Source organism: Pseudomonas sp. NFACC04-2, from assembly GCF_900119265.1.
In the GTDB taxonomy this organism is placed as follows: Bacteria; Pseudomonadota; Gammaproteobacteria; order Pseudomonadales; family Pseudomonadaceae; genus Aquipseudomonas; species Aquipseudomonas fluorescens_AA.
On sequence record NZ_FPJC01000004.1, the window covers coordinates 230177 to 453935 of the forward strand.

General features: G+C 61.8%; 221 protein-coding genes, 1 other RNA gene and 3 pseudogenes (1 of these 225 only partly in view). 109 read left to right on the forward strand and 116 right to left on the reverse strand.

Features of this window, described 5'->3' with window-relative positions; genetic code table 11:
* The 5 genes from BT125_RS07585 to BT125_RS07605 form a co-directional block, all read right to left on the reverse strand.
* Positions 1 to 3864 carry the 5' portion of an Hpt domain-containing protein gene (locus BT125_RS07585; protein ID WP_072405897.1) on the reverse strand. Its footprint begins 2073 nt before the window's first position, so the window shows 3864 of its 5937 coding nt (coding positions 1-3864); it begins with the start codon at positions 3862 to 3864; its stop codon lies beyond the left edge, outside the window.
* 185 nt (positions 3865 to 4049) lie between these two features.
* Positions 4050 to 6110 carry a methyl-accepting chemotaxis protein gene (locus BT125_RS07590; RefSeq protein ID WP_072405898.1) on the reverse strand — a complete coding sequence of 687 codons (2061 nt, stop codon included), beginning with the start codon at positions 6108 to 6110 and terminating at the stop codon, positions 4050 to 4052.
* Between the two features lie 159 nt (positions 6111 to 6269).
* Positions 6270 to 6809: a chemotaxis protein CheW gene (locus BT125_RS07595; protein WP_072405899.1), complete on the reverse strand. Its 540-nt coding sequence runs from the start codon at positions 6807 to 6809 to the stop codon at positions 6270 to 6272.
* Positions 6810 to 6819: 10 nt separating this feature from the next.
* Positions 6820 to 7185, reverse strand: coding sequence for a twitching motility response regulator PilH (gene pilH / locus BT125_RS07600; protein ID WP_003206465.1), 366 nt, complete (start codon positions 7183 to 7185; stop codon positions 6820 to 6822).
* A 49-nt stretch (positions 7186 to 7234) separates the two neighbouring features.
* Positions 7235 to 7663 carry a response regulator gene (locus tag BT125_RS07605; RefSeq protein ID WP_072405900.1) on the reverse strand — a complete coding sequence of 143 codons (429 nt, stop codon included), beginning with the start codon at positions 7661 to 7663 and terminating at the stop codon, positions 7235 to 7237.
* 224 nt (positions 7664 to 7887) lie between these two features.
* Here BT125_RS07605 and gshB point away from each other — a divergent pair, with 224 nt between their 5' ends.
* The 7 genes from gshB to BT125_RS07640 all read left to right on the forward strand — a co-directional run bounded on the left by gshB (position 7888) and on the right by BT125_RS07640 (position 13936).
* Positions 7888 to 8841 (forward strand): glutathione synthase, encoded by a 954-nt coding sequence (gene gshB / locus BT125_RS07610; protein ID WP_072405901.1) that lies wholly within the window; start codon positions 7888 to 7890, stop codon positions 8839 to 8841.
* A 76-nt stretch (positions 8842 to 8917) separates the two neighbouring features.
* Entirely contained in the window at positions 8918 to 9814 is an 897-nt protein-coding gene (locus tag BT125_RS07615) for an energy transducer TonB (RefSeq protein ID WP_072405902.1), read from the forward strand.
* Positions 9815 to 10039: 225 nt separating this feature from the next.
* Positions 10040 to 10609, forward strand: coding sequence for a YqgE/AlgH family protein (locus BT125_RS07620; RefSeq protein ID WP_072405903.1), 570 nt, complete (start codon positions 10040 to 10042; stop codon positions 10607 to 10609).
* Positions 10609 to 11046, forward strand: a complete 438-nt coding sequence (ruvX, locus tag BT125_RS07625) for a Holliday junction resolvase RuvX (RefSeq protein ID WP_003177497.1) — start codon at positions 10609 to 10611, stop codon at positions 11044 to 11046. The genes BT125_RS07620 and ruvX overlap by 1 nt, the downstream gene beginning before the upstream one ends.
* An 86-nt stretch (positions 11047 to 11132) precedes the next feature.
* On the forward strand, positions 11133 to 11639 hold the full coding sequence (pyrR, locus tag BT125_RS07630; protein WP_072405904.1) for a bifunctional pyr operon transcriptional regulator/uracil phosphoribosyltransferase PyrR: 507 nt from the start codon (positions 11133 to 11135) through the stop codon (positions 11637 to 11639).
* A gap of 24 nt (positions 11640 to 11663) precedes the next feature.
* The gene (locus tag BT125_RS07635) at positions 11664 to 12668 is read left to right on the forward strand and encodes an aspartate carbamoyltransferase catalytic subunit (RefSeq protein ID WP_003177495.1); all 1005 of its coding nucleotides are present in this window, start codon (positions 11664 to 11666) and stop codon (positions 12666 to 12668) included.
* On the forward strand, positions 12665 to 13936 hold the full coding sequence (locus BT125_RS07640; RefSeq protein WP_072405905.1) for a dihydroorotase: 1272 nt from the start codon (positions 12665 to 12667) through the stop codon (positions 13934 to 13936). The genes BT125_RS07635 and BT125_RS07640 overlap by 4 nt, the downstream gene beginning before the upstream one ends.
* Before the next feature lie 132 nt (positions 13937 to 14068).
* Here BT125_RS07640 and BT125_RS07645 read toward each other — a convergent pair whose 3' ends face one another.
* Entirely contained in the window at positions 14069 to 14497 is a 429-nt protein-coding gene (locus BT125_RS07645; protein WP_072405906.1) for an NINE protein, read from the reverse strand.
* 249 nt (positions 14498 to 14746) lie between these two features.
* Between BT125_RS07645 and BT125_RS07650 the strand changes: the two genes are divergently transcribed.
* Positions 14747 to 15358 carry a C40 family peptidase gene (locus tag BT125_RS07650; protein WP_072405907.1) on the forward strand — a complete coding sequence of 204 codons (612 nt, stop codon included), beginning with the start codon at positions 14747 to 14749 and terminating at the stop codon, positions 15356 to 15358.
* 181 nt (positions 15359 to 15539) lie between these two features.
* Here the strand turns inward: BT125_RS07650 and BT125_RS07655 are convergent, their stop codons facing one another.
* Entirely contained in the window at positions 15540 to 16574 is a 1035-nt protein-coding gene (locus tag BT125_RS07655) for a type IV pilus twitching motility protein PilT (RefSeq protein ID WP_072405908.1), read from the reverse strand.
* A 54-nt stretch (positions 16575 to 16628) separates the two neighbouring features.
* Here BT125_RS07655 and BT125_RS07660 point away from each other — a divergent pair, with 54 nt between their 5' ends.
* The 9 genes from BT125_RS07660 to BT125_RS07700 all read left to right on the forward strand — a co-directional run bounded on the left by BT125_RS07660 (position 16629) and on the right by BT125_RS07700 (position 23400).
* On the forward strand, positions 16629 to 17315 hold the full coding sequence (locus BT125_RS07660; RefSeq protein ID WP_072405909.1) for a YggS family pyridoxal phosphate-dependent enzyme: 687 nt from the start codon (positions 16629 to 16631) through the stop codon (positions 17313 to 17315).
* A 35-nt stretch (positions 17316 to 17350) separates the two neighbouring features.
* Positions 17351 to 18169, forward strand: a complete 819-nt coding sequence (gene proC / locus BT125_RS07665) for a pyrroline-5-carboxylate reductase (RefSeq protein ID WP_072405910.1) — start codon at positions 17351 to 17353, stop codon at positions 18167 to 18169.
* 10 nt (positions 18170 to 18179) lie between these two features.
* On the forward strand, positions 18180 to 18770 hold the full coding sequence (locus BT125_RS07670) for a YggT family protein (RefSeq protein ID WP_072405911.1): 591 nt from the start codon (positions 18180 to 18182) through the stop codon (positions 18768 to 18770).
* Positions 18771 to 19041: 271 nt separating this feature from the next.
* Entirely contained in the window at positions 19042 to 20181 is a 1140-nt protein-coding gene (locus BT125_RS07675; RefSeq protein ID WP_046063237.1) for a homoserine O-succinyltransferase MetX, read from the forward strand.
* Positions 20182 to 20188: 7 nt separating this feature from the next.
* Complete coding sequence (gene metW, locus BT125_RS07680; RefSeq protein ID WP_060740200.1) at positions 20189 to 20809, forward strand: methionine biosynthesis protein MetW; 621 nt, start codon at positions 20189 to 20191, stop codon at positions 20807 to 20809.
* A 25-nt stretch (positions 20810 to 20834) separates the two neighbouring features.
* A complete protein-coding gene (locus BT125_RS07685) occupies positions 20835 to 21269 on the forward strand; it encodes a DUF4426 domain-containing protein (protein WP_072405912.1) in 435 nt (144 codons plus the stop codon).
* Positions 21266 to 21862, forward strand: coding sequence for an RdgB/HAM1 family non-canonical purine NTP pyrophosphatase (rdgB, locus tag BT125_RS07690; RefSeq protein ID WP_072405913.1), 597 nt, complete (start codon positions 21266 to 21268; stop codon positions 21860 to 21862). The genes BT125_RS07685 and rdgB overlap by 4 nt, the downstream gene beginning before the upstream one ends.
* On the forward strand, positions 21859 to 23058 hold the full coding sequence (hemW, locus tag BT125_RS07695) for a radical SAM family heme chaperone HemW (RefSeq protein ID WP_072405914.1): 1200 nt from the start codon (positions 21859 to 21861) through the stop codon (positions 23056 to 23058). The genes rdgB and hemW overlap by 4 nt, the downstream gene beginning before the upstream one ends.
* Positions 23059 to 23076: 18 nt before the next feature.
* Positions 23077 to 23400: a DUF3392 domain-containing protein gene (locus BT125_RS07700; protein WP_060740196.1), complete on the forward strand. Its 324-nt coding sequence runs from the start codon at positions 23077 to 23079 to the stop codon at positions 23398 to 23400.
* Between the two features lie 144 nt (positions 23401 to 23544).
* On the opposite strand, the gene trmB is transcribed toward BT125_RS07700, so the two are convergent.
* The 4 genes from trmB to BT125_RS07720 all read right to left on the reverse strand — a co-directional run bounded on the left by trmB (position 23545) and on the right by BT125_RS07720 (position 25791).
* A complete protein-coding gene (gene trmB, locus BT125_RS07705) occupies positions 23545 to 24270 on the reverse strand; it encodes a tRNA (guanosine(46)-N7)-methyltransferase TrmB (RefSeq protein WP_072405915.1) in 726 nt (241 codons plus the stop codon).
* Between the two features lie 9 nt (positions 24271 to 24279).
* Positions 24280 to 25074 (reverse strand): thiazole synthase, encoded by a 795-nt coding sequence (locus tag BT125_RS07710; RefSeq protein ID WP_072405916.1) that lies wholly within the window; start codon positions 25072 to 25074, stop codon positions 24280 to 24282.
* 54 nt (positions 25075 to 25128) lie between these two features.
* Positions 25129 to 25329: a sulfur carrier protein ThiS gene (gene thiS / locus BT125_RS07715; protein WP_060740194.1), complete on the reverse strand. Its 201-nt coding sequence runs from the start codon at positions 25327 to 25329 to the stop codon at positions 25129 to 25131.
* Positions 25330 to 25419: 90 nt separating this feature from the next.
* Positions 25420 to 25791 (reverse strand): DUF423 domain-containing protein, encoded by a 372-nt coding sequence (locus BT125_RS07720; protein ID WP_072405917.1) that lies wholly within the window; start codon positions 25789 to 25791, stop codon positions 25420 to 25422.
* A gap of 73 nt (positions 25792 to 25864) precedes the next feature.
* Here BT125_RS07720 and mtgA point away from each other — a divergent pair, with 73 nt between their 5' ends.
* Positions 25865 to 26587 carry a monofunctional biosynthetic peptidoglycan transglycosylase gene (mtgA, locus tag BT125_RS07725; RefSeq protein WP_072405918.1) on the forward strand — a complete coding sequence of 241 codons (723 nt, stop codon included), beginning with the start codon at positions 25865 to 25867 and terminating at the stop codon, positions 26585 to 26587.
* Between the two features lie 184 nt (positions 26588 to 26771).
* Here the strand turns inward: mtgA and rpoH are convergent, their stop codons facing one another.
* The 4 genes from rpoH to ftsY form a co-directional block, all read right to left on the reverse strand.
* A complete protein-coding gene (gene rpoH, locus BT125_RS07730; RefSeq protein ID WP_003177476.1) occupies positions 26772 to 27626 on the reverse strand; it encodes an RNA polymerase sigma factor RpoH in 855 nt (284 codons plus the stop codon).
* 112 nt (positions 27627 to 27738) lie between these two features.
* Entirely contained in the window at positions 27739 to 28761 is a 1023-nt protein-coding gene (gene ftsX, locus BT125_RS07735) for a permease-like cell division protein FtsX (RefSeq protein WP_072405919.1), read from the reverse strand.
* Positions 28758 to 29429 carry a cell division ATP-binding protein FtsE gene (gene ftsE / locus BT125_RS07740; protein WP_003177474.1) on the reverse strand — a complete coding sequence of 224 codons (672 nt, stop codon included), beginning with the start codon at positions 29427 to 29429 and terminating at the stop codon, positions 28758 to 28760. Before ftsE ends, ftsX begins: the two co-directional genes overlap by 4 nt.
* Positions 29426 to 30850, reverse strand: a complete 1425-nt coding sequence (gene ftsY / locus BT125_RS07745) for a signal recognition particle-docking protein FtsY (RefSeq protein ID WP_072405920.1) — start codon at positions 30848 to 30850, stop codon at positions 29426 to 29428. The genes ftsE and ftsY overlap by 4 nt, the downstream gene beginning before the upstream one ends.
* A 344-nt stretch (positions 30851 to 31194) precedes the next feature.
* Between ftsY and BT125_RS07750 the strand changes: the two genes are divergently transcribed.
* Genes BT125_RS07750 through BT125_RS07765 form a run of 4 tightly spaced genes read left to right on the forward strand, consistent with a single transcriptional unit; the run spans position 31195 to position 35670 of the window.
* The gene (locus BT125_RS07750) at positions 31195 to 32550 is read left to right on the forward strand and encodes a M16 family metallopeptidase (protein ID WP_072405921.1); all 1356 of its coding nucleotides are present in this window, start codon (positions 31195 to 31197) and stop codon (positions 32548 to 32550) included.
* Entirely contained in the window at positions 32543 to 34030 is a 1488-nt protein-coding gene (locus tag BT125_RS07755; RefSeq protein WP_072405922.1) for a M16 family metallopeptidase, read from the forward strand. Before BT125_RS07750 ends, BT125_RS07755 begins: the two co-directional genes overlap by 8 nt.
* Positions 34030 to 34641, forward strand: coding sequence for a 16S rRNA (guanine(966)-N(2))-methyltransferase RsmD (rsmD, locus tag BT125_RS07760; RefSeq protein ID WP_072405923.1), 612 nt, complete (start codon positions 34030 to 34032; stop codon positions 34639 to 34641). The genes BT125_RS07755 and rsmD overlap by 1 nt, the downstream gene beginning before the upstream one ends.
* A gap of 30 nt (positions 34642 to 34671) precedes the next feature.
* Positions 34672 to 35670: a hydrolase gene (locus BT125_RS07765; RefSeq protein ID WP_072406110.1), complete on the forward strand. Its 999-nt coding sequence runs from the start codon at positions 34672 to 34674 to the stop codon at positions 35668 to 35670.
* A gap of 163 nt (positions 35671 to 35833) precedes the next feature.
* Here the strand turns inward: BT125_RS07765 and BT125_RS07770 are convergent, their stop codons facing one another.
* Positions 35834 to 36688: a sulfurtransferase gene (locus BT125_RS07770; RefSeq protein ID WP_072405924.1), complete on the reverse strand. Its 855-nt coding sequence runs from the start codon at positions 36686 to 36688 to the stop codon at positions 35834 to 35836.
* Positions 36689 to 36721: 33 nt separating this feature from the next.
* Positions 36722 to 37393 carry a TetR/AcrR family transcriptional regulator gene (locus BT125_RS07775; RefSeq protein ID WP_072406112.1) on the reverse strand — a complete coding sequence of 224 codons (672 nt, stop codon included), beginning with the start codon at positions 37391 to 37393 and terminating at the stop codon, positions 36722 to 36724.
* A 147-nt stretch (positions 37394 to 37540) separates the two neighbouring features.
* Here BT125_RS07775 and BT125_RS07780 point away from each other — a divergent pair, with 147 nt between their 5' ends.
* From BT125_RS07780 to BT125_RS07800, 5 genes are all read left to right on the forward strand, one after another.
* Positions 37541 to 38971, forward strand: coding sequence for a coniferyl aldehyde dehydrogenase (locus BT125_RS07780; protein WP_072405925.1), 1431 nt, complete (start codon positions 37541 to 37543; stop codon positions 38969 to 38971).
* A gap of 27 nt (positions 38972 to 38998) precedes the next feature.
* Positions 38999 to 39544 carry a twin-arginine translocation pathway signal protein gene (locus BT125_RS07785; protein WP_072405926.1) on the forward strand — a complete coding sequence of 182 codons (546 nt, stop codon included), beginning with the start codon at positions 38999 to 39001 and terminating at the stop codon, positions 39542 to 39544.
* 149 nt (positions 39545 to 39693) lie between these two features.
* Entirely contained in the window at positions 39694 to 41289 is a 1596-nt protein-coding gene (locus tag BT125_RS07790) for a GMC family oxidoreductase (RefSeq protein ID WP_072405927.1), read from the forward strand.
* Between the two features lie 115 nt (positions 41290 to 41404).
* On the forward strand, positions 41405 to 41884 hold the full coding sequence (coaD, locus tag BT125_RS07795) for a pantetheine-phosphate adenylyltransferase (RefSeq protein WP_003177462.1): 480 nt from the start codon (positions 41405 to 41407) through the stop codon (positions 41882 to 41884).
* Between the two features lie 133 nt (positions 41885 to 42017).
* On the forward strand, positions 42018 to 42269 hold the full coding sequence (locus tag BT125_RS07800; RefSeq protein WP_009683359.1) for a YfhL family 4Fe-4S dicluster ferredoxin: 252 nt from the start codon (positions 42018 to 42020) through the stop codon (positions 42267 to 42269).
* A gap of 162 nt (positions 42270 to 42431) precedes the next feature.
* Here BT125_RS07800 and BT125_RS07805 read toward each other — a convergent pair whose 3' ends face one another.
* Genes BT125_RS07805 through BT125_RS07815 form a run of 3 tightly spaced genes read right to left on the reverse strand, consistent with a single transcriptional unit; the run spans position 42432 to position 44466 of the window.
* Complete coding sequence (locus BT125_RS07805; RefSeq protein WP_060740179.1) at positions 42432 to 42752, reverse strand: hypothetical protein; 321 nt, start codon at positions 42750 to 42752, stop codon at positions 42432 to 42434.
* Positions 42753 to 42807: 55 nt separating this feature from the next.
* Positions 42808 to 43620, reverse strand: coding sequence for a bifunctional DNA-formamidopyrimidine glycosylase/DNA-(apurinic or apyrimidinic site) lyase (gene mutM / locus BT125_RS07810; protein ID WP_053188961.1), 813 nt, complete (start codon positions 43618 to 43620; stop codon positions 42808 to 42810).
* Positions 43621 to 43650: 30 nt separating this feature from the next.
* Positions 43651 to 44466, reverse strand: a complete 816-nt coding sequence (locus BT125_RS07815) for an HDOD domain-containing protein (RefSeq protein WP_170866816.1) — start codon at positions 44464 to 44466, stop codon at positions 43651 to 43653.
* A 233-nt stretch (positions 44467 to 44699) separates the two neighbouring features.
* Between BT125_RS07815 and BT125_RS07820 the strand changes: the two genes are divergently transcribed.
* The 4 genes from BT125_RS07820 (at position 44700) to ilvD (ending at position 50158) form a co-directional block, all read left to right on the forward strand.
* On the forward strand, positions 44700 to 45239 hold the full coding sequence (locus BT125_RS07820; protein ID WP_072405929.1) for a type 1 glutamine amidotransferase domain-containing protein: 540 nt from the start codon (positions 44700 to 44702) through the stop codon (positions 45237 to 45239).
* A 192-nt stretch (positions 45240 to 45431) separates the two neighbouring features.
* The gene (locus BT125_RS07825) at positions 45432 to 46628 is read left to right on the forward strand and encodes a class I SAM-dependent rRNA methyltransferase (RefSeq protein ID WP_003206543.1); all 1197 of its coding nucleotides are present in this window, start codon (positions 45432 to 45434) and stop codon (positions 46626 to 46628) included.
* Positions 46629 to 46842: 214 nt separating this feature from the next.
* Positions 46843 to 48048 (forward strand): MFS transporter, encoded by a 1206-nt coding sequence (locus BT125_RS07830; RefSeq protein WP_072405930.1) that lies wholly within the window; start codon positions 46843 to 46845, stop codon positions 48046 to 48048.
* A gap of 268 nt (positions 48049 to 48316) precedes the next feature.
* Positions 48317 to 50158, forward strand: coding sequence for a dihydroxy-acid dehydratase (gene ilvD, locus BT125_RS07835; protein ID WP_072405931.1), 1842 nt, complete (start codon positions 48317 to 48319; stop codon positions 50156 to 50158).
* A 188-nt stretch (positions 50159 to 50346) separates the two neighbouring features.
* On the opposite strand, the gene BT125_RS07840 is transcribed toward ilvD, so the two are convergent.
* Positions 50347 to 51402 (reverse strand): HAD family hydrolase, encoded by a 1056-nt coding sequence (locus BT125_RS07840; protein WP_072405932.1) that lies wholly within the window; start codon positions 51400 to 51402, stop codon positions 50347 to 50349.
* A 242-nt stretch (positions 51403 to 51644) separates the two neighbouring features.
* Here BT125_RS07840 and BT125_RS07845 point away from each other — a divergent pair, with 242 nt between their 5' ends.
* Complete coding sequence (locus tag BT125_RS07845; RefSeq protein WP_072405933.1) at positions 51645 to 53036, forward strand: L-cystine transporter; 1392 nt, start codon at positions 51645 to 51647, stop codon at positions 53034 to 53036.
* A gap of 46 nt (positions 53037 to 53082) precedes the next feature.
* Here BT125_RS07845 and BT125_RS07850 read toward each other — a convergent pair whose 3' ends face one another.
* Positions 53083 to 53595 (reverse strand): dihydrofolate reductase, encoded by a 513-nt coding sequence (locus tag BT125_RS07850; RefSeq protein WP_072405934.1) that lies wholly within the window; start codon positions 53593 to 53595, stop codon positions 53083 to 53085.
* Between the two features lie 86 nt (positions 53596 to 53681).
* Between BT125_RS07850 and BT125_RS07855 the strand changes: the two genes are divergently transcribed.
* Together BT125_RS07855 and BT125_RS07860 are read left to right on the forward strand one after the other, a co-directional pair.
* On the forward strand, positions 53682 to 55049 hold the full coding sequence (locus BT125_RS07855) for a DUF2868 domain-containing protein (protein ID WP_072405935.1): 1368 nt from the start codon (positions 53682 to 53684) through the stop codon (positions 55047 to 55049).
* Positions 55042 to 56415: a GTPase/DUF3482 domain-containing protein gene (locus BT125_RS07860; RefSeq protein WP_072405936.1), complete on the forward strand. Its 1374-nt coding sequence runs from the start codon at positions 55042 to 55044 to the stop codon at positions 56413 to 56415. Before BT125_RS07855 ends, BT125_RS07860 begins: the two co-directional genes overlap by 8 nt.
* A gap of 137 nt (positions 56416 to 56552) precedes the next feature.
* Here BT125_RS07860 and BT125_RS07865 read toward each other — a convergent pair whose 3' ends face one another.
* Together BT125_RS07865 and BT125_RS07870 are read right to left on the reverse strand one after the other, a co-directional pair.
* Positions 56553 to 57044: a 2-thiouracil desulfurase family protein gene (locus BT125_RS07865; protein ID WP_072405937.1), complete on the reverse strand. Its 492-nt coding sequence runs from the start codon at positions 57042 to 57044 to the stop codon at positions 56553 to 56555.
* Positions 57045 to 57046: 2 nt separating this feature from the next.
* Complete coding sequence (locus BT125_RS07870) at positions 57047 to 57679, reverse strand: 2OG-Fe(II) oxygenase (RefSeq protein ID WP_072405938.1); 633 nt, start codon at positions 57677 to 57679, stop codon at positions 57047 to 57049.
* A 140-nt stretch (positions 57680 to 57819) separates the two neighbouring features.
* Here BT125_RS07870 and BT125_RS07875 point away from each other — a divergent pair, with 140 nt between their 5' ends.
* Positions 57820 to 58563, forward strand: coding sequence for a DUF2059 domain-containing protein (locus BT125_RS07875; RefSeq protein ID WP_072405939.1), 744 nt, complete (start codon positions 57820 to 57822; stop codon positions 58561 to 58563).
* A 129-nt stretch (positions 58564 to 58692) separates the two neighbouring features.
* Here the strand turns inward: BT125_RS07875 and BT125_RS07880 are convergent, their stop codons facing one another.
* Positions 58693 to 59640, reverse strand: coding sequence for a phospholipase BipL (locus BT125_RS07880; protein WP_072405940.1), 948 nt, complete (start codon positions 59638 to 59640; stop codon positions 58693 to 58695).
* A gap of 108 nt (positions 59641 to 59748) precedes the next feature.
* Between BT125_RS07880 and BT125_RS07885 the strand changes: the two genes are divergently transcribed.
* Complete coding sequence (locus BT125_RS07885) at positions 59749 to 60324, forward strand: DUF6436 domain-containing protein (RefSeq protein WP_072405941.1); 576 nt, start codon at positions 59749 to 59751, stop codon at positions 60322 to 60324.
* Between the two features lie 109 nt (positions 60325 to 60433).
* On the opposite strand, the gene BT125_RS07890 is transcribed toward BT125_RS07885, so the two are convergent.
* The 4 genes from BT125_RS07890 to BT125_RS28630 all read right to left on the reverse strand — a co-directional run bounded on the left by BT125_RS07890 (position 60434) and on the right by BT125_RS28630 (position 63130).
* Complete coding sequence (locus BT125_RS07890) at positions 60434 to 60835, reverse strand: AEC family transporter (protein ID WP_072405942.1); 402 nt, start codon at positions 60833 to 60835, stop codon at positions 60434 to 60436.
* On the reverse strand, positions 60832 to 61404 hold the full coding sequence (locus BT125_RS07895) for an AEC family transporter (protein ID WP_072405943.1): 573 nt from the start codon (positions 61402 to 61404) through the stop codon (positions 60832 to 60834). Before BT125_RS07895 ends, BT125_RS07890 begins: the two co-directional genes overlap by 4 nt.
* A gap of 78 nt (positions 61405 to 61482) precedes the next feature.
* Positions 61483 to 62472, reverse strand: coding sequence for a KpsF/GutQ family sugar-phosphate isomerase (locus tag BT125_RS07900; protein ID WP_072405944.1), 990 nt, complete (start codon positions 62470 to 62472; stop codon positions 61483 to 61485).
* Positions 62462 to 63130 carry a hypothetical protein gene (locus BT125_RS28630; RefSeq protein WP_139271696.1) on the reverse strand — a complete coding sequence of 223 codons (669 nt, stop codon included), beginning with the start codon at positions 63128 to 63130 and terminating at the stop codon, positions 62462 to 62464. Before BT125_RS28630 ends, BT125_RS07900 begins: the two co-directional genes overlap by 11 nt.
* Before the next feature lie 302 nt (positions 63131 to 63432).
* On the opposite strand from BT125_RS28630, the gene BT125_RS07905 reads away from it, so the two are divergent.
* Positions 63433 to 65838 carry a penicillin acylase family protein gene (locus BT125_RS07905; protein WP_072405945.1) on the forward strand — a complete coding sequence of 802 codons (2406 nt, stop codon included), beginning with the start codon at positions 63433 to 63435 and terminating at the stop codon, positions 65836 to 65838.
* Positions 65839 to 65940: 102 nt separating this feature from the next.
* Positions 65941 to 66282, forward strand: coding sequence for a carboxymuconolactone decarboxylase family protein (locus tag BT125_RS07910; protein ID WP_024780471.1), 342 nt, complete (start codon positions 65941 to 65943; stop codon positions 66280 to 66282).
* 11 nt (positions 66283 to 66293) lie between these two features.
* On the opposite strand, the gene BT125_RS07915 is transcribed toward BT125_RS07910, so the two are convergent.
* A complete protein-coding gene (locus BT125_RS07915; protein WP_072405946.1) occupies positions 66294 to 67259 on the reverse strand; it encodes a GlxA family transcriptional regulator in 966 nt (321 codons plus the stop codon).
* Positions 67260 to 67447: 188 nt separating this feature from the next.
* Between BT125_RS07915 and BT125_RS07920 the strand changes: the two genes are divergently transcribed.
* The gene (locus BT125_RS07920; RefSeq protein ID WP_072405947.1) at positions 67448 to 68086 is read left to right on the forward strand and encodes an HD domain-containing protein; all 639 of its coding nucleotides are present in this window, start codon (positions 67448 to 67450) and stop codon (positions 68084 to 68086) included.
* 209 nt (positions 68087 to 68295) lie between these two features.
* On the opposite strand, the gene BT125_RS07925 is transcribed toward BT125_RS07920, so the two are convergent.
* From BT125_RS07925 to BT125_RS07960, 8 genes are all read right to left on the reverse strand, one after another.
* A complete protein-coding gene (locus BT125_RS07925; RefSeq protein ID WP_072405948.1) occupies positions 68296 to 69183 on the reverse strand; it encodes an ABC transporter permease subunit in 888 nt (295 codons plus the stop codon).
* The gene (locus BT125_RS07930; protein ID WP_057449505.1) at positions 69180 to 70100 is read right to left on the reverse strand and encodes an ABC transporter permease subunit; all 921 of its coding nucleotides are present in this window, start codon (positions 70098 to 70100) and stop codon (positions 69180 to 69182) included. The genes BT125_RS07925 and BT125_RS07930 overlap by 4 nt, the downstream gene beginning before the upstream one ends.
* Complete coding sequence (locus tag BT125_RS07935) at positions 70097 to 71239, reverse strand: ABC transporter ATP-binding protein (RefSeq protein ID WP_060740159.1); 1143 nt, start codon at positions 71237 to 71239, stop codon at positions 70097 to 70099. Before BT125_RS07935 ends, BT125_RS07930 begins: the two co-directional genes overlap by 4 nt.
* A gap of 59 nt (positions 71240 to 71298) precedes the next feature.
* A complete protein-coding gene (locus BT125_RS07940) occupies positions 71299 to 72396 on the reverse strand; it encodes a polyamine ABC transporter substrate-binding protein (RefSeq protein ID WP_072405949.1) in 1098 nt (365 codons plus the stop codon).
* A 184-nt stretch (positions 72397 to 72580) separates the two neighbouring features.
* Positions 72581 to 73678 carry a polyamine ABC transporter substrate-binding protein gene (locus BT125_RS07945; RefSeq protein ID WP_072405950.1) on the reverse strand — a complete coding sequence of 366 codons (1098 nt, stop codon included), beginning with the start codon at positions 73676 to 73678 and terminating at the stop codon, positions 72581 to 72583.
* A 181-nt stretch (positions 73679 to 73859) separates the two neighbouring features.
* Positions 73860 to 75224, reverse strand: a complete 1365-nt coding sequence (locus BT125_RS07950) for an aspartate aminotransferase family protein (RefSeq protein ID WP_072405951.1) — start codon at positions 75222 to 75224, stop codon at positions 73860 to 73862.
* A 58-nt stretch (positions 75225 to 75282) separates the two neighbouring features.
* Positions 75283 to 76641, reverse strand: a complete 1359-nt coding sequence (locus tag BT125_RS07955) for a glutamine synthetase family protein (protein WP_060740155.1) — start codon at positions 76639 to 76641, stop codon at positions 75283 to 75285.
* 40 nt (positions 76642 to 76681) lie between these two features.
* Complete coding sequence (locus BT125_RS07960) at positions 76682 to 77458, reverse strand: gamma-glutamyl-gamma-aminobutyrate hydrolase family protein (protein ID WP_072405952.1); 777 nt, start codon at positions 77456 to 77458, stop codon at positions 76682 to 76684.
* A 278-nt stretch (positions 77459 to 77736) separates the two neighbouring features.
* Between BT125_RS07960 and BT125_RS07965 the strand changes: the two genes are divergently transcribed.
* Together BT125_RS07965 and BT125_RS07970 are read left to right on the forward strand one after the other, a co-directional pair.
* Complete coding sequence (locus tag BT125_RS07965) at positions 77737 to 79113, forward strand: glutamine synthetase family protein (RefSeq protein WP_025216023.1); 1377 nt, start codon at positions 77737 to 77739, stop codon at positions 79111 to 79113.
* Positions 79114 to 79340: 227 nt separating this feature from the next.
* Entirely contained in the window at positions 79341 to 79976 is a 636-nt protein-coding gene (locus BT125_RS07970) for a TetR/AcrR family transcriptional regulator (RefSeq protein WP_072405953.1), read from the forward strand.
* A gap of 138 nt (positions 79977 to 80114) precedes the next feature.
* On the opposite strand, the gene BT125_RS07975 is transcribed toward BT125_RS07970, so the two are convergent.
* From BT125_RS07975 to BT125_RS08005, 7 genes are all read right to left on the reverse strand, one after another.
* On the reverse strand, positions 80115 to 80330 hold the full coding sequence (locus BT125_RS07975; RefSeq protein ID WP_003177394.1) for a TOBE domain-containing protein: 216 nt from the start codon (positions 80328 to 80330) through the stop codon (positions 80115 to 80117).
* 25 nt (positions 80331 to 80355) lie between these two features.
* A complete protein-coding gene (gene ssuB, locus BT125_RS07980) occupies positions 80356 to 81162 on the reverse strand; it encodes an aliphatic sulfonates ABC transporter ATP-binding protein (RefSeq protein WP_072405954.1) in 807 nt (268 codons plus the stop codon).
* Complete coding sequence (ssuC, locus tag BT125_RS07985; RefSeq protein WP_072405955.1) at positions 81159 to 81941, reverse strand: aliphatic sulfonate ABC transporter permease SsuC; 783 nt, start codon at positions 81939 to 81941, stop codon at positions 81159 to 81161. The genes ssuB and ssuC overlap by 4 nt, the downstream gene beginning before the upstream one ends.
* 7 nt (positions 81942 to 81948) lie before the next feature.
* A complete protein-coding gene (ssuD, locus tag BT125_RS07990; RefSeq protein ID WP_060740150.1) occupies positions 81949 to 83097 on the reverse strand; it encodes an FMNH2-dependent alkanesulfonate monooxygenase in 1149 nt (382 codons plus the stop codon).
* Positions 83098 to 83122: 25 nt separating this feature from the next.
* A complete protein-coding gene (locus BT125_RS07995; RefSeq protein ID WP_060740149.1) occupies positions 83123 to 84088 on the reverse strand; it encodes a sulfonate ABC transporter substrate-binding protein in 966 nt (321 codons plus the stop codon).
* A gap of 91 nt (positions 84089 to 84179) precedes the next feature.
* Complete coding sequence (gene ssuE, locus BT125_RS08000) at positions 84180 to 84773, reverse strand: NADPH-dependent FMN reductase (RefSeq protein ID WP_072405956.1); 594 nt, start codon at positions 84771 to 84773, stop codon at positions 84180 to 84182.
* A 273-nt stretch (positions 84774 to 85046) separates the two neighbouring features.
* Positions 85047 to 85685 (reverse strand): peroxiredoxin, encoded by a 639-nt coding sequence (locus BT125_RS08005; RefSeq protein ID WP_072405957.1) that lies wholly within the window; start codon positions 85683 to 85685, stop codon positions 85047 to 85049.
* Between the two features lie 335 nt (positions 85686 to 86020).
* Between BT125_RS08005 and BT125_RS08010 the strand changes: the two genes are divergently transcribed.
* Both BT125_RS08010 and BT125_RS08015 read left to right on the forward strand, forming a co-directional pair.
* Positions 86021 to 86416 carry a type VII toxin-antitoxin system MntA family adenylyltransferase antitoxin gene (locus BT125_RS08010; protein ID WP_072405958.1) on the forward strand — a complete coding sequence of 132 codons (396 nt, stop codon included), beginning with the start codon at positions 86021 to 86023 and terminating at the stop codon, positions 86414 to 86416.
* On the forward strand, positions 86406 to 86834 hold the full coding sequence (locus tag BT125_RS08015) for a type VII toxin-antitoxin system HepT family RNase toxin (protein ID WP_072405959.1): 429 nt from the start codon (positions 86406 to 86408) through the stop codon (positions 86832 to 86834). Before BT125_RS08010 ends, BT125_RS08015 begins: the two co-directional genes overlap by 11 nt.
* Positions 86835 to 86952: 118 nt before the next feature.
* On the opposite strand, the gene BT125_RS08020 is transcribed toward BT125_RS08015, so the two are convergent.
* The 3 genes from BT125_RS08020 to argE form a co-directional block, all read right to left on the reverse strand.
* The gene (locus BT125_RS08020; protein WP_060740147.1) at positions 86953 to 88275 is read right to left on the reverse strand and encodes an OprD family porin; all 1323 of its coding nucleotides are present in this window, start codon (positions 88273 to 88275) and stop codon (positions 86953 to 86955) included.
* 470 nt (positions 88276 to 88745) lie between these two features.
* The gene (gene argA, locus BT125_RS08025; RefSeq protein ID WP_053126389.1) at positions 88746 to 90044 is read right to left on the reverse strand and encodes an amino-acid N-acetyltransferase; all 1299 of its coding nucleotides are present in this window, start codon (positions 90042 to 90044) and stop codon (positions 88746 to 88748) included.
* Positions 90045 to 90181: 137 nt separating this feature from the next.
* Entirely contained in the window at positions 90182 to 91339 is a 1158-nt protein-coding gene (gene argE / locus BT125_RS08030) for an acetylornithine deacetylase (RefSeq protein ID WP_072405960.1), read from the reverse strand.
* 158 nt (positions 91340 to 91497) lie between these two features.
* Between argE and BT125_RS08035 the strand changes: the two genes are divergently transcribed.
* Positions 91498 to 92865, forward strand: a complete 1368-nt coding sequence (locus tag BT125_RS08035; RefSeq protein WP_072406114.1) for a CYTH domain-containing protein — start codon at positions 91498 to 91500, stop codon at positions 92863 to 92865.
* A 149-nt stretch (positions 92866 to 93014) separates the two neighbouring features.
* On the opposite strand, the gene BT125_RS08040 is transcribed toward BT125_RS08035, so the two are convergent.
* Positions 93015 to 93485 (reverse strand): Lrp/AsnC family transcriptional regulator, encoded by a 471-nt coding sequence (locus BT125_RS08040; protein WP_072405961.1) that lies wholly within the window; start codon positions 93483 to 93485, stop codon positions 93015 to 93017.
* A gap of 126 nt (positions 93486 to 93611) precedes the next feature.
* On the opposite strand from BT125_RS08040, the gene BT125_RS08045 reads away from it, so the two are divergent.
* The 5 genes from BT125_RS08045 to BT125_RS08065 all read left to right on the forward strand — a co-directional run bounded on the left by BT125_RS08045 (position 93612) and on the right by BT125_RS08065 (position 97771).
* Positions 93612 to 93944 (forward strand): hypothetical protein, encoded by a 333-nt coding sequence (locus BT125_RS08045; RefSeq protein ID WP_072405962.1) that lies wholly within the window; start codon positions 93612 to 93614, stop codon positions 93942 to 93944.
* Between the two features lie 145 nt (positions 93945 to 94089).
* On the forward strand, positions 94090 to 95874 hold the full coding sequence (locus BT125_RS08050; RefSeq protein ID WP_072405963.1) for a type IV pilus assembly ATPase TfpB: 1785 nt from the start codon (positions 94090 to 94092) through the stop codon (positions 95872 to 95874).
* Between the two features lie 131 nt (positions 95875 to 96005).
* Complete coding sequence (locus BT125_RS08055) at positions 96006 to 96926, forward strand: SPFH domain-containing protein (RefSeq protein ID WP_014340768.1); 921 nt, start codon at positions 96006 to 96008, stop codon at positions 96924 to 96926.
* A gap of 9 nt (positions 96927 to 96935) precedes the next feature.
* Positions 96936 to 97385, forward strand: a complete 450-nt coding sequence (locus tag BT125_RS08060) for an NfeD family protein (protein WP_072405964.1) — start codon at positions 96936 to 96938, stop codon at positions 97383 to 97385.
* 68 nt (positions 97386 to 97453) lie between these two features.
* On the forward strand, positions 97454 to 97771 hold the full coding sequence (locus tag BT125_RS08065) for a DUF2388 domain-containing protein (protein ID WP_072405965.1): 318 nt from the start codon (positions 97454 to 97456) through the stop codon (positions 97769 to 97771).
* A 177-nt stretch (positions 97772 to 97948) separates the two neighbouring features.
* Here the strand turns inward: BT125_RS08065 and gcvH are convergent, their stop codons facing one another.
* The 8 genes from gcvH to BT125_RS08105 all read right to left on the reverse strand — a co-directional run bounded on the left by gcvH (position 97949) and on the right by BT125_RS08105 (position 106931).
* Positions 97949 to 98332: a glycine cleavage system protein GcvH gene (gene gcvH / locus BT125_RS08070; protein WP_072405966.1), complete on the reverse strand. Its 384-nt coding sequence runs from the start codon at positions 98330 to 98332 to the stop codon at positions 97949 to 97951.
* 52 nt (positions 98333 to 98384) lie between these two features.
* Positions 98385 to 99467 (reverse strand): glycine cleavage system aminomethyltransferase GcvT, encoded by a 1083-nt coding sequence (gene gcvT, locus BT125_RS08075; RefSeq protein WP_072405967.1) that lies wholly within the window; start codon positions 99465 to 99467, stop codon positions 98385 to 98387.
* Between the two features lie 155 nt (positions 99468 to 99622).
* A complete protein-coding gene (locus BT125_RS08080) occupies positions 99623 to 101239 on the reverse strand; it encodes an ABC transporter permease (protein ID WP_072405968.1) in 1617 nt (538 codons plus the stop codon).
* 87 nt (positions 101240 to 101326) lie between these two features.
* Positions 101327 to 102331 carry an extracellular solute-binding protein gene (locus tag BT125_RS08085; RefSeq protein ID WP_072405969.1) on the reverse strand — a complete coding sequence of 335 codons (1005 nt, stop codon included), beginning with the start codon at positions 102329 to 102331 and terminating at the stop codon, positions 101327 to 101329.
* A 216-nt stretch (positions 102332 to 102547) separates the two neighbouring features.
* A complete protein-coding gene (locus BT125_RS08090) occupies positions 102548 to 103765 on the reverse strand; it encodes a 2-octaprenyl-3-methyl-6-methoxy-1,4-benzoquinol hydroxylase (protein ID WP_170866817.1) in 1218 nt (405 codons plus the stop codon).
* Positions 103766 to 103832: 67 nt separating this feature from the next.
* On the reverse strand, positions 103833 to 105020 hold the full coding sequence (gene ubiH, locus BT125_RS08095) for a 2-octaprenyl-6-methoxyphenyl hydroxylase (RefSeq protein ID WP_072405971.1): 1188 nt from the start codon (positions 105018 to 105020) through the stop codon (positions 103833 to 103835).
* Positions 105017 to 106351 (reverse strand): Xaa-Pro aminopeptidase, encoded by a 1335-nt coding sequence (pepP, locus tag BT125_RS08100; protein WP_072405972.1) that lies wholly within the window; start codon positions 106349 to 106351, stop codon positions 105017 to 105019. Before pepP ends, ubiH begins: the two co-directional genes overlap by 4 nt.
* A 25-nt stretch (positions 106352 to 106376) precedes the next feature.
* Positions 106377 to 106931, reverse strand: a complete 555-nt coding sequence (locus BT125_RS08105; RefSeq protein WP_060740134.1) for a YecA/YgfB family protein — start codon at positions 106929 to 106931, stop codon at positions 106377 to 106379.
* A gap of 130 nt (positions 106932 to 107061) precedes the next feature.
* On the opposite strand from BT125_RS08105, the gene BT125_RS08110 reads away from it, so the two are divergent.
* The 4 genes from BT125_RS08110 to BT125_RS08125 all read left to right on the forward strand — a co-directional run bounded on the left by BT125_RS08110 (position 107062) and on the right by BT125_RS08125 (position 108530).
* Positions 107062 to 107271, forward strand: a complete 210-nt coding sequence (locus tag BT125_RS08110; protein WP_003177365.1) for a TIGR02449 family protein — start codon at positions 107062 to 107064, stop codon at positions 107269 to 107271.
* A complete protein-coding gene (locus BT125_RS08115; RefSeq protein WP_072405973.1) occupies positions 107268 to 107585 on the forward strand; it encodes a cell division protein ZapA in 318 nt (105 codons plus the stop codon). The genes BT125_RS08110 and BT125_RS08115 overlap by 4 nt, the downstream gene beginning before the upstream one ends.
* Positions 107586 to 107615: 30 nt before the next feature.
* Positions 107616 to 107795, forward strand: a non-coding RNA gene (gene ssrS / locus BT125_RS08120) — 6S RNA.
* 117 nt (positions 107796 to 107912) lie between these two features.
* Positions 107913 to 108530 (forward strand): 5-formyltetrahydrofolate cyclo-ligase, encoded by a 618-nt coding sequence (locus BT125_RS08125; RefSeq protein WP_072405974.1) that lies wholly within the window; start codon positions 107913 to 107915, stop codon positions 108528 to 108530.
* A 23-nt stretch (positions 108531 to 108553) separates the two neighbouring features.
* Here BT125_RS08125 and BT125_RS29425 read toward each other — a convergent pair whose 3' ends face one another.
* On the reverse strand, positions 108554 to 108700 hold the full coding sequence (locus BT125_RS29425; protein WP_170866812.1) for a hypothetical protein: 147 nt from the start codon (positions 108698 to 108700) through the stop codon (positions 108554 to 108556).
* Between the two features lie 195 nt (positions 108701 to 108895).
* Here BT125_RS29425 and BT125_RS08130 point away from each other — a divergent pair, with 195 nt between their 5' ends.
* Positions 108896 to 109348 (forward strand): EVE domain-containing protein, encoded by a 453-nt coding sequence (locus BT125_RS08130; protein WP_072405975.1) that lies wholly within the window; start codon positions 108896 to 108898, stop codon positions 109346 to 109348.
* Positions 109349 to 109471: 123 nt separating this feature from the next.
* Here the strand turns inward: BT125_RS08130 and BT125_RS08135 are convergent, their stop codons facing one another.
* Entirely contained in the window at positions 109472 to 109888 is a 417-nt protein-coding gene (locus BT125_RS08135) for a flagellar basal body-associated protein FliL (RefSeq protein ID WP_072406116.1), read from the reverse strand.
* Positions 109889 to 110038: 150 nt separating this feature from the next.
* Between BT125_RS08135 and BT125_RS08140 the strand changes: the two genes are divergently transcribed.
* Positions 110039 to 111016, forward strand: a complete 978-nt coding sequence (locus BT125_RS08140) for an NADPH:quinone oxidoreductase family protein (protein ID WP_072405976.1) — start codon at positions 110039 to 110041, stop codon at positions 111014 to 111016.
* Positions 111017 to 111231: 215 nt separating this feature from the next.
* Positions 111232 to 112581, forward strand: a complete 1350-nt coding sequence (glpT, locus tag BT125_RS08145; protein WP_060740127.1) for a glycerol-3-phosphate transporter — start codon at positions 111232 to 111234, stop codon at positions 112579 to 112581.
* Here the strand turns inward: glpT and BT125_RS08150 are convergent.
* The 6 genes from BT125_RS08150 to BT125_RS08175 form a co-directional block, all read right to left on the reverse strand.
* Entirely contained in the window at positions 112557 to 113225 is a 669-nt protein-coding gene (locus BT125_RS08150) for a gamma-glutamylcyclotransferase (RefSeq protein ID WP_072405977.1), read from the reverse strand. The two genes, glpT and BT125_RS08150, sit on opposite strands and share 25 nt — an antisense overlap.
* A gap of 337 nt (positions 113226 to 113562) precedes the next feature.
* Positions 113563 to 114531 carry a CDP-6-deoxy-delta-3,4-glucoseen reductase gene (locus BT125_RS08155; RefSeq protein WP_072405978.1) on the reverse strand — a complete coding sequence of 323 codons (969 nt, stop codon included), beginning with the start codon at positions 114529 to 114531 and terminating at the stop codon, positions 113563 to 113565.
* Positions 114531 to 115997 carry a 4-hydroxy-3-polyprenylbenzoate decarboxylase gene (gene ubiD / locus BT125_RS08160; RefSeq protein WP_014340789.1) on the reverse strand — a complete coding sequence of 489 codons (1467 nt, stop codon included), beginning with the start codon at positions 115995 to 115997 and terminating at the stop codon, positions 114531 to 114533. Before ubiD ends, BT125_RS08155 begins: the two co-directional genes overlap by 1 nt.
* Before the next feature lie 124 nt (positions 115998 to 116121).
* Positions 116122 to 117381: a transcription termination factor Rho gene (rho, locus tag BT125_RS08165; protein ID WP_003206716.1), complete on the reverse strand. Its 1260-nt coding sequence runs from the start codon at positions 117379 to 117381 to the stop codon at positions 116122 to 116124.
* Positions 117382 to 117622: 241 nt separating this feature from the next.
* Complete coding sequence (gene trxA / locus BT125_RS08170) at positions 117623 to 117952, reverse strand: thioredoxin TrxA (protein WP_003206727.1); 330 nt, start codon at positions 117950 to 117952, stop codon at positions 117623 to 117625.
* A 121-nt stretch (positions 117953 to 118073) separates the two neighbouring features.
* Positions 118074 to 118781, reverse strand: coding sequence for a FadR/GntR family transcriptional regulator (locus BT125_RS08175; protein WP_072405979.1), 708 nt, complete (start codon positions 118779 to 118781; stop codon positions 118074 to 118076).
* Between the two features lie 255 nt (positions 118782 to 119036).
* On the opposite strand from BT125_RS08175, the gene BT125_RS08180 reads away from it, so the two are divergent.
* From BT125_RS08180 to ppx, 5 genes are all read left to right on the forward strand, one after another.
* On the forward strand, positions 119037 to 119822 hold the full coding sequence (locus tag BT125_RS08180; protein ID WP_072405980.1) for a transporter substrate-binding domain-containing protein: 786 nt from the start codon (positions 119037 to 119039) through the stop codon (positions 119820 to 119822).
* Between the two features lie 21 nt (positions 119823 to 119843).
* The gene (locus BT125_RS08185; protein WP_072405981.1) at positions 119844 to 120512 is read left to right on the forward strand and encodes an amino acid ABC transporter permease; all 669 of its coding nucleotides are present in this window, start codon (positions 119844 to 119846) and stop codon (positions 120510 to 120512) included.
* Positions 120509 to 121159 (forward strand): amino acid ABC transporter permease, encoded by a 651-nt coding sequence (locus BT125_RS08190; protein ID WP_072405982.1) that lies wholly within the window; start codon positions 120509 to 120511, stop codon positions 121157 to 121159. The genes BT125_RS08185 and BT125_RS08190 overlap by 4 nt, the downstream gene beginning before the upstream one ends.
* Positions 121146 to 121880, forward strand: a complete 735-nt coding sequence (locus tag BT125_RS08195; protein WP_072405983.1) for an amino acid ABC transporter ATP-binding protein — start codon at positions 121146 to 121148, stop codon at positions 121878 to 121880. Before BT125_RS08190 ends, BT125_RS08195 begins: the two co-directional genes overlap by 14 nt.
* Before the next feature lie 158 nt (positions 121881 to 122038).
* The gene (ppx, locus tag BT125_RS08200; protein ID WP_072405984.1) at positions 122039 to 123541 is read left to right on the forward strand and encodes an exopolyphosphatase; all 1503 of its coding nucleotides are present in this window, start codon (positions 122039 to 122041) and stop codon (positions 123539 to 123541) included.
* A gap of 149 nt (positions 123542 to 123690) precedes the next feature.
* On the opposite strand, the gene ppk1 is transcribed toward ppx, so the two are convergent.
* Complete coding sequence (gene ppk1, locus BT125_RS08205) at positions 123691 to 125907, reverse strand: polyphosphate kinase 1 (RefSeq protein WP_072405985.1); 2217 nt, start codon at positions 125905 to 125907, stop codon at positions 123691 to 123693.
* Between the two features lie 17 nt (positions 125908 to 125924).
* Positions 125925 to 126938, reverse strand: coding sequence for a porphobilinogen synthase (gene hemB / locus BT125_RS08210; protein WP_072405986.1), 1014 nt, complete (start codon positions 126936 to 126938; stop codon positions 125925 to 125927).
* 204 nt (positions 126939 to 127142) lie between these two features.
* Between hemB and BT125_RS08215 the strand changes: the two genes are divergently transcribed.
* A complete protein-coding gene (locus BT125_RS08215; RefSeq protein ID WP_072405987.1) occupies positions 127143 to 127766 on the forward strand; it encodes a DedA family protein in 624 nt (207 codons plus the stop codon).
* On the opposite strand, the gene BT125_RS08220 is transcribed toward BT125_RS08215, so the two are convergent.
* Positions 127747 to 128982, reverse strand: a complete 1236-nt coding sequence (locus tag BT125_RS08220) for a sterol desaturase family protein (RefSeq protein WP_072405988.1) — start codon at positions 128980 to 128982, stop codon at positions 127747 to 127749. The two genes, BT125_RS08215 and BT125_RS08220, sit on opposite strands and share 20 nt — an antisense overlap.
* A 123-nt stretch (positions 128983 to 129105) precedes the next feature.
* Between BT125_RS08220 and elbB the strand changes: the two genes are divergently transcribed.
* Positions 129106 to 129774 carry an isoprenoid biosynthesis glyoxalase ElbB gene (gene elbB / locus BT125_RS08225; RefSeq protein ID WP_072405989.1) on the forward strand — a complete coding sequence of 223 codons (669 nt, stop codon included), beginning with the start codon at positions 129106 to 129108 and terminating at the stop codon, positions 129772 to 129774.
* Positions 129775 to 129897: 123 nt separating this feature from the next.
* On the opposite strand, the gene BT125_RS08230 is transcribed toward elbB, so the two are convergent.
* The 3 genes from BT125_RS08230 to BT125_RS29430 all read right to left on the reverse strand — a co-directional run bounded on the left by BT125_RS08230 (position 129898) and on the right by BT125_RS29430 (position 132536).
* The gene (locus tag BT125_RS08230) at positions 129898 to 130353 is read right to left on the reverse strand and encodes a YaiI/YqxD family protein (protein ID WP_072405991.1); all 456 of its coding nucleotides are present in this window, start codon (positions 130351 to 130353) and stop codon (positions 129898 to 129900) included.
* A 113-nt stretch (positions 130354 to 130466) separates the two neighbouring features.
* Entirely contained in the window at positions 130467 to 132365 is a 1899-nt protein-coding gene (locus BT125_RS08235; RefSeq protein WP_072405993.1) for a cytochrome c/FTR1 family iron permease, read from the reverse strand.
* 9 nt (positions 132366 to 132374) lie between these two features.
* Entirely contained in the window at positions 132375 to 132536 is a 162-nt protein-coding gene (locus BT125_RS29430; protein WP_170866813.1) for a hypothetical protein, read from the reverse strand.
* Between the two features lie 144 nt (positions 132537 to 132680).
* On the opposite strand from BT125_RS29430, the gene BT125_RS08240 reads away from it, so the two are divergent.
* The 4 genes from BT125_RS08240 to BT125_RS08255 all read left to right on the forward strand — a co-directional run bounded on the left by BT125_RS08240 (position 132681) and on the right by BT125_RS08255 (position 135962).
* Positions 132681 to 134075 (forward strand): COG3014 family protein, encoded by a 1395-nt coding sequence (locus BT125_RS08240; protein ID WP_072406118.1) that lies wholly within the window; start codon positions 132681 to 132683, stop codon positions 134073 to 134075.
* An 18-nt stretch (positions 134076 to 134093) separates the two neighbouring features.
* The gene (locus BT125_RS08245) at positions 134094 to 134465 is read left to right on the forward strand and encodes a YcfL family putative periplasmic lipoprotein (protein ID WP_072405995.1); all 372 of its coding nucleotides are present in this window, start codon (positions 134094 to 134096) and stop codon (positions 134463 to 134465) included.
* 162 nt (positions 134466 to 134627) lie between these two features.
* Positions 134628 to 135215 (forward strand): penicillin-binding protein activator LpoB, encoded by a 588-nt coding sequence (gene lpoB / locus BT125_RS08250; protein WP_003177333.1) that lies wholly within the window; start codon positions 134628 to 134630, stop codon positions 135213 to 135215.
* A gap of 3 nt (positions 135216 to 135218) precedes the next feature.
* The gene (locus BT125_RS08255) at positions 135219 to 135962 is read left to right on the forward strand and encodes a penicillin-binding protein activator LpoB (RefSeq protein WP_072405997.1); all 744 of its coding nucleotides are present in this window, start codon (positions 135219 to 135221) and stop codon (positions 135960 to 135962) included.
* A 140-nt stretch (positions 135963 to 136102) separates the two neighbouring features.
* Here the strand turns inward: BT125_RS08255 and rhtB are convergent, their stop codons facing one another.
* The 3 genes from rhtB to BT125_RS08270 all read right to left on the reverse strand — a co-directional run bounded on the left by rhtB (position 136103) and on the right by BT125_RS08270 (position 139329).
* On the reverse strand, positions 136103 to 136735 hold the full coding sequence (gene rhtB, locus BT125_RS08260; RefSeq protein WP_072406000.1) for a homoserine/homoserine lactone efflux protein: 633 nt from the start codon (positions 136733 to 136735) through the stop codon (positions 136103 to 136105).
* 102 nt (positions 136736 to 136837) lie between these two features.
* On the reverse strand, positions 136838 to 137419 hold the full coding sequence (locus BT125_RS08265; protein WP_072406002.1) for a mechanosensitive ion channel family protein: 582 nt from the start codon (positions 137417 to 137419) through the stop codon (positions 136838 to 136840).
* Positions 137419 to 139329 carry an ATP-binding cassette domain-containing protein gene (locus BT125_RS08270; RefSeq protein WP_072406004.1) on the reverse strand — a complete coding sequence of 637 codons (1911 nt, stop codon included), beginning with the start codon at positions 139327 to 139329 and terminating at the stop codon, positions 137419 to 137421. Before BT125_RS08270 ends, BT125_RS08265 begins: the two co-directional genes overlap by 1 nt.
* A 50-nt stretch (positions 139330 to 139379) precedes the next feature.
* Here BT125_RS08270 and BT125_RS08275 point away from each other — a divergent pair, with 50 nt between their 5' ends.
* A complete protein-coding gene (locus BT125_RS08275) occupies positions 139380 to 139856 on the forward strand; it encodes a TIGR02444 family protein (protein WP_072406006.1) in 477 nt (158 codons plus the stop codon).
* Here the strand turns inward: BT125_RS08275 and BT125_RS08280 are convergent.
* Positions 139839 to 141014 (reverse strand): AlgP family protein, encoded by a 1176-nt coding sequence (locus tag BT125_RS08280; protein ID WP_072406008.1) that lies wholly within the window; start codon positions 141012 to 141014, stop codon positions 139839 to 139841. The genes BT125_RS08275 and BT125_RS08280 overlap by 18 nt on opposite strands.
* A 191-nt stretch (positions 141015 to 141205) precedes the next feature.
* Here BT125_RS08280 and BT125_RS08285 point away from each other — a divergent pair, with 191 nt between their 5' ends.
* Positions 141206 to 141871, forward strand: coding sequence for an FKBP-type peptidyl-prolyl cis-trans isomerase (locus BT125_RS08285; protein WP_072406010.1), 666 nt, complete (start codon positions 141206 to 141208; stop codon positions 141869 to 141871).
* A 58-nt stretch (positions 141872 to 141929) separates the two neighbouring features.
* On the opposite strand, the gene BT125_RS08290 is transcribed toward BT125_RS08285, so the two are convergent.
* The 7 genes and pseudogenes from BT125_RS08290 to BT125_RS08315 all read right to left on the reverse strand — a co-directional run bounded on the left by BT125_RS08290 (position 141930) and on the right by BT125_RS08315 (position 148487).
* Positions 141930 to 142388, reverse strand: coding sequence for an Rsd/AlgQ family anti-sigma factor (locus tag BT125_RS08290; protein WP_060740104.1), 459 nt, complete (start codon positions 142386 to 142388; stop codon positions 141930 to 141932).
* Between the two features lie 175 nt (positions 142389 to 142563).
* Positions 142564 to 143106 carry a disulfide bond formation protein B gene (locus tag BT125_RS08295; RefSeq protein ID WP_072406012.1) on the reverse strand — a complete coding sequence of 181 codons (543 nt, stop codon included), beginning with the start codon at positions 143104 to 143106 and terminating at the stop codon, positions 142564 to 142566.
* Positions 143107 to 143503: 397 nt separating this feature from the next.
* Positions 143504 to 144751: a heme biosynthesis protein HemY gene (locus tag BT125_RS08300; RefSeq protein ID WP_072406014.1), complete on the reverse strand. Its 1248-nt coding sequence runs from the start codon at positions 144749 to 144751 to the stop codon at positions 143504 to 143506.
* Positions 144748 to 145881, reverse strand: coding sequence for a uroporphyrinogen-III C-methyltransferase (locus tag BT125_RS29650; RefSeq protein WP_256573741.1), 1134 nt, complete (start codon positions 145879 to 145881; stop codon positions 144748 to 144750). Before BT125_RS29650 ends, BT125_RS08300 begins: the two co-directional genes overlap by 4 nt.
* Before the next feature lie 36 nt (positions 145882 to 145917).
* Positions 145918 to 146664 (reverse strand): annotated as a pseudogene (locus BT125_RS29655) (uroporphyrinogen-III synthase); the annotation flags it as partial.
* Positions 146661 to 147602: a hydroxymethylbilane synthase gene (hemC, locus tag BT125_RS08310; RefSeq protein WP_072406018.1), complete on the reverse strand. Its 942-nt coding sequence runs from the start codon at positions 147600 to 147602 to the stop codon at positions 146661 to 146663. The gene hemC and the pseudogene BT125_RS29655, both read right to left, overlap by 4 nt.
* A 138-nt stretch (positions 147603 to 147740) precedes the next feature.
* Entirely contained in the window at positions 147741 to 148487 is a 747-nt protein-coding gene (locus tag BT125_RS08315) for a LytR/AlgR family response regulator transcription factor (protein WP_060740100.1), read from the reverse strand.
* Positions 148488 to 148949: 462 nt separating this feature from the next.
* Between BT125_RS08315 and argH the strand changes: the two genes are divergently transcribed.
* A complete protein-coding gene (argH, locus tag BT125_RS08320) occupies positions 148950 to 150344 on the forward strand; it encodes an argininosuccinate lyase (RefSeq protein WP_060740099.1) in 1395 nt (464 codons plus the stop codon).
* Between the two features lie 124 nt (positions 150345 to 150468).
* Here argH and BT125_RS08325 read toward each other — a convergent pair whose 3' ends face one another.
* On the reverse strand, positions 150469 to 151128 hold the full coding sequence (locus tag BT125_RS08325) for a glutathione S-transferase family protein (RefSeq protein WP_072406020.1): 660 nt from the start codon (positions 151126 to 151128) through the stop codon (positions 150469 to 150471).
* 124 nt (positions 151129 to 151252) lie between these two features.
* On the opposite strand from BT125_RS08325, the gene BT125_RS08330 reads away from it, so the two are divergent.
* The 3 genes from BT125_RS08330 to BT125_RS08340 all read left to right on the forward strand — a co-directional run bounded on the left by BT125_RS08330 (position 151253) and on the right by BT125_RS08340 (position 155079).
* The gene (locus tag BT125_RS08330; RefSeq protein ID WP_072406022.1) at positions 151253 to 151537 is read left to right on the forward strand and encodes a hypothetical protein; all 285 of its coding nucleotides are present in this window, start codon (positions 151253 to 151255) and stop codon (positions 151535 to 151537) included.
* A gap of 283 nt (positions 151538 to 151820) precedes the next feature.
* On the forward strand, positions 151821 to 152069 hold the full coding sequence (locus BT125_RS08335; protein WP_060740096.1) for a TIGR02647 family protein: 249 nt from the start codon (positions 151821 to 151823) through the stop codon (positions 152067 to 152069).
* A gap of 169 nt (positions 152070 to 152238) precedes the next feature.
* On the forward strand, positions 152239 to 155079 hold the full coding sequence (locus BT125_RS08340; protein ID WP_072406024.1) for a class I adenylate cyclase: 2841 nt from the start codon (positions 152239 to 152241) through the stop codon (positions 155077 to 155079).
* 13 nt (positions 155080 to 155092) lie between these two features.
* On the opposite strand, the gene rnk is transcribed toward BT125_RS08340, so the two are convergent.
* The 3 genes from rnk to cyaY all read right to left on the reverse strand — a co-directional run bounded on the left by rnk (position 155093) and on the right by cyaY (position 156300).
* The gene (gene rnk / locus BT125_RS08345; protein ID WP_060740094.1) at positions 155093 to 155503 is read right to left on the reverse strand and encodes a nucleoside diphosphate kinase regulator; all 411 of its coding nucleotides are present in this window, start codon (positions 155501 to 155503) and stop codon (positions 155093 to 155095) included.
* Positions 155504 to 155744: 241 nt separating this feature from the next.
* Positions 155745 to 155963, reverse strand: a complete 219-nt coding sequence (locus BT125_RS08350; protein ID WP_072406026.1) for a DUF1289 domain-containing protein — start codon at positions 155961 to 155963, stop codon at positions 155745 to 155747.
* Between the two features lie 4 nt (positions 155964 to 155967).
* Positions 155968 to 156300: an iron donor protein CyaY gene (gene cyaY, locus BT125_RS08355; RefSeq protein ID WP_072406120.1), complete on the reverse strand. Its 333-nt coding sequence runs from the start codon at positions 156298 to 156300 to the stop codon at positions 155968 to 155970.
* Positions 156301 to 156485: 185 nt separating this feature from the next.
* Between cyaY and BT125_RS08365 the strand changes: the two genes are divergently transcribed.
* Genes BT125_RS08365 through BT125_RS08390 form a run of 6 tightly spaced genes read left to right on the forward strand, consistent with a single transcriptional unit; the run spans position 156486 to position 161087 of the window.
* Positions 156486 to 156656, forward strand: a complete 171-nt coding sequence (locus BT125_RS08365) for an LPS translocon maturation chaperone LptM (RefSeq protein WP_072406122.1) — start codon at positions 156486 to 156488, stop codon at positions 156654 to 156656.
* A gap of 9 nt (positions 156657 to 156665) precedes the next feature.
* Complete coding sequence (gene lysA / locus BT125_RS08370) at positions 156666 to 157913, forward strand: diaminopimelate decarboxylase (RefSeq protein WP_072406028.1); 1248 nt, start codon at positions 156666 to 156668, stop codon at positions 157911 to 157913.
* 4 nt (positions 157914 to 157917) lie between these two features.
* A complete protein-coding gene (dapF, locus tag BT125_RS08375; protein ID WP_072406030.1) occupies positions 157918 to 158748 on the forward strand; it encodes a diaminopimelate epimerase in 831 nt (276 codons plus the stop codon).
* Between the two features lie 13 nt (positions 158749 to 158761).
* Complete coding sequence (locus BT125_RS08380; protein WP_060740089.1) at positions 158762 to 159484, forward strand: DUF484 family protein; 723 nt, start codon at positions 158762 to 158764, stop codon at positions 159482 to 159484.
* Between the two features lie 2 nt (positions 159485 to 159486).
* Positions 159487 to 160386: a tyrosine recombinase XerC gene (xerC, locus tag BT125_RS08385; RefSeq protein WP_060740088.1), complete on the forward strand. Its 900-nt coding sequence runs from the start codon at positions 159487 to 159489 to the stop codon at positions 160384 to 160386.
* A complete protein-coding gene (locus BT125_RS08390) occupies positions 160383 to 161087 on the forward strand; it encodes an HAD family hydrolase (protein WP_072406032.1) in 705 nt (234 codons plus the stop codon). The genes xerC and BT125_RS08390 overlap by 4 nt, the downstream gene beginning before the upstream one ends.
* A gap of 219 nt (positions 161088 to 161306) precedes the next feature.
* Here BT125_RS08390 and sutA read toward each other — a convergent pair whose 3' ends face one another.
* The 4 genes from sutA to glnK form a co-directional block, all read right to left on the reverse strand.
* Positions 161307 to 161630, reverse strand: coding sequence for a transcriptional regulator SutA (gene sutA / locus BT125_RS08395; protein ID WP_072406034.1), 324 nt, complete (start codon positions 161628 to 161630; stop codon positions 161307 to 161309).
* A gap of 102 nt (positions 161631 to 161732) precedes the next feature.
* Positions 161733 to 162158: a secondary thiamine-phosphate synthase enzyme YjbQ gene (locus BT125_RS08400; protein WP_003177301.1), complete on the reverse strand. Its 426-nt coding sequence runs from the start codon at positions 162156 to 162158 to the stop codon at positions 161733 to 161735.
* Between the two features lie 213 nt (positions 162159 to 162371).
* Positions 162372 to 163706 (reverse strand): ammonium transporter, encoded by a 1335-nt coding sequence (locus BT125_RS08405; RefSeq protein WP_060740085.1) that lies wholly within the window; start codon positions 163704 to 163706, stop codon positions 162372 to 162374.
* 33 nt (positions 163707 to 163739) lie between these two features.
* Positions 163740 to 164078, reverse strand: coding sequence for a P-II family nitrogen regulator (gene glnK / locus BT125_RS08410; protein ID WP_002555808.1), 339 nt, complete (start codon positions 164076 to 164078; stop codon positions 163740 to 163742).
* Positions 164079 to 164493: 415 nt separating this feature from the next.
* Here glnK and BT125_RS08415 point away from each other — a divergent pair, with 415 nt between their 5' ends.
* A complete protein-coding gene (locus tag BT125_RS08415) occupies positions 164494 to 164754 on the forward strand; it encodes an accessory factor UbiK family protein (protein ID WP_060740084.1) in 261 nt (86 codons plus the stop codon).
* 17 nt (positions 164755 to 164771) lie between these two features.
* Here the strand turns inward: BT125_RS08415 and BT125_RS08420 are convergent, their stop codons facing one another.
* Entirely contained in the window at positions 164772 to 166049 is a 1278-nt protein-coding gene (locus BT125_RS08420) for a sensor histidine kinase (protein ID WP_072406036.1), read from the reverse strand.
* A gap of 259 nt (positions 166050 to 166308) precedes the next feature.
* Here BT125_RS08420 and BT125_RS08425 point away from each other — a divergent pair, with 259 nt between their 5' ends.
* The gene (locus BT125_RS08425) at positions 166309 to 167802 is read left to right on the forward strand and encodes a YifB family Mg chelatase-like AAA ATPase (RefSeq protein ID WP_072406038.1); all 1494 of its coding nucleotides are present in this window, start codon (positions 166309 to 166311) and stop codon (positions 167800 to 167802) included.
* Between the two features lie 6 nt (positions 167803 to 167808).
* Here the strand turns inward: BT125_RS08425 and BT125_RS08430 are convergent, their stop codons facing one another.
* From BT125_RS08430 to BT125_RS08445, 4 genes and pseudogenes are all read right to left on the reverse strand, one after another.
* Entirely contained in the window at positions 167809 to 169023 is a 1215-nt protein-coding gene (locus BT125_RS08430) for an aldose 1-epimerase family protein (protein WP_072406040.1), read from the reverse strand.
* Positions 169024 to 169328: 305 nt separating this feature from the next.
* Positions 169329 to 170189 carry a methyl-accepting chemotaxis protein gene (locus BT125_RS29980; RefSeq protein ID WP_371857796.1) on the reverse strand — a complete coding sequence of 287 codons (861 nt, stop codon included), beginning with the start codon at positions 170187 to 170189 and terminating at the stop codon, positions 169329 to 169331.
* A gap of 42 nt (positions 170190 to 170231) precedes the next feature.
* Positions 170232 to 171359: pseudogene (locus tag BT125_RS29985) on the reverse strand (Cache 3/Cache 2 fusion domain-containing protein); the annotation flags it as partial.
* A gap of 132 nt (positions 171360 to 171491) precedes the next feature.
* Positions 171492 to 172412 carry a LysR substrate-binding domain-containing protein gene (locus BT125_RS08445; protein ID WP_072406045.1) on the reverse strand — a complete coding sequence of 307 codons (921 nt, stop codon included), beginning with the start codon at positions 172410 to 172412 and terminating at the stop codon, positions 171492 to 171494.
* 158 nt (positions 172413 to 172570) lie between these two features.
* On the opposite strand from BT125_RS08445, the gene BT125_RS08450 reads away from it, so the two are divergent.
* Positions 172571 to 173965 (forward strand): NorM family multidrug efflux MATE transporter, encoded by a 1395-nt coding sequence (locus tag BT125_RS08450; RefSeq protein ID WP_072406124.1) that lies wholly within the window; start codon positions 172571 to 172573, stop codon positions 173963 to 173965.
* A gap of 47 nt (positions 173966 to 174012) precedes the next feature.
* On the opposite strand, the gene BT125_RS08455 is transcribed toward BT125_RS08450, so the two are convergent.
* Positions 174013 to 175683: a putative bifunctional diguanylate cyclase/phosphodiesterase gene (locus tag BT125_RS08455; RefSeq protein WP_072406047.1), complete on the reverse strand. Its 1671-nt coding sequence runs from the start codon at positions 175681 to 175683 to the stop codon at positions 174013 to 174015.
* 271 nt (positions 175684 to 175954) lie between these two features.
* On the opposite strand from BT125_RS08455, the gene rep reads away from it, so the two are divergent.
* Positions 175955 to 177964 carry a DNA helicase Rep gene (gene rep / locus BT125_RS08460; RefSeq protein WP_025216114.1) on the forward strand — a complete coding sequence of 670 codons (2010 nt, stop codon included), beginning with the start codon at positions 175955 to 175957 and terminating at the stop codon, positions 177962 to 177964.
* A 58-nt stretch (positions 177965 to 178022) separates the two neighbouring features.
* Positions 178023 to 178595 (forward strand): xanthine phosphoribosyltransferase, encoded by a 573-nt coding sequence (locus BT125_RS08465; RefSeq protein WP_003177291.1) that lies wholly within the window; start codon positions 178023 to 178025, stop codon positions 178593 to 178595.
* A 127-nt stretch (positions 178596 to 178722) separates the two neighbouring features.
* Here BT125_RS08465 and BT125_RS08470 read toward each other — a convergent pair whose 3' ends face one another.
* From BT125_RS08470 to dadA, 6 genes are all read right to left on the reverse strand, one after another.
* Positions 178723 to 180645 (reverse strand): acetyl-CoA hydrolase/transferase C-terminal domain-containing protein, encoded by a 1923-nt coding sequence (locus BT125_RS08470; protein WP_072406049.1) that lies wholly within the window; start codon positions 180643 to 180645, stop codon positions 178723 to 178725.
* 135 nt (positions 180646 to 180780) lie between these two features.
* On the reverse strand, positions 180781 to 181194 hold the full coding sequence (locus tag BT125_RS08475; RefSeq protein ID WP_072406052.1) for a c-type cytochrome: 414 nt from the start codon (positions 181192 to 181194) through the stop codon (positions 180781 to 180783).
* 183 nt (positions 181195 to 181377) lie between these two features.
* The gene (locus tag BT125_RS08480) at positions 181378 to 181926 is read right to left on the reverse strand and encodes a cupin domain-containing protein (protein ID WP_072406054.1); all 549 of its coding nucleotides are present in this window, start codon (positions 181924 to 181926) and stop codon (positions 181378 to 181380) included.
* A 128-nt stretch (positions 181927 to 182054) separates the two neighbouring features.
* A complete protein-coding gene (gene alr / locus BT125_RS08485; protein ID WP_072406056.1) occupies positions 182055 to 183128 on the reverse strand; it encodes an alanine racemase in 1074 nt (357 codons plus the stop codon).
* A gap of 94 nt (positions 183129 to 183222) precedes the next feature.
* Positions 183223 to 183576: a RidA family protein gene (locus tag BT125_RS08490; RefSeq protein ID WP_072406058.1), complete on the reverse strand. Its 354-nt coding sequence runs from the start codon at positions 183574 to 183576 to the stop codon at positions 183223 to 183225.
* A complete protein-coding gene (gene dadA, locus BT125_RS08495; protein WP_072406060.1) occupies positions 183548 to 184852 on the reverse strand; it encodes a D-amino acid dehydrogenase in 1305 nt (434 codons plus the stop codon). Before dadA ends, BT125_RS08490 begins: the two co-directional genes overlap by 29 nt.
* 156 nt (positions 184853 to 185008) lie before the next feature.
* Here dadA and BT125_RS08500 point away from each other — a divergent pair, with 156 nt between their 5' ends.
* Positions 185009 to 185497: an Lrp/AsnC ligand binding domain-containing protein gene (locus BT125_RS08500; protein ID WP_003206849.1), complete on the forward strand. Its 489-nt coding sequence runs from the start codon at positions 185009 to 185011 to the stop codon at positions 185495 to 185497.
* Between the two features lie 133 nt (positions 185498 to 185630).
* Here the strand turns inward: BT125_RS08500 and BT125_RS08505 are convergent, their stop codons facing one another.
* The gene (locus tag BT125_RS08505; RefSeq protein WP_072406062.1) at positions 185631 to 185984 is read right to left on the reverse strand and encodes a YkgJ family cysteine cluster protein; all 354 of its coding nucleotides are present in this window, start codon (positions 185982 to 185984) and stop codon (positions 185631 to 185633) included.
* Positions 185985 to 186129: 145 nt separating this feature from the next.
* Here BT125_RS08505 and BT125_RS08510 point away from each other — a divergent pair, with 145 nt between their 5' ends.
* Positions 186130 to 187443: an NAD(P)/FAD-dependent oxidoreductase gene (locus tag BT125_RS08510; protein ID WP_072406064.1), complete on the forward strand. Its 1314-nt coding sequence runs from the start codon at positions 186130 to 186132 to the stop codon at positions 187441 to 187443.
* Between the two features lie 54 nt (positions 187444 to 187497).
* Here the strand turns inward: BT125_RS08510 and BT125_RS08515 are convergent, their stop codons facing one another.
* Complete coding sequence (locus tag BT125_RS08515; RefSeq protein ID WP_072406066.1) at positions 187498 to 187743, reverse strand: YjiS-like domain-containing protein; 246 nt, start codon at positions 187741 to 187743, stop codon at positions 187498 to 187500.
* Between the two features lie 179 nt (positions 187744 to 187922).
* Between BT125_RS08515 and BT125_RS08520 the strand changes: the two genes are divergently transcribed.
* Together BT125_RS08520 and BT125_RS08525 are read left to right on the forward strand one after the other, a co-directional pair.
* The gene (locus BT125_RS08520) at positions 187923 to 189356 is read left to right on the forward strand and encodes an aminotransferase-like domain-containing protein (RefSeq protein ID WP_072406068.1); all 1434 of its coding nucleotides are present in this window, start codon (positions 187923 to 187925) and stop codon (positions 189354 to 189356) included.
* Between the two features lie 61 nt (positions 189357 to 189417).
* Positions 189418 to 190983: a phospholipase D family protein gene (locus BT125_RS08525; protein WP_072406070.1), complete on the forward strand. Its 1566-nt coding sequence runs from the start codon at positions 189418 to 189420 to the stop codon at positions 190981 to 190983.
* 37 nt (positions 190984 to 191020) lie between these two features.
* Here BT125_RS08525 and BT125_RS08530 read toward each other — a convergent pair whose 3' ends face one another.
* Both BT125_RS08530 and BT125_RS08535 read right to left on the reverse strand, forming a co-directional pair.
* Positions 191021 to 192163 (reverse strand): MFS transporter, encoded by a 1143-nt coding sequence (locus BT125_RS08530; RefSeq protein WP_072406072.1) that lies wholly within the window; start codon positions 192161 to 192163, stop codon positions 191021 to 191023.
* 323 nt (positions 192164 to 192486) lie between these two features.
* Positions 192487 to 193980 carry an aldehyde dehydrogenase gene (locus tag BT125_RS08535; RefSeq protein ID WP_072406074.1) on the reverse strand — a complete coding sequence of 498 codons (1494 nt, stop codon included), beginning with the start codon at positions 193978 to 193980 and terminating at the stop codon, positions 192487 to 192489.
* Positions 193981 to 194213: 233 nt separating this feature from the next.
* Here BT125_RS08535 and BT125_RS08540 point away from each other — a divergent pair, with 233 nt between their 5' ends.
* Together BT125_RS08540 and BT125_RS08545 are read left to right on the forward strand one after the other, a co-directional pair.
* Entirely contained in the window at positions 194214 to 194585 is a 372-nt protein-coding gene (locus tag BT125_RS08540) for a cupin domain-containing protein (RefSeq protein ID WP_072406076.1), read from the forward strand.
* Between the two features lie 155 nt (positions 194586 to 194740).
* Positions 194741 to 194986, forward strand: a complete 246-nt coding sequence (locus tag BT125_RS08545; protein ID WP_256573738.1) for an I78 family peptidase inhibitor — start codon at positions 194741 to 194743, stop codon at positions 194984 to 194986.
* Positions 194987 to 195061: 75 nt separating this feature from the next.
* Here BT125_RS08545 and rpmG read toward each other — a convergent pair whose 3' ends face one another.
* Positions 195062 to 195217 (reverse strand): 50S ribosomal protein L33, encoded by a 156-nt coding sequence (rpmG, locus tag BT125_RS08550; protein ID WP_003177274.1) that lies wholly within the window; start codon positions 195215 to 195217, stop codon positions 195062 to 195064.
* Positions 195218 to 195228: 11 nt separating this feature from the next.
* Positions 195229 to 195462: a 50S ribosomal protein L28 gene (gene rpmB / locus BT125_RS08555; RefSeq protein ID WP_003177273.1), complete on the reverse strand. Its 234-nt coding sequence runs from the start codon at positions 195460 to 195462 to the stop codon at positions 195229 to 195231.
* 437 nt (positions 195463 to 195899) lie between these two features.
* On the opposite strand from rpmB, the gene BT125_RS08560 reads away from it, so the two are divergent.
* On the forward strand, positions 195900 to 197486 hold the full coding sequence (locus BT125_RS08560; protein ID WP_072406078.1) for an ABC transporter substrate-binding protein: 1587 nt from the start codon (positions 195900 to 195902) through the stop codon (positions 197484 to 197486).
* 130 nt (positions 197487 to 197616) lie between these two features.
* Here BT125_RS08560 and radC read toward each other — a convergent pair whose 3' ends face one another.
* Complete coding sequence (radC, locus tag BT125_RS08565) at positions 197617 to 198291, reverse strand: RadC family protein (RefSeq protein WP_072406080.1); 675 nt, start codon at positions 198289 to 198291, stop codon at positions 197617 to 197619.
* Positions 198292 to 198435: 144 nt separating this feature from the next.
* Here radC and coaBC point away from each other — a divergent pair, with 144 nt between their 5' ends.
* The 4 genes and pseudogenes from coaBC to argB all read left to right on the forward strand — a co-directional run bounded on the left by coaBC (position 198436) and on the right by argB (position 202693).
* A complete protein-coding gene (coaBC, locus tag BT125_RS08570; RefSeq protein ID WP_003206865.1) occupies positions 198436 to 199644 on the forward strand; it encodes a bifunctional phosphopantothenoylcysteine decarboxylase/phosphopantothenate--cysteine ligase CoaBC in 1209 nt (402 codons plus the stop codon).
* Between the two features lie 4 nt (positions 199645 to 199648).
* A complete protein-coding gene (dut, locus tag BT125_RS08575) occupies positions 199649 to 200104 on the forward strand; it encodes a dUTP diphosphatase (RefSeq protein ID WP_072406082.1) in 456 nt (151 codons plus the stop codon).
* 252 nt (positions 200105 to 200356) lie between these two features.
* Positions 200357 to 201760, forward strand: a pseudogene (locus BT125_RS08580) (phosphomannomutase/phosphoglucomutase); the annotation flags it as partial.
* 27 nt (positions 201761 to 201787) lie between these two features.
* Entirely contained in the window at positions 201788 to 202693 is a 906-nt protein-coding gene (gene argB, locus BT125_RS08585; protein WP_025216133.1) for an acetylglutamate kinase, read from the forward strand.
* Positions 202694 to 202884: 191 nt separating this feature from the next.
* Here argB and pyrE read toward each other — a convergent pair whose 3' ends face one another.
* Positions 202885 to 203529 (reverse strand): orotate phosphoribosyltransferase, encoded by a 645-nt coding sequence (gene pyrE / locus BT125_RS08590; RefSeq protein ID WP_072406083.1) that lies wholly within the window; start codon positions 203527 to 203529, stop codon positions 202885 to 202887.
* Positions 203530 to 203611: 82 nt separating this feature from the next.
* Between pyrE and BT125_RS08595 the strand changes: the two genes are divergently transcribed.
* Complete coding sequence (locus BT125_RS08595) at positions 203612 to 204391, forward strand: exodeoxyribonuclease III (RefSeq protein ID WP_013694557.1); 780 nt, start codon at positions 203612 to 203614, stop codon at positions 204389 to 204391.
* A 178-nt stretch (positions 204392 to 204569) separates the two neighbouring features.
* On the opposite strand, the gene BT125_RS08600 is transcribed toward BT125_RS08595, so the two are convergent.
* Complete coding sequence (locus tag BT125_RS08600) at positions 204570 to 204938, reverse strand: DUF4870 domain-containing protein (RefSeq protein WP_060740057.1); 369 nt, start codon at positions 204936 to 204938, stop codon at positions 204570 to 204572.
* A gap of 34 nt (positions 204939 to 204972) precedes the next feature.
* A complete protein-coding gene (gene rph, locus BT125_RS08605) occupies positions 204973 to 205695 on the reverse strand; it encodes a ribonuclease PH (protein ID WP_060740056.1) in 723 nt (240 codons plus the stop codon).
* Between the two features lie 275 nt (positions 205696 to 205970).
* Between rph and BT125_RS08610 the strand changes: the two genes are divergently transcribed.
* The 6 genes from BT125_RS08610 to BT125_RS08635 all read left to right on the forward strand — a co-directional run bounded on the left by BT125_RS08610 (position 205971) and on the right by BT125_RS08635 (position 211276).
* Positions 205971 to 206834 (forward strand): YicC/YloC family endoribonuclease, encoded by an 864-nt coding sequence (locus tag BT125_RS08610; protein WP_072406085.1) that lies wholly within the window; start codon positions 205971 to 205973, stop codon positions 206832 to 206834.
* Between the two features lie 12 nt (positions 206835 to 206846).
* Positions 206847 to 207467 (forward strand): guanylate kinase, encoded by a 621-nt coding sequence (gmk, locus tag BT125_RS08615; protein ID WP_053126561.1) that lies wholly within the window; start codon positions 206847 to 206849, stop codon positions 207465 to 207467.
* 167 nt (positions 207468 to 207634) lie between these two features.
* A complete protein-coding gene (gene rpoZ, locus BT125_RS08620) occupies positions 207635 to 207898 on the forward strand; it encodes a DNA-directed RNA polymerase subunit omega (protein ID WP_003177259.1) in 264 nt (87 codons plus the stop codon).
* A gap of 60 nt (positions 207899 to 207958) precedes the next feature.
* Positions 207959 to 210064, forward strand: a complete 2106-nt coding sequence (gene spoT, locus BT125_RS08625) for a bifunctional GTP diphosphokinase/guanosine-3',5'-bis pyrophosphate 3'-pyrophosphohydrolase (RefSeq protein WP_053126562.1) — start codon at positions 207959 to 207961, stop codon at positions 210062 to 210064.
* A 35-nt stretch (positions 210065 to 210099) separates the two neighbouring features.
* Positions 210100 to 210480, forward strand: a complete 381-nt coding sequence (locus BT125_RS08630; protein ID WP_003229509.1) for a RidA family protein — start codon at positions 210100 to 210102, stop codon at positions 210478 to 210480.
* A 55-nt stretch (positions 210481 to 210535) separates the two neighbouring features.
* Positions 210536 to 211276 (forward strand): hypothetical protein, encoded by a 741-nt coding sequence (locus tag BT125_RS08635; protein WP_072406087.1) that lies wholly within the window; start codon positions 210536 to 210538, stop codon positions 211274 to 211276.
* A 122-nt stretch (positions 211277 to 211398) separates the two neighbouring features.
* Here the strand turns inward: BT125_RS08635 and BT125_RS08640 are convergent, their stop codons facing one another.
* The gene (locus BT125_RS08640) at positions 211399 to 212256 is read right to left on the reverse strand and encodes an SDR family oxidoreductase (protein WP_072406089.1); all 858 of its coding nucleotides are present in this window, start codon (positions 212254 to 212256) and stop codon (positions 211399 to 211401) included.
* Between the two features lie 188 nt (positions 212257 to 212444).
* Here BT125_RS08640 and exbB point away from each other — a divergent pair, with 188 nt between their 5' ends.
* From exbB to BT125_RS08670, 6 genes are all read left to right on the forward strand, one after another.
* Complete coding sequence (gene exbB / locus BT125_RS08645) at positions 212445 to 213428, forward strand: tonB-system energizer ExbB (RefSeq protein ID WP_072406091.1); 984 nt, start codon at positions 212445 to 212447, stop codon at positions 213426 to 213428.
* Between the two features lie 6 nt (positions 213429 to 213434).
* Entirely contained in the window at positions 213435 to 213863 is a 429-nt protein-coding gene (gene exbD / locus BT125_RS08650; RefSeq protein WP_060740040.1) for a TonB system transport protein ExbD, read from the forward strand.
* Positions 213860 to 214618 (forward strand): energy transducer TonB, encoded by a 759-nt coding sequence (locus tag BT125_RS08655; RefSeq protein ID WP_072406093.1) that lies wholly within the window; start codon positions 213860 to 213862, stop codon positions 214616 to 214618. Before exbD ends, BT125_RS08655 begins: the two co-directional genes overlap by 4 nt.
* Before the next feature lie 168 nt (positions 214619 to 214786).
* Positions 214787 to 215707, forward strand: a complete 921-nt coding sequence (locus tag BT125_RS08660) for a hydrogen peroxide-inducible genes activator (protein ID WP_072406095.1) — start codon at positions 214787 to 214789, stop codon at positions 215705 to 215707.
* A gap of 9 nt (positions 215708 to 215716) precedes the next feature.
* Positions 215717 to 217792 carry an ATP-dependent DNA helicase RecG gene (recG, locus tag BT125_RS08665; protein ID WP_072406097.1) on the forward strand — a complete coding sequence of 692 codons (2076 nt, stop codon included), beginning with the start codon at positions 215717 to 215719 and terminating at the stop codon, positions 217790 to 217792.
* 79 nt (positions 217793 to 217871) lie between these two features.
* On the forward strand, positions 217872 to 219269 hold the full coding sequence (locus BT125_RS08670) for an aminoacyl-tRNA deacylase and HDOD domain-containing protein (RefSeq protein WP_072406099.1): 1398 nt from the start codon (positions 217872 to 217874) through the stop codon (positions 219267 to 219269).
* Between the two features lie 116 nt (positions 219270 to 219385).
* Here the strand turns inward: BT125_RS08670 and BT125_RS08675 are convergent, their stop codons facing one another.
* The 3 genes from BT125_RS08675 to BT125_RS08685 all read right to left on the reverse strand — a co-directional run bounded on the left by BT125_RS08675 (position 219386) and on the right by BT125_RS08685 (position 222831).
* Complete coding sequence (locus tag BT125_RS08675) at positions 219386 to 220747, reverse strand: hypothetical protein (protein ID WP_072406100.1); 1362 nt, start codon at positions 220745 to 220747, stop codon at positions 219386 to 219388.
* A 199-nt stretch (positions 220748 to 220946) separates the two neighbouring features.
* Positions 220947 to 222305 (reverse strand): delta-60 repeat domain-containing protein, encoded by a 1359-nt coding sequence (locus tag BT125_RS08680; RefSeq protein ID WP_072406102.1) that lies wholly within the window; start codon positions 222303 to 222305, stop codon positions 220947 to 220949.
* Positions 222306 to 222447: 142 nt separating this feature from the next.
* Complete coding sequence (locus tag BT125_RS08685; protein ID WP_072406104.1) at positions 222448 to 222831, reverse strand: helicase; 384 nt, start codon at positions 222829 to 222831, stop codon at positions 222448 to 222450.
* A gap of 523 nt (positions 222832 to 223354) precedes the next feature.
* On the opposite strand from BT125_RS08685, the gene BT125_RS08690 reads away from it, so the two are divergent.
* The gene (locus tag BT125_RS08690; RefSeq protein WP_072406106.1) at positions 223355 to 223738 is read left to right on the forward strand and encodes a DUF6124 family protein; all 384 of its coding nucleotides are present in this window, start codon (positions 223355 to 223357) and stop codon (positions 223736 to 223738) included.
* Positions 223739 to 223759 lie beyond the last annotated feature (21 nt).

Here is a 223759-nt window from a genome sequence, read left to right on the forward strand (position 1 = left end):
GAGCAGGCCCGCCGACAGGCCTTCGTAGAGGTTTTCCAGCTCATGGGCCAGGTCGCCGATGGGGACGATTTCCACCATCCGCGCACCGCCCTTGAGGGTGTGCAAATCCCGCAGCAGGGTTTCCACGGCCTGGCGATTCGACGGTTCTTCCTGCCAGCGCAGCAGCGCCGCGCCTGAGCTGTCGAGAATGTCGAAACCTTCTTCAAGGAAGATTTCCAGCAGTTCGGGATCATGGCCGGCACCGTCGGCCCGGGCCGCTGCGCTCGCCTCGATGGCGTTCGGCTTGTCCTGGCGGAACCTTCGGATAGCGTCGGTCAGCGCAACGGGATCGCCCAACGGCTGGCCCTGTTGCAACTGCCCGAGCAACAGGTCGAGGCGTTCGTGGCTGCTGCCGAGCAGGTGCGCCAGTTCCTCGCTGTAGCTGTAGCGCCGGTCCACCAGACCCTCGTAAAGGTTTTCCAGCTCCTGGGCCAGGTCGCTCACCGGCCGGATGCCGGCCATCCGCGCGCCACCCTTGAGGGTGTGCAAGTCGCGTTGCAGCGAGGACAGCGGCGCACCGTTGTCCGGATCTGCCAACCAGCGCTGCAAGGCCTGGGCGGCACTTTCGAGGATGTCCTGGGCCTCTTCGAGGAAAATCGACGCAAGGTCATCGTCCACCGAGGTCTTGGCGGGCACGTCGCGTTCCATTTCCGCCGTCGCGTGGCCCAGTTCGCGGATACTCAGCGTGCGGCTGCCGTCGCTGCGGATCAGGCCGGTGGCCGACGGGTCGAGGCTCTCCTGGAGCAGGCGACGCAGGGCCGCCACTCGCTCTGGCTGCGGACGCACGTGCTGCCCGGCCGCCAGCTCATCGAGCATGTCGATCAGCGCCTCATGGGCGAGCTGCGCCTGCTGGAAAAATTCATCGCTGACCGCCAGGCTGCTTTCTTCCACCGCGCCGTAGAGGTCCAGCAAGGCTTCGCAGAGTTCGTCCACCGGGTGCAGGTCGGCCAGGTGCGCGCCTTCGCCGAGGGTCGTCAGCTCATCCAGCAGCGCACTCAGTTCCTGGCCTTCGCCGGGGTGCTGCTGCCAGCGCTGCAAGAGGCTTTCGGCGTCCAGCAGGATGTCCATGCCCTGGGCAAGGAAGTTGTTGATCAGCTGTGGATCGCGCTTGGTCCGTATTGCTTTGTCCGGCGCACTGTTGGCGGCGTGCAGACGCTCGGCCAGCAGGGCCTGGGCGCGCTGGATCAGATCCTCGGCGTCGGGGATCGGCGCCAGCGGCTCGCTGTGCAACTGGCGCAGGCCGCGGCGCAGCAGCCCTTCGGCCTCCAGCAGCAACTCCACCTCATCCAGGTCGAGGGCAATCAGGTGCGCCCGGTACTCCCGGGCCAGCTCATCCATCGCACCGGCCAGCTCGGCGATAGGTAGCACGCCGGCCATCGAGGCGCTGCCCTTGAGGGTATGCAGAGCCCGCTGCAATTCATCGCTGGCCTGCAATGGCAGGTGGTCGGCCGCCTGGTCGAGAAAACGGTTGAGGCTGGCGAGGTGGCCCTGGGCTTCGTTGTCGAAGATCTTCAACAGCAGCGGATCGAGAGCGGCCACGTCCTGCTCGTCGTCTTCATCGTCTTCATCGCCGCCCTTGGCCAGGGCATGGGCGCGGGCGGCCAGGCGGTCGACATCATCGCGCTGGCGCTGCCGATTGGCCGCGAATTCGGCCACCAGGGCCGGCAACAACTGCACCGTGTCTTCGACCAACTGACGGACCGACGCCTGCGGCTCGACGCTGCGCTCCAGTACCCGGTTGAGCAGGTTTTCCACGGCCCAGGCCAGTTCACCCAGCACCAGCGCCCGCACCATCCGACCACTGCCCTTGAGGGTGTGGAAGGCCCGGCGCAGTTCCCTCAGGGCGCCGTGGTCGTCGGGATGCGCACTCCAGCGCGGCAAGTATTCGCGCAGAACGTCGAGCACCTCGGCGGTTTCCTCGAGGAAGACCTCGCGCAACTCGTCGTCCACCGGGCTCTCGTCCGGTGGTGGGGGCAACAGGCTGCCCGGGGTGCTCCTGGCCGGCGGATTGACCGCCGAGAGCGGGCTGGCCAGCACCTGTGCCAAGGACTGCACCGTCTGCGGGTCATCCAGTTCCTGCAAGTCCTGCATGACCTGGGCTTCGTTGGGACTCAACACATCGTCAAGCACCGGGACCCGCGCTTCGTCAGGGTAATAACCGAGCGCGGCCAGGCTGCGCTCGACCCCATCGAGCAAGGGCTCGCCTGGGGTTTCCGGATCCTCGCTCAAGCGCTCCAGGTAATATTCGAGACCGGTGATCACGTCGGCCAAATGGTCGAGTTCTTCCCAACCCGGCTGAGCCTGCTCCAGCAACAGATGGTCACGGATGAAAGCGTTGCAGGCCTCCACCAGGCTGGCGGCACGGCTCAGGGGGATCATCGCCAGCGCACCGCGCACCTGGGTCAGCAACGCCGGTAACGGTTGCAGTTGCTCGCTGTTCCAGTCCGCGTCGATGTAGTCGACGATCATATCCTTGGCCTGTTGCAGGCAGGTGTGGGTTTCCTTGATGACGATCTGGTGGATCTGGGTCAGGTCGGTGGTGGGCAGGTGCGTGTCTTCGCGGCTCTCGGGCTCGACGGTGCCGACCATGCCGGCCAAGGTCGCCTCGACATAGAGCAAGGCCCCGGCAACGTCCATGAGGGTCGCGTCATCCGGCTCGCGCTGGCCCTGGGCGAGACTCAGGACCACCGCCAACTGATCGATGATGACCTTGCGCGGCTGGCCGAAACCGAGCACCGCCAGGGTATCGGCGATCTGCCTCAGGGGAGCCAGCAGGCTGTCCAGTTCCGAGGCGTGCTGGCGATCGCTGCGCACGAACAGGTCCAGGCGCTCCTTGACCCGTACCAACTCCTCGCACAGCGCGGCGAGCACCGAGCGCATGGCATCGCGGTCGGGCCCGGCCAGGCGCGCGCGTTCTTCGTCGACCATGGCGCTGTCGGGCAGCGCGTCGTCCAGTGAGTAGCGTTCTTTCATGATCTGCATCTGCCCGCTGGGATGTTCGGCCTTGGCAATATAGAACAACAAGCTCTTGAGCAGGTGGGGCGGTGCCGGCTGATTGATGCCGGGCATGCCTTGGTCCAGCAGGCGCTTGAGTTCCTTGTCGGCTTCCTTGAACAGGCTGCGCAGCGCCGGGCTGTTGGCGATGCATCCGTCACGCATGCCTTCGACCAGCGCTGAGGCCACCTGCCATAAGGCATTGAGCGGCGCCCCGGCACACAGCGTTTCCAGGCGCAGGAAAACCTTGGCCAGGTAACCGAGATGGGTCGCGTCATCCTGTTCGCGCAGCAGGCCCACCAGGGCCATTTGCAGGGTCTGGCGCCATTTGCGCAAGGTGTTTGGCAGGTCAGCGGGTTCGAGGCGCCGCAAAGCCTCGTCGCTGAGCGGCGCAATATCGGGCAACTCAGGACTGAACAGGCTGGTTTCCGACAACAGGCTCTCGCCCCGGGCACTGCGCAGGTCGTTGATCAGGGGCAGTACCACTAGCGGCAGATCGCGGCGGGCGCCTTGTATGCGGTCCAGGTAAATCGGCAACTGCCCCAGGGCCTGGCTCAATAGGCTGATGGCTTCATCGCGATGGGTGACGCGGTTGTCCTGCAGGGCGGCGCACAGCTGCTCCATCTCCTCGGCCAGCAACGCCGCACCGTAGAACTCGACCATCTGCAGGCCGCCATGGACTTGGTGAATGCAGGCCAGGCATTGCCCGAGGGCGTCCGCCGCCTGGGGATCGTCCACCAGGCGGTTGAGGGCCAGATGAGCCTGCTTCAACGTTTCGGCAATCTCGCCCTTGACCCATTCCAGGGCCACGTAGTCGTGCCGATCACCCATAACCACTCCAAATCAACCATCGTATGCCTACGCTACGGACGAGAGCCCGTGGCGAGGGAGCTTGCTCCCGCTGGGGGGCGTAGCCGCCCTTGAAATGCTGTGAGCGCTGCGCGCTCAAGCGGGAGCAAGCTCCCTCGCCACAAAAGCTTCTTTGCCACAGGTCCATTCTCCTTCAAACAGGCCTATCACTCCTTGCCCTCATCCGCCACAGGCGCGGCCGGCAAGGTAAACCCCGACACCGAACGGCGCAGCTGGCTGGCCATCTTCGCCAGGTTGCCGATGCTTTCGGCGGTGGCGGTGGAGCCCGACGAAGTCTGCGTGGTGATTTGCTGGATCACGTTCATGGTCAAGGAAATCTGCCCCGCCGAGGTGGTCTGTTGCTGCGCCGCGTTGGAGATGCTCTGGATCAGCGCCGCCAGGGTCTTGGACACACCCTCGATCTCTTCCAGGGCGACGCCGGCGTCCTGTGCCAGTCGCGCACCGCGCACCACTTCGGTGGTGGTCTGCTCCATGGAAATCACCGCTTCGTTGGTGTCGGCCTGGATCGCCCGCACCAGGGTTTCGATCTGCCGGGTCGCCGCCGACGAACGCTCGGCCAGGCGTTGCACTTCATCGGCCACCACCGCGAACCCGCGCCCGGCATCGCCGGCCATAGACGCCTGGATGGCGGCGTTGAGGGCCAGGATGTTGGTCTGGTCGGCGATGTCGTCGATCAGGCTAACAATGTCGCCAATTTCCTGGGATGACTCGCCCAGGCGCTTGATGCGCTTGGCAGTGTCCTGGATCTGTTCGCGAATGTTATCCATGCCATGGATGGTGTTGTGCACCACCTCGTTACCCTTGTTGGCAATTTCCACCGAACGCTCGGCCACCGCCGACGATTCGGCGGCATTGGCCGACACCTGGTCGATGGACTGGGCCATTTCATTAATTGAAGTCGAAGCTTCGGAAATTTGCTGGGCCTGGTGCTCGGACGCCTGGGCCAGGTGCATCGCCGTGGCCTGGGTTTCCTGCACGGCGGCGGCGACCTGGCCGGCGGTGAGGTTGATGGTCGCCACCAGATCGCGCAGTTGGTCCACCGAGTAGTTGATGGAATCGGCGATGGTGCCGGTGAAATCCTCGGTGACCGAGGCCGTGACGGTCAGGTCGCCGTCAGCCAGATCCTCGATTTCATCCAGCAGCCGCATGATCGCGTTCTGGTTGCGCTCGTTCTTTTCCGCGGTTTCGTGCAACTGACGGTTGGTCTCGCGGACCATCACCAGCCCGATCAGGATGATCGACATCAGCGCCAGCAGGCCCAGCACATAGCCGCCGATGGTGTTGACGGAACGCCCGCCGGCCAGGTTTTCGAAGGCCGTGGCCAGGTGCGAAGCCTCGTCGAGCAAGGTCTGCGACAAGTTGAAGATATTGCCGGCCGATTCGCGGACCTTGAACAGCTCCGGCGAGGTTTCGAGAATTTCATCCACCGAGCCGGAGACGAACTCGAACAGCTCGCTGATTTCGCTCAGCCGCGCCCGGGCATCACGGTCCTGGACCTGGGAGATTTTCAGGGCGGCGTCACCTTGCAGCATGCCATTGAGCACCTGGCCAAAACGCGCCGCGTCGCGACCGAAGGTATCGGCGGCCTGGCTGGCGTTTTCGTCTCCCGCCAGCACGGTATTCACCGCGCCGAGAATCCGCTCGGCCAGCAGGGACTGGCGCTGGGCCATGGCCACTTGGGTGGCCGGCGCGCCACGTTGCAGCAGGATCTCGACGACTTTTTCGTACTCGACCTGCAATTGCGGCACGGTTTCAGCCAGGGTGGCCGCCACCTGGTGCAGCGACAACACGGTCTGTTCGCTGGAGAGGATGGCATCGGTGTTTTTGAGCAGGCGCTCCCAATCCAGTTGCACGGCGCGCATCTGCGGGCGCAGGGTGGCGGGCGCAGGCGGCAGGCCAGTCACCGGATCGCCCTGTTTCAGGTAGCCCCAGCGCTGGGCGAAGTCATTGCGCGCATCGCTCAGCAGCTTGAACGCCGCAGGCTTGCCGGCGGCGGCCTCGGTGGCGTTCTTGGCGATGCGCTGGGACAGCACCCGCAGCTCACCGGCATGGCCGATGTACTGTTTATCGTAGGTGGATTGGGTGTTGAGGTAAGCGAAGTTGGCGAACAGCAACATGATGAAAACAATCAGCGCGACGAACAGCACGATGATCTGCGAACGACTGCGCGACGCTTCCAGTGGCTTGCCTGTTTTTGCTTTGATCATCGATTTTTCGCCTGTGCTGCCCAGTCCAACTCTCTCACTGTGGTCCCCATGTGGGAGCGAGCTTGCTCGCAATAGCCTTGGATCAGTCAGCATTGCTCTAGCTGACCCACCGCAATCGCGAGCAAGCTCGCTCCCACAAGGGGCCTGCGCCGCATCTCGTCAAATCGCCACATCCATGAACCCCGGCGACCGCGCCAGGGCAAACGGGCTGAACACTTGCCACTCACGCTCGCCGCCGAACCGGCCCTTGACGAAGGCCGCTTCCGGGCCGTCGTGGTCGTCCACCAGCATCGGTTCCGGGCTGTCCTGGGCAAAGTGCTGCAGCCCGAGGACCTCGTCCACCAGCAACCCGGCGAACACCTCGTCGTGGTCCACCACCAGCACCCGCCGCTGCTTGCGCACGGCGGACAGCTCATGGCCGAAGAACCCGCACAAATCCATCAACGGCAACAATCGCCCACGCAGGTTAGCCACGCCACGCACCCACGGCTTGACCCCGGGCAAATGCGTGTGACGTGGCTCGTGCAGCACTTCGCTGACTTCGCCCATCGGCGCCACGTACCAGTGCTCGCCCAGGCGAAAGCCGATGCCGCTCCAGCCGGCACGGTGGGCGGGCTGGGAGGGCAGGTCCGCCCCCAGCAGCCGGCAACGCCGGTCGATCTGCAGCAGCAGTTCGAAGGCCGTCAGGGATTGGCTCATGGCCGCGCAGTCAACCCGCCAGTACTTTGTTCAGGGTCGCGATCAGGGTTTCTTCATCCACCGGCTTGGTCAGGTAATCCTTCGCCCCCTGGCGCGTACCCCAGACCTTGTCGGTGTCCTGATCCTTGGTGGTGATGATGATCACCGGGATATGGCCGGTGTCCGGGTCCTTGGTCAACTGGCGCGTGGCCTGGAAACCATTGAGGCCGGGCATGACGATGTCCATCAGCACCGCATCGGGTTTTTCCTGGCGGGCCAGCGCCACGCCATCGGCGCCATTCTCAGCCTTAAGGACCTGATGGCCGTGCTTTTCCAGCATGCCGGTCAGTTTGTACATTTCAGTCGGCGAATCATCGACGATCAGAACTCGTGCCATGGTGTTCCCCATTTTCTTGTTGACCCCCAGGCCCGTTGGCCGAGTGTCATTAATGTGCCTGATGCGGCTGGACAGCGGCAAAGCCCGGGACATGGGCCTGTATCGCCCCCAGCAGTTCTTCCTGGCTGAACGGCTTGGTCAAAAACTGATCGGAACCGACGATGCGCCCCTTGGCCTTGTCGAACAACCCATCCCGGGACGACAGCATGATCACCGGCGTGGCCTTGAACGCGCTGTTGTTCTTGATCAGGGCACAGGTCTGGTAGCCATCGAGGCGCGGCATCATGATGTCGACGAAGATGATGCCCGGATGATGGTCGGCGATCTTGGCCAGGGCATCGAAACCGTCGATAGCCGTGATCACCTCGCAGCCTACGTTGCGCAGCAAGGTTTCGGCCGTGCGGCGGATGGTCTTCGAGTCGTCGATGACCATGACCTTCAAGGCGCTGGGTTGCCGATGCGTGAGATGCTCTGCCATTGCCACTGCGAACCGGTTTTTAACGCGTAAGTGTGATCGACAGCGCAAACCCTTGATGTTCAAGGCCCGCACGTCACATGGCAGCCTTTTTAGCACAGTCTCCATCGCCGATCTATCGGCCGCTCGGCGCGGTGGTTTTTCCTTGACCGCCAATCTTCCGGGCGCCACTCTGACGCCACTTTTTCACGCCATTATGTGCCCATCACATTTCGAGGAACCAAGCCATGAGCGTACGCGTCGGCATTGTCATGGACCCTATCGCCAGCATTTCCTATAAAAAGGATAGCTCGCTGGCCATGCTGCTGGCCGCTCAGAAGCGCGGCTGGGAGCTGTTCTACATGGAGCAGCGCGACCTCTACCAGGCCGAAGGCCAGGCGCGGGCGCGGATGAAGCCGCTGAACGTCTTCGCCAACCCTGAGAAGTGGTTCGAGCTGGGCGACGAACGCGATGCGCTGCTCAGCGACCTGGACGTGATCCTGATGCGCAAGGATCCGCCGTTCGACATGGAGTTCGTGTACTCCACCTACCTGCTGGAACAAGCGGAAAGCGCCGGCGTGCTGGTGGTCAACAAGCCCCAGAGCCTGCGCGACTGCAACGAAAAGCTGTTCGCCACGCTGTTCCCACAGTGCACGCCGCCGACCATCGTCAGCCGTCGTCCGGACGTGTTGCGCGAATTTGCCGACCATCACGGCGACGTGATCCTCAAGCCCCTGGACGGCATGGGCGGCTCCTCGATCTTCCGCCACACCGCCGGCCACCCGAACCTGTCGGTGATCCTGGAAACCCTGACCTTGCACGGCCAACAGCAGATCATGATCCAGGGCTACCTGCCGGCCATCGTCGACGGCGACAAGCGCATCCTGATGATCGACGGCGAACCGGTGGATTATTGCCTGGCGCGTATCCCGGCGGCCGGTGAAACCCGTGGCAACCTGGCGGCCGGCGGTCGTGGCGAAGCCCGTCCGTTGACCGAGAAGGACCGCTGGATCGCTGCCCAGGTCGGCCCGACCCTGCGGGAAAAAGGCCTGTTGTTCGTGGGCCTGGATGTGATCGGCGAGCACCTGACGGAAATCAACGTCACCAGCCCGACCTGCATCCGCGAGATCGATAACGCCTTCGGCACCGACATCGGCGGCATGCTGATGGATGCCATCGATCAGAAGCTCAAGGCTCGTTGATCCAGATCTGCTGAAGGAAACCCACATTGCGTTATCATGCCCGGCCTGAAAAAAACGCGATGTTGGTTTCCTTGTCATGACACTCCCGTCCGATCTGCCCCTAGAGCTCGCCCATCGTGGCGTGCGCCCGGCCGATCGCCTCGGTTTTACCCTGTTCCTGGCGGCGCTGATCCACTTGGCGTTGCTGCTGGGCGTCGGGTTTGCCACGGTCGAGCCGAAGCAGATCAGCCAGACCCTGGAAATCACCCTGGCCACCTTCAAGAGCGAAACCAAGCCCAAGAAGGCCGATTTCCTCGCCCAGGAAAACCAGCAAGGCAGCGGCACCCTGGAAAAAAAGGCGATCCCCAAGACCACCGAGATCGCACCATTCCAAGACAACACGGTGCAGAAAGTCACCCCGCCGCCAGCGGCCAAGCCCGAAGTGCAGGAAACGGCACCCAAGGCGGCCGTGACCACTGTGGCGCCGAAGCCGAAGAAAGCCCCGGTCAAGGAAGAGGTCAAGCCCGATCCCAAGCCCAAGGCCCCAGCGCCCGTTTTCGACAGTTCCCAGCTGTCCAGCGACATCGCCAGCCTGGAAGCCGAACTGGCCCAGGAGCAACAGCTGTATGCCAAACGCCCGCGCATCCACCGCCTGAGCGCCGCTTCGACCATGCGCGACAAGGGTGCCTGGTACAAGGACGAGTGGCGCAAGAAGGTCGAGCGCATCGGCAATCTCAACTACCCCGACGAAGCCCGGCGCAAGCAGATCTACGGCAACCTGCGGCTGATGGTCTCGATCAATCGGGACGGCTCGTTGTATGAAGTGCTGGTGCTCGAATCCTCCGGCCAGCCGCTGCTGGACCAGGCCGCCCAGCGGATCGTGCGCCTGGCTGCGCCGTTCGCGCCGTTTACCGGGGACCTGTCGGACATCGACCGGTTGGAAATCATCCGCACCTGGAAATTCGCCCGCGGCGACCGGCTGTCCAGCAATTGATCACGGGTTTGTGCCGGACATAACCTCTGCGCCCGCCGCAGATCCCTTGTGGGAGCGGGCTTGCCCGCGAAGACGGCGGTCCTGCCGCAAGAGATCTATCGGTTACACGGGCCCCTTCGCGAGCAAGCCCGCTCCCACATTTGATCGGTGTCGCCGGCCAGATCGGGGGACTTCTTGCACATCCCCAGCTTGTCAGTTCGGCCCTGCGCCGCCACACTAGCGCCTATGAAAAACGTCAGCCCCACCTACCTCAAGCATCACTTCCTGATTGCCATGCCGCACATGGCCGATCCGAACTTTGCCCATACCTTGACCTACATCGTCGAGCACACGGCCAATGGGGCCATGGGGCTGGTGATCAATCGCCCGCAGGAGCTGAGCCTGGCGGACATTCTTGAGCAACTGCGGCCCGAGGTCGAACCGCCACTCCTGTGCCAGCACGTGCCGATTTTCATCGGCGGCCCGGTGCAGACCGACCGCGGCTTCGTGCTCCATCCATCGGGCCCCAAATACCAGGCCACGGTGGACCTGGACGGCTTGTCGCTCTCCACCTCCCAGGACGTGCTGTTCGCCATCGCCGACGGCATCGGCCCGCAGAAAAGCCTGATCGCCCTCGGCTATGCCGGTTGGGAACCGGGGCAACTGGAAGCCGAGCTGGCCGACAACGCCTGGCTGACCTGCCCGTTCGACGCCGACATCCTGTTCAATACCAGCAGCGAATTGCGCCTGGAAGCGGCGGCCAGCCGGCTGGGGGTCAACCTCAGCCTGCTCACCAGCCAGGCAGGGCACGCCTGATGGCCCTGCGCTTGCTGCTGGGCTTCGATTACGGCACCAAACAGATCGGCGTAGCGGTCGGCCAGGTCATTACCGGCCAGGCCCGCGAGTTGTGCACCTTGAAGGCGCAGAACGGTGTTCCGGACTGGAACCAGGTCGAAGCGCTGATCAAGGAGTGGAAACCCGATGCCGTGGTGGTCGGCCTGCCGCTGAACATGGACGGCACGCCCAGCGATATGTGCCTGCGGGCCGAAAAGTTCGCCCGCCGGCTCAATGGCCGCTACAACCTGCCCTTCTATACCCATGATGAGCGCCTGACCACCTTCGAGGCCAAGGGCGAGCGCCTGGTGCGGGGCGGACAGAAAGGCAGCTACCGCGACAACCCGGTGGACGCCATCGCCGCCGCCCTGCTGCTGCAAGGCTGGCTCGACGCCAACGCCGCCCTGTTCGAAACCTGATTTTTTTACAAAGCGCCGCCAAGGCGCTTTCTTTTAGCGACAAGCCGCGCCACTCACCACCGGCCCGGGAACCTGAAGGAGCCAGCATGAGCCTGCCCAATCCTGCCGAACTGATCAGCCAGATGGCGATTCGTCTCACGGCACATCTGGAACAACGCGGCATTCGCGAACCGCGCTACATCGGTATTCGCACCGGTGGCGTCTGGGTCGCCCAGGCCTTGCTCGAAGCACTGGGCAGCCAATCGCCGCTGGGCACCCTGGATGTGTCCTTCTACCGCGACGACTTCAGCCAGAACGGCCTGCACCCGCAAGTGCGCCCCTCGGCGCTGCCGTTCGAGATCGAAGGCCAGCACCTGGTGCTGATCGACGACGTGCTGATGAGCGGCCGGACCATCCGCGCCGCCATGAACGAACTGTTCGACTACGGTCGCCCGGCCAGCGTGACGCTGGTGTGCCTGCTGGACCTGGACGCCGCCGAGCTGCCGATCCGGCCGAACGTGGTCGGCGCGACGCTGACGCTGGCCGCCCATGAGCGGGTCAAGCTCTCCGGGCCGTCGCCGCTGCAACTCGAACTGCAAGACCTTGCCCTTTAACTGCCCTTGTAAGAGTCCATCGCGATGACGCCTCTCGAAACCAAGCGCCCGCTGCAGCTCAACGATCAGGGCCAGCTGCGGCACTTCCTGTCCCTCGACGGCCTGCGCCGCGAGCTGTTGACGGAAATCCTCGACACTGCCGACTCCTTCCTCGAAGTCGGTGCCCGGGCGGTGAAGAAGGTCCCGTTGCTGCGCGGCAAGACCGTGTGCAATGTGTTCTTCGAAAACTCCACCCGCACCCGCACCACCTTCGAACTGGCGGCCCAGCGGCTGTCGGCGGACGTGATCACCCTCAACGTGTCGACATCCTCGGCGAGCAAGGGCGAAACCCTGCTCGACACCCTGCGCAACCTCGAAGCCATGGCCGCCGACATGTTCGTCGTGCGTCACGGTGATTCCGGTGCCGCGCACTTCATCGCCGAACATGTGTGCCCACAGGTGGCGATCATCAACGGCGGCGACGGCCGTCACGCCCACCCGACCCAGGGCATGCTGGACATGCTGACCATCCGCCGGCACAAGGGCAGCTTCGAGAACCTGTCGGTGGCCATCGTCGGCGACATCCTGCACTCGCGGGTCGCCCGCTCGAACATGCTGGCCCTCAAGACCCTCGGTTGCCCGGACATCCGCGTGATCGCGCCAAAAACCCTGCTGCCCATCGGCGTCGAGCAATACGGCGTGAAGGTCTACACCGACATGACCGAAGGCCTCAAGGATGTGGACGTGGTGATCATGCTGCGCCTGCAACGCGAGCGCATGACCGGCGGCCTGCTGCCCAGCGAAGGCGAGTTCTACCGCCTGTTCGGCCTGACCACCGCGCGCCTGGCCGGGGCCAAGCCGGACGCCATCGTCATGCACCCAGGGCCGATCAACCGCGGCGTGGAGATCGAGTCGGCGGTGGCCGACGGGCCGCACTCGGTGATCCTCAACCAGGTGACCTACGGCATCGCCATCCGCATGGCCGTGCTGTCCATGGCCATGAGCGGGCAAACGGCCCAGCGCCAATTCGACCAGGAGAACGCCCAGTGAAGCTCAGCATTCTCGGCGCACGCGTGATCGATCCAGCCAGCGGCCTGGATCAAGTGACTGACATTCATATCGATGCCTGCAAGATCGTCGCCCTGGGCGCCGCGCCCACCGGTTTCGTGGCGGCTGAAATCCTCGACGCCCAGGGCTTGGTGGCAGCGCCTGGCCTGGTGGACCTGAACGTCGCCCTGCGCGAACCGGGCTACAGCCGCAAAGGCAGCATCGTCAGCGAAACCCGGGCCGCCGCTGCCGGTGGCGTGACCAGCCTGTGCTGCCCGCCGCAGACCAAACCGGTGCTGGACACCTCGGCCGTGGCCGAACTGATCCTCGACCGCGCCCGCGAAGCCGGCAACACCAAGGTCTTCCCGATTGGCGCACTGAGCAAAGGCCTCGACGGCGAGCAACTGGCCGAACTCATCGCCCTGCGTGACGCCGGTTGCGTGGCGTTCGGCAACGGCTTGAACAGTTTTCGCAACACCCGCACCCTGTGCCGCGCCCTGGAGTACGCGGCGACCTTCGGCCTGACGGTGATCTTCAACTCCCAGGATCACGACCTGGCCGAAGGTGGCCTGGCCCACGAAGGCCCGACCGCCAGCTTCCTCGGCCTGCCAGGCATCCCGGAAACCGCCGAGACCGTGGCCCTGGCCCGGGACCTGCTGTTGGTGGAACAAAGCGGCGTGCGCGCCCACTTCAGCCAGCTGACCAGCGCCCGCGGCGCGGCGTTGATCGCCCAGGCCCAGGCCCGCGGCTTGCCGGTCACCGCCGATGTGGCGCTGTACCAGTTGATCCTGACCGACGAGGCGCTGATCGACTTCAACAGCGTTTACCACGTCCAGCCGCCGCTGCGCACCCGCGCCGACCGCGATGGCCTGCGCGAGGCGGTGAAGTCCGGGGTGATCTCGGCCATCTCCAGCCATCACCAACCCCACGAGCGCGATGCCAAGCTGGCCCCGTTCGGCGCCACTGAGCCGGGCATCAGCAGCGTCGAACTGCTGCTGCCGCTGGCCCTGACGCTGGTGGAAGACGGCTTGCTGGACCTGCCGACCTTGCTGGCCCGCCTGAGCGCCGGCCCGGCCCAGGCGCTGCAATTGCCGGCGGGGAAACTGGCGGTGGGCGCCGCGGCGGACCTGGTGCTGTTCGACCCAGCCGCGTCCACCGTGGCCGGTGAAGCCTGGCGCTCCAAGGGCGACAACTGCCCGTTCCTCGGTCACAGCCTGCCAGGGGTGGTGCGCTATACCCTGATGGATGGGCGGATCACCCACCAGGCCTGATACCGCGTCGCCTGCTTCGCGAGCAAGCCCGCTCCCACATTGGATCTGAGGTGTTCACACATCATGTGTTCACAGCGGATCCCATGTGGGAGCGGGCTTGCTCGCGAATGCAGGCGACTCGGTCTAGCCGACTTAGTGAAAAGCCCCCCGCTTCTGCGCATTACGAATCGAGACCTGATCGTTCAGCGTCCAGAAGTCATACAGCACCCCGAGGAAAAACACCCCGCCGGTCAGCAGGTAAATGATCCCGCTGATCCACTTGCCCTGATACATCCGGTGTACGCCCAGCACCCCGAGAAACGTCAGCAGAATCCACGCCACGCTGTACTCGATCGGCCCTGGGGTGAAACGCAGGTCCGCCTCGCGGTCCATGGCCGGAATCAGGAACAGGTCGATCAGCCAACCGATGCCCAGCAGGCCGAAGGTGAAGAACCAGATCGTGCCCGTGACCGGCTTGCCGTAATAGAAACGGTGGGCGCCGGTAAAACCGAAAATCCACAGCAGATATCCAATGACTTTGCTGTGGGTATCGCGGATTGCGTCCTGCTGATAGCTGTTCATGAATGGCCTCTTTTGCCTCGATAGAAAAATTTGTTCGGACTTTTTGTGACTTTTTTGTGTCTCGCCGACAAGCGGTCCTGAGCGACGCGAACCAGGGAAACGCCCGTAACACGGGGGTTGTGTCGGACAATCAAGCCCAATTGTCGCCATTGTGCAGGGTTTACGCTGGGTTTCGAATCGACAAACGGCCTCGAGATGACAAAAAAAGCTGTTATAAAGTTGCGCGCTAACCTTTAAGAGCCTTGCCTAATGCGTCCATTTTTCAAGACATGGCTAACCATCTGCCTATTATTGCCACTGGCCGCCCACGCCACCAATCGTGAGCAACGTCTTCCCAACGTCAACGGCTACACCCCGAAATCCCATGTTTCTGCTCCTTCGAGCAAGAACAAGCCAAGCGGCCAGCGCGTGGGCACGGCCAACAGCAAGCTGGTGCCGCCCATGGCGACCAAAGCGAGCAGCAACGTGCTGAGCCGCGCCGTGAATGTACTCGGCACACCTTATCGTTGGGGCGGCAGCAGCCCAAGTAAAGGCTTCGATTGCAGCGGGTTGGTGAAATACGCTTTCAACGACGCCACGTTCGACCTGCCGCGCACGTCCAACGCCATGGCCGCCGGTCACGGCGAGAAGGTCGAGCGCAAGGATCTCAAGCCCGGCGACCTGATCTTCTTCAAGCTCAAGAGCCGCCGGGTCAACCACGTGGCCATCTACCTGGGCAACGACCGTTTCATCCACGCCCCACGCCGCGGCAAGTCGGTGACCATCGACACCTTGAACAAGCCGTACTGGGACACCCACTACGTAGTGGCCAAGCGAGTGCTGCCGAAAGAGCCTGGTGCGCTGCGCGTGGTTCAGCGCTGATCAGAAGAACTCACCGGCCCTCTGTGGCGAGGGAGCTTGCTCCCGCTGGGTGGCGCTGCCGCCCCAAAACAGACCAATGATCTCTGTGGGCCCAATTATTTTGGGTCCACTTCGCGGCCCAGCGGGAGCAAGCTCCCTCGCCACAGGGGCCGTATCAGGCCTTACTGACCATTTTCCCGCCTCAGAAATTATCCGGCGTACGCGCCTTCTCCCGAGCATGCTCGCGGCTGATCAAGCCTTTGCTCACCAAGTCCTTCAAACACATATCCAGCGTCTGCATCCCCAGCGAACCGCCGGTCTGGATCGATGAGTACATCTGCGCGATTTTGTCTTCACGGATCAGGTTCCGGATGGCCGAGGTTCCCAGCATGATTTCATGCGCCGCGATCCGGCCGCCGCCGATCTTCTTGATCAGCGCCTGGGAAATCACTGCCTGCAACGATTCCGACAACATCGAGCGCACCATGGACTTTTCGTCGCCGGGGAACACATCCACCACCCGGTCAATGGTCTTGGCCGCCGAGGTGGTGTGCAGGGTGCCGAACACCAGGTGCCCGGTTTCGGCGGCGGTCAGTGCCAGGCGGATAGTTTCCAGGTCGCGCATCTCGCCCACCAGGATCACGTCCGGATCCTCCCGCAGGGCTGAACGCAGGGCCGTGGAGAAGCTTTGGGTGTCGCGGTGCACCTCGCGCTGGTTGATCAGGCACTTGCGCGGTTCGTGAACGAATTCGATAGGGTCTTCGATGGTGAGGATGTGATGGTGCTTATGGCTGTTGAGGTAGTCGATCATGGCCGCCAGGGTGGTGGACTTGCCCGAACCCGTCGGCCCGGTCACCAGCACCAGCCCGCGCGGCGATTCGGTCACCTTGCGAAACACCTCGCCCATCCCCAGGTCTTCCATGGTCAGGACTTTCGACGGAATGGTCCGGAACACCGCCCCCGCGCCGCGATTCTGGTTGAAGGCGTTGACCCGGAACCGCGCGACGCCCGGCACGTCGAAGGAAAAGTCGGTCTCCAGAAACTTTTCGTAATCCACCCGTTGCCGGTCGTTCATGATGTCGTAGATCAGTTCATGGACCTGCTTGTGGTCCAGCGCCGGCAGGTTGATCCGCCGTACATCGCCATCCACGCGGATCATCGGCGGCAGCCCGGCGGACAGATGCAGGTCCGATGCCCCTTGTTTGGCGCTGAAGGCCAGCAGTTCAGTGATATCCATAGCGCTCCTCAATTCCAGTAGAATGCCGCGAACCTCACCGCTGGCGCTTCCTTTATGTCCACGATAGCAGACAACATTGCTCAGGTTAGTTCGCGCATCCGCACGGCGGAGCAGACCGCCCAACGTGCAGAAGGCAGTGTCCAACTGCTGGCCGTGAGCAAGACCAAGCCCGCCCAGGCCCTGCGTGAGGCCTATGCCGCCGGCCTGCGGGACTTCGGCGAGAACTACCTGCAAGAGGCCCTGGGCAAACAGGTCGAATTGACCGACCTGCCCTTGATCTGGCACTTCATCGGCCCCATTCAATCGAACAAGACGCGCGCTATCGCCGAACACTTCGACTGGGTGCATTCCGTGGATCGCTTGAAAATTGCGCAGCGCCTGTCCGAGCAACGCCCGGCCGAGTTGCCGCCGCTGAACATCTGTATCCAGGTCAACGTCAGCGGTGAAGCCAGCAAATCCGGCTGCACCCCGGCGGACCTGCCCGCCCTGGCCAGCGCCATCAGCGCTTTGCCGCGCCTGAAGCTGCGCGGGCTGATGGCGATTCCCGAACCCACCGAAGAGCGTGCCGCCCAGGATGCAGCCTTCGCCGCCGTTCAACGCCTGCAAGCCAGCCTGGCACTGCCGCTGGACACGCTTTCCATGGGCATGAGCCACGACCTCGAGTCGGCCATTGCCCAGGGCGCCACCTGGGTGCGCATCGGTACTGCCCTGTTTGGTGCCCGCGACTACGGTCAATCCTGAACCATGACCGACTCATCTCTTTATAAGGACCTGTCATGAGCAACACGCGTATTGCCTTCATCGGCGCCGGCAACATGGCCGCCAGCCTGATCGGCGGCCTGCGGGCCAAGGGCCTGGACGCTTCGCTGATCCGCGCCAGCGATCCGGGTGAAGAGACCCGCACCCGAGTGAGTGCCGAGCACGGCATCGAAACCTTCGCCGACAATGCCCAGGCCATCGACGGTGCCGACGTCATCGTGCTGGCGGTCAAGCCGCAAGCGATGAAAACCGTCTGCGAAGCCCTTCGCCCCAGCCTCAAGCCCCATCAACTGGTGGTGTCGATTGCTGCCGGCATCACCTGCGCCAGCATGAACAACTGGCTCGGCGACCAGCCGATCGTACGCTGCATGCCCAACACGCCGGCGCTGTTGCGCCAGGGCGTCAGCGGCCTGTTCGCCACGCCACGGGTGAGCGCCGAGCAACGCCAGCAGGCCGAAACGCTGCTGTCGGCCGTCGGCCTGGCCCTGTGGCTGGACACCGAACAGCAACTGGACGCGGTCACCGCCGTCTCCGGCTCGGGCCCGGCGTACTTCTTCCTGTTGATCGAAGCCATGACCGCCGCTGGCGAAAAGCTTGGCCTGCCGCGGGAAACCGCCGCCCAGTTGACCTTGCAGACCGCCCTCGGTGCCGCGCATATGGCGGTGTCGAGCAACGTCGATGCGGCCGAGCTGCGTCGTCGCGTGACCTCACCGGCCGGCACCACCGAAGCGGCCATCAAATCGTTCCAGGCCGGGGGCTTCGAAGCCCTGGTGGAAAAAGCACTCGGCGCCGCCGCGCACCGCTCGGCCGAAATGGCCGAACAACTGGGCCAATAAGGAGCCATTCATGATTGGATTGAACACTGCAGCGGTCTACGTGCTGCAAACCCTCGGCAGCCTGTACTTGCTGATCGTGCTGCTGCGTTTCGTGCTGCAACTGGTGCGCGCCAACTTCTACAACCCGCTGTGCCAGTTCATCGTCAAGGCCACCCAGCCGCTGCTCAAGCCGTTGCGCCGGATCATCCCGAGCCTGTTCGGCCTGGACATGTCGTCGCTGGTCCTGGCGATCCTCGTGCAACTGGCGCTGATGGCCCTGACCCTGCTGCTGACCTACGGCACCACCGGCAACCCGCTGCAATTGCTGATCTGGTCGATCATTGGCGTGACCGCGCTGTTCCTGAAGATTTTCTTCTTCGCCATGATCATCAGCGTGATCCTGTCGTGGGTCGCGCCGGGCAGCCATAACCCGGGGGCCGAGCTGGTGAACCAGATCTGCGAGCCGGCCCTGGCGCCGTTCCGCCGCATCGTGCCGAACCTGGGTGGCCTGGATATCTCGCCGATCCTGGCGTTCATGGTGCTCAAGCTGATCGACATGCTGGTGATCAACAACCTGGCGGCGATGACCATGATGCCGGAAATCCTGCGGCTGCTGATCTGACGCCCCAGCTCTGCTCTCTGTGGCAAAAGAACTGTCTGTGGCGAGGGGATTTATCCCCGCTGGGCCGCGAAGCGGCCCCAAAGCAGACAACTCGGTCAGTCTAATACTCCGCATACTCAGGTTTCAGGGCTGCTTCGCAGCCCAGCGGGAATAAATCCCCTCGCCACAAATAAATCCCCTCGCAACCGTTGTATCCCCTGGTTGCGCCTTTGCTTGCCGCCCGCCACAGCGGTCTTTAGACTTACGCCTCATTTCAACGCGAGCAGGGTCGATGCCAGCTGCCTTTCCCCCCGATTCCGTTGGTCTGGTGACGCCGCAAACGGCGCATTTCAGCGAGCCCCTGGCCCTGGCCTGCGGCCGTTCGTTGCCAGCCTATGACCTGATCTACGAAACCTACGGCACCCTCAATGCCACGGCGAGCAATGCCGTGCTGATTTGCCACGCCTTGTCGGGGCATCACCACGCCGCCGGCTACCACAGCATCGACGACCGCAAGCCCGGCTGGTGGGACAGTTGCATCGGCCCGGGCAAACCCATCGACACCAGCAAGTTCTTCGTGGTCAGCCTGAACAACCTGGGCGGCTGCAACGGCTCCACCGGCCCCAGCAGCCTCAACCCGGACACCGGCAAGCCCTTCGGTGCCGATTTCCCGGTGCTGACCGTGGAAGACTGGGTCCACAGCCAGGCCCGCCTGGCCGACCGCCTCGGTATCGGCCAGTGGGCCGCGGTGATCGGCGGCAGCCTGGGGGGCATGCAGGCCCTGCAATGGACCATCACCTACCCGGACCGCGTGCGCCACTGCCTGGCAATCGCCTCGGCCCCCAAGCTGTCGGCGCAAAACATCGCCTTCAACGAAGTGGCGCGCCAGGCGATCCTCACCGACCCCGAATTCCACGGCGGTTCGTTCCAGGAACACGGCGTGATCCCCAAGCGCGGGCTGATGCTGGCGCGGATGGTCGGGCACATCACCTACCTGTCCGACGACTCCATGGGCGAGAAATTCGGCCGTGGCCTCAAGAGCGAAAAGCTCAACTACGACTTCCACAGCGTCGAGTTCCAGGTCGAGAGCTACCTGCGCTATCAGGGTGAAGAGTTCTCCGGGCGTTTCGATGCCAACACCTACCTGCTGATGACCAAGGCCCTGGACTACTTCGATCCAGCGGCGAACTTCGACGATAACCTGGCGAAAACCTTCGCCAATGCCACCGCCAAGTTCTGCGTGATGTCGTTCACCACCGACTGGCGCTTCTCCCCGGCGCGCTCGCGGGAGCTGGTGGACGCGCTGATGGCCGCGCGCAAGGACGTCTGCTACCTGGAAATCGACGCGCCCCAGGGCCACGACGCCTTTTTGATCCCGATCCCGCGCTACCTGCAGGCGTTCGGCAATTACATGAACCGTATAACGCTGTGAGGACGCCATGAGAGCCGATCTGGACATCATCCAGGAATGGATCCCCGCCGGCAGCCGCGTGCTCGACCTGGGCTGCGGCAACGGCGAACTGCTGACCTGGCTGCGAGACAACAAACAAGTCACCGGCTACGGCCTGGAAAACGACCCGGACAACATTGCCGAGTGTGTCGCCAAGGGCATCAACGTCATCGAGCAGGACCTGGACAAGGGCCTGGGCAACTTCGCCAGCAACAGCTTCGACATCGTGGTCATGACCCAAGCCCTGCAAGCGGTGCACTACCCGGACAAGATCCTCGACGAAATGCTGCGGGTCGGGCGCCAGTGCATCATCACCTTCCCCAACTTCGGTCACTGGCGCTGCCGCTGGTACCTGGCGAGCAAAGGTCGCATGCCGGTTTCGGACTTCCTGCCCTACACCTGGTACAACACGCCGAACATCCACTTCTGCACCTTCAAGGATTTCGAAGCGCTGTGCCGCGAACGTGAAGCCAAGGTCATCGATCGCCTGGCCGTGGACCAACAGCACCGCCACGGGTGGGCCAGCAAGCTATGGCCTAATCTGTTAGGTGAAATAGGCATCTATCGGGTCAGCAGCCCAGGCCTTGCCGATTACCAGGTCGCGGTGTAAGACCCGGCCTCTCCAGGAGCACGACATGAAACGTCTAGCGTTGTTTCTCATCACCGCTTGCCTGAGCGTTGGCGCCATGGCCGCCGACGTCATCAAGGCCGAGCGCAAGGAAGTGTTCGGTGATATCACCGTGCACTACAACACCTTCAACTCCACCTTCCTGACGCCGGAGATCGCCAAGGCTGCCGAGCTGATTCGCAGCAAGAACCAGGGTGTGATCAATGTCTCGGTGATCAAAAGCGGCAAGCCATTGATCGCCGACGTCAGCGGCACGGTGAAGGACCTGACTAGCAAGACAGTCCCCCTCTCCTTCCGCCAGGTCACCGAACAAGGCGCGATCTATTACATCGCCCAGTATCCAGTGGACCAACAGGAAACCCGCACCTTTGAAATCAAGGTGAAAACCGGCGACAAGATCAACACCCTCAACTTCAACCAGGAACTGTTCCCCGGCGAATGATGAACCTCACCCAACTCGTACTGGCCAGCCACAACGCCGGCAAACTCAAGGAACTGCAGGCCATGCTCGGCGGGTCGGTGCAGTTGCGCTCGATTGGCGAATTCAGCCAGGTGGAACCGGAAGAAACCGGCCTGTCGTTCGTCGAGAACGCCATCCTCAAGGCCCGCAATGCCGCGCGCATCTCGGGCCTGCCGGCGCTGGCCGACGATTCCGGGCTGGCCGTGGATTTCCTCGGCGGCGCACCGGGCATTTACTCGGCCCGTTACGCTGACGGCAAAGGTGATGCGGCGAACAACGCCAAGCTGCTCGATGCCCTCAAGGACGTGCCCGAAGCCGAGCGCGGCGCGCAGTTCGTCTGTGTGCTGGCCCTGGTGCGCCACGCCGACGATCCGCTGCCGATCCTCTGCGAAGGCCTGTGGCACGGGCGCATTCTCACCGAAGCGAGCGGCGAACACGGTTTCGGCTACGACCCGCTGTTCTGGGTGCCGGAGCGCAACTGCTCCAGTGCCGAACTGGGCCCGTTGGAAAAAAATCAGCTGAGCCACCGAGCCCGCGCCATGGTTCTGCTGCGCCAACGCCTGGGCCTGCAATGACCGACGACGTCCCCGCACCCCTGATTCATGGCGGTGCACAAACGCCTCGGGCGCCGCTGCCGGTGCTGCCGCCCCTGGCGTTGTACATCCACATCCCGTGGTGCGTACGCAAATGCCCCTATTGCGATTTCAACTCCCATACTGCCAGTGCGCATCTGCCGGAAGAGGAATACGTTGACGCTTTGCTGGCCGATCTCGACCAGGACCTGCACGGGGTTCATGGCCGTGAACTGAGCTCGATCTTCTTCGGCGGCGGTACGCCAAGCCTGTTCAGTGCCCAAGCCCTGGGCCGGCTGCTCAAGGGGGTCGAAGCGCGGATACCGTTCGCCCAGGACATCGAAATCACCCTGGAAGCCAACCCCGGCACGTTCGAGCAAGAAAAATTCGTCGCTTACCGGGCCTTGGGCATCAACCGCCTGTCCATCGGCATCCAGAGCTTCCAGCAGGCCAAGCTCGAAGCCCTGGGGCGGATCCATAACGGTGACGAAGCGATACGCGCCGCCGGCATGGCCCGCCAGGCCGGGTTCGACAACTTCAACCTGGACCTGATGCATGGGCTGCCCGACCAGTCCCTCGACGACGCCTTGAGCGACCTGCGCCAGGCCATTGCCTTGAAGCCGACCCACGTGTCCTGGTACCAGTTGACGCTGGAACCGAACACGGTGTTCTGGAATCAGCCGCCGACCTTACCCGAAGACGACACGCTGTGGGACATCCAGGAAGCCGGGCAGGCCTTGCTGGCCGCAAACGGCTACGCCCAATACGAAGTCTCGGCCTACGCCCAGCCCGGCCGGGCGGCGCGGCATAACCTCAACTACTGGAGCTTCGGCGACTTCATCGGCATCGGCGCCGGCGCCCACGGCAAGCTCAGCCATCCGGACGGGCGCATCGTGCGCACCTGGAAGACCCGCCTGCCCAAGGACTACCTCAATCCGGCCAAAAGCTTCCAGGCTGGCGAGAAAACCCTGGCCAATGAAGAACTGCCGTTCGAGTTCCTGATGAATGCCCTGCGCCTGACCGCAGGCGTGGACGCGCGGCTGTACCCGGAACGCACCGGGTTGCCCCTGCAAAGCCTGGCCGAAGGCCGGCGCGAGGCCGAACAAAGCGGGTTGTTGCAGGTCGAACCGACACGTCTGGCGGCCACCGAGCGCGGACAGCTGTTTCTCAATGACTTGCTGCAGACATTTCTGAGCTGATCAACACAAGGAAATCGAATGGATCTGGTACTCGACCTGCTGGCCACCGTGTCCCGCTGGAGCCGCAGCAACCTGTCGGAAATCTCCCTGGCATTGGTAGGCTGCCTGCTGGTGCTGTTTGGTGCCGACATCAAGGGCTGGGTCGACCAACGACTGGGCAGCATCGCCGGCGCCTTGCGCGTCCCCTTGATCGCCCTGCTGTGCATGATCGGCAGCGGTGCCGCGCTGATCTATGCCACGCCATGGATCGTCAGAGGCTTGAGTCAGTTCAACAACTACAGCCTGGCGCCGGTGTTGTTGGTGGTGCTGGTGTTGATTGGCGTGGTGGCGGATCGGCGCTGATCCAGGGCACACCAGAAAGCAACTGTGGGAGCGGGCTTGCTCGCGATGGCGGTATAACAGTCAACATTGATGTTGGATGTCATGCCCTCATCGCGAGCAAGCTCGCTCCCACAGGGGATCCCATTTCAGCAGGATCTTCGGTGCTTACGCCACCTTCTCGAACTTCAAATCCCAAACCCCATGCCCCAGCCGTTCGCCACGGCGTTCGAACTTGGTGATCGGCCGTTCGGCCGGGCGCGGCACGCACTTGCCGTCTTCGGCCAGGTTGCGATAACCCGGGGCGACGTTCATCACTTCCAGCATGTACTCGGCATAGGGTTCCCAGTCGGTGGCCATATGCAGCACGCCGCCGACCTTCAACTTGCTGCGCACCAGTTCAGCGAACGACGCCTGGACGATGCGGCGCTTGTGATGCCGGCTTTTGTGCCAAGGGTCCGGGAAGAACAGCATCAGCCGGTCGAGACTGTTATCGGCCACGCAGCGGTTGAGCACCTCGATGGCGTCGCAATCGTAGACCCGCAGGTTGGTCAACCCCTGGGTCAGCACGCCGTTGAGCAGTGCACCGACGCCGGGACGGTGGACTTCCACCCCGATGAAATCCTGCTCCGGCGAAGCGGCGGCCATTTCCAGCAACGAGTGGCCCATGCCGAAGCCGATTTCCAGCGAGCGCGGGGCCGAGCGGCCGAACACCTGGTCAAAATCCACCGGCGCATCGGCCAGGGGCAGGACAAACAGCGGCGCGCCCTGCTCCAGGCCGCGCTGCTGGCCTTCAGTCATGCGCCCGGCGCGCATCACGAAACTCTTGATGCGGCGGTGCTTGCGCTCTTCGCCTTCTTCCGGCAGGACCGGCGTGTCGTTCGATTCAGTCATCAATGGCTCTTACTTGATCAGACCATCCAGCGGCGAGGAGGCGCTGGCGTACAGTTTTTTCGGCATGCGGCCGGCCAGGTACGCCAGGCGACCGGCGACGATGGCGTGCTTCATGGCTTCGGCCATCAGGACCGGCTGCTGGGCGTGGGCGATAGCCGAGTTCATCAGCACCGCTTCACAACCCAGCTCCATGGCGATAGTGGCGTCGGAGGCGGTGCCGACACCGGCATCCACCAACACCGGGATCTTGGCTTCTTCCAGGATGATCTGCAGGTTGTACGGGTTGCAGATCCCCAGGCCAGTACCGATCAGGCCGGCCAGCGGCATGACCGCGATGCAGCCGATTTCCGCCAGTTGACGGGCAATGATCGGGTCATCGCTGGTGTAGACCATCACGTCGAAACCTTCCTTGACCAGGGTTTCGGCGGCCTTGAGGGTTTCGATCACGTTGGGGAACAGGGTTTTCTGGTCCGCCAGCACTTCCAGCTTCACCAGATTGTGACCATCGAGCAGTTCACGAGCCAGGCGACAGGTGCGCACGGCCTCGATGGCGTCGAAGCAACCTGCGGTGTTCGGCAGGATGGTGTAGCGATCCGGTGGCAGGATATCCAGCAGGTTCGGTTCGCCCGGGTTCTGGCCGATGTTGGTCCGGCGCACGGCGACGGTCACGATCTCGGCGCCCGAGGCCTCGATGGCCAGGCGGGTTTCGTCCATGTCGCGGTATTTGCCGGTGCCTACCAGCAAGCGCGACTGGTAGGTACGACCGGCCAGGACGAAGGGCTTGTCGCTACGAACGATGCTCATGGGAAATCCTCTGTTGGGGTGAGGTTCTTGCGAAATACTGCGAAACCGATGCGACTAGCCGCCACCGATGGCGTGGACCACTTCGACCGAATCGCCGTCGTTCAACGTGGTTTCGGCGTGCTGGCTGCGCGGGACGATATCCAGATTGAGCTCCACCGCGACGCGACGTCCAGCGAGTTCCAGACGGGTCAGCAGGGCCGCAACGGTTTCGCCGTCGGGCAGTTCAAGGGGTTCGCCGTTCAACTGAATGCGCATGCCGGATGCCGCCATCATTTTTAGGGGCTGGCATTCTAGCCCGATCAGTCAGGGCGACCCAAGCCATTCGTCATGAAATGGACTGCCCGGTCAGCCCAGCCGCCAGGCGGCAAGCCCCAGGCACAGCCAGCCGATCAGGAACGCCACGCCGCCCAACGGGGTGATGATGCCCAGCTTGCTGATGCCTGTGAGCGTCAGCAGGTACAGGCTGCCGGAGAACAACAGGATGCCGATGACAAAGGAGATCCCGGCCCAAGTGACGATACGACCGGGAATATGCGTAGCCAGCAGCGCAACGCCCAGCAACGCCAGGGTGTGCACCAGTTGGTAGGTGACGCCGGTGTGGAAAATCGCCAGGTAATCGGCGCTCAGGCGATTTTTCAGGCCATGGGCGGCAAATGCCCCCAGCGCCACGCCCGTGAAACCGAAAAAAGCCGCCAGCATCAGAAAGCTACGCAACATGGGAACTCCAGTCAGACTCGGTGGACAGGGTCTGTATAATGGCCCGCTCGACGGGTTCGGCCAAGCCATCTCTATGCTGCGTTTATTGTTTCGACGATTCCTTAAAGCACTGCTCTGGTTCGCCGTCGGCAGCGTCGTGCTGGTGCTGCTGTTTCGCGTGGTGCCGCCGCCGTTCACGGCGCTGATGATCGAGCGCAAGGTTGAATCCTGGTTCGGCGGTGAGCCGATCGACCTGCAACGCACCTGGCAGCCTTGGGACCGGATTTCCGACAGCCTCAAGGTGGCGGTGATCGCTGGTGAAGATCAGAAATTCCCCGAGCACTGGGGCTTCGACATTGGCGCGATCCAGGCCGCCTTCGCTCACAATGGGCGTGGCGGTTCGATTCGCGGCGCCAGCACCCTCAGCCAGCAAGTGTCCAAGAACCTGTTCCTGTGGTCGGGCCGCAGCTGGCTGCGCAAAGGTCTGGAGGCCTGGTTCACCGCGCTGATCGAAGTGCTCTGGCCCAAGCAGCGGATCCTTGAGGTGTACCTCAACAGCGTCGAGTGGGATGACGGCGTGTTCGGGGCGGAAGCAGCAGCACGCCATCACTTCCGCATCAGCGCTGACGCCTTGTCCCGACAACAGGCCAGCCTGCTGGCGGCGGTATTGCCCAACCCGCGGAAATGGAGCGCCAGCCGGCCGAGCCCTTATGTGCTGCGGCGGGCGGGCTGGATTCGCCAGCAGATGAGCCAGCTGGGGGGTGACAGCTACCTGCTGGAGCTCGATCGTTCGCGGCGGGCGCCTTGGGCGCAGTAGCCCAGACACTTAGGACCCCTTGTGGGAGCGGGCTTGCTCGCGAATGCGGTGCGTCAGACACATTGATATGGCCTGACACACCGCATTCGCGAGCAAGCCCGCTCCCACAGAGGTTTTTGCCCGCACAAACAAAAACGCCCCGATCATTACTGATCGGGGCGTTTTTTATGGCTGCTATCGCAGGTCAAGCCGCAATCGACACCTTGAGCTTGTTCATCGCGCTCTTCTCGAGCTGGCGAATCCGCTCGGCCGACACGTTGTACTTCTGCGCCAGGTCGTGCAGCGTGGCTTTTTCCTCGGCCAGCCAACGCTGGTAGAGGATGTCGCGGCTGCGTTCGTCCAGCACTTCCAGGGCTTCGTGCAGGTTGGTGTTGGAGTTGTCGCTCCAGTCGGCGTCTTCCAGTTGACGCGCCGGGTCATACCGGTGGTCTTCCAGGTAGTTGGCCGGCGATTGGAAAGCGCTGTCGTCGTCCGCTTCGGCGGCCGGGTCGAAAGCCATGTCATGGCCGGTCAGGCGGCTTTCCATCTCGCGCACTTCCCGGGGTTCTACGCCCAGGCTTTCAGCCACGCGGTGGACTTCTTCGTTGTTCAGCCAGGCCAGACGCTTCTTCTGGCTGCGCAGGTTGAAGAACAGCTTGCGCTGGGCCTTGGTGGTCGCGACTTTCACGATGCGCCAGTTGCGCAGGATGAACTCGTGGATTTCCGCCTTGATCCAGTGCACGGCGAACGACACCAGGCGCACACCCATTTCCGGGTTGAAGCGCTTGACCGCCTTCATCAGGCCGACGTTGCCTTCCTGGATCAGGTCGGCCTGGGCCAGCCCGTAGCCAGAATAGCTGCGGGCGATATGTACGACAAAACGCAGGTGGGCGAGCACCATCTGCCGAGCCGCCTCAAGATCCTGCTCATAATAGAGACTCTCGGCCAGTTCACGCTCCTGCTCGGGCGTCAGCAAGGGGATGCTGTTCACCGTGTGCACATAGGCCTCCAGGTTCGCACCCGGGACCAGAGCATAAGCAGGTTGCAAAGAAGTGGTCATACGAAAAAACCTCCGACTCACATAACTCGTGCAGTTCAGCACTGCGAAAATTGACCGGGAACCCAAAGACAAGTTCCCACAAAAACCGAAAGGTCAATACGCGCAAAAAACACTATTTTGGCGCAAGCTCACGCAAGTGGCGTGCGACCGCAATCCATGCACCGATATAACCCAACAGCACCGCGCCAAGCAAGAGCGACAGACCGTCGGCGACTGGCACTCCGGCCAGCGCGAAATCACTGCCGTACAAACCGGCCAGCCCCACTACCGCATCGTTCAGCCAGTCCAGGCCAAACGCCAATACGCCCCAGGACAGAATCCCCGCACCGAAGCCATACAGCGCCCCCATATAAAGGAAGGGCCTGCGTACATAACTGTCCGTACCGCCGACGAGTTTAATCACTTCTATCTCGGTGCGGCGGTTTTCAATATGAAGACGAATGGTATTGCCTATCACCAAAAGTAATGCAGAAACCAGCAGCACCGTCAGACCGAAGACAAACCGGTCGCCGAGCTTGAGGATCGCCGCTAGACGCTCGACCCAGACTAGATCAAGTTGCGCCTGTTGTACCTTCGGCAACTCGGAAAGTCTTTGTCTTAATGCTTCAAGGGCGGGCTTGTCGACCTCGTTCGGCGTCACCAGCACCACGCCCGGCAGCGGGTTTTCCGGCAGCTCCTTGAGCGCGTCGCCCAGGCCGGACTGTTGCTGGAACTCTTCCAGCGCCTGCTCGCGGCCGATGTACTCGGCTTCGGCCACGCCCGGCATCGCCTTGATCTGCTCAACCAATGCCTGGCCTTCGCCGGGACTGGCGTCCATCTGCAGATAGAGTGAAATCTGCGCCGCGCGCTGCCAGGAGCCGCCCAGGCGCTCCACATTGTTCAGCAATAATGACAGGCCCATGGGCAGGCTCAGGGCGACCGCCATCACCATGCAGGTAAAGAAGCTGCCGATGGGCTGCTTGCCCAGGCGCCGCAGGCTGTCCAGCAGGCTGGCGCGATGGCTTTCGATCCAGGCGCGCAGCAGAGTGGCGAAATCCGGGCCGTCGTCATCGTCGCGCTTTTTCTTTTGCGGCTGCGGATCGGAGGCCTTCGGGGCCACGCGTTCGGCCACTTTCGGGCTGCGAGTAGCACTCATACGCCGGCCTCCCCGTCACCGATCAATCGACCGCGTTGCAAGGTGAGCATGCGGTGACGCATGCGGGCGATCAGGGCCAGGTCGTGACTGGCGATCAGCACGCTGGTGCCCAGGCGGTTGATGTCTTCGAACACGCCCATGATTTCCGCCGCCAGGCGCGGGTCGAGGTTACCGGTGGGCTCGTCCGCCAGCAGCAAGGCCGGGCGATGGACGATGGCACGGGCGATGCCGACGCGCTGTTGCTGGCCGGTGGACAGGTCGCCCGGGTACAGGTCGGTCTTGTCCGACAGGGCCACGCGCTCCAGGGCCGAGTCCACACGCTTGATGATCTCGGCCTTGGACAGGCCAAGAATCTGCAACGGCAACGCCACGTTGTTGAACACCGTGCGGTCGAACAACAACTGGTGATTCTGGAACACCACGCCGATCTGCCGCCGCAGGTAGGGGATCTGGGCATTGCTGATGGTGCTCAGGTCCTGGCCGGCCAGCAGCAGTTTGCCGGTGGAAGGCCGCTCCATCGCCAGCAACAGGCGCAGCAAGGTGCTTTTACCGGCGCCGGAATGGCCGGTGACAAACAGAAACTCGCCCCGACGGACCCGAAAGCTCAGCTCATGCAAGCCGACGTGACCGTTCGGATAGCGTTTACCGACCTGTTCGAAACGAATCATGAATGCTCCCGTTCGGCAAACAGTGCCTGGACAAAGGGCTCGGCCTCAAAGGTGCGCAAGTCGTCGATGCCTTCGCCCACGCCGATGTAGCGAATGGGCAGGCCGAACTGCTTGGCCAAGGCGAAAATCACCCCGCCCTTGGCGGTGCCGTCGAGCTTGGTCAGGGCCAGCCCCGTCAGCTCGACGGTCTGGTTGAACTGCTTGGCCTGGTTGATGGCGTTCTGGCCGGTACCGGCGTCCAGCACCAGCAGCACTTCGTGGGGCGCGTCGGCGTCGAGCTTGCCGATCACCCGGCGCACCTTCTTCAATTCTTCCATCAGGTTGTCTTTGGTGTGCAGGCGACCGGCCGTGTCGGCGATCAGCACATCGATGCCACGGGCCTTGGCCGCCTGCACGGCGTCGAAGATCACCGACGCGGAGTCGGCGCCGGTGTGCTGGGCGATTACCGGGATCTTGTTGCGCTCACCCCACACTTGCAGCTGTTCGACCGCGGCGGCACGGAAGGTGTCGCCGGCGGCAAGCATGACTTTCTTGCCTTCGAGCTGCAGCTTCTTGGCCAGCTTGCCGATGGTGGTGGTCTTGCCGGCGCCATTGACGCCAACGACCAGGATCACGAACGGCTTGTTCTGCGAGGCGATCACCAGCGGCTTTTCCACCGGCTTGAGCAGGCTGGTCAGCTCGCCCTGCAGGGATTTGTACAGGGCATCGGCGTCGGTCAGCTGCTTGCGCGCGACCTTCTGGGTCAGGCTCTGGATGATCACCGAGGTGGCCTCGACACCGACATCGGCGGTCAGCAGGCGGGTTTCGATGTCCTCCAGCAATTCGTCGTCGATGACTTTCTTGCCCAGGAACAGGCTGGCCATGCCTTCGCCGATGCTGGCGCTGGTCTTGGACAGGCCCTGCTTGAGGCGGGCGAAGAAGCCGACCTTGTTTTCCTCAGCGCTGCGGACGGGCTCGACGGTGTCCACCACGGCAGGTGCCGGCTCGGTTGCGGCAGGCGCAACCACGGATGCAACGACGGCGGCTGGCGGTTCGATGACAGCTTCGACGACTGGCGTCTCGACAACCGGTGTCGGCGCTGGAATCGGCGGGGTGATATGGGGCGCCGTTTCCTCCACCAGTGCGACAGGCTCTTCCGCCACCGGCAAGGTCAGCCAGGGCGTTTGCTCCGCGGGCGGGGTCAGCGGCTGCTCGACCATCGGTTCGGCAACGGGCTCAGGCTCGACCGGTTGCAGCACCGGCTCGGCGATCGGCAGGACAATGGGCGCGGCTTCTTCGGCCACGGCCTCGGCGGCGGGCTCGGGCAGCGCTTGTGGCTGTTCGACGACGGTATCCTGCGGCTTCTTGCGCAGCCATCCGAACAGGCCTTTTTTCTCGCCAGCCGGGGCTGGGGTCTTCTTGTCGTCGTTGGAACCAAACATGGAGGACGGCTATCTCACGGTAGCGACGCGCCAAGAGGGCGCCTCGGTGATAAATATTCAATGCTGAACAGACTGCGTTTCATCCAGCTTGTTCACGCGCAACATTTTGTCGAAGCGCCCCCAGGACGCCTCAAAGTCGATTTTTTCGAAGGACTGGTACGGCATCATCGGCGAAAACACCGGGATCAACGAGCAAACCCAGGGTTTCTGCGGAGAACCCAGACAACCCCGGGCCGATAAAAGGCCCGATAGGCGTGGCCGCCAGTAAAACGGATCAGTATCCTAGCACCTCCTCGCCCGCTGAGGCTAAGACCTAGCAGGCAACCCAACAGGTTTAAACACGAATGAATGCTCTTGCCCGCCGCGCCGCAGGCCTGCTGCTCAGCACAGTTTGTCTGCCTCTTTCAGCCTTGGCTGCCGACCCACAACCCACCCATGAATTCACCCTCGACAACGGCCTGAAGGTCGTCGTGCGCGAAGACCATCGTGCGCCAGTGGTGGTGTCCCAGGTCTGGTACAAGGTGGGTTCCAGCTACGAAACGCCAGGCCAGACCGGTTTGTCCCACGCCCTTGAGCACATGATGTTCAAGGGCAGTGAAAAAGTCGGTCCCGGCGAAGCGTCGCTGATCCTGCGCGACCTCGGTGCCGAAGAGAACGCCTTCACCAGCGACGACTTCACCGCCTACTACCAGGTGCTGGCCCGCGACCGCCTGGGGGTGGCCTTCGAACTGGAAGCCGACCGCATGGCCAGCCTGCGCCTGCCGCCGGAGGAATTCAGCCGCGAGATCGAGGTGATCAAGGAAGAGCGCCGCATGCGCACCGACGACAAGCCCATGTCCAAGGCCTACGAGCGCTTCAAGGCCATGGCTTACCCGGCCAGCGGCTACCACACGCCGACCATCGGCTGGATGGCCGACCTGGACCGGATGACCGTCGAGGAACTGCGTCACTGGTACGAGTCCTGGTACACCCCGAACAATGCGACCCTGGTGGTGGTTGGCGACGTGACACCGGAGGAGGTCAAATCCCTGGCCCAGCGCTACTTCGGCCCGATTGCCCGGCGCGCGGTACCGGTCGCGAAAATCCCCCTGGAACTGGCCGAACCCGGCGAACGCCAGATCACCCTGCATGTGCAGACCCAACTGCCCAGCGTGATGCTGGCCTTCAACGTGCCGAGCATCGCCACCGCGACGGACAAGGCGTCGGTCAACGCTCTGCGGCTGATCTCGGCCCTGCTGGACGGCGGCTACAGTGGCCGGATCCCGACCCAACTGGAGCGCGGCGAGGAGTTGGTGTCCGGCGGCTCGTCGAGCTACGACGCCTTCACCCGCGGCGACACGTTGTTCACCTTGTCGGCGACGCCCAACACGCAGAAAAACAAAACCCTCGCCCAGGCAGAAGCAGGCTTGTGGCGATTGCTTGAACAGTTGAAAACCACCGCTCCCACCGCCGACGAACTGGAACGCGTGCGTGCCCAGGTCATCGCCGGCCTGGTGTATGAGCGCGACTCGATCACCAGCCAGGCCACCGCCATCGGCCAGCTGGAAACCGTCGGTTTGTCCTGGAAACTGATGGACACCGAACTCGCCGAACTGCAGAGCGTGACCCCGCAAGACATCCAGAAGGCAGCCCAGCTGTATTTCACCCGCTCGCGCCTGAGCGTTGCGCACGTCCTGCCCGAGGAGAAAGCTCATGAATGAGCGCAAATCATCGCGCCTGGTGCTGACCGGCCTGGTATTGCTCGCCCTGGCCGGCGGCCTGGCCTTTTACCTGTCGCCGTCCCACTCCAACGCCAGCCAGGCATTGGACAAGGCCAAGTCCGGCAACAAATTGCAATCCTTGGCCGAACTGAATGACAAGGCGCCCAGTCGGCGCCAGCTCGACGTGCAAACCTGGACAACCGCTGACGGCGCCAAGGTGCTGTTCGTCGAAGCCCGGGAATTGCCGATGTTCGACCTGCGCCTGACCTTCGCCGCCGGCAGCAGCCAGGACGGCGACGCCCCCGGCCTCGCCCTGCTGACCAACGCCATGCTCAACGAAGGCGTGGCCGGCAAGGACGTCAGCGCCATCGCCCAAGGCTTCGAAAGCCTCGGCGCGGACTTCGGCAACGGTGCCTACCGGGACATGGCCGTGGCGTCCCTGCGCAGTCTCAGCCCCGCCGACAAGCGTGAGCCGGCATTGAAGCTGTTCGCCGAAGTCGTTGGCAAACCGACTTTCCCCGCAGACTCCTTCGCCCGGATCAAGAACCAGATGCTCGCCGGGTTCGAATACCAGAAGCAGAACCCCGGCAAACTGGCGGGCCTGGAACTGATGAAACGCCTCTACGGCGATCATCCTTATGCCCATTCCAGCGACGGCACCGCCGACAGCATTCCACCGATCACCCTGGCCCAGGCCCGGGCGTTCCATGCCAAGGCCTATGCCGCCGGCAACGCAGTGATTGCACTGGTGGGAGACTTGTCCCGCGCCGAAGCCGAAGCGATTGCCAGCCAGGTCTCCGCCGCGCTGCCCAAAGGCCCGGCCCTGGCGAAAACCCCGCCACCGGTGGAACCGAAGGCAAGCATCGGCCACATCGAGTTCCCGTCCAAGCAGACCAACCTGATGCTCGCGCAACTGGGCATCGACCGAGACGATCCGGACTACGCCGCAGTGTCCCTGGGCAACCAGATCCTCGGCGGCGGTGGCTTCGGTACGCGACTGATGACTGAAGTCCGCGAAAAACGCGGCCTGACCTATGGCGTGTATTCCGGCTTCACGGCGATGCAAGCCCGCGGCCCGTTCATGATCAACCTGCAGACCCGTGCCGAAATGAGCGAAGGCACCTTGAAACTGGTGCAGGATGTGTTCGCCGACTACCTCAAGAACGGTCCGACCCAGAAAGAACTCGATGACGCCAAGCGTGAGTTGGCGGGCAGCTTCCCACTGTCCACTGCCAGCAATGCCGACATCGTCGGCCAGCTCGGCGCCATGGGGTTCTATGACTTGCCGCTCAGCTACCTGGAAGACTTCATGCGCCAGTCCCAGGAACTGACGGTCGAGCAGGTCAAGGCCGCGCTGAACAAACACCTGAGCACTGACAAAATGGTCATCGTCACCGCCGGCCCGAGTGTGCCGCAAAAGCCGTTGCCGCCCCCTACTGACAAACCTGCCGAGCAGCCGCTCGGGGTTCCGGAGCACTAATGGCCCGTCCATCGAATTCCAGCAAGAAACCCGTGCACAACGGTATGAACCAGTTGCGCATCATCGGCGGCGAATGGCGCAGCCGGCGCCTGAGTTTCCCGGATGCCCCGGGGTTGCGCCCCACCCCGGACCGCGTACGGGAAACCCTGTTCAACTGGCTCGCGCCCTATGTGGCAGGCGCCCGGGTGCTCGACCCGTTCGCCGGCAGCGGCGCACTGTTTCTCGAGGCCCTGTCCCGTGGCGCCGCCATGGGCCAGGCGCTGGATGCCAGCAACCTGGCGGTCTCCAGCCTCAAGGAACACCTGGGCACCCTGCGTTGCACCGTCGGCCAGGTGCAGACCGCCGACGCGCTGCGCTATCTGGACAGTCAACCGGCAACGCCTTTCGACCTGGTGTTCCTGGACCCTCCTTTCAACCAGAACCTGTTGCCGACAGTCTGCGCCTTGCTCGAGGAGCGTCAGTGGCTGGCCGAGGATGCCTGGGTCTACACTGAAAGCGAGACTGCCCCGTCCACCCTGGGCTTGCCGGGCAACTGGCGCTTGCACCGCGAGCAGAAATCCGGGCGGGTGTATTACGCGTTGTGGCAGCGTTTGCCAAAGGACATTGGCTGAACGGCTGACCGTGCACCGAGAATAATAATGATGTCCGCCGCATCTGAACGTTTCGTCCCCGCCCCGGGCCTTGGCAACCCGCACCTGCAAACCTTGTGGGGCCCCTTGTGGCGCCAGACCACCCACATCGAGCGTCAACGCGAGCGCCTGTGGCTGGAAGACGGCGATTTCCTCGACCTCGACTGGCACGGCCCCCACAGCGCCGAGGCACCACTGGTGCTGGTGCTGCACGGGCTGACCGGCTCTTCCAACTCGCCTTACGTAGCCGGGTTGCAGCAGGCGCTGGGTCGCCAGGGCTGGGCCAGCGCGGCCTTGAATTGGCGCGGTTGCTCGGGCGAGCCGAACCTGTTGCCCCGCAGCTATCATTCGGGCGTCAGCGAAGACCTGGCCGCCGCCATTACTCACTTGCGCGCCAGGCGGCCCTTGGCGCCGCTGTTTGCGGTGGGTTATTCACTGGGTGGCAATGTGTTGCTCAAGCACTTGGGAGAAGCCGGCCGCGACAGCCAGCTACAAGGGGCGGTGGCGGTCTCGGTACCGTTTCGCCTCGACCAGTGCGCCGATCGCATCGGCCAGGGGTTTTCCAAGTTCTACCAAGCGCACTTCATGCGACAGATGGTGGCCTATGTGCGCAACAAGCAACGCCAGTTCCAGCACGACGGACACCACGAAGGCCTGGCGACCTTGGCGGCGCTTGGCCCGCTGGAAAACATGCGCACCTTCTGGGACTTTGACGGCCGGGTGACTGCGCCGCTGCACGGGTTCTCCGATGCCGCGGACTACTACCGCCGCGCCTCCAGCCGCTATTTCATGGCGGGCATCAGCACGCCGACCCTGGTCATCCAGGCCGCCGACGATCCTTTCGTGTTTCCCCACAGCCTGCCCGAACCCGGCGAGTTGTCCACCTCGACCCAACTTGAACTGCACGCCCGGGGCGGACATGTAGGGTTTGTCGACGGAACCCTGCGGCGCCCGGGGTATTACCTGGAGCGGCGGATTCCCGATTGGTTGGCCAGCCTGAGGCGTGGCTGACCACAAATCCCCTGTGGGAGGTGTTCACCGGTTCAGCGTTCGCCAGCAATCCCTTGTGGGAGCGAGCTTGCTCGCGATAGCGGTGGGGCAGCGACATTGAAGTTGTCTGGCACACCGTCATCGCGAGCAAGCTCGCTCCCACATTGGTTTTTTCTGGGGGGAGCTAATCGCCCTTCGCCACGCCCCCCTGGGGATCATTGATCCATTCACTCCACGAGCCGGCGTACAGCCGCCCCAAGGGATACCCGGCCAGGCACAAGGCAAACAGGTTATGGCACGCCGTCACGCCGGAGCCGCAGTACGCCACCAGTTCGGTGGGCGAGCGCTCGCCCAGTTTTTCGGCGAAGCGTTGCTTGAGCTGGGCGGCCGGCAAGAAGCGTCCATCGGCGCCCAGGTTGTCGGTGAACGCCGCGCACTGGGCGCCCGGGATATGCCCAGCCACCGGGTCGATCGGCTCGACTTCGCCCTTGAAGCGCGGCAATGCCCGGGCATCCAGCAGGGTCATGGCCGACTCACCGAGGCGTTGTTGCAGCGCTTGCGCATTGATCAACAAGCTCGCATCCGCCGCACCCGTGAAAGTCCCGCGGCTGTTCTGCGGCGGATCCAGGCTCAAAGGCAAGCCAGCGGCATGCCAGGCCTTGAGCCCACCGTCGAGGATGGACACGCCATCGCGCTTGCCCAGCCAGGCCAGCAACCACCAGGCTCGCGCGGCATAAGCGCCGGGGCCGTCGTCATACAGCACGACGTCGCTGTCGTTATCGAGCCCCCAAGCCCTGAGGCGCTCGATCAAGGCCTCGGGCTCGGGCAGCGGATGACGCCCGGTCACGCCTTTGATCACCGGCCCGCTCAGATCGCGCTCAAGGTCCGCGAACGAGGCCCCGGCGATGTGGCCCTCGGCATAACTGCGTTGACCGTAATCCGGGTCTTCCAGGGCAAAGCGGCAGTCGAGGATGACCAGCCCGGGCCTTGATCGCCGCTGTTCGAGGGCTTCGGGGCTGATGAGTTGCGCGATGGGCATGGTGAGCTCCTGTGGCTAAGTCGGGGATCGGTCCTACTGCCCTTCCTCCAGGGTCTGGGCCAGGGGGACGTAATATTCCTTGAACAATGCATCCACCGCTTCGCGGGCCTGATCGGTCACGAAACCGGCTTCCAGCACCAGCACCTGATAGACGCCGCGCTTGATGGCCTGCTCACTCAGGTGGCTGAAATTTTCCCGCGTGGTGCACAGAAACCGCACCCAGGACGTGAGGATGATCCAGGCGTTGAGGGTCAGGGACTCGATCTGCACCCGGTCCATCTTCAGGATGCCGGCGGCAACGAAACCTTCGTAGATCGCAGTGCCGTGGATCAGACAGCGCTGGGAAAACCGACGATAGCGGGCCGCAAGGTCCGGATCGCTGTCGAGCAGATGCTCCAGGTCCCGGTGCAAGAAGCGATAGCGCCACATGGCCGCCAGCAGCTCCTGCAGGTAGAAGCGCTTGTCATCCACCGTGGCCGCCCGGCCCTGGGGCGGACGCAGGAAGCTGTCCACCAGGTCCTCGTATTCACTGAACAGCACGGCGATGATCGCCTGCTTGTTGGGGAAGTGGTAATAGAGATTGCCCGGGGACATGTCCATGTGGGCGGCGATGTGATTGGTGCTGACGCTGCGCTCACCCTGTTGGTTGAACAGCTCGAGGCTGTTTTGCACGATGCGCTCGCTGGTTTTCATTCGTGGGGCCATGGTTTGGGCTTTAATCGACGAAGGCATTGATCGGCATCTTACGACCTATCGGTCACAGGAAAAACCCAAAGCCGTTACGGATGTCATTGACTTTCTAGAGTATAAGCTCTAGAAAACCTTCATTCTAATAACATCCGGTGCCTGACGATGCCTGCCGACGTTGCCTACCTGCACGAGTCTCAACAACAACTGGACGAACTGCGGTCGCTCTTCGATGCCCAGCGCCAGGCCTACGCTGCCCACCCAATGCCACCGGCCGAGCAGCGCCGGCAATGGCTCAAGGCACTGCGCGAGGTATTGAGCAACGAACGACAAGCCTTGATCGACGCCATCAGCCAGGATTTCAGCCACCGCAGCGCCGACGAAACACTGTTGGCCGAGCTGATGCCCAGCCTGCACGGCATCCATTACGCCAGCCGGCACCTCCAGGGCTGGATGAAACCCTCCCGACGCAAGGTGGGCATGGCATTCCAGCCCGCGTCGGCCAAAGTGGTGTACCAGCCGTTGGGCGTGGTCGGGGTCATCGTGCCGTGGAACTACCCGCTGTTTCTGGCCATCGGACCGCTGGTCGGAGCATTGGCGGCGGGCAATCGGGTGATGCTCAAGCTCAGCGAGTCGACACCGGCGACTGGCTTGCTGCTCAAGCAATTGCTCGCCCGGGTCTTCCCCCAGGACCTGGTGTGCGTGGTGCTCGGCGAGGCGGATGTCGGCATGGCGTTTTCCAAGTTGCCCTTCGATCACCTGTTGTTCACCGGCGCCACCAGCATCGGCAAGCATGTCATGCGGGCCGCCGCCGAAAACCTGACCCCGATCACGCTGGAGCTGGGTGGAAAATCGCCAGCCATCGTGTCGGTCGATGTCCCCATCAAGGACGCCGCCGAACGCATTGCCTTCGGCAAAACCCTGAATGCCGGGCAAACCTGTGTCGCCCCGGACTATGTACTGGTGCCGCAGAACCGCGTCGGTGAGTTCGTCGAGGCGTATCGCGAGGCGGTGCGCAGGTTTTATCCGACTCTGGCGGACAACCCGGACTACACCGCCATCATCAATGAACGACAAGTGGCGCGGCTCAATGGCTACATCAGCGACGCCACCGGCAAGGGCGCGTTGCTGATCGAGCTGTTCGAGCAAGGCCAGGGCCGCCGCATGGCCCACAGTCTGCTGCTCAACGTCAACGATGAGATGACCGTCATGCAAGACGAGATCTTCGGCCCGCTGCTGCCCATCGTGCCTTATGACCATTTGGACCAGGCATTTGCCTACATCAATCAGCGACCTCGCCCGCTGGCGCTCTACTACTTCGGCTACAACAAGACCGAACAGCAGCGCGTGCTCCACGAAACCCATTCCGGCGGCGTCTGCCTGAACGACACGTTGTTGCATGTCGCCCAGGATGACATGCCGTTCGGCGGCATCGGGCCCTCGGGAATGGGGCATTACCACGGGCATGAGGGCTTCCTGACCTTCAGCAAGGCCAAGGGCGTGCTGACCAAACAGCGGTTCAACGCGGCGAAGCTGATTTATCCGCCCTACGGCAAACCCTTACAGAAATTGATTCAGAAGCTGTTTGTCCGCTGATACGTGTCTGCCCGGGTAATCACAATCATGAACGCCAACCTCACCGATACCTCCGCGCTGTCACGGCGCGGCCTGCTGAAATTCAGCCTCGGCGCCAGCGCCTTCCTGGCCACCGTCGGGCTGGGCGCCAGCCTGAGCGGTTGCTCGCCAAGCCAGCCGGCCGCCGGCCTGACGACCCTGCGCGACAGCGACCTGACGTTTTTACGCGCCGTCATCCCTGTGATGCTGGACGGCGCAGTGGCCGTCGGGCAGATCCCTGCCGCCATTGACTCGACCTTGGGCAGCCTGGACAGAAGCCTGGCCCACCTGTCCCCCGCCATGCTCAAGCTCACGCATCAGTTGTTCGATGTACTCACGCTGGGCGTTACCCGCGGGCCACTGACCGGGGTCTGGGGGGTGTGGGAAAACGCCAGTGCCGATGACATCCGCCAGTTTCTCGCGCGGTGGGAAAACAGTTCGCTGGATCTGCTACGGCAAGGTCACTGCTCGTTGCTGCAATTGGTGATGATGGCCTGGTACACCCAATCCGAAGCCTGGGCGCATTGCGGGTATCCGGGGCAGCCAACGGTTTGACCAACCAGAACCAACCCCTGTGGGAGCGGGCTTGCTCGCGATAGCGTCACATCAGCCACCTATTGATTGACTGACACACCGCTATCGCGAGCAAGCTCGCTCCCACGAGGGGTCTATCGCAACCTCAAAACAATAAGAGAGCCCAGAACATGCCCGTACCCGATCCCTTCCGCGAAGGCCTGGCCCGAGGCTGGACCACCTACAACGGCGCGCAATTGACCGAGGACCTGACCCTGGAAGCCGACGTGGCCATCGTCGGCAGCGGTGCCGGTGGCGGCACCACGGCGGAAATCCTCAGTGCTGCCGGCTACCGGGTGTTGCTGATCGAGGAAGGACCGCTCAAGACCAGTCATGACTTCAAGATGCTCGAAGACCAGGCCTACAGCAGCCTGTATCAGGAAGGCCTCGGACGCATGAGCAAGAACGGCGCCATCACCATTCTCCAGGGCCGGGCCGTCGGTGGCACGACGCTGATCAATTGGACCTCCAGCTTCCGCACGCCCGACCAGACCCTCGATCACTGGGCCGCCGAGCACAACGTCAAGGGCCACGGCCGCGCTGAAATGGCGCCCTGGTTTGCGCAGATGGAACAACGCCTGGGCGTGGCGCCGTGGCTGGTTCCGCCCAACGCCAACAACGACGTGATCCGCAAAGGCTGCGAACAATTGGGCTACGCTTGGCACGTCATCCCGCGCAACGTCCGCGGCTGCTGGAACCTGGGCTATTGCGGCATGGGCTGCCCGACCAACGCCAAGCAGTCGATGCTGGTCACCACCATCCCGGCCACATTGGACAAGGGTGGCGCGCTGCTTTACCTGGCGCGGGCCGAGCGCCTGACCATCAAGAACGATGCCGTCGTCGGCCTCGAGTGCCAAGCCATGGATGAGCGTTGCGTAGCGCCCAGCGGGCGGCGCATCACCGTCAAGGCACGGCACTACGTGCTGGCGGGCGGCGGCATCAACAGCCCCGGCCTGCTGTTGCGCTCCGCTGCGCCAGACCCGTACGAGCGTGTGGGCAAACGCACCTTCCTACACCTGGTAAACATGTCCGCCGGGCAATTCGACGAGGTCATCAACCCGTTCTACGGTGCGCCGCAATCGATTTATTCGGATCACTTCCAATGGCAGGACGGAACCACCGGCAAGATGTCCTACAAGCTCGAAGTCCCGCCTTTGCACCCGGCGCTCGCCGCCACGCTATTGGGCGGGTTCGGCCCCGAGAACGCCTTGCACATGTCCCGGCTGCCTCACACCCATGCCATGCTGGCGCTGCTGCGCGACGGTTTTCACCCGGACAGCCCCGGCGGCCGCGTCGAGTTGCGCAGCGATGGCGCGCCCGTGCTCGACTACCCCGTTTCGCCGTATACCTGGGACGGCTTGCGCCGGGCCTTCCACAGCATGGCCGAAATACAATTCGCCGGTGGCGCCAAGGCGGTGATGCCCCTGCACAGCGACGCCCGCTACGTGAAGACCCTGGCCGAGGCCCGCACGCTGATCGACGGGCTCGACTTGGCCTTGTACCGCACGCGCCTGGGCAGCGCCCACGTAATGGGTGGCTGCGCCATGGGTGAAGACCCGAAAACCGCCGTCACTGACAGCCTGGGGCGCCATCACCAACTGGGCAACCTGTCGATCCATGACGGCTCGCTGTTCCCCACCAGCATCGGCGCCAACCCGCAATTATCGGTGTACGGGCTGACCGCACAATTGGCGACAGCCCTGGCCGAACGCCTGAAAAACCCATGAATATCCGGATTATTCGCAGCGTCTATAGTGCTTTCTTATCCAACAGCCGACTTGGCCGACCGAGAAGGCTGCGATACCATCCGACTCCCCAACGGACTCCCGCCAGGACGACGCGATGAACCGAGTGTTGTACCCAGGTACCTTCGACCCTATTACCAAGGGCCATGGCGATCTGGTCGAACGCGCCGCGCGCCTGTTCGACCACGTGATCATTGCCGTCGCCGCCAGCCCGAAGAAGAACCCGCTGTTCCCGCTGGAGCAACGTGTGGAACTGGCCCGCGAGGTCACCAAGCACCTGCCCAACGTGGAAGTGGTCGGCTTCTCGACGCTGTTGGCCCACTTCGCCAAGGAAAAGAACGCCAATGTGTTCCTGCGCGGCCTACGTGCGGTCTCGGACTTCGAGTACGAGTTCCAACTGGCCAACATGAACCGTCAATTGGCCCCGGACGTCGAGAGCCTGTTCCTGACGCCGTCGGAGCGCTACTCCTTCATTTCCTCGACCCTGGTACGGGAAATCGCAGCGTTGGGCGGTGATATCACCAAGTTTGTCCATCCGGCCGTGGCCGATGCGCTGACCCTGCGCTTCAAGAAATGACCGGCAGGCGCTGCGAGCCACCTCGCAGCGCAACGCAGTCCATCGCGCCCGCGTGCACTGCGCTCGCCAATGCGGCACAATTGCGCCCATACGTTTTCAGATGCCCGGGCCCAACGCCCCGGCAGGAGCCTGCATGTCCCTGATCATCACCGACGACTGCATCAATTGCGACGTCTGCGAACCCGAATGCCCGAACGAGGCCATTTCCCAAGGCGAGGAGATCTACGTCATCGACCCGAACCTGTGCACCCAGTGCGTCGGCCACTACGACGAACCCCAGTGCCAGCAGGTTTGCCCGGTGGATTGCATCCCGCTGGACGAGGCTCATCCGGAGACTGAAGAACAGTTGATGGCGAAATATCGCAGGATTACTGGCAAGGCCTGAGCCAGAAGCCACTGTAGCGTTTGTGCGGGCCTCTTCGCGAGCAAGCCCGCTCCCACAGAGATCGGCTATGTCCACAGCATGTGTGTCCTAAGCAAATCCCTTGTGGGAGCGGGCTTGCTCGCGAAAGGGCCAGCAGCGACACCCAAGCTCCAGCTGCCTGCCTCACTCCTGTCGCTCAAACCCCTCCCCCACACACCCCAGGCACCGCACGAACGTGGCCCTGGCCGGGTCCACCACCAACGCCTTCCCCGCATCGCCGACCCCACCGCCCAGGGCGGTAAAGGGCAAGGACACCACGAATGCCCCAGCCCCGATCACCGTAGCGGCGAGCAGCAGCGGGCGGGCGATCAGCAGGTCACCGAGCATGGCGAAGGCCGGCGGATTCTGGATGGTGTAGCGTGGGTCACCGCTGCCGCTGTTTGCCAAGGCAGGCAAACCGACACTCAGCAGCAGCGCTAGAACGACAGGTCGAAGCGGTTTCATCGGGCGATCCTTCGGCTAAATCAATATGACTACTGACTATAGACCGTCGGACGAATCAGCTCTGGCAACGTGGGCACCAGACACTGGCGCGCTGGCCCAGGCGGATTTCCCGCAGTCCCGTGCCACAGACCTTGCACAGCTCCCCGCCCCGGCCGTAGACGAACAGCTCCTGCTGGAAATAGCCAGGCTGGCCGTCCCCACCGATGAAATCCCGCAACGTAGTACCGCCGCGCTCGATAGCATGGGCGAGGATGCGCTTGATCTCGATCGCCAGCTTCAGGTAACGCGCCCGGGAAATGCCTCCCGCGGCCCGGCGCGGGTCGATCCCGGCGGCGAACAGCGCCTCGGTCGCATAGATATTGCCCACGCCCACCACCACCGCATTGTCCATGATGAACGGCTTGACCGCCATGGAACGCCCCCGCGATAGCTGAAACAACCGTTCGCCATCGAACAGGTCGGTCAAGGGCTCGGGGCCAAGGCGAATCAATAGCTCGTGATTGAGCGGGTCGAGGCTCCAGAGCATCGCGCCGAAGCGCCGAGGGTCGGTGTAACGCAAGGCCAGGCCGGACTCCAGCTCGATGTCCACGTGCTCATGCTTGAGGGCGGGCATGCCAACCTCCACCAGGCGCAGGTTACCGGACATGCCCAGATGGCTGATCAACGTACCGACCTCGGCATTGATCAGCAGGTACTTGGCCCGCCGCTCCACCTGCACGATGCGCTGGCCCGAAAGCCGCACGTCGAGATCTTCCGGGATCGGCCAGCGCAGGCGGCGGTCACGGACCACCACGCGACTGACCCGCTGGCCTTCAAGATGGGGCGCAATGCCGCGACGGGTGGTTTCGACTTCCGGCAGTTCTGGCATGAGGTTCTCGCGTCAGGCGACGCCGCGCACTCAACGAGAGGCGAGGTCGCGAATTTCCTGTTTCTGGGTCTGGAAGTCGTATTCCGACAAACCGATGTAGTCGAGCACCAGGCTCCCGACGCTATCCCACTCGTGGTCTTCGGCCTGGTTGCCGAGCACCCGGTGGGACGCACAGATGTTCTCGGACATCTTCAGGATCGCCAGCAGGTTTTTCAGCTGGCTGTTGTTGCGTGAAGACTCGTCGCTGAAGACCGCCAGGGCGTTGTGGTGGTTGGCGATCGCCTGGCTGACATGATCCGGCAGGCGCCAGGATTTGGAGGTGTAGTAACCGACCACCGCATGGTTGGTGTTGAACACGCGGTTCTCGGTGTCCACCACCCGGCACTCGCCGCTGGCACTGGCGTAGGCCTCCTCCAGCACGCTCATGTAGTTGGGGAACTGCTTGAGCATCAACGGCACGCCGCAGTCGTGGAACAATCCCAAGGCATAGGCTTCGTCACCGTTCTCCAGGCCGACGCGCTTGGCCAGCGTCAGGCAGGTCATCGCCACGTCCTGGGCCGTATCCCAGAAGCGGTTCAGGGTCACGATGGCGTCGTCGTGCAACTCGCCCTTGATCGACTGCGCATTGATCAGGTTGATGATCGAACGGCTGCCCAGCAGGTTCACCGCGCGCTGGATCGAGGTGATCTTGTTGCGCAGGCCGTAATACGGCGAGTTGACGATCTTGAGCAAGGCTCCCGAGAGCCCCGGGTCCTGGGAGATCAACTTGGCGATGGTCTCCAGGTCCGGGTCGGGCATGTACTGCTCCATCTGCAGATCCACCATGATCTGCGGCTGGGGTGGCACACTGATCCCTTGCAGGGATTGTTGGATCTGTTCGGCGGAAAGCTCTTTGGACATGAGTACACACTCTGGGTCAGGCGGGGATTCTAACCCTTAAAGATGGATCCGATACACCGCCGGGTAGATCGGCGGAACTTTCCCTCAGGCATCGGCTTCGGACTTTACAGGGCCGACAGCCAAGCCTGCATACAGGCTTGAGTCGGCAGCCCGACCACTCAGCTTGAGGAGATTTTTTCATGTCTGGTTTCCTGAACAACAAACGTGTCGCCATCCTGGTGACCGACGGCTTTGAACAGGCCGAGCTGACCGGCCCCCAGCAGGCGCTGGAACAGGCCGGCGTCAAAGTGGACATCGTTTCGGCCCGCGAAGGCCAGGTCAAAGGCTGGAACCATGACCAACCGGCCGACGACTTCCCGATCGACCTGACCTTCAAGGCCGCCAATGTCGAGCAGTACGACGCCGTGGTGCTGCCCGGTGGCGTGCAGAACTCCGACACCATCCGCATCGACCCCGACGCCCAGCAACTGGTCAAGGGCTTCGAGGCGGCGGGCAAACCCATTGCGGTGATTTGCCATGGCGGCTGGTTGCTGGCGTCGAGCGGGCTGGTCAAGGGCAAGACCATGACCAGCTACAAGACCCTCAAGGATGACCTGGTCAACGCTGGCGCGAACTGGGTCGACCAGGAAGTGGTCAAGGACGGCACGTTGATCAGCAGTCGCCAGCCCGATGACATCCCGGCGTTCAACCGCGAGTTGCTCAGCGCGTTGTCCGCCTGAAGCCTGGGACGCTCTGCTCTGTAGGAGCTGGCGAAGCCTGCGATCTTTTGATCTTTCGCTTGGGAATCAAATTGTCCGGGGAAAGATCGCAGCTCGTTGCACTCGACAGCTCCTACATCGCCACATGTCCAGCGCGAGCCCCGCCAAGGTTGCAACACGGTATACTCCCGCTCTTTTTTCCGGAGCGACGTCATGTCCCTGCCTAGCCTGCGCCTCAAAGCCAACGCCGACCGTCGCCTGCGCGCCGGCCACCTGTGGGTCTACAGCAACGAAATCGATGTGGCCGCCACGCCCCTGCACGGCTTCAAGGCCGGCGACCAGGCCATCCTCGAAGCTGCCGGCGGCAAGCCGTTGGGCATCGTTGCGATGAGCCCCAACAACCTGATCTGCGCCCGGCTGCTGTCCCGTGACGTGAAGCTGCCGCTGGACAAGTCCCTGCTGGTGCATCGCCTCAACGTGGCGTTGTCCCTGCGCGAGCGGCTGTTCGACAAGCCGTTCTATCGCCTGGTCTACGGTGACTCCGACCTGTTGCCAGGCCTGGTGGTCGACCGTTTCGGCGACATCTTGGTGGTGCAGATCGCCTCGGCCACCATGGAAGCCCACAAGGACGACGTGATCGCCGCCCTGACCCAGGTGCTCAAGCCCAGCGGCATCCTGTTCAAGAACGACTCCGCGGCCCGTGACGCCGAGGGCCTGAACCGCTACGTCGAAACCGTGTTCGGCCTGGTGCCGGAATGGGTGGCCCTGGAAGAGAACGGCGTGAAGTTCGAAGCGCCGGTCATGGAAGGCCAGAAAACCGGCTGGTTCTACGATCACCGCATGAACCGCGCACGCCTGGCCCCGTACGCCAAGGGCAAGCGCGTGTTGGACCTGTTCAGCTACATCGGCGGCTGGGGCGTGCAAGCCGCGGCGTTCGGCGCCAGTGAAGTATTCTGCGTCGATGCCTCGGCCTTCGCCCTCGACGGTGTCGAGCGCAACGCCGCGTTGAACGGCTTCGCCGAGAAGCTGACCTGCATCGAAGGCGACGTGTTCGAGGCCCTGAAAGAGCTCAAGGCCAGCGAAGAACGTTTCGACGTGATCGTGGCCGACCCACCGGCCTTCATCAAGCGCAAGAAAGACCTGAAGAACGGCGAAGGCGCCTATCGCCGTCTCAACGAGCAAGCCATGCGCCTGCTCAGCAAGGACGGCATCCTGGTCAGCGCGTCGTGCTCGATGCACCTGCCCGAAGACGACCTGCAAAACATCCTGCTGACCAGCGCCCGTCATCTGGACCGCAACATCCAACTGCTCGAACGCGGCGGCCAGGGGCCAGACCACCCAGTACACCCGGCCATCGCCGAAACCCGCTATATCAAGAGCATCACCTGCCGGTTGTTACCCAACAGCTGAGGCCGGGCGGGGCCAGTGCCGTAGCGCTGTGCCCCGCGCACTCGAATCGCATTCTGATCGCGGCCTCGGCTGCGATTTTTTTTGCACGCCTGAATAAGTCCGCAGGAGAACTCCCACGCAATTACCAGAGCCTTCCTACTCAATCTCCCCGCGCCCGGCGGGCATGACGCATTAGGATTGAAAGCGCCCCTCAGGTAAGCCTTGGACCTCGTCAATGACTGATCCGCAAAATCGCCTGGCTGCCCGCAAACCGGCCACCGTCGGCTTGTTGCTGACGCTGACACTGCTCGGCGTCTTTCCCATCGATGTCGTGCTGCCCTCGTTTCCCGCCCTGTCCGAGCATTTTGAACGCTCATCCGCGGACATTGCCCTGTCTGTCAGCCTGTTCGCGATAGGGATTGCCCTTTCCCAACTGCTGGTCGGCCCGCTTTCCGACGTCATGGGGCGAAAAAACCTGTTGCTTATCGGGATCGCCGTTTCCGCCGGGGGAGCCGCCGGTTGCGTGCTCGCCGACGGTTACGGGGCCTTTTTGTTCTTGCGTGTCGTCCAGGCCTTGGGATGCGGTTGCTTCGTGCTGTCCCAAGCGCTGATCCAAGACCTGTTCACTGGTCGGGAACAGCAGCGTCTGCGAATCTTTCTGGTCACCTGCGGGGGGATCTTCATTTCCGTTTCGCCCCTGGCCGGCACCGGGCTGCAAAACTGGATGGGCTGGCGAGGCAGCTTCCTGGTGTTCATTGCCCTGGCAATCGGTGCATTCATCAGCGCCAGTCGTTTACTTCAACGCCCTGTGGCAGACAGCCGACCCAGGCGCCTGGACTTCATCGCATCCTATCGAAAGGTCTGCGGCGACTTCAGCTTCATGGCCTATTGGTTAACCTCGGCGCTGGCTTTTTCCTGCCATTTTTCGTTCATCGTCATCTCGCCGCTGGTCCTGATCGACCAGTTGCGCCTCTCCTCCGAGGCTTTTTCCCTGGCGCTGCTGGGCTATGGGCTGGCCTACATCGGCGGGGGCGCGGTAGCGTCCGTGCTGAGCAATCGAATCGATCCACAGACGCAAATCATCACCGGGCTGGCCCTGATCCTCGCCGCAGGCCTGCTGATGCTGGGGCTTGCCAATCAATTGGGTCTGTCAGTCACCACCCTGTTACTACCCATGATCGTGTGCACCACCGGAACGACCATTGCCCGCGCAGCCGCCCACACCCAAGCCATGAACAGATTTCCCGGGCGGGCCGGCACATCCGCCTCCGCCGGCAGCGTGCTGATCTTCATTGTCGGCGGTCTGACCAGTGCCGCGATCAGCGTCACCCCGCTGGACTTGCAGCTCACCCTGGCCCTGTGCCTGGTCCTGCTCAGCCTGCTGGGGATGGCGCTCAATGCCCTGGTCCGGCAGCGTGACAGGGGGCTGTTGGCCGGCTGAACCCTGCCAGTCGTCATCCCGTGCACGACATTAGCGCCCGATCAGCGCTTTGCGTCATTTCATCCTGGCGTCAGCGGTGTAGAATCGTGGCATTCATCGCCATTCATCCCCGGCGGGTTTATGAGCTCATGCCGAGGCGCGCAGCGATCCTGCAAAGTCATCGGCCACTTCCGGACACACGGCCAAACCCGGGTGCTCCAGACGTCGACAGAAGCTCACTTCCCCATTGATACCTGATAAGTACCTGATTAGCCGCCCGGAGTGCTCCATGCCTGATTACCGCTCGAAAACATCCACCCATGGCCGCAACATGGCCGGCGCCCGTGCCTTGTGGCGCGCCACGGGGATGAAGGATGACGACTTCAAGAAGCCGATCATCGCCATTGCCAACTCCTTCACCCAGTTCGTACCCGGCCACGTCCACCTCAAGGACCTCGGCCAACTGGTTGCCCGGGAAATCGAACGCGTCGGCGGCGTTGCCAAGGAATTCAACACCATCGCCGTGGACGACGGTATCGCCATGGGCCACGACGGCATGCTCTATTCGCTGCCGAGCCGCGAAATCATCGCCGACTCCGTCGAATACATGGTCAACGCCCACTGCGCCGACGCCATCGTGTGCATCTCCAACTGCGACAAGATCACCCCGGGCATGCTCATGGCCGCCCTGCGCCTGAACATCCCGGTGATCTTCGTCTCCGGCGGCCCGATGGAAGCCGGCAAGACCAAGCTCGCCAGTCACGGCCTGGACCTGGTCGACGCCATGGTGATCGCCGCCGACTCCAGCGCCTCTGACGAGAAGGTTGCCGAATACGAGCGCAGCGCCTGCCCGACCTGCGGTTCGTGCTCCGGCATGTTCACCGCCAACTCGATGAACTGCCTGACCGAAGCCCTGGGCCTGGCCCTGCCGGGCAACGGTTCGACCCTGGCCACCCACAGCGATCGCGAGCAGTTGTTCCTGCAGGCCGGCCGGACCATCGTCGAGCTGTGCAAGCGCTACTACGGCGAAAACGACGAGTCGGTGTTGCCGCGCAACATCGCCAACTTCAAGGCGTTCGAGAACGCCATGACCCTGGACATCGCCATGGGCGGTTCCACCAACACCATCCTGCACTTGTTGGCCGCCGCCCAGGAAGCCGAGATCGATTTCGACCTGCGCGACATCGACCGCCTGTCCCGTCACGTGCCGCAGCTGTGCAAGGTCGCGCCGAACATCCAGAAGTACCACATGGAAGATGTGCACCGTGCCGGCGGGATCTTCAGCATCCTCGGCTCCCTGGCCCGTGGCGGCCTGTTGCACACCGACCTGCCGACCGTGCACAGCAAGAGCATGGCCGAGGCCATCGCCAAGTGGGACATCACCCAGACCACCGACGAGGCCGTGCATCACTTCTTCAAGGCCGGTCCGGCGGGCATTCCGACGCAAACCGCGTTCAGCCAGTCGACCCGCTGGGAAACGCTGGACGACGACCGTGAAAACGGCTGCATCCGTAGCGTCGAGCACGCCTACTCCAAGGAAGGCGGCCTGGCCGTGCTCTACGGCAACATCGCCCTGGACGGCTGCGTGGTGAAAACCGCCGGCGTCGACGAGTCGATCCATGTGTTCGAAGGCAACGCCAAGATTTTCGAAAGCCAGGACAGCGCGGTGCGCGGGATCCTCGCCGACGAAGTGAAGGCCGGCGATATCGTGATCATTCGCTACGAAGGTCCGAAAGGCGGCCCGGGCATGCAGGAAATGCTCTACCCGACGTCCTACCTGAAGTCCAAAGGCCTGGGCAAAGCCTGCGCCTTGCTGACCGATGGCCGGTTCTCCGGCGGCACCTCGGGCCTGTCCATCGGCCACGCTTCGCCGGAAGCGGCGGCTGGCGGCGCCATCGGCCTGGTGCGCGATGGCGACAAGGTCCTGATCGACATTCCGAACCGTTCGATCAACCTGTTGATCAGCGACGAAGAACTGGCCGGGCGCCGCATCGAACAGGACAACAAGGGCTGGAAGCCGGTGGAAGTGCGTCCGCGCAAAGTCACCACGGCCCTCAAGGCTTACGCCCTGCTCGCCACCAGCGCCGACAAGGGTGCGGTGCGTAACAAGGCGATGCTTGACGGCCTGTAAGCGTCGCGCGTCGCAATAAAAAATGCCCCGCCAAGTGCGGGGCTTTTTTTGGCGATGAACGCAAATCCTGAGAACACCGACAATCGAATGTGGGAGCGAGCTTGCTCGCGATGGCGGTGTGTCAGTCAGCAAGGATGCTACTGATCCGAAGCCATCGCGAGCAAGCTCGCTCCCACAGGGGGTGGGGCTTACTGGATATCTTCCGGCTTGACGATCACCCAGTTCTTGTCCGCCGTCACCGGCAGTCCTTCCTTGGCCTGGGCCGCGGCGTGCTTGGCCATCATGCCGTTGATCTGAGTCATGTACTTGTCCTTGCGGTTGACCCACAGGTGGATGCCGCCCTTGGCCACGTCCACATCGTGAAACAGCATGTACCCGTCACTGCTCGGTGTGTCGCCAGCCACCAGCACCGGTTTTTTCCATTCGTCGATGTATGTCAGGATCGCCGCGTGCTTGCCAGCCATCCAGGTCGCTGGGGTCCACAGATAAGGCGTGTACTCCAGGCCGAGGTTGGCCTTCTCGTCATATTTACCCGCGGTGATCTGTTTGCGGGCGGTGGTCAGTTCGCCGGTCTTGCGATCCTTGAGCAATGTGGTCACGCCGATCACGTTCTGCGGCTTGAGGTTGTAGCCGTATTTCGGGTCCGAGGCGACCATGCGTACCAGCTCTTCGGAAGCGGCGGTCATGACATAGACCTCGATGCCGTTTTCCATCAGCTTGTTGTACAGCTCGGCTTGGCCGGTGAAGATTTTCGGCGGATTGACGTTGTACTGGACCACCTTGTCGCCATCGTAATAGGTGGTCGGCACCGGCTTGCCGGACGCCATCAGCTCATCGACATAGCCCTTGAGTTCCTTGAGCGTGAAGCCCGAGAACACCTGGGCCACCCACGGATAGCAGACCATGTCATCCACTTCGCACAGGCGGTAGTAGTAACTGAACAGGCTTTCCTTGTGGTCGGCGGTGTCCTTGAACGGCATCAGCTTCAAGGACGGATCCAGGCTTTCCCGGGTGATGAGGCCCTTGTTCTCCATGAACGGCAGCAACGACTCCTCAAGGTCGTAGCGGTAACTGGTGTTGTCCATGTCGAACACCGCGTAGTTACCCTTGTTGGCGTTGGCCGCGATCATCGCGTCCAACGCCTTGGCCTGTTCCGCCGGCCAGTGTTTGAGTTCGGTGGCGAGCACCTGGCCGGCGAGGCCAAGACTCAAGGCGACAGCGAGAAAACGAGGTGCGAGCTTCATCGGCATTTCTCCCGGGTTCAAAGAATCCGACGCTAACAAATGCCTGTGACAGTCCTCGCCTGTGGGCGACCGCTTACATCTTGATCACGCCAGCCGCGTATCCGTAAACGTCACGGCCTTATTCCATAAACGACAATCTACATGCTTTTTTAGTATTAATTCATTAGTTATCAGGCTGTTAGGCTCCCTCGTTCGCAGTCGCGGCTTCAGGCGACTGGCACAAGTCTGATGGAGCTCTTTTGATGAATCTGCCGCTGATCCTCAATCTGCTGGTATTCCTCGCCTTGCTGTTCGGCCTGGCGCAAACCCGTCACAGTACCTGGAGCCTGGCCAAGAAAGTGCTGCTGGCACTGGTGCTGGGCGTGGTGTTCGGCATCGCCCTGCACACGATTTATGGCGCCGGCAGCCCGGTCCTCAAGGCCTCGATCGGCTGGTTCGACCTGGTGGGCAACGGCTACGTGCAATTGCTGCAAATGATCGTGATCCCGCTGGTCTTCGCGTCGATCCTCAGCGCCGTGGCCCGCCTGCACAACGCCTCGTCCCTGGGCAAAATCAGCTTCCTGACCATTGGCACGCTGCTGTTCACCACCGCCATCGCCGCGCTGATCGGCATCGGCCTGACCAACCTGTTTGGCCTCACCGCCGAAGGCCTGGTGGCCGGCACCCAGGAACTGGCGCGCCTGCAAGTGATCCAGAGCGACTACGCCGGCAAGGTCGCCGACCTGAACATCCCGCAACTGCTGCTTTCGTTCATTCCGCAGAACCCCTTTGCCGACCTGGCGCGGGCCAAGCCGACGTCGATCATCAGTGTGGTGATCTTCGCCGCGTTCCTCGGTGTCGCGGCGTTGCAGTTGCTCAAGGATGACGTGGAGAAAGGCCAGAAAGTGATCAACGCCATCGACACCCTGCAAAGCTGGGTGACGCGCCTGGTGCGCCTGGTGATGAAGCTGACGCCGTACGGTGTGCTGGCGCTGATGACCAAGGTGGTGGCCGGCTCCAACCTGCAAGACATCATCAAGCTCGGCAGTTTTGTCGTGGTGTCGTACCTCGGGCTGGGCCTGATGTTCGTGGTCCATGGCCTGTTGGTGTCCGCTGCCGGGATCAACCCGCTGCGCTTCTTCCGCAAGATCTGGCCGGTGCTGACCTTCGCCTTCACCAGCCGCTCCAGCGCGGCCACCATCCCGTTGAGCATCGAAGCCCAGACCAGCCGCCTCGGCATCCCACGGGCGATTGCCAGCTTCAGCGCCTCGTTCGGCGCCACCATCGGCCAGAACGGTTGCGCCGGCCTTTATCCGGCCATGCTGGCGGTGATGGTCGCGCCGACCGTGGGCATCAACCCGCTGGATCCGGTGTGGATCGCGACGCTGGTGGCGATCGTGACGTTGAGTTCAGCCGGGGTGGCCGGGGTCGGTGGCGGCGCGACATTCGCCGCGCTGATCGTGCTGCCGGCCATGGGCTTGCCGGTCGCGCTGGTGGCCTTGCTGATTTCCGTCGAACCACTGATCGACATGGGCCGTACGGCGTTGAACGTCAGTGGTTCGATCACCGCCGGGGCGATTACCAGCCAGGTGATGCAACAGACTGACAAGGCGTTGCTGGGCGCCGAGGAGCATGGGGAGTTGGTGCAGGCTTGATGGTGGCACCCGATCGATCGCTATCGCGAGCAAGCTCGCGATGCTTTTAAAGCTTTTCCCACACTTCGAAGGTGTAGGCCGGCTTGTCCCCTTCAGCCGGGTTCGGCTGGTTCGAGACCAACGCCCACTGGCTCGAATCAAATTCCGGAAACCAGGCATCCCCCTCCGGGCTCAGCGCCACGCGGGTCAGGTACAGCCGATCCGCCTGCGCCAGGGCCTGGGCGTACAGCTGGGCGCCGCCGATCAACATCAGCTCATCGACGCCCTGCTCCAAGGCCCAGGCCTCGGCTCGCGCCACCGCAGCCTCCAGCGTGGAAAAAACCTCCGCGCCTTCCAGCATCAGGTCCGGCTGACGACTGACTACGATGTTCAGGCGCCCGGGCAGCGGTCGACCGAGGGAATCCCAGGTCTTGCGCCCCATGATGATCGGCTTGCCCAAGGTGGTGGCCTTGAAGTATTTGAAATCCCCCGGCAGGTGCCAGGGCATGCTGTTGTCGACGCCGATCACCCGGTTTTCACCGAGGGCTGCGATCAGGCTTAAGGGGAGAGTTTTGTTCATGGCCGCGAGGATACCAGAGGCCCGGCGTACCCCGACAGGCATCACAGCGGTTATGCTCAACCCTCATTCGAGCAACGGAAGCCCCCGTGACAGCACTGCAGAACCTCTGGTTGACCGAGACGATCCGCCTGCGTGAAGAACACGCCGGCCCGCTCGAGGATCAGGAAGCCAATCGCCTGGCCCGCGCGGCAGGCGGCGATCTTTCCACCCGCATCCGCCACCGCGCCCGCTGGCTGGCCGAGCGCGATGGCCTCAGCCAAGCCCTGCGCCATTGGCTGCAAGGGGCACGCCTGGCGCTGATCGTGCTGGCGGTGCTCGCCATCATCAGCGGCGCCGGCCTCGGGTTCGCCGCGCTCGGCGATGGGCAAACATCGGTCAATGTGTTCTGGGCCCTGGGCAGTCTTCTGGGGTTGAACCTGATCCTGCTCGTCGGTTGGATCCTGGGCCTGATCTTCGCGGGCGAGCAAGGTGCCGCGCTGGGGCGCCTGTGGCTGTGGCTCAGCGAAAAACTCGCCCGCGATGCCAAGGCCGCCCAACTGGCACCGGCCCTGCTGCTGTTGCTGCAACGGCACAAGCTCAATCGCTGGGCCCTCGGTGCGCTGGTCAATGGCTTGTGGCTGCTGGCGATGCTCAGCGCGCTGGTCATCGTACTGATGCTGATGGCGACCCGGCGCTATGGCTTTGTCTGGGAAACCACTCTCCTCGGCAGCGAGACCTTCGTCGCCATGACCCGAGGCCTCGGCGCGTTGCCTGCCCTGTTGGGCTTCAGTGTGCCGTCCGTGGACATGATCCGCGCCAGCGGCGACGGCGCCCTGGCCATCGAGAGCGCCCGCCAGGCCTGGGCCGCCTGGCTGGTCGGCGTGCTACTGGTCTATGGCGTGCTGCCGCGCCTGGGGCTGGCGTTGCTGTGCCTGTGGCGCTGGCGACGCGGTCGCGCCACATTGCGCCTGGATTTGAACTTGCCGGGCTACGCCCAATTGCGTGAACGGCTGATGCCCAGCAGCGAACGCCTGGGCGTCAACGACGCCGCTCCCGCGCAGTTGCACCCCATCGAAAGTGCCGTCGGCGCGATGGACAGCGCCGGCGCGCTGCTGGTGGCGATCGAACTGGACAATCGGCCCTGGCCGCCCAAACTGCCCGAAACCGTGAAGAGCGCCGGCATCCTCGACAGCCGTGAGTCGCGCCACAAACTCCTGGAGCAACTGTCGCGCTTTCCGCCCGCACGCCTGGCCATAGCCTGTGACCCACGCCGTTCACCGGATCGTGGCAGCCTGGCGCTGATCGCCGAGCTGGCCCGCAGCGCCAGCGCCACTCGCGTCTGGCTGTTGCAAGCGCCACCCGGTGAAGCGCTGGACGCCGAACGCCTGGGCGACTGGCACAACGCGCTGCAGCAGTTGCAACTGCCCTTCACCGACTGCATGCCCTTGAACTGGCTGGAGACCGGCCATGACTGAAGCCATGAAGCCGTTGAAGCTGGCCGTGGTCGGCCACACCAACGTGGGCAAGACTTCGCTGCTGCGGACTTTGACTCGGGACGTCGGCTTCGGCGAGGTGTCCCATCGTCCGAGCACCACCCGGCATGTCGAGGGTGCGCGCCTGTCGGTGGACGGCGAAGCGCTGCTGGAGCTGTACGACACGCCGGGCCTGGAAGACGCCATCGCCCTGCTCGATTATCTCGAGCGCCTGGAACGCCCTGGCGAACGCCTGGACGGCCCGGCGCGCCTGGCTCGCTTCCTCGAAGGCAGCGAGGCACGGCAACGCTTCGAACAGGAAGCCAAGGTGCTGCGGCAACTGCTCGCCAGCGACGCCGGGCTGTATGTGATCGATGCCCGTGAGCCGGTACTGGCCAAGTACCGCGATGAATTGGAAGTCCTCGCCAGTTGCGGCAAACCGCTGCTGCCGGTGTTGAATTTCGTCAGCAGCGCCCACCATCGCGAGCCCGACTGGCGCGAAGCCCTGGCGCGATTGGGGTTGCACGCCCTGGTGCGCTTCGACAGCGTCGCCCCGCCCGAGGACGGCGAGCGGCGCCTGTATGAAAGCCTCGCGTTGTTGCTGGAAAGCGCCCGCGGGCAACTGGAACGGCTGGTTGCCGACCAGCAGGCCCAACGCCTGGCCCGCCAGCAGAGCGCGGCGCGCCTGATCGCCGAATTGCTGATCGACTGCGCCGCCTGCCGACGCAGCGTCGCCAGTGGCGCCGAGCTGGAACGCGAAGCCATCAGTGAGCTGCGCAACGCGGTGCGTCAGCGTGAACAGCGCTGCGTCGAAGCCCTGCTCAAGCTCTACGCCTTCCGCTCCCAGGACGCTGCCGCCAGCGACCTGCCGCTGCTCGACGGACGCTGGGGCGATGATTTGTTCAACCCCGAAACCCTCAAGCAACTGGGCGTACGTGTCGGCGGCGGAATCGCGGCAGGCGCGGCGGCCGGTGCTGGCGTGGACTTGCTGGTGGGCGGCCTGACCCTCGGTGCCGCTGCCCTGGCCGGTGCCATTGTCGGTGGCACCCTGCAAACCGCCCGCAGCTATGGCAACCGACTGATGGGCAAGCTCAAGGGGCAACGGGAACTGACGGTGGACGATGGCGTGCTGCGCCTGCTGGCCCTGCGCCAACGACAATTGTTGCAAGCCCTCAACCTGCGCGGCCACGCGGCGATGGATAGCATCCGCATCGCCGCCCCCCAGGACAAGACCTGGCGCGAAGGCAAGCTGCCCGACGCCCTGAACAAGGCCCGGGCGCACCCACAGTGGTCGTCGCTGAACCCTCATGCGCGGTTGAGCCAGGCGGAACGGCAGGAGCGGATCGAGCAGTTAGCCGAGGAGCTCTAGACATTCCCTGCCTGAACCGGGGATAAGGTAGACACTGTTTGTGGCGAGGGGATTTATCCCCGCTGGGCTGCGCAGCAGCCCCAAAACCTGACACCTCGGTTTCTCAGGTCAATAAAAAAAGCGGCGCTGCCCCGTAGTCAGTCGTCGATCAATACCTTGAGCGCCAAAGCCGCTTCAGCCAACTCCAGCTCACTGAACACCTTCACCCCATGGCGCTTGAGCAATGCCGCCGTCACGCCTTCGCCACTGACCTTCACATCGCTGAACGTCCCGTCATAGGTCTGCAGATTGCCGCACGACGGGCTGTTGGCCTTGAGCACAGCGATACGGATGCCGTGTTCACGCACCTGTCCCAGCGCTTGATACGCGCCAGACAAAAACTGCGCACTGACATCTTCACCGTCGGTAGTGATCACTGCTGCGTGGCCGTCGAGCACTTGCCCACCCTGCCCCCCAGGAATCTCCGCCGCCGCCCGGGGCGTGGGCAGGCCGCCGGCGACTTCCGGGCACAGCGCCACGATCCGGCCTTCGTCGAGCCATTGCCGGAGTTGATCGTACGGCCCGCTGGCACCGCCGTCATAGCGCACGCGATGGCCGAGCAGGCAGCGACTGACCAGGATCTTTTCCATCGTCAGAACAACTCGTTGCCGCGGCGTCGGAACCACCCCGTCAAGGACAGGCGATCCTGGGTGGCCGGTAGTACTTCATGGGGGATGTCCCCCGACAGGAACACCACCAGGCAACCGCCGACGGGCACCACGTCACGCTCCACGCCATCCTCCAGATACATGCGCAACTGGCCGCCGTGCTCCGGCAGCCAATCGTCGTTGAGGTAGAGCACCGCAGACACCGCGCGTCGGTCGTCATCGCGAAAGCGGTCGACGTGCTTGAGGTAGAACGCACCGGGCGGGTACAGGGCGAAATGGCTTTCGAAATCCTCCAGCCCCAGGAACAGCCCGCGATTCATCGCCTCGCGCAGGCTGTCCATCACCCCCAGGTAACGGTCGCAGGCTGGCGCCTGGCCGGGCTCGATCCATTGGATGCGATCCCCCCGAATGCCTTCGCGAATCTCCGAGAACGGCCCGCGCCCGACCGCTGCCGGAGCCAGCTCACCTTCGGCGGCACGCTGGCGGCATTCGGCCGCCAGGGCACGGGTCAGCGCGTCCGGCAGGAAGAGGTTCTGCTGCGACCAGCCGCGCTCGGCCAGGTCGTCGACGATACGTAACAGCAGCGGGTGATCAGAAGGTATTTGCATGGCGCGCATAGTATGCCTGTGCCTGCAAAACCGACAGCGCCACGCAGCGGGTTCGCTGCGTCGGATAGCACCACCGTACGAACTTGATACGAATTCTCGACAAGACCCCACACCCCACGGAGAATAGTCGGCTGCTGACAGGAGTCCCTATGCGCCGTTTGCTTTTCTCACTGTTGATGTTCTGCGTGTTGCCCGCCTGGGCAGACAGCTACGACCAGTTGTACAAGGTCGCCGGCTGGCCGGAACAGCGGGCGCATTTCAACGATGCCTTGAGCGCCGCCCAGCAGCGCTATCAGAGCAGCCTGCCGCCGGCGGTGTTCCAGGCGCTGGTCAACAACAGCAATCAACGTTTCGCCCCCCAAGCCATGGACCAGCGGGCCGAGGCGCAATTACGCAGCAAGCTTCGAGACCCGAACCCGGCCCTGGCCTTTTTCCAGTCGCCCCTGGGCCGCAAGGTCGTGGCGGCCGAGTTGCTGGCGACCCGGCGCGATCAATTGGCGAAAAACGCCAAGGGCCTGCCGAAGATGCAAGCCAGCGACAACCGCCTGTTGATCATCGGCCACCTGGCCCAGGCCCTGCCCGCCCGCGAAGCCGGCGCCGAAGTCAGCCTGGCGATCGCCGGCGTGGCGGCCGACAGCCTGAGCTCGATGATCCCCGGCCTGCTGGGGGCCGGCCAGGCCCAAGGCATGCTCAACGGCCAGCGCCAGCGACTGATGGAACAGATCGGCGCGGACCTGAACAACACGTTGCTGTACGTCTACCGTGACTTGTCGGATACCGAGCTGGAAGAGTTCGCCACCTTCGCCGAATCGGCCGAGGGCCAGGCTTATTACCAGGCGGCGTTGGCGGCGATCCGGGCGGGGTTGGCGGTGGGGCAGACGCTCGGGCAATAGATCTTCAGCGTCCAAGGCACCGCTATCGCGAGCAAGCTCGCTCCCACAAGGGGCTTGAGTGCACTCAGGTTTCGCGAGCACCAAAAGTCCAATGTGGGAGCGAGCTTGCTCGCGATAGCAATGGCCCGGTCACCGCCGAACCCGACTCATCCGCTTGGTCAGAAACCCGAACATCTCCTGCCGCAACGCCAAGGCCTCATTGGCCAGATGATGCCGCCCTTCGGGCAGCATCAACACCTGCGGTCGGTCGAACTTTCCACGCAGCACTTGCAGGTTGTGCGCCCAATCCACCGTCATGTCCGCCTGCCCCTGCACGATCAACGGCTGGCGCGGGCTGCTGGGGGCGGCTTCGATACGCTTGATCCATTGCGCCAATGCCCCCACCCAGGCAGTAGGCAGGCGCAGCGGTTGCAGCGGGTCGCCTTGCAGGAATGGCAGGAACTGCGGGTCGGTGGAGTTCTCGCTGAAACGCCGGGCGATACCGGTCACGAACGGCTTGAGCAAGTAATAACTCAGGCGCGACCAACCCCAGGCTCGCGGCCGTACCAGGGGTGACAGCAGGATGACCTGGCCCTGGGCCGGACTCTGCGCGCCGTGGTTGAGCACGTGATCGACTACGATCGCCCCGCCGGTGCTTTGCCCACACAGGTGCCAGGGCTGCGGCAGGTCCAGCGTCGCGGCCTCGGCCAACAGCCCCTGCAAGGTGGCCTGGTACTCGGCGAAATCCTCGATGCTGGCGCGTTCGCCGCTGGACAGGCCATGGCCCGGCAGGTCGCAGGCGATCACCGCGAACTTCTGCTCCAAGGCCCACTCGATCAAGTGCCGGTACAACCCCATGTGATCGTAATAACCGTGGAACACAAACAACGTCGCCACGGCTTTTTCCGGCCACCAGACCTGGCTGACCAGCTCATACCCGCCCACCTCGAAACGCCCCAACCCTTTGCGCACATTGCGCTGGGGAAAATCCAGCCCGTAGAACCGCTGGTAAGCCTGGGCTTGCTCGGACAGGGCTTGCCACTGGGCCAGCGGTTGCAGGCTGGCACGCAGGAGATCGGGGTCGAAAGTGGCAGGCATCAAGGTTTCCAGGCATGGGCGCATTGCGCGAAACAGACTTTACAGGCCTGCGATATTCATCTGTCGCGGCAAGCATGGCAAGCTACGCGGCCTCAGAGGATCGACTTCATGCGCCCGTCCCATCGCACGACCTTGCTTGCCAGCCTGCTTGTCCTCGCGTGCGCTGCCGTATTGTGGTTCGCCTACGACTGGTTCCAGGGGCGTTTCCTGCGGACCTTCAGTCAACACACGGCGGTGTTTTCCGGCGACCCTCTACGCCTGCCCGCCGACCTGGCCGGCCCTGGCGCGATCCGCCTGGTGCATTTCTGGGACCCGGCGTGCCCGTGCAACGTTGGCAACCAGCAGCACCTTGCCGAACTGATCAATAAGTATGTACCACAAGGCGTTGAGTTTTATGCCGTGCAAAAAGCCGGCAGCCAAGGTCAACTGCCGACCACATTGAACAGCCTGAAAACCCTCCCGACGCTTCCGGGTTCAAGCCAGATTCCTGCCAGCCCAGCGGTGGCGATCTGGGATCGCAGCGGCCAACTGGCGTACTTCGGCCCTTACAGTGAAGGCCTGACCTGCAATTCGAGCAACAGCTTCATCGAGCCGATTCTCGAGGCGTTGAGCGCTGGTCGGACGGTCAATGCGACCCATACGATGGCGGTGGGTTGTTATTGTCCGTGGCCAATGGCGAAATAAAGTTTGGTTGAAGAAGCTGAATAAAACGCCAAGAGCAATTGCATCGGCCGTCTTCATCACAGCTTCGATTGCTGTACCGATCTGTTTGACAAAAAACGAATTCAAAATCTCATGCCACATGAGGAAGAAAAAATAACAAGCCGCATTGACTACCAAAAAAAGAAACCCCAGTGGTAGCTAAAAGTATCAAATTAAACTTCTGCACTGACACACCATATATCTGCGCAAAAATAAAAGTATTTTTCGGAGACGGCATTGCAGATATCAATATAAGTGCAAACAGCAACAAGCCAGACAACCCAAAAAAATACTGCCCTACCCCAAAAGAAATCGCCGGATGTAAAAAATTCTTTATAAGCACACCCATCGCTACTTCATTACAGTTGTTTTTCAAAGTGGAGGCTATGCGACCAGCATAAAACGAAGCGCCCAGTGCTATTAGAGCAATAGGTGCCGCAGTTTTAGCAATCACCTCCATGCCTTCGATGATAAAAAAATCTGTATCGATCATGTGCGGAGCTTAACCTGCGAAATGAGGGACCCTGTGAGCGCGGAAGTTATCAGTGGATTCTTGAACACCACCCATAGAGCTTTCTTTAAGAAAACGCCTAAGGATCCAGCTTTTGAAAAGGAAGAAACCTCCATGACAAATATTGCAACAGCCGTAAGAATGACGGACTGAAAAACAATTATTGGCACAACCATAGCTGAATCACCCAACAGCAGTATGAAGATAGGCACCGCCAAGAACGCGGTATTTGTTTGCCCGATAGCAATAAGATTTAAACCAACCTCCACCAGGCTCTTCCTCAGAAAGACTCTATACACGATAAATATCACAACCCACAGTATAAAAACACCAACACCATACGCTTGCACATAGGCACTGACATTAACACCTGAAGTGTAATTGGATTTCAACGTCGTTAAAAAAATCTCTACCGGAAGAGCAAGATAAAAAACATAGTCACTCAGTACCTCATCGGCACCGCGACGCATAAGGCCGGCCAACGAAAGCAAAAAGCCCGAAAGTATCAAACCAAATATAGACAACGTTGAATTCAACGACAGCATCAACATAACCAGTCCGCCTTGCCGATCAGCCAGCAGTCAACCGAACACACTTTACCAACAACAGGGAGTTCCTCTCCTAACAACTCACACGACAATAGAAGCTACAAGATCATGTTTGTGCGACACACTTACAAGCTTTCCTTTATGGTCAACAACCAAAACTGCAGACACATCAATACTTACACAGCCTGCAATAAGTTCATATTCATGCACACACCTTAAATTCACCGCCATAACATCCGAGATTTTAAGGTCAAAAACATTATCACTCCCCTTGAGCACTCGAACCATATCGTCATCCGTAAATACACCCAAGGGTCGTGAGAATGTATCTACCACGACGACAAATCCAAGGCGCTTATTCGCCATATAACTGATCGCATCTAAAAACAACGTACCAGGAGGTACCGCAGGGACTTTATCCCCGGTCACCATTACGTCACGAATCTTCACAGTTAGCACTTTACCGAGATTTCCGGCGGAATGGTTTTTTGAGAATTCTTCCTTCGTGAAACGCTTAATCCTCATAAGAGCCATAGCAATAGCGTCTCCGACACCTAATGTAGCGCTGGAGCTTACCGTTGGCGCGAGATTATACGGGCATGCTTCCCTATCAACTTTCAACGCGACGTGCGCACTTGTTTTACTTGCCAATTCCGAGTTTGAAAAATTTGTCAACGCTACCGTACTTACACCTATATCATGAAGATATGGAAGCAGAGACAAAATCTCTTCACTTCTACCGCTATACGATATTAACACTGCGAGATCGCGTGCCGTAATCATACCTAAGCCCCCATGTTTAGCCTCTGACGGATGGATAAAAAAACTAGGCGTACCAGTGGAGGCTAGGCTTGCCGCAATTTTCTTGCCGACATGGCCACTTTTCCCAACACCTAAAATCACCACGTGTCCCTTGCAGGCCAATATAAGTCTAACGACATCGACAAAACCGCTACCCTCCAACTCATTGGAAAGTTTTATCAATGCCTGCCCCTCACGGATCAAAACCTCTCGCCCCAAAGTTAGAACATGTTTATCAGACCCTATATCCAACGACAATTCATCCTTCATAAATCCTTATCTCCTTACGGCTGATATTCGGATCATTTACTAGCAGAGCCCCATCCTTATAATGATTTTTTCGATAGAACGTTACAAAAAAACTATTTCTCTCATAGGGAGCATTGGGATGGTGTCTAGCATCATGCCAGCTATTATTTGACCTCAAAAAAGCAAATGCCACATTAGGTGCATAGGGAATTTTCCTGAACTCTTCAAACCCATCTTCGTTTTTCACAAACAGCCCAAGCCCCGAATCCTTATATTCATCACTCTTTGGTAAATACCATCCAAAGGTTATTGCCTTTTCAACAATATCCGTATGCGGAGGCAAATCAAATCCAGCGAAATCCTTGTACAGATGCGGATAAGGAGTGACATCAACACTTGAACCAAACTTGCTTAGCAAAAGACTCTTGAACTGTTCACCACGAAGAAACTCAACAACATCGATAGAAACCTTAGACCTCAAAAAAACATCACCCAAATCAGCCGAACAGCCTTCAAGAGACAGAGGCAATTCAAAACGTGTTGGACGCCCATCTTTCAAAATGCTTCTATGCATTAAAGGCCTATACAGGTCCAACGCTGGCAAATTAGAAATGAATGCGCTGTAACATTTCTCTAGAACAAAGTCCTTCACTTCAAAAAACTTGAATGGCTTACTCACCAAATCAGCACCTGCTATTTTTTTGAAATATATTCCATGAGTCCGGACATGCCCACCTCCTTACGGCCTTCTCAAGATCCGCCTCTACATAAATCAACCCTATACCCCTCCTATCTTTATAGGTCTCGCCTACGCCCTCCAGCAACGGAATTCTTGTAGTGCGATTCCCAAAAAATCGAAGGAAGCTTCTTACATACAACTTGTTTTAGTAGGAATCACACTCGGTGCCGGGTTATTATTTTTTCAAGATCAATGCTCTACGCTGTTTATCGATAGCCATAGGCATTTAGAAAAGGATTTTTATGAAACGCACCCTCATCGCCTTCCTGTCACTGGTCGTCACCGCCATCATCGTCGTGGGCGGCTACCTCTACAGCAAGCAGCCCACCCGCCAGGGCACGATGCAGGTGCAAGGGCTGCAGGGCTCGGTGACGGTGCGCTACGACGAACGCGGTGTGCCGCATATCCGCGCCGAGAACGAAACCGACCTGTACCGCGCCCTCGGCTATGTGCATGCCCAGGACCGGCTGTTCCAGATGGAGATCATGCGTCGCCTCGCCCGGGGCGAGTTGGCCGAGGTGCTGGGGCCAAAGCTGCTCGACACCGACAAACTGATGCGCAGCCTGCGCATTCGCGAGCGCGCCGCGGCCTATGTGACCGAACAAGACCCGCAATCCCCGGCCTGGGTTGCCATGCAGGCCTACCTGGACGGCATCAATGCCTACCAGGACAGCCACACCCGGCCGGTGGAGTTCGATGTGCTGGGCATTCCCAAGCGTCCCTTCACTGCCGAAGATACCGTGAGCATTACCGGCTACATGGCCTACAGCTTCGCGGCGGCGTTCCGTACCGAACCGCTGCTGACCTACGTGCGCGATCAACTGGGCGCCGAGTACTTGAACATCTTCGACCTCGACTGGCAGCCCCAGGGCGTGCTGGCCGACGGTCCCAAGCGCGGTCGGCCCCTGGCCGCCGACGACTGGAAAGACCTCAATGCCCTGGCCCGCCTGAGCGACCAGGCCCTGGCGGAAAATGGCCTGCCGCAGTTCGAGGGCAGTAACGCCTGGGCGGTCGCCGGCAGCCGTACCCACAGCGGCAAGCCGTTGCTGGCGGGCGACCCGCATATCCGTTTTTCCACGCCGTCGGTGTGGTACGAGGCGCACCTGTCCGCGCCGGGTTTCGAACTCTACGGGCACTACCAGGCCTTGATGCCCTTTGCGACGCTGGGCATGAACAAGGATTTCGGCTGGAGCGTCACCATGTTCCAGAACGACGACCTGGACCTGATCGCCGAGAAGGTCAACCCGGACAACCCCGAGCAGGTCTGGTACCGCGGCCAATGGGTGGACATGACCCGCAGCGAACAGCAGATCCCGGTCAAGGGCCAGACGCCGGTGACGCTGGTGCTGCGCCAGTCGCCCCACGGTCCGATCGTCAACGATGCCCTCGGTGCGAACGCCGGCAAGACCCCGGTCGCCATGTGGTGGGGGTTCCTGGAAAGTCGCAATCCGATCCTCGACGCCTTTTACCAGCTCAACCGCGCCGATACCCTGGCCAAGGCCCGTGGCGCCTCGGCCCAGATCCATGCCCCTGGGCTGAACGTGGTGTGGGCCAACGCCAAGGGCGATATCGGCTGGTGGGCCGCCGCGCATCTGCCCAAGCGCCCCGCCGGCGTGAAGCCCGGGTTCATCCTCGATGGCAGCAACGCGGAGTCGGAAAAGGAAGGTTTCTATCCGTTCAGCAGCAACCCCCAGGAAGAGAACCCGGCGCGGGGCTACATCGTCTCGGCCAACTTCCAGCCCGTGCCGGCCAGCGGCATCGAGATCCCCGGCTACTACAACCTCGCCGACCGCGGCCAGCAACTCAACCAGCAGCTGAGCGACAAGCAGGCGAAATGGGACATCCCAACCACCCAGAAGCTGCAACTGGGCACCACCACCGCCTACGGCCCTCGCGTGCTCGCGCCGTTGTTGCCGGTGCTGCGTGAAGTGATCAGCGACCCGCAGGAACGCAAATGGGTGGAACAACTGGCCCAATGGCCGGGCGATTACCCGCTGGACTCCATCAGCGCCACGCTGTTCAACCAGTTCCTGTTCAACCTGGCCGACGCCGCCCTGCACGATGAACTGGGCGATGGATTCTTCGAGACCGCGCTGTCGACCCGGGTGATCGACGCGGCCCTGCCACGCCTGGCGGCATCGAAGGATTCTCCGTGGTGGGATGACCGCACGACGCTGGGCACCGAAACCCGTGCCGACACGGTGAGCGTCGCCTGGAAGAAAAGCCTGGCGCACCTGCGGGCCACCCTAGGCGACGATGCCACGCAATGGCAATGGGGCAAGGCTCATACCCTGACCCATGGTCATCCGCTGGGCCAGCAAAAACCGCTGGACCGTGTCTTCAACGTGGGGCCGTTTGCGGCCCCTGGTACCCATGAAGTGCCCAACAACCTCTCCGCCAGGATCGGCCCGGCGCCGTGGCCGGTGACCTACGGGCCCTCGACCCGGCGCATCATCGACTTCGCCGACCCAAGCCATAGCGTCACCATCAACCCCGTCGGCCAGAGCGGCGTGCCGTTCGACAAGCACTACGAGGACCAGGCCGAGGCGTATATCGAAGGGATCTATTACCAGGCGCACCTGGCCGAGGAAGAAGTGGTCGCCAATACCCGCACAACCCTGAAACTGCTGCCGGCCCGGGCGCCCTGAACCGGGCCTGCGGATCTTTCATCACTGAACCGGGCTTGATCGTCACGGATGGTCAAGACTACAGGGGCTCACTTCCCCGCCTCTTTCACAGGAGTCAACGCTATGTTCAATAACTGGTCCGAACTGCTGCCCACCATCAAGAGCGCCTTTGGCGCCCTGGGCAAGAGCAATCCGAAGATGGTCAAGGCCTACATGGCCCTGGACGAAGCCGCGGCTGAAAACAACGTGCTCGATGCCAAGACCCGCGAACTGATCTCCATCGCCGTGGCCATCACCACCCGCTGTGACGGCTGCATTGGCGTTCACACCGACGCCGCCATCAAGGCCGGCGCCACCCGCGAAGAAATCGCCGCCACCCTGGCCACCGCCGTGTCATTGAATGCCGGCGCGGCGTACATCTACTCCCTGCGAGCCCTGGAGGCCCACGACACGCTGAAGAAGTGAGCGGCTGACACCTACGCCAGCGCAGCGAAATTCAGCCTGAATTGCTGCGGCGTCACGCCCAGCCTGCGATTGAATACGCTGCGCATGTGCTGGGCATCGCGAAAGCCACATTGCCAAGCCACGGTCTTGAGCGGGGCGCGGGTGCTTTCCAGTATCACCCGCGCCGCGTCCACCCGGGCCTGCTCGACGAACTCCGCTGGCGTGACCTTCGCTTCCCGGGTGAACACCCGCGAGAAGTTACGCGGGCTCATGTTCGCGGCATTGGCCAGGTCGGCGATGGTCAGGTCACCGTTCAGGTGCGCCAGGACATACGCCTGGACCTGGGCCACGGTGGACGTCGGCTCAGCGTGGGGTGCGAGAAAAGGGCTGAATTGCGACTGCCCGCCCGAGCGCTGGGTAAATACCACCAGGCGCTTGGCAACACTCAGGGCAACGTCCGGGCCATGGTCCTGGGCCAGCAGGAACAAGGAAAGGTCGATCCCCGCGCTCACCCCGGCCGAGGTATAGAGCTGGCGATCCTGCACGTACAAACGATCCGCTTCGACCCGGGTCGAGGGACACAGCTGCGCCAGCGCCGCGGCGTCACCCCAATGGGTAGTGACAGTCCGCCCCTCCAGCAATCCAGCCCGGGCCAGCATGAAAGCGCCATTGCAGATCGAGCCAAAGCGCCGCGCTCGTGCGCACGCATCCCGCAGCCAGGCATCGAATACCGCGCCAAAGTGCATGAACGGCAACTGCGGTCCGCCCGCCACCAATAGCAGGTCGTACGCTTGCGAAGCGGCGCTGAAGTATCGATGGGGATTGAGGGACAAGCCATTGGAACAAGGCATCGCGCCCTGTTCGACGCCGATCACTTCAAGCCGATAGTGATCCTCGGCGACCAGGAACCGATTGGCTTCGCTGAACACGTCCATGGGCCCGGTAACGTCCAGCGCCTGGACGCCAGGGAATACCACGACGGCGACGACTTTCTGCATGGTGCTCGCTTGCCTTCGAGTGGAACGACTCCAGCACCCTAGCCAATTCGCGTCTCGCAAACCACCCTGGCACGAAACCCAGGCTTATTGGCACGGATCGCAGCCATGGGAACATTGTTCGACTACCTCCCGGCGAACAGACTGAAACCCTCGGCGCCGCACTGGCCCATCGTCAAGAGGAGAACAGCATGAACAGCATCGCCGGCATCAAGATCCCCGACAGCACCCTCGCCCGCGCCACCACCGAATACATCCGCGATATCGAGTCCGACTTGCTGTACCACCACTCTCGCCGGGTATTTCTGTTCGGCGCCTTGAGTGGCCAGCGCCGGCAATTGGCCTACAACCCGGAGTTGCTGTATGTCGGGGCGATGTTCCACGACCTGGGCCTGGTGGAAGGTCACCGCAGCGATGATGAGCGTTTCGAAGTGGACGGTGCGAACGCGGCCGCAGCGTTTCTCAAGCCCTACGGGTTGAGTGATGACGATATCGAACAGGTCTGGCTGTCCATCGCCCTGCACACCACGCCAGGCGTGCCCAAACACCTGCGCCCCACCGTCGCCCTGGTGACCGCCGGAGTGGAGATGGACGTGCTGGGCATGGACTACGCCGCGTTCCCGGCAGCGCAGCGAGACGCCGTGGTGCATGCTCATCCGCGCGGGGAAGGGTTCAAGGAATGCATCATCTGCGCCTTCGCCGACGGTTTGCGGCATCGTCCGCAGACCACCTTTGGCAACGTGAAGACCGACGTGCTGGTGGATCAGGAACCGGGGTTCAAGCCGATGAACTTTGTCGAAGTCATCCGTACATCGCCTTGGAATTCGTAATCCGCTCACTTCTGCATTGACTGCCACGCCGCTTTCGCGGGCAAGCCCGCTCCCACAATGGGATCTGCATTCGGCTGCGGACTTGTAGGCGACCCAAAAAACTGTGGGAGCGAGCTTGCTCGCGATGGCGGCCTGACAGTCAATCTCTTCATTGACTGTCTCACCGCTATCGCGAGCAAGCTCGCTCCCACAGATAGAGCTGTGTCGGGTCAGACCGGTGCGGTCTCGGCCCGGCGGACTTCCGGTTGCTTCCAGGAGTCGGCGGCGCTTTCTTCGATGGCTTGCTGGATCGCGCGCTTGCGATTCTCCTCGGCCCGGCGGCTGAAGTACCAGACCAGGAAGGTCACCAGTGACACCGCCAGCAGGATCAGGCTCGCCACGGCATTGATTTCCGGCTTTACTCCCAGGCGCACGGCCGAGAAGACTTCCATCGGCAAGGTCGTCGAGCCAGGGCCGGAGACGAAGCTCGCCAGCACCAGGTCATCCAGGGACAGCGCGAACGACATCATGCCCCCCGCCGCCAGCGACGGCGCGATCATCGGGATGGTGATCAAAAAGAACACCTTCCACGGCCGGGCACCGAGGTCCATGGCCGCCTCTTCGATGGACAGGTCCAGCTCACGCAAGCGTGCCGAGACCACCACCGCCACATAGGCCGCGCAGAACGTGGTGTGGGCGATCCAGATCGTGACGATGCCACGCTCCTGGGGCCAGCCAATCATCTGCGCCATGGCCACGAACAGCAGCAACAGCGACAGACCGGTGATGACTTCCGGCATCACCAGCGGCGCGGTGACCAAGCCGCCGAACAGCGTGCGGCCTTTGAAGTGGGTGATGCGGGTCAACACGAAGGCCGCCAGCGTCCCCAGGGCCACCGCGGCAATCGCCGTGTAGCAGGCGATCTCCAGCGAGCGCACCACCGAGCCCATCAGCTGACTGTTGTCCAGCAGGCCGACGTACCACTTGACCGACCAACCGCCCCACACCGTCACCAGTTTCGAGGCGTTGAACGAATAGATCACCAGGATCAGCATCGGTGCGTAGATGAACAACAAACCCAGCACCAGCATCAGGCTTGAAAAACTGAAGCGCTTCATTCCTTGCCCTCCATTTCTTTGGCCTGACTGCGGTTGAACAGAATGATGGGCACGATCAGGATCGCCAGCATCACCACCGCCAGGGCGGATGCCACCGGCCAGTCTCGGTTATTGAAGAATTCCTGCCACAGCACTTTGCCGATCATCAGGGTTTCCGGGCCGCCCAGCAGTTCCGGGATCACGAACTCGCCCACCACGGGGATGAACACCAGCATGCAGCCGGCGACGATGCCGTTCTTGGACAGCGGCACGGTGATTTTCCAGAAGCTGTTGAAGGTGCTCGACCCCAGGTCCGACGCGGCTTCCAACAGGCTGGCGTCATGTTTCACCAGATTGGCGTACAACGGCAGGATCATGAACGGCAGGTAGGAGTAGACGACCCCGATATACACCGCCAGGTTGGTGTTGAGGATCTGCAGCGGTTCGCTGATCCAACCCATGCTCAGCAAAAAGCCGTTGAGCAAACCGTTGTTGCTGAGGATGCCCATCCACGCGTAGACGCGGATCAGGATTGCGGTCCAGGTCGGCATCATGATCAGCAGCACCAGCACCGTCTGCATCTCTTTGCGGGCATTGGCGATGCCATAGGCCATCGGGTAGCCGATCAGCAGGCACAAGACCGTGCTGATCAGGGCCATTTTCAGCGAGCCGAGGTAGGCGGCGATGTACAGCTCGTCCTCGCTCAGCATCGCGTAGTTGGCAAGGTTGAGCAGCACCTGCAGCTTCTGGTCGACGTAGCTGTAGATCTCGGTGTACGGCGGGATGGCCACGTCGGCTTCGGCAAAGCTGATCTTCAGGACGATGAAGAACGGCAGCATGAAGAACAGGAACAGCCAGATGAAGGGCACCCCGATGACCAGTTGGCGGCCACCGGGCGTTATTCGATCGAGTCGGCGTTTGAGTTTGCGCATGTTCATGAGCGAAGCACCACGCCGCTGTCGTCTTCCCACCAGACGAACACCTGGTCGCCCCAGGTCGGGCGCTGGCCACGGCGTTCGGCGTTGGCGACGAAGGACTGCACCAGCTTGCCACTTGGCAGCTCGACGTAGAACACCGAGTGGCCGCCCAGGTAGGCGATGTCATGGACCTTGCCGCTGGACCAGTTGTGCTCGCAAGTCGGCGGCTCGGAAGTGACCAGCAGTTTTTCCGGGCGAATGGCGTAGGTCACGGACTTGTCCTGCACCGAGGTGCTGATGCCGTGGCCGACATAGATGTTACGGTCCAGGTCCTTGCAGGTCAGCACCGCATGGCCTTCGGCGTCGTCCACCACTTCGGTCTCGAAGATGTTGACGTTGCCGATGAACTCGCAGACCAGCCGGCTGGTTGGGGTCTCGTAGATGTCGATCGGGCTGCCGATCTGGGCGATCCAGCCCAGGTGCATGATCGCGATACGTTCGGCCATGGTCATGGCCTCTTCCTGGTCGTGGGTCACCATGACGCAAGTCACGCCAACCCGCTCGATGATCTCCACCAGTTCCAGTTGCATCTGTGAGCGCAGTTTTTTATCCAGCGCGCCCATCGGCTCGTCGAGCAGCAACAGCTTCGGCCGTTTGGCCAGGGAACGGGCCAAGGCCACACGCTGGCGCTGGCCGCCGGAGAGCTGATGCGGCTTGCGCTTGGCGTACTGGCTCATCTGCACCAGCTTGAGCATCTCCGCCACGCGAGCATCGATCTCGGCCTTCGGGATCTTGTCCTGTTGCAGGCCGAAGGCGATGTTCTGCGCCACGGTCATATGCGGGAACAGGGCGTAGGACTGGAACATCATGTTGATCGGCCGCTCATAGGGCGGCATGTCGGTGATGTCCACACCGTCGAGGAAAATCCGTCCCTCGGTGGGCCGCTCGAAACCGGCCAGCATGCGCAGCAAGGTGGATTTGCCCGATCCCGAACCGCCGAGCAAGGCGAAGATCTCGCCTTTCTTGATTTCCAGGGACACATCGTCCACGGCAATCGTCTCGTCGAACTTCTTCGTGACCCGGTCGATTTTGACCAGCACCTGTTTGGGTGTCTGGTCGCCCTCGAGGGCTTTCTTATAGGCGCCGGAGGCAACTGCCATTTACGAAACTCCCACAGAATTTGCAGTTCGCCCTACACGGACGAACAAGAGTGTTGAGGTTATTTACCCGACTTGACCTTGGTCCAGCTGCGGGTCATGAGGCGTTGGATCTTGGGCGGCAACTCGGAGTTGACGTAGAGCTTGTCGACGACCGCTTGCGGTGGGTAAACCGCTTCATCGGTGCGTACTTTCTGGTCCATCAGTTCGCCAGCCTTCGGGTTCGGGTTGGCATAACCGACCACGTCGCTGACCTGGGCGATGACCTCAGGCTTGAGCACATAGTTGATGAAGGCATGCGCTTGCTTGACGTTGGTGGCGTCACGTGGGATCGCCAGCATGTCGAACCAGAGATTGCCGCCTTCCTTGGGAATCACGTAGGCGATGTTGACGCCCTTGCCGGCCTCGCTGGCACGAGCGCGGGCCTGGAAGATATCGCCGGAGAAACCGGCCGCCACGCAGATCTCGCCATTGGCCAAGTCGGAGATGTACTTGGAGGAATTGAAATAGGTCACGTAAGGCCGGATCTTGAGAAGCTGCGCCTCGGCCTTCTTGTAATCTTCGGGGTCTTCGCTGTTGGGGTTCAGGCCCAGGTAGTTGAGCATCGCCGGGATCATTTCGTCGCCCGAGTCGAGGAACGAAACACCGCAGCTGGACAGCTTCTTGATGTTTTCCGGTTCGAACAGCATGGCCCACGAATCGATCTTCTCGACGCCCAGGACCGCCTTGATCTTCTCGACGTTATAGCCGATGCCATTGGTGCCCCAAAGGTAAGGCACGGCGTACTGGTTGCCCGGGTCGTTCTTTTCCAGACGCTTGAGCAGCGCAGGGTCGAGGTTGGCGTAGTTGGGCAACTGCGCCTTGTCGAGTTTCTGGAACGCCCCGGCCTTGATCTGCTTGCCCAGGAAGTGGTTGGACGGCACGACCACGTCGTAGCCGGTACGCCCGGCCAGCAACTTGCCTTCCAGGGTTTCATTGGAGTCGAACACGTCATACACCGGCTTGATGCCAGTGGCTTTTTCGAAATCCGCCAGGGTGGTCTCGCCGATGTAGTCCGACCAATTATAAATATGCACGGTGGAGGCGGCCTGGACACTGACGGCGAGCGTCAGGCCGGCGCCGACCAGCAAGGCGTTGCGTAACAAAGAAAAGACTGGCACGTGGAGGTCCTCTTAAATAGTTGGGCCCAAGTTGCCCCCGTTACTTGGCCACGATGGACCCTGCAACAAAACCGGCGCGCAACTTACCCTCGATAAACCGATCCAGCAAAACTTTTAGTTATTGAGTTGCTCCTGTTGCCGCCGCCGCGATGCCAGCGACAACAGGAGAATGCTTCAGACCGGCTTATTTACCGGATTTGATCTTGGTCCAACTGCGGGTCAGGATCCGTTGGGTCGCGGACGGCAGATCGCTGATGGCGTACAGCTTGGCCTTCACTTCGTCCGATGGGTAAATGCTCGGGTCACCGGAGATTTCCTTGTCCACCAACGCGGTGGCGGCCTTGTTGCCGTTAGGGAAACGCACGTTGTCGGTGATCTCCGCCATGATTTCCGGCTGCATGATGAAGTTCATCCATTTGTAAGCGGCCTCGACATTTTCGGCATCCTTGGGAATGGCGACCATGTCGTAGAACGAACCGGCACCTTCCTTGGGAATGGTGTAGGCCACTTTCACTTTGCCGCCAGCCTCGGCAGCACGGCTCTTGGATTGCTCGATATCACCCGAGTAGCCCACCGCGACGCAGATGTTGCCGTTGGCCAGGTCGGAAATGTATTTGGAAGAGTGGAAGTAACCGATCGATGGACGCAACTTGAGGAACAGCGCTTCGGCCTCGGCCAGTTGCTTCTTGTCCTGGCTGTCGGTCGGGTAGCCAAGGTAATGCAGGGCCACCGGAATCATTTCGGTTGGCGAATCGAGGAAGCTCACGCCGCAGCTCTTGAGCTTGGCGATGTTCTCAGGCTTGAGCAGGGTGTCCCAGGAGTCGATCTTGTCGACGCCCAATGCGGCCTTGACCTTCTCGGGGTTGTAGCCGATGCCGATGGTGCCCCACATGTAAGGGAAGGCGTGTTTGTTGCCCTGGTCGCTGGCATCGCCGACAGCCTTGAGCAGGTCGGTGTCCAGGTTCTTCCAGTTAGGCAGCTTGGACTTATCCAGCTCCTGGTAGACCCCGGCCTTGATCTGCTTGGCCAGGAAGTTGTTCGACGGCACCACGATGTCATAACCGGACTTGCCGGCCAGCAACTTGGCTTCCAGGGTTTCGTTGCTGTCGAACACGTCGTAGACGACTTTGATCCCCGTTTCTTTCTCGAACTTGGCGACGGTGTCCGGCGCAATGTAATCGGACCAGTTGTAGACATGCAGCACTTTGTCGTCCGCCTGGACGGCGCCCGCCATCACGCCCATCAGGGACATGGCGAGGAGGGTCTTGCCAGCTATCTTCATACCTAATGCCTTCATGGATTGATGCTCCAGTTATTCTTTTTAGCCACGTTCAGTAGCCGGCTCGCGGGCAACTTGAACAGGCGGTAGTCTGGCAAGTTACAGGGCAGGCTTTCAACACAAGCCCAGCCTTTTGTTCACGCTGGGCGAGGCCCTTGCAGGCACCTCGCTCAGAGCCTAGCACTTAGCCCTGCAACGCACTGAGCGTCAGGTCCAGGCACTGCCGCGCCTTGGTCACCAACTCATCGATCTCGGCCTTGCTGATCACCAGCGGCGGCGCAATGATCATGGTGTCGCCCACCGCGCGCATGATCAGCCCGTTCTCGAAGCAGAACTGCCGGCAGATCATGCCCACACCCTTGCCTTCGTAGCGTTTGCGCGTGGCCTTGTCCTGGACCAGTTCGATCGCCCCCAGCAAACCGACCCCGCGAACTTCACCCACCAGCGGATGATCGTTCAGTTCCCGCAGACGCTGTTGCAAATAGGGTGCCGTTTCGCCGTGGACACGCTCGATGATCTTCTCGTCGCGCAGGATGCGGATGTTTTCCAGGGCCACCGCCGCGGCCACCGGGTGACCGGAGTAGGTAAAGCCGTGGTTGAAGTCACCGCCCTCATTGAGCACCGCGACCACGTCGTCGCGCACAATCAGGCCACCCATGGGGATGTAGCCGGAAGTCAGGCCCTTGGCGATGGTCATCATGTGCGGTTTCAACCCGTAATGGTCGGTACCGAACCACTCACCGGTGCGGCCGAAGCCACAGATCACTTCGTCGGCCACGAACAGGATGTCGTACTTGGCGAGGATTTCCTTCATGCGCGGCCAGTAGCTGTCTGGCGGCACGATCACGCCACCAGCGCCCTGGATCGGCTCGGCGATGAAGGCACCGACGTTGTCCACGCCGATCTCCAGGATTTTCTCTTCCAACTGATTGGCCGCCCAAACGCCGAACTCTTCGGGGCTCATGTCGCCGCCTTCGCCGAACCAGTAAGGCTGGGCGATGTGGACAATGCCCGGGATCGGCAGGTCGCCCTGCTCGTGCATGTAAGTCATGCCGCCCAGGCTCGCGCCGGCGACGGTCGAACCGTGATAACCGTTCTTGCGGCTGATGATGACTTTCTTGTTCGGCTGGCCCTTGATCGCCCAATAGTGGCGGACCATGCGCAGCATGGTGTCGTTGCCCTCGGAGCCGGAGCCGGTGAAGAACACGTGGTTCATGCCTTCAGGGGCGATGTCGGCGATGGCCTTGGACAATTCCAGCACCGGCGGGTGGGCCGTCTGGAAGAACAGGTTGTAGTACGGCAGTTCGCGCATCTGCTGGCTGGCGGCGTCGGCCAGTTCCTCGCGGCCATAACCGACGGCCACGCACCAGAGGCCGGCCATGCCGTCGAGGATCTTGTTGCCTTCACTGTCCCAGAGGTAGACGCCCTTGGCGTGGGTGATGATGCGCGGGCCTTTCTCTTTGAGCTGCTTGAAATCGCTGAACGGCGCCAAGTGATGATCGTTGCTCAGGGCCTGCCATTCACGGGTTTGCGGGTTATTGCGGGTCATGCGAATTCTCCTGTTATCGGTGAGGGCGAAGCTGCCTGAAGCAGCCTCGCCCGGCGCTTCAGACGGCAAAGAGCAGGAATTCCCGCTCCCACGAACTGATGACGCGCTTGAAGTTTTCATGCTCGGCCCGCTTGACCGCGACGTAGCCTGTGATGAATTTCTTGCCCAGGTATTTCTCGATGGTGGTGCTGTTTTCCATGCGTTCCAGGGCGTCTTCGATGGTCAGCGGCAAACGCAGGTTGCGGCGTTCGTAACCACGGCCCACCACCGGCGCGCTCGGGTCGATGCCTTCGACCATGCCGATGAAGCCACACAGCAGGCTGGCGGCAATCGCCAGGTACGGGTTGGCGTCGGCACCCGGCAAGCGGTTTTCCACCCGACGGTTCTGCGGCCCGGCATCCGGCACGCGCAGGCCCACGGTACGGTTCTCTTCGCCCCACTCCACGTTCACCGGTGCCGAGGTGTCCGGCAGGAAGCGGCGGAACGAGTTGACGTTGGGGGCGAACAGCGGCAACAGCTCGGGGATGAACTTCTGCAAGCCACCGATGTGGTGCAGGAACAGATCGCTCATGGTCCCGTCTTCATTGGAGAAGACGTTCTTGCCGGTTTCCTTGTCGATGATGCTCTGGTGCAGGTGCATCGCACTGCCCGGCTCGCCGGTCATGGGCTTGGCCATGAAGGTGGCGGCCACGTCGTGCTTGAGTGCCGCCTCGCGCATGGTGCGCTTGAACACCAGGATCTGGTCGGCCAGGGACAGGGCATCGCCGTGACGGAAATTGATTTCCATCTGCGCCGTGCCGTCCTCGTGGATCAGGGTATCGAGGTCCAGCTCCTGCAGTTCGCACCAGTCGTAGACGTCTTCAAACAGCGGATCGAATTCGTTGGCCGCTTCGATCGAGAAAGACTGGCGACCGGTTTCCGGGCGGCCGGAGCGGCCAATGGGCGGTTGCAGCGGAAAGTCCGGGTCGTCGCTGCGCTTGGTCAGGTAGAACTCCATTTCCGGCGCGACGATGGGCTGCCAACCTTTGTCGGCATAGAGCTTGAGCACCTTCTTGAGTACGTTGCGCGGCGACAGCTCGATGGGGTTGCCCTGCTTGTCGTAGGCGTCGTGGATGACCTGGGCGGTGGGCTCGATGGCCCAGGGCACAAGGAACACGGCGTTCTCGTCCGGGCGGCAGATCATGTCGATGTCAGCCGGGTCGAGCAGTTCGTAATAGATGTCGTCTTCGACATAGTCGCCTGTAACGGTCTGGAGCAGAACGCTCTCGGGCAGGCGCATGCCTTTTTCGGCGATGAACTTGTTGGTCGGCGAGATCTTGCCCCGGGTGATACCGGTCAGGTCGCCAATCATGCATTCGACTTCTGTGATCTTGTGGTCTTTCAACCAATCGGTGAGCTGGTCGAGGTTGTTACTCATAAATGCCTCTAGGCGTGAGTTTCCTGACGGCTATTAGTCGTCAGGCGTTGTTTGACGCATCCGCGTCGCGTTGTGTTGCCCTTGCTCGGCAGGCATCGCCAAATGCCTGGAAAATCGCAAGGTAGTGCGGGTTAGAGCTTACCTCCCATTCAGGGTGCCATTGCACACCTAAAGCAAAAGCCTTGCCTTCTGGCACCGAAACAGCCTCGATAAGGCCGTCCGGCGCCACGGCTTCGGCCCGCAGCCCAGGCGCCAGGCGCTCGATGCCCTGGCTGTGGATCGAGTTGACCTCAATCAACCGGGGCAGCCCCAGGCCTGCCAGTATGCCGCCAGGCTGGATGTGCACGGCGTGGGCAGGGCCGTATTGGACCTCCACCGCTTGCGTCTCGTCTTCACGATGATCGATGAACGTTCCGACTTCATGAACTTTCTGATGCAGGCTGCCGCCAAAGGCTACGTTCATCTCCTGGAAACCACGACAAATGCCCAGCACCGGGACGCCCGCCTCGACAGCGGCGCGGATCAGCGGCAGGGTGGTGGCGTCCCGTGCAGGATCATGGGCAGTGCCCGGCGCGCTGGCTGGGCCCTGATAGTGAAAAGGTTCTACATTGGAAGGAGAGCCGGTCAGAAGAATGCCATCCAGGGCGTCCAGAATATCGGACGGCGGGAACAGATCCGCCAGGGATGGAATCAGCACCGGCAAGCCCTTGGCGGCTGTCGCGACAGCCCGGGCATATTTATCGCCACTGGTGTGATAAGCATGCAGACCCATCTGCCTGGAGCAGGTGGTGACGCCGATTAACGGCAGGCGAGACATGAAGCACCCCGGTATTATTGCTGTTATGGGTTTGAATCGAGCTTAGCCTTGTTCATTTTTTTACACAACACCCCCGTAAAAAATACAACACGGCCCGCTCAAGCCTGCGGGCGCCAAGGCCCCTAAAGGGAAAAAAACGCCCTAAATTGCCTCAAAAAAGCCCTGCAGGTGCTTTTTTAGGGCAAAAAAGGCCCTGCTTGACTTCGGCATGCCGTTCGGGTTGACTGGCTTTCGAAGAGATCAATGATTGATATTTTTAACAACAAAGGTGTTGCATCATGTCGGTACCCCCGCGTGCCGTTCAGCTTAACGAAGCGAACGCGTTCCTTAAGGAACATCCTGAGGTTCTGTACGTTGACCTTCTGATTGCGGATATGAATGGTGTGGTGCGCGGCAAGCGCATAGAACGCACCAGCCTCCACAAGGTTTACGAGAAAGGCATCAACCTGCCGGCCTCTTTATTTGCTCTGGATATCAATGGCTCGACGGTGGAAAGCACCGGACTGGGCCTGGACATCGGTGATGCTGACCGGATCTGTTATCCAATTCCTGACACCCTGTGCAACGAGCCTTGGCAGAAACGCCCGACTGCGCAACTGTTGATGACCATGCACGAACTCGAAGGCGAACCTTTCTTCGCCGACCCGCGTGAAGTCCTGCGCCAAGTCGTGACCAAGTTCGATGAACTGGGCCTGACCATCTGCGCAGCATTCGAGCTGGAGTTCTACCTGATCGACCAGGAGAACGTGAATGGACGCCCTCAACCGCCTCGCTCGCCGATTTCCGGCAAGCGCCCGCATTCGACACAGGTCTACCTGATCGATGACCTCGACGAATACGTCGATTGCCTCCAGGACATTCTGGAAGGGGCCAAGGAGCAAGGCATTCCCGCCGACGCCATCGTCAAGGAAAGTGCCCCGGCGCAGTTCGAAGTGAACCTGCACCATGTGGCCGATCCGATCAAGGCTTGCGACTATGCGGTCCTGCTCAAGCGCCTGATCAAGAACATCGCCTACGACCATGAAATGGACACCACCTTCATGGCCAAGCCGTATCCGGGCCAGGCGGGCAATGGGTTGCACGTCCACATTTCGATTCTGGATAAAGACGGCAAGAATATCTTTGCCAGCGAGGATCCCGAGCAGAACGCCGCACTGCGTCACGCGATCGGCGGTGTGCTCGAGACCCTGCCCGCGCAGATGGCTTTCCTCTGCCCGAACGTCAACTCCTACCGTCGTTTCGGCGCACAGTTCTACGTGCCGAACTCGCCGACCTGGGGCCTGGACAACCGCACGGTGGCCTTGCGCGTGCCGACCGGCTCGGCCGATGCCGTGCGTCTGGAACACCGCGTCGCCGGCGCCGATGCCAACCCCTACCTGCTGATGGCTGCAGTGTTGGCGGGCGTGCACCATGGCCTGGTCAACAAGATCGAACCCGGTGCGCCGGTGGAAGGCAACAGCTACGAGCAAAACGAGCAAAGCCTGCCAAACAACTTGCGCGATGCCCTGCGCGAGCTCGACGACAGTGAAGTCATGGCCAAGTACATCGATCCGAAATACATCGATATCTTCGTGGCCTGCAAGGAGAGCGAGCTGGAGGAGTTCGAACACTCCATCTCCGACCTCGAGTACAACTGGTACCTGCATACCGTGTAAGCGGTTGCGGCAAAAAAGAAACGCCGCAGGCCTTCGGGGCTGCGGCGTTTTTTGTATTTGGAGGGATGGCCGCCTTCGGCGGATCGCGAGCAAGCCCGCTCCCACACTGTGTTCGGCGATGCCTTCAGCATCCCGGCCACCGCCATCCCCTGTGGGAGCAATGGCAGCCGGGAAGACAACACCGGACCCGACTCGTACAATGCCCGGCAGCCCCGCAGGAGAGCTTCATGACACGCATCGCCACACCCCGCAAACCCCGCGCACGCAGCCAGGCCCGGATCGACACCATTCTCGATGCCGCCCGTACGCTGCTTGCCGCCGAAGGCGTGGCCAGCCTGTCGATCTACAGCGTCGCCGAGCGCGCCGGGATCCCACCCTCTTCCGTGTACCACTTCTTCGCCAGCGTCCCGGCCCTGCTCGAAGCCCTGACCGCCGACGTTCACGCCGCTTTTCGCGCGGGCCTGCAAGCACCGATCGATCATGCCGCGCTGAACCATTGGCACGACCTGTCACGGCTGGTGGAACAGCGCATGCTCGCCATCTACAACCAGGACGCCGCCGCTCGCCAGCTGATCCTGGCCCAGCACGGCCTGACCGAAGTCACCCAGGCCGACCGCCAACACGACCTCGAGCTGAGTGACTTGATGCACAAGGTGTTCGACCACCATTTCGCCCTGCCGCCCCTGCCCGGCGACGTCGATGTGTTCGCCCTGGCCATGGAACTGGGCGACCGTGTCTACGCCCGCTCGATACAGCAGCACGGCCAGATCACCCCACGCATGGCCGAAGAAGGCATGCGGGTGTTCGATGCCTACCTGGGGCTGTACCTGCCGCCCTATTTGCCCAAGCGTGAAGCACCCTGAATCGTGGCGAGGGAGCTTGCTCCCGCTGGGCTGCTCAGCAGCCGCCTTCCAACCTCACCAAAGCGTATTCACAGGCCAGCAGAAAACCAAAAAGCCCCGAAAGGCTCACGCCGTCCGGGGCTACGGGTCACACATCGTTCACAACTTGGCGATAGACACCTCGGTGGATTTGACGAAAGCGATCACTTCGCTGCCGATCGCCAGCTCCAGCTCCTTGACCGAGCGGGTGGTGATGACCGACGTGACGATGCCGGAAGCGGTCTGCACGTCGATTTCCGACAGTACGTCGCCTTCGACGATTTCCTTGATGGTGCCTTTGAACTGGTTGCGTACGTTGATGGCTTTGATAGTCATGGTGTCGATTCCTGTCTGGATGAAGTTATTGCGCCCAACGCAACTGCGTGGGCAAGGGTGAAACGGGTTCGGGGTCCGGCGGTTGGCCGGGCAAGGACAGCACACGGTTGAGGACTTCGGTTTCCAGGCTCGCCAGGCGATGAGAGCCGCGAGCCCGCGGGCGCGGCAGGTCGATGGCCAGGTCGAGGCCGATCTGGCCGTCCTCGATCAGAATCACCCGATCGGCAATCGCCACCGCTTCGCTGACGTCGTGGGTCACCAGCAACACCGTGAAACCGTGCTGCTGCCAGAGGTTTTCGATCAGTTGCTGCATCTCGATACGGGTCAGGGCGTCCAGCGCTCCCAAGGGTTCGTCGAGCAGCAACAGCCGGGGCTGATGAATCAACGCGCGAGCCAGGGCCACCCGTTGCTTCTGGCCGCCGGACAGCGCCGCCGGCCACTCATGGGCGCGGTCGGCCAGGCCCACCGCTTCCAATGCCTGCAACGCTTGCGGGCGCCAATTGCCCTTGAGGCCGAGCCCGACGTTATCGATGATTTTTTTCCAGGGCAGCAAACGCGCCTCCTGGAACATCAGCCGCGTGTCTTCCCGTGCATCGCTCAACGACGCCGAACCGGCCAACAGCTGTCCACCGGTGGGCTGATCGAGGCCAGCCAGCAAACGCAGCAAGGTACTTTTGCCACAGCCACTGCGACCGACCACGGCCACGAACTGACCGGCTGGAATATGCAGGTCGATATCGCGCAATACCTGGCGCGTGCCGAAGGTTTTTTGCAGCTTGCGCACCGCCAGCGGGATGCCACGCAGCAGACGCGGAGGTTGTTGGGCAGTCATGCCACACCTCCCTTGTTCACTTGGTACGCCGGGTGCCAGCGCAGCCAGACCCGCTCAAGCCCGCGAGCGGCCAGGTCGGCCAATTTGCCCAACACGGCGTAGAGGAGAATCGCCAGCACCACCACATCGGTCTGTAGGAATTCCCGGGCATTCATCGCCAGGTAACCGATGCCGGAGCTGGCGGAGATGGTTTCCGCCACGATCAGCGTCAGCCACATGAAACCCAGGGCAAAGCGCACGCCCACCAGGATCGAAGGCAAGGCACCCGGCAGGATCACCTGGCGAAACAGGCTGAAGCCGGACAAGCCGTAGCTGCGGGACATCTCCACCAGCGCCGGGTCGACGTTGCGAATCCCGTGATAGGTGTTGAGATAGATGGGAAATAACGTGCCCAGGGCCACCAGGAAAATCTTCGCCGACTCGTCGATGCCGAACCACAGGATCACCAACGGAATCAGCGCCAGGTGCGGGACGTTCCTGACCATTTGCACGGAGCTGTCCAGCAGGCGTTCGCCCCATTTCGACAAACCGGTGATGAAGCCCAGGGCCAGGCCGATGCCGCCGCCGATCAGGAAACCGACCGCTGCGCGCCATCCGCTGATCGCCAGGTGTGTCCAGATCTCGCCGCTGCGCACCAGGCTGACCCCGGCTTCGATCACCGCCACCGGTGCCGGGAGGATCCGCGTGGACAACCAGCCGGCCGATACCGACAGTTGCCAGACCGCCAGCAACAGCAACGGCACCGCCCAGGGCGCGAGGTTGTGGATGATTTTCTTCATGGCCGCCTCAGCTCTGGGACGCGGCTTTGGGCAGGATGTCGTTGGCGACCATTTCACCGAACGGGCTCACATAACCCTGGCTTTTCGGCAGCTCAGGGCGCTCCACGTCCAAGTGCGGGAACAACAGTTCCGCCACGCGATAGGACTCTTCCAGGTGTGGATAACCGGAGAAGATAAAGGTGTCGATGCCCAGGTCGGCGTATTCCTTGACCCGTGCCGCCACGGTCGGGCCATCGCCCACCAGCGCCGTACCGGCACCGCCGCGCACCAGGCCGACACCGGCCCAGAGGTTGGGGCTGACTTCCAGCTTGTCGCGACGGCCACCGTGCAGGGCGGCCATACGTTGCTGGCCCACCGAATCGAAGCGCGCCAGGGAGGCCTGGGCACGAGCGATGGTGTCGTCGTCCAGGTGGGAGATCAGCCGGTCGGCCGCCTGCCAGGCTTCGGCGTTGGTTTCCCGCACGATCACATGCAGGCGAATACCGAAGCGCACAGTACGGCCCAGCTTCGCCGCCTTGGCCCGCACCTGGGCGATTTTTTCCGCCACGGCCGCTGGCGGCTCGCCCCAGGTCAGTACCATTTCCACTTGCTCGGCCGCCAGGTCCTGGGCGGCTTCCGACGAGCCACCGAAATACAGCGGCGGACGCGGTTGCTGGATCGGCGGATAAAGCAGCTTGGCGCCCTTCACACTGATGTGCTCGCCGTCGTAATCCACGGTCTCGCCTTCCAGCACCCGGCGCCAGATGCGGGTGAACTCCACTGAGGCCTGGTAGCGTTGTTCGTGGTCGAGGAACAGGCCATCGCCGGCCAGTTCGTCCGGGTCACCGCCGGTCACCAGGTTGAACAACGCCCGCCCGCCGGACAACCGGTCGAGAGTCGCGGCCTGACGCGCCGCCACCGTCGGGGAAATGATCCCGGGGCGCAGGGCCACGAGGAATTTCAGACGCTGGGTCACGGGAATCAACGAAGCGGCCACCAGCCAGGAGTCCTCGCAGGAACGCCCGGTGGGGATCAGCACGCCGCCGAAACCCAGTCGATCCGCCGCTTGGGCGACCTGCTGCAGGTAACCGTGATCGACGGCGCGGGCGCCTTCGGCAGTGCCAAGGTAATGGCCGTCGCCGTGGGTAGGCAGGAACCAGAAGATATTGAGGCTCATGGAGTGGTCTCCTAAAGGAATCGAATTACTGCGCGTTCGCAACGGCCGCCGGCGGCGTCCAGATCACGTCCTTGATGCTCAAGGGCTTGGGAATCAATTTGAGCTGGTAGAAGCTGTCGGCGATTTTCTGTTGTGCCGCCACCACTTCCGGTGTGAGGAACAGCGCCCCGTAGCCTTGGCGTTTCACCGACGTCAGGGTGATGTCCGCCGGCAGGCCCAGCAGTGGCGAAACCTGCTTGGTCACGTCTTCAGGATTGGCCTTGGACCACTCGCCCACCGCGCGCACTTCCTCAACCAGCGTCGTGATGACCTGCGGGTGCTTCTGCGCATAAGGTTTGGTGGCGAGGTAGAACTGGTGGTTGTCGACAATGCCCTTGCCGTCACGCAGGGTGCGCGCCTGCAACTGTTGTTCGGCGGCAGCCTGGTACGGGTCCCAGATCACCCAGGCGTCCACGCTGCCCCGTTCGAACGCGGCACGGGCGTCGGCCGGCGGCAGGAACACGGTCTGGATATCGGAATACTTGAGGCCGGCGTCTTCCAGCGCCCGCACCAGCAGGTAGTGGACGTTGGAACCTTTGTTCAGCGCGACTTTCTTGCCCTTCAGGTCTTGCACCGACTGGATGGCCGAGCCCTTGGGCACGAGGATGGCTTCGCTGGTGGGTGCCGGTGGTTCGTAGGCGACATAGAGCAGATCGGCGCCCGCAGCCTGGGCAAACACCGGCGGGGTTTCACCGGTCACGCCAAAGTCGATGGAGCCGACGTTCAAGCCTTCCAGCAGCTGCGGGCCACCGGGGAACTCGGTCCATTGCACGTCCACGCCTTGGGCGGCGAGGCGTTTCTCCAACGAGCCCTTGGCCTTGAGCAGCACTAGGGTGCCGTATTTCTGATAACCGATCCGCAAGGTCTCGGCTTGAGCTTGAGCGATGACGCCGAGGGACACAGCCGCAGCAAACAGAGCGACCAGCCCGCGACGCAAAATGACAGTGCGCATGGCGCCTCTCCTTTTTGCTGTGGGGTTTTGGCTGCACCTGCTAGGCCGTTGGCGGCTGAGTAAGGTGAGTTGAATCAGGGGTGTTCGGGGTTCAAATGCTCCAGCGAGCACTCAGCAAACGTTCGTTCAATACATTGGGGTCAAGCGGCCTGGGCCGACGGGCCATGGCACTGAAAAACTGTTCCAGCGCCTCGTCCAGGCGCTGTTGCAGGGGTGGCGCCAATTGCGCCTGGGCGCTGCCTTCGCCGTAAGCGATCTGGCTGTCTTCGGCAAAGATCCCGTGGAGCATTTCCTGGGCCTTGAGCGCTGACAACACCGGCTTGAGGGCGTAGTCCACCGCCAGCATGTGGGCGATGCTGCCACCGGTTGCCATCGGCAACACCACTTTATGGGCCAGGGCGCGCTCAGGCAGCAGGTCCAGCACGGTCTTCAGCGCGCCGGAAAAAGACGCCTTGTAAACCGGCGTGGCGATCAGCAGGCCGTCGGCATTTTCGATCTGTTGGAGCAGGTCGATCACCTTCGGGCTGTCGAAACGGGCATGGAGCAGATCTTCGGCCGGGAAGTCGCGCACCTGATAGCTCACCACTTCCACACCTTGCTGCTGCAACCAGCGTTGCGAACGTTCCAGCAGCACCCCTGAGCGGGAGCGTTGGCTGGGACTGCCACCGAGTGAGACGACCAACATGCCTACCCTTCCTTAACTGTCACGTGCGATTCGCGGCGGGCGATCTCGCTGCATGGGTCAAACCATAACAGGGGACTCATATATCTTTAAATCATATTTATTCATTTGATTATTCGATTTCTATATATATAATTTCCTTTCCTTGCTGCAATAAAAAAGGCCGTCGAAACGGCCAAAACCCTTGGTGCACAGAAAGCCCAACCTGTGGGAGCGAGCTTGCTCGCGATGGCGCCCATCGCGAGCAAGCTCGCTCTCACAGGTTCAGGTGGTGCGTCAGCGATTGGGTTGCGGGGTCAGGCGCAGGTAAGGCCTCACGGCACGATAGCCCTTGGGAAAGCGCTGCTTGAGTTCCTCTTCATCCTTGAGCGACGGCACGATCACCACTTCATCACCGTCCTGCCAGTTGGCCGGGGTGGCGACTTTGTAGTTGTCGGTCAGTTGCAGGGAATCGATCACCCGCAGGATCTCGTTGAAATTGCGCCCGGTGCTGGCCGGGTAGGTGATGGTCAGGCGAATCTTTTTGTTCGGGTCGATCACGAACAGTGAGCGCACGGTCAAGGTGTCGCTGGCATTGGGGTGGATCAGGTCGTATAGGTCCGACACCTTGCGGTCGGCATCGGCCAGGATCGGAAAATTGACCACGGCGTTCTGGGTCTCGTTGATGTCCTCGATCCACTTGTGGTGCGAGTCCACCGGGTCCACCGAGAGGGCAATGGCCTTGACCCCGCGCTGGGCGAACTCGTCCTTGAGCTTGGCGGTGAGGCCCAATTCGGTGGTGCATACCGGTGTGAAGTCCGCCGGGTGAGAAAACAGCACACCCCAGCTGTCGCCTAGCCATTCGTGGAAGCGAATCTTGCCGGCGCTGGAATCCTGTTCGAAGTCGGGGGCGATGTCGCCGAGTCTGAGGCTCATGGTGCGGCTCCTGGATGGGGTTGTTGTGAGCCCAACTTTGCACCGGTTTCGATTTCTTTAAAAAGAATAAATATCCATTTATCTAGATCATTAGAGTATATAAAAAACTGTTCACTGGCGCCATTTTGCATACCGGCCCAAGATCGTCACCGAGGTTCGAGAAGGCCTCGAGTTGCTGAAAGAGGAGAAGTTTCGAGGAAGGCTACAGGGGTGGGCCTGACTCGAAAACGTAAAAGCCCCGCCCGGCGCGTTGCCGGGCGGGGCTTTTTTTGTTTTGTATCCACACTAAGGAAATTATTGACGCGATTTCAGGACGAGCGGCTAGGATAGGCAACATGAACACTCAAGCCTTGTTGACTCATCTGCAAAACCAACTCCCTGGTCTGCTGGCGGTTTACCTGTTTGGTAGCCATGCACAGGGCACCGCCGGGCCTGACAGTGATGTCGATTTGGCTGTGCTCTTGTCCGGCGAGGTTGACCCTGTGTCGTTATGGCAGCTTTCAGGGGATTTGGCGGATATCGCTGGCAGTCCGGTGGATCTGGTTGACCTACGTGCGGCAACCACCGTCATGCAATATCAGATCGTGACCCGAGGCCAGAGACTCTGGGCCAGAGACGTACAGGCCGGGTTATTCGAAAGTTTTGTTCTCAGCGAGAAAACAGCCTTCGACGAAGCTCGAGCAGGCTTGCTCAAGGATATTCAGGAAGAAGGCATCGTGTATGGCCGATGATGTACTGATCAATAAAGCAGCGAGTATCGAGCGTTGCGTCGCCAGGGTGCGGGAGGAATATGAGAAGAATCCCGCTACGTTTGCCACCGACTTCACTCGCCAGGATTCGGTCGTTCTGAACATCCAGCGTGCATGTGAAGCGGCACTGGATATGGGCCAGCATTTGATTCGCCGTGAGCGACTGGGCGTCCCACAAAGTGCGCGGGACGTGTTCGAGTTGCTTTTTCAAGGGGGCTGGGCCGAGGAAGGCCTGGTTAAAAACCTGAAGAACATGGTTGGCTTCAGAAACATCGCCGTGCATGACTACCAAGCCCTGCAATTGCCGATCATGGTCGCAATCATTACCGGCCATCTGGACGATTTCCTGGCATTCAGTGCGTTCGTCCTGCGTAAGGACGCGAGGGAGTCGGCGTCATAGCGCTGGGTCGTAGCGGCAGAAGGAGCAAGGGATAGAGCTTGCTACCTGCCGCCGAAAACGCAAAAGCCCCGCCCGGCGTGTTGCCGGGCGGGGCTTTTTCGTCACGCGAACGCGTTACTTACAGCAGCGGGATCGAGTAGCTGACGATCAGGCGGTTTTCATCCTGGTCGCGCTGACCTGGGATGTCGTTGCGCCAGGTGGCGTTTTTCCACATCACGCCAACGTTCTTCAGCGCACCTTCCGGTACGACGTAGCCAACAGTGATGTCACGTTCCCACTCGGTCTTGTCACCGGTGGCGTGGTCGATGTTGTCGCCGCGCAGGTAGATGACGCCAGCGGTCAAGCCAGGAACACCGAGCTTGGCGAAGTCGTACGAGTAGCGACCCTGCCAGGTACGTTCACCGGCACGGGCGAACTTGGCGATTTGCATGTCGGTGGTCAGGTAAGCCGACGAACCGTCGCCCTGGTTCAGCCAAGGGAAATCGCTGTCGCCGTTGCTCGCCTGGTAACCACCACCAAAGGTGTGACCGGCAACGGTGTACAGGAACAGCCCGCTGTACAGGTTGTTGTCGACTTTGCCCTTGGTGACGCTGCCGCCATAGTAGCCAGTGGTGTAGTAGGTGGAGTCATGACCATTGGCGCCGTCGCTGCGGCTGTTGAAATAACGCAGGTCGGACTTCAGTACACCCGGGCCGATGGCCCAGTTGTGGATCAGGCCCAGGAAGTGTTGCTTGTAGAAATCTTCCAGGTTGCCGTAGTAGTACTGGGCAGTCAGGTCCTTGGTGATTTTGTAGTCACCGCCACCGTAGATGAACTTGTTGCTGTCGCGACCGCTGGCGGTACGACCGTTCGCACCGGCAATGGACAACTCCTCATTGTTGCTGGAGTTACGACCCTTGGCGTGCTCGATCTGGCCGCCGACGAGCGTCAGGTCCTTGATCTCGTTTGAGGTGATCTGGCCACCCTGGAAGGTTTGCGGCAGCAGACGACCATCGTTGGTCACGATGACCGGCAGTTTTGGCTGCAGGGTGCCCAGCTTCAGCTCGGTCTGGGAGATCTTCGCCTTGGCGGTCAGGCCCAGGCTGGAGAAGTTATCCACCGCTTCACCGTTGGACTTGCTCGGGAAGACCGTGCCGCCGTAGCTGTTATTGGAGGCACCGTTGGTACCGCCGCCCGAATCCAGCCTGATACCCAGCAGGCCGATGGCATCGATACCGAAGCCGACGGTGCCTTGGGTGTAGCCGGAAATGAAGCGCAGGTCGAAACCTTGGCCCCATTCTTCAGACTTGTTCGTTGTAGCAGCCGAATCACGGTTATCCGTGTTGATGTAGAAGTTACGCAGACCCAAGGTAGCCTTGCTGTCTTCGATAAAACCGGCGGCGCCTGCCTGCTGCGCCAAAACCCCAACGGCCACAGCCAGGGCCAAGGTAGACTTGTTCATGCTTCGCTCCTCTCGTTTTCTAATTCTTGTGTGTCTTTGGTTCCGGATCGAACGCCCGGAATCCGCGGATGCGCGATTAGCGCCAAACCGTGACTAACAAGTCAATCGTAACCATTTGTGACTACGACCATGGTCTAACCCTGCGACACCGGCCCGCAGGATAATGGATTCTCTATAAATCCAAAAAGAATTGTTTCATTAGTTTTCAGCTCGTTTTGACATATAGGTGCCATTAAAGCGTCATCAAGCCGTGACAAGGCTTATCGGCGTTATCGAGGATTACTGAATGGTGTTTTGTCGGGCTTTTGCGAGGGCCGCTCATCCTGCGGCGAAATAGGCTCCGTCGCCTCCAATGGCTTCGATCAGGATCACGACGGCTCGCGCACGGTGCGATCTTGAGCGTTCCAGACTAGCTGCTCATTGTCTGAAATCAAGAAGATCGCGAGCCGCGCAAGGGTTCAGGTCGGGCTCTACAGCGCTTTTTCGAAGATCTTCGAATTACGCTGGTAGTTGTAGAGCGACGCCCGCGCTGCCGGCAGGCGGTCGACGCTGCTGGGCTCGAAACCGCGTTCGCGGAACCAGTGGGCGGTCCGGGTCGTCAGTACGAACAGCGTCTTGAGCCCTTGGGCGCGGGCCCGGGTTTCGATTCGCTCCAGCAGTTCATCGCCCCGGCCACCATGACGGTATTCCGGGTTCACCGCCAGGCAGGCCAGTTCCCCGGCATCCGAATCGGCGATCTGGTACAGCGCCGCGCAGGCGATGATCATGCCTTCGCGCTCGACCACGCTGAACTGTTCGATCTCGCGTTCCAGCACTTCGCGGGAGCGACGCACCAGAATCCCCTGCTCTTCCAGCGGGCTGATCAGGTCCAGCAGGCCGCCGACGTCTTCGATGGCCGCTTCGCGCACCACCTCGAATTGCTCCTGGGCCACCAGCGTACCGCTGCCATCGCGGGTGAACAATTCAGCCAGCAGCGCGCCATCCTCGGCATAGCTGACGATATGGCTGCGTGCGACGCCGCCACGACAGGCCTGGGCCGCCGCATCCAGCAGTTCGGCCTGATAGTCGCTGCCCAGGCGTTGCATGTGGCCCGGGACCTGTTGCGGGCGCAATTCCCGAACCAGCCGTCCGTCCTCGCCGATAAGCCCTTGCTCGGCGCCGAACAGCAACAGCTTGTCGGCCGCCAGATCGATGGCCGCACGGGTGGCGACGTCTTCACAGGCCAGGTTGAAGATCTCCCCAGTGGGCGAATAACCCAACGGCGACAGCAACACGATGGAGCGCTCGTCCAGCAGGCGGTTGATGCCTTTGCGATCGACCCGGCGCACTTCACCGGTGTGGTGATAATCCACGCCTTCGAGCACGCCGATGGGACGCGCGGTGACCAGGTTGCCGCTGGCGACCCGCAGCCGCGAGCCCTGCATGGGCGAGGAGGCCATGTCCATGGACAGGCGTGCCTCGATGGCGATGCGCAACTGGCCGACCGCGTCGATCACGCACTCCAGGGTCGCCGCATCGGTGATGCGCATGCCGTGGTGGTAATGGGGCGTCAGGCCCCGTGCCGCGAGGCGGGTCTCGATCTGCGGACGCGAACCATGAACCAGTACCAGGCGCACGCCGAGGCTGTGCAGCAGTACCAAGTCATGGACGATGTTGCCGAAATTGGGGTGTTCCACCCCGTCGCCGGGCAGCATGACGATGAAGGTGCAATCACGGTGGGCGTTGATGTAGGGCGAAGCGTGACGAAGCCAATTGACGTATTCGGGCATGAACCTGGACCTGTAATAAATAACAGCCAAAAAAAGACGAAACAGAACGCACAACGGGCTGGTGGTTATCGTCGGAACAGGCTTGGCGACACGCGCGCTCTCCTCATGTGATGAATACGGGCCCGCAAGGGCACAATTTAACCGGCCGTGGCCGGCGTCAGGCAGTAATGGCCGATCAACTGCCGCAACAGTTGTACGGTAGGTTGCAAACGTGACATTTCAAGGTACTCGCCCGGTTGGTGGGCACAGGCGATATCGCCGGGACCGAGCACCAGGGTTTCGCAGCCAAGGCGCTGAAGATAAGGCGCTTCGGTGCCGAACGCCACTGCTTCGGCGCGATGGCCGGTCAGTCGTTCGGCCACACGGACCAACTCGGCGTCCTCGGCTTGCTCGAACGGCGGCACTTCGGGAAACAGCGGCGCATAGTCGATCTTGACCTGGTGCCGCTCGGCAATCGGCTCCAGCTTCTGCCGGATCGCCGCCCGCAGCACTTGCGGGTCCATGCCCGGTAACGGGCGCAGGTCGAATTCCATGGAGCACTGGCCGCAGATCCGGTTGGGATTGTCGCCACCGTGGATGCAACCGAAGTTCAGGGTCGGTTGTGGCACGCTGAACTGCGGATTACGGAATTCACGCTGCCATTGCAGGCGCAGGCCACGCAGTTCGCCCATGGCATCGTGCATGGCTTCCAAGGCGCTGTGGCCCAGGCGGGGATCGGACGAATGGCCGCTGCGCCCGAGAATGTCGATGCGCTCCATCATCACGCCTTTGTGCAAGCGAATCGGTCGCAGGCCGGTCGGCTCGCCGATCACCGCCGCGCGCCCCAACGGTCGGCCGGCATCGGCCAGAGCCCGGGCGCCGGACATGGAGCTTTCTTCGTCACAAGTCGCGAGGATCAGCAGCGGTTGCTTGAACGGTTGGTCCAGCAGCGGCTTGACCGCTTCGATGGCCAGGGCGAAAAAACCCTTCATGTCGCAACTGCCCAGGCCCACCCAACGGCCATCGACCTCGGTGAGCTTCAAGGGATCGGTCTGCCATAACGCACCGTCGAACGGCACCGTGTCGCTGTGGCCAGCCAACACCAGGCCGCCGGGACCACTGCCGAAACTGGCCAGCAAATTGAATTTGCCGGGGCTGACCTGCTGGACATCGCAGGAGAACCCCAGCTCGGTTAGCCAGCCTGCCAGCAGCTCGATCACGGCACTGTTGGACTGGTCGAGCCCAGGTTGGGTACAGCTGACCGAAGGCGTGGCGATCAGGGCAGCGAATTGATCTTTCATGGACGGCAAAGGCATCGCTGACTCCAGGCTTACAGATTGATGTCCATCATAGAACCATCCGGCGCAAGGAAGAAACCGCCGCGGGGCGCAGGATGGACGAGTCCTGTACACTGCACGGCCTTGGCAGCCACACCTTCCCCCGGCTGCGCACCCGATCCCTGGATTTTCCGGCCATGCAGAAAGAAACCGAAATCAAACTCCGCGTCAGCCGCGAGACCCTGGCAGCCTTGCGCGAGCACCCGCTGCTGAAAAAACGCAACAAGAGTGGCTGGGAACGCCACGAATTGATGAACCAGTATTTCGACACGCCAGAGCGCGACCTGGCCCGGGCCAAGGTCGCCCTGCGCCTGCGTCGCGACGGTGAAGAGGTGATCCAGACCCTCAAGACCCGCGGCCAGAGCGTCGCCGGCCTGTCCGAACGCAACGAATACGACTGGCACCTGCCCAAGGCCAAGCTCGACCTGAAAAAGCTCGACGGCGAATGCTGGCCCGAGGCCCTGGCCGAACTGGACAAGAAAACCCTCAAGGCCATCTTCACCACCGATTTCGTCCGCGAACGCGCTGAAATCGCCTGGGGCCGTGGCAAAAGCAAGGTGGTCATCGAAGCCGCCCTGGACCTGGGCCACGTCGTGGTCGGCAAGCAGAAGGAAGAAATCTGCGAGCTGGAGCTGGAGCTGCGTGAAGGCGAGCCCGCCGCCCTGCTGGAACTGGCCGCCGAGCTGGCCGTAACCCTGCCATTGATGCCCTGCGACATCAGCAAGGCCGAGCGTGGCTATCGCTTGCATGACGCGGGCAGCTACGCCTTGAGCCTGCCGGCCCCGCAGTTGACCGCCGAAACGCCGCTGGATGACGCCTTCGCCGCGCTGAGCTGGCATTTGCTCGGCAGCAGCCAACGCCTGGCCGAACAGTACCGTTTCAACGGCCACTGGCGCCTGCTGCAGGACTGGGTGGAAAACCTCGCCGAACTGCGTGCCCTGCTCAGCAGTCTCGGCCAGGCCGCGCCGCGCCAATCGACCCACGACCTGCGCCTGGCCCTGGATGCGTTGCTGGAAGACTGGCGTCCGCTGGTCCAGGCGGGCCTGGACGACGAAGACGTGCGCAAGGCCGCGCCAGAACAATTCCTTGAAGAGCTGCAAGACCCGCGCTGGGGCTTGTTCTCCCTCAACACTTCACGCTGGCTGCTGGCCCGCAGCTGGGCCGCCGAGCGCAACACCCGTGGCAATCGCCAGGGCGCGGCGCAACTGGGCAGCTGGCTGCCGCGTCTGCTGAGCGAAGAATCCTCGTCCCTGCAATTGCAACGCTATCAGCAGCAGCCGGAAGACCTCGCCGAGCAACTGCCGCGTATCGAACGCATCCAGGCCTGGCTGCACCACGCCCGTCATGTGCTGGAGATCCCGGAAATGGATCGCCTTTACGGTGAACTGAACAAGCTGGCGCAACTGGCCAACCAACCCATCACCGACGAAACCCTGGATGCACGCAAGCAGCAGGCGATAGCGGTGTACCAGAATCGGGCCTGGAAGACTTTGCTGCGGCTGTAACTCAACATTTGCGGCGCCCGGAATGTCGCCTTCGCGAGCAAGCCCGTTCCACAATGGTCTCCTTTGGTTCATACATTGTGTGTTCATTGAAGATCAGGGTGGGAGCGGGCTTGCTCGCGAAGGGGCCGGCACATTCAACTTAGGTTGACCTAGCGCAGCACCGGCAAACTCGTGGTCGACTTGATCTCCGACAGCGCCACGATCGAATTCACTTCCTGGATCCCCGGCACCATCGACAGCTTTTCGAAAAAGAATCGCTCATACGCCTCGATGTCCGCCGTGACGATGCGCAGCAGAAAATCCACCGATCCCATCAACACGTAACACTCCAGCACTTCGGGGAAGCCGCGAATCGCCTCGGTGAACTCGGTGAAGTTCGAACGGCCATGGGCGTTGAGTTTCACTTCGGCGAAGATCTGCGTGTTGAGGCCGATTTTCTTGCGATCCAGCAACGTCACCTGACCGCGGATGATCCCCTCCTCCTTCATCCGCTGGATCCGGCGCCAGCACGGCGATTGAGACAAGCCGACCTGCTCGGCGATTTGCGCACTGGACAGCGACGCATCCTCTTGCAGCAACGCCAGTATCCGGCGGTCGTAGCCATCCAGCTCGCTTTGCATAAACAAACCCAGAATTAATTATTTTGAGAATCAAGCGATTCGAAAAAACGCCGCAGCCACTCATTTTAGATAAGAAATACCCCGCGACACATGTAAATATTTCTCCCGCACTCCAGGAGACCACCCATGCTCGAAGCCGTTGCCACAACCACGACCCGCGCCGACGTCTGGCACGCCGCCAATGCCCATTGCCGAGTGCAGTATCAGATGCTGGCCGAGGCCGAACCGGACCTGCTGTGCCGGGCGTTGAACCTGTTTGCCTTGCAGGGCCTTACCCCACGGCACGTGCGCGTCGAGCGCCTCGACGATCTGCTCTCCCTGGACATCGGCCTGGATGGGCTGAGCTGGCACCGAGCCCAGGTGATCGCTGAAAAATTACGTAACCTGATCGGCATGTGCTCGGTGGACCTGCAAAGCGCTGAATTTACGAGGGTTGAGCCGACCCAGGCGACCGGTTGAGCACCCCATGGGCAAGACCTGGTAACGCATTGGTCGGGTAGTGGCCCAACGGACCACGGGGTCGGGACTATTCTTTTGCAGACCGAGCGAGGACGCCGAAGCGTCTGTATCGCGGCTTTGCTGCAATTGTCCAATAGGAACCCGCATGTCCACCAAACACGCCACTCAGGACCGCTGGCTGGACCTCAATGATCTGCTGCGCCAACTGGTCACCCAGGGCTTCATCAGCCAGGATTCGGCCGAAACCGCGCTCAACGCCCGCCGGCGCCACAGCGCCAATAGCCAGCTGCATCCGCTGGAGTTCATTGCCAACCAGCACCTGGACGATCTCAGTCGACCCGGCAAGCGCCTGGACCTGGAGAACCTGACCCTGTGGTTGTCCCAGCAGGCCGGCCAACCCTACATGCGCATCGACCCGCTGAAAATCAACGTCGCGGCCGTCACGCCCTTGATGTCCTATGCCTTTGCCCAGCGCCACAAGATCCTCGCGGTAGCGGTCGATCGTGATGCCGTCACCGTTGCCAGTGCACAGCCCTACGTCAGCAGTTGGGAAGCCGACCTGACCCACGTGCTCAAGCTGCCGATCAAGCGGGTGGTCGCCAACCCGGTGGATATCCAGCGCTTGAGCGTGGAGTTCTATCGCCTGGCCAAATCGGTCAGCGGCGCCACCACGGTCGATCAGCAACCGAGCAACCTGAGCAATTTCGAACAGTTGCTCAACCTGGGGGCCAGCGACCAGGAACCGGACGCCAACGACGCTCACATCGTCAATATCGTCGACTGGCTGTTCCAGTACGCCTTCCAACAGCGGGCCAGCGATATCCACATCGAACCGCGCCGCGAGCAAGGCACCGTACGGTTTCGCATCGACGGGGTGCTGCACACGGTCTATCAGTTCCCGCCGCAGGTCACGATGGCGATCGTCAGCCGCCTCAAGAGCCTGGGGCGGATGAACGTCGCGGAAAAACGCAAACCCCAGGACGGCCGGGTCAAGACCAAGACCCCGGACGGCGGCGAAGTGGAGTTGCGCCTGTCGACCTTGCCCACGGCGTTCGGCGAGAAAATGGTCATGCGGATCTTCGACCCGGAAGTGCTGCTCAAGGATTTCGACCAGCTCGGCTTCTCCGCCGACGACCTGCGCCGCTGGCAGGACATGACCCGCCAGCCCAATGGCATCATCCTGGTGACCGGGCCTACCGGTTCCGGCAAGACCACCACCCTCTACACCACCCTCAAGAAACTGGCGACGCCGGAAGTGAACCTCTGCACCATCGAGGACCCGATTGAAATGGTCGAGGCCTCCTTCAACCAGATGCAGGTCCAGCACAACATCGACCTGACCTTCGCCGCCGGGGTACGGGCACTGATGCGGCAAGACCCGGACATCATCATGATCGGCGAGATCCGTGACCTGGAAACCGCTGAAATGGCGATCCAGGCGGCGCTGACCGGGCACCTGGTGCTGTCGACGCTGCACACCAACGACGCGCCGAGCGCCATCAGCCGCCTGCTGGAGCTGGGTGTGCCCCATTACCTGATCAAGGCCACCGTGCTCGGGGTCATGGCACAGCGGCTGGTGCGCACCCTGTGCCCGCAATGCAAGGCCCCGCTGGCCCTGGACGAAGACGACTGGCAGACCCTGACACGGCCCTGGCAGGCACCGCTGCCGAGCAATGCCCAACAGGCCGTCGGCTGCCTGGAATGCCGCGACACCGGTTACCGCGGCCGCGCCGGTGTCTACGAAATCATGCAACTGACCGACAGCGTCAAGGCCTTGATCCACCCCGACACCGACCTGCTGGCTGTGCGCCGCCAGGCCTTCAAGGAAGGCATGCGCAGCCTGCGGCTGTCGGGGGCGCAAAAGGTGGCGGCGGGCTTGACCACTGTCGAGGAAGTCCTGCGCGTGACACCGCAGAGTGAACAGAAGTAGCGATGGCGAGAGGCTGTGGGAGCAAGGCGCCTGCATCGCGAGCAAGCTTTGCTCCCACAGAGTGAGGATAATGGCCGCTTGCCCTACACTCAGGGCTCGCAGGTCCATCTCAATTCGCACAGGGAACCGTCATGCAGATCGGTAGCGTACTTTTACTTTTCATCGGCCTGGTGGTCGCCATTCTCTTCATGGGCTTCAAGGTCGTGCCCCAGGGCTACCAATGGACTGTCGAGCGATTCGGTCGCTACACCAACACCCTCAAGCCCGGCCTGAACATCATCATCCCGGTGATGGATCGCATCGGGCGCAAGATCAATGTCATGGAAAGCGTACTGGACATCCCGCCCCAGGAAGTGATTACCGCCGACAACGCCACGGTACAGATCGACGCCGTGTGTTTCTTCCAGGTGGTCAATACGGCCCAGGCGGCCTACGAGGTCAACAACCTCGAACACGCCATCCGCAACCTGCTGCAAACCAATATCCGCACCGTGCTGGGGTCCATGGAGCTGGACGCGATGCTGAGCCAGCGCGACGGCATCAACGAAAAATTGCTGCGCACTGTCGATGAAGCCACGGCGCCGTGGGGCATCAAGATCACCCGGATCGAGATCAAGGACATCAGCCCCCCGGCCGACCTGATGGCCGCCATGTCGGGGCAAATGAAAGCCGAACGGATCAAGCGTGCCCAGATCCTCGAAGCCGAGGGCCTGCGAGCGTCGGCGATTCTCACCGCCGAAGGCAAGAAGCAGGCGCAGATCCTCGAGGCCGAGGGCAGCCGCCAGGCGGCGTTCCTGGAGTCCGAGGCCCGCGAGCGCCAGGCGCAAGCCGAAGCGTTGGCCACCCAGGTGGTATCCCAGGCCATTGCCGATGGTAACGTCCAGGCCGTGAACTACTTCGTCGCGCAGAAATACATCGATGCATTGGGCAAACTGGCATCAGCCAACAACAGCAAGGTGATCCTGATGCCACTGGAAGCCAGCCAGGTCATCGGAGCGGTCGGCGGCATCGGCGAGATCGTCAGGGCCACCTTCGACAGCAAGAAAGCCTGAGGCGCGCGTATGTGGGGATTCCTGCAACACATGTCGTACTGGGACTGGCTGGCGCTGGGCGTCATCCTGCTGATCCTTGAAGTGTTCGGCGCCGGTGGTTACCTGCTGTGGATCGGCATAGCCGCCGCGGCAGTCGGCGTGCTCACGTTCATCCTGCCGCAGATGCCATGGGAAATGCAGTTCCTGTTGTTCGGCCTGTTCGCCATCGCCACGGCGCTGTACTGGTGGCGGCGCCAGCGCAGCGCCGTGCGCCAAAGCGATCAGCCGCTCCTGAACCTGCGCGGGCAGGAACTGATCGGCAAGGTCTTCCTGGTGCATGAAGCGATTGTCGATGGCCGTGGCAAGATCAAGGTGGCCGACAGTGTCTGGCTGGCCAAGGGGCCCGAGTCGTCCGTTGGCACGCGGGTCAGGGTGGTGGCGCAGGAGGGCGCGGTGCTGCGGGTGGAACAGGCTGACTGACAAGTCATGGAACTGAATCGAGACGCAGGTAATCCAACGTCATAGTTAACCCAGTGGAGTCACCTATCATGCGTCTCAAACTTGCTGTCGCTACCGTAGCCTTGCTGTCTCTTCCTGTTGGCTCGGCAATGGCCGACACGTTTTGGCGTAACGTCATCTCGTCCGGTGCGACCACCGGTTCCACCTACCTGACCTTCAAGGATCACAAACTGATCGTCGCCGCCCAGGACGATGCCGGCAGCTTCGTCGCCAGTGATGGCGGTATCCGTGGCCCTTACCTGGAAGCGGCGATGCAGAAAGTGCGTGCCGACAACCCAGGCCTGCAAGCCACCGACATGGAACTGGCCAACGCGATCCTGGCGAAAAACGCCGTCGCCCAGGACTGATGCCCGGCCAATAAAAAATGCCGCTCGATGAGCGGCATTTTTTTGCCTGGTGATAATCCCAAGGCTATCCCCCCCTGTGGGAGCGAGCTTGCTCGCGATAGCGGAGTGTCAGCCTACATCAATGCTGCTGATCTAACGCTATCGCGAGCAAGCTCGCTCCCACAGGTGCAGTCGTCCTTATTCGCCGATGGCAGCCTTGTAACCCGCCGCGTCCAGCAACTTGTCCAGTTCAGACTTGTCGCTTGGCTTGAGCTTGAAGATCCAGGCACCGTACGGATCGGAGTTCAGCAGCTCAGGCGAACCGCTCAGCTCTTCATTGACCGCAATCACTTCGCCTGCGATCGGGGAATAGATATCGGAAGCGGCTTTGACCGACTCAACCACACCGGCCTGGTCATTTGCGGAAAAAACCTTACCGACTTCAGTCAGCTCGACAAACACCACATCGCCCAAGGCTTCCTGCGCATGATCGCTGATGCCCACAGTGACGGTACCGTCAGCTTCCAGGCGTGCCCACTCATGGCTTTCGGCAAAACGCAGTTCGGCAGGGATATCACTCATATTCTGTGTCCTCAATAGAAAGTGTCAGCGGCCAGCGGCCCGCCGCAAAAGGTTAGATCAGGGTTTTGCCATGGCGGACGAAGGTCGGTTTGACCACCCGTACCGGGTACCACTTACCACGAATTTCTACCTCGGCACGGTCAGCGGTTGCCATCGGAACACGTGCCAGGGCGATCGACTTGCTAAGCGTAGGAGAAAAACTACCACTGGTGATCTCCCCTTCGCCAACATTGGCGATGCGAACTACCTGATGGGCGCGCAAAACACCCCGCTCTTCCAGCACCAGCCCGACCAGTTTGTGCTGCACACCACTGGCAAGCTCGGCTTCCAGCGCACTGCGCCCGATGAACTGACGGCTCGCCGGTTCCCAGGCGATACTCCAGGCCATGTTCGAGGCCAGCGGTGAAACATCCTGGTGGATATCCTGGCCGTACAGGTTCATGCCGGCCTCCAGACGCAAGGTATCGCGGGCGCCGAGGCCGATGGGCGAAATGCCAGCGCCGACCAGGTCGTTGAAGAAACTCGGGGCCTCCTGGGCGGGCAGGACGATCTCCAGGCCATCTTCGCCGGTATAGCCGGTCCGGGCGATGAACCATTCGCCGTCGACGCGCCCTTCGAAAGGCTTGAGTTGCTGGATGATTTGCCCACGGGATTGTGTGACCAGCTCGGCAATCTTCTGCCGGGCGTGGGGGCCCTGGATCGCCAGCATCGCCAGCTCGGGGCGCTCATGCAGTTGCGCGTCGTAGTCACCGAGCTGTGCCTGCATCCAGGCCAGGTCCTGATCGCGGGTCGAGGCGTTGAAGACCAGGCGATAACCGTCCTCGACACGGTAGATGATCATGTCGTCGACGATGCCGCCGCGTTCATTGAGCATCGCGCTGTACAAGGCACTGCCTGTGTCTTGCAAGCGGTCGACGTCATTGGCCAGCAAGCGCTGCAGCCAGACCTTGGCCTGGGAGCCGGCGACGTCGATTACGGTCATGTGGGATACATCGAACACACCACAGTCGCGACGCACCTGATGGTGTTCTTCGACCTGCGAGCCGTAATGCAAAGGCATATCCCAACCGCCAAAATCGACCATCTTCGCGCCAAGGGCGAGATGAAGGTCATACAGAGGCGTACGCTGTCCCATGGGTTTCTCCTTCCGGGCTTGGCGAAGGTGCGGACGGGCACTGCGTAGCGCGAACGTCTGGAAAAAGGAGTTTTCTGACGTTCTCAGTTGCCCGGTCCGACAGACGGACCGCACCGAATGCCGCGCATTGTAGCCGCATGAGGTAGGACTGGCACCTAGCTGTTTCGATGGGCCGAACGTCGTATCAATCCGATGACCGGCAACAGCCCCACCAATACCAACGTCAGCGCCGGTAGCGCGGCCCGGGCCCACTCCCCTTCGCTGGTCATCTCGAAGATCCGCACCGCCAGCGTGTCCCAGCCGAACGGGCGCATCAGCAACGTCGCGGGCATTTCCTTGAGCACATCGACGAACACCAGCAACGCCGCGCTCAAGGTGCCGGGCAACAGCAATGGTAGATACACTTTGAAAAACAGTCGCGGCCCACTGACCCCAAGGCTACGTGCCGCTTCGGGCAAGGACGGGCGAATGCGCGCCAGGCTGCTCTCCAACGGGCCGTAGGCCACGGCCAGGAAACGCACCAGATACGCCAGCAACAGCGCCGACAGGCTGCCCAGCAACAATGGCTTGCCTGCACCGCCGAGCCAGGTCGACAGTGGAATGACCAGCTCACGGTCCAGGTAGCTGAACGCAAGCATGATCGACACCGCCAGCACCGAGCCGGGCAAGGCATACCCCAGGTTCGCCAGGCCGACGCCGGCACGAATCGGACGGGTCGGCGCCAGCCGCCGGGCGAACGCCAGCAGCAAGGCCACACAGACGGTGACCAGCGCCGCCAGGCCGCCCAGGTAGAGGGTGTGGACGATCAGCCCGGCATAACGTTCATCCAGGTCGAAACGACCGCGTTGCCAGAACCACACCACCAACTGCAACACCGGGATGACAAACGCGCAGGCAAATACCAGGAAGCACCAGCCGCTGGCCGCCACAGCCTTGAGGCCGCGCAACGTGTACAACGCCTTGACCCGCGGCCGCTCGTTACTGGCCCGGTGAGCGCCGCGGGCCCGGCGTTCGCCGTAGAGCACCAGCATCACCGCCAGCAACAGCAGGCTGGCCAGTTGGGCAGCGCTGGAGAGGCTGAAGAAGCCGTACCAGGTCTTGTAGATGGCGGTGGTGAAGGTGTCGAAGTTGAACACCGACACCGCGCCGAAATCCGCCAGGGTTTCCATCAGCGCCAGCGCCACGCCCGCACCGATGGCTGGCCGGGCCATCGGCAGCGCCACGCGCCAGAACGCCTGCCATGGCGACTGCCCCAGCACCCGGGCAGCCTCCATCAAGCCCTTGCCCTGGGCCAGGAAGGCACTGCGCGCCAGCAGGTAGACGTAAGGGTAAAAGACCAGCACCAGCACCAGGATCACCCCGCCGGTGGAACGAACCCGGGGCAGGCGCAGGCCGCTGCCGAACCATTCACGCATCAGCGTCTGCACGGGACCGGCGAAATCCAGCAGGCCAACGAAGACAAACGCCAACACATAGGCCGGAATCGCGAACGGCAGCATCAATGCCCAATCGAGCCAGCGACGTCCCGGGAATTCACACAGGCTGGTGAGCCAGGCGAGGCTGACACCCAGCAAGGTCACTCCGACACCCACGCCAAGGATCAACGTGAGGGTGTTGCCCAACAAACGCGGCATCTGCGTATCCCACAAGTGGGACCAGATTTGCTGGTCGATGCTCTGCCAGGACAGCAGCAAGACACTCAAGGGCAACAGGACCAGCGCAGCGATGGCGAAGACCAGGGGATACCAGCGGCGTTGGGCGGGGTGGGCCAAGGGGAGCTCTCGTTCAAATGATGATGCCCGCGCATTGGCGCGGGCATCTATTTTATAACCACCACAGGGAGTCGTGTCTGGCTGGGGTTAATTCCAGCCAGCGCGATCCATCATGCGAATGGCTTCGGCCTGGCGTTTACCCGCCACTTCCACCGGCAAGGTGTCGGCCTTGAAAGCGCCCCAGGCCGCCACTTCCTTGGACGGCTCGACCTTCGGGTTGGCCGGGAATTCCTGGTTCACGTCGGCGAAGATGCTTTGCGCTTCCGGCGTGGTCATCCACTCCACCAGTTTCTTGGCGGCGTCCGGATGCGGTGCATGCTTGGTCAGGCCAATGCCCGAGAGGTTGATGTGCACGCCGCGATCAGCCTGGTTCGGCCAGAACAGTTTAACCTTCAAGTCCGGCTTCTGCTGGTGCAGGCGGCCATAGTAGTAGGTGTTGACGATACCGACATCGCACTGGCCAGCATTGATTGCTTCAAGCAATGCGGTGTCATCGGAGAACACGTCGGTGGACAGGTTCCTGACCCAGCCCTTGAGGATTTCCTCGGTTTTTTCCGCGCCGTGGGTTTCGATCAGCGTGGCGGTCAGGGACTGGTTATAGACCTTTTTCGAGGTCCTCAGGCACAGACGACCTTCCCACTCTTTGCCGGCCAGCGCTTCATAGGTGGTCAATTCGCCCGGTTTAACCCGGTCGGTGGAATAGACAATGGTCCGCGCCCGCAAGCTCAAGCCGGTCCAGGCGTGGGACGAGGCGCGGTATTGGGACGGGATGTTGGCGTCGATCACCGGGGAGGTGAACGGCTGGAGAATGCCCATCTGCTCGGCCTGCCAGAGGTTGCCGGCATCGACGGTGAGCAGCAGGTCGGCGGTGGCGTTCTCGCCTTCGGCCTTGATCCGCTGCATCAACGGCGCTTCCTTGTCGGTGATGAACTTCACCGAGACGCCGGTTTTCTTGGTGTAGGCATCGAAGACCGGCTTGATCAGTTCATCGATACGTGAGGAGTAGACCACCACCTCATCGGCGGCCTGGGCGGCAGTGGTGCCGATCAGGGTCAAGGCGAGGGCGGACAGCAGGCGCTTGGTTGCCAACATGGTAGCGGTCTCTGGATGGCGAAAGAGACGCAAATGATAAGGACTCACATTTGGCATCTCAATCGAACAGTGGGTGGACACATTTCCAAATGTTGCACAGATGGATTGAGGTGGCTGTGCCGGCCTCATCGCGAGCGAGCTCGCTCCCACATTTGATCCGGTGAAACCTGTGGGAGCGAGCTTGCTCGCGATGAGGCCATGAGCCCAACGGACCTCTCAGGCCTTGGCCAGATCCGGCAAATCCCCACTCAACCCCAACGCTTCGCGCACGAACAAGGCCTTGGCCTCAGGCAGGCGGTCCACCAGTTTCAGCCCGGTGTTGCGCAACCAGCGCACCGGCAGCGGATCGGCCTGGAACAACCGCTCGAAGCCCTCCATCGCCGCCATCAGCGCCAGATTGTGGGGCATGCGCCGGCGCTCGTAGCGGCTTAACACCTTCACGTCCGCCAACCGCTCGCCACGGCCGGCCGCATGCAACAACACTTCGGCCAGCACGGCGGCGTCGAGGAAGCCCAGGTTCACCCCCTGCCCGGCCAACGGATGGATGGTATGGGCCGCGTCACCGATCAACGCCAGCCCTTCGGCCACGTAGCGCTTGGCATGTCGCTGGCGCAGCGGCACGCACAGGCGCGGGTCGGCACTCAGTACCGGGCCAAGCTGGCCTTCGAAGGCGCGTTCCAGTTCGTTGCAGAATTCGCTGTCATCGAGCGCCATCAAGCGCTGCGCTTCTTCGGGAGTGGTGGACCAGACAATCGAGCACCAGTCGTGCTGGCCGTCACGCTCAAGGGGCAGGAACGCCAGCGGACCGTTGTCGGTGAAACGCTGCCATGCCGTCATCCGATGCGGCCGGGCGCTGCGCACGCTGGTGACGATGGCATGGTGCAGGTAATCCCATTCGCGCGTCGCCACGCCGGTCAGGCGGCGCACAGCGGAGTTCGCGCCATCGGCGGCAATGACCAGGGGCGCCCGCAACGTGCGGCCATCGGCCAGGGTCAGTAGCCAGTCGTCGCCGGAACGACGCATCTGCTCTAGCCGGGCGTTGGCCAACAAGCCCAGGTCGCAGTCATGCAGTCGGTCCAGCAGGGCATCCTGCACCACGCGATTTTCAACGATGTGCCCAAGCGTCTCGGCATGCAGGCTGGCGGCGGAAAAATGAATCTGCCCGGTGCCACTGCCGTCCCAGACGTGCATGTCGGTGTAAGGGCTGGCACGCCGGGTGGTGACGCCCTGCCAGACGCCCAGGCGATCGAGGATCCGCTGGCTGGCCGTCGACAAGGCACTGACCCGGGGCTCGAACGCGGCCTGGGGATCGAAGGGCTTGACGCTCATTGGGCTGCCGTCGAGCAACAACACCTGCAGGCCACTGCCTTGCAACGCCAGCGCCAGGGCGCTGCCAACCATACCAGCGCCGACAATCAGCAGATCTGCACGCAATTCCATGCTCTAAGCCTGTTTTGCGGGCGACATCAGCCGCCCATGAAAAGAAATGACCACCCCAGCCTCACGCATCGGGACGCGTCCCCAACCCCATGGCCTGGCGGGCGAACCAGCGCTTGGCCGGAGGCAGCAGGTCGAGGCCCAGCAAGCCGAGGTTCCGGCCCAGGGACACCAACGGCAGGCTGCTGCCGAACAGCCGCGTAACCTGATCGGAGAAGCCCACGGTCAGGGCCTGGTCCATGCGCTGGCTCTCGCGATAGGCTTGCAACACGGCAAAATCCCCCGGCTCGCGGTCGCTGTCGAGCAAGGCATCGGCCAGGGCCTGGGCATCGCGCAGGGATAGGTTGAACCCCTGCCCGGCAATCGGATGCAGGCTGTGGGCGGCATTGCCCAGGATCGCCAGGTGCGGACGGACCTGCTCTTCGGCTTCCACCAGCGCCAGCGGGTACAGGTGCCGTACACCCACCTGCTTCAGCGTACCCAGGCGATAACCGAACACCCCCTGCAATTCGGCGAGGAAGCTGCGCTCGTCGAGGGCCGCCAACCGTTGCGCGTCCATGCCCTGGCGGGTCCAGACCAGCGCGCAACGATTCTCCGGCAGCGGCAACAAGGCCATCGGGCCGTCATCGGTGAAGCGCTCGAAGGCCATGCCATTATGGGCTTCGCTGGGAGTGATGTTGGCGATCAAGGCGCTCTGGTCATAGGGACGACTGCGCACGCCGACGCCCAACTGCTCGCGCAGGCTGGAGCGACCGCCATCGGCCAGAACGGCAAGGTCGCACTCCAGGGTGGTTTCGTCGTCGAGGGTCAGGCGATAACCGCCGACCAGTGGCTCCATACGCGTAACCTGCGCCGGGCAGCGCCAACTGACCACCTCCGGGTCCAGGCCTTGCCACAGGCACTGGCCGAGCCAGGCGTTTTCCACCACGTAGCCCAGCGCCGGCACGCCCTCTTCCATGGCCGACAGCCGCGCCGTGGAAAACCGCCCGCGATCGGACACATGGATCTGCTTGATCGGTTCGGCGCGACGGGAAATCTCTTGCCAGACACCCAAGCGTTGATAAATCTGCCGGGCACCGTAGGACAATGCCGAAGACCGGGCATCGTAGCTTGGCTGCCAGGCGTCGCCGGGGGCGAAGGGCTCGATCAGGATGATCCTCCAGCCCCGGGCCTTGGCACCGACCTGCAGGGCCAGCGCCAGGCTCGCACCGACCAGGCCACCGCCGATGATCGCCAGATTGACCCGGCTCATGCCGCTTGCGTCCGGGCGGCGGCCATCAGGGCCTCGATGTCGGCGACCGTTTTCGGCACGCCTCGGCTCAGGATTTCACAACCGGTTTTGGTCACTACCACGTCATCCTCGATGCGCACGCCAATGCCGCGCCATTTTTTCGCGACGCTGCGGTTGTCCGGGCTGATATAGATGCCCGGCTCCACCGTCAGCGTCATGCCGATTTCCAGGACCCGCCACTCGCCGCCAACCCGGTATTCGCCCACATCATGCACGTCCATGCCCAGCCAATGGCCGGCCCGGTGCATGTAGAACGCCCGGTAGGCCTCGCTGGCAATCAACGCGTCCACCTCGCCCTCCAGCAGCCCCAGGTGCACCAACCCTTCGGTAATGACCCGGACCGTCGCTTCGTGGGCCTGGTTCCAGTGTTTGTCCGGTGCGATCTGGGCAAACGCGGCTTCCTGGGCGGCCAGCACCACTTCGTAGATCGCCTTCTGCTCGGGTGAAAACTTGCCGCTGACCGGCCAGGTACGGGTGATATCGCTGGCGTAGCAGTCGATTTCACAGCCGGCATCGATCAACACCAGATCGCCGTCCTTGAGCAGCGCATCGTTCTGCTGGTAGTGCAGGATGCAGCTGTTGCGCCCCGCCGCGACGATCGAGCCATAGGCCGGCATCTTCGCCCCACCCTTGCGGAATTCATAATCGAGCTCGGCCTCCAGGCTGAACTCATGCAACCCCGGGCGCGCCGCCTGCATCGCCCGAATGTGCGCCTGGGCGGAGATCCGCGCCGCTTCGCGCATGACCTTCAGTTCCGCCGCCGATTTATACAGGCGCATATCATGCAGCAAGTGATCCAGGGCAACGAATTCGTTCGGCGGCTGGGCGCCGAGGTGGGCCTTGGAGCGAATCACATTGATCCACTCCATCAGGTGCCGGTCGAATTCTGGGTTGCTGCCCATCGCCGAATACACCCGATCGCGCCCTTCGATCAGGCCCGGCAGGATGTCGTCGATGTCGGTGATGGGAAACGCGTCGTCGGCACCGTAGTCACGGATCGCCCCTTCCTGGCCAGCGCGCAGGCCGTCCCAAAGCTCACGTTCGGCGTTGCGCTCGCGACAAAAGAGGATGTACTCGCCATGGACGCGGCCGGGCATCAGCACCAGCACCGCTTGCGGCTCGGGGAAGCCGCTGAGGTACTGGAAGTCACTGTCCTGGCGGTAGACATGCTCGACGTCGCGGTTGCGGATCGCAACGGCGGCGGCGGGCAGGATTGCGATGCTGTTGGGTTCCATCTGCGCCATCAGGGCCTTGCGGCGACGGCTGTATTCCGATTTCGGGATATGAATCATGGGCAGACGGGGTTCCCTCTGAAATTTAATGCAAGGACGGCTTGGGGGCCGCTGCATCGGTTTTCTTGGTCTCGGTGAACAGCAGCAATGGTGCGACCCGCAGGTACTCCATCACTTCCATGTAGTCGCTTTCGCCGTCGTCGGACTCTTCCAGGGCATCCTGGACCTGGGAGATCGCGGCCAAGTCCTGCAACACTTCCTTGGCCTCTTCGCTCAGCGCATATTCGCGGCGGGTCAGGCCGAAGCCGGCGAGGAAGCCTTGACACCACTGGCCCAGCGCCGCGGCGCGTTCAGCCAAGGGGGCGTCGTCAGTAGGCAGCAGCAGTACGACGGTCATGTCATCGCTGGTCAACTCGCCCTTGACCATTTCCTGCAGGCCGATCAGCGCGTTACGGACGTTGTCCGCCGGCTCGCCTTCCAGTAGTTCGGCGGCGTCGGCCAACCAGCCGTCGGCATCGAAACCGGCGCCGGCGCAACTGCGGCCGAGCAACAGGCCATGCAGTTCGGCAGGCGAGACAGGATGACCGCTGGTGCTCAGCAGGGTGGCGAATGCTTGATACGGGGAATTCTGAATGGGCATGGGCAGCTAGGCGCCAGACGGCGCTATGTCTAGAATGGAGGCCTTGTATCCTACATCGACAGACTCGCCAAGACTATCAGAGGCTGTGCGACACACATCCCTCCATCAGACACATTCTTCAGTGGACACAATGGAAGACACCGACCTGCAAGCGCTGATGGCCAGACTCGAACTGCTAATTGACCGGGTCGAGCAACTTAAGAGCCAAAACGGACTCCTATTAGCTCAGGAAAAGACCTGGCGCGAGGAACGCGCGCACCTCATTGAAAAAAACGAAATCGCCCGGCGTAAGGTCGAATCGATGATTTCGCGCCTCAAGGCCCTGGAGCAAGACTCATGAGTTCAAGCAATAGCGTTACCGTGCAGATCCTCGACAAAGAATATTCGATCATCTGCCCCCAGGAAGAGCGCAGCAACCTGGTGAGCGCCGCCCGTTACCTGGACGGCAAGATGCGCGAGATCCGCAGCAGCGGCAAAGTCATCGGCGCCGACCGCATCGCCGTGATGGCCGCCTTGAACATCACCCACGACCTGCTGCATCGCCAGGATACGCCGGACATACAGGTCAGTGGCTCGACCCGTGAGCAGGTACGCGACCTGCTCGATCGGGTGGATCTGGTGCTCGCCACCGATCCAGACGTCAGCAAGGGCTGATTCGCGAGGCTGCCTGGGGTATACTCGCCTCACTCCCTGGGGTGCTTGCCAGTTGGTGATGTCCCTGAGCCGATACGCACAACCACGGGGGTTGCACGTTGGGGCCGGTGTGCATGTCCGCTTGACGGAAAGCCTTAACGCCCCCTGCAACTTCCACCTTGAACTTTCGGGTTCAAGGGCTAAGCCGACAGCGGTTCATCCGGGGAGCCTGACTCCAGACAATGCCAGTCCATGTGGACTGGCATTGTCGTTTCCGGGCGCAGGCATTTCTGAGCGTCCTGTTTTGCGGTTACGCTGTGCGCCATCGCCACTGCGTGAAACCTCGTCATGACTGAACCCGCGCTGCTGCCCCGCCCACAACTTCGCCGCCTGCTACGTCAGGCCCGACGCGCCCTGACGCCCGCCCAGCAACGGCAAGCCGCCCGCGGGCTATACAAACAACTGGCCCAGCATCCGTTGTTCCGCCGTGCGAAGCACATCGCCCTGTACCTGCCCAACGATGGCGAGATCGACCCGCGCCTGCTGCTGCGCGCGGCCCAGCGCCGGGGCAAGGCCACTTACCTGCCGGTGCTCAGCCCGTGGCCGCAGACCAAGATGGTGTTCCAACGCATCCACCCCGGCGAAAAAATGCAACCCAACCGGTTTCGCATCCCCGAGCCACGCAAGAACATCGCCCGACAACGCAAGGTCTGGACGTTGGACCTGGTGTTGTTGCCATTGGTAGGGTTTGACGATGCGGGAGGTCGGCTGGGCATGGGCGGCGGCTTTTACGACCGCAGCCTGGCGTACCTGGCGCGACGCAAGCAGTGGCGCAAGCCAACGCTGTTGGGGCTGGCCCATGAATGCCAGAAGGTGGAACGATTGGCGCAGGCAAGCTGGGACGTGCCGTTGCAGGGAACGGTCAGCGACAGGCAATGGTATATCGCGGGGTCGACGCCGCGGTAATCAGCGGCGCCTGGAAAGCAGGTTCAGCGTTTGAGCGATGGCGCGGGTTGGGTGATGTCCATCGGCGTCTCGGTCTTGTTGGTCCACAGACTTTGGGCGTAACCCGTGGTCACGACACCCAGACCGAACAGAATGACCAAGATCCACAACAAATCCGGTTTGCGTTTCATCGATTGCCCCCCTCAAGGCATATCACACACGATGACAGCAGCGGTTTTCTTATTGGCCGTGCAGCAGCGTCAAGCTTGGAAGGCCGGCATTTTGCGGCAACCGGCCCCGACACGCAAATGCTGGCGTCAACCGACTGTCGGTTTGTCATAAAATCGCCGAACTATTTTGATACCCACCGCCCAGGAGAAAAAATCATGGCCTATTGGCTGATGAAGTCCGAGCCCGACGAATTGTCCATCCAGGGTCTGGAAAAACTCGGCCAGGCCCGCTGGGACGGCGTTCGCAACTACCAGGCGCGCAATTTCCTGCGAGCCATGGCGGTGGGTGACACGTTCTTTTTCTACCACTCCAGCTGCCCCGAGCCAGGCATCGCCGGGATTGGCAGAATCATCCAGGCGGCCTATCCCGACCCTACGGCCCTGGACCCGGACAGCCATTATTTCGACCCCAAGGCCAGCCCGGACAAAAACCCCTGGACCGCGATCGACGTGGCCCACGTCGAGACGTTCCGCCACGTGCTGAAACTCGACTACCTCAAGCAACAGACCGCCCTGGCGCAAATGCCGCTGGTGCAGAAAGGCTCGCGGCTTTCGGTGATGCCGGTGACGGCTGAGCAGTGGGCGGCAGTGGTTGCGCTGAAACCTTGAGCGATTCGCTGCCCGATAGGCCGCTATCGCGAGCAAGCTCGCTCCCACAGGGATTCGCGCCGATCTCAAAACTCCTGTGGGAGCGAGCTTGCTCGCGATAGGGTCGCCCCAACAACGCCGAACTTATTGAACGATCAGGTTGTTGAACAACAGATCATCCACCATCGGCTTGCCGGTCTCGTCGTTCATGACCTGCTGGGTCTGCTTCAAGGCTTCCTGACGCAGTTTTTCCTTGGCTTCGAGGTTGTTCATCGCCTCGGTGGTCTGTTGGGCGAACAACGCCACCAGTTGGTTGCGGATCAATGGCTCGTTGGCCTTGACCGCCGCAGCGGCGGCATCACCGGTCACGCGCAGGGCCACATCGGCCTTGTAGACCTTCAGCTTCGCCGTACCGTCCAGGCCATAGTTGCCCACGAATGGCGGGCTGAGGGTGATGTAACTGACTTTCGGTGCCTCGCCCTCTTTCGCTTCCTTGGCCTCTTCGGCCATCGCCGCCACAGGCAACGACAGGGCCAGCATCAACATGATCCACGCTTTCACAATTGACTCCTCATCCGGTTTGCGGCCCAGCATACCGACCCGCCGTTCAAGCACAAGCTTATGGCCGGCTATCAGGGCGGGGCATGCTCGTTGACCCGTTGTCTCTCACACCTACACTTATCGGCCATCACTCCCAAAGGAATAGCCCTGATGAAAGCCGTGCTGTGCAAAGAATTCGGCCCCGCCGAATCGCTGGTGCTGGAAGACGTCGCCAGCCCCGTCGCCAAGAAGAACGAGGTGCTGCTGGACGTGCACGCCGCCGGGGTGAATTTCCCTGACACACTGATCATCGAGGGCAAATATCAATTCAAGCCCCCCTTTCCGTTTTCCCCCGGTGGCGAAGCGGCGGGCGTGGTCAGTGAGGTGGGTGAGAAAGTCAGCCACTTGAAGGTCGGCGACCGGGTGATGGCGCTGACCGGTTGGGGCAGCTTTGCCGAACAAGTGGCGGTGCCGGGCTACAACGTGTTGCCGATTCCCGCGTCCATGGACTTCAACACCGCCGCCGCTTTCAGCATGACGTATGGCACCTCGATGCACGCCCTCAAGCAACGGGCCAACCTCCAACCCGGAGAAACCTTGCTGGTGCTCGGTGCCTCCGGTGGAGTGGGCCTGGCGGCCGTGGAAATCGGCAAGGCCATGGGCGCCCGGGTCATCGCCGCCGCCAGCAGCTCGGAAAAACTTGCCGTGGCCAAGGCAGCCGGCGCCGACGAACTGATCAACTACAGCGAAACCAGCCTGAAGGATGAAATCAAGCGCCTCACCGACGGCCAGGGCGCCGATGTGATCTACGACCCGGTGGGTGGCGACCTGTTCGACCAGGCCATCCGCGCCATCGCCTGGAACGGCCGGCTGCTGGTGGTGGGCTTCGCCAGCGGACGCATTCCCGAACTGCCGGTGAACCTGGCGCTGCTCAAGGGCGCCGCCGTGGTGGGCGTATTCTGGGGCTCCTTCGCCCAACGCCAACCCCAGGACAACGCCGCCAACTTCCAGCAATTGTTCGGCTGGTTCGCCGAGGGCAAGCTCAAGCCGCTGGTGTCGCAGGTGTACCCGCTGAGCAACGCGGCACAAGCCATCAATGATCTTGGCCAACGCAAGGCGGTCGGGAAAGTGGTGGTTCAGGTTCGCTGATTGCTTACCCAAACTGTTTATACTGGGTCGTCACGCTGCGACCCGGTTTCGCCATTCCCATACCGCCCTTCATTTATACCTGAGCGACATGTTCATAAAAGAACACGATATCGCCAACATTCCGGCTTTTTTGTTGATGCGAACCGATGCTATTTTCGGTAACGAAACTGTAACATTCGCATCCGCAGTCAAAACAAGAAATCTGGAGCTCTTGAATGTTTGCTTTCTTTCGCCCCGCCGCTCATCAGGCTCCATTGCCTGAAGAAAAAATAGACAGCACCTATCGACGCCTTCGCTGGCAGATCTTCGCCGGGATATTCATTGGCTACGCCGGGTATTACCTGCTGCGCAAGAACTTCTCCCTGGCCATGCCGTACCTGATCGACGAGGGCTATACCCGTGGCCAGTTGGGCCTGGCCATGTCGGCCATCGCCATCGCCTACGGGCTGTCGAAGTTCCTGATGGGCCTGGTGTCCGACCGTTCCAACCCGCGCTACTTCCTGCCCTTCGGCTTGTTGGTATCGGCGGGGGTGATGTTCGTATTCGGTTTCGCGCCCTGGGCAACCTCCAGCGTGACCATGATGTTCATCCTGCTGTTCATCAACGGCTGGGCCCAAGGCATGGGTTGGCCGCCAAGCGGACGGACCATGGTGCACTGGTGGTCGCAGAAGGAGCGTGGCGGCGTGGTGTCGGTGTGGAACGTGGCGCACAACGTCGGCGGCGGCCTGATCGGCCCACTGTTCCTGCTGGGTATGGGCTGGTTCAACGACTGGCACGCGGCATTCTATGTGCCCGCAGCCGTAGCGCTCGCCGTTGCGGTGTTTGCCTTCGTGACCATGCGTGACACGCCGCAATCCGTGGGCCTGCCGCCCATCGAGAAATACAAGAACGACTACCCCGAAGGCTACGACGCGAGCCACGAGAACGAATTCAGCGCCAAGGAAATCTTCGTCAAATACGTGCTGCGCAACAAAATGCTCTGGTACATCGCCATGGCCAACGTCTTCGTCTACCTGCTGCGCTACGGCGTGCTGGACTGGGCGCCGACCTACCTCAAGGAAGCCAAGGGCTTCACGGTGGACAAGAGTTCCTGGGCCTATTTCTTCTACGAGTGGGCGGGCATTCCCGGCACGCTGCTGTGTGGCTGGATGTCGGACAAGATCTTCCGTGGCAACCGTGGCCTGACCGGCATGGTGTTCATGGCCCTGGTGACCGTGGCCACGCTGGTGTATTGGCTGAACCCGGCCGGCAACCCGACCGTCGACATGATCGCCCTGGTTTCCATCGGCTTCCTGATCTACGGCCCGGTGATGTTGATCGGTTTGCAAGCATTGGAACTGGCACCGAAGAAAGCCGCCGGTACAGCTGCCGGCTTCACCGGTCTGTTTGGTTACCTGGGTGGCTCGGTCGCGGCCAGCGCCGCCATGGGCTACACCGTGGACCATTTCGGCTGGGACGGTGGCTTTGTGCTGCTCATCGGCGCCTGCCTGCTGGCAATGGCGTTCCTCGCGCCCACGCTGTGGCACAAGCAAATAGCCAGTCAGAGCCGCGAAGCGGTCGCCTGATCCAGCGCTGATTTGCAGCGCTTGAGCCGCGCCTCCAGATTCCGGTCTGGCATGGCGTGGCTGCGCAGGGCGTGAACGGTCTGCTCGACGTAATCGCGAGTGGTGCCGTAACGCCCACAGGCGCTTTCGAACACCTGGCTCAGCACATGATCCGGTACGTTGCCGGCATAGCTGGGCAGGTGCCGCTCCAGCACAAAACCCAAGGCTTGCACCCGGCTGCCATCCTCGAGACGGCAACTGAGCCAGTGCGGACGATAGGACGGGACCGGCATCTCGCGCTGCCACAGGGCAAACAGCGAATCCTCGAGATTCTCCTCCGGCAATCGGTAGGCGAACCCGCTGCACGAACCGCCGCGATCCAGCCCGAACACCAGCCCAGGCAACTCCGGGGTGCCGCGGTGCTCATGGGACCACAGGTACAACCCGCGATGATAACCATGGACCCGGCCGCGCATGCGCTCCACCGCCGTGCATTCCGGTCGCCAGATCAATGAACCGTACGCGAACAGCCAGACCGGACCACCCTGGTGAAGACTCATCGTCGATTGCATCGAGGCGAGCAATTGCTCACGGGTCAGCTGTGGCCCCAGCTCAAGTCGTGGCGGATACAAGGCACAGGTAATGGCGGATTCGATAGCGGTCATGGCCGGTAGCGGTTGGCTCCTCGCGGGTCGGAAAAATGAATGGGGGCTCGTCATGGGGTTGACGTTCACGGGGATCAAGGCAAGTTAAATGCCATCCACTCGCTATATACGTTATCGGTATCTAGCCTTGAGACTAAATATCGAAACGAAATATATGCAGTTATATCGATAGGTGGACATGGGCTGTTGTGTGGCAAAGGGAGCTTGCTCCCGCTGGGCTGCATAGCAGTCCCAAAAGAGGCGGTTGCTGCGTAACCGGGCGGGGGCAAGCTCCCTCGCCACAACAGCGCACGCTCCAGATCACAAAAGCGCATGAATCCAGATTTCAGGTCAGCCGCTAAGCCCGCGGCGCATAGGCAAACACATCGGCGCGCATTTGATGGGCATCCATGCCGGCTTCCACCAGCGCATCGAGCGTGGCATAGATCATGGCCGGCGAGCCGCTGGCGTAGACGTGCACGCCGGATAGATCGCTGAGGTCCTCGCATACGGCTTCATGGAGCATCCCGCAGCGCCCTTCCCAACCGCACAAGTCGCTGACGACTTTGTGCAGGAACAGGTTCGGCAGTTTTTTCCATTCGTCCCAATGCTCGATTTCATAGAAATCGTCCGGCCGCCGCACGCCCCAATACAGATGCACCGGGTGCTTGAAGCCCGCGGCACGGCAATGCTCGATCAGGCTGTGCATCTGCGCCATGCCGGTTCCGGCGGCGATCAGCACCAATGGCCCGTCCGGCAGCTCGGACAAATGCGTGTCGCCAAAAGGCATTTCGACGCGCACGCTGGGGTTGCGTTGCAGTTGTTCCAGCAGCGCCTGCGCACTATTTTCGCGCACCAACACATGCAACTCCAGCTCGCGCCCGGAATGCGGCGCCGAGGCCAGGGAGAACGCCGACTTTTCGCCGTTTTCCCGTTCGATCATCAAGTATTGCCCGGCGTGATAGCGCGGTGGCTTGCCCGCTGGCGCCCGCAGGCGCACTCGCCAGACATCGCCGCCTACCTCGGCGCACTCGATCACTTGGCACGCCAGGTTGCGTACCGGTAGCTCACCCGGCGACAGCACGCCATCCCACAACACCACGCAGTCCTCCAACGGCTCGGCGATGCACGTGAAGATCTCACCGTGGTCGCGCACCTCGCCCGCCTGTTCCACACGGCCTTCCACCAACAACGCACCACAAACGTGGCAGTTGCCGTTGCGGCAGCTTTGCGGGCATTCATAGCCCAGGCGCCGCGCGCCATCGAGAATCCGCTCGGCGGGCCGTATCTCCAGCACCGCCCCGGAAGGCTGCAAGGTTACACGCATCAATCTATTCCTAACTGATTCCAGATGGCATCGATCCGTTGGGTAACGGCTTCATCCTTGACGATAACCCGGCCCCACTCGCGAGTGGTTTCACCGGGCCATTTATGCGTGGCATCGAGTCCCATCTTCGACCCCAGGCCAGACACCGGCGAGGCGAAGTCGAGGTAGTCGATCGGCGTATTCTCGATCATCACCGTGTCGCGCTTGGGGTCCATGCGCGTGGTGATGGCCCAGATCACGTCGTTCCAGTCTCGTGCGTTGATATCGTCGTCAGTGACGATAACGAACTTGGTGTACATGAACTGTCGCAAAAACGACCAGACCCCGAGCATCACCCGCTTGGCATGCCCCGGATACGACTTCTTCATGGTCACCACGGCCATGCGATACGAACAACCTTCCGGTGGCAAATAGAAGTCAGTGATTTCCGGAAACTGCTTCTGCAGGATCGGCACGAACACTTCGTTCAGCGCCACGCCGAGAATGGCCGGCTCATCGGGTGGACGGCCGGTGTAGGTGCTGTGGTAGATCGGCTTGATCCGATGGGTAATGCGCTCGACGGTGAACACGGGGAAGCTGTCCACTTCGTTGTAGTAACCGGTGTGGTCGCCGTACGGACCTTCATCGGCCATTTCGCCGGGATGGATCACACCTTCAAGAATGATCTCGGCGGTGGCCGGCACTTGCAGGTCATTGCCACGGCATTTCACCAGCTCGGTACGGTTGCCCCGCAACAGGCCGGCGAACGCGTATTCGGAAAGGCTGTCGGGCACGGGCGTGACGGCGCCGAGGATGGTCGCCGGGTCCGCGCCCAGGGCCACCGACACCGGGAAGGGCTGGCCGGGGTGTTTTTCACACCACTCACGGTAGTCCAATGCACCGCCGCGATGACTCAGCCAGCGCATGATGACCTTGTTGCGGCCAATCACCTGCTGACGGTAGATACCCAGGTTCTGACGGTCCTTGTTCGGGCCTTTGGTGACGGTCAGGCCCCAGGTGATCAGCGGCCCCACGTCGCCCGGCCAGCAGGTCTGCACCGGGAGCATGGCCAGGTCGACATCGTCGCCCTCGATGACCACTTCCTGGCAGATCGCGTCCTTGACGACTTTCGGCGCCATGGCAATGATCTTGCGGAAAATCGGCAGCTTGGACCAAGCGTCCTTCAGGCCTTTCGGCGGCTCGGGCTCCTTGAGGAACGCCAGCAGCTTGCCGATTTCGCGCAGTTCGCTGACAGCTTCGGCCCCCATGCCCAAGGCCACGCGCTCCGGCGTGCCGAACAGGTTGCCCAGCACCGGAATGTCATAACCCGTCGGGTTTTCGAACAACAGCGCCGGGCCTTTTGCGCGCAGGGTGCGGTCGCAGACCTCGGTCATTTCCAGGACAGGAGACACCGGTACCTGGATGCGCTTGAGTTCGCCGCGCTGTTCCAGCCCGCTGATAAAGTCGCGCAAGTCGCGATACTGCATGCAAAAGCCTCATGGTGGCCGTGGCGTTCGGGGGCCCGAGTTTAACGCCGCCCGTCCAGAATAGTGAATGCACAGATAGCAAAAAGCCGGGTTTCCCCGGCTCTTGCTGGCCTGTCTTGGCGATTTACTTGCGTTTCATCGACAGGAAGAACTCATCGTTGGTCTTGGTCGTCTTCAGCTTGTCGACCAGGAATTCGATGGCGGCGACTTCATCCATCGGATGCAGCAGCTTGCGCAGGATCCACATGCGCTGCAACTCGTCGTCGGCGGTCAGCAACTCTTCGCGGCGTGTGCCGGAACGGTTGATGTTGATGGCCGGGAAGACACGCTTCTCGGCGATACGACGATCCAGAGGCAGCTCCATGTTGCCGGTGCCCTTGAATTCCTCGTAGATCACTTCGTCCATCTTCGAACCGGTTTCAACCAGTGCGGTGGCGATGATGGTCAGCGAACCGCCTTCCTCGATGTTCCGCGCGGCGCCGAAGAAACGCTTCGGTTTTTCCAGCGCATGGGCATCGACACCACCGGTCAGCACCTTGCCGGAGCTCGGGATCACGGTGTTGTAGGCACGGGCCAGACGGGTGATGGAGTCCAGCAGGATCACCACGTCTTTCTTGTGTTCAACCAGGCGCTTGGCCTTCTCGATCACCATTTCGGCAACCTGCACGTGGCGGGTTGGCGGCTCGTCGAACGTCGAGGCGACCACTTCGCCGCGCACGGTGCGCTGCATCTCGGTCACTTCTTCCGGACGTTCGTCGATCAGCAACACGATCAGGTGAACTTCAGGGTTGTTACGGGCGATGTTGGCCGCGATGTTCTGCAGCATGATCGTCTTGCCCGCTTTCGGCGGCGCCACGATCAGGCCACGCTGGCCCTTGCCGATGGGTGCGCACAGGTCGATGACACGACCGGTGAGGTCTTCGGTGGAACCGTTGCCGGCTTCCATCTTCATGCGCACGGTCGGGAACAGCGGGGTCAGGTTCTCGAAGAGAATCTTGTTCTTCGCGTTTTCCGGACGGTCGAAGTTGATCGTGTCGACCTTGAGTAGGGCGAAATAACGTTCGCCTTCCTTCGGAGGGCGGATCTTGCCAACGATGGTGTCACCGGTGCGCAAGTTGAAGCGACGGATCTGGCTCGGCGAGACGTAGATATCGTCTGGACCGGCGAGATAGGAAGCGTCTGCGGAGCGAAGGAAGCCGAAGCCGTCCTGGAGAATCTCCAGCACGCCATCACCAGAGATTTCCTCGCCGCTTTTCGCGTGCTTCTTGAGCAGGGAGAAAATCACGTCCTGCTTGCGCGAACGGGCCATATTTTCTATGCCCATCTGTTCGGCCAATTCGAGCAGTTCGGTAATCGGCTTTTGCTTGAGTTCAGTCAGATTCATATAGGAATGACGTAATCATTTATGGAGGGGGGAAATTAAGCTTTTGGCTTAATGAGGCCGCGCCGCGGAGAAGGCGACAGGATCGCGTACTTATTCGAAAGGAGAGCGTCGGCGACGGCTTGCAGGGGGCAATGGAGAAACCAGTGCGGGGCCGAATGTAACACCTGGGTTTGCAAGCGTCTAGCCCCGGATAACGAAAAAGCCCCGCGATTTGCGGGGCTTTTTCAGTGGCATTCGGCGCTTAGATGTTGGCGTCGAGGAAAGCAGCCAGTTGCGACTTCGACAACGCACCGACCTTGGTGGCTTCGACGTTGCCGTTCTTGAACAGCATCAGGGTCGGGATACCACGCACGCCGTGCTTGGCCGGAGTCTCCTGGTTCTCGTCGATGTTCAGCTTGGCAACGGTCAGCTTGCCCTTGTAGGTCTCGGCAATCTCGTCCAGGACGGGGGCGATCATTTTGCAGGGACCGCACCACTCAGCCCAATAGTCGACCAGTACCGCGCCTTCGGCCTTGAGTACGTCAGCTTCGAAGCTAGCGTCGCTAACGTGTTTGATCAGATCGCTGCTCATGGAAATCTCCGGGGTCATCAGCAAAAAAACGTGGCCCATCATAGCGGCCCTTCCCAGGTTCAGGAAGCCGCAGTTGATTGAGTCTCGCTATGGCGCAAGATGTATTTGAATATGGCCCGGCTCATGAAGCCGTAGGGGCGACGAACGAAATCCCGGTACGCAGCGCAGCGTTACGTACATGTTCCTGCATGGCTTTTTGCGCGGCGGCAGAAGCCCGACGGGCCAGGGCGCGAAGGATCTTGCGGTGTTCTTGCCAGGTTTCCATCGCCCGCTCCGCCCGGATGAACGGTAGTTTCTGGCTTTCCAGGAAGATGTCGGCGCTGGCGGTAAGGATGCTCAGCATCGCCTGGTTGCCGCTGGCCAGCAGGATTCGCCGGTGGAATTCGAAATCCAGCCGCGCGGCGGCGTCGAAATCCCCGACTTTCAATTCCCGGCGCATGGCTTCGACATTGTCTTGCAACCGGTCGAGTTCATCGGCGCTGAGCGTCACCGCCGCCAGCCCTGCCGCGAAGCCCTCCAGGGCGTAGCGCAACTGGAAGATGTCCACCGGCGATGCCTGGGCCGCGAACGGCCAGCCCGTCGCCGACTCGGTGCGCGGGGCCTCTACCGGCGCCTGCACGAACACCCCCTTGCCCGGCTGCACGCTGATCATGCCCAAGGCACTCAAGGAGGACAGCGCTTCGCGCAACGACGCCCGGCTCACGCCCAGTTGCAGCGCCAGGTCCCGTTGCGACGGCAACGCATCGCCTGGGCCGAAGCCTTCATCGACGATCAGTTTGCGGATGGCTTGCAGGGCCACTTCAGGAACGGCACGAGCGATAGAATTCATGTTTTTTTCAGACGAACCGGGCCAGTGAGCGGCTAGTTGTAAAGCTATTCGCCGCGCCCGGCAAGTCGTGCCCCAGCAGGGTTCGGTGACAAATACCGACGCCCGATAACGGTGCGAAACACGACGCAACTGTTCAGACCAGTAAGACCGCTGCCCACCAGCAAAACCGAGGCTTTGGCCGATTAAAAGTGGCCTTGGCATGGCCTGTGCTCTGTCCGAACGCAGAAATCACATCACCGATTGCGGAGATTCGCCATGATTCAGCGTTGCAGCGTCCTGCTCACAGCCCTGTTTGCCAGCCTGATGCTTTGTCAGTTGCCCGCCCACGCCGATGGCCTGGAAGACGTGGTCAAGCGCGGCACCCTCAAGGTCGCCGTACCCCAGGACTTCCCCCCGTTCGGTTCGGTGGGCCCGGACATGAAACCCCGCGGCCTGGACATCGACACCGCGAAACTGTTGGCGGACCAGCTCAAGGTCAAGCTTGAACTGACGCCGGTCAACAGCACCAACCGCATCCCCTTTCTGACCACTGGCAAGGTCGACTTGGTTATTTCCAGCCTGGGCAAGAACCCGGAACGGGAAAAAGTCATCGACTTTTCCAGTGCCTATGCGCCGTTCTACCTGGCCGTCTTTGGTCCACCCGACGCCGCGATCAACGGCCTGGACGACCTCAAGGGCAAGACCATCAGCGTCACCCGTGGCGCCATCGAAGACATCGAGTTGACCAAGGTCGCCCCCGAAGGCACCACCATCAAACGCTTCGAAGACAACAACTCGACCATCGCCGCCTACCTGGCCGGCCAGGTGGACCTGATCGCCAGCGGCAACGTGGTGATGGTCGCCATCAGCGAACGCAACCCCAAGCGTGTTCCGGCGCTGAAGGTGAAACTCAAGGACTCGCCGGTGTACGTGGGCGTAAACAAGAACGAGCCGGCGCTGCTGAACAAGGTCAACCAGATCCTGGCCACCGCCAAGACCGATGGCAGCCTGGAGAAGAATTCCCAGACCTGGCTCAAGCAGCCGCTGCCGGCCGATCTCTGACCGTCGCTTGAGAGGCTGAGCATGGCTTATCAGTTCGATTTTCTGCCGGTGGTGCAAAACACCGAGTTGCTGCTGCGCGGTGCGCTGTTCACCCTGGAACTGACGGCCATCGGCACGTTGCTCGGGGTCGGCCTGGGCATCGTCGGCGGCGTGGTGCGGGCGTGGAACATTCGCCCGTTCGCGGCGATCTTCGGCGTCTACGTGGAATTGATCCGCAACACACCGTTCCTGGTGCAGTTGTTTTTCATCTTCTTCGGCTTGCCGTCCCTGGGCCTGCAGATTTCCGAATGGCAGGCGGCGGTGCTGGCGATGGTGATCAACCTCGGCGCCTACTCCACCGAAATCATCCGCGCCGGTATCCAGGCCATCCCACGGGGGCAATTGGAAGCGGCCGCGGCCCTGGCGATGAGCCGCTTCGAGGCCTTCCGCCACGTAGTGCTGCTGCCGGCATTGGGCAAGGTCTGGCCGGCCCTGAGCAGCCAGATCATCATCGTGATGCTCGGCTCGGCGGTCTGTTCGCAGATCGCCACCGAAGAGTTGAGCTTCGCCGCCAACTTCATCCAGTCGCGCAACTTCCGCGCCTTTGAAACCTACGCACTGACCACGCTGATCTATTTGTGCATGGCGCTGCTGATCCGCCAGTTCCTGAACTGGGTGGGGCGCCGCTACATTGCCAGGAGCGGCCAATGAGCGATTTCACTTTCTGGGACGTGGTGCGCAACCTGCTCACCGGCCTGCAATGGACCCTGGCACTGTCGCTGGTGGCGTTTATCGGCGGCGGTGTGATCGGCTTGCTGGTGATGGTGCTGCGCCTCTCCAAAAACGCCCTGCCCCGCAACATCGCCCGCATCTACATCGAGTTGTTCCAGGGCACACCGCTGTTGATGCAACTGTTCCTGGTGTTCTTTGGCGTGGCGCTGGCCGGGGTGGAGATATCGCCGTGGATGGCGGCAGCCATTGCCCTGACGCTGTTCACCAGTGCCTACCTGGCGGAGATCTGGCGCGGTTGTGTCGACTCGATTTCCAACGGCCAGTGGGAAGCCTCGGCGAGCCTGGCCCTCAACCCGCTGGAGCAGTTGCGCTACGTGATCCTGCCCCAGGCCCTGCGCATCGCCGTGGCGCCGACCGTGGGCTTTTCCGTGCAGGTGGTCAAAGGCACAGCCGTGACTTCGATCATTGGCTTTACCGAACTGACCAAGACCGGCGGCATGCTCGCCAACGCCACGTTCGAGCCGTTCATGGTCTATGGCCTGGTGGCCCTCGGTTATTTCCTGCTCTGCTACCCCTTGTCCCTCAGTGCGCGCTACCTGGAAAGGAGACTGCATGCCTCTGCTTAGAATTACCGCCCTGCATAAATACTACGGCGATCATCACGTGCTCAAAGGCATCGACCTGACCGTCGAGGAAGGCCAGGTGGTAGCGATCATCGGCCGCAGCGGCTCTGGCAAATCCACCTTGCTGCGCACCCTCAATGGCCTGGAGTCGATCAACGACGGCGTGATCGAAGTCGACGGCGAATACCTTGATGCCGCCCGCGCCGACCTGCGCAGCCTGCGGCAAAAAGTCGGAATGGTGTTCCAGCAATTCAACCTGTTCCCGCATCTGACGGTAGGCGAGAACGTGATGCTCGCGCCGCAAGTTGTTCAAAAAGTGCCCAAGGCCAAGGCGGCCGTGCTGGCGCGGCAAATGCTGGAGCGGGTCGGGCTTGGCGAGAAATTCGATGCCTTCCCCGACCGGCTGTCCGGCGGCCAGCAGCAACGGGTGGCGATTGCCCGCGCGCTGGCGATGTCGCCGAAAGTGCTGCTGTGCGACGAAATCACCTCGGCCCTGGACCCGGAACTGGTCAATGAAGTGCTCAGCGTGGTGCGGCAACTGGCCAAGGAGGGCATGACCCTGATCATGGTCACCCACGAAATGCGTTTCGCCCGGGAAGTGGGCGACAAACTGGTGTTCATGCACCAGGGCAAGGTGCATGAGGTGGGTGATCCCAAGGTGCTGTTCGCCGATCCGCAGACTGCGGAGCTGGCGAACTTCATCGGGACCGTCGAGCCGGCCTGATTTTCTCAGCCAAGGAACACTCTGTGGCGAGGGGATAAATCCCCTCGCCACAAGGACACCCTGCAAGCTGCTCTGGCTCAAGGGTTTGGTTCAGGTGCGTTGGCGTAAGCGGTCGATCGTGGCAGGATGGCGAGGTTATCGACCGAGACTTTTTGACCATGCCGCAATCCCAAGCCAAGAATCTGTCCCTGATCGCTGCCATCGACCTGGGCTCCAACAGCTTCCACATGGTCGTCGCCAAGGCCCAGAACGGGGAAATCCGCATTCTTGAGCGGCTCGGCGAAAAGGTCCAATTGGCCGCCGGGATCGACGAAGAGCGCAAGCTCAGCGAAGAATCCATCCAACGCGGGCTCGATTGCCTCAAGCGGTTTGCCCAACTGATCAACGGTATGCCCCTGGGCGCGGTGCGGATCGTCGGCACCAACGCCCTGCGCGAGGCGCGCAACCGTGGCGAATTCATCCGTCGCGCCGAAGAGATCCTCGGCCATCCGGTGGAAGTCATCTCCGGCCGTGAAGAAGCCCGTCTGATCTACCTGGGCGTCTCCCATACCCTGGCCGACACTCCGGGCAAGCGCCTGGTGGCGGACATCGGTGGTGGCAGTACCGAATTCATCATCGGCCAGCGCTTCGAACCGCTGCTGCGCGAAAGCCTGCAGATGGGCTGCGTCAGCTACACCCAGCGTTATTTCCGGGACGGCAAGATCACCCCGGCCCGCTACGCCCAGGCCTACACGGCGGCGCGCCTGGAAATCATGAGCATCGAACATGCCCTGCACCGCCTGACCTGGGACGAAGCCATCGGCTCCTCCGGGACCATTCGCGCCATCGGCCTGGCGCTCAAGGCTGGCGGCCACGGTACCGGGGAGGTCAACGCCGAGGGCCTGGCCTGGCTCAAACGCAGGGTGTTCAAGCTCGGTGAAGCGGACAAGATCGATTTCGAAGGCATCAAGCCTGATCGCCGGGCGATTTTCCCGGCGGGCCTGGCGATCCTCGAAGCGATTTTCGACGCCCTCGAACTGCAACGCATGGACCACTGCGAGGGCGCTCTGCGCGAAGGCGTGCTCTACGACCTGCTGGGGCGTCATCATCACGAAGACGTGCGTGAACGCACCCTGGGCTCGCTCATGGAGCGTTATCACGTCGATCTGGAGCAGGCCGCACGGGTCGAACGCAAGGCACTGCATGCCTTCGACCAGGTGGCCGATGACTGGGACTTAAACGACGGGGTCTGGCGCGAATTGCTGGGCTGGGCCGCCAAGGTCCATGAAGTGGGCCTGGACATCGCCCACTATCACTACCACAAGCATGGCGCCTACCTGATCGAGCACTCGGACCTGGCGGGCTTCTCCCGGGAAGACCAGCAGATGCTCGCGTTATTGGTACGCGGCCATCGGCGCAACATTCCCAAGGATAAATTTGCCGAGTTCGGCGATGACGGCATCAAGCTGATTCGCCTGTGCGTACTGCTGCGTTTTGCGATCCTGTTCCATCACATCCGTGGCACCCAGGAAATGCCCCAGGTCGCCCTGCATGCCGACGGCGATCAACTGGACGTGATGTTCCCCGACGGATGGCTGGAAGAAAACCAGCTGACCCAGGCCGACTTCGCCCAGGAAGCCGACTGGCTGACCCGGGTTGGGATTGTGTTGAACATTCACTGAGCCCCGCTACAACACAGATCTCTGTGGCGAGGGAGCTTGCTCCCGCTGGAGGGCGAAGCCCTCCCAAGACTTGGGGCTGCTTCGCAGCCCAGCGGGAGCAAGCTCCCTCGCCACACAAGCGAAGCCTGCCTCCCCTCTCCCCCGTTTTTTTAACGAACTGCCAACACCGGGCTGCTCAAGCGCTCGAGCAACGTCGCCTGGGCGCTGCGCGGGTTCTGGTTGCCGGTCGGCGTGTTGCGGATGTAGCGGCCATCCGACTGCAGGCTCCAGCTGTGGGTGTTGTCGGTGAGGTAGCTTTCCAACTCCTTCTTGACCCGCAGGATCAGCTTCTTGCCTTCCACCGGGAAGCAGGTCTCGACCCGTTTGTCGAGGTTACGCTCCATCCAGTCGGCGCTGGACAGGAACATCTGCTCCTCCCCGCCGTTGAGGAAGTAGAACACCCGGGTATGCTCCAGGAACCGCCCGATGATCGAGCGTACATGAATGTTGTGGGACACCCCTGGGATGCCCGGCCGCAGGCAGCACATGCCTCGCACCACCAGGTCGATGCGCACACCTGACTGGCTGGCCTTGTACAACGCGCGGATGATCTTCGGATCGGTCAGCGAGTTGAACTTGGCAATGATGTGGGCCGGCTTGCCGTCCAGGGCGAACTGCGTCTCCCGGGCGATCATGTCGAGCATGCCCTTTTTCAAGGTGAACGGCGCATGCAGCAGTTTCTTCATGCGCAGGGTCTTGCCCATGCCGATCAACTGGCTGAACAGCTTGCCGACGTCTTCGCACAAGGCATCGTCGGAGGTCAGCAGGCTGTAGTCGGTGTACAGGCGGGCGTTGGCGGCGTGGTAGTTGCCGGTGCCCAAGTGGGCGTAACGCACGATCTCACCGGCCTCACGGCGCAGGATGAGCATCATCTTGGCGTGGGTCTTGAAGCCGACCACGCCATAGATCACCACCGCGCCGGCCGCTTGCAGGCGGCTGGCCAGTTGCAGGTTGGACTCTTCGTCGAAGCGGGCGCGCAATTCGATCACCGCCGTGACTTCCTTGCCGTTTCGCGCCGCGTCCACCAGTGCATCGACGATTTCCGAGTTGGCGCCGCTGCGGTACAGGGTCTGGCGCACCGCCAGGACGTGAGGATCCTTGGCGGCCTGGCGCAGCAGGTCGACCACCGGCGTGAACGACTCGAACGGGTGCAACAGCAGGATGTCCTGCTTGCTGATCACGCTGAAAATGTTCTCGCTGTTTTGCAGCAGTTTCGGGATCTGCGGCGTGAACGGCAGGTATTGCAGTTCCGGGTGGCTGTCCAGGCCGGTGATGCTGAACAGTCGGGTCAGGTTGACCGGACCGTTGACCTGATACAGCTCGGTCTCGTGCAGGTTGAACTGCTTGAGCAGGTAGTCGGACAGGTGTTTCGGGCAAGTGTCGGCCACCTCCAGGCGCACCGCATCGCCGTAGCGACGGGAGAACAACTCGCCGCGCAGGGCGCGGGCCAGGTCTTCGACGTCCTCGGTGTCCACCGACAGGTCGGCGTTACGCGTCAGGCGGAACTGGTAGCAACCCTTCACCTTCATGCCTTGGAACAGGTCATCGGCGTGGGCGTGGATCATCGACGACAGGAACACATAGTTGTCGCCCGGGCCGCCGACATCTTCCGGCACACGGATGATGCGCGGCAACAGGCGCGGCGCCGGAATGATCGCCAGGCCGGAGTCGCGACCGAAGGCGTCGATGCCCTCCAGTTCGACGATGAAGTTCAGGCTCTTGTTGACCAGCAGCGGGAACGGGTGCGTCGGATCGAGACCGATCGGCGTGATGATCGGCGCGATCTCGTCGCGGAAATAGCGGCGCACCCAGGTCTTGATCTTGGTGTTCCAGTAGCGCCGGCGGATGAAGCGCACCTGGTGCTTTTCCAGCTCCGGCAACAGGATGTCGTTGAGGATCGCGTATTGCCGGTCCACATGGCCGTGGACCAGCTCGCTGATGCGGGCCAGGGCCTGGTGTGGTTGCAGGCCGTCGGCACCCGCCTGTTCGCGGGCGAAGGTGATCTGCTTCTTCAGGCCGGCGACGCGGATTTCGAAGAACTCATCCAGGTTGCTGGAAAAGATCAACAGGAATTTCAGCCGTTCCAACAGCGGATAGGACTCGTCCAGCGCCTGCTCCAGCACGCGGATGTTGAACTGCAGTTGCGACAGCTCGCGATGGATGTACAGGCTGCTGTCATCCAGGTTCGGAATGGCAATCGCCGGCACCGGGGCGGGCTCGATGACGGCCGGGGGAACAGGCTCCAGCTCCGGCGGTGTTTCGGCAACTTGCTCGACCACGGGTTGAGCGTCTTTTACGGCAACTTCGGAGAGTCCTTCGGTATTCATCGCAAGTTCCTGGGAGGCTATTTCTGCTCTCGTAACAATTGGGCGGCGCGCACGGCAAAGTAAGTCAGGATGCCATCAGCGCCTGCGCGCTTGAAAGCGGTCAAGGACTCCAGGATCACCCCTTCGCCCAACCAACCGTTCTGGATCGCGGCCATGTGCATGGCGTACTCGCCGCTGACCTGATAAACAAAGGTCGGCACTTTGAATTCGTCTTTGACCCGGCAAAGAATGTCGAGGTAGGGCATGCCAGGCTTGACCATGACCATATCTGCCCCCTCTGACAAGTCAGCCGCCACTTCGTGCAAGGCTTCCTGACTGTTGGCCGGGTCCATCTGATAAGAGGCCTTGTTGGCCTTGCCCAGGTTCAGGGCCGAGCCGACCGCATCGCGGAACGGGCCGTAATAGGCGCTGGCATACTTGGCCGAATAGGCCATGATCCGCACGTTGACGTGACCGGCCACCTCGAGGGCTTCGCGGATCGCCTGGATGCGCCCGTCCATCATGTCCGAGGGGGCCACCACCTGGGCACCAGCCTCGGCGTGGGACAGCGCCTGCCTGACCAGTGCATCGACGGTAATGTCGTTCTGCACATAGCCCTCTTCATCGAGGATACCGTCCTGCCCGTGAGTGGTGAACGGGTCCAGCGCCACGTCGGTGATCACCCCCAGCTCCGGAAAACGCGCCCGCAGGGCACGCGTCGCACGTTGGGCGATGCCCTCCGGGTTCCAGGCTTCGGCGGCGTCCAGGGACTTGAGCGCCGGAGGCGTGACCGGGAAAAGGGCCAGCGCCGGAATGCCCAGCTCGACCCAGTGGGCGGCTTCTTCGAGCAGCAGGTCGATGGTCAGGCGTTCCACCCCGGGCATCGACGCCACCGCTTCGCGACGGTTCTCACCGTCCAGCACGAATACCGGCAGGATCAGGTCATCGGTGGTCAGCACGTTTTCACGCACCAGCCGACGAGAGAACTCATCACGGCGGTTGCGACGCAGGCGGGTAGCAGGGAACAGACGATTGGCGGGGGTAAAGCTCACGGCAGACTCCTGAGCCCGCAGACGGGCGAGCGTGACAGTTATAAGCGGACATTATGACGGACGTGTGACAGTTGTGCTAAGACGCGACCGGTAGTCGCAGTCATTGTCTTCTGTAGGAATTGTTCACGTCGAGACACATTTCGATACTTTCCTGAATGTGCCTGAAGGGTTAGGCTGCGCGTTCATTTCGCCAGCACCCAGACAATGCTCCAACAATTTCTGCATGACTTCGGCTACTTGGCCTTGTTTATCGGCACGTTCTTCGAAGGCGAAACCATCCTCGTGCTCGCAGGTTTCCTGGCGTTCCGTGGCTATATGGACATCAACCTGGTAGTGGTCGTGGCTTTCTGCGGCAGCTACGCGGGCGATCAGCTGTGGTATTTCCTGGGACGCAAGCACGGCCGTAAGCTCCTGGCGCGCAAGCCGCGTTGGCAGTTGATGGGAGATCGCGCGCTGGAGCACATCCGCCGGCATCCAGACATCTGGGTGCTGAGCTTCCGCTTCGTCTATGGCCTGCGCACGGTGATGCCGGTGGCGATCGGCCTGTCAGGCTACCCGCCGGGCCGCTACCTGTTGCTCAACGGCATTGGCGCGGCGATCTGGGCCACGGCCCTGGCCGCCGCCGCGTACCACTTCGGCGCCGTGCTGGAAGGCATGTTGGGCAGCATCAAGAAATACGAGCTGTGGGTACTCGGCGCGCTGCTGGTGCTGGGCCTGGTCCTGTGGTTGCGCCGACGCATCAAGAATGCGCGGCTGGCCAGGAAAGTCCTCGAAGCCGAACGCCTGGAACAAGCCAGGTCCGACGCACCTACGACGCCAACCGAGTAAACCGGCTGCGGCAGCAATACAGCCCGATGCCACTGAGCAGGCTGTAGCTGAGCAGCCCGACCCAGGCCACAGGACTCGCCGGCCACAACCCGGTCAGTGGCGCCAACCACACCAGCGGCAGGTTCGAGGCCAGCCGCAACAGCTCCAGTTTCAGCGCCCACGGGCGATTCTCCAGGGCCACGCCCAACACGAACAGACCGAACGCCACCGCGCCCCACCCCAGCACCAGCGCGGCGACCGGCAGGCTGCTTTCAAGGTTCATCAAATAACTGCCCAAAGCAATGTAGACGCAGAACTGCAGCCCCACGTACCACTGCTGGCGCGGGTCCAGCGGCACGGTGAATTTGCGAAACTGGCTCAGGTCCGGCTTGTTCAGCGGGTACTGGGCCGCGACGTCCGCCGGACGCCAGCCGGTGGGCATGAACCAGATCCGCAGCTTGTCCCACCAGCGCCCGGCCCGCCGCGCATCGGCCCATAGCTGTGCATAGAACTGCAGGTTGGCCCACAACGGATTCCAACTCGCCAGAGGCGTGGTCACGCCAAAAATCACCGGCTCGTTATCGTCTTCTTCTTGGAAGGTGCCAAATAGACGGTCCCAAATAATGAACACCCCGCCGTAGTTGCGATCCATGTAGAGAGGGTTTTGTGCATGGTGGGCACGATGATTGGACGGCGTCACGAAACACCACTCCAGCCAGCCGAGCTTGGGAATATGCTGGGTGTGGACCCAGAACTGATACAGCAGATTCAACGCCGCGACGCTGACGAAGACCACCAGCGGCACGCCCAGTACGGCGAGCGGGACGTAGAAGATCCAGCTCAGCAGGAACCCGGTGCTGGTCTGGCGCAACGCGGTGGACAGGTTGTAGTCCTCGCTCTGGTGGTGCACCGAATGGGCGGCCCAGAGGATGTTGCGCTCATGGCCCATGCGGTGCAGCCAGTAATAACAGAAGTCGTAGAGCACGAAGGCAAATACCCAGGTCCAGGCCCGGTCGGCAGGCAGTTCGATGACGGCCAGGTGTTTCAGCGCAAAGGCGTAGGTCACCAGCCCCACGCCCTTGGTCAACAGGCCCGTGGTGGTCGACAGCACGCCGGTGCTCAAGCTGTTGATCGCGTCCGCCAAACGGTAGTGGCTCACGCCCCGCCAGCGATCGGCCAGCAACTCGACAGCGATCAGCACGAAGAAGAACGGCACGGCATACAGGATGAAGTTCATGACACAACCCGGGCATGCGAGGCAGGGAGATAGTCGGCAGATTAGGTGTAGCTGCCCGATCCCCCTATGGCAACGAGTGACAAATTAGTAGACATTTAACGCCATGAATCTGGAGAAAAGCCCATGAGCAAAAAAATTGCAGTGATCCTTTCCGGCTGTGGCGTCTATGACGGCGCCGAGATCCACGAAAGCGTGATCACCTTGCTCCGTCTCGATCAGCGCGGCGCGCAGGTCCAGTGCTTCGCCCCCAACATTGCCCAACTGCACGTGATCAATCACCTGACCGGCGAGGAAATGCCCGAGAGCCGCAACGTGTTGGTGGAGTCGGCGCGAATCGCCCGGGGCAACGTGAAGGATTTACGTGAGGCCAGGGTCGAGGATTTCGACGCCTTGATCGTACCCGGTGGTTTTGGCTCGGCGAAAAATCTCTCCAACTTCGCCGTCGAAGGCGCCGGCTGCACCGTCCAGCCGGAAATCCTGGCCTTGACCGAGGCCTTTGCCGAGGCGGGTAAACCGGTCGGGCTGATCTGCATCTCCCCGGCCCTGGCGGCCAAGATCTATGGCCCGGGGGTGACGTGCACCATCGGCAACGACCCGGACACGGCGGCAGCCGTGGGCAAAATGGGCGGCACTCACGAAGACTGCGCGGTCACCGACATTGTCGAAGACCGCGCGCGCAAACTGGTCAGCACCCCGGCCTACATGCTGGCGCAGAACATCAGCGAAGCGGCCTCAGGCATCAACAAGCTGGTGGACCGGGTGTTGGAGCTGACGCACGAGAATGACGCCTGACACCAGCGCCATCCTTGTGGGAGCGGGCTTGCTCGCGAAGGCGTCGGTTCAGTTGGCATCTCTGTCGGCTGACACACCGCCTTCGCGAGCAAGCCCGCTCCCACAAGGGGCTCCAGGCAAGACTTAAGAGGCTCGGGCCAAACGCGTCAGTATCCGGTCCAAAGCATTGGCAAACCCCTGCTTGTCCCGCTCGCTGTACGCCGCCGGGCCGCCGCCCATATGGCCCTGTTCGCGCAGATCGGTGAACAGGTTACGCACCGCCAGCCGCTCGCCCATGTTTTGCGCATCAAACTCCTTGCCTCGCGGGTCCAGTGCCGCAACGCCCTTCTTCACCAACCGATCAGCCAGGGGCACATCGCTGCAGATCACCAGCTCACCCGGCACGGCATGCTCCACCAGGTAGTCGTCCGCCGCGTCAGGGCCGCTGGGCACCACGATCAGCTTCACACAGGCCAGGGCCGGCTTGATCTGCGGTTGACCGGCCACCAGCACCACCTCGAGCCGGCGCTTCAGGGCGAACTTGACCACCAGTTCCTTCGCCGCCTTGGGGCAGGCATCGGCGTCGATCCATACGCGCATTGGGGTTGTTCCTCTTTTTAAATGCATCGCGAGCGGCTCGCTCCCACACAGGACAGCCTACATCCTGTGGGAACGAGCTTGCTCGCAATCATGAGCACAGCGAATGCCGTTGTTCAGGAAACCTGGACCCGACGCTTCTCCGCTACCCAACTGCGCCCATACAGCACCACGATCGCCAGGATCGCCACCACTTGAGCGGCCAGCGAATAGGCATCGGCATGAATGCCCAGCCAGTCGAAGTCGAAGAAGGCCACCGGATGGGTGCCGAAAATCCCGGCTTCCTGCAACGCCTTCACGCCATGACCGGCAAACACCACCGACAGTGCGCATAGCAATGCGGCGTTGATGCTGAAGAACAGCGCCAGCGGCAGCTTCGCCGAGCCGCGCAGGATCACCCAGGCCAGCCCCACCAGCAACACCAGCGCCGTCGCACCGCCGGCCAGCACTGCGTCATGCCCGGCAGGACCCGCTTGCAACCACAGGGTTTCGTAGAACAGGATCACTTCGAACAGTTCGCGATAGACCGAGAAGAACGCCAGGATCGCAAACCCAAACCGACCACCGCCGCCCACCAGGCTGCTCTTGATGTAATCTTGCCAGGCCGCCGCGTGACGACGGTCGTGCATCCAGACACCCAGCCACAGCACCATCACACTGGCGAACAACGCCGTCGCGCCTTCGAGCAGCTCGCGCTGTGCGCCGCTGACGTCGATCACATACGCCGCCAGCCCCCAGGTCGCCAGGCCGGCCAGCAGCGCCAGGCCCCAACCGACGTTGACGCTGCGCACCGCCGACTGCTGGCCGGTGTTGCGCAGGAACGCCAGGATCGCCGCCAGCACCAGGATCGCTTCCAACCCTTCACGCAGCAGGATCAGCAACCCGGAGATGTAGCTCAGCGACCAGCTCAAGCCATCGCCACCCAGCAGGCCGGCGGACTCCTTCAACTTGGCCTTGGCCGCGCCCAGGCGCTCTACGGCCTGCTCCACCGGCAAACCGTCCTGCAACGACTGACGGTAGGCCATCAGGGCCTTTTCGGTGTCCTTGCGCACGTTGGCATCGACGTTGTCCAGTGAGCTTTCCACCAACTCGAAACCTTCCAGGTAAGCCGCTACCGACAAGTCATAGGCCTGGTCGTGGTCACCGGCGCGATACGCCGCGATGCTTTTATCCAAGGTGGCGGCCGTGTAATCGAGCAACTGCGCCGGGCCACGTTGCACCTGCGGCGGCTGGGCGCGCTGGGCACGGAATGTCGCCGCCGCTGCGGGGCCTTGCGCGGCGAGCACTTCGGCCGGGGTCTGGCGCGCCAGGTCAGCGAGATTGAAGACCTGTGCACTTTTGGCCGCGGCCGGGTCGGCGCTGAAGCTGGCGATGTAGGTTGCCAGGTCCCAGCGCTGACGGTCGTCGAGCTGATCGGCGAAAGCCGGCATGTCGGTGCCTTCGATACCCATGCCGAGGGTGTTGTAGATGGCGTAGAGACTCAGGCGATCCAGGCGCTGGGCGTCGCGCAAGTTGGCGGGCGGCGGTTCCAGACCAACACCGGCTGGTCCGTCGCCGGCACCGTTGGCTCCATGACACACCGAGCAATTCTGCGCATACAGCGGCGCACCGCGGGTGGGGTCGGGCGTGATGACCGGTGCCTGGCTGACTTCATACGCTACCGCCAGCTTGGCCCCCAGTTGCCGCGCCAGGCGGGCGACATCGCCGCCGTCCTGGCGCTGGGTGATCGCCGTGCGCAGGGTCCCGATACCTTGGACCAACTCAGTCTTTTCCGGCTTGGCCGGCAACCCAGCGACCAACCCGTCCAGCGCCTGGGTAAACTCCAGCTGCTCGTGGTATTCCGCCTCGTCGATGACCTTGCCCGCCGCGACCGTCGCCGGGTAATCCGCCCCGATGTAATCCAACAAATGCAGCGCCTGTGGGGCACTCTCGAGGGTGTCGGCCTGCAGCGCAGAGCTGCACAAAGCAAGCAATGGCAGTACAAGCCAGGCCAGGAAACGGAACGGCGCAGTCATGAATGACTCTCAGTTGGTAATAAGAAGTAACACATTGTTCACTTCCAATGGCTTCGGCTCAAGGGCGGATGTGGCTTGGGAGCCGATTTTCATCGGATTTTCATGCTTTGGAGGTGATGTCACAAAAACAGCATTTCGGAATTGAAAAGCCATTACATAGCCAAGCGCCATGTTTATAATCCCGCCGCCTTCTTATCATTCGATGGCATAAAAGCTCCTCTTTTTATGAGGAACCGACAGCGTACCGACGCTTGTCCGTGGGATCGCTCCAGCCCGACCCGCACACCCCGGCTGCTATCAGGGAAGAAAATGTTCATGGCATCCCGTGCCGTTCTTTCGGTCGCCCTCGGCGCGATCACCTTGTTGTCCGGCTGCTCGGCCTTTCGCAACTATGACAGCGAATTGGCCCAGACCAACCAGCAGTTGGCGTCCGGCAATGTCGACGGCGCGTTGACCCTGCTGGAAAAGAACAACTCCAGCCAAGACAAGGACCTGCTGTACTACTTCGAGAAAGGTGAGCTGTTGCGCGCCAAGGGTGACTTGTCCGGCAGCCAGACCGCCTGGAACAGTGCCGACCAACAAGTTGCCCAGTGGGAAGATGCGGTCAAGCTCGACACGGCCAAGTACCTGGCCCAGTTCGGCAGTTTCCTGGTCAACGATAAAGTCCGCCGCTACGAAGGTTACGATTACGAAAAGGTCATGCTGACCACGCAGATGGCCCTGAACCTGCTGGCGGTGAATGACTTCGACGGCGCGCGGACCCAGATCAAGAAGACCCACGAACGCGAAGCGGTGATCGCCGACCTGCGGGACAAGGAATACCTCAAGCGCGAGGAAGAAGCCGAGAAACAAGGGGTCAAGACCGAATACAAGGACCTTCAGGGTTACCCGGTGGCCAGCCTCGACGCCCCGGAAGTGGTCAGCCTCAAGAACAGTTACCAGAGCGCGTTCAGCCATTACCTGGCCGGTTTCGTCTACGAAGCCCTGGGTGAAAAGGACCTGGCCGCACCGGGTTATCGCAAGGCCGCCGAACTGCGCCCCAACACACCGCTGCTGGAGCAGGCCCTGCGTGACCTCGACAAGCCCGCCGCCAAGAGCGACGACAGCGACATCCTGATCGTGGTGCAGAGTGGCCTGGCACCGTCCCGGGACTCGATCCGAATTCCCTTGCCTTTGCCAATCAGCGGCAACCTGGTGATCACGCCGTTGTCGTTCCCACTGATCAAGCCCGACACTTCCACGGCCACCTTCGGCCAGATCGGTGTCGACGGCCGCCAGCTGGACCTGACCCAACTCAACAGCACCACCGCCATGTCCCGTCGGGCCCTGCGCGACGACATGCCGGGCATCATCCTGCGCACCACCGTGCGCGCCGTCACCCGTGGCGTGGCGCAAAAGCAGATCAACGAGACCAATCCCCTGGCCGGCCTGGCCGTCGGCCTCACTTCGGCGGTATTCGAAGGGGCCGACACCCGGACCTGGCGCACCCTGCCCGACTACACCCAGGTGGTGCGCCTGCGCCTGAAGAAAGGCGAGCACCAGGTCACCTTGCCAAGCGCAGTGGGCGGCTCGGTGGTCAAGGTCACCGTGGACCAGCGCTACCAAGTCATCAGCCTTCGCGCCGTGGGTAACCAAGTGTTCGCCGGCGGCCTCGCGGCCCAGGTGATGCCAAGCGTCAACCCGACCGCCATTGCCCTCAAGCAACCTTAAGAACGGAGTCTTGTTCACATGCGTTTAAAACTGATCGCCGTCGGCGCGCTGGGCTTGCTGGCCGGTTGCGCCACCCCGCCGCCACCGGAACCGGGCAGCGCCGCCAGCAAGGTCGTGGCGATGGGCAAGACCAAGAACATCGTGGTCGGCGCCATGCGCGTGGCCCGGGAAAACGGCTACATGACCGTCAATGTCCAGTTGAGTAACACCAGCTACAACAACAAGACGATGTACTACCGCTTTGCCTGGTTGGGGCCGGAAGGCTTTCCGATCGCCGAGGAAGAAACCTGGAAAAGCCTGACGCTGTATGGCGAACAGACCAGCTTCCTGCCGGCCATCGCACCGACCCCCAAGGCCGTGGATTTCCGTTTGGAAATCAATACCCCTTGAGCCGCACAACCTGTGGGAGCGAGCTTGCTCGCGATGGCATTGGATCCGCCAGCAATGAGGCTGACTGACACACCGCTATCGCGAGCAAGCTCGCTCCCACAGAAAGCGACTGAGTGACAGGTATTACGCGTTATCCCTTTTTCAGTTTTCGAGAGCCTCCACATGTTCGTACGCATTTCATCCCTCGCCCTCGCCGCCCTGCTGGTCAGCGGCTGTGCCAACAACTCGCCGGTCCTGGGCAACAAGAACATCAGCTATGGCGATACCAAGGCCGTGGAAACCGTGACCAACGAGTTCGGCTCCACCGACCTGCAAATGATCGCCGAATCCATGACCCGCTCCCTGGCCCAGTCCGGCATCCTGCAGGGCCGCCCGGTGGTCCAGGTCTATGACGTGAAGAACAAGACCAGCGAATACATCGACACCCGCGAAATCACCACCAGCATCAAGACCCAACTGATGAAGACCGGTGCCGCGCGTTTCGCCAGCGACAACACCGCCATGGACAGCCAGGTCGACCAGCTCAAGCTGCAGAACCAGAGCGGCCTGTACAAGAAAAGCACCGTGGCCAAGACCGGCAACATGATCGCTGCCAAGTACCGCCTCGAGGGCTCCATCAGCTCGATCGTCAAGCGCAGCAGCGACTACAAGGACGTCTTCTACAAATTCAGCCTGCAATTGATCGACGTCGAGAGCGGTCTGGCCGAGTGGATGGACGAAAAAGAAATCCGCAAGACCACGGAGCGCTAAACCATGCGCACATGGATAGGCATCATGGCCCTGGCCTGCGCATTCAGCGCGCAGGCGGCCCCAAAAGTCGCAGTGACCGACCTGGCGTACCAGGAGCGGGTGGAGGAATACATCCACACCGTTTCAGCGCAGAGCAACTTCCAGGCGAACCCCTACAGCGCCAGCGCTTCCTCGAGCTACGACGAGATGGAAGCCACCAGCAGCTACATCGAGCAGGGCGAACTGCGCAAGTTCACCGGCGACATCAAGGGTGAGATCCTGCGCAGCGGGATGTTCCAGCTGACCCAGGGCACGCCCCACACGGCGGCGTCCAATGGCGACGTCTATGACGTCATCAAGCGCATCAAGGCCGGGAACTTCAAGGGTGCCGACTACGTGCTGTTCGGCACGGTGTCGGACATCGACTTCACCCGCGACATCAACGAGCTGGCCAATACCGACAGCTACTCGGCCGTGCTGGCGCTGACCCTGGTGGCGGACTTCAGCCTGATCAACACCAAGACCTACGAAATCACCTCGGCCTTTACGGCCATGGGCGAAGGCCAGGACACCAAGTTGTTGAACCACCGGGACGTGCGTATCAGCCTCAACCGTCCACGGGTGGTGCGCGAAGTGTCCAAGGCCCTGGGTGAAGACGTGGCGCGGCAGCTGAGCGAACAACTCGGTGGCCCGAGCTACCAACAGCCCGGCGAGCCGATGCAGCGCAATAATCTGCCCCGGGATACCGCGCCGGTGATCTTGCGCTGAGCCACACCTCAGGATAGGTAGGTGCTTTTGTGGCGAGGGAGCTTGCTCCCGCTCGGTTGCGCAGCAACCGCCAAAAGCCAGGGCTGCTTCGCAGCCCAGCGGGAGCAAGCTCCCTCGCCACAGGTGTTGTGTATAGCCGGTTACACCGCAGCCTTGCGAATCGTCGCGAGCAAGCCCGCCGCCCCGATGAACAGGCCAGCAAAAGTGCGGTTCATCCGCCGTTGCTGCTTCGGTGTGCGCAACAAGCGCAGGACTTTGGACGCCAACCCGGTGTACCCGGCCATGACGATGAGATCGACGACGATCATTGTGACGCCCAGGATCAGGTATTGCTGGATCAACGGTGCATGGGGATTGATGAACTGCGGCAGCACAGCCAGCATGAACACCAACGCCTTGGGGTTGCTGACGTTGACCAGGAAACCGCGAAACACCAGAGCCAAAGGCTTGCCGATAGGCCGCACGACGGAATCATCACTGATATCGCCAGGGATGGCCCGCCACTGTTTGACACCCAGGTAGACCAGGTAGGCCACGCCGAACCACTTGATCGCATAGAACGCGGTGGCCGACGCCGTGAGAATCGCGCCAACACCGGCGGCGACGATCACGATTTGCAGCGCCAGGCCCAGTTGCAGGCCCAGGGCATTCCAGTAACCGCGCCAAAACCCGTAGCGCAAGCCACTGGACATCGATGCAATGGCACCGGCGCCCGGGGAAAGACTGATCACCCAACAGGCGGCGAAAAACGCCAGCCATGTTTCCAGCACCATTGCACACCTCGGCTCGGACTCGTCGAAAACGACTAAGCTAATGCGCCGCCGCAGGATTGACCACCGCTTTTTTGCAAAAAAAAGCCAATCGGCGAGACCAGGTTATTCGACGAACCCACCCACTGGAAACGCTTCGCTGCCACGCCAGCGCCGGACCGAACGCTGGAAGAACAGACTGTTGGGCACTTGCACCATGGCGCTGCCGGTGCCGAGTTCCTCGGGCTCGATCAGCGTGGTGTACAGCAGATTGATCGCCACCACGCGCCCTTTGATGCCGGGCTTGTCCGTGGTATCCACCAACTCGACCACATCGCCCAGGCGAAACGGTCCGACGGTGTAGATCAACACGGCGCAGAACAGGTTGGACAGCACGCTCCAGATGGCGAAGAACGCCACCGCTGCCACCGCCACGAAACCCGAGATCGCCGTCCAGAGTACCGTGGCCGAGACACCCAGGCGCTCCAGCGCCACCAGCACGGCACTGCCCATGATCAGCCAGCGCAGCACACCGCGCAGGATGATCACCAATTGCGTCGGCAGTGGGTAGCGCTCGCCGAGGCCCGTGAGCGCACGCGCAACGAACCGCTGGGCGACATACCCCACCAACAGGATCAGCAGGATTTGCACACCGAGCCAGATCGGCTCGATCCACATGACAGGGACAGGCAACGCCAACGCTTCCATCAGGACAACGCCTCCAGCTCCGCTTGCAGGTTTTCCAGCAGTTCCAAGGCTTGCATCCACGCCTCCTCGAGCTCCGCTTCCCGAACTTTCAGCCTGGCCTGTTCGGCCAGCAGGTCACGCAACTCGTCCTTGCGCGCCGCCTCGTAGAGACCACTGTCGCCCAGGCTGGTTTCGATTTTCTGCAGCTTTTCATGCAGCTTGCCCAGCTCGGCTTCGAGCTTGTCGGCCTCGCGCTTGTGCGGCGCCAGTTGCTGGCGCAATGCGGCGGCGGCCTGGCGCTGAGCCTTTTTGTCGGTCTTGTCCGGGTTGACCGGCGTGTTGCTGACCGGCGCGTTGCGCTGGCGGTATTCCACCAGCCAACGGGCATAGTCTTCCAGGTCACCGTCGAATTCCTCGACCTTGCCGTCGGCGACCAGGAAGAAATTATCCGTGGTGCTCTTGAGCAAATGCCGATCGTGGGACACCACCAGCACCGCGCCACTGAATTCCTGCAAGGCCATGGTCAGGGCCAGGCGCATTTCCAGGTCCAGGTGGTTGGTCGGTTCGTCGAGCAGCAACAGGTTCGGCCGGCCCCAGGCGATCAACGCCAGCGCCAGGCGCGCCTTTTCGCCACCGGAGAAATTCAACACCGGCTCGTCGATGCGTGCCCCGCGAAAATCGAACCCACCAAGGAAATCGCGCAGGGTTTGCTCGCGCTCGGTTGGCGCCAGGCGTTGCAGGTGCAGCAGCGGGCTGGCCTTGGAATCCAGGGAGTCGAGCTGGTGCTGGGCGAAATAGCCAACGACGGTGTTTTCGCCTCGGGTCAAGCGTCCAGCCAACGGCTGCAGTTCGCCCGAGAGGTTCTTGATCAGGGTCGACTTACCGGCCCCGTTGGGGCCCAGCAGACCGATCCGCGCACCCGGGGTCAGTTGCAGTTTGACCTTCTCCAGCACGGTCTTGTCGCCATATCCCAGACGCGCGTCGAACAGGTCGATCAACGGGCTGGAAATCTTGGTCGATTCGCGGAAGACAAAATCGAACGGTGAATCGACGTGGGCCGCCGACAGCTCTTCCATCCGCTCCAGTGCCTTGATCCGGCTCTGGGCCTGGCGGGCCTTGGTGGCCTGGGCCTTGAAGCGGGCGATGTAGCTTTCCATGTGCGCACGTTGCGCCTGTTGCTTCTCGTAGGCCTGCTGTTGCTGGGCCAGGCGTTCGGCACGGGCGCGCTCGAAGGCACTGTAGCCGCCGCGGTACAAGGTGAGTTTGCGCTGGTCGACATGGGCCACGTGATCCACCACCGCGTCGAGGAAATCGCGGTCGTGGGAAATCAGCAGCAGCGTGCCCGGGTAGCTCTTGAGCCAATCTTCGAGCCAGATGATGGCGTCGAGGTCCAAGTGGTTGGTCGGCTCATCGAGCAGCAGCAGATCCGAAGGGCACATCAGGGCCTGCGCCAGGTTCAGGCGCATCCGCCAGCCACCGGAGAAGTCTCCGACCTGGCGGTCCATCTGTTCATTGGTAAAGCCCAGGCCGGCGAGCAACTTGCGCGCGCGGGCATCGGCGGTATAGCCGTCGGCACTGTCAAGTTCCGCGTGCAGGCGGGCCTGTGCGGCACCGTCGTGGGCCGCTTCGGCCGCCGCCAGGTCGCGCTGCACCTGACGCAGGCGCAGGTCGCCATCGAGCACGTAGTCCACCGCCAGACGATCGAGCGTGTCGACCTCCTGGCGCATGTGAGCGATACGCCAGTCGGCCGGCAGCAGGCAATCGCCCGAGTCTGGGTGCAGCTCGCCTCGCAGCAAGGCGAACAGGCTCGATTTGCCGGCGCCGTTGGCACCGATGAGGCCGGCTTTGTGGCCGGCGTGCAGGGTCAGCTCGGCGTCTTCTAGCAGACGTTGCGGGCCACGCTGTAAAGTCAGGTTCTGAAGTCGGATCATAATGGCGGCGGAGTCTACCAGCTTCGCTCACAACTGGCGCGAGTAGCACGATGTCCCCTGACCTGTGGAGCTTTTCCCTCGACCTCTATGCCAAGCCTGGCGTAGAGCCTGCGTGCCTGGCGTCACAAGACGCCGGTGCCAACGTCTGCCTGCTGCTTTGCGGCCTGTGGCTGGCGCAGCGCGGCGTGGCCTGCAATGAGCACAGGTTGCGGCAGCTTCGACAATTGGCCGAGCCGTGGGATGCCGAGGTGGTGCGGCCATTGCGCACGCTTCGCAGCCAATGGAAAGCCGGCGCCCTTCGGGACACGGCACTTGATAGCCTGCGTGAACAGGTCAAGCAATTGGAGCTGGCAGCCGAACGGCGATTACTGGAACGCTTGGAAGCACTGACCAAGGATTGGCCGGGAGTACAACAGGACGATTCAGCCCAATGGCTGCAAGGGCTGGCGGCGAATGCCGAACCAGCGAGCCGCGACGCGCTGCATCAGCTGCGCGTCGCGGTCCGGCACTTAGGAAGCGCTGGTTGAGGTGCTGCTGGTGGTCGGCGCAACGGCGGCTGGGCTGGTCGCCGAGGCCGGAGTGCTGGCGGTAGGCGCAGGTGTAGCGGTCGGCGCCGGAGCCGGTGTCGCTGGCTTGGCGGCTGGCGCAGTCGCAGGTTTTGCAGCGGCTGGCTTCTTCACGGCCGGTTTAGCGGCGGGCTTGGCGGCAGCTGGCTTGGCCGTGGCGGGCTTGGCAGCCGTTGGCTTCGCGACAGCAGGCTTGGCGGCAGCGGCTGGTTTGGCAGCGGGTTTAGCCGCCGCTTTGGCAGGCGCTTTGGCAGCGACGGGCTTGGCAGCCGTTTTCGCAACAGGCTTGGCCGCAGCCGTTTTGGTTGCCGCAGGTTTGGCGGCAGCAGGTTTGGCAGTGGATTTTACCGCCGCTTTGGCAGCCGGTTTAGCGGCAGCGGTTTTCGTCGCGGCAGGTTTTGCGGCGGCGGCTTTAGCGGCAGGCTTGGCTACAACTTTTGCCGCAGGTTTAGCGACAGGTTTAGCAGCGGCTTTTACAGCGGGCTTGGCAGCGGCAGGTTTAGCGGCCGCCGTTTTTGCGGCAGGCTTGGCAGCAGCCTTCACGGCTGGTTTTTTTGCCGCAGGTTTTGCAGCGCTGGCAGCGACGGGTTTGGCAGCTGGTTTGCTAGCCGCCTTGGCCGGTGCCTTGGCGGCAGGTTTGGCTGCGACTTTGGCCGGTGCTTTTACCACGGCGGGTTTAGCCGCCGGCTTCTTGGCCGATACAGCGGCAGGCTTGGCAGCACGAAGCGACAGCGCCTTGCCCGCAGCTTCTTGCACACGACCGACACCCTGGGCCAGTTTCAGGCTTTCCTGGGCATCACGCTTGAGTTGCAAAATGTAGGCGCGGGTTTCGGACTGACGATCCTTCAAGGCATCGAGCAGGTCTTCGAGCTCTTTCACGACGTCCTTGGCCTTGGCTTGTGCCTTGGCCTTGCCAGCGGTGGCTGCGTCTTGCAATTTGGTGCGCGACTTGTGCAGTTTTTCCTGCGCTTTGCCGCGTTGTTTTTCCAGTTTGGCGAGCAGTTTTTCAGCATCAGCCAGGGCTTGGGAGCAGGCGTTTTCCAGATGTTCGAGCAAGCTGCCCGAGAGTTGTTGGAGCAAGTGCAACGGAGTGTTTACAGGCTTCTTGGTGGCCGACATGGTTTACCTCCTGACTGACGTGAGTGCGGCTCATACTAGACCTCTGCTGCAACCGCCGCTAGGGCATGTTGACAGTACACAAGACGTTGCGTTGCAAGGGACGAAAAATCTTCTGCGCCAGTGCCTTGGCAATCCACCTCTACAGATATGGACACTGGCATAATTCCTCGATTCGAGGCCGGAGAGCACACATGTCGCGTCACCTGTTTTTATTCCTGTGCATGGCGTGCGCCACGGTCCAGGCCGTTGAAAAAACCAGCGCAAACGATGCCCACGATCTGGCTTACAGCCTGGGCGCCAGCCTCGGAGAACGCCTGCGCCAGGACGTGCCGGACCTGCAGATCAAAGCCTTGGTCGAAGGTTTGCAACAGGCCTACCTGGGAAAACCGCTGGCCCTGAAAGATGAACGCATCGAACAGATCCTGGCCGAGCACCAGGCACAACTGAACGCGCCATCGACAACGCCGCAGGCCGAAGCCGCGTTGAAAACCGAGCAGAAATTTCTCACCGAAGAAAAAAGCCGGCCTGGGGTCCAACAACTTGCCGACGGCATCCTGCTGACCGAAATCAAGCCAGGCCACGGCGCGAAGGCTGGCCCTCACGGCAAGGTCCAGGTGCTGTATACCGGTCGATTGCCAGACGGCACCGTATTCGACTCAAACCGTCAGGCACAGTGGTTCAATCTTGACAGCGTGATCGACGGTTGGCGCAGTGCATTGCCGCAAATGCCGGTCGGCGCGAAATGGCGGCTGGTGATTCCGTCGTCCCTGGCCTATGGCGCTGAAGGGGCCGGGGATGTGATCCCACCGTACACACCGTTGGTATTTGAAATCGAGTTGCTGGGCGCGACGACCTGACGCTGACCCAACGAAAAACGGTGCGCAATGCGCACCGTTTTTTCATGACCGCGAACCCTCAGGCCTGGACCGCAGCTTCTTCCTTGTGGGCGTTGTGCAGCACTTCGATCAGGCAGTCTTCCAATTCGAAACGCTCATGCAGCAAGCCGCCCAGCTCCTTGAATTTTTCCGCTACGCACTTGCCTTCATCGCACAGGTCGTTGAACGCCAGCAGCTTCTCGGTGATGACATCGATGCGCGGGTAGATCGTCTCGGCCAGTTCAAGGCCGCGCTTGTCGTTGAAGGCCTTGGCCTCGCCCGTCAGTTGTTCGTATATCTCGAAATGACCGGCAGACACATAGTCGACCAGCACACCGCAGAAATCCTGCAAGGGTTTGCGGCTTTCGCTCAGGGCTTCAGGCTTGGCGCCGAGATCATCGTAGGCCCGAACCAGTTCATGACGCTCCTGCAGCCAGCGATCGATCAGCAGATGCACTCCACCCCAGCGTTCCTGAGCATTCTGACAACTTTCGAGCATGGTGATTTCTTCCCTTGTGAGTCATGCCCCCTCGCAGCCTGTGCACGCCTGATGACCAGGGACAAGCCAGACACAACATGATCGAGCGGCACAATTCCAATAACACGTGCGGGCCAGATTATGCCCGCACGACAACGGCTTCAAGGTACGCAGGAGATAAAGTTCATACAAGTGTTTAATCCAGGGCCCGGACCAACTGCGACGTCTCGCCGCTGAGCGGTCGTACCAGAGCATTCCAGGCAAGGCGCAGCAGAAGGTAAGTCATGGCGCTGGACACCGCGAGAAAAAACAACAGGCTCCACTCGGGGATGCTCAGGTCGAACAACGTCCACGTGATATTTGCACAATCGACGGCACCGTCGAGGACACGACGCAACGCACACCACCAAGAACCCGTCGGGTTGAGTGGTGCCGCACAATCGGATAACGATTCGAACGAGCGGCTTTGCATCAGGACCTGACGCCACGCCAGCGTCATGCCCCCGGTCGCAAAAACCAATCCCGCGGCGCCATACAAGAGACTGCCTCGCTGGCCTGGACCGTGTACGCACGCTACGAGGCTGTTCGCCAGGAACAGCATCAGGCACAACCGCTGCAAGACACACAGACTGCAAGGCGTCAGGCCGGCCGAATACTCCAGATAAGTGCTGATGCCCAAAGCCAGGGCGGCGGCGATGGAAGCCATGAGAAACGAGAAGCGTGAGCTGGCCAAAGACATGGCGATTCCGTAACAAAAGAGACAAGCAGTTACGGTAGAGGAAAGCCCTCGGGCCTTTCAAGGCAGCCCTGCGCAGACACTTCACCAAGGGTGTAGGGAATTCCCGACAGGTCGCAGAGGATTCGGCGTGGTCAGCTGTAGGACTTTGCTGAAGGTATGACCAAAGCCCCAAAACCGGGGCGGTCTTCGCAACCGCGCATCCAAGATTCACCAACCCGTGGCGAGGGAGCATGCTCCCGCTGGGCTCTGTAGGAGCTGGCGAAGCCTGCGATCTTTTGATCTCTCGCTTGAGACTCGAACGTCGGGGGAAAGATCGCAGCCTCGTTGCACTCGACAGCTCCTACCGCTCCCTCGCCACAAAGGATTCATACATTCTCAGGAATGAGTCATGCCCCTCTCAAGTCGACAACACCTGAGCCGGAACCGGCAGTGGCGCGGCCAGCAGACGCTCATCCAACAGCCCCAACCCCTCCTGGAACAACTGGTTGCTGCGTTCGGCATCCCCCAGTTGCGCCAGCAGGCGCGCCAGTTCGGCGCAGGCTTCGGGGTTGCGCTGAACGCGCAAGCTGCTTTCCAGATAATCCCGCGCCTTGCCCCACAAACTGTTCTGCAGGCATAGACGCCCCAGGGTCAGCAGCAGGCTCGGATCGGTCGGGTGGTCCTTGAGCCAGCCTTCGGCCGCTTGCAACTGGCGGATCGGATCATTGCCGCGAACCAAGCCGTACAAGCGCGCCAGATGGCTGTCGTAGTGACGCTTGAGCGCGCCGCGCAGCACCTCCTCGGCTTCGACCTGAGCGCCCAACTGACGCAGTTGCTCGGCATAGGCCAGCACCAGAGTAGGCTCCTGGCGCTGTGCAGAGGTCAGTTGTTGCCAGGCGCGATCGAGCGACTGCAAACCGACGCTGCCGTCCTCCTCTCGGTGGGCCGCCAGGCTAAGATTCTCGCCCCAGGCCCGCCGCTCCAGTTCAGCCAGTTCGGCCGGCGGCAGGACCTTATCCTTGCGCAGCTCCGGCAACAGCCGGATCACCGCCGACCAATCGCCGCGCTGCTGATGCAGCCGTTGCAATTGGCGCAGGACCTGGGCGTTATGGGGATGACGCTCATGCATGGCCTGCAGCGTGCTCAAGGCGCCATCCGTGTCACCTCGATCCATCTGCAATTGCGCGTGCGTCAGGGCAATGGCCAGTTCCGCCTGGGGCTGACGCTCCAGGGCGCGCTCCAGCAAACTGTCACTCTGTTCGTAAAGCCCTTGTTCGTTGGCCGCGCGGGCGGCGCCCAGGTAATACAGCAACGGTTGACGCTCGGCTTCGGCGGCACGATGCAGATGTCGCTGGGCGCTGGCCCAGCGACCTTCGGCCAGGTCCAACTGGCCGTGTTCGATCGCCACTTGCACCCGACGACTGCGGTTGCGCCGCGACCACGGGTTGACCACGCCGCTGGACGTGGTCACCAGCCCAATCAGCGCCCTCAAGCCTCGCCACACCAGCCAGAGCACCGCCACCAGGGCCAGGGTGACCCACAGGCCGGCTTCATAACGGAAGTTCTTGTATGCCACCAGCACGTAACCCGAATGCTCGGCAATCGCCACGCCCAGCAAAGCCGCAGCAGCGATGACCACGAACAGAATCACGTAGAGACGCTTCATGGCGTGGCCTCCTGTGCGCCTGGCGCGGGCAGCGGCTTGACCGACTCCTGGGCATTGACGTTGCGACGTTCAAGGTAGGCCTGGACGCTGCTCAGCGTGCCCGTGAGGTCCGGAGTGACCACCGTCACCGGCTGCTTGGACAGCTCACCCACGCGCTCGAGCATGATTTTGCTTTGCGGATTGTCCTGGTTGAAGTTGTTCTTCAATACGTCCCGGGCCTCGGTCAGCGCCTGGGTGTATACCGGCGCCTGACCATTGAGGGCGGCCCATTGTGCCTGCTCCAGAGCCAGGCTCAAGGCCAGGCGCACTTGCACCAGGCTTTGCCCGGCCAGCAGCGGACGGACGTTCTCGTCGGCGTTGAAGTCGATGCGGATGTAGCGCGAGATCTGGTCCCACCACTGCGCCCACCGGCTGGCCCCATCGCCGTCGGCGGTCAGGCCCAGCAGCGACTCTCCACGATCCTTGTACTCGGGTGCCAGTTCGGTCAGTTGCAGCACCTGGTCACGCAAGGCGCCCAGTTGCAGGAACAGCCCGGTACGATCCGGTTGTTCCGTGCTGCGCAGCGCAGCGAGGGTCTTGGCCAGTTGCTCGCGGGCGGCGAACGAACCGGGGTCGTTCTGTTCGCGTAGGATTTCGTCAGCCCCCTGGACCAGCGCCCGGGCACTGTCGATGTCTTGCAGGGCGGAAAGACGCAGGCTGGCCAGGCGCAACAGGTGCTCGGCCTCCGCCAGGCGCCAATCCTTGCGGCTGGCACCCAGCACGGTTTCCAGGCGCTGGTTCAGGTGCTGCTGATCACCTTGCAACTGGGCCACCTGGCGCCGCCGCTCCTCCAGCTCTTCGGCCGGGGGCAATTGCGCCAGGCGCTCGCTCAGGCGTTGCTCGTTGAGCTTGAGGGTCTGGGCCTGGTCGTTCAGCGCCTGGACCTGGGCGGACTGCTGCTGGTTATTGGTTTGCAGGTGCCGTACCTGCCACACGCCCCAACCGCCCACGGCAACACCGGCGGCGCCGAGCAGCAAGGCAACAACGGCCAGCCCGTTGCCGCGGCGCGGCGCCACTGGGGGCGAGGGTTCAACCGGCGCATCGATCGCTGGCTGGTCTAGATCTTCTTTTGGCAAGGCTGTTTCGCTCACGTATCCATCCTTTGCATTAGAAAACGGCACGGAGTGTTCCCGTAAAGCCGCCAGCAAAGCCGCGGCATTGGCGCCACGGCAATCCACAACTGTTCGGGCCCCGGCGGCACGCGCCATCTCGGCAACCCTTGGGCTTGGAACAAACAACGGTAATCGCGCCAGGGCCGGCCACGCATCGCCGGCCAGCCGCCGCAGATGCTCGAAGCCCTGCCCACTGCTGACCACCAGTGCGTTCAAGCGTTCCGCCTCGACTATCGCCGCCAACGCTCCTTCACCGTAACTGGGCAGGTGGCGGCGATACAATTCCAGATAATCGACACTAGCACCTTGCTCGCGCAAACGCTCTGCCAGCAAGCCTCGCCCACCTTCGCCACGCACGATCAAGACCTTGGGGTCGGGCCGCGAAACAGCCTGGCGCAAGACCAAGTGTTCCAGCAAGGCTTCGCTGTCGTCGCCGTTATCGGGATAAAACACCGTGAGGCCGGCACCGGCAAGGATCTGTCCGGTGGCCGCGCCCACGCTGAACCAGGGCTGGTCTGGAGGCTGGGGCCAGTGTTGGCGCAGCAGCTCGACGCACAGGCGTGCGGCCGGCTTGCTGACCACGATCACGGCAGAGTATTGATCCAGTGCCTGGAATATCGCCCGTCCGGCATCGGACAGCGGGACCGGCTCGATATCCAGCAACGGCAAGCTGCTGCTGTAGACCCCCGCTTCAGCCAGGACAGCCGCCAGCGCCGACGACTCGTCCGCCGGCCGGGTGAGCAACAGCCGCCAATCCGTCACGCGTGGCCGGCCTCGCCGTAGACCGCCTTGAGAATGTCGGCGGCGCCCTGGCTCAACAAATCTTCAGCCACCCGCACGCCCAACGCCTCGGCATCATGGCGCGGTGCCCGGGCCTCCGCGCTGAGCAGCCGGCCACCGTTGGGATCCCCCACCAGGCCGCGCAACCAGACCTGTTCGCCTTCCAGTATGGCGTAACAGGCAATCGGCACTTGGCAGCCGCCATTGAGGTGTTTGTTCAGCGCGCGTTCGGCGAATACTCGCGTGGCGCTGTCTGCATGGTGCAGCGGCGCCAGCAGGGCGTGGATGTCGCTGTCGGCGCTGCGGCACTCGATACCCACCGCCCCTTGCCCGCCGGCGGGCAGGCTGTCGTCGACGCTGATGGCCGAGGTGATGCGGTCTTCGAAGCCCAGGCGGATCAGGCCGGCGGCGGCGAGGATGATGGCGTCGTACTCACCGGCATCGAGCTTGGCCAGGCGCGTGTTGACGTTGCCCCGCAGGAAACGGATCTGCAGGTCCGGACGACGCGTCAGCAATTGGGCCTGGCGACGCAGGCTGGACGTGCCGACCACGCTCCCGGCAGGCAGCGCCTCAAGACTGGCAAAGGTGTTGGAGACGAACGCGTCGCGCGGGTCTTCCCGCTCGCAGATGCAAAACAGGCCCAGGCCTTCGGGAAAGTCCATGGGCACGTCTTTCATCGAATGCACGGCGATGTCGGCTTCGTTGTCCAGCAGCGCGGTTTCCAGCTCCTTGACGAACAGGCCCTTGCCGCCGATTTTCGACAGCGGCGAGTCCAGCAGCTTGTCACCGCGACTGACCATGGGCACCAGGGTTACGATCAGGCCGGGATGGGCCGCTTCCAGGCGGGCTTTGACATATTCGGCCTGCCAGAGGGCCAAGGCACTTTTACGGGTGGCGATGCGGATCTCGCGAGGGGACATGGATCAATCCGTACTTAAAAGATACGGCAGATAATAACAGCTCAGTCAAAACCGCTTTGATTTGAATCACGACCCCAAGGCCTCCCTGGCCGCCAGATCCTGGAAATGAAACGCGTTGAACGCCTTGGACCGCCTGGCTTAAAGCTGCTGCATCATCTTGCGCACGCCGGCCACGTGCCGCCGGCTGACAATCAGCGCGTCGCCATTGAGACCTTTGAGGAACAGCTGGAAATGCCCAAGGGGGGTGCGTTGCAGACGCTCGATGCGCTCGCGGGCCACGAGGGCGTTGCGGTGGATGCGTACGAAGCGTTCGCCGAACTCGTCTTCAAGGGCCTTGAGGGGCTCGTCCAGCAACACCTCGCCACTCTCATGGCGCAAGGTCACGTATTTATGGTCGGCAATGAAGTAGACCACCTGGTTCAAGGGGATCAGCTCGATGCCTTTGCGGGTCCGCGCACTGATGTGGCTGCGTGGGCCACTGCCGCTTTCGGCGGCCGGACGGGTCAGCGCCGCCAGTTGCACGCGGTTGGGTCGCTCGGCCTTGCGCAAGGCTTCGAGCAACGCCTCGGACGCCACCGGCTTGACCAGGTAGCCCACGGCACCGGCCTGCAACACCTCGGGCGGAAAGTCGTCCCGGGTGGTACAGAACACCACGGCGGGCGGCGACTCTCGTTCGCACAACTTCGCCGCCACCTGCAGGCCGTCCAGGCCAGGCATGCGAATGTCGAGCAGCACGATATCCGGCTTGTGGCTGTCAATAAGGGCCAATGCCTCGTCGCCATTGGTGGCGCTCGGCTCCAGGACACTGTAACCCTCGAGCTCGCCAACCATTCGGCTCAGGCGCTCGCGGGCCAGTGGTTCGTCATCAACGATCAGGACATTCATATTGCGCTGGATTCCTGCGTGAGTCTCGCACAAGGATAGCGTAGACAGGGGAAGTGACATCCGTCACCGCGATCCACGCTAAGACTCGCTCGAGGGCCAAAAAGTGCCGCGAGGCGGTTGCCTATCTTTACCAGCGCTTGCCGACCGATGCCCGAGGCCCGTTGTCGCACGGCGTTGCCGTAGGGATTATTAACTGTCGATCTGACCAATATGAGCTCCCCCTTTTTCTATGTGTCCGGTGCGCCATGGATGGAAAAAGCAAAAGTCCTACCGTCCACTGTAGACGGTTGCCACGACGATATTGCTCAATCGAAAAATATCGTTGTGCGAAAACCCGGTTGGATCCCGGGTCTTGATCGAAAAAACCTGCCGACCAGTGCCAGCGCCAGTCCCGGCAACCCTGCTATCATCCGCCGCAGCCTTTAACCGCTACTTTCTCCACAGCCGATCACGAGCGAATTCATGAGCACTGACAAGACCAATCAGTCCTGGGGCGGCCGCTTCAGTGAACCCGTCGACGCCTTCGTCGCCCGCTTCACCGCCTCCGTCAACTTTGACCAGCGCCTGTATCGCCACGACATCATGGGCTCGATCGCCCACGCCACCATGCTGGCCAAGGTCGGCGTGCTGACCGATGCCGAGCGCGACAGCATCATCGATGGCCTGAAGACCATCGAGACTGAAATCGAGGCCGGCCAGTTCGACTGGCGCGTCGACCTTGAAGACGTGCACATGAACATCGAAGCACGCCTGACCGACCGCATTGGCGTGACCGGCAAGAAGCTGCACACCGGCCGCAGCCGCAACGACCAGGTCGCCACCGACATCCGCCTGTGGCTGCGAGATGAAATCGACCTGATCCTGGGCGAAATCACGCGCCTGCAAAAAGGCCTGCTGGAACAGGCCGAGCGCGAGGCCGAGAGCATCATGCCGGGCTTCACGCACCTGCAAACCGCTCAACCTGTAACGTTTGGGCATCACATGCTGGCCTGGTTCGAAATGCTCAGCCGCGACTACGAGCGCCTGGTGGACTGCCGCAAGCGCACCAACCGCATGCCTCTGGGCAGCGCCGCGCTGGCCGGCACCACGTACCCGATCGATCGTGAATACACCGCGCAGTTGCTGGGCTTCGACGCCGTGGGCGGCAACTCGCTGGATAACGTCTCGGACCGCGATTTCGCCATCGAATTCTGCGCCGCCGCGAGCATCGCGATGATGCACCTGTCGCGCTTCTCCGAGGAGCTGGTGCTGTGGACCAGCGCGCAATTCCAATTCATCGATTTGCCCGACCGTTTCTGCACCGGCAGCTCGATCATGCCGCAAAAGAAAAACCCCGACGTGCCGGAACTGGTGCGCGGCAAGAGCGGCCGGGTATTCGGCGCACTGATGGGCCTGTTGACCCTGATGAAAGGCCAGCCGCTGGCCTATAACAAGGACAACCAGGAAGACAAGGAGCCGCTGTTCGACGCCGCCGACACCTTGCGCGACTCGCTGCGGGCCTTCGCCGACATGATCCCCGCCATCAAGCCCAAGCACGCGGTGATGCGCGAAGCGGCCCTGCGCGGCTTCTCCACCGCCACCGACCTGGCCGACTATCTGGTGCGCCGTGGCCTGCCGTTCCGTGATTGCCATGAGATTGTCGGCCATGCCGTGAAGTACGGCGTGGACACCGGCAAGGACCTGGCGGAAATGAGTCTGGACGAACTGCGCCAGTTCAGCGACCAGATCGAGCAGGACGTGTTCGCCGTGCTGACCCTCGAAGGCTCGGTCAATGCCCGTGACCACATCGGCGGCACCGCGCCGGCGCAGGTCAAGGCAGCGGTTGTGCGCGGCCAGGCGTTGCTCGCCAGCCGCTAAAAGCTTCGCGAGCAAGCTCGCTCCCACAGTAGATCTCCCGTGAACACAAATCTTGTGAACATTCAGAGATTCAGATGTGGGAGCGAGCTTGCTCGTAATAGCTGACTTTAAATCACCGAAAAGCTCACTTCTTGGCTGCAACCATCGCCAAAAACGCCGGCATCTCTGCCTCCCTGTCCGCAGCGATCCGCCGCACGTTCGGGTTCTGCTCCAAGCGCTCCATCAGCGCCTTGGCCGCCGGCATGTCTGCCAGCCAATCGATATCGAAGACCTTCCTGCCCACTTGCAAGGCCAGCGAAAGGCTGTAGTAGAAATACAGGTCGGCAATGCTCAGGCTGTCTCCCGCCACATAGGGCGAGAATTTGCCGTGCCGGCCGAGCGAGGCGAACCCCAGCAGCAATTCGGACCTGGACTTTTCCTTGATGGCATCGGCCACCGTCATGCCGAAAAACGCCTCGCCATAGCAGGCCCGCCCCGGCAACTCGATGTACAGCTCGATTTCCCGGCACAAGGCCAACACCTGGGCGCGCTCGAACGGGTCGGTCGGCAGCAGGGCTTTACCCGGTTGGGTTTGCTCGATGTATTCAAGGATGACGCTGGTCTCGTTGATAAAACCCTGCTCGGTCTTCAACACCGGCACCTTGCCGCGCGGGCTGATTGCCAGGGCTTCCGGGGTCTGGTTGCCAAAGAACTGCACTTCTTCGAAGGGCACGCCCTTCTCCAACAGTGCCAGCTTGACCATGTTGTAATAATTACTGACAGAGAAACCATAAAGCTTGAGCATTACAAAGCCTCCAGGCCGTGCGGGGTTGGCAGCCTTGCGTTATAGACCGTCGAGGCATTTCTTGCCAGGCGCATCACGCCGCTGAATGCAGGTAAACTGGCGACCTTTCCTACAGGAGCCGGCCATGAGCGAGCCAACCGATATCGACAGTGACGAAGAAGAATTCGTCGAGAACACGCTGATCGAAGCCATCGAAAATCAGATCGAAAGCGACAACCCGCCAGCGGCCAAGGCCACCTTCAACAAGCTGACCCTGGTCGGTTACGAGCGCGAAGAAATCCTCAACCTCATGGCCCATGTACTGGCGTATGAGATCGACGCCATTCTCGAAGAAGACCGCCCGTTCGATACCCAATGGTACGAAGCGGCGCTGCGCGCCCTTCCCGAGTTGCCGCCGGAAAAGAAATAAACCGTGAGGCAAAGTTGCTCCTGTGGCGAGGGGATTTAGCGAAACGTCGCACCGCCCCGCTGGGCCGCGAAGCGGCCCCCACAACGAGCGCGCCTGTTTCCTTAGGCCTGCTTCGCAGTCCAGCGGGGATAAATCCCCTCGCCACAAGGTGCTCTACCTGGCAGAACAGCGGTGTTCCGTCACCCGAAACAAAAAAAGCATGCCACTGACACTGGACAGCTCGGCCGAGTGCGCTCACCTTAGTGACGCTGTCGACCAAATTCCTAGAAAGTCTGGAGTCCTTATGTCGCTTACCCCTGAGCTGGTTGCCGAACTGGAAATCCTTGCACTCTTCAACCTGGACAGTTCCCAGGAAGGCCTGAAAATTCATCAGACCGCCGCCCCTAAAGCGATTGCCGCTGCCCAACGCCTGTACGAGAAAGACCTGATCACTCAGCCCGATGGTGGTTACCTGACCAGTCTGGGACGGGATGCCGCCCAAAATGTCCAAACCGTCCTGACGATACTCAGCGTTCAACAAGAAGCCGCCTGATCCCCCTGCCGCCCACGGAAATCTCCTCTACGGGATTTCCGCAGGCGCACTGGCGCCCGGCGTAAAGAAACCGGCATCAAAAATCCTGTTTTCAGCTTAAGTATTCCCAAGACCGGGCGCTAACCTGCCATCACCCCACGTTCGACGCCGCAAGCCGGTTTGAGCAGACATGACCCGCAATCACGAAATACGCCCCGATCTGGACGAGGGAATCGACCGCAAGGTGCTGAGCCAGTTGCGCGCACGCTTTCTCAAGCTCAACACCGTGCGGCTGGAGCGCGCCCTTGAAGGCCTGTCCCCCCGCCAGCAAGGCGTACTGACGCTGCTGCCGCTGTTTTTCCACGTCAACCATCCGCTGCTGCCCGGCTACGTCTCCGGCAGCACGCCCGCCGGGCTGTCGAACTACGAGCCTGACGCCAACGTCCTGGCCGAAGCCCAGCGGCTGACCCGTTCGTTTTCCTACAAACCTCGGCACGGCAGCAATCCGCCGCGGCCGATCCTTGGCCTGTTCCTGATGGGTAGCCTCGGTACCCTGGCCCAGGCCGACCAGAGCGACATGGACGTGTGGGTGTGCCACGGGCCTGACCTGAGCGACGATGAACTGGCCGAGCTGCGCAAGAAATGCCAGTTGCTGGAGATCTGGGCCGCGACCCAGGGCGCCGAAGCCCACTTTTTCCTGATCGACCCGGAGCGTTTCGTGCGGGGCGAGCGGGACAACCAGCTCAGTTCCGACGATTGCGGTACCACTCAGCATTACCTGCTGCTGGACGAGTTCTACCGCACCGCAATCTGGCTGGCCGGGCGCACGCCGATCTGGTGGCTGGTGCCGGTCTATGAAGAAGAGAACTACGAGCAGTACACCCATACGCTGATGTCCAAGCGCTTCATTCGCGCGGATGAAACCCTGGACCTGGGACACCTGGCCTATATTCCGCCCGGCGAATTCGTCGGCGCCGGGCTCTGGCAGCTGTTCAAGGGTATCGAATCGCCCTACAAGTCCGTGCTCAAGCTGCTGCTGACCGAGGTCTATGCCAGCGAACACCCGAACGTGCGCTGCCTGAGCCTGCGCTTCAAACAGGCCGTGTTCGCCAATCGCCTGGACCTGGAAGAGCTGGACCCGTACATGCTGGTTTACCGCCGCATCGAGGAATACCTCCATGCCCGTGGCGAACCCGAGCGCCTGGAGTTGATCCGTCGCGCGCTGTACCTGAAGGTCAATCGCAAACTCACCGGCCAGGCGCGCAGCAGTGGCTGGCAACGGGTACTGCTTGAGCGACTGGCCAGGGAATGGGGCTGGGACCAGCGTCAACTGGCATTGCTGGACAGCCGCAGCCAGTGGAAAGTCCGCCAGGTCAGCCACGAGCGGCGCGCACTGGTCAACGAACTCACCCACAGCTACCGCTTCCTGACCCAGTTCGCCCGCACCGAGAAAACCGTCAGCCTGATCAACAAGCGCGATCTCAACGTGCTTGGCCGGCGCTTGTATGCCGCCTTCGAGCGCAAGGCCGACAAGGTCGAGTTCATCAACCCCGGTATCGCGCCGGACTTGGCCGAAGACACCCTGACGCTGGTCCAGTCACCCAACAAGAAGGAACCGGGGCAGAACCAGTGGGGCCTGTACAACGGCAGCCTCAACGCCCTGGAGTGGGAGAACTTCGCACCGATCAAGCGTTGCCGGGAGTTGCTGGAGCTGTTGACCTGGTGCCATCGCAACGGCGTGATCGACAGCAGCACGCGCCTGGCGCTGCACCCAGGTGACAGTGACCTGAGCGAGTTCGAACTGTTCAACCTGCTGGGCAGCCTGCAACAGTCCATCGCCCTGCCCCTGGTCACGGTGGATGAAGCGCAGTTGCTGCGCGCCAGCGTGCCCAGCGAAGTGCTGATCCTGGTGAACGTCGGCGTCGATCCGCTCAAGCACCATCGCGACCTGAATATCCTGATGACCACCGAGCGTACCGACTCCCTGAGCTATGCCGGGGTCCGGGAAAACCTGGTGCTGACCCTCGACCAGGTCACGCTCAACAGCTGGAATGAAGTGCTGGTCAACCGTTTCGACGGCGAACACGCCCTGCTCGACTGCCTGCGCGACTACCTCAACGACCTACCCGTCACCCAGAGCCAACCGCGCCTGCAGGTGCGCTGCTTCTGCCACAACCGCGCCCAATTCATTGCGCGGCGTGTCGAGGAAGTCATCGAAACGGCGCAGACCCTGCTGCTGAGCAGGCTCAATCATCGCTACCTGCTTCAGGTCCAGCAGCATTACCACGTGCTGGAACTGGTGCCCGGCCAGGTCAATCACGTGGCCCTGGGCAGCTTGTCGGCGCTGATGGATTACCTGGGCGAGGAACTGACGGCCTACAGCCCCTTGCACCTGGACCCGATGGCCCTGGAAGACCACGACCTGGCGCTGATCCTGCCCATGGGCCAGCCCGAGTGTATCCAGGTGTTCTACCGAACCAACGAGGACGAAGCCGATCTGTACGTGCTCGATGAATTCAACGCGCTGTGGCAGCAACATCTGCCCTATCACGACGAACAAAGCCTGCTGGTGCCGCTGCAGCGCTTTCTGCAATCGGTGCTGTACCGCCGCGACGCCCTGCTGCCGCTGGACGCCGCCCAGCCGCTGACCCTGGAAACCCTATACTACCAATTGTTGCCTTCAGGTGGCCGGGCGCGCCGGATCGAAGCGCGGCAAGCCCCACAGACACCGGTCAACAAGCCGTTCTATGACGTGCAGGCGATCATCGGCAAAGCGGCGCACGGGCAGGTGCACGTCACCCTGTACTGCGATCAGCAGGAATTTTCCGAACTGGAACATGGCGACCAACTGTTCCGCGTGGTCGCCAGGGAGATCGTCGAACAGCGCCGCGAAGCCCAGCGCTACCGCTGCTACATCACCGACCTGGACCTCTCGGGGCTGGTGGGCGACGGGGCCTGCTCAAGCAATTTGTACCTGCGCTACAAGGCCGACCTGGAACGCGCCCTGAACGAGGCGCTGGCCCTGGTCTGAAGCACCCGGGCACTCAGAGGTGGAAATCGCCGCCCGCTTCGGGCTGGTATTCGACGTCCAGCAAGGTCAGCTTCAACGTCTTGCCGCCCGGGGCCGGCCAGTCGATGTGCTGGCCGACCTTCAGGCCCAGCAAGGCACTGCCCACCGGCGCCAGGATCGAGATCCGGCCTTCGTCGGCATTGGCGTCCTGTGGATATACCAACGTCAGGTGATAGTCCTTGCCGCTGCTTTCTTCGCGGCAGTGCACACGCGAGTTCATGGTCACGACATCGGCAGGCACTTCTTCGTGGCCCACCACGTTTTCGGCGCGATCCAGTTCGGTTTGCAACGCAATCACGCCTGGCAGCGTTTCATCAAGACTGTCGATCAGGCGTTCCAGACGCTGTACGTCCAGGCGGGTAAGGGTGATGGAAGGTGCGGTCATGATCCAGGCAGACTCCTTTCTTCTGCACAAAAAAAGCAAAACCCCGCCACAGAAAGGCGGGGTTTTCACGGGCCTCGATGGATTGAGGCGTAACCGGACACTATCACAGCTCAATAAATAAACAAGACGGGCGGGGTCTAGCCGTACCAATGGGTCGCTCACGAACAAACGAATGTGAGACGCCGAACCCTTGTGGCGAGGGAGCAAGCTCCCTCGCCACAAAAGCGTCCAAGGCCAATGGTTACCTCAGAGATTTGCGCATAGCCGCCTCGGCACAGATAACCCGCCGGCGCTCATCATCGGCCGAGCGCCATTCGCGGATATCTTCCACATGGCGGAAACAGCCAAGGCAGACCTTCTGTTCATCCAGCTTGCACACGCTGGTGCACGGCGACGGCACGGCGGGGCTGACGTTGCTGTAGAGCGGCTTGGGGGGCCGTGGCGGGACGGTCTGGCTCACGCCGTCACAGGCCTTCGAACTCGAGTTCCGCGCCCGCCTGCTGCTTGACGATGCGCTCGAGCATCTCGCCCAGTTGCTCTTCGCTCTTGTCGCACATCCAGCGCTCGCTTTCCTCGTCGTAGTCGAAATGAAAGCCGCCGGAGACCGCCGCCAGCCACAACTGCCGCAACGGCTCCTGGCGACTGAAGATCAGTTGGCTGCCGTTTTCGAACTTGACGGTGAGTACACCGGCGGAGATTTCCAGGTCAATGTCCAGGCCACTGTCATCGAACACATCCTCCAGCGTTTGCTGGGTCGCATCGACCAGATCGTGGAAACGGGCTTCAGTCAAACTCATTTGCGGCAACCTCGAAAATGTCTGCTCATGCTCAAGCGCCGCAAGATACGGACGCCGCCCGGCGATTGCAAAGGATATACCGATCGACGACAACAGTGCCGCCGGACGGGCGCCCCGTTGCATAGGCAAGCTGACGGGTGGCCGGTATACTCCGGCGCAATTAATGCATTTTCAAGGATTTCGCCATGAAGCGCCTGATCTCTTCCCTTGCTGCGCTCGTCGCGGTTGCCTGCCTCGTGACAGCCTGTGGTCAAAAAGGTCCGCTGTACCTGCCTGATGACAGCAAGTCCCCTGAAGAACAGGCCAAGTCGTCGCAATCCAAGACACACTCGCACGACACCCACACCACTTACTAAGGGACCGCCATGGACGCTTTTAACTACCGTGGCGGGGAGCTGTTCGCGGAAGGAGTTGCCCTGTCCGCGATCGCCGAACGTTTCGGCACGCCGACCTATGTCTATTCCCGTGCCCACATCGAAGCCCAATATCGGACGTTCGCCGATGCTCTCGACGGCATGCCGCACCTGGTGTGTTTCGCCGTCAAGGCCAACTCCAACCTGGGTGTGCTCAATGTCCTGGCGCGCCTGGGGGCCGGTTTCGACATCGTTTCCGGTGGCGAGCTCAAGCGTGTGCTGGCCGCGGGCGGCAGCGCCGACAAGATCGTGTTCTCCGGCGTCGGCAAGACCCGCGAAGACATGCGCCGCGCCCTGGAAGTCGGCGTGCACTGCTTCAACATCGAATCCACCGATGAGCTGGAGCGCCTGCAGGTCGTCGCCGCCGAGCTGGGCGTTCGCGCACCGATCTCCCTGCGCGTGAACCCGGACGTCGACGCTGGCACCCACCCGTACATTTCCACCGGCCTGAAGGAAAACAAGTTCGGCATCGCCATTGCCGACGCCGAGGACGTGTACGTACGCGCCGCCCAACTGCCAAACCTGGAAGTGCTGGGTGTCGATTGCCACATCGGCTCGCAACTGACCACCCTCGAACCGTTCATCGATGCCCTCGACCGCCTGCTGGCGCTGGTCGACCGCCTCGGCGACTGCGGCATCTACCTGCGCCACATCGACCTGGGTGGCGGTGTCGGCGTGCGCTATCGCGACGAAGAGCCGCCGCTGGTGGCCGACTACATCAAGACGGTGCGCGAGCGCCTCGAAGGTCGTGACCTGGCGCTGATGTTCGAGCCCGGCCGTTATATCGTGGCCAATGCCGGCGTGCTGCTGACCCAGGTCGAATACCTCAAGCACACCGAGCACAAGGATTTCGCCATCGTCGACGCGGCGATGAACGACCTGATCCGCCCGGCGCTGTACCAGGCGTGGATGGACGTCACCGCCGTGCGCCCTCGCGACACCGCGGCCCACCCCTACGACATCGTCGGGCCGATCTGCGAAACCGGTGACTTCCTGGCCAAGGGTCGGGAGCTGGCGCTGGAAGAAGGCGACTTGCTGGCCGTGCATTCGGCCGGTGCCTACGGGTTTGTCATGAGTTCCAACTACAACACCCGCGGCCGTTGCGCCGAGGTGCTGGTGGACGGTGATCAGGCATTCGAAGTGCGTCGCCGCGAGACGGTAGCCGAGTTGTTTGCCGGCGAAAGCCTGCTGCCGGAGTAAAACCATGCTGCTGCGTTTTACCAAGATGCACGGCCTGGGCAATGACTTCATGGTCCTCGACCTGGTCAGCCAGCACGCGCATATCCTGCCCAAGCATGCCAAGCAATGGGGAGACCGGCACACCGGTATCGGTTTCGATCAGTTGCTGATCGTCGAGGCGCCCAACAACCCGGACGTGGATTTCCGCTATCGGATCTTCAACGCCGACGGCTCGGAAGTGGAGCAATGCGGCAACGGCGCGCGCTGCTTCGCCCGCTTCGTGCTAGACAAGCGCCTGACCGCCAAGCGGCAGATCCGCGTCGAGACCAAGGGCGGCATCATCGAACTGGATGTGCGCAGCGACGGCCAAATCGGCGTCAACATGGGCGCTCCACGCCTGGTACCGGCGGACATTCCATTCGAAGCGCCGGCCCAGGCCTTGAGCTATCAGGTGGAAGTCGACGGCACCACGGTGGAACTGGCGGCAGTCTCCATGGGCAACCCCCATGCCGTGCTGCGAGTGGCCGATATCAACAGTGCCCCGGTGCATGAGCTGGGGCCGAAAATCGAACACCATCCGCGCTTCCCCGCGCGGGTGAATGTCGGTTTCCTGCAAGTCATCGACCGTCACCGCGCACAATTGCGTGTCTGGGAACGCGGTGCCGGGGAAACCCAAGCCTGCGGTACCGGCGCCTGTGCCGCTGCCGTCGCTGCGATCAGCCAGGGGTGGATGGATTCGCCATTGTTGATCGACCTGCCCGGCGGGCGCTTGTCCATCGAATGGGCAGGCCCTGGCCAACCGGTGATGATGACCGGCCCGGCAGTGCGCGTATACGAAGGACAAGTTCGTCTTTGAGTGAGCCAAACCCATGACCGATCAGCCACAGGTTCCAGCCCCACAGCCCGACGAATCGCCCAGCCTTCCAGAAGTCGCGGCCGTGACCGCTTACCTGGAGGCTCATCCGGACTTTTTCGTCGAGCATGAAGAACTGCTTGCGACGATGCGCATCCCCCACCGGCGCGGCGACACCGTGTCGCTGGTGGAGCACCAGATGAAAATCCTACGCGAGCGCAACATCGAAATGCGCCATCGTCTTTCGCACCTGATGGACGTGGCCCGGGACAACGACCGGCTCTTCGACAAGACCCGTCGGCTGATCCTGGCCCTGATGGACGCCAGCACCCTCGAAGACCTGGTCATGAGCGTGGAAGACAGCCTGCGCCAGGATTTCCAGGTGCCCTTTGTCAGCCTGATCCTGTTTGGCGACAACGCCATGCCGGTAGGCCGCTGGGTGACCCACGCCGAAGCGCAGACGGCCATCGGCGGCCTGCTCACGGAAAACAAAAGCGTCAGCGGCAGCCTGCGCGAACATGAGCTGGACTTCCTGTTCGGCGAAGAACAGCGCAAGCAGATCGGCTCCACCGCCGTCGTCGCCATCGCCCACCAGGGCGTGCACGGCGTGCTGGCCATCGCCAGCCGCGATCCGCAGCACTACAAGAGTTCGGTGGGCACGCTGTTCTTGAGCTACATCGCCGAAGTCACCGGCCGGGTGCTGCCAAGAGTCGCCGGTTCGCTGCGCTCGGTACGCTGATGATGGAGCGGCAACTGGACGCCTACTGCGAACACCTGCGCAGTGAGCGTCAGGTGTCGCCCCACACGTTGTTGGCCTATCGCCGTGACCTGGAAAAAGTGCTGGGCTGGTGCCAGAAGCAGAACATCGGCAGTTGGTCGGCCCTGGACATCCAGCGTTTGCGCAGCCTGATCGCCCGCCTGCACCAACAGGGACAGTCCTCCCGCAGCCTGGCGCGACTGTTGTCGGCGGTGCGTGGCCTGTATCACTACCTCAATCGCGAAGGCCTGTGCGATCACGATCCGGCCACCGGCCTCGCACCGCCCAAGGGCGAACGCCGGCTGCCGAAGACCCTCGATACCGACCGCGCCCTGCAATTGCTTGAAGGCGCCGTCGAAGACGACTTCCTGGCCCGGCGCGACCAGGCCATTCTCGAGCTGTTCTATTCGTCCGGCCTGCGGCTTTCAGAGCTGACGGGGCTTAACCTGGATCAACTGGACCTGGCCGACGGCATGGTCCAGGTGCTTGGCAAAGGCAGCAAGACCCGCCTGCTGCCCGTCGGCCGCAAGGCCCGTGAAGCCCTGGAACTGTGGTTGCCCCTTCGGGCCCTGGCCAACCCCGCCGACGACGCGGTGTTCGTCAGCCAACGCGGTCGGCGCCTCGGCCCGCGGGCGATTCAGTTGCGGGTCAAGGCCGCCGGCGAACGCGAGTTGGGGCAGAACCTGCACCCACACATGCTCAGGCACTCCTTCGCCAGCCATTTGCTGGAGTCCTCCCAGGACCTGCGCGCCGTTCAAGAGCTGCTGGGCCACTCGGACATCAAGACGACACAGATCTACACCCACCTGGACTTCCAGCACCTGGCGACGGTCTATGACAGTGCCCACCCCAGGGCCAAACGCATCAAGGGCGACGAATCATGACCATCGAACTCATCACTTTCGACCTGGACGACACCCTGTGGGACACCGCCCCGGTGATCGCCAGCGCCGAAGCCATACTCCGCCAATGGCTGACCGACAACGCACCGAATCTGGGCGGGCTGCCGGTGGAGCATCTTTTTTCGATTCGTGAGCAAGTGTTGCGCGAAGAACCCAACCTCAAGCATCGCATCAGTGCGTTGCGCCGGCGGGTGCTGTTCCGTGCCTTGCAGGAAGCTGGCTACGACCAGTGGCACGCCTCTGAACTGGCGGACCAGGCCTTCGAGACATTTCTGCACGCCCGTCATCAGTTGGAAATTTTCCCCGAGGTACAGCCCACCCTGGAAATCCTGGCCAATCATTTCGCCCTCGGCGTGGTCACCAATGGCAACGCCGACGTGCGACGCCTGGGGCTGGCGGACTACTTCAAATTCGCCTTGTGCGCCGAAGACATCGGCATCGCCAAGCCTGACGCCCGGTTGTTCCACGAAGCCCTGCAGCGCGGCGGCGCCACGGCACAGACCGCCGTGCACATTGGCGATCACCCGGGCGACGACATCGCCGGCGCCCAACAGGCCGGCCTGCGCGCGGTATGGTTCAACCCGGCAGGCAAGCCCTGGAATGCCGATCATGCACCGGATGCGGAAATTCGCAGCCTGACCGAACTGCCGGGGCTGTTGGCGGGTTGGCATAGCCAGCGCTAAATCCTGGGAGCGGTGTACCGCGGCGCTATGCCAGGCACAAATTCTGTGGGAGCGGGCTTGCTCGCGAAGACGGTGGATCAGGCACACACCTGTTGAGCGTTAAACCGCTTTCGCGAGCAAGCCCGCTCCCACAAGAAGGAATGTGCTTGGCCTGGGAGTTGCGCCCATGAAAAAGCCCGCAGCGACGGCGGGCTTTTTCAGCAAGCAAGAAGCCGATACTCAGATAGGGCGGCTGCCGTACTTGTTGTCAGGCTTCTTGGGCGGATCAGCGACCACGTTGGCCTCCACTTCCTGCACCTTACCGCCTCTGGCCAGGAACTCCTCCATGGCCTTGGCGAGCGCATCACGCTCCTTGTTCTTGGCCTCTACGCTCGGCAATTCGTCGACCGATACCGCGGCCTTGGCCTTGCCCTTGGCGGTAGGTGCCGGAACGTCGGCGCCATCGTCTTCGGCAACGTCTTCAGCCGCCACTTCAAGGCCTTCTTCGGTCTCGTCTTCGTCGCCTACTTCGAGGTCGTCGTTTTCCAGATCATCGTCGCTCATGTTCTACCTCATGACTTGCGAAAAGCAGATTAGTTATAGCCCAGCTTCGCCATCTGTTCGAAGGCTGCCGGAAAAAATTCAACATCCGCTGGCAATCAGCGGTTATGCCCCTTCACCGTACAAGGTGGCAAGGACTTTACGAGCACCGCCGTGATCACGGTGCTCGCCCAGATAAACACCTTGCCAGGTTCCCAATGCCAACCGTCCCGCCGTCACCGGCAGGCTGAGCTGACAACCGAGCACACTGGCCTTGAAGTGCGCCGGGAGGTCGTCCAAGCCTTCGTCGTTGTGCTCATAACCGGCGGTTCCTTGTGGGATCAGCCGATTGAAAAATCGTTCGAAGTCTCGACGTACCGCCGGATCGGCGTTCTCGTTGATAGTCAACGAGGCCGAGGTATGCTGCAGCCACAGATGCAACAGACCGACACGACATGCCTGGAGTTCAGGCAGGCCGGCCAGCAACTCGTCCGTCACCAGATGAAAGCCCCGGGGCCTTGCCCGCAGGGTTATCAGCGTCTGTTGCCACATACAGATCTCCGCACGTTCGGCGCGCATTCTAGCGCGCTCTGGGAAAAAACAAAGGCCCTAATATTCCTGCTTCGATGTAAGCCTTTGGCGGTATAAAAACCCATGTCGCATCCACAACAAAAGGCGTCGGAAAAAACTGCCCGGCCTTTTGAGCAATGACAAATTCCAGGCAAAAAAATGCCCGGCGAACCGGGCATTTTTTGTTGCGTGTGCTTACAGGTTGTAGCCACGCTCGTTGTGCTGGGCCAGATCCAGGCCCACAGCTTCTTCTTCCTCGGTGACACGCAGACCCATGACGGCGTCCAGGACCTTGAGGATGATGAAGGTGACGATCGCGGTGTAGACCACCGTGAAACCCACGCCCTTGAATTGAATCCACACTTGCGCGCCGATATCGGTCACGGTGCCGAAGCCACCCAGGGCCGGTGCGGCGAACACACCGGTCAGGATCGCGCCGAGAATACCGCCGATGCCATGTACGCCGAAGGCATCCAGGGAGTCGTCATAACCGAGCTTGCGCTTGAGGGTGGTGGCGCAGAAGAAGCACACCACGCCCGCCGCCAAGCCGATGACCAGGGCGCCCATCGGGCCCACGGTGCCGGCAGCCGGAGTGATTGCAACCAGGCCGGCCACCACGCCAGAGGCAATGCCCAGCGCGCTTGGCTTGCCATGGGTGATCCACTCGGCAAACATCCAGCCCAGGGCCGCCGCAGCGGTAGCGATCTGGGTCACCAGCATCGCCATGCCGGCAGTACCGTTGGCGGCGACAGCCGAACCGGCGTTGAAGCCGAACCAGCCGACCCACAGCATGGCCGCGCCCATCAGGGTGTAACCCAGGTTATGCGGTGCCATTGGCGTGGTCGGGAAGCCTTTGCGCTTGCCCAATACCAGGCACGCCACCAGACCGGCGATACCGGCATTGATGTGCACCACGGTGCCGCCAGCGAAGTCCAGCACGCCCCAGTCCCACATCAGGCCGCCGTTGCCGGACCAGACCATGTGCGCAATCGGTGCATACACCAGGGTGAACCACACGCCCATGAAGATCAGCATGGCGGAGAACTTCATCCGCTCGGCAAAGGCACCGACGATCAGGGCCGGGGTAATGATGGCGAACGTCATCTGGAAGGTAATGAACACCGCTTCAGGGAACAGCGCCGCCGGGCCGGTCAGGCTGGCTGGCGTGACGCCCGCCAGGAACGCTTTGCCAAAACCGCCAATAAAGGAGTTGAAGTTGACGACGCCCTGCTCCATGCCGGTGGTGTCGAACGCGATGCTGTAGCCATAGATGACCCACAGGATGCTGATCAGACCGGTAATGGCAAAGCACTGCATCATCACGGAAAGAATGTTCTTCGACCGGACCATGCCACCGTAGAACAGTGCCAGGCCTGGAATGGTCATGAACAGTACAAGAATCGTGGCCGTGAGCATCCAGGCGGTGTCGCCGGAGTTCAGGACGGGGGCTGCCGCTTCTTCTGCCATGGCCAGGCCAGGCATTGCGAAGGACAACAGGGCTCCTAGCCCTGCGAATTTACGCAGAGTCATATTGTTTTCTCCTGGGGCGTTGGGTTTGGCGGCTTAGATAGCGTCGGTATCGGTTTCGCCGGTACGGATGCGGATAGCCTGTTCCAGATTGACCACAAAGATCTTTCCGTCACCGATCTTGCCGGTGTTGGCGGCCTTGGTGATTGCCTCGATCACCCGGTCCAGATCCTTGTCGTCAATGGCGACATCGATCTTCACCTTGGGCAGGAAATCGACCACATATTCCGCGCCGCGATACAGCTCGGTGTGACCCTTCTGCCGACCGAAGCCTTTGACCTCAGTAACGGTAATGCCCTGCACGCCGATCTCGGACAACGACTCGCGCACGTCGTCCAACTTGAACGGCTTGATGATGGCAGTGACTAGCTTCATGAAACTTTCTCCCGAATTGGTGGACTTGCCCCAGGAAAACAAACCCGACTCAAGTCTAAGCGCAGTGCCTGGCTTTGTAACGCATCGTCGGCCCAAGTTGCCCGACAGGTGCCAGTTAACCGATCCTGGCGAAACTCCCCGTTCCGCCTGCTGCACTGCATTCGTCACAGCGACTGCATCAGTGCATGGGTCATCAGCCTCTAAGCAGAAACCTTGCCATCTGTGCCCAAACCCTCTGATTTCAGCACCTTGGCCACCGGCTCGACGTGCACCGCACCACTAACCGCAGCGATACGCACAACAACAGTGCAATGACGCCCGGCCACATGCGCGAAAAGCGTGCATCCCTGGCTAGCGAATTGACTATAGACACTGCGTGGTACACTGCCCGCCATTGTTTCCAGGACACCTGCACATGCTTGCGCCCAAAGACCTCCTCGACGCCCTGAGCGGCCACGCCTCCCGTATTTTGAGTGGCGACACGCCGCTGCCCAAAAGCGAAATCGAAAGCCAGTTCAAGGCCCTGCTGCAAAGCGGCTTCAGCAAGCTGGACTTGGTAAGCCGGGAAGAATTCGACAGCCAGATGGTCGTGCTGGCCCGAACCCGGGCGCGGCTCGAAAGCCTGGAGGCCAAGGTCGCTGAGCTGGAAGCGCGACTGGCTCCAGCACAGGAGTAAGCCACCCACCTGGAGACTTAACCACTCGCGGCCCACTGCGATGCGCCTTGGGCAAGCGCGAGCGGCAGCTCCAGGATAAAGAGCGCGCCCTTGCCCGGCCCCGCGCTCTGCGCCGTCAGCTCGCCCCCCATCTCGTGCGCCGCCAGAATGCAGCTGTGCAGACCAAAGCCGTGACCGTCGACACGCGTGGTGAAGCCGTGCTCGAACACCCGCGCAAGATTGTCCTGTGCTATCCCCTCGCCATTGTCCTCGACCTCGACCCGCACGCGCCCCTCGTCAACGACCTTCAGGCGCAGGATGATCTGCGGCGGCCGGTTCACACCCGCGTCCAGCGCCTGCTTGGCGTTGTTGATCAGATTGACCAGGATCTGCAGCACTCGGTGCTTGTCCAGTGGCATTTGCGGGATATCGCTGAACTCCTTGACCAGCGTGATGTGGTGGCGCGCCAGGGACACATCGCAAATGCGCACGACATCCTCGACCAGCTCCCGCAACGAGCCCGGCTCCAGGACGCTGGCATTGCCAGCATAGGATTGCTGGGTGGCGACGATTTCCTTGATGTGGTCGATTCGGCGGGTCAGCTGCGCCAACTCGGCGATCATGCCCTGCTGCTCGGCGGCCAGCGCGGCGGCCAGCTTGTCGAGATAGTCCGGTAGGGCGCGCCCTTTCGGATCGCTGCTGATGAAGTCGCCGAGGTCATCGGGATGCTCCTTCATCAACTGGACGACCTTGGCCACCCCGGGCCCCTTGGAGGTGTGCACCTTCTCGTACAGAACCTGGGCTGACACGTTGACGCTATTGAGCACATTGCCCACGTTGTGCAGCACATTGGTGGCGATCTCCGCCATGCCGGCCCGGCGCGCGGTGGTCACCAGTTCGGCCTGCGCCTCGCGCAACTCTTCGTTGACCTTGGCCAATTGCTGCGGGCTGGGGATCTTCAGGGCCGCCGGCACCAGCCGGACCAGCAGGATGGCGGTAATCACCGAGGCAATCGCGGTGATCACCTTGACCAGCGCCGACAACCAGTAATAAGGCTGCCAAATGGTCAGGATTTCCATCACGTGGCTGGTCCCGCAGGCCAGGATAAATACACCAAAGGCCGCCAGCATCCAGTCGAACGGCACGTCCTTGCGCTTGTGGATAAAGTACAGGAGCGTGAAGGGAATGGTGACGTAGGACAGCGTGATCAAACCATCGGCAATGACATTGGTCCACAGCAAATCCGGCCGCCACATGTAGCAGTGCCCATGGGGCATGAAGCGCTTGTCGGTTAACAGCGCCAGCAGATCGTTCATGGCCACTCCCTCCCTGTGCCGTTGATGCCGCCAAGTGCCGACTGGGCAAGTCGGAGTCTAGGCCGGTCCTGGGCATTTCGCCTGGGCAGGTGAAGGACTGCATCGGCTGGACCGTATCGTCCTTGCCGCCTCGGCTGTCACTGGCAGTCGAAACATCCTGCCAAATTTTCTCCCCTCAATTGCGGTGCCCAAGTTCATCCCCACGACTACCCTTCAAAAGTCGCAGGACGCGACCCCCCATTCACTCAAGGAACGATTCATGTCGCTTGCCATTGTCCACAGCCGCGCCCAAGTGGGGGTCGAGGCTCCTGCCGTTACCGTTGAAGTCCACCTGGCCAATGGTTTGCCGTCGCTGACGATGGTTGGCCTGCCGGAGGCGGCGGTGAAGGAAAGTAAGGATCGGGTGCGCAGCGCGATCATCAACTCGGGGCTGAATTTTCCGGCGCGGCGCATCACCCTGAACCTGGCGCCGGCAGACCTGCCAAAGGACGGCGGCCGCTTCGACCTAGCCATCGCCCTGGGGATCCTGTCGGCCAGCGTGCAAGTGCCGACGCTGACGCTGGACGACGTGGAATGCCTTGGTGAACTGGCCTTGTCCGGCGCGGTGCGTCCAGTGCGTGGGGTATTGCCCGCGGCGCTGGCGGCGCGCAAGGCCGGGCGCATGCTGGTGGTGCCACGGGCCAATGCCGAGGAAGCCTGCCTGGCCTCGGGGCTGAAGGTGATCGCCGTGGACCACCTGCTCGAAGCGGTGGCGCATTTCAACGGCCACACGCCGGTCGAACCGTTCGTGTCCAATGGGCTACTCTCGGCCAGCAAGCCCTACCCCGACCTGAATGAAGTACAAGGCCAGGCCGGGGCCAAACGAGCATTGCTGATTGCCGCCGCGGGGGCTCATAACCTGTTGTTCAGCGGGCCACCGGGTACCGGCAAGACCCTGCTGGCGAGCCGCTTGCCAGGGCTGTTGCCGCCACTGGCCGAGAGCGAAGCCCTGGAGGTCGCGGCCATCCAGTCGGTGGCCAGTTGTGTGCCGTTGAGCCACTGGCCGCAACGCCCGTTCCGCCAGCCGCACCACTCGGCTTCCGGTCCGGCGCTGGTAGGTGGCGGGTCGAAACCGCAACCAGGAGAGATTACCCTCGCCCATCATGGCGTGCTGTTTCTGGATGAACTGCCGGAGTTCGACCGCAAGGTGCTGGAGGTCTTGAGAGAACCGCTGGAGTCCGGCCACATCGTGGTTTCTCGCGCCCGGGATCGAGTGCGCTTCCCTGCCCGCTTCCAGCTTGTGGCGGCGATGAACCCCTGCCCCTGCGGCTATCTTGGCGAGCCCAGCGGCCGCTGTGCCTGTACACCGGAGATGGTGCAGCGCTACCGCAACAAGCTTTCCGGCCCGCTGCTGGACCGTATCGACCTGCACCTGACTGTCGCCCGGGAAGCCACGGCATTGAACCCCAGGCTCGAAGCCGGGGACGATACGGCCACGGTCGCCGAGCGCGTAGCCGAAGCTCGGGAACGCCAGCACCGCCGCCAGGGCTGCGCCAACGCCTTCCTCGATCTACCGGGGTTGCGCCGGCATTGCAAGTTATCCACAACCGATGAAACCTGGCTGGAAACCGCCTGCGAACGGTTGACCCTGTCGCTGCGCGCCGCCCACCGCTTGCTCAAGGTCGCCCGGACACTGGCGGACCTGGAGCAAGCGGGAAACATTCGCCGCGAGCACCTGGCCGAAGCGTTGCAATATCGGCCGGCTACGGCTTGAACCGCTTCACGGTTTGCTCAGGTCTACCAACGGTGTTTCCCGGACCTCGGTTTTTTGACCGTTCTGGATCGCATCGATGCGCTTGAGCGCCTTATCCACTGCGCCCTTGTCTGCCAACAGGCTGTAGTGAATCTGGAATTGCTTGTGCTCTTTCGGCCCGATCGTGGGCACCAGGCCCAGTGGCCGCTGATACCGGCGGTTATAGGAAAAACTGGTGCCAGGTTCCAACCCGGTCACGTAGCCCTGGCCTTGGGTATCGGTGTTTTTCCACAGGGAGAACACGGGCAGCGTGCTGGTGTTGAAGCCTACCGACACGCCGAGGCTACCGGCCTTGTTGTGCAGCACGGTGAGGGTGTCGCCCTTGGCGTCAGCGTAGGGCACGACGTTATAGACGGTTTCGTCGTAATCCTTGGTCGGGCCCCGGTAGGTTTGCCAATCCGGCAAGTCACCCTTGGCCTTGTCGTTGAACGGCGAGACCTGCTTGACCGGGGCCGCGAAACGAGCGCCCTGCTCCAGGAAAGGCGTGCTGAAATTGCTGTGGTAGAGCGCTTGGTATTCCTTCGGGTAATCGCCGTTGTTGGTCAGCGTGTCGCTGAGGGCGAATGTCACGCTGCCGGGCTCGGTGACCAGTTCGGTCTGCACCGAGAAATCGACCTTCTTGAACGCCTGTTCCTTCAACTCGCCCCGCAGAGTGATGGCGTAGGGTGGTTTTTCATCGATGTGCACGGTGACTTTGTTGGCCGGAATATTGGCAGCGCGACCATGCAGGGTCAGCAGCTCACCATTGTCGATGCCGGGATGGCCGACCCATTCGTAGCCGCAGCGGGTGACCAGCTCGTTGAAGCCTTCGAGCCAACCCAACCCACCTCGGCCGTTGAGCTCGATGAACGCCGGGTTGACCACTTCCTTGACCGGTGAATCCCAACCCATGCGCACATCACCGACGGAAGCCTGCAGCACATTCATGCCACGGGTCGGGACGACTGAAAGCTTCAGGGTGCCGTTGTCGATATCAACGATGCTGACGCCCTCTTGCCGGCCACCGTGCAGGGTGCGCATCGTCACAGAGAAAGGTTGGTCGGTTTTCACGCCGAGCTGCTGGCTGGTGATTTGCCAGGGTTGGGCGGCTTTATCGGTATCCAGCAGGACGTAATCCCAAGCCATCGCCTGGGAGGCAGCGCCCAAGGCGCCAAGGGTAATGAGGAGTTTGAGCGGAGTCATGGACGCGACCTTTTATTGGAGTTGTGCGGTTTTTATAGACTTGAAGAAACGTTTCAGCAAGCTTAAAAACAGCAATACCCTTAAAAAATCTCGACTACATGACGGGCAGCGTTTGTGGGGGCGAGCTTGCTCGCGATGGCGGTGGGTCAGATTGAAATGATGTTGGCTGGGCAGCCGTCATCGCGAGCAAGCTCGCTCCCACGGGGATCGATGGTGGCCCGGATTTCGTATTCACCAGAATCAAACTGTGGGAACAAGCCCGCTCCCACCGGAAATATCTGGGAGCTGGCTTGTGACAGGAGGCTTCAACGGAACCGATCAACCTCTTGGCGCAGGTCCTGGGCCAGTTTCTCCAGTTCCTTGGCGGTGACCGCCAGGTTCGAAACGACCTGGCGCTGCTCACTGTTGGCCATGGCGATGCTTTGCAGGTTGCTGCTAAGTAGGGTCGCGGTGCTGCTTTGCTCCTGGGTGGCGGTGGTGATCGCCGCGAATTGCTGGCCAGCCGAACGGCTCTGCTCGTCGATTCGCGCCAGGGCCGCGGCCACATTGGCGTTGCGCGACAGGCCTTCCTGCATCAACAGGTTGCCCTGTTCCATCGTGCTGATGGCATTGCCAGTTTCCTGCTGGATACTGTTGATCATGCTGGAGATTTCATCAGTGGCCTGGCGGGTGCGGGATGCCAGGCTGCGGACTTCATCGGCCACCACGGCGAAACCACGACCCTGCTCGCCGGCGCGGGCAGCTTCGATGGCCGCGTTCAAAGCCAGCAGGTTGGTCTGCTCGGCAATCGAGGTGATGACCCCCACGATGCCACCGATTTCCTGGGAACGCTGGCCCAGGGTATTGATGACTGTGGCCGTGCTGTTCAGCGCGCCGGCGATTTGCTCCAGGGACGACGATGCCTCATCCATCGAGGTCCGGCCAATGCGGGTTTGCTGGGCGTTTTCCTGGGCCAGGCGCTCGGTGTTGCCCATGTTGTCGGCAATGTTCAGGGAGGTCGCACTGAACTCTTCCACCGCGCCGGCCATGCTGGTGATTTCGCCGGATTGCTGTTCCATGCCTTCGTACGCCCCGCTGGACAACCCGGACAGGGCCTGGGCGCGGCTGTTGACCTCCTGGGAGGCCTTACGGATGTGCTCGACCATGGTCGACAGGGCCTCGCTCATCTGGTTGAAGGCACGGGCCAACTGACCGATTTCGTCATGACTCGACACGCTCAGTCGCACACTCAGGTCGCCGGCGCCCAACGCTTCGGCCTGGCGTACCAGATCCCCCAGCGGCGCCAGTTTGCTACGCAACAACCACATTGCCGAAGCGACCGCCAACAGCATCGCCAGCAGGCTGCCAATGGCCAGTTGAATGCCGACGCTCCAGGTCACGGCGCGGATCTCGGTTTTCGGCATGCTCGCCACCACCGCCCACGGCCCGCCCTCGAACGGCACGGCAACGCTGTAGAAATCTTCGGCGGTATCGGCCCAGAACGCGCCCTTGCCCGGCTTTTTGATCAAGCCGGTGATGGCCGTGGTAGCGTTGTCCAGCGCCTGCACGCCGGCGGGGGGCACGAGCCATTTGTTTTGTTCGTCCAGCAGCGCCAGGGAGCCGGTCTGGCCGATGCGGAAGCGCTTGAGATTTTCGAACTGCGCGTTCTGCGCATCGGTGTAATCGAAGCCTACGTACAACACGGCAATGATCTTGCCGCTGCTGTCGCGCACAGGCGTGTACTGCGACATGTAGAAGCGCCCGAAAAGCAGGGCCCGACCAATGTAGCTCTGCCCGCTGATCACCGGACCGTAGGCGGGGCCGGCGCGGTCGAGCACGGTGCCGATGGCCCGTGTACCGTCCTGTTTGCTGACGGAGGTACTGACGCGGATGAAATCGTCGCCGCTGCGCACGAATACCGTGGCGACCCCGGCGGTCATCGCTTTGAAGTCGTCCACTTCCTTGAAGTTGTTGTTCAACACTTCGCTACCCAGGCTCAAGCCTGGGGTTTGTACGCCCGCCACCGTCACCGGCTGGTCCGGATGCACGCTCAGGCCCGCGCTGAAGCGCTTTTCGAACAGACCGGCCAAGCGCTGGGTGCTCTCGCGCAAGGTGCCATGGAACGTATTGAGCTGATCGGCCATGAGGCGCGCTTCGCTGGCCAAATGCTCTTCACGAGTGGCGAGGTTGGCGGTGTCCAGCGAACGCAGGGCGAAGACGGTACTGCCGGAGATCACGATCGCCAGTATCACGGCAAGGGCAAGGCCCAGCTGTGAGGCGATTCGGGCACGAGGTTGAGACATGACGGCTCCTGGCCGAGAGACTGGATCATCCTGATCGCGTCGCACGCTCGGCATTTTATTCAAGGATAAGGTGGTTTAGCCCTTTCTGAACGAGGGTTCCATGTTCACGGATTCGGCAGCGGTGCCGAATACTTGAGCGGTGTGGAAGGATTAATGCCAAGTGGCTAGCATGGACACTGCAACGTTTCAGCTCAGACGTTGTACATCGGGCAGTTGCATGGCCTTGACCTCGCCTTGGAGGAAGTCGCTGAGCCGGCGCAAACGTTCACCTCCCGGCCGGGTTTTCGGCCAGACCAGGTAATAGTGTTCGCCGCTGGCAACAGCCGTCGGCCATGGCAGGCTCAGGCGCCCTTGGGCGACGTCCTCGGCCACCATCAGCAGATCGCCCATGGAGACCCCATAGCCACGCGCCGCCGCAATCATGCCCAGCTCCAGGGTATCGAACACCTGCCCACCCTTGAGCGAGACCTTGTCGGACAGGCCCATGCGGTGCAGCCAGTTGCGCCAGTCCCGGCGATCCGGCGTCGGATGCAGCAGTTCAGCACTGGCCAGCCGCGCCACATCCCAGGGCTGATCGTTCAACAGGTTCGGCGCGCCCACCGGGATCAATTCCTCGGGGAACAGCAAACTGGTCTCCCAGTCCGCCGGAAAATGCCCGTTGCCCAGCAATACGGCGCAATCGAAGGGCTCGACGTTGAAGTCCACCGAATCGATGTCCATCCAGGCACTGGTCAGTTGCACCTCGTTGCCAGGCTGCAGATGCCGGAAGCGACTCAGGCGCGCCAACAACCAACGCATGGTCAGCGTGGATGGCGCTTTCATGCGCAGGATGCCGTCTTCGCCATGCAAGGTGTGGCAGGCCCGCTCCAGCGCCATGAAACCCTCGCGCACGCCCGGCAGCAGCAACCGCGCCGCCTCGGTCAACTGCAGGTTGCGGCCGCTGCGCTGGAACAGTCGGCAGGCAAAGTGATCTTCCAGCGTGCGAATGTGCCGGCTGACGGCACTCTGGGTGATCGACAGCTCTTCGGCGGCCCGGGTGAACGAGCTGTAGCGCGCCGCGGCTTCGAATGCCCGCAACGCATAAAGAGGAGGAAGACGACGAGACATCGCAAAAGCTCCATGGCGTGGTCTGCAAACCCTACCAGAAACCCATCCAGCATGAGTTTTAATCATGCCAGCGATCTTTTTTATCCTTTTGTGCAATACGCCAAGAGCGCCGAGAATCGTCGCTTTACTGCCTTGTTTGAACATGGAGCGTGATGATCATGCGGCATCCGGTGCGTACCGAACTCTGGGCCATCCTGCGGCTGGCGGGGCCGTTGATTGCCTCGCAGTTGGCGCACATGCTGATGGTGCTCACCGACACCGTGATGATGGCGCGCCTGAGCCCCGAAGCCCTCGCCGGAGGCGGGCTCGGGGCGGCCACCTATTCGTTCGTGTCGATCTTCTGCATCGGCGTGATCGCCGCGGTGGGCACCCTGGTCGCGATCCGCCAGGGTGCGGGCGATGTCGAAGGCGCCACCCGGCTGACCCAGGCCGGGCTTTGGCTGGCCTGGTTGATGGCGCTGATGGCCGGGTTGCTGCTGTGGAATCTCAAGCCCGTGCTGCTGATGTTCGGCCAGACCGAAACCAACGTGTTGTCCGCCGGACAGTTCCTGCTGGCGCTGCCGTTCGCCCTGCCCGGCTACCTGAGCTTCATGGCCCTGCGCGGCTTCACCAGCGCCATCGGCCGGGCCACGCCGGTCATGGTGATCAGCCTCGGCGGCACGGTGGCCAACTTCCTGCTCAACTACGCGCTCATCACCGGCATGTTCGGCCTGCCAAAACTCGGCTTGATGGGCATCGGCCTGGTCACGGCCATTGTCGCCAACTGCATGGCCCTGGCACTGGCCTGGCACATCCATCGGCACCCGGCCTACCGTGCCTACCCGCTGCTGGCTGGGCTGGCGCGGCCCAATCGCCAATACCTCAAGGAGCTGTGGCGCCTGGGCCTGCCGATTGGTGGCACCTATGCGGTGGAAGTCGGACTGTTCGCGTTCGCCGCGCTGTGCATGGGCACCATGGGCAGTACGCCGTTGGCGGCCCACCAGATCGCCTTGCAAATCGTCTCGGTGGCGTTCATGGTGCCGGCCGGAATGTCCTACGCCATCACCATGCGCATCGGCCAGCACTACGGTGCCGGGCAGCTGTGGATGGCGCGCCTGGCCGGTCGGGTCGGCATTGGCTTTGGCGCGGCCGCGATGCTGACGTTCGCCATGGTGTTCTGGTTGTTGCCCCATCAATTGATCGGCTTGTTCCTGGACCACGATGACCCGGCGTTCCGCGATGTGATCAACCTGGCCGTGAGCCTGTTGGCGGTGGCGGCCTGGTTCGAGCTGTTCGACGGCACGCAAACCATCGCCATGGGTTGCATTCGCGGGCTCAAGGACGCCAAGACCACCTTCCTGGTGGGCCTGGGGTGCTATTGGCTGATCGGCGCACCATCGGCATGGTGGATGGCGTTCCACCTGAACTGGGGACCGACCGGTGTCTGGTGGGGCCTGGCCCTGGGGTTGGCCTGCGCGGCCGTGAGCCTGACCCTGGCGTTTGAATGGAAGATGAAGCGGATGATTCGCAGTGAGGCTGGACTGCGGCGCTTCGAGAGCATCCAAGCCGAGTGAGATTCTCCATGTGGGAGCGGGCTTGCTCGCTCCCACATGGGTTTGTGTCAGCTCATTTCCAGCGTGGACTGCTGATCACCCTCGAACGTCAAGTACTCGACCAATTCCGGCAACGGCAACGGCTTGCTGATCAGGAAACCCTGCACCTGGTCGCAACCGAAACCGCGTAGCAGGTCCAGTTGTTCCTGGGTTTCCACACCTTCGGCCACCACCTCCAGGTTGAGGTTGTGGGCCAGGTTGATCATGGCGTGCACCAGTTTGCGGTTCTCCTCGCGCTGCTCCATGCCGCCGACGAAGCTCTTGTCGATCTTGAGCAAGGCGATCGGCAGGCTGTTGAGGTGCACGAACGAGGAGAATCCGGTGCCGAAGTCGTCCAGGGAGAAGCGCACACCCAGGCGGCCCAGGGCATCCATGGTCTGCTTGACCAGTTCGCTGCGGCGCATGACGGCGGTTTCGGTGAGTTCGAACTCCAGCCATTGCGCCTCGACACCTCGCTCGGCAATCAGTCGACTCAAGGTCGGCAGCAACTGGCTGTCCTGGAACTGCCGGAACGACAGGTTGACTGCCATGTGCAACGGCGCCAGCCCCCGTTCGCGCAGGGCCTGCATGTCCCGCAGGGCCCGGGAAATCACCCAGTAGCCCAACGGCACGATCAGGCCGCTCTGTTCGGCCAACGGCACGAACTCACTCGGTGGCAGCAAGCCGCGTTCGCCATGGCGCCAACGCACCAGTGCTTCGAGGCCGACGATGTGGCCGCCATCGAGGTCCAGCCGCGGCTGGTAATGCAACTCCAGTTCGTCGCGGCGCAGTGCCCGGCGCAGTTCGCTTTCCAGGTCGGCAAGGCTGCGGGCATTGCGATTGATGCGCTCGTTGAAGATATGAAAGGTGCAGCCCTGGGTGCTCTTGGCCTGCTGCATGGCGATGTGGGCATGCCACATCAGCGGATCGGCGCCGGCCTGGGCGCGAGCATGGGCGACGCCCAGGCTGCAACCGATCAGCAGGCTTTCGCCGTCCACCCAATAGGGTTCGGCCAAGGCTTCGGTAATACGCTCGGCCATCCACTCGGCCCGCTGCGGTGCGCGGCGGGTGTCGATCAGCAAGGCAAATTCATCACTACCCAGCCGCGCCAATTGATCGCCGGCTTCGAGCGAACCCTTGAGCCGCGACACCACTTGCAGGATCAAGCGGTCGCCGGCCTGGTGACCGAGGGCGTCGTTGGCGTGGCGAAAGTTGTCCAGGTCCAGGTGACCGAGCGCCAAGCCTCGGCCGTCGTTTTCCGCCAGGCGCGCCGCCAGCAATGTCTGGAAACCCTGGCGATTGGCGATGCCTGTCAATGGATCCTGCTCGGCGAGGCGCTGCAGAGTGTTTTCCAGCACGCCGCGCTCGCGCACATGGCGCAGGCAACGACGCAGGGTCGCGCTGTCGAGGACGTCACGTACCAACCAGTCGCTGGCGCCGTCGGGGGCAACCGCCGGCTCGTGTTCGAGCAACAGGATGGTCGGCAGGCTGCAACGGCCCGGCGCCGGTTGCAACGCCGCAACGGTCAACAACACCGCGTTGCGATTGTCTTCGAACAGGCTGCTGACGGACTCCCAGCTCGGGGCGCTGATCAACACGACCGAGGGCCCCATGGGCACCAGGCACTCGCGCAGTATCGCTGACCACTCTGGCTCTTGGGCCAATAACAGCAAACGCAAGGGTTCGACAGGCGTTGACAAGCTGACTCCCTAGACTCTGCAAGGTGGTAGGCGCCGGGCATTATGACCTGCCGATGGGCAATGACCAATGCCAACGGTTCTCAAACACGCGCTTTCGGTGGTTTTCCCGCTCCAAATGCTGCGCGGGACCCAATTGGTTCCACATCCTGCGTGAAAGTGGCGGAAGCGGCAAATGACAATCCTGCGTGCGTCACAAGTCGGACAGAGCAGCACAATTCTCAGAGCCTGTTAAAATGCCGGCCCATTTCGCAAACGACTCCCTGACTCTGTCATGTCCCGACTCAATCCCCGGCAGCAAGAAGCCGTGAACTATGTCGGCGGCCCTCTTTTGGTGCTCGCCGGTGCAGGCTCCGGCAAGACCAGCGTAATCACCCGCAAGATCGCGCACCTGATCCAGAACTGCGGCATCCGCGCCCAGTACATCGTCGCCATGACGTTCACCAACAAGGCCGCCCGAGAGATGAAAGAGCGGGTCGGCGGCCTGCTGCGCGCCGGTGAAGGTCGCGGCCTGACGGTCTGCACCTTCCACAACCTGGGCCTGAACATCATCCGCAAGGAACACGCGCGGCTGGGCTACAAGCCGGGCTTCTCGATTTTCGACGAGACCGACGTCAAGGCCTTGATGACCGACATCATGCAGAAGGAATACTCGGGCGACGACGGCGTGGACGAGATCAAGAACATGATCGGTTCCTGGAAAAACGACCTGATCCTGCCCGCCGAAGCCCTGGAGAACGCCCGCAACCCCAAGGAACAGACTGCCGCCATCGTCTACACCCACTACCAGCGCACCCTCAAGGCGTTCAATGCGGTGGACTTCGACGACCTGATCCTGCTGCCGGTCAAGCTGTTCCAGGACCACGCCGACATTCTCGAAAAATGGCAGAACAAGGTCCGCTACCTGCTGGTGGACGAATACCAGGACACCAACGCCAGCCAGTATCTGCTGGTGAAGCTGCTGATCGGCAAACGCAACCAGTTCACCGTGGTGGGCGATGACGACCAGTCGATCTACGCCTGGCGCGGCGCGCGGCCGGAAAACCTGATGCTGCTCAAGGACGACTACCCGTCGCTCAAAGTGGTGATGCTGGAGCAGAACTATCGCTCCACCAGCCGCATCCTGCGCTGCGCCAACGTGCTGATTTCCAACAACCCCCACGAGTTCGAAAAGCAGCTGTGGAGCGAGATGGGCCACGGCGACGAGATCCGCGTGATCCGTTGTCGCAACGAAGACGCCGAAGCCGAGCGCGTGGCCATGGAAATCCTCAGCCTGCACCTGCGCACCGACCGGCCGTACAGCGACTTTGCGATCCTGTACCGCGGCAACTACCAGGCCAAGCTGATCGAGCTGAAATTGCAGCATCACCAGATCCCCTATCGCCTGTCGGGGGGCAACAGCTTCTTCGGACGCCAGGAGGTAAAGGACCTGATGGCCTACTTCCGCCTGATCGTGAACCCGGACGACGACAACGCCTTCCTGCGGGTGATCAACGTCCCACGTCGGGAAATCGGTTCGACCACCCTGGAAAAACTCGGCAACTACGCCACCGAGCGCAAGATCTCGATGTACGCCGCCACCGATGAAATCGGCCTCGGCGAACATCTGGACAGCCGCTTTACCGATCGCCTGGCGCGCTTCAAGCGCTTCATGGACAAGGTCCGCGAACAGTGCGCCGGGGAAGATCCGATCTCGGCGCTGCGCAGCATGGTCATGGACATCGACTACGAGAACTGGCTGCGCACCAACAGCTCCAGCGACAAGGCCGCCGACTACCGCATGGGCAACGTCTGGTTCCTGATCGAGGCGTTGAAGAACACCCTGGAAAAGGACGAAGACGGCGACATGACGGTGGAGGACGCCATCGGCAAACTCGTGCTACGGGACATGCTCGAGCGTCAGCAGGAAGAGGAAGACGGCGCCGAAGGCGTGCAAATGATGACGCTGCACGCATCCAAGGGCCTGGAGTTTCCCTACGTGTTCATCATGGGCATGGAAGAGGAAATCCTGCCGCACCGTTCCAGCATCGAGGCCGACACCATCGAGGAAGAACGGCGCCTGGCCTACGTCGGCATTACCCGGGCACGCCAGACGCTGGCCTTTACCTTCGCCGCCAAGCGCAAGCAGTACGGCGAAGTGATCGACTGCGCCCCCAGCCGCTTTCTCGATGAGCTGCCGCCGGACGACCTGGCCTGGGAAGGCAACGACGACACGCCGACGGAAGTCAAAGTCGTTCGCGGCAACAGTGCCCTGGCGGATATACGCGCGATGCTAAAGCGCTAGAATCGACTACTTTTTTTCAACGACTTCAGGCGCTGAAGGCGTCATCAGAGGAGGCTTCATGGAAGCCCTGCACCAGAAAATTCGTGAACAAGGCATCGTGCTTTCCGATCAGGTCCTGAAAGTCGACGCTTTCCTGAACCACCAGATCGACCCGCAATTGATGAAGCTGATCGGCGACGAATTCGCCGCGCTGTTCAAGGATTCGGGCATCACCAAGATCGTCACCATCGAAGCCTCGGGCATTGCTCCTGCGATCATGACCGGGCTGAACCTTGGCGTACCGGTGATCTTCGCCCGCAAGCAACAATCCCTGACCCTGACGGAAAACCTGCTGTCGGCCACCGTGTATTCGTTTACCAAGAAAACCGAAAGCACCGTCGCCATCAGCCCACGTCACCTGACCAGCAGCGATCGGGTGCTGATCATCGATGACTTCCTGGCCAACGGCAAAGCCTCCCAGGCGCTGATTTCCATCATCAAGCAGGCCGGCGCCACGGTTGCAGGCCTGGGGATCGTGATCGAGAAGTCGTTCCAGGGTGGCCGAGCGGAACTGGATGCCCAGGGTTACCGCGTTGAATCCCTGGCCCGAGTGAAGTCGCTGACGGGTGGGGTCGTGACCTTCATCGATTGACTGGCCACAGCCAATCTTCCTGTGGGAGCGGGCTTGCTCGCGAATGCGATGTGTCAGTCAGAGATCTATCGGCTGACACATCGCATTCGCGAGCAAGCCCGCTCCCACAATCGATCTATGTCGATCATTAAATAGTCGTGGCCTTGAGCCCCGCCAGCAGCAACCGCTGGAACAACTCTTCCTTCAGCCCTTCAGGGCTGGTCAGCTGCATCCGCTCCAGATGCCCGGCAAATTCCCAGGGCTCTGGCGCATCCAGCGCGGCTTTGCCCAGTTCCAGGATCTCGGTGAGCTTGAACTTGCTTTTGAGCCAGTTCAGCGCCCGCAACAGATCCCGCTCGACCCCATCGAAATCACACCCCAGCGGGTATTCGGGAAACAGATTCGGATGCCGAGCCTGGATCGCCTGCAACCGCTCCGACGTGTTGTCGGCGAACCGTGGATCGAGGCGGAAATCCTTCGGCAACTTGCCGGCCTTTTGCGCCTGCTCGATCAGCCCGGGCTGGAAGCGTGAGTCGCTGATGTTCAGCAACGCCTCGATCACCGCGGCGTCGGTCTTGCCGCGCAGGTCGGCGATGCCGTATTCGGTCACCACAATGTCGCGCAGATGCCGGGGAATCGTGCAATGGCCGTACTCCCAGACGATGTTCGAGCTGATCTCGCCCCCGGCCTCGCGCCAACTGCGCAGCAGCAGGATCGAGCGCCCGCCCTCCAGCGCATGGCCCTGGGCAACGAAGTTGTATTGCCCGCCCACGCCGCTGAGCACCCGCCCGTCTTCCAACTGATCGGCCACCCCGGCCCCCATCAGGGTCATGGTGAAGACCGTGTTGATGAAACGGGCATCCAGGCGCTGCAGGCGCTTGAGCGGCTCCTGGCCGTACAGCTCGTTGATGTAACTGATGCGCGTCATGTTGAATTCGAAAAGACGGCTCTGCGGCAACTCGCGCAGGCGCTCGTAAAAACTGCGCGGGCCGAGGAAAAATCCGCCGTGTATGCAGATGCCGTCGGGTTGTGCCGCCTCGTCGAGCGTCCCGGCGTTGGCCCGTTCCTGGGTCGGCTCGTCGGGGTAGACCTTGCGCCGGATGATCCCGGCCTCGGCCAGCACCAGCAAACCGTTGACGAACATTTCACTGCAACCGTACAGCCCTTTGGCAAACGGCTCGACCCCGCCCTCGCGCTCGATCAGTTGCGCCCACTGGCTAAGGTTCAGGTCTGCCAGCAACGCCTGGTAACCGGCGTTATCGGCCTGACGTGCCAGCAACGCCGCGGTCAATGCATCGCCCATGGCGCCGATGCCGATCTGTAGCGTCCCGCCGTCGCGCACCAGGGTACTGGCATGTATACCAATCAGATGATCCTGGAAACCCACCGGCATGTTCGGCGTTGAAAACAGCGTGTGACTGTCCTTCTCGTCGATCAACAGGTCGAAAGCGTCGATGCCGACTTCCGCATCCCCCGGCATGTAGGGCAAATCGTTGTGCACCTGGCCGACCATGAGAATGGTCTCCCCCGCCGCCCGACGCTTGGCGATCATCGGCAGCAGGTCGAGAGTGATGTCCGGGTTGCAGCTCAGGCTCAGACGGTCCGGGTGTTCCGGGGCGCTCGCCACCAGTTGCGCCACCAGGTTCAAGCCGGCGGCGTTGATGTCCCGGGCCGCATGGCTGTAGTTGCTGCTGACGTAACTCTGTTGAGCGGATGCACTGTGCAGCAGGCTGCCGGGCTGCATGAAGAACTGCTGGACGCGGATGTTGGCCGGCAGACTGTCTTGGTGCAGGTCGACCAGGTAATCCAGCTCGGGATAGTCGCCGAAGACCCGTTCGACAAAGGGTTCGAGGAAGCGCTTCTGCAAACCATCGCCCAGGTTGGGCCGGCCCAGGCTCAGGGCAGTGTAGATCGTCAGCTGTCGCTCGGGCAGCTGTGCGATGCGCCGGTACAACGCGTTGGCGAACAGATTGGGCTTGCCCAGCCCCAGGGGCATGCCGAGGTGAATATGCGCGGGCAGGCGCTCGAGCACGTCATCCACCGCCTGTTCGATTGAACACAACTGCACCATCGGACCCTCCTGGACATTCCATGAATGTGGGTTGGACCGAGCTTGCCGGGTCTTGGTTGCGATGAACAGCCCTGAAAAAACCCAGGCGCAAAAAAGCCGCTCGTAAGCGGCTTTTTTGTGAAGGATGCCGGCGTATTAAAGACCAGACATCTCTTTGATGGCACCCTTGAGGTCGTCATCCGAGCAATCGGCGCAGGTGCCTTTTGGTGGCATGGCGTTGACGCCGGTGATGGCCTTGGCCAGGATGCCGTCGAGACCGCCCTGGTGATCGGCGCGTTCTTTCCAGGCCGCCTTGTCACCGATTTTCGGAGCGCCCAGCAGGCCGGTGCCGTGGCAAGCGTTGCAATGCTTTGCAATTACGTCTTTCGGCGCCTTGGCACCGCCGGCGCCGCCAGCCGAGGCCACGACTTCCATACCCTTGCATTCCTTGCCCTGGACGCAGACCTGGCCGACGGGTTCAAGGCGCTTGGCGATTTCATCGTTCGGCGCCGCTTGAGCAGTCGCAGCCCATAGGGCCAATACGGTTGCTGGTGCAGCCAGCATTTTCATAATTAGGTTCACGCGTACACCCTCAATGGTGGCTAGTCACGCCTGCGGCCACGGTTTGCAGGCGGGCGCAAGTATAGCGGTAAGCCTGTCACTCTGAAACAACCCCAAAGTCGCAAGGGTCTTGTTTGTCATGACAGCCCAACAGGTGGGCGCCTTTGCCACGTGGGCCTGGCGCCTCTTGGTCTAGAAATTGGCCGGCGTGGCTGCGCTGATCAGTCGCGCCGGCACGTCGAACGGATTACGGAAACGGTGGGGCTTGGTGCTTTCGAAATAATAGCTGTCGCCAGCCTCGAGCACGAAGGTTTCGAGGCCGACCACCAATTCCAGCCGCCCTTCCACCAGGATCCCGGTCTCCTCGCCCTCATGGGTAAGCATCTCCTCACCAGTATCGGCACCCGGCGGATAGATCTCGTTGAGGAAGGCAATCGCCCGGCTCGGGTGCGCCCGGCCCACCAGCTTCATGGTCACGGCACCATCGGAGATGTCGATCAGTTCGTTGGCTTTGTAGACGATCTGGGTCGGTTTCTCCTGAAGGATCTCTTCGGAGAAAAACTCGACCATGGACATGGGAATCCCGCCAAGGACCTTACGCAGCGAGCTGATCGAGAGGCTGACGCTGTTCTTCTCGATCATCGAAATAGTGCTGTTGGTGACGCCCGCGCGCTTGGCGAGTTCACGCTGGGAAAGGCCTTTGAGTTTACGAATGGATTGCAGTCGTTCACCGACGTCCAATGCTGGAGCCTCCAGGGAATCAGGTTGTGAGGAAAGTGAGCGTTATCATGGCGACAGCGTTCAGTATTTACAACACTTTGACCCGAATCCTGTGCGGTGAAGCGACTTTCGGTAGGTGGCGCTTCGTCTCAGGCCCCGGAATAGAGCCGTGGCACCCGGCGCAGGTTGCAGAAAATCTGGTAAGGAATCGTGTCTGCAGCCTTGGCGACGTCGCTGGCGAGGATGTTCTTGCCCCACAACTCCACGGTCGAGCCAAGTCCGGCCTGGCGGACATGTGTCAAGTCGACACACAACATGTCCATCGACACCCGCCCGACCAGTTGGCTACGCTGCCCATCCACCAGCACCGGGGTGCCGTTAGGCGCCTGGCGCGGGTAGCCGTCGGCATAGCCCATGGCGACCACCCCGACCCGAGTCGGTTGCGTGGTCACGAAGCGAGCACCGTAGCCCACCGGCTCACCGGCGGGCAATTCACGCACACAGATGATCTTCGATTCCAGGGTCATCACCGGCTGCAGGCGCGAGGCGATAGTGTTGGGTTCGTCGAAGGGGGTCGCGCCGTAGAGCATGATGCCCGGCCGCACCCAGTCGCTCGGCATCTGCGGCCAGCCCAGCACCGCTGGGGAGTTGCGCAGGCTGACCTCTGCCGCCAGCCCCTGACGGGCCGCCTCGAACACGGCCAGTTGCTCGGTGCTGCTGGGATCGTGCAGTTCATCGGCGCGGGCGAAGTGGCTCATCAGGACAATCTTCGCCACTTTGCCGCTGGCGAGCAGGCGACGGTAGGCCGCCTGGTAATCCGTCGGATGCAGGCCGACCCGGTGCATGCCAGAATCGAGCTTGAGCCAGACCGTGATCGGCTGGCTCAGCGGGGCTTTTTCAATCGCTTCGAGCTGCCATAACGAATGCACCACGCACCAGAAATCATGCTCGACGATCAAGGGCAACTCATCGGCTTCGAAAAACCCTTCCAGCAGCAGAATCGGCCCACGGATCCCACCGGCCCGTAGCTCCAGGGCTTCTTCGATGCAGGCCACGGCGAACCCGTCCGCCGTCTCCTGCAGCGCCTCGGCGCAACGCACCGCACCGTGCCCGTAGGCGTCGGCCTTGATCACCGCAAGGGCCTTGGCCCCCGTGACTTCGCGGGCCAATTGGTAGTTGTGACGCAGGGCTTGGAGATCGATCAGGGCACGGGCAGGACGCATGGCGGCAGGCTTCTAGGCGGTCATGAATAAAAAACCGGCGCGGGCTGGCAGGGTAGACCACCCAGCGCCGGGAGAGGGATCGTTTGGGCCGGTATTAAGGCAGCGCAGCCACGACGGACAGCTCCACCAGGATCTGCAGTTCACACAGTTTGGCCTCCACCGTGGCCCGGGCCGGGGCGACACCTTTGGGCAACCACTTATCCCAGACGGCGTTCATGCCTGCGAAGTGGGCCTCGATGTCCTTCAGGTAGATCGTCACCGATAACAGCCGCGTCTTGTCAGTCCCCGACAACTCCAGCAAACGCTCGATATTGGCCAGGCATTCGCGGGTCTGCTGTTCAATACCGGCGTTCATGTCGTCGCCGACCTGCCCGGCCAGGTAAACGGTGCCGTTGTGCACGACAACCTGGCTCATGCGGTCATTGGTGAGCTGGCGCTGGATTGACATGTTTTGCAGACTCCTGGGGTTTGCTGCCATAACGGGAAATATCGAGGCCTTCGGCGCTGATTTGCGGCTTTTTCTTCGCCATCAGGTCTGCCAACAGGCGACCGGAACCACAGGCCATGGTCCATCCGAGGGTACCGTGGCCGGTGTTCAGGAACAGATTCTTGAAGGGCGTGGCACCGACGATGGGCGTGCCGTCCGGGGTGGTCGGACGCAAGCCGGTCCAGAAACTCGCCTGGGCCAGATCGCCGCCCTGAGGATAAAGGTCGTTGACGATCATCTCCAGGGTTTCACGCCGACGCGGGTTCAGGGACAGGTCAAAACCGGCGATCTCCGCCATGCCGCCCACCCGGATGCGATTGTCGAAACGGGTGATCGCGACCTTGTAGGTTTCGTCGAGAATGGTCGAGGTCGGGGCCATCGCCGGGTTGGTGATCGGCACGGTCAGGGAGTAACCCTTGAGCGGATACACCGGCGCACGGATCCCGAGAGGCTTGAGCAATTGCGGCGAATAGCTGCCCAGGGCGAGCACGTAGCGGTCGGCGGTTTCGAGCTTGCCGTCGATCCAGACACCGTTGATGCGGTCGCCAGCGAAGTCCAGGCGCTGAATTTCCTGGCCAAAGCGGAATTGCACACCCAACTTCACCGCCATCTCCGCCAGGCGCGTGGTAAACATCTGACAGTCGCCGGTCTGGTCGTTAGGCAGGCGCAAGGCACCGGCCAGGATGTCGGTGACATTGGCCAGTGCCGGCTCGACCCGGGCGATGCCTTCGCGGTCGAGCACTTCGAACGGGACACCGGACTCTTTCAACACGGCGATGTCTTTTGCCGCGCCATCGAGCTGCGCCTGGGTGCGGAACAACTGTGTAGTCCCCAGGCTACGGCCTTCGTAGGCAATGCCGGTTTCGGCGCGTAGCTCGTCGAGGCAGTCACGGCTGTACTCGGACAGGCGCACCATGCGTTCCTTGTTGATGGCATAGCGGCTGGCGGTACAGTTGCGCAGCATCTGTGCCATCCACAGGTATTGATCAATGTCGGCAGTGGCCTTGATCGCCAGTGGCGCATGCCGTTGCAGCAGCCACTTGATGGCCTTGAGCGGCACGCCCGGCGCGGCCCAGGGAGAGGCATAACCCGGCGACACTTGGCCGGCGTTGGCGAAACTGGTTTCCATGGCAGGTGCTGGCTGACGGTCGACCACCACCACTTCAAACCCGGCACGAGCCAGATAATAAGCACTGACGGTACCGATGACGCCGCTACCCAAGACCAGAACGCGCATGTTGATGCCCTCATCGCGGATGAACCGCTGACGTTTGTTGTATATAGCTTTGATGGGCGCAGTGTAAAAAAGATCAGCCAGTGCTTTTCACTATATAAACACCTATATTTGGCGAGAATTCTCGGCAAAACCCCTTTTCATGGAGGCGCATCACCTGTGCGTACCAATACCCAGACCAAACGCGAGCTGGACAAGATCGACCGCAATATCCTGCGCATTCTCCAGGCGGACGGGCGGATCTCCTTCACCGAGCTGGGGGAAAAGGTCGGCCTGTCCACCACGCCCTGTACCGAGCGGGTCCGGCGTCTGGAGCGCGAGGGCATCATCATGGGCTACAACGCCCGGCTCAACCCGCAGCACTTGAAGGGCAGCCTGCTGGTGTTTGTCGAGATCAGCCTCGACTACAAATCCGGCGACACCTTCGAAGAGTTCCGACGCGCCGTGCTGAAACTGCCTCACGTGCTGGAATGTCATCTGGTGTCAGGGGATTTCGACTATCTGGTGAAAGCACGGATTTCCGAGATGGCTTCGTACCGCAAGCTGCTGGGGGACATCCTGCTCAAGCTGCCCCACGTGCGCGAATCCAAGAGCTACATCGTGATGGAAGAAGTAAAGGAGAGCTTGAACCTGCCGATTCCGGATTGAGCCTGGCTCCGGACCGCTTTCGCGAGCAAGCCCGCTCCCACACAAGTGGGTGGTGAATACCTTCTTGCGAACGAATATAGATCCATTGTGGGAGCGAGCTTGCTCGCGAAGGCCCCCTCGGTCTCCCTGGCAGCTAGACCAAGACCTGCCGGGTGCTGGCCATGTACTCGTGAATCTGTTTCTCGACCCGCGGATGAATCAGCTCTACCGGTCGCCGGCCATTGGGACACGGCAAGGTCGCCGTGGTGCCGAACAGCCGGCAGATCAGCGGCCGCTCGTCGTAGACGGTGCAACCGTCGGGCCCCAGGTGCACGCAGTTCAAGGCGTCCATGGCCGCGTCCTGTTCGGCGCGGGTCTTGCGGGGCAAACGGGCCATTTCCTCGGGCGAGGTGGTGACCGGACCGCAGCAGTCGTGGCAGCCCGGTACGCACTCGAACGAGGGAATCTGCTGGCGTAGCGTGCGGATTTTTTGACTGTTGCAGCTCATCTAGGCGGTTACCGAGAGGGATAAACCAGGATTCTGCCTTAAAGACCGCATGCTAGACAGCGCCAACCGACCGATGTTGCCCAGGAAGGAATCCCCGGCTTATGCTCCGTAAAATTTCTCAAACACAACAATCAGGATTACGCACATGAACGCCCGTGTTCAGCAACCTGTCCCGAACCACGCGCACGCCGCCTCCTACTACGCCGCCAGCAGCCTGCCGCAACCGGACCATCCGCTGCTGCAGGGTGAGTTGCGGGCGGATGTCTGCGTTGTCGGCGGCGGGTTCTCCGGGTTGAACACGGCGATCGAACTGGCCGAACGCGGCATGAGCGTGGTGCTGCTGGAAGCGCACCGGATCGGCTGGGGGGCCAGCGGGCGCAACGGCGGCCAATTGATCCGTGGCGTCGGTCATGGCCTCGACCAGTTCGCGCCGATCATCGGCACCGATGGTGTGCGCCAGATGAAACTCATGGGGCTTGAGGCTGTGGAAATCGTCCGACAGCGCGTCGAGCGTTTTCAAATACCCTGCGACCTTACCTGGGGCTACTGCGACCTTGCTAACAAACCCAGCGACCTGGAAGGCTTCGCCGAAGACGCCGAAGAATTGCGTAGCCTGGGTTATCGTCACCCGACCCGACTGTTGCAAGCCGACGAAATGCACAGCGTCGTGGGTTCGGATCGCTACGTCGGCGGCTTGATCGACATGGGCTCGGGCCATTTGCATCCGTTGAACCTGGCCCTGGGCGAAGCCGCCGCGGCGCAGCAATTGGGGGTCCGGCTGTTCGAACAATCGGCGGTCACGCGCATCGACTATGGCCCTGAAGTGAACGTGCACACCCAACAGGGCTCGGTCCGTGCCAAGACGCTGGTGCTGGGCTGCAATGCCTACCTCAATGGACTCAATCCGCAACTCGGCGGCAAAGTCCTCCCGGCCGGCAGCTACATCATCGCCACCGAACCCTTGAGCCGGGCCCAGGCACAGGCGCTGTTGCCGCAGAACATGGCCGTCTGCGATCAACGGGTAGCATTGGATTACTACCGGCTTTCGGCGGATCGCCGCTTGCTGTTCGGCGGGGCTTGTCACTATTCCGGCCGCGACCCGCAGGACATTGGCGCCTACATGCGTCCGAAAATGCTCAAGGTGTTCCCGCAACTGGCGGATGTGAAAATCGATTATCAATGGGGCGGGATGATTGGCATTGGTGCCAACCGTTTGCCGCAGATCGGCCGGCTCAAGGATCAACCCAATGTGTATTACGCCCAGGCCTATTCCGGCCATGGCGTGAATGCCACGCACCTGGCCGGCAAACTGTTGGCCGAAGCCATCAGCGGCCAGCAAAGCGGGGGGTTCGATCTGTTCGCCCAGGTCCCGCACATGACCTTCCCGGGAGGCAAGCATTTGCGCTCGCCACTGTTGGCGCTGGGGATGTTGTGGCATCGGTTGAAAGAATTGGTTTAGTCCTGGATCCGGGGCGAGGGAGCTTGCTCCCTTCGCCACCGGTTTCCTATTGCTTCAAAGCCGCCAGAACGGTTTTAGCCCCTCCTCCCGCGCCTGCTCCCGACTCAGCCCGACGTCACGCAACTGTTCGGGTGTAAGTTCCAACAAGGCCTTGCGTGTATGCAGACGATGCCAGAGCAGGGCCCAGCGGCTCAGGCCGGACGGCGGATTGCGCAACGTCGCGCTACGCAGCCCTTTCTCCTGCCCTGCAGCCAGGTCCTGACTGTGTAACGTCAGCCGCACATCGCTCAAGCCGTTCATTTTGATCGCTCCTGTTTACTTGGGTAGCCAGAGGTTTCATGATGCGCGGACGGCCAAAAGCAATACAGATTCAACCTGTTTCTTTTATAAGCATACAGATTCGGTATTTCCGCCACTGAATTGTCATTTTCCCACCCAACTGTATCGGTCGCAGTTGTCCACCTCATCGGGAGCGCACCATGACCCTCTACGTGAACCTCGCAGAACTGCTCGGCACCCGCATCGAACAGGGCTTCTACCGCCCCGGCGACCGGCTGCCATCTGTGCGGGCATTGAGCACGGAACATGGGGTCAGCTTGAGTACGGTGCAGCAGGCCTATCGCGTGCTGGAGGACAGTGGGCTGGCGATGCCTAGACCCAAGTCCGGTTACTTCGTACCCGTAGGTCGCGAATTGCCGGACCTGCCGGTCGTAGGCCGTCCGGCCCAGCGCCCCGTGGATATTTCCCAGTGGGACCAGGTGCTGGAGCTGATACGCGCCGTACCGCGGCCGGATGTGGTGCAACTGGGACGCGGTATGCCGGACATCAACTCGCCGACCATGAAACCGCTTTTGCGCAGCCTGGCGCAGATCAGCCGCCGGCAAGACATGCCCGGCCTGTATTACGACAACATCTACGGCAACCTCGCGCTGCGTGAGCAAATCGCCCGACTGTCGTTGGACTCCGGTTGCCAACTGGGCCCCAACGACCTGATCGTCACAACCGGCTGTCATGAAGCCCTGTCCGTCAGCATCCGAGCCACCTGCGAACAAGGCGATATCGTCGCAGTGGATTCACCCAGCTTTCACGGGGCCATGCAAACCCTCAAGGGCCTGGGCATGAAGGCCTTGGAAATCCCCACCGACCCGCTCACCGGCATCAGCCTGGATGCACTGGAGCTGGCCCTGGAGCAATGGCCCATCAAGGCCATACAGTTGACCCCCAGCTGCAACAACCCGCTGGGCTACATCATGCCCGACGCCAATAAACGTGCGCTGCTGAACCTGGCACAGCGCTTCGACGTGGCAATCATCGAAGATGATGTGTATGGGGAATTGGCCTACACATACCCCCGCCCACGCACCATCAAGTCCTTCGATGAAGACGGCCGCGTCCTGCTCTGCAGTTCGTTTTCCAAGACCCTGGCGCCTGGCCTGCGCATCGGCTGGGTCGCGCCAGGCCGGTATCTGGAGCGGGTGCTGCACATGAAATACATCAGCACCGGTTCTACCGCGCCACAGCCGCAGATCGCCATAGCCGAATTTCTCAAGGGCGGGCATTTCGAACCCCATTTGCGGCGGATGCGTACGCAATACCAGCGCAATCGCGACGTGATGATCGACTGGGTCAGCCGCTATTTTCCAACGGGCACCCGTGCCAGTCGCCCACGGGGCAGTTTCATGCTGTGGATCGAATTGCCCGACGGCTTCGACACGCTGAAGCTCAATCGGGCTCTGCTGGACCAAGGCGTGCAGGTCGCCGTCGGCAGTATTTTTTCGGCATCGGGCAAGTACCGCAACTGCCTGCGGATGAACTACGCTGCCAAACCAACAGCCCAGATCGAAGAGGCCGTGCGCAAGGTCGGAGCCGCCGCTATCGCGCTGTTGAACGAAACCCAGCGCGACGTCGTCTGAACTTTATCCAGGGAAGCAGCACCCAACAGCCGATCAACGTGAACAAGCGGAACGATCCTACGTGAGATCCAGACCGATCCTGCCTGCGCTACTGCTCGTCGCCTCGCTGCTGAGCGGCTGCGCCGGTCTTGATATCACCCGCGAGCCCTCCCAGGCCCTGCCGGCCACCGAATCCTCGTTCGGCCGCTCGGTCCAGGCCCAGGCCGCCGCCCATGAAGGACGCTCGGGCTTTCGGCTGCTGTCGGACAGCACCGAGGCCTTTACCGCCCGGGCCGAGCTGATTCGCCATGCCCAAGGCAGCCTGGATTTGCAGTACTACATCGTCCATGACGGCATCAGCACGCGGATGCTGGTGGATGAACTGCTCAAGGCCGCCGACCGGGGCGTGCGCGTGCGGATCCTGCTGGACGACACCACCAGCGATGGCCAGGATCAGATCATCGCCACCCTCGCCGCCCATCCGCAAATCCAGATCCGGCTGTTCAATCCGCTGCACCTGGGACGCGCCACCGGCGTGACTCGCAGCCTCGGACGCCTGTTCAACCTGTCGTTGCAACACCGCCGGATGCACAACAAGCTGTGGTTGGCGGACAACAGCATGGCCATCGTCGGCGGTCGCAACCTGGGCGATGAGTACTTCGACGCCGAACCCAACCTGAACTTCACCGACATCGACCTGCTCAGTGTCGGTCCGGTGGCCGAACAATTGGGCCACAGCTTCGACCAGTACTGGAACAGCGCCCTGAGCAAACCCATCGAACAGTTCCTGTCCCATCGCCCCACGCCCAAGGACCTGGCCAACAGCCGCCTGCGCCTGCAAGAGTCCCTGGAGCAGACCCACAAGGAAAACCACGCGCTCTACCAGCAGTTGACCGCCTACAAGACCCAACCGCGCCTGGACACCTGGCGAGATCAGTTGATCTGGGCCTGGAACCAGGCGCTGTGGGACGCGCCCAGCAAGGTGCTGGCCAAGGACGAACCGGACCCTCAGCTATTGCTGACTACCCAACTGGCTCCCGAGCTGACGGGCGTCAGCAAAGAACTGATCATGATTTCCGCCTACTTCGTCCCCGGCCAGCCAGGCTTGGTGTACCTGACCAGTCGCGCCGACGCCGGCGTGTCGGTGAGCCTGCTGACCAACTCCCTGGAAGCCACCGACGTGCCCGCCGTGCACGGCGGCTATGCACCGTACCGCAAGGCCCTGCTGCAACATGGCGTGCGCCTGTTCGAACTGCGACGACAGCCGGGCGATACCGGCGGCAGCCCGCACCTGTTCTACAGCAAATCCTACGGCGAATCGGATTCCAGCCTGCACAGCAAGGCGATCATCTTCGACCGGCAGAAATCCTTCATCGGCTCGTTCAATTTCGACCCGCGCTCAGTGCTGTGGAACACCGAAGTCGGCGTGCTGGTGGACAGCCCGGAACTCGCCGGCCAAGTGCGTGAACTGGCCTTGCAAGGTATGGCGCCGGCCTTGAGTTATCAGGCCAGGCTGGAAGATGGAACGCTTGTATGGACCACCGAAGACAACGGCCAGACCCACGACCTGGACCGCGAACCGGGCAGTTGGTGGCGCCGGTTCAATGCCTGGTTCGCCACGACCATCGGACTGGAACAGATGCTTTAGAGGCAGCCCGCTTTTGTGACAAGAGATTTGGGTGTCCTCAGGCCGTTTGGGTTGCCCCGAACGCCCCTTGGCGCAACAGCAGGATCACCAGCCCGAACGCCCCGGCCGCCATGAACAACGGCAGCGCATGTCCGCTGACCCACTGGCTGCCCGCCCCCGCCACCAGTGGGCCAATCAGGCAACCGAGCCCCCACAGCTGCGCGACATGGGCGTTGGCCCGCACCAGCGCATCGTCGCGGTAACGCTCGCCGATCAGGATCAGCGACAACGTGAACAAACCGCCCGCGCTGGCGCCGAACAGCACCCACAACGGCCAGATCAACAGGGTATCGATCAACAGCGGAACCGCCAGGCTCGATAACATCAACGCCACCGCGCACCCCGTCAACAGGGCCCGGCGGGACACACGATCGGCCAGGGCGCCGATGGGCAACTGCAGCAAGGCATCACCAACCACCACGGTACTGACCATCGCCAGTGCAATGTCGGCCGTGAAACCCTGGCGCAGGCAATACACCGGCAACAACGTAAGGATCATCGCCTCGAACGCAGCGAACAACGAGACCGCCCAGGCAATCGCCGGCAAGCCACGGCAAAATGTCCATAAATCGCCGAACGTGACGCTGCCGGCCTCGCTGCTCGGCGCACCGCTACGGCCCAGCAACAGCAAGGGTGCGACCAACAGTAGGCCAACGCCCACCCAGAACCCGTAGTCATGATCGGTTCCCAGCGCGCCCAGCAACAACGGGCCGGACAACTGGCTCAGGGCGTAGCTGCTGCCGTACAGCGCCACCAACCGTCCACGCCATTTTTCAATGACCAGTTGGTTGATCCAGCTTTCACCCAGAATGAACACCAAGGTCAGGACCACGCCAATCATCAGGCGCAGCAGCAACCAGACCGGATAGCTGGGCAGCAGCGCCAGCAACCCGATGGACACCGCACCGCCCCACAGGCACAGGCGCATCAACGCCGCCGTGCCGAACCGCGCCGCCAGCCGGCTCGACACCTTGGCCCCAAGCAACACCCCCACGGCCGGCATGGCCGCCATCACACCAATGGCGAACGAACCATACCCCCAGCCCTCCAGGCGCAGAGACACCAACGGCATGCTCACGCCCAAGGCCAGGCCGACGCTCAGGACAGACGCCAGCACGGCGAAATAGGTTGCCCAACGCATTTCCACACTCCTGTGGAGGGTTATCAATCCCAACCATCACCCAAAACACTGTGGGAGCGGGCTCGCTCGCGATGGCGGTGTAACATTCAACAACGTCGTCGACTGTCATGCCGCTTTCGCGAGCAAGCTCGCTCCCACAGGGGACTTTTATTGACCGCCAGTCTCCGCCCATCCCCGAACAATATGGGAGCGAGCTTGCTCGCGAAAGCGGCGTAACATTCAACAACGTCGTCGACTGTCGTACCGCTATCGCGAGCAAGCTCGCTCCCACATTGGGAATCAGCGCTGCATGACGCCCCGGACAGAGTCCGGGGCCATCACTGTCAGAGCTTGATCCAGGTCGACTTCAGCTCGGTGTATTTGTCGAACGCATGCAGCGACTTGTCGCGACCGTTGCCCGACTGCTTGAAGCCGCCGAACGGTGCGGTCATGTCGCCGCCGTCGTACTGGTTGACCCATACGCTGCCGGCACGCAGGGCCTTGGCGGTCAGGTGAGCCTTGGAGATGTCCTTGGTCCATACCGCTGCGGCCAAGCCATACGGCGTGTCGTTGGCGATCTCGATGGCCTGCTCGGCGGTGTCGAAGGCGATGACCGACAACACCGGGCCGAAGATCTCTTCCTGGGCGATTTTCATGGCGTTGCTCACACCGTCAAAAATCGTCGGCTCGACATACGTGCCGCCGGTTTCCTCAAGGATGCGCTTGCCACCGGCCACCAGTTTGGCGCCGTCGCTATGGCCAGCCTCGATGTAGGACAGCACGGTGTTCATCTGCTGGGTATCGACCAGGGCGCCGACGTTGGTGGCCGGGTCCAGGGGATTGCCCGGCTTCCAGCCCTTGAGCGCTTCGATCACCAGCGGCAGGAACGTGTCCTTGATGGAGCGTTCCACCAACAGCCGCGAGCCGGCGGTGCAGACTTCGCCCTGGTTGAAGGCGATGGCGCTGGCAGCGGATTCGGCGGCGGCTTGCAGGTCCGGGGCATCGGCGAACACGATATTCGGGCTCTTGCCGCCGGCTTCCAGCCAGATGCGCTTCATGTTGGATTCGCCGGAATAGATCATCAGTTGCTTGGCGATCTTGGTGGAACCGGTGAACACCAGCGTATCGACGTCCATATGCAGGGCCAGGGCCTTGCCGACGGTGTGGCCGTAGCCTGGCAACACGTTCAGCACGCCTTTCGGAATGCCGGCCTCGATCGCCAGCGCAGCGATACGGATGGCGGTCAACGGGGACTTTTCCGACGGCTTGAGCACCACCGAGTTACCGGTGGACAGCGCCGGGCCGAGCTTCCAGCAGGCCATCATCAACGGGAAGTTCCAGGGCACGATTGCCCCCACGACACCCACCGGCTCGCGGGTCACCAAGCCCAGTTGATCGTGCGGGGTGGCCGCCACTTCGTCGTAGAGCTTGTCGATGGCTTCACCGCTCCAGCTCAAGGCCTGGGCCGCGCCGGGTACGTCGATGTTCAGCGAATCACTGATCGGCTTGCCCATGTCCAGGGTTTCAAGCAGGGCCAGTTCTTCGGCATGCTGCTTGAGCAAGCCGGCGAAACGGATCATGGTGGTCTTGCGCTTGCTAGGCGCCAGGCGCGACCAGACGCCGGAGTTGAAGGTGGCGCGGGCATTTTCGACGGCACGCTGGGCGTCGGCCACGTCGCAGCTGGCGATCTTGCCCAGCAGGCGGCCATCGACCGGGCTGAGGCATTCGAACGTTTCGCCGGACACCGCATCGGTGTACTCGCCGTTGATGAAGGCGCGGCCTTCGATCTTCAGGTCGCGGGCGCGTTGTTCCCAATCGGTACGAGTCAGGGTGGTCATGCGTGTGTCCTCCTCTTATTGAGTACGAACGCCGCGCAATGCGCAGCGCTCAAAAGAATTCTGCCCGGCCAGCCTGTTTTCGGCGCTGTTTCGGCATAGGGCACCCGCCACCCTAAACCAGCGGCCGGTCATGTTTCAATATATTTGACACAACAGTGGCAAACGGCCTTGCGATGTTCGTTTTAATAAACATAGACTCGAGGCCTTCCAAGCGATCACTGGGGATCAACCGCATGAGCATTCAGGACATCGTCGACTTCAGCCAGACCAATACCACCGCCGAACGTTATCGCCCGGACCCGGCCAAGGTGTTCAAGGGCGATCCCGAGCAAACCGTGTTCAACCACTACAGCAGCCCCTGTGGGCAAATGAACGCGGGCGTATGGGAAGGCGCGGTCGGCCAATGGACAGTCAATTACACCGAGCATGAATACTGCGAGATCGTCCAGGGCGTTTCCGTACTGCGGGACAACGATGGCAACGCCAAGACCCTGCGAGCCGGCGACCGCTTCGTGATTCCGGCCGGGTTCAAGGGCACCTGGGAAGTGCTGGAACCGTGCCGCAAGATCTATGTGGTGTTTGAGGGGGCCATAGCCAAACCGTAAAGACAGTGACATTTAATCATTGGTCAATGGCCGCGGTGACGATTAAAACCTGTCGCAGGTACGCACAAATTATCGTCGCAGGGGACGCGCAGGATGCGCGACCAACCCGACCGGTGAGTGCCTTAACTTTTTAAATCTCAGCAAGGAAGCTAAAAATGCCTAATAAAAACGACACCGTTGTGGTGCCGATGCCCCTCGATCAGTGCGATATCGCTATCGCCCAGTACACCATTGGCCAAAAATATACCCCTGAGCTGCGTGAAGAGGTTCGCGCCCTGGCTAACGGGGCCCAGGTTCGCCCCGCAGGCCCAAGGCACCCTATAACCTACGATCGGAGCCCGCGACGCATCAATCTTGTAACTGATGCCGACGGGATTATCGTCGGCATTAAATGCGGTTGATCCACAAACCCCAAATGCAACAAAAAAGGCCCGTATCTCGCGATATGGGCCTTTTTCGTAAGAGGGAAAAATCAATTACTTGATTTTGCCTTCCTTGTAGATCACGTGCTTGCGAACAACCGGATCATATTTCTTGATCTCGATTTTGTCCGGGGTAGTACGCTTGTTCTTGTCGGTAGTGTAGAAGTGACCAGTACCGGCGCTCGAGATCAAACGAATCAATTCACGCATGATTAGCTCCCTTAAACCTTGCCATCGCGACGAAGTTCGGCCAGCACGACACTGATGCCACGCTTGTCGATGATACGCATGCCCTTGGCAGATACGCGCAGACGCACAAAACGTTTCTCTTCTTCAACCCAGAAGCGGTGATGCTGCAGGTTCGGCAGGAAACGACGACGGGTTTTGTTGTTTGCGTGGGAAATGTTATTCCCAGTCACCGGACCCTTACCGGTAACTTGACAGACTCTCGACATGCCTCAGCCCTCTAAAACCACATGCCCAACCCGGCATGGGTTGGCCGCTTAATCTCTCAGTCATTTGGCGCCAGGCGCCGCGTTTCTTTAAGGGTCTTACCGGCTACACCTACAGTGAAGGAACCGGGCCCCTAGAAAAGAGCGCTGCTTTATACCAGAAAGACCACAGAGCAACAACAGTCGATGTGATTTGTCTTCCTGGAGAAACCTCGGCTCACCGCCCCGGACGGCTGGGGCAGAGGCTGGCACGGCCCCTGACCGCTCGTCGCTGCATACAGGTTTTTTTCACGTGCGCCAGGTTTCGGCCCCCCATACCGTCGCCGCAGAGTGCCGGAAAATGCAAAAAGGGGATAGTCATTTGGCAGCGAGCCCACTAGGGTAGGCCTTTTCCAGACTGCACTCGCAGATGGGCCTTCGACTTGCACAGGAAACCGACCATGCGCCTCGCTGCCCTACCGTTGTTGCTCGCCCCTCTGCTGATCACCCCGCAGGCCTGGGCCGCCGCCCTGAGCGTCTGCACCGAAGCCAGCCCGGAAGGGTTCGATGTCGTCCAGTACAACTCCCTGACTACCACCAACGCTTCCGCCGACGTGCTGATGAACCGCCTGGTGGATTTCGATACCGCCAGCGGCAAAGTGGTCCCCAGCCTGGCCGAGCGCTGGGAAGTCTCTACCGATGGCCTGACCTACGTGTTCAAGCTGCGGCCACAGGTCAAATTCCATCACACCGATTACTTCACGCCGCGCCGCGACCTGACCGCCGAGGACGTGAAATTCAGCTTCGAGCGCATGCTCGACCCAGCGAACCCGTGGCACAAGGTTGCGCAAAGCGGTTTTCCCCACGCCCAGTCCATGCAATTGCCGGCGCTGATCAAGAAAATCGACGCCCTGGACCCGCTGACCGTGCGTTTCACCCTCGATCACGCCGACTCGACCTTCCTGGCAACGTTGAGCATGGGCTTTGCCTCCATCTATTCGGCCGAATACGCCGATCAACTGATGCAGGCCGGCACGCTGGAAAAACTCAATAACCAGCCGATCGGCACCGGCCCGTTCATCTTCAGCCGGTTCCAGAAGGACGCCTCGATCCGCTACAAGGCCAACGACGCCTATTTCGGCGGCAAGCCCAAAGTGGACCCGCTGGTCTTCGCCATCACGCCCGATGCGAATGTGCGCCTGCAGAAACTGCGCCGCAACGAATGCCAGATCGCCCTGTCGCCCAAGCCGCTGGACGTGCAGGCCGCCCGCCAGGAATCGACCTTGAGCGTGGCCCAGACCGAGGCCTTCATGACCGCGTTCGTGGCGATCAACAGCCAGCATCCGCCACTGGACAAGCCAGAGGTGCGACAAGCCATCAATCTGGCCTTCGACAAAGCCAGCTACCTCAAGACCGTCTTCGAAGGCACCGCCGAAGCCGCCAACGGCCCCTACCCGCCCAACACCTGGAGCTATGCCAAAAGCCTGCCCGGCTACGCCCACGACCCGGCGAAGGCCCGCGATCTGCTGGCCAAGGCCGGCTTGAAGGAAGGCTTCCAGACCACCATCTGGACCCGCCCTTCCGGCAGCCTGCTCAACCCCAACCCCAGCGTTGGCGCCCAGCTGCTGCAATCCGACCTGGCGCAGGTCGGCATCCAGGCGGAAATCCGCGTGATCGAATGGGGCGAACTGATCCGCCGCGCCAAGGCCGGCGAACATGACCTGCTGTTCATGGGCTGGGCCGGCGACAACGGCGACCCGGACAACTTCCTCACACCGCAGTTTTCCTGCGCGGCGCTCAAGTCCGGCACCAACTTCGCCCGCTACTGCAACCCGGATCTGGACAAACTGATCAGCGCCGGCAAAACCACCAGCGAACAAGGCGTGCGTGCCAAGCTCTACGAGCAGGCCCAGGCACAGATCCAGCAGCAGGCGCTGTGGCTGCCCCTGGCGCACCCTACCGCCTTCGCGCTGACCCGCAAGGATGTGCAGGGTTATGCGGTGAGCCCTTTTGGGCGGCAGGATTACTCCAAGGTCAGCCTCAAGTAACCCCGCCACAGCAAACCCTGTGGGAGCGAGCTTGCTCGCGATGGCGGCGCGTTAACATCGATGTTGACTGACCGACCGCTATCGCGTGCAAGCTCGCTCCCACAAAAAACCTCGTATCGTCAGATCGCGCCTACATCCAGCCATACTCCGCCATCGACAGCGGCTCGCCATCGCCAACAATGAAATGGTCCAGTACCCGCACGTCGATCAGCTCCAGGGCCTCTTGGAGCCGCTCGGTGAGCACCCGGTCGGCCTGGCTGGGCTCGGTGTTGCCGGAAGGATGGTTGTGGCACAGGATCAACGCAGCGGCGTTGTGGGCCAGCGCGCGCTTGACCACCTGCCGGGGATGGACACTGGCGCTGTCGATAGAACCGCGGAACAGCGCCTCGAAGGTCAGTACCTGATGCTTGGAGTTGAGAAACAGGCAACCGAACACCTCGTGGGGTTCGTGACGCAACATGGACTTCAGGTATTCACGAACCGCGAACGGGCTTTCCAGCATGGTCTTTTCCCGCGCCCGCTCAGCCAAATGCCGCCGACTCATTTCCTGAGCCGCCTGCAGTTGGGCAAACTTCGCCGGCCCGAGCCCCACTTGATTACTGAATGTGATCTGATCCGCTTCAAGCAGCGCGCGCAGGCTGCCAAATTGAATCAACAGTTGTCGCGCCAGATCCACCGCGCTTTTGCCGGACACGCCGGTTCGTAAAAAAATCGCCAGCAGTTCGGCGTCCGAAAGACTCCCCGCCCCCAGCGCCAGTAACCTCTCCCGCGGCCGCTCGGCCGCAGGCCAATCGCGAATACTCATGGCATCTCCCTGATTGTGGGCGCCGCTGTTCCGTAGCGGTCGCTGTGATATCGTAGCCCATCTTTTTTGCAGGCGATTTGCACCCTGGCAACTGCTGCCAAGGGGTTCGCCTTGCACTGACCACTGAAATCGAAAGGCAGGCCTATGCAGCGGCTGTATCGGAAACGCATCGTTCTGGGCGTCGGCGGCGGCATTGCCGCCTACAAGAGCGCCGAGCTGGTTCGCCGACTCATCGACCAAGGCGCGGAAGTACGGGTCGTCATGACCCGTGGCGGCAGCGAGTTCATTACCCCTCTGACCATGCAAGCCCTGTCCGGGCACCCGGTCCACCTGGACTTGCTCGACCCGGCGGCCGAAGCCGCCATGGGCCATATCGAACTGGCCAAATGGGCCGACCTGGTGCTGATCGCCCCGGCCACGGCTGACCTGATCGCCCGCCTGGCCCAGGGTATTGCCGATGATTTGCTGACCACCCTGGTGCTCGCCACCGACGCCGTGGTCGCCGTCGCACCGGCCATGAACCAGGCCATGTGGCGCGACCCAGCCACCCAGGCCAACCTGCAATTGCTGGAGAGCCGCGCCCTGAAAGTCTTCGGCCCAGCCTCCGGCAGCCAGGCCTGCGGCGATGTCGGCATGGGGCGCATGCTCGAAGCCACGGACTTGGCCCAGTGCGCTGCCGACTGCTTCCAGCGTCAGGCCCTGACAGGCAAGCACGTGCTGATCACCGCCGGGCCGACCCAGGAAAACATCGACCCGGTGCGCTACATCACCAACCACAGCTCCGGGAAAATGGGTTTCGCCCTGGCCGAAGCGGCGGTGGAAGCTGGCGCCCGGGTGACGCTGATCACCGGCCCCGTGCACCTGCCGACCCCGGATCGGGTCACCCGCATCGACGTGGTCAGCGCCCGGGACATGCTCGCGGCCTGCGAAGCCGCCATCCCCTGCGACCTATTCATCGCCTCGGCGGCGGTAGCGGACTACCGCCCCGAAGTTGTTGCCCCGCAAAAATTGAAGAAAGACCCTACAAGCGGTGACGGCCTGCTACTGCAAATGGTGCGCAACCCCGACATCCTGGCCAGCATCGCCACCCGCCCCGACCGTCCGTTCAGTGTCGGCTTCGCCGCCGAGACCGAACACCTGCTCGATTACGCCGCGCGCAAACTCAAGGACAAGAATCTGGACTTGATCGTCGCCAACGACGTCGCCAATCCGAGCATCGGCTTCAACAGCGAAGAAAACGCCTGCAGCGTGATCGACCGCCAGTTGCACGCCACGCTTTTCGCCCAGACCAGCAAGAGCAAGATTGCCCGTCAGCTGATCACTTTTATCGCCGAACGTCTGAACCAGGTTTAATGTCATGCACGCCCTACAAGCCAAGATCCTCGACCCACGCATCGGTAGCGAATTCCCGCTGCCGCAATACGCCACACCGGGCTCCGCCGGCCTCGACCTGCGGGCGATGCTCAAGCAGGACACGATTCTGGAACCAGGCCAGACCCTGCTGATTCCTACCGGTCTGTCGGTGTATATCGGCGACCCGGGCCTAGCCGCGCTGATCCTGCCGCGCTCGGGCTTGGGCCACAAGCACGGCATCGTGCTGGGCAACCTGGTGGGCCTGATCGATTCCGACTACCAGGGCGAATTGATGGTGTCGTGCTGGAACCGCGGCCAAACGGCCTTCAACATTGCCGTGGGCGAGCGCATCGCGCAGTTGGTACTGGTGCCGGTGGTCCAGGCCCACTTCGAACTGGTCGAGGAATTCGACAAGAGCCAGCGCGGCGCCGGTGGTTTCGGGCATTCCGGCAGCCATTGACCGTGGGGTTCCAGGCCGGGCGTCCTGCCCGGCCCGTTTATTAAGCTTCTGTTTCAGGACAAAAAATGCGCAATGGCTTTCTGCTAGGTTTCCCATCCGGAATCAACGTATTAGGCGAGGAAGGTCGGGGTAACGCTGTCTCATGGCAATTTCCCACCACGAACTCTCTGTCAAAAACGCCGTCATACCCTTCAGCTTGAGCCTGCCGACGCCCAGTGTCGGCCTGTCCAGTCACTTTCCTGATAGAGCGCCCCGCCCATGAACACCCCAGCCGCAATCGCCCCGATCTTCCCTGATAGCATCTTCCGCGCCTACGACATCCGTGGTGTGGTACCGGAAACCCTCACCGCCGAAACCGCCTACTGGATCGGTCGCGCCATTGGCTCCCAAAGCCTGGCCCAGGGTGAACCGAACGTGTGCGTCGGTCGCGACGGCCGCTTGTCCGGCCCCGAGCTGGTCGAACAATTGATCAAAGGCGTCGCCGACAGCGGCTGCCACGTCAGCGACGTGGGCCTGGTTCCGACGCCAGCGCTGTACTACGCCGCCAACGTGCTGGCCGGCAAATCCGGGGTCATGCTCACCGGCAGCCACAACCCGTCGAACTACAACGGCTTCAAGATCGTCATCGCAGGCGACACCCTCGCCAACGAGCAGATCCAGGCCCTGCACACCCGCCTCAAGACCAATGACCTGAGCAGCGGTCAGGGCAGCGTGACCAAGGTCGACATCCTCGAGCGCTACAACGACGAGATCGTCAAGGATGTGAAGCTCGCCCGACGCCTGAAAGTGGTGGTCGACTGCGGCAACGGCGCGGCCGGCGTGATCGCTCCGCAACTGATCGAAGCCCTGAACTGCGAAGTCATCCCACTGTTCTGCGACGTGGACGGCAACTTCCCCAACCACCACCCGGACCCGGGCAAACTGGAAAACCTGCAAGACCTGATCGCCAAGGTCAAGGAAACCAACGCCGACCTGGGCCTAGCCTTCGACGGCGACGGCGACCGCGTCGGCGTGGTGACCAATACCGGCAGCGTGGTGTTCCCCGACCGCCTGTTGATGCTGTTCGCTCGTGACGTGGTGGCGCGCAATCCGAATGCCGAAATCATCTTCGACGTTAAGTGCACCCGTCGCCTGGTCCCGCTGATCAAGGAATATGGCGGTCGCCCGCTGATGTGGAAAACCGGTCATTCGTTGATCAAGAAAAAAATGAAACAGAGCGGCGCCCTGCTGGCCGGTGAAATGAGTGGCCACATCTTCTTCAAGGAGCGCTGGTTCGGTTTCGACGACGGTATCTACAGCGCCGCGCGCCTGCTGGAGATCCTCAGCAAGGAAAAATCCACGGCCGAAGAACTGTTCGCAACCTTCCCGAACGATATTTCTACGCCGGAAATCAATATCCATGTGACCGAAGAGAGCAAATTCAGCATCATTGATGCACTGCACGACGCCCAGTGGGGCGAAGGCGCCGAACTGACCACCATCGACGGTGTACGGGTCGACTACCCACAAGGCTGGGGCCTGGTCCGCGCGTCCAATACCACGCCGGTGCTGGTGCTGCGTTTCGAGGCCGACAACGAAGCCGAACTGCAGCGCATCAAGGACGTGTTCCACACCCAACTCAAACGTGTTGCACCCGATCTCCAACTACCGTTTTGATTTTTTGAAGCACTACCGGAGCCCTGAATGACCCTCGAACGCGAAGCCGCCGCCAACACCGCCAAGGTCCTGTCCGAAGCGTTGCCTTATATCCGACGCTACGTCGGCAAGACCCTGGTGATCAAATACGGCGGCAACGCGATGGAAAGCGAGGAGCTGAAAACCGGCTTCGCCCGCGACATCGTGCTGATGAAGGCCGTGGGCATCAACCCGGTGGTGGTCCACGGCGGCGGTCCGCAAATCGGCGACCTGCTCAAGCGCCTTTCGATCGAGAGTCACTTCATCGATGGCATGCGCGTGACTGACGCGCAGACCATGGATGTGGTGGAAATGGTCCTCGGCGGCCAGGTCAACAAGGACATCGTCAACCTGATCAACCGCCATGGCGGCAGCGCCATTGGCCTGACGGGCAAGGACGCCGAGCTGATCCGGGCGAAGAAACTCACCGTCACCCGCCAGACGCCGGAGATGACCCAGCCGGAAATCATCGACATCGGTCATGTGGGCGAAGTGGTCGGCATCAACACCGACCTGCTGAACCTGCTGGTCAAGGGCGACTTCATCCCGGTGATCGCGCCCATCGGCGTGGGCGCCAACGGCGAGTCGTACAACATCAACGCCGACCTGGTGGCCGGCAAGGTGGCCGAAGCACTGAAAGCTGAAAAGCTGATGCTGCTGACCAACATCGCCGGTCTGATGGACAAGACCGGCAAGGTCCTGACCGGGTTGTCGACCCAGCAGGTCGACGACCTGATCGCCGATGGCACCATCTACGGCGGCATGCTGCCGAAGATTCGTTGCGCGCTGGAAGCGGTACAGGGCGGCGTCGGCAGCTCGCTGATCATCGACGGCCGGGTACCGAACGCGATTCTGCTGGAGATCTTCACCGATACGGGTGTGGGTACGTTGATCAGTAATCGCAAGCGTCCTTAAGCGATACCGGTAAAAAAAGACCCCGCTCAACCTGGTTGAGCGGGGTCTTTTTTGGCACTGATTACTAGTGAAGGCAGACTTATGTGGGAGCGGGCTTGCTCGCGAAAGCGGTGGGTCAGACAAACACAATGTCGGATGTGCCGCCGCATTCGCTAGCAAGCCCGCTCCCACAGGGGTTTAGCGCAAGCCAATCAAACGCCAAACTGCGCGCGATAAGCCTCAACCGCCGGCAAATGCTGCTTGAGCTGCGGGTCGTCGGCCAAAAACTCCAGCACCTGGTTCAGCGACACGATGCTGATCACCGGAATGCCAAAGTCGCGCTCCACTTCCTGGATCGCCGACAACTCACCGTTGCCGCGCTCCTGACGGTTCAGGGCGATCAGCACGCCGGCTGCCTTGGCGCCTTCCTGGGAAGCGATGATCTGCATCACTTCGCGAATGGCGGTGCCGGCGGTGATCACGTCGTCGATGATCAATACATCGCCGGTCAGCGGCGCGCCGACCAGGCTGCCGCCTTCGCCGTGGGCCTTGGCTTCCTTGCGGTTGAAGCACCAGGGCAGGTCGCGGTCGTGGTGCTCGGCCAAGGCGACCGCAGTGGTGGCGGCCAGCGGGATGCCTTTGTAGGCCGGGCCGAACAGCACGTCGAACGGAATGCCGCTCTCGACGATGGCTGCCGCGTAGAACCGCCCCAACTGCGCCAGGGCGGTTCCGCTGTTGAACAGGCCCGCATTGAAGAAGTACGGGCTGGTGCGACCGGACTTGAGGGTGAACTCACCGAAGCGCAAAACGCCGCGATCGATGGCAAAACGAATGAAATCGCGCTGATACGCCTGCATGAAAAAAGCCCCAAATACCACGGATTTAGCTAAATAGGTACACGCCGTGTATCATACACGCACGTGATTTTTGGGGCCATTTATGCGGATCATCAGTGTGAACGTCAATGGTATTCAGGCTGCAGTGGAGCGTGGTTTGCTCAGTTGGCTGCAAGCACAGAATGCCGACGTCATCTGCCTGCAGGACACCCGCGCCTCCGCCTTTGAACTGGACGATGCAGCCTTCCAACTGGATGGTTACTTCCTTTACGCCTGCGATGCCGAAGTCCCCGCCCAGGGTGGCGTGGCTTTGTACTCGCGGCTGCAACCGAAGGCTGTCATCAACGGTCTCGGTTTCGAGACGGCGGACCGCTACGGGCGCTACCTGCAAGCCGATTTCGACAAGGTCAGCATCGCGACCTTACTGCTCCCTTCGGGGCAGAACGGCGATGAAGATTTGAATCAGAAATTCAAGTTAATGGACGACTTCGCCCGTTATCTGGATAAACAGCGACGCAAACGTCGCGAGTACATTTATTGTGGCTCGCTGTACGTGGCGCAACAGAAGCTGGATATCAAGAACTGGCGCGACAGCCAACAATCCCCGGGTTTCCTGGCGCCGGAACGGGCCTGGATGGACGAGATCATTGGCAACATGGGTTATGTCGATGCCCTGCGCGAAGTCAGTCGTGAGGGCGATCAGTACAGTTGGTGGCCAGACAATGAACAGGCCGAGATGCTCAACCTCGGCTGGCGTTTTGATTATCAGCTACTGACGCCCGGCCTGCGCCGCTTCGTACGCAGCGCCCGCCTGCCGCGCCAGCCACGGTTCTCGCAGCATGCGCCGTTGATCGTGGATTACGACTGGACGCTGACGATCTGAGTGTCGTTTCGCAGCCACAAAAAAACCGACAGAGATGTCGGTTTTTTTGTGGCCACTGAAAATCAACTGTGGGAGCGAGCTTGCTCGCGATGACGGTGAATCAGTCAACATCAATGCTGAATGACACATCGCCATCGCGAGCAAGCTCGCTCCCACAGGGAAAGGCGCCAGCTGATCGTTATTTGACCAACCGCCAGGTAAACGGATACCGATACGGCTGCCCTTCATTCGCCTTCACGCCGCCAATGATGGTCAGCACCAGAGCACCAATGGCCACCAGGCCGAACAGGAAGAAGCCAATCACCACGATCATCAGCAGCAGGCAGATGGCCGAAGCAATCGCCACGGTGATCTGGAAGTTCAGCGCTTCCTTGCCCTGGGCATCGATGAACGGGTCGGATTCACGCTTGAGCTGCCAAAGCACCAACGGCCCGATCAGCGTGCCAAACGGAATCCAGATCCCCAACAAGGCGGACAGGTGACAAAACATCGCCCATTGACGCGCCTCTTTGCTCGGCTGGGGCAGCAGGATTTGCTCATCACTCATGACGCTCTCCTTGTTGTCTTGAAGCGGGAATCGATCAGTCGGCCAACGCGGCCTTTTGCAATTCGAAGATCTCGTTCATGCCTTTCTTCGCCAACTCCAGCATAGCGTTCAAATCTTCCGGCTGGAACGGCGCGCCTTCGGCGGTACCCTGGACTTCGATGAAACCGCCGGCGCTGGTCATGACTACGTTCAGGTCGGTCTCGGCGGCAGAGTCTTCGAGGTAGTCCAGATCCAGCACCGGCTCGCCTTGGTACATGCCCACGGACACAGCGGCGATCATTTGCTTGAGCGGGTCGCCGCCCTTGAGGCCGCCGCGCTTCTTGATCACTTTCAAGGCATCGACCAGCGCAACCATGGCCCCGGTGATGGAGGCCGTACGGGTGCCGCCATCGGCCTGGATCACGTCGCAATCGACATACAGCGTCACGTCGCCCAGCTTGGACATGTCCAGCGCAGCGCGCAGCGAACGACCGATCAGCCGTTGGATTTCCAGGGTACGACCGCCCTGCTTGCCACGGCTGGCCTCACGCTGGTTCCGCTCACCGGTGGCGCGCGGCAGCATGCCGTATTCAGCGGTCAGCCAGCCCTGGCCCTGGCCCTTGAGGAACCGTGGCACGCCGTTTTCAACGCTGACGGTGCAGATGACCTTGGTATCACCGAACTCGACCAGTACAGATCCCTCGGCGTGTTTGGTGTAGTTGCGGGTAATGCGGATCGAGCGAAGCTGATCGGCAGCGCGACCACTTGGACGTTTCATAGGGAACACCTGTACAGAGGACGGAAAACTGCCTGGCATTATAGAGCCGTGAACCGTCAGAGGGCAGTTAAAACGTCGCGCAGCGCTAAAAAGCTGGCGCGGGTGAGCACCCTCAAAGCCCCGGCCGACGGGCTGCGGCGCTTTGTTACCGGAGCTGTTTGGGCGCTTGCGCCCCACTGCGCTACAATCCTGCGCCTTTGCTGCCCTCGGGCTTTTATCTACAGATCCCAGGCCCACGACCACCGTCGTGCCGGCCTGCATTGCGAGGAACCTCCATGGTGCACAGCATGACCGCCTTCGCCCGCGTCGAAAAAGCCGGGGCCCAAGGCACGCTGAGCTGGGAACTGCGCTCGGTCAATAGCCGTTACCTGGAACCGCACCTGCGCCTGCCCGAGTCCTTCCGCGACCTGGAAGGCGGCGTGCGCGAAGCCCTGCGCCAGGGCCTGTCCCGGGGCAAGCTGGAATGCACCCTGCGTTTCACCGAAGAAAACACCGGCAAAGCCCTGCAAGTGGACCGCGAGCGCGCTGCGCAATTGGTCGCCGCCGCCGAAACCGTCGCCAGTCTGATCAAGAACCCCGCCGCCCTGAACCCGCTGGAAGTCCTGGCCTGGCCCGGCGTGCTGGTGGGTGACGCGAGCGACCCGCAAGCACTGAACGCCGAGGCGCTGGCGCTGTTCAACCAAGGCTTGCAAGAACTCAAGGCCGGTCGCGAGCGTGAAGGCGCGGAGCTGGCCCGGCTGATCAACGAGCGCCTGACCTCCATCGAAGAAGACGTCAGCACCCTGCGTGAGCTGGTCCCGCAAATGCTCGCCACCCAGCGCCAGAAAGTCCTCGACCGCTTCGCCGACATGAAGGCCGAGCTGGACCCGCAACGGCTGGAACAGGAAATGGTCATGCTCGCGCAAAAGAGCGACGTGGCCGAAGAACTGGATCGCCTGAGCACCCACATCATCGAAGTCCGCCGGGTGCTCAAGTCCGGCGGTGCGGCCGGTCGCCGCCTGGACTTCCTGATGCAGGAGCTCAACCGCGAAGCCAATACACTGGGCTCCAAAGCCTTCGACCCGCGCAGCACCCAGGCGGCGGTCAACCTCAAGGTGTTGATCGAACAAATGCGCGAACAAGTGCAGAACATTGAGTAAGGCTAACCCGACATGACCCACAGCACCGGCACTCTCTACATCATTTCCGCGCCCTCGGGCGCCGGCAAGACCAGCCTGGTCAAGGCCCTGATCGACGCCGAGCCGCAGATCCGCGTCTCGGTCTCGCACACCACCCGCGCCATGCGCCCGGGCGAAGTGAACGGCGTGAACTATCACTTCGTCGACCGCGAAGAATTCGTGAAGATGGCCGAACATGGCGACTTCCTGGAGCGCGCCGAAGTCTTCGGCAACCTCTACGGTACCTCGCAAAGCTATCTGCAGCAGACCCTCGACGAAGGCCATGACCTGATCCTGGAAATCGACTGGCAAGGCGCCGAGCAGGTGCGCAAGCTGATGCCCCAGGCCCGTTCGATCTTCATCCTGCCGCCGAGCCAGCAGGCGTTGCGCCAGCGCCTGACCAACCGTGGCCAGGACAGCGACGAAATCATCGAAGGCCGGATGCGTGAAGCGGTCAGCGAAATGAGCCACTACGTCGACTACGATTACCTGATCATCAACGACGATTTCGCCCACGCGCTGGACGATCTGAAGGCGATTTTCCGCGCCAGCCAGCTGCAGCAGAAACGCCAGCAGCAACGTTTCGGTAAATTATTGGCCGAATTGCTGGGCTGAACAGCCCTTCCCAAAACCGCTGCGACGGCTTTACATTGGTATTCGCAGCGCGCCGAGGGGTTTGGTTAAAAAATCAGCGCTTCCCTAAACGCTGGTGTTTTTTTAAACTGTCGAGTCCGCTCGCCCAACCGGGCAGCGCGCATATTGCATTCGCTCCGAGGAATACCATGGCCCGCGTAACCGTTGAAGACTGCCTAGAACACGTGGAAAACCGCTTTGAGCTGGTCATGCTCTCTACCAAGCGTGCCCGTCAACTGGCCACCGGCGGCAAAGAGCCATTGGTCCAGTGGGAAAACGACAAGCCTACCGTGGTAGCGCTGCGTGAAATCGCCGAGGGCCTGATGAGCTACGAGTTCATCGCCAACGCTGAAATCGTCGAGGACGAACCGCTGTTCGCAGCGTTCGAGGACGAGTCCAACGAGGCGGTCTAAGCCTATGCCTGGTCGACGTAGCACGGCGCGGGGTCACAGCAAACGGCAGGAGTCATCATCATGCCGAGCATAGACGCCCTCGCCGATCGCTTATCGGCCTACCTCGGCACGGACCAGGTCAATCTGGTCCGCCGAGCCTATTTCTACGCCGAACAAGCCCACGACGGCCAACGCCGCCGCAGCGGCGAGGCGTATGTCACGCACCCGCTTGCCGTGGCGAATATTCTTGCCGACATGCACATGGACCATCAGAGCCTGATGGCAGCGATGCTGCATGACGTGATCGAAGACACCGGCATTGCCAAGGAAGCGCTGCAAGCGCAGTTCGGCGAAACCGTGGCCGAACTGGTCGACGGGGTCAGCAAGCTGACCCAAATGAACTTCGAGACCAAGGCCGAGGCCCAGGCCGAGAACTTCCAGAAAATGGCCATGGCCATGGCCCGCGACATTCGCGTGATCCTGGTCAAGCTCGCCGACCGCCTGCACAACATGCGCACCCTGGAAGTGCTGTCCGGCGAAAAACGCCGGCGCATCGCCAAGGAAACCCTGGAAATCTACGCCCCCATCGCCAATCGCCTGGGCATGCACGCGATCCGCATCGAGTTCGAAGACCTCGGCTTCAAGGCCATGCACCCGATGCGTTCGGCGCGGATCAACCAGGCCGTCAAGCGCGCCCGGGGCAACCGCAAGGAAATCGTCAACAAGATCGAAGAGTCCCTGAGCCACTGCCTGGCCATCGACGGCATCGAAGGCGAAGTCAGCGGGCGGCAGAAACACCTCTACGGCATCTACAAGAAAATGCGCGGCAAGCGTCGGGCCTTCAACGAGATCATGGACGTCTACGCGTTCCGGATCATCGTCGACAAGGTCGACACCTGCTATCGCGTGCTGGGTGCTGTACATAATTTGTACAAACCGTTGCCAGGACGCTTCAAGGATTACATCGCGATCCCCAAGGCCAACGGCTACCAGTCGCTGCACACCACGTTGTTCGGCATGCACGGCGTCCCGATCGAAATCCAGATCCGCACCCGCGAAATGGAAGAGATGGCCAACAACGGCATCGCCGCCCATTGGCTCTACAAATCCAGCGGTGACGAACAACCCAAGAGCACCCACGCCCGCGCCCGGCAGTGGGTCAAGGGTGTGCTGGAAATGCAACAGCGCGCTGGCAATTCCCTGGAGTTCATCGAGAGCGTGAAGATCGACCTGTTCCCGGACGAGGTCTATGTCTTCACCCCCAAAGGCCGGATCATGGAGCTGCCCAAAGGCTCCACGGCCGTGGACTTTGCCTACGCGGTGCACACCGACGTCGGCAACAGTTGCATCGCGTGTCGGATCAACCGTCGCCTGGCACCGTTGTCCGAGCCGCTGCAAAGCGGCTCCACGGTGGAAATCGTCAGCGCCCCCGGCGCACGGCCCAATCCGGCATGGCTCAACTTCGTGGTCACCGGCAAGGCCCGTACGCACATCCGGCATGCCTTGAAACTGCAACGCCGCTCCGAATCCATCAGCCTCGGCGAACGCCTGCTGAACAAGGTCCTGAACGGCTTCGACAGCTCCCTGGACAAGATCCCGGGCGAGCGCGTGCAGGTGATGCTCCACGAATACCGCCTCGAATTGATCGAGGACCTGCTCGAAGACATCGGCCTGGGCAACCGCATGGCCTATGTCGTCGCCCGCCGCCTGCTCGGCGAAGGCGAACAACTGCCAAGCCCCGAAGGACCGCTGGCGATTCGCGGCACCGAAGGCCTGGTGCTCAGCTATGCCAAGTGTTGCACGCCGATCCCGGGCGACCCGATTGTCGGCCACCTGTCCGCCGGCAAGGGGATGGTGGTGCACCTGGACAACTGCCGCAACATCAGCGAAATCCGCCACAACCCGGAAAAATGCATCCAGCTCTCCTGGGCCAAGGATGTCACCGGCGAATTCAACGTCGAGCTGCGGGTCGAACTGGAGCACCAGCGCGGCCTGATCGCGCTGCTGGCCAGCAGCGTCAACGCCGCCGACGGCAATATCGAAAAAATCAGCATGGACGAGCGCGATGGCCGCATCAGCGTCGTCCAATTGGTGGTCAGCGTGCACGACCGTGTGCACCTGGCCCGCGTGATCAAGAAACTGCGCGCCCTGACCGGCGTTATCCGCATCACCCGCATGCGCGCATAGCGCCTCAATAGCCCATTCCTTACAAGGAGTCATCAATGACCAAGACCGTTATCACCAGCGACAAGGCCCCAGCCGCCATCGGCACCTATTCCCAGGCGATCAAGGCCGGCAACACCGTGTACATGTCGGGCCAGATCCCGCTGGACCCGAAGACCATGGAGCTGGTGGAAGGCTTCGAAGCCCAGACCGTGCAGGTGTTCGAAAACCTCAAGGCCGTGGCCGAGGCCGCCGGTGGTTCCTTCAAGGACATCGTCAAGCTGAACATCTTCCTCACCGACCTGAGCCACTTCGCCAAGGTCAACGAGATCATGGGCAAGTACTTCGACCAGCCTTACCCTGCCCGCGCCGCCATTGGCGTGGCAGCCCTGCCAAAGGGCTCGCAGGTTGAGATGGATGCCATTCTGGTCATCGAGTAATAAGGTCGGCGCAGCCTCCCCCGCTGCGCCGTTTTCGTCTTGAAAGGATTCCACCATGCGCAAAGCGCTTGCTTTCTCGCTGCTCGCCCTTTTTCTGGGCGGTTGCGCCAGCGACCCTGCCGACCGTGACATCAGCGGCACCTGGATCAACCAGGCGGCCATCGACGCTGCCGCCAAAGGCGGCCCGCTGCGCGAAGCGCTGCAAGGCTATGGCCCGAACCTGGAATGGGACATCAACACCCGAGCCGGCCAGGCGCGCTATACCAACGGTTTTGAAAACGTCGAAGGCAAGTTGCTGGGCGAAGAAGACGGCACCTGGAAAGTCGACTTCTACGGCAGCTCCGCCAGCGAGCTCAAGCGCGACGGCGACCAGTTGAGCCAGGCCGCCACCGAGAACGAGCCGCAGCAGGTGTTCGACCGTGCGAAAGTTCAGGTACCGGAGGGCGCGCCTATCGGCGCCAGCTTCGAACGCGCGCTGTATGCCGCCTACCTGGGCGGCACCTGGAACATCGCCAGCGGCCCCGGCCAGGGCGCCACCGTGCAATTCCAACCCGACGGCCAGGTCAGCGGCCTGCCGGGCGCCGACCGTTACGCCCTGTGCCTGGCAGGCGACTGCGCCTCGATGAGCGGCGGCAACGACAACATCTGGCTGCAACAGAACGGCCAGGGCAACACCTGGATCTTTGCCCGTGACGGCAAGAAGCTGGAGATTTTCCAGACCGTGAATGCGGCATTGGCCGATGAAATGCCTTCGTTCACGCCGGGTGCTCGGCAGTGGCTGCTGGAAAAGCAATAGCACAACACCCTGTGGGAGCGAGCTTGCTCGCGATAGCGGTGTAACAGCCAACCTTGATGTTGACTGTTAGGGCTTCATCGCGAGCAAGCTCGCTCCCACAGGTGTTTTGAGGCGATTGGAAGTCAGCAGCGCCCTTCCAGAATCGCCGCATACCCCTCGCGAAAACTCGGATAACGCGGCGACCAGCCCAGGGCCTTGGCCCGGGCGTTGCTGCAGCGTTTGCTGCCGGCGCGGCGGACGCTGGCGTTTTCGGCCCATTGGGTGACACCCAGGTAGTCGCGCAACCAGCCCACCACGTCGGCCAGCGCGGCAGGCGTGTCGTCGACGCCGATGTAGCAGTCTTCCAAGGGCTTGCCCTGGCGATCGGCTTCCAGCAGAAAGGCCAGCAGGCCCGCCGCGTCGTCGGCATGGATGCGGTTGGCATACAGGGGCGGATCCTCCACCACGCTGTAGCCCTGGCGCACCTGGCTTAGCAGCCACTCGCGACCCGGGCCGTAGATGCCGGTCAGGCGCACGCGGCTGGCGGGAATGCCACTGTCCAGGGCCACTTGTTCGGCTTCGAGCATCAGCCGGCCGGAGTAACCACCGGCCACGGTGGGTGAGGTTTCATCGACCCATTCCCCCGCTTGCTGCCCATACACACTGCTGCTGGACACAAACAGCAGGCGCTTGGGCCGCTGCCCGTGCTGCTGCAACCAGCTCAACACATGCTGCAGCCCTTCGACATAAGCCGTGCGATAGCCCGCTTCGTCATGGTCAGTGGCCGCAGCGCTGTACACCAAGTAATCCAACGAACCGGTGGGCCAATCGGCAGGGCACTGCTCGCTGAACAGATCCCCCGCCACCCCGATGACGCCGGCCGGCAGGCTCGAAACCGTACGCCGCAGGCCATGGACCTGCCAATGTGCGGCCAATAACTGACGAGCCAGGCGGCCGCCGATATCACCGCAGCCGGCGATCAAAACAGAAGGCGCGGACATCAAGAACTCCTCTGGCAAAGCCGCAGACTAGCCTCCGAGGGGGACGAGCGGCTAGCCATGGGACAAAAAAAGTAACTGTATTACTTTTGTTAACAAGAATTACTTGCAATAATGCCTGCCACTTTTGTTCTCGGCCCCACGAGGCCTGGAAGAACATCAACCTTCTTTTTTTCTCAGGTCCGGCCAGCATGAAACGCTCTCTATCCCCCGCTTCGCCAACCAACCGACCTCGTGCCTGGAGCACGGTAGCCGCCCTGCTGTTCAGCCTGCTGCTGGCACCTGCCGCCGCATTCGCTGATGCACAGACACCCGCCACGTCCCCAGCCACGACGCCAGCCGCCGCACCTGCAGCGACCCAGGCGCCTGTTGCCCCGGCCGCTCCCGTTGCGACGCCAGTCGCCACCGATCCGGCCCAAGCCGTCGAGGCCCAGGCGCCTGAAGCGCTCGAAGCCGACAACTCGCTGGGCATGGCCCACGACCTGTCGCCCTGGGGCATGTACAAGAACGCCGACATCATCGTGAAAATCGTGATGATCGGCCTGGCCATCGCCTCGATCATCACCTGGACCATCTGGATCGCCAAAGGCTTCGAGCTGCTGGGGGCCAAACGTCGCTTGCGCGGTGAAATCGCCGCCCTGAAAAAAGCCGCCACCCTCAAGGAAGCCAGCGCCACCGCCGCGAAGGAAGGCACCCTCGCCAACCTGCTGGTGCATGACGCACTCGAAGAGATGCGCCTGTCGGCCAACAGCCGCGAGAAAGAAGGCATCAAGGAACGTGTGAGTTTCCGCCTGGAGCGCCTGGTTGCCGCCTGCGGTCGCAACATGAGCAGCGGCACCGGCGTGCTCGCCACCATCGGTTCCACCGCACCGTTCGTCGGCCTGTTCGGCACCGTGTGGGGCATCATGAACAGCTTCATCGGCATCGCCAAGACCCAGACCACCAACCTCGCCGTCGTCGCTCCGGGCATCGCCGAAGCACTGCTGGCAACGGCACTGGGCCTGGTCGCGGCCATTCCAGCCGTCGTGATCTACAACGTCTTCGCCCGCTCCATTGCCGGCTACAAGGCCCAGGTTTCCGACGCGTCGGCTGAAGTCCTGCTGCTGGTCAGCCGTGACCTCGACCACCTGCCGTCCGAGCGCAGCTCGCAACCGCACATGGTGAAAGTGGGGTAATCGGCCATGGGCCTGCATTTGAAAGAAGGCGCAGACGACGATCTGGCCGAGAACCACGAAATCAACGTCACGCCGTTCATCGACGTGATGCTGGTGCTGTTGATCATCTTCATGGTGGCCGCCCCGCTGGCCACCGTGGACATCAAGGTCGACCTGCCAGCGTCGACGGCCAAGCCTTCGCCGCGGCCGGAAAAACCAGTGTTCCTCAGCGTCAAGGCCGACCAGCGCCTGTTTCTGGGTGAGGACGAGGTCAAGGCCGACACCCTCGGTGCGACCCTCGACGCCAAGACCCAGGGCAAGAAAGACACGACGATCTTCTTCCAGGCCGATAAAGGCGTGGACTACGGCGACCTGATGAGCGTGATGGACGCCCTGCGAAGCGCCGGCTACCTGAAGGTCGGTCTGGTCGGACTCGAGACGGCGCCCAAGAAATGATCACGACGCGCCAAAAGCTGACGCGTTACAGCGGTAGCCTTGTGGTGGTATTGGGCGTGCATGCGCTCGCCATCGCCCTGGCGCTGAACTGGACCTCGCGCGCGCCCATCGAATTGCCACCCCAGGCGATGATGGTCGAACTGGCGCCGGTGCCAGCCCCGCCACCGCCGGCACCGCCAAAAGTCGTCACACCGCCGCAACCGCCCGAGCCGGTCGAAGAGCTGCCGCTGCCCAAGCTTGCCGAAGCGCCGAAGCCGGAAATCGCCGTGCCCAAGCCGGTCAAGCCCAAGCCCAAGCCTCAACCGCCCAAACCCAAGCCCGTGGTCGAGAAAAAGCCGGAGCCGCCGAAGGAACAGCCGTCGGAGCAGAAACCGAGCGACACTCAGCCGACCCAGGCACCGACCGAGAAATCCGCGCAACCGGCGCCCGGCCCGTCACCTGCGCAAACGGCCGCCAAGGCCAATTGGCAGGGCACGCTGCTGGCGCACTTGGGCAAGTACAAGAAGTACCCGCCCAGAGCCCAGCAAATGAATAAGGAAGGCACCAACCGCTTGCGTTTCGTGGTGGATGCCGACGGCAACGTGCTGTCATTCGAATTGGTGGGCAGTTCCGGCACGGAGTTGCTGGACCGGGCCACCCTGGAAATGATCCGCCGCGCCCAACCGCTGCCCAAGCCACCGGCGGAGCTGCTGACCAACGGCACCATCGAACTGACGGCACCGTTTGTGTATTCCATCGACAAGCGCCGGCGTTGATCGCAAATCTGCAAGCCCCTGTAACAGGGTCTTCTTATTGTGTGGCGAGGGGATTTATCCCCTCGCCACACAAACATTCGACAGTGTCACACCGCGCCCCCAGTCTGATAACGTGCGTCTATCGATTGCAGCCGGTATGCTTGGCTCGCAACTTCACGGACGCTCGCCATGACCCTCACAGAATTACGCTACATCGTGACCCTCGCCCAAGAGCAGCATTTCGGCCATGCGGCCGAGCGTTGCCACGTCAGCCAGCCGACGCTGTCGGTGGGCGTGAAAAAACTTGAAGACGAACTCGGTGTGCTGATTTTCGAGCGCAGCAAAAGCGCCGTGCGCCTGACCCCGGTGGGTGAAGGTATCGTCGCCCAGGCACAAAAGGTCCTGGAACAGGCCCAAGGCATCCGTGAGTTGGCCCAGGCTGGCAAGAACCAACTGACCGCCCCGCTGAAAGTCGGCGCGATCTACACCGTCGGCCCATACCTGTTCCCGCACCTGATTCCGCAACTGCACCGGGTCGCCCCGCAGATGCCGTTGTACATCGAAGAAAACTTCACCCACGTGCTGCGCGACAAACTGCGCAACGGCGAGCTGGACGCGATCATCATCGCCCTGCCGTTCAACGAAGCCGACGTCCTGACCCTGCCGCTCTACGACGAACCCTTCTACGTCCTGATGCCGGCAGAGCACCCCTGGACTCAGAAAAAAACCATCGACGCGGCCCTGCTCAACGACAAGAGCCTGCTGCTGCTCGGCGAAGGCCATTGCTTCCGCGACCAGGTGCTCGAAGCCTGCCCGACCCTGACCAAGGGCAGCGAAGGGGCCAAGCACACCACGGTGGAATCCAGCTCCCTGGAAACCATTCGCCACATGGTCGCATCCGGCCTGGGCATCTCGATCCTGCCGCTGTCGGCGGTGGACAGCCACCATTATGCCCCCGGCGTGATCGAAGTCCGTCCGCTGACGCCGCCCGTGCCGTTCCGTACCGTCGCCATCGCCTGGCGCGCCAGTTTCCCACGGCCCAAGGCCATCGAAATCCTCGCCGACTCGATCCGCCTGTGCTCCGTGGCCAAGCCGCCCGCTGGCAAGTAAGCCGCTGTCATGACTGAGCTGTCGAAAGTGCCGGTCACGACACTCAAGGGTGTTGGTGAAGCCATGGCCGAGAAATTGGCCAAGGTCGGCCTGGAAACCCTCCAGGACCTGCTGTTCCACCTGCCGTTGCGCTACCAGGACCGCACCCGCGTCGTACCGATCGGCCATTTGCGGCCCGGCCAGGACGCGGTGATCGAAGGCACCGTCAGCGGCGCCGACGTGGTCATGGGTCGCCGCCGCAGCCTGGTGGTGCGCCTGCAGGACGGCACTGGCGGGCTCAGCCTGCGCTTCTATCACTTCAGCAATGCGCAAAAGGAAGGCCTCAAGCGTGGCACCCGCGTGCGCTGCTACGGTGAGGCGCGGCCCGGCGCGTCGGGGCTGGAAATCTACCACCCGGAATACCGCAGCATTACCGGCGACGAACCGCCGCCCGTGGATGAAACCCTGACTCCGGTCTATCCGCTCACCGAAGGCCTGACCCAGCAACGCCTGCGCCAGCTCTGCCAGCAAACCCTGACGTTGCTCGGCCCCAGCAGCCTGCCCGACTGGCTGCCCACGGAGCTGGCCCGGGATTACCACCTGGCACCCCTGGCCGATGCGATCCGCTACCTGCACCATCCGCCGGCCGATGCCGATGTCGACGAGCTTGCCCTCGGCCATCACTGGGCCCAGCACCGCCTGGCGTTCGAAGAACTGCTGACCCATCAGCTGTCCCAGCAACGCCTGCGCGAGAGCCTGCGTTCCCTGCGCGCCCCGGCCATGCCCAAGGCCAGGGACCTGCCGGCCCGTTACCTGGCCAACCTCGGCTTCACCCCCACAGGCGCCCAGCAGCGGGTCGGCAACGAAATCGCCTACGACCTGAGCCAGCCCGAGCCAATGCTGCGGCTGATCCAGGGCGATGTGGGCGCCGGCAAGACCGTGGTCGCCGCCCTCGCCGCGCTGCAGGCGTTGGAGGCGGGTTACCAGGTGGCGTTGATGGCGCCCACTGAAATCCTCGCCGAACAACACTTCATCACCTTCCAGCGCTGGCTCGAACCGCTGGGCATCGAAGTCGCCTGGCTGGCCGGCAAGCTCAAGGGCAAGAACCGCACCGCCGCCCTGGCGCAGATTGCCGAGGGCGCACCGATGGTGGTCGGCACCCATGCGCTGTTCCAGGACGAAGTGCAGTTCAAGAACCTGGCCCTGGTGATCATCGACGAACAGCACCGCTTCGGCGTGCAACAGCGCCTGGCCCTGCGGCAGAAAGGCGTCGGTGGGCGGATGTGCCCTCATCAATTGATCATGACCGCCACGCCGATCCCGCGGACTCTGGCGATGAGCGCCTACGCCGACCTCGACACCTCGATCCTCGACGAACTGCCTCCCGGCCGCACGCCGGTCAATACCGTTCTGGTCACCGATACCCGACGGGTCGAAGTGATCGAACGCGTGCGCAGCGCCTGTGCCGAGGGTCGGCAGGCCTATTGGGTGTGTACGTTGATCGAAGAGTCGGAAGAACTGACCTGCCAGGCGGCCGAAACCACCTTTGAAGACCTCACCGCCGCCCTCGGCGAGTTGAAGGTCGGGTTGATCCACGGCCGCATGAAGCCCGCCGAGAAAGCCGCGGTGATGGCTGAATTCAAGGCCGGCGCCCTGCAACTGCTGGTTGCCACCACCGTGATCGAGGTGGGCGTCGACGTGCCCAATGCCAGCCTGATGATCATCGAAAACCCCGAGCGCCTGGGCCTGGCGCAGTTGCACCAGCTGCGCGGCCGGGTGGGCCGGGGCAGCGCCGCCAGCCATTGCGTCTTGCTCTATCACCCGCCGCTGTCGCAGATCGGACGTCAACGACTGGGGATCATGCGCGAAACCAATGACGGTTTCGTCATCGCCGAAAAAGACCTCGAATTGCGCGGCCCCGGTGAAATGCTCGGCACACGCCAGACCGGTCTGCTTCAATTCAAGGTAGCCGACCTGATGCGCGACGCCGATCTGCTCCCCGCCGTACGCGACGCCGCCCAGGCTCTGCTGGAACGCTGGCCCGACCACGTCAGCCCGCTGCTGGATCGCTGGCTGCGTCATGGGCAGCAATACGGCCAAGTGTGAGCACGCGCTCAGTTTTCCAGACCCGCGTGCAGGACAAGCTGGTTATACTGACCAACTTGTAGGAAAACGGATACAGACCATGACAGAAGCTGCCCTCGTCCCCGAAGCCCCGCACGCTCCGTCTGTTATTCGGCTGTTGCTTGAGAAATTGGGCATCGGCTATGACGAAGTACTCGAACGACCCGGCCTGAACCCCGCCCGCAAAGTGCAGGCGGTGTTGCTGCACGATGCCGTTGGCGCGCTCATGGTGCTGTTTCCGCAAAGCCAGCTGCTGGATCTCAATCGCCTGGCCGAACTCACCGGCCGCAAGCTCACGGCAGTGCCGACCGAACGCCTGGAGCGCATGCTCGGCAAACACAGCCTGAGCCTGCTGCCCGGCCTGCCGGCGCTGACCAGCTCACCGTGCCTGTACGAAGAAAGCCTGCTGCGCGAACAGAAGCTGCTGATCAACTCCGGCGAGCCGGGGCTGCTGCTGGAAGTGACCAGCGAAGCGTTCAAGACCATGCTCACCAAGGCCAGCGCCGCGACGTTCGGCGAAGCCGTGAGCAACATCACCCCCAACCTGGACCGCCCCCACGACGACCGCGCGGAAATCACCCAGGCCGTGCAGGCGTTCACCGCCCGGCGTATCCAGCAACGGCTGGAAGAAACCATCGAGATCCCGCCGCTGGCTGAAACCGCGCAAAAAATCATCAAGCTGCGGGTCGACCCTGACGCCACCATCGACGACATCACCGGCGTGGTGGAAACCGACCCGGCCCTGGCCGCGCAAGTGGTGAGCTGGGCCGCCTCGCCCTACTACGCGTCGCCGGGCAAGATTCGCTCAGTGGAAGACGCCATCGTCCGGGTACTGGGCTTCGACCTGGTGATAAACCTGGCACTGGGCCTGGCCCTGGGCAAGACCCTGAGCCTGCCCAAGGACCATCCGCAACACACCACGCCGTACTGGCACCAGTCGATCTACACCGCCGCCGTCATCGAAGGCCTGACCCGCGCCATGCCGCGCGCCCAGCGTCCCGAGGGCGGCCTGACCTACCTGTCCGGCCTGCTGCACAACTTCGGTTACCTGTTGCTGGCCCACGTGTTCCCGCCGCACTTCTCGCTGATCTGCCGGCACCTGGAGGTCAACCCGCACCTGTGCCACAGCTACGTGGAACAGCACCTGCTGGGCATCAGTCGCGAACAGATCGGCTCATGGCTGATGCGCTACTGGGACATGCCCGAAGAACTGGCCACCGCCCTGCGCTTCCAGCACGACCCCAACTACGACGGCGAATACGCCGCCTACCCGAACCTGGTGTGCCTGGCCGTGCGCCTGCTGCGCGCCCGCAGCATCGGCTCGGGCCCGGATGAAGACATCCCGGATGCCCTGCTCGAACGCGTGGGCCTGACCCGGGAAAAGGCCAACGACGTGGTCAGCAAGGTGCTGGAAGCTGAAGTGTTGTTGCGGGAGCTGGCTGCGCAGTTTCACAGCTAAGCGCCGCACCGGGTCACTGTGTACCGAGCTTTGTGGCGAGGGAGCTTGCTCCCGCTCGACTGCGTAGCAGTCGCCCACTCCTTCGCCACGCAGGTTTACCTGGCTTTGCTCATGGCTCAAGCCAGGTAACGAATCACCCAGCCTCCCCCAATAGCTGCCCAGGGGTCCCTATCTATCCACGTTAACCCACACCCGACGATCCGCCCGTCTGGCATCCTGGTCATGTCTTGCAGGCTTTCAAACGTCAAGTCTTCGTCGAAAATCGTAAAACCGCTGCCATTGAATGCTGGGTCCAAGGCCCCATCAGAAAGAAAACGTGCGGTCAGCACCTTCGCCTCTTCGGTAGCAAACCCCCTGCCCGTGGTTCCGGCGACGATGATCGAACCATCTGCTTGCAATACACAACGCCACCATTCCAAGCCCTGAGGCACCAGCGAAGAGAACAGCGGCTGCCCACGATTGAAATTGAAATCGAAGAATCCACCCTCGCTTAATACGAATATGAATCCATTGCGTACACCAGCGCGCGCTGCGCTACCTACCGCGACAATAGTGCCGTCGGCCTCTCTTATGCCTATAGCCCTCAAGTACATAAGGCTAGAGTTGCGAACGGTCACAGTCCCGCCATTGAAGCTTCTATCGAGGCGTCCCATGGCATCGAAACGCGTCATATACACACCTCCGACATTTTGCCCTGCCAAATCAAAGTCACCACCGACCAGCACCTTGCCATCCGCCTGGACAGCCACCACATTGGCAACGTTGTCCCCAGCACCAATGCCTTCAAGCTCGACAATCGCAAAGCCCGACCCGTTGAACGTGTAGTCGGTTGAACCATCCGGGTTAAGACGCAGTACAGTCCCTTTCCTCTGGCCAGACTCGGTTCTCATCCCCCTGACCAAAAGGATTTTCCCATCCAATTGCTGGACCGCAGTGGCTCCGTTACCGCCGGAGGTTCGTGGCGCCCCCGTGGAAGGCCCTTTATCCCTCGACCCAAGTGCCTCCCTGCCTATCCCGACATCCCCGGGGTCGTCCATGCCAGTGGAGGGAAGCAAGCGCACACCTTCTTCCCCGAATGACGTGTCTACCTGCCCATCTTCGCGATATCGCACAAGGTACAGGCCTGAAGATCCGCGCAGCGCGTACCGGCCCATTACCAGCCAACCACCATTGCCCAAGCCGAAGAGCTTTCTGATATCCAACTCCGCTCCTTTTAAAGGAATCTCGACAAAACCGGCCCCATCACTACCAAATTCAGTGTCGAGCGAACCATCCTCTTTCAGTCTCATTACTACGGTGGGGCGTTGGCCAATTTCTCCCAATAAAGTCATACCCAAAAGTAATTTTTTACTGGGCAACGCCAGAAGGGCCTCCGTATAAACCCCAAATATTTCGGGGATTGGAAACTTCAATACACCCTTATCGGCAAAACTCGGATCCAGAGTGCCTGCTGCTGTGGTGCTTGTTGGTTGAGTCATGGTTCTGTCGCTCTTGAGGTGAATGTAACCTCATGAAATCCCTAAACAGGCGCGTTTACACCTGTCAGGGATGACAGTTCGCATTACCTTTTGGAGATAAGGCACAGGCCTGTTAAACCAAACTCTGACTCAAACTTTGATTGAATGATTACGGCACCTTCAAGACCTTGAGACGAGAGGACTTACTCCCTAGTCCCACTCAAGCCAGATAGCGGACGATCCAGCTTCCAAAGAAGCGACCCCAAACTGGGCCGGGTAGCTGCCTGAAACCGCCAACGACAATCCGCCCGTCTGGCATTAGCGCCATAACCTCGACAGTCTCGTCATAGACTTCCTCGTCAAACAGCACAAAACCACTGCCATTGAAGGTCAAGTCCAGCGAACCATCAGAGCGAAAACGCGCCGTCAGCGCTGCCACACCTTTTTCAACAAGCCCCCTGCCGGTAGTACCCGCGACGACAATGGAACCGTCGGCCTGCCATGCGCAGCGATGCCAGTCATGACCCTTGTCCACTAACTTAGAGAGCAGTGGCTGCCCGCTATTGAAAGCAAAATCGAAGAATCCATCGCGACTTAACACGAATATCAAGCCGTGCCTGTCGTAGCCTTGGTCTGGGTTGGGCCAAGTATCTCCTGCGACAAGAATCGCGCCGTCGCTTTCTCTCAGAGCCACCGCATTCGCATTACTGAGATTCGGAACGGTCACAAAGCCGGTGCCGGCATTGAAATCGGTATCGAAATGTCCCGTCACATCCAGACGCATCACATAAATCCCCCTGGAATCCGGAGTCTGTTGGCTATATTCCCCAAATACCAACACCTTGCCATCTGCTTGAAGGACAATACCTTTGGCACTTCTAGTGACACGGGGAATGCCCGGGAGCACGATGTCCACGGATCCAGTCCCGTTAAACGTGTAGTCAGTAGAGCCATCCGGGTTAAGACGAAGCACCACCCAACGCAGGTCGCTGCCGATAAATACCGCACTGCGCAGAACGATCTTTCCATCCGGCTGCACAACCGCAGTAGGACCATTATTGCCTGAAGATAGTGGCGTTTGTGCGGAGGCTTCTCGGTCCCGCCGACTAAACGTCACTGGCCCATCTTCTCCCCCCCTTGACTCAGGACGAAACGGAAGCAAGCGAACACCGTCCTCGCCAAAGCGTGTATCCGGCTGCCCACTTTGCAAGAACCGCACGACATAAGCGCCGGAACCACTGGGCGATCCATATTCTCCGATCACCAGCCACCCACCATCGCTAAGGCCGCTGAGGTGGGAGATCGTTTCCAAATTTGTGTCTTCTTTGGAGAACTCCACCACACCCGTCCCGCCTCCAAACTCCATATCGATCGATCCATCCTCATTCACTTTCGCCAGTCCGAAAGAGCCGGGCTTTTCCGGCAAGAGCACGGTTATCAGTAGTTTGTTTTCAGCCAGCGGCAGGAGGGCTAGCGTGCGGGGGCCTATTAATTCGGGGGTCGGCAGTGTCAGCACCCCCTCTTCGGCGAAGGTCGGGTCGAGCGTGCCAGCCTGAATGGTGCTTGGTGCCTGGGCCATGATTGTCACTCCATCGAGGTGTATGAAACCACGCTGGTTTCATCACAATGGAGCGCCCAAACATCGATCCGCACACCTGTCAGAGCTGACAGTCGCCATGATCCCTGGCGGCCAAATCATTGGCTTTTCAGGCCAAGCCCGATCAAGCCTTCGGCTTGGCCTTCTTTGGCTTCAGATACTTGGTCAGCCCCTGGAACCAGATCACCAGCGCCGGGTTGCCCTTGATCTGGATCGACTTGTCCTGGATCCCTGTCATGAACGCCAACTGCTTGTTCTTGGCCTGCATCGTGGCGAAGCCATAGGCGGCGTCCTTGAAAGCGATGGCGAAGGCTGGGGTTGGGTAAGTGCCGGACTGGCTGGTGATACGCTGGTTCTTCACGGTGAAATGCCGGGCGATCTTGCCGTCCAGGGTTTGCAGCTGGAACACCAGCTCCTTGTCACCCAACTGCTGCTGGAAGGCTGGATTGGTCCGGCTGGCCTTGCCCATCAGCAACCCCAGCATCCACAGCAGAAAACGAAATTTCATGGGCACAGCCTCGTGAAGAAAGATGAATGGCTGGCAGTTTAGCGATTCTTCGACGCAACGCCATCATCGGATCGCTTTGTCGGAAGATAAGCGGGTTTTCGCGAAAGATGACTGCCAAGTCACAAAACCTGAAATCAAAAGATCGCAGCCTTCGGCAGCTCCTATATCGATTTCTGTAGGAGCTGCCGAAGGCTGCGATCTTTTGATCTTTTTGCTCTCCTGCTCCTCGGACATTTCCTTCAAAACGCCGGGCTGTTCATGAACTAGGCAGCGCTTTCGAGCGCCGCTAACCTCTGTTCGTCATCGAAAAAAACGGTGACACGGACGTGCAAGTCCGGATTGGTACGCAATTGGTCATGGCTATTGACCGAGCATTTTTTTATGCTCGCGTCCGTTATGGCGATTGTGCGTGGGAGACCTTCGGGTCTGCCGGGGGTACCAGCCGGTCTTGCACACCTACGCACAGTTGCCACCTCTTCGAATGCAAGCGAAAGGATGTCGACCCCAACCCTGGTACATAGATATGTTCAAGGTCACTCCAAATCCGCCACAAAACGGCCACAAATCCCGCGTCGAAGCGCAGGAAGAAAAAAAGCTCGAAGACGCCGCCGCCCGCGCCCTCGATTACTACCTCAACCCCAAGCCCTCTGCCCCACCCGAAACCGACAAAAGCCAGTTCTTCATCGTTGCTCCCCACATCGACACCGAAACCCTGCTCGCCAACGCCTCCGAAGACCTGCTGTCCATCAGCACCATCGCCGCCGACCTGGCTGACGACGTGGATGACTCACGCCGCTGCATCGCCCTGGCAATCAGCCGCATGGCCGATGGGGTGCAGTTGTTGGTCGAGCGGGCGTTGGATCATCTGGAAACCAGGGAGATAGCGGCGCCTGATGCCAAGGGATAGCGCTTGCATTGATGCAGGCTG

Excerpts from the sequence above, each read along its gene's own strand:
- BT125_RS07830 (WP_072405930.1), top strand. The coding sequence starts at position 46,843 with ATGACTGATCCGCAAAATCGCCTGGCTGCCCGCAAACCGGCCACCGTC.
- BT125_RS08635 (WP_072406087.1), top strand. The coding sequence starts at position 210,536 with ATGCGCAAAGCGCTTGCTTTCTCGCTGCTCGCCCTTTTTCTGGGCGGT.
- BT125_RS08670 (WP_072406099.1), top strand. The coding sequence starts at position 217,872 with ATGACAGAAGCTGCCCTCGTCCCCGAAGCCCCGCACGCTCCGTCTGTT.
- BT125_RS29980 (WP_371857796.1), bottom strand. The coding sequence starts at position 170,189 with ATGAGCGAGGCCCTGTCGACCATGGTCGAGCACATCCGTAAGGCCTCC.
- BT125_RS08230 (WP_072405991.1), bottom strand. The coding sequence starts at position 130,353 with ATGCGCGTATGGATCGACGCCGATGCCTGCCCCAAGGCGGCGAAGGAA.
- BT125_RS07800 (WP_009683359.1), top strand. The coding sequence starts at position 42,018 with ATGTCCCTGATCATCACCGACGACTGCATCAATTGCGACGTCTGCGAA.
- BT125_RS08630 (WP_003229509.1), top strand. The coding sequence starts at position 210,100 with ATGACCAAGACCGTTATCACCAGCGACAAGGCCCCAGCCGCCATCGGC.
- BT125_RS07675 (WP_046063237.1), top strand. The coding sequence starts at position 19,042 with ATGCCAGCTGCCTTTCCCCCCGATTCCGTTGGTCTGGTGACGCCGCAA.
- BT125_RS07780 (WP_072405925.1), top strand. The coding sequence starts at position 37,541 with ATGCCTGCCGACGTTGCCTACCTGCACGAGTCTCAACAACAACTGGAC.
- BT125_RS08330 (WP_072406022.1), top strand. The coding sequence starts at position 151,253 with ATGAGCGAGCCAACCGATATCGACAGTGACGAAGAAGAATTCGTCGAG.
- BT125_RS08270 (WP_072406004.1), bottom strand. The coding sequence starts at position 139,329 with ATGATCCGACTTCAGAACCTGACTTTACAGCGTGGCCCGCAACGTCTG.
- BT125_RS08325 (WP_072406020.1), bottom strand. The coding sequence starts at position 151,128 with ATGCTCAAGCTTTATGGTTTCTCTGTCAGTAATTATTACAACATGGTC.
- BT125_RS07700 (WP_060740196.1), top strand. The coding sequence starts at position 23,077 with ATGGATCTGGTACTCGACCTGCTGGCCACCGTGTCCCGCTGGAGCCGC.
- cyaY (WP_072406120.1), bottom strand. The coding sequence starts at position 156,300 with ATGAGTTTGACTGAAGCCCGTTTCCACGATCTGGTCGATGCGACCCAG.
- BT125_RS07935 (WP_060740159.1), bottom strand. The coding sequence starts at position 71,239 with ATGGCAGTTGCCTCCGGCGCCTATAAGAAAGCCCTCGAGGGCGACCAG.
- BT125_RS08690 (WP_072406106.1), top strand. The coding sequence starts at position 223,355 with ATGTTCAAGGTCACTCCAAATCCGCCACAAAACGGCCACAAATCCCGC.
- BT125_RS08110 (WP_003177365.1), top strand. The coding sequence starts at position 107,062 with ATGGAAGACACCGACCTGCAAGCGCTGATGGCCAGACTCGAACTGCTA.
- BT125_RS07960 (WP_072405952.1), bottom strand. The coding sequence starts at position 77,458 with ATGTCTCGCCTGCCGTTAATCGGCGTCACCACCTGCTCCAGGCAGATG.
- rpmG (WP_003177274.1), bottom strand. The coding sequence starts at position 195,217 with ATGCGTGAATTGATTCGTTTGATCTCGAGCGCCGGTACTGGTCACTTC.
- BT125_RS08600 (WP_060740057.1), bottom strand. The coding sequence starts at position 204,938 with ATGAGTGATGAGCAAATCCTGCTGCCCCAGCCGAGCAAAGAGGCGCGT.
- BT125_RS08675 (WP_072406100.1), bottom strand. The coding sequence starts at position 220,747 with ATGACTCAACCAACAAGCACCACAGCAGCAGGCACTCTGGATCCGAGT.
- BT125_RS07890 (WP_072405942.1), bottom strand. The coding sequence starts at position 60,835 with ATGATCGATACAGATTTTTTTATCATCGAAGGCATGGAGGTGATTGCT.
- coaBC (WP_003206865.1), top strand. The coding sequence starts at position 198,436 with ATGCAGCGGCTGTATCGGAAACGCATCGTTCTGGGCGTCGGCGGCGGC.
- BT125_RS08475 (WP_072406052.1), bottom strand. The coding sequence starts at position 181,194 with ATGAAAATGCTGGCTGCACCAGCAACCGTATTGGCCCTATGGGCTGCG.
- mutM (WP_053188961.1), bottom strand. The coding sequence starts at position 43,620 with ATGCCAGAACTGCCGGAAGTCGAAACCACCCGTCGCGGCATTGCGCCC.
- BT125_RS07905 (WP_072405945.1), top strand. The coding sequence starts at position 63,433 with ATGAAACGCACCCTCATCGCCTTCCTGTCACTGGTCGTCACCGCCATC.
- rep (WP_025216114.1), top strand. The coding sequence starts at position 175,955 with ATGTCCCGACTCAATCCCCGGCAGCAAGAAGCCGTGAACTATGTCGGC.
- BT125_RS08245 (WP_072405995.1), top strand. The coding sequence starts at position 134,094 with ATGCGTTTAAAACTGATCGCCGTCGGCGCGCTGGGCTTGCTGGCCGGT.
- BT125_RS08420 (WP_072406036.1), bottom strand. The coding sequence starts at position 166,049 with ATGAACGATCTGCTGGCGCTGTTAACCGACAAGCGCTTCATGCCCCAT.
- BT125_RS07895 (WP_072405943.1), bottom strand. The coding sequence starts at position 61,404 with ATGTTGATGCTGTCGTTGAATTCAACGTTGTCTATATTTGGTTTGATA.
- BT125_RS07910 (WP_024780471.1), top strand. The coding sequence starts at position 65,941 with ATGTTCAATAACTGGTCCGAACTGCTGCCCACCATCAAGAGCGCCTTT.
- proC (WP_072405910.1), top strand. The coding sequence starts at position 17,351 with ATGAGCAACACGCGTATTGCCTTCATCGGCGCCGGCAACATGGCCGCC.
- thiS (WP_060740194.1), bottom strand. The coding sequence starts at position 25,329 with ATGCGCATTCAGTTGAACGGCGAACCCCTTGAACTGCCCGACGGCGAA.
- argE (WP_072405960.1), bottom strand. The coding sequence starts at position 91,339 with ATGCCTTTGCCGTCCATGAAAGATCAATTCGCTGCCCTGATCGCCACG.
- BT125_RS07865 (WP_072405937.1), bottom strand. The coding sequence starts at position 57,044 with ATGGAAAAGATCCTGGTCAGTCGCTGCCTGCTCGGCCATCGCGTGCGC.
- pyrE (WP_072406083.1), bottom strand. The coding sequence starts at position 203,529 with ATGCAGGCGTATCAGCGCGATTTCATTCGTTTTGCCATCGATCGCGGC.
- ftsX (WP_072405919.1), bottom strand. The coding sequence starts at position 28,761 with ATGAGTGCTACTCGCAGCCCGAAAGTGGCCGAACGCGTGGCCCCGAAG.
- BT125_RS08450 (WP_072406124.1), top strand. The coding sequence starts at position 172,571 with ATGCGGCATCCGGTGCGTACCGAACTCTGGGCCATCCTGCGGCTGGCG.
- BT125_RS08240 (WP_072406118.1), top strand. The coding sequence starts at position 132,681 with ATGGCATCCCGTGCCGTTCTTTCGGTCGCCCTCGGCGCGATCACCTTG.
- BT125_RS07590 (WP_072405898.1), bottom strand. The coding sequence starts at position 6,110 with ATGATCAAAGCAAAAACAGGCAAGCCACTGGAAGCGTCGCGCAGTCGT.
- BT125_RS08445 (WP_072406045.1), bottom strand. The coding sequence starts at position 172,412 with ATGTCTCGTCGTCTTCCTCCTCTTTATGCGTTGCGGGCATTCGAAGCC.
- BT125_RS07655 (WP_072405908.1), bottom strand. The coding sequence starts at position 16,574 with ATGGATATCACTGAACTGCTGGCCTTCAGCGCCAAACAAGGGGCATCG.
- BT125_RS08285 (WP_072406010.1), top strand. The coding sequence starts at position 141,206 with ATGTCGCGTCACCTGTTTTTATTCCTGTGCATGGCGTGCGCCACGGTC.
- BT125_RS08685 (WP_072406104.1), bottom strand. The coding sequence starts at position 222,831 with ATGAAATTTCGTTTTCTGCTGTGGATGCTGGGGTTGCTGATGGGCAAG.
- trxA (WP_003206727.1), bottom strand. The coding sequence starts at position 117,952 with ATGAGCAGCGATCTGATCAAACACGTTAGCGACGCTAGCTTCGAAGCT.
- BT125_RS07915 (WP_072405946.1), bottom strand. The coding sequence starts at position 67,259 with ATGCAGAAAGTCGTCGCCGTCGTGGTATTCCCTGGCGTCCAGGCGCTG.
- BT125_RS08140 (WP_072405976.1), top strand. The coding sequence starts at position 110,039 with ATGAAAGCCGTGCTGTGCAAAGAATTCGGCCCCGCCGAATCGCTGGTG.
- BT125_RS29425 (WP_170866812.1), bottom strand. The coding sequence starts at position 108,700 with ATGAAACGCAAACCGGATTTGTTGTGGATCTTGGTCATTCTGTTCGGT.
- BT125_RS07685 (WP_072405912.1), top strand. The coding sequence starts at position 20,835 with ATGAAACGTCTAGCGTTGTTTCTCATCACCGCTTGCCTGAGCGTTGGC.
- gmk (WP_053126561.1), top strand. The coding sequence starts at position 206,847 with ATGACCCACAGCACCGGCACTCTCTACATCATTTCCGCGCCCTCGGGC.
- gcvT (WP_072405967.1), bottom strand. The coding sequence starts at position 99,467 with ATGGGACAGCGTACGCCTCTGTATGACCTTCATCTCGCCCTTGGCGCG.
- BT125_RS07885 (WP_072405941.1), top strand. The coding sequence starts at position 59,749 with ATGCGCCCGTCCCATCGCACGACCTTGCTTGCCAGCCTGCTTGTCCTC.
- sutA (WP_072406034.1), bottom strand. The coding sequence starts at position 161,630 with ATGAGCGACGATGATCTGGAAAACGACGACCTCGAAGTAGGCGACGAA.
- BT125_RS08010 (WP_072405958.1), top strand. The coding sequence starts at position 86,021 with ATGAACACTCAAGCCTTGTTGACTCATCTGCAAAACCAACTCCCTGGT.
- BT125_RS07710 (WP_072405916.1), bottom strand. The coding sequence starts at position 25,074 with ATGAGCATCGTTCGTAGCGACAAGCCCTTCGTCCTGGCCGGTCGTACC.
- xerC (WP_060740088.1), top strand. The coding sequence starts at position 159,487 with ATGGAGCGGCAACTGGACGCCTACTGCGAACACCTGCGCAGTGAGCGT.
- BT125_RS08540 (WP_072406076.1), top strand. The coding sequence starts at position 194,214 with ATGAGCATTCAGGACATCGTCGACTTCAGCCAGACCAATACCACCGCC.
- BT125_RS08255 (WP_072405997.1), top strand. The coding sequence starts at position 135,219 with ATGCGCACATGGATAGGCATCATGGCCCTGGCCTGCGCATTCAGCGCG.
- BT125_RS08060 (WP_072405964.1), top strand. The coding sequence starts at position 96,936 with ATGTGGGGATTCCTGCAACACATGTCGTACTGGGACTGGCTGGCGCTG.
- BT125_RS29430 (WP_170866813.1), bottom strand. The coding sequence starts at position 132,536 with ATGGCGCTTGGCTATGTAATGGCTTTTCAATTCCGAAATGCTGTTTTT.
- ssuB (WP_072405954.1), bottom strand. The coding sequence starts at position 81,162 with ATGACTGCCCAACAACCTCCGCGTCTGCTGCGTGGCATCCCGCTGGCG.
- rhtB (WP_072406000.1), bottom strand. The coding sequence starts at position 136,735 with ATGGTGCTGGAAACATGGCTGGCGTTTTTCGCCGCCTGTTGGGTGATC.
- rnk (WP_060740094.1), bottom strand. The coding sequence starts at position 155,503 with ATGACCGCACCTTCCATCACCCTTACCCGCCTGGACGTACAGCGTCTG.
- BT125_RS07790 (WP_072405927.1), top strand. The coding sequence starts at position 39,694 with ATGCCCGTACCCGATCCCTTCCGCGAAGGCCTGGCCCGAGGCTGGACC.
- BT125_RS08680 (WP_072406102.1), bottom strand. The coding sequence starts at position 222,305 with ATGGCCCAGGCACCAAGCACCATTCAGGCTGGCACGCTCGACCCGACC.
- argB (WP_025216133.1), top strand. The coding sequence starts at position 201,788 with ATGACCCTCGAACGCGAAGCCGCCGCCAACACCGCCAAGGTCCTGTCC.
- BT125_RS08465 (WP_003177291.1), top strand. The coding sequence starts at position 178,023 with ATGGAAGCCCTGCACCAGAAAATTCGTGAACAAGGCATCGTGCTTTCC.
- ubiD (WP_014340789.1), bottom strand. The coding sequence starts at position 115,997 with ATGCAGTATCGCGACTTGCGCGACTTTATCAGCGGGCTGGAACAGCGC.
- BT125_RS07870 (WP_072405938.1), bottom strand. The coding sequence starts at position 57,679 with ATGCGCGCCATGCAAATACCTTCTGATCACCCGCTGCTGTTACGTATC.
- trmB (WP_072405915.1), bottom strand. The coding sequence starts at position 24,270 with ATGACTGAATCGAACGACACGCCGGTCCTGCCGGAAGAAGGCGAAGAG.
- BT125_RS08425 (WP_072406038.1), top strand. The coding sequence starts at position 166,309 with ATGTCGCTTGCCATTGTCCACAGCCGCGCCCAAGTGGGGGTCGAGGCT.
- BT125_RS07645 (WP_072405906.1), bottom strand. The coding sequence starts at position 14,497 with ATGAACAGCTATCAGCAGGACGCAATCCGCGATACCCACAGCAAAGTC.
- BT125_RS08335 (WP_060740096.1), top strand. The coding sequence starts at position 151,821 with ATGTCGCTTACCCCTGAGCTGGTTGCCGAACTGGAAATCCTTGCACTC.
- BT125_RS08340 (WP_072406024.1), top strand. The coding sequence starts at position 152,239 with ATGACCCGCAATCACGAAATACGCCCCGATCTGGACGAGGGAATCGAC.
- BT125_RS08405 (WP_060740085.1), bottom strand. The coding sequence starts at position 163,706 with ATGACTCTGCGTAAATTCGCAGGGCTAGGAGCCCTGTTGTCCTTCGCA.
- BT125_RS07595 (WP_072405899.1), bottom strand. The coding sequence starts at position 6,809 with ATGAGCCAATCCCTGACGGCCTTCGAACTGCTGCTGCAGATCGACCGG.
- BT125_RS08610 (WP_072406085.1), top strand. The coding sequence starts at position 205,971 with ATGGTGCACAGCATGACCGCCTTCGCCCGCGTCGAAAAAGCCGGGGCC.
- BT125_RS08065 (WP_072405965.1), top strand. The coding sequence starts at position 97,454 with ATGCGTCTCAAACTTGCTGTCGCTACCGTAGCCTTGCTGTCTCTTCCT.
- BT125_RS07765 (WP_072406110.1), top strand. The coding sequence starts at position 34,672 with ATGTCCGCCGCATCTGAACGTTTCGTCCCCGCCCCGGGCCTTGGCAAC.
- BT125_RS08190 (WP_072405982.1), top strand. The coding sequence starts at position 120,509 with ATGAGCGATTTCACTTTCTGGGACGTGGTGCGCAACCTGCTCACCGGC.
- BT125_RS07785 (WP_072405926.1), top strand. The coding sequence starts at position 38,999 with ATGAACGCCAACCTCACCGATACCTCCGCGCTGTCACGGCGCGGCCTG.
- BT125_RS07840 (WP_072405932.1), bottom strand. The coding sequence starts at position 51,402 with ATGAAGCTCGCACCTCGTTTTCTCGCTGTCGCCTTGAGTCTTGGCCTC.
- BT125_RS08315 (WP_060740100.1), bottom strand. The coding sequence starts at position 148,487 with ATGAATGTCCTGATCGTTGATGACGAACCACTGGCCCGCGAGCGCCTG.
- BT125_RS07620 (WP_072405903.1), top strand. The coding sequence starts at position 10,040 with ATGAAAAACGTCAGCCCCACCTACCTCAAGCATCACTTCCTGATTGCC.
- BT125_RS08380 (WP_060740089.1), top strand. The coding sequence starts at position 158,762 with ATGACCGATCAGCCACAGGTTCCAGCCCCACAGCCCGACGAATCGCCC.
- BT125_RS07820 (WP_072405929.1), top strand. The coding sequence starts at position 44,700 with ATGTCTGGTTTCCTGAACAACAAACGTGTCGCCATCCTGGTGACCGAC.
- rpoH (WP_003177476.1), bottom strand. The coding sequence starts at position 27,626 with ATGACCACTTCTTTGCAACCTGCTTATGCTCTGGTCCCGGGTGCGAAC.
- argH (WP_060740099.1), top strand. The coding sequence starts at position 148,950 with ATGAGCACTGACAAGACCAATCAGTCCTGGGGCGGCCGCTTCAGTGAA.
- pyrR (WP_072405904.1), top strand. The coding sequence starts at position 11,133 with ATGAGCCTGCCCAATCCTGCCGAACTGATCAGCCAGATGGCGATTCGT.
- BT125_RS08640 (WP_072406089.1), bottom strand. The coding sequence starts at position 212,256 with ATGTCCGCGCCTTCTGTTTTGATCGCCGGCTGCGGTGATATCGGCGGC.
- BT125_RS07755 (WP_072405922.1), top strand. The coding sequence starts at position 32,543 with ATGAATGAGCGCAAATCATCGCGCCTGGTGCTGACCGGCCTGGTATTG.
- BT125_RS08265 (WP_072406002.1), bottom strand. The coding sequence starts at position 137,419 with ATGGAAGCGTTGGCGTTGCCTGTCCCTGTCATGTGGATCGAGCCGATC.
- ruvX (WP_003177497.1), top strand. The coding sequence starts at position 10,609 with ATGGCCCTGCGCTTGCTGCTGGGCTTCGATTACGGCACCAAACAGATC.
- BT125_RS08220 (WP_072405988.1), bottom strand. The coding sequence starts at position 128,982 with ATGAACTTCATCCTGTATGCCGTGCCGTTCTTCTTCGTGCTGATCGCT.
- BT125_RS07880 (WP_072405940.1), bottom strand. The coding sequence starts at position 59,640 with ATGCCTGCCACTTTCGACCCCGATCTCCTGCGTGCCAGCCTGCAACCG.
- gcvH (WP_072405966.1), bottom strand. The coding sequence starts at position 98,332 with ATGAGTGATATCCCTGCCGAACTGCGTTTTGCCGAAAGCCATGAGTGG.
- rph (WP_060740056.1), bottom strand. The coding sequence starts at position 205,695 with ATGAAACGTCCAAGTGGTCGCGCTGCCGATCAGCTTCGCTCGATCCGC.
- BT125_RS08510 (WP_072406064.1), top strand. The coding sequence starts at position 186,130 with ATGAACGCCCGTGTTCAGCAACCTGTCCCGAACCACGCGCACGCCGCC.
- argA (WP_053126389.1), bottom strand. The coding sequence starts at position 90,044 with ATGCCCGAATACGTCAATTGGCTTCGTCACGCTTCGCCCTACATCAAC.
- BT125_RS08195 (WP_072405983.1), top strand. The coding sequence starts at position 121,146 with ATGCCTCTGCTTAGAATTACCGCCCTGCATAAATACTACGGCGATCAT.
- BT125_RS08530 (WP_072406072.1), bottom strand. The coding sequence starts at position 192,163 with ATGCGTTGGGCAACCTATTTCGCCGTGCTGGCGTCTGTCCTGAGCGTC.
- BT125_RS08050 (WP_072405963.1), top strand. The coding sequence starts at position 94,090 with ATGTCCACCAAACACGCCACTCAGGACCGCTGGCTGGACCTCAATGAT.
- ssuC (WP_072405955.1), bottom strand. The coding sequence starts at position 81,941 with ATGAAGAAAATCATCCACAACCTCGCGCCCTGGGCGGTGCCGTTGCTG.
- rpmB (WP_003177273.1), bottom strand. The coding sequence starts at position 195,462 with ATGTCGAGAGTCTGTCAAGTTACCGGTAAGGGTCCGGTGACTGGGAAT.
- rdgB (WP_072405913.1), top strand. The coding sequence starts at position 21,266 with ATGATGAACCTCACCCAACTCGTACTGGCCAGCCACAACGCCGGCAAA.
- BT125_RS08155 (WP_072405978.1), bottom strand. The coding sequence starts at position 114,531 with ATGCGTGTAACCTTGCAGCCTTCCGGGGCGGTGCTGGAGATACGGCCC.
- BT125_RS08130 (WP_072405975.1), top strand. The coding sequence starts at position 108,896 with ATGGCCTATTGGCTGATGAAGTCCGAGCCCGACGAATTGTCCATCCAG.
- BT125_RS08490 (WP_072406058.1), bottom strand. The coding sequence starts at position 183,576 with ATGTCAATCCAGCGCCAGCTCACCAATGACCGCATGAGCCAGGTTGTC.
- lysA (WP_072406028.1), top strand. The coding sequence starts at position 156,666 with ATGGACGCTTTTAACTACCGTGGCGGGGAGCTGTTCGCGGAAGGAGTT.
- glpT (WP_060740127.1), top strand. The coding sequence starts at position 111,232 with ATGTTTGCTTTCTTTCGCCCCGCCGCTCATCAGGCTCCATTGCCTGAA.
- BT125_RS08180 (WP_072405980.1), top strand. The coding sequence starts at position 119,037 with ATGATTCAGCGTTGCAGCGTCCTGCTCACAGCCCTGTTTGCCAGCCTG.
- BT125_RS08430 (WP_072406040.1), bottom strand. The coding sequence starts at position 169,023 with ATGACTCCGCTCAAACTCCTCATTACCCTTGGCGCCTTGGGCGCTGCC.
- BT125_RS07850 (WP_072405934.1), bottom strand. The coding sequence starts at position 53,595 with ATGAACAAAACTCTCCCCTTAAGCCTGATCGCAGCCCTCGGTGAAAAC.
- BT125_RS07975 (WP_003177394.1), bottom strand. The coding sequence starts at position 80,330 with ATGACTATCAAAGCCATCAACGTACGCAACCAGTTCAAAGGCACCATC.
- ssuD (WP_060740150.1), bottom strand. The coding sequence starts at position 83,097 with ATGAGCCTCAATATCTTCTGGTTCCTGCCTACCCACGGCGACGGCCAT.
- BT125_RS08280 (WP_072406008.1), bottom strand. The coding sequence starts at position 141,014 with ATGTCGGCCACCAAGAAGCCTGTAAACACTCCGTTGCACTTGCTCCAA.
- BT125_RS07925 (WP_072405948.1), bottom strand. The coding sequence starts at position 69,183 with ATGAAGCGCTTCAGTTTTTCAAGCCTGATGCTGGTGCTGGGTTTGTTG.
- BT125_RS07635 (WP_003177495.1), top strand. The coding sequence starts at position 11,664 with ATGACGCCTCTCGAAACCAAGCGCCCGCTGCAGCTCAACGATCAGGGC.
- BT125_RS08415 (WP_060740084.1), top strand. The coding sequence starts at position 164,494 with ATGCTTGCGCCCAAAGACCTCCTCGACGCCCTGAGCGGCCACGCCTCC.
- BT125_RS07615 (WP_072405902.1), top strand. The coding sequence starts at position 8,918 with ATGACACTCCCGTCCGATCTGCCCCTAGAGCTCGCCCATCGTGGCGTG.
- BT125_RS08505 (WP_072406062.1), bottom strand. The coding sequence starts at position 185,984 with ATGAGCTGCAACAGTCAAAAAATCCGCACGCTACGCCAGCAGATTCCC.
- BT125_RS07720 (WP_072405917.1), bottom strand. The coding sequence starts at position 25,791 with ATGTTGCGTAGCTTTCTGATGCTGGCGGCTTTTTTCGGTTTCACGGGC.
- BT125_RS08185 (WP_072405981.1), top strand. The coding sequence starts at position 119,844 with ATGGCTTATCAGTTCGATTTTCTGCCGGTGGTGCAAAACACCGAGTTG.
- BT125_RS08015 (WP_072405959.1), top strand. The coding sequence starts at position 86,406 with ATGGCCGATGATGTACTGATCAATAAAGCAGCGAGTATCGAGCGTTGC.
- BT125_RS07805 (WP_060740179.1), bottom strand. The coding sequence starts at position 42,752 with ATGAAACCGCTTCGACCTGTCGTTCTAGCGCTGCTGCTGAGTGTCGGT.
- ilvD (WP_072405931.1), top strand. The coding sequence starts at position 48,317 with ATGCCTGATTACCGCTCGAAAACATCCACCCATGGCCGCAACATGGCC.
- BT125_RS08300 (WP_072406014.1), bottom strand. The coding sequence starts at position 144,751 with ATGAAGCGTCTCTACGTGATTCTGTTCGTGGTCATCGCTGCTGCGGCT.
- BT125_RS08055 (WP_014340768.1), top strand. The coding sequence starts at position 96,006 with ATGCAGATCGGTAGCGTACTTTTACTTTTCATCGGCCTGGTGGTCGCC.
- BT125_RS08005 (WP_072405957.1), bottom strand. The coding sequence starts at position 85,685 with ATGAGCCTCAGACTCGGCGACATCGCCCCCGACTTCGAACAGGATTCC.
- pepP (WP_072405972.1), bottom strand. The coding sequence starts at position 106,351 with ATGATTCATATCCCGAAATCGGAATACAGCCGTCGCCGCAAGGCCCTG.
- exbD (WP_060740040.1), top strand. The coding sequence starts at position 213,435 with ATGGGCCTGCATTTGAAAGAAGGCGCAGACGACGATCTGGCCGAGAAC.
- hemC (WP_072406018.1), bottom strand. The coding sequence starts at position 147,602 with ATGTCCCCTCGCGAGATCCGCATCGCCACCCGTAAAAGTGCCTTGGCC.
- BT125_RS07945 (WP_072405950.1), bottom strand. The coding sequence starts at position 73,678 with ATGAAGATAGCTGGCAAGACCCTCCTCGCCATGTCCCTGATGGGCGTG.
- alr (WP_072406056.1), bottom strand. The coding sequence starts at position 183,128 with ATGCGTCCTGCCCGTGCCCTGATCGATCTCCAAGCCCTGCGTCACAAC.
- ftsE (WP_003177474.1), bottom strand. The coding sequence starts at position 29,429 with ATGATTCGTTTCGAACAGGTCGGTAAACGCTATCCGAACGGTCACGTC.
- glnK (WP_002555808.1), bottom strand. The coding sequence starts at position 164,078 with ATGAAGCTAGTCACTGCCATCATCAAGCCGTTCAAGTTGGACGACGTG.
- BT125_RS08115 (WP_072405973.1), top strand. The coding sequence starts at position 107,268 with ATGAGTTCAAGCAATAGCGTTACCGTGCAGATCCTCGACAAAGAATAT.
- BT125_RS07970 (WP_072405953.1), top strand. The coding sequence starts at position 79,341 with ATGACACGCATCGCCACACCCCGCAAACCCCGCGCACGCAGCCAGGCC.
- spoT (WP_053126562.1), top strand. The coding sequence starts at position 207,959 with ATGCCGAGCATAGACGCCCTCGCCGATCGCTTATCGGCCTACCTCGGC.
- coaD (WP_003177462.1), top strand. The coding sequence starts at position 41,405 with ATGAACCGAGTGTTGTACCCAGGTACCTTCGACCCTATTACCAAGGGC.
- BT125_RS08295 (WP_072406012.1), bottom strand. The coding sequence starts at position 143,106 with ATGTCTTTGGCCAGCTCACGCTTCTCGTTTCTCATGGCTTCCATCGCC.
- BT125_RS08660 (WP_072406095.1), top strand. The coding sequence starts at position 214,787 with ATGACCCTCACAGAATTACGCTACATCGTGACCCTCGCCCAAGAGCAG.
- elbB (WP_072405989.1), top strand. The coding sequence starts at position 129,106 with ATGAGCAAAAAAATTGCAGTGATCCTTTCCGGCTGTGGCGTCTATGAC.
- ssuE (WP_072405956.1), bottom strand. The coding sequence starts at position 84,773 with ATGTTGGTCGTCTCACTCGGTGGCAGTCCCAGCCAACGCTCCCGCTCA.
- dapF (WP_072406030.1), top strand. The coding sequence starts at position 157,918 with ATGCTGCTGCGTTTTACCAAGATGCACGGCCTGGGCAATGACTTCATG.
- BT125_RS08520 (WP_072406068.1), top strand. The coding sequence starts at position 187,923 with ATGACCCTCTACGTGAACCTCGCAGAACTGCTCGGCACCCGCATCGAA.
- BT125_RS08215 (WP_072405987.1), top strand. The coding sequence starts at position 127,143 with ATGCTCCAACAATTTCTGCATGACTTCGGCTACTTGGCCTTGTTTATC.
- BT125_RS07650 (WP_072405907.1), top strand. The coding sequence starts at position 14,747 with ATGCGTCCATTTTTCAAGACATGGCTAACCATCTGCCTATTATTGCCA.
- BT125_RS08400 (WP_003177301.1), bottom strand. The coding sequence starts at position 162,158 with ATGTGGCAACAGACGCTGATAACCCTGCGGGCAAGGCCCCGGGGCTTT.
- BT125_RS08655 (WP_072406093.1), top strand. The coding sequence starts at position 213,860 with ATGATCACGACGCGCCAAAAGCTGACGCGTTACAGCGGTAGCCTTGTG.
- radC (WP_072406080.1), bottom strand. The coding sequence starts at position 198,291 with ATGAGTATTCGCGATTGGCCTGCGGCCGAGCGGCCGCGGGAGAGGTTA.
- BT125_RS07605 (WP_072405900.1), bottom strand. The coding sequence starts at position 7,663 with ATGGCAGAGCATCTCACGCATCGGCAACCCAGCGCCTTGAAGGTCATG.
- lpoB (WP_003177333.1), top strand. The coding sequence starts at position 134,628 with ATGTTCGTACGCATTTCATCCCTCGCCCTCGCCGCCCTGCTGGTCAGC.
- BT125_RS08235 (WP_072405993.1), bottom strand. The coding sequence starts at position 132,365 with ATGACTGCGCCGTTCCGTTTCCTGGCCTGGCTTGTACTGCCATTGCTT.
- BT125_RS07950 (WP_072405951.1), bottom strand. The coding sequence starts at position 75,224 with ATGACCCGCAATAACCCGCAAACCCGTGAATGGCAGGCCCTGAGCAAC.
- BT125_RS08595 (WP_013694557.1), top strand. The coding sequence starts at position 203,612 with ATGCGGATCATCAGTGTGAACGTCAATGGTATTCAGGCTGCAGTGGAG.
- BT125_RS08545 (WP_256573738.1), top strand. The coding sequence starts at position 194,741 with ATGCCTAATAAAAACGACACCGTTGTGGTGCCGATGCCCCTCGATCAG.
- BT125_RS07875 (WP_072405939.1), top strand. The coding sequence starts at position 57,820 with ATGCGCCGTTTGCTTTTCTCACTGTTGATGTTCTGCGTGTTGCCCGCC.
- ftsY (WP_072405920.1), bottom strand. The coding sequence starts at position 30,850 with ATGTTTGGTTCCAACGACGACAAGAAGACCCCAGCCCCGGCTGGCGAG.
- BT125_RS08085 (WP_072405969.1), bottom strand. The coding sequence starts at position 102,331 with ATGTTGGCAACCAAGCGCCTGCTGTCCGCCCTCGCCTTGACCCTGATC.
- BT125_RS07860 (WP_072405936.1), top strand. The coding sequence starts at position 55,042 with ATGACTGAAGCCATGAAGCCGTTGAAGCTGGCCGTGGTCGGCCACACC.
- ppx (WP_072405984.1), top strand. The coding sequence starts at position 122,039 with ATGCCGCAATCCCAAGCCAAGAATCTGTCCCTGATCGCTGCCATCGAC.
- BT125_RS08175 (WP_072405979.1), bottom strand. The coding sequence starts at position 118,781 with ATGAATTCTATCGCTCGTGCCGTTCCTGAAGTGGCCCTGCAAGCCATC.
- ppk1 (WP_072405985.1), bottom strand. The coding sequence starts at position 125,907 with ATGAATACCGAAGGACTCTCCGAAGTTGCCGTAAAAGACGCTCAACCC.
- BT125_RS07660 (WP_072405909.1), top strand. The coding sequence starts at position 16,629 with ATGTCCACGATAGCAGACAACATTGCTCAGGTTAGTTCGCGCATCCGC.
- BT125_RS08150 (WP_072405977.1), bottom strand. The coding sequence starts at position 113,225 with ATGACCGCTATCGAATCCGCCATTACCTGTGCCTTGTATCCGCCACGA.
- BT125_RS07965 (WP_025216023.1), top strand. The coding sequence starts at position 77,737 with ATGTCGGTACCCCCGCGTGCCGTTCAGCTTAACGAAGCGAACGCGTTC.
- BT125_RS08045 (WP_072405962.1), top strand. The coding sequence starts at position 93,612 with ATGCTCGAAGCCGTTGCCACAACCACGACCCGCGCCGACGTCTGGCAC.
- BT125_RS08020 (WP_060740147.1), bottom strand. The coding sequence starts at position 88,275 with ATGAACAAGTCTACCTTGGCCCTGGCTGTGGCCGTTGGGGTTTTGGCG.
- BT125_RS07845 (WP_072405933.1), top strand. The coding sequence starts at position 51,645 with ATGAATCTGCCGCTGATCCTCAATCTGCTGGTATTCCTCGCCTTGCTG.
- BT125_RS08470 (WP_072406049.1), bottom strand. The coding sequence starts at position 180,645 with ATGGTGCAGTTGTGTTCAATCGAACAGGCGGTGGATGACGTGCTCGAG.
- BT125_RS07930 (WP_057449505.1), bottom strand. The coding sequence starts at position 70,100 with ATGAACATGCGCAAACTCAAACGCCGACTCGATCGAATAACGCCCGGT.
- BT125_RS08125 (WP_072405974.1), top strand. The coding sequence starts at position 107,913 with ATGACTGAACCCGCGCTGCTGCCCCGCCCACAACTTCGCCGCCTGCTA.
- BT125_RS07825 (WP_003206543.1), top strand. The coding sequence starts at position 45,432 with ATGTCCCTGCCTAGCCTGCGCCTCAAAGCCAACGCCGACCGTCGCCTG.
- recG (WP_072406097.1), top strand. The coding sequence starts at position 215,717 with ATGACTGAGCTGTCGAAAGTGCCGGTCACGACACTCAAGGGTGTTGGT.
- BT125_RS08515 (WP_072406066.1), bottom strand. The coding sequence starts at position 187,743 with ATGAACGGCTTGAGCGATGTGCGGCTGACGTTACACAGTCAGGACCTG.
- BT125_RS08560 (WP_072406078.1), top strand. The coding sequence starts at position 195,900 with ATGCGCCTCGCTGCCCTACCGTTGTTGCTCGCCCCTCTGCTGATCACC.
- BT125_RS07775 (WP_072406112.1), bottom strand. The coding sequence starts at position 37,393 with ATGGCCCCACGAATGAAAACCAGCGAGCGCATCGTGCAAAACAGCCTC.
- BT125_RS07900 (WP_072405944.1), bottom strand. The coding sequence starts at position 62,472 with ATGAAGGATGAATTGTCGTTGGATATAGGGTCTGATAAACATGTTCTA.
- rpoZ (WP_003177259.1), top strand. The coding sequence starts at position 207,635 with ATGGCCCGCGTAACCGTTGAAGACTGCCTAGAACACGTGGAAAACCGC.
- BT125_RS08390 (WP_072406032.1), top strand. The coding sequence starts at position 160,383 with ATGACCATCGAACTCATCACTTTCGACCTGGACGACACCCTGTGGGAC.
- pilH (WP_003206465.1), bottom strand. The coding sequence starts at position 7,185 with ATGGCACGAGTTCTGATCGTCGATGATTCGCCGACTGAAATGTACAAA.
- dadA (WP_072406060.1), bottom strand. The coding sequence starts at position 184,852 with ATGCGCGTTCTGGTCTTGGGTAGCGGCGTCATCGGTACCGTCAGTGCT.
- metW (WP_060740200.1), top strand. The coding sequence starts at position 20,189 with ATGAGAGCCGATCTGGACATCATCCAGGAATGGATCCCCGCCGGCAGC.
- rho (WP_003206716.1), bottom strand. The coding sequence starts at position 117,381 with ATGAATCTGACTGAACTCAAGCAAAAGCCGATTACCGAACTGCTCGAA.
- exbB (WP_072406091.1), top strand. The coding sequence starts at position 212,445 with ATGAAACGCTCTCTATCCCCCGCTTCGCCAACCAACCGACCTCGTGCC.
- BT125_RS08365 (WP_072406122.1), top strand. The coding sequence starts at position 156,486 with ATGAAGCGCCTGATCTCTTCCCTTGCTGCGCTCGTCGCGGTTGCCTGC.
- BT125_RS08535 (WP_072406074.1), bottom strand. The coding sequence starts at position 193,980 with ATGACCACCCTGACTCGTACCGATTGGGAACAACGCGCCCGCGACCTG.
- BT125_RS07670 (WP_072405911.1), top strand. The coding sequence starts at position 18,180 with ATGATTGGATTGAACACTGCAGCGGTCTACGTGCTGCAAACCCTCGGC.
- rsmD (WP_072405923.1), top strand. The coding sequence starts at position 34,030 with ATGGCCCGTCCATCGAATTCCAGCAAGAAACCCGTGCACAACGGTATG.
- gshB (WP_072405901.1), top strand. The coding sequence starts at position 7,888 with ATGAGCGTACGCGTCGGCATTGTCATGGACCCTATCGCCAGCATTTCC.
- BT125_RS08275 (WP_072406006.1), top strand. The coding sequence starts at position 139,380 with ATGTCCCCTGACCTGTGGAGCTTTTCCCTCGACCTCTATGCCAAGCCT.
- BT125_RS07995 (WP_060740149.1), bottom strand. The coding sequence starts at position 84,088 with ATGCGCACTGTCATTTTGCGTCGCGGGCTGGTCGCTCTGTTTGCTGCG.
- BT125_RS08105 (WP_060740134.1), bottom strand. The coding sequence starts at position 106,931 with ATGCCCATTCAGAATTCCCCGTATCAAGCATTCGCCACCCTGCTGAGC.
- BT125_RS07955 (WP_060740155.1), bottom strand. The coding sequence starts at position 76,641 with ATGAGTAACAACCTCGACCAGCTCACCGATTGGTTGAAAGACCACAAG.
- hemW (WP_072405914.1), top strand. The coding sequence starts at position 21,859 with ATGACCGACGACGTCCCCGCACCCCTGATTCATGGCGGTGCACAAACG.
- dut (WP_072406082.1), top strand. The coding sequence starts at position 199,649 with ATGCACGCCCTACAAGCCAAGATCCTCGACCCACGCATCGGTAGCGAA.
- BT125_RS08290 (WP_060740104.1), bottom strand. The coding sequence starts at position 142,388 with ATGCTCGAAAGTTGTCAGAATGCTCAGGAACGCTGGGGTGGAGTGCAT.
- BT125_RS07920 (WP_072405947.1), top strand. The coding sequence starts at position 67,448 with ATGAACAGCATCGCCGGCATCAAGATCCCCGACAGCACCCTCGCCCGC.
- BT125_RS07750 (WP_072405921.1), top strand. The coding sequence starts at position 31,195 with ATGAATGCTCTTGCCCGCCGCGCCGCAGGCCTGCTGCTCAGCACAGTT.
- mtgA (WP_072405918.1), top strand. The coding sequence starts at position 25,865 with ATGCTGCGTTTATTGTTTCGACGATTCCTTAAAGCACTGCTCTGGTTC.
- ubiH (WP_072405971.1), bottom strand. The coding sequence starts at position 105,020 with ATGAGCCGGGTCAATCTGGCGATCATCGGCGGTGGCCTGGTCGGTGCG.
- BT125_RS08035 (WP_072406114.1), top strand. The coding sequence starts at position 91,498 with ATGCAGAAAGAAACCGAAATCAAACTCCGCGTCAGCCGCGAGACCCTG.
- BT125_RS08040 (WP_072405961.1), bottom strand. The coding sequence starts at position 93,485 with ATGCAAAGCGAGCTGGATGGCTACGACCGCCGGATACTGGCGTTGCTG.
- BT125_RS07770 (WP_072405924.1), bottom strand. The coding sequence starts at position 36,688 with ATGCCCATCGCGCAACTCATCAGCCCCGAAGCCCTCGAACAGCGGCGA.